189 protein-coding genes, 2 pseudogenes and 1 riboswitch (1 of these 192 running past the window's edge) are annotated in these 230,686 nt (G+C 43.7%); of the genes and pseudogenes, 79 read left to right on the top strand and 112 right to left on the bottom strand.

The features are described 5' to 3' along the window. The 8 genes from KP803_RS13135 to KP803_RS13100 form a co-directional block, all read right to left on the bottom strand. On the bottom strand, positions 1-624 hold the 5' portion of the coding sequence (locus KP803_RS13135; RefSeq protein WP_248009289.1) for an SDR family NAD(P)-dependent oxidoreductase. 93 nt of this gene lie to the left of the window's left edge; 624 of the gene's 717 nt are visible here — the first part of the coding sequence; it begins with the start codon at positions 622-624; its stop codon lies beyond the left edge, outside the window. A 2-nt stretch (positions 625-626) separates the two neighbouring features. Continuing rightward, positions 627-1,055 (bottom strand): nuclear transport factor 2 family protein, encoded by a 429-nt coding sequence (locus KP803_RS13130; RefSeq protein WP_248009288.1) that lies wholly within the window; start codon positions 1,053-1,055, stop codon positions 627-629. Positions 1,056-1,123: 68 nt separating this feature from the next. Next, a complete protein-coding gene (phrB, locus tag KP803_RS13125; RefSeq protein ID WP_248009287.1) occupies positions 1,124-2,626 on the bottom strand; it encodes a deoxyribodipyrimidine photo-lyase in 1,503 nt (500 codons plus the stop codon). Next, positions 2,623-3,567 carry a YbgA family protein gene (locus tag KP803_RS13120; RefSeq protein WP_248009286.1) on the bottom strand — a complete coding sequence of 315 codons (945 nt, stop codon included), beginning with the start codon at positions 3,565-3,567 and terminating at the stop codon, positions 2,623-2,625. The genes phrB and KP803_RS13120 overlap by 4 nt, the downstream gene beginning before the upstream one ends. 25 nt (positions 3,568-3,592) lie before the next feature. Next, on the bottom strand, positions 3,593-4,318 hold the full coding sequence (locus KP803_RS13115; RefSeq protein WP_248009285.1) for a ChrR family anti-sigma-E factor: 726 nt from the start codon (positions 4,316-4,318) through the stop codon (positions 3,593-3,595). Further along, on the bottom strand, positions 4,311-4,946 hold the full coding sequence (locus KP803_RS13110; protein WP_248009284.1) for a sigma-70 family RNA polymerase sigma factor: 636 nt from the start codon (positions 4,944-4,946) through the stop codon (positions 4,311-4,313). Before KP803_RS13110 ends, KP803_RS13115 begins: the two co-directional genes overlap by 8 nt. A gap of 73 nt (positions 4,947-5,019) precedes the next feature. Next, positions 5,020-5,718, bottom strand: a complete 699-nt coding sequence (locus KP803_RS13105) for a hypothetical protein (protein ID WP_248009283.1) — start codon at positions 5,716-5,718, stop codon at positions 5,020-5,022. A gap of 140 nt (positions 5,719-5,858) precedes the next feature. Beyond that, entirely contained in the window at positions 5,859-6,782 is a 924-nt protein-coding gene (locus KP803_RS13100; RefSeq protein ID WP_248009282.1) for a DMT family transporter, read from the bottom strand. Positions 6,783-6,921: 139 nt separating this feature from the next. Between KP803_RS13100 and KP803_RS13095 the strand changes: the two genes are divergently transcribed. Next, entirely contained in the window at positions 6,922-7,809 is an 888-nt protein-coding gene (locus KP803_RS13095) for a LysR substrate-binding domain-containing protein (protein WP_248009281.1), read from the top strand. Between the two features lie 141 nt (positions 7,810-7,950). On the opposite strand, the gene KP803_RS13090 is transcribed toward KP803_RS13095, so the two are convergent. From KP803_RS13090 to KP803_RS13075, 4 genes are all read right to left on the bottom strand, one after another. Next, complete coding sequence (locus KP803_RS13090; RefSeq protein WP_248009280.1) at positions 7,951-8,382, bottom strand: hypothetical protein; 432 nt, start codon at positions 8,380-8,382, stop codon at positions 7,951-7,953. 213 nt (positions 8,383-8,595) lie between these two features. After that, entirely contained in the window at positions 8,596-10,353 is a 1,758-nt protein-coding gene (locus KP803_RS13085; RefSeq protein WP_248009279.1) for a methyl-accepting chemotaxis protein, read from the bottom strand. A 217-nt stretch (positions 10,354-10,570) separates the two neighbouring features. Further along, entirely contained in the window at positions 10,571-11,404 is an 834-nt protein-coding gene (locus KP803_RS13080) for an AraC family transcriptional regulator (RefSeq protein ID WP_248009278.1), read from the bottom strand. Positions 11,405-11,443: 39 nt separating this feature from the next. After that, positions 11,444-12,037: a LysE family translocator gene (locus tag KP803_RS13075; RefSeq protein WP_248009277.1), complete on the bottom strand. Its 594-nt coding sequence runs from the start codon at positions 12,035-12,037 to the stop codon at positions 11,444-11,446. 243 nt (positions 12,038-12,280) lie between these two features. On the opposite strand from KP803_RS13075, the gene KP803_RS13070 reads away from it, so the two are divergent. Beyond that, complete coding sequence (locus KP803_RS13070) at positions 12,281-13,135, top strand: LysR family transcriptional regulator (protein WP_248009276.1); 855 nt, start codon at positions 12,281-12,283, stop codon at positions 13,133-13,135. On the opposite strand, the gene KP803_RS13065 is transcribed toward KP803_RS13070, so the two are convergent. Further along, positions 13,077-13,856 (bottom strand): TSUP family transporter, encoded by a 780-nt coding sequence (locus KP803_RS13065; protein WP_248009275.1) that lies wholly within the window; start codon positions 13,854-13,856, stop codon positions 13,077-13,079. The genes KP803_RS13070 and KP803_RS13065 overlap by 59 nt on opposite strands. A gap of 322 nt (positions 13,857-14,178) precedes the next feature. On the opposite strand from KP803_RS13065, the gene KP803_RS13060 reads away from it, so the two are divergent. Next, positions 14,179-15,549, top strand: coding sequence for an L-serine ammonia-lyase (locus tag KP803_RS13060; RefSeq protein ID WP_248009274.1), 1,371 nt, complete (start codon positions 14,179-14,181; stop codon positions 15,547-15,549). A gap of 62 nt (positions 15,550-15,611) precedes the next feature. Here KP803_RS13060 and KP803_RS13055 read toward each other — a convergent pair whose 3' ends face one another. Beyond that, positions 15,612-15,872, bottom strand: a complete 261-nt coding sequence (locus KP803_RS13055; RefSeq protein WP_248009273.1) for a DNA polymerase III subunit epsilon — start codon at positions 15,870-15,872, stop codon at positions 15,612-15,614. A gap of 529 nt (positions 15,873-16,401) precedes the next feature. Here KP803_RS13055 and KP803_RS13050 point away from each other — a divergent pair. Continuing rightward, positions 16,402-17,790 carry an MATE family efflux transporter gene (locus KP803_RS13050; protein ID WP_248009272.1) on the top strand — a complete coding sequence of 463 codons (1,389 nt, stop codon included), beginning with the start codon at positions 16,402-16,404 and terminating at the stop codon, positions 17,788-17,790. Between the two features lie 138 nt (positions 17,791-17,928). On the opposite strand, the gene KP803_RS13045 is transcribed toward KP803_RS13050, so the two are convergent. Continuing rightward, entirely contained in the window at positions 17,929-18,927 is a 999-nt protein-coding gene (locus tag KP803_RS13045) for an arginine deiminase-related protein (protein WP_248009271.1), read from the bottom strand. Positions 18,928-19,246: 319 nt separating this feature from the next. On the opposite strand from KP803_RS13045, the gene KP803_RS13040 reads away from it, so the two are divergent. Continuing rightward, positions 19,247-21,079 carry an ABC transporter ATP-binding protein gene (locus KP803_RS13040; protein WP_248009270.1) on the top strand — a complete coding sequence of 611 codons (1,833 nt, stop codon included), beginning with the start codon at positions 19,247-19,249 and terminating at the stop codon, positions 21,077-21,079. A 474-nt stretch (positions 21,080-21,553) separates the two neighbouring features. Here the strand turns inward: KP803_RS13040 and KP803_RS13035 are convergent, their stop codons facing one another. The 6 genes from KP803_RS13035 to hutW all read right to left on the bottom strand — a co-directional run bounded on the left by KP803_RS13035 (position 21,554) and on the right by hutW (position 30,008). Next, entirely contained in the window at positions 21,554-23,230 is a 1,677-nt protein-coding gene (locus tag KP803_RS13035; RefSeq protein ID WP_248009269.1) for a flagellar assembly protein A, read from the bottom strand. A gap of 150 nt (positions 23,231-23,380) precedes the next feature. After that, positions 23,381-25,153 carry an ABC transporter ATP-binding protein gene (locus KP803_RS13030; RefSeq protein WP_248009268.1) on the bottom strand — a complete coding sequence of 591 codons (1,773 nt, stop codon included), beginning with the start codon at positions 25,151-25,153 and terminating at the stop codon, positions 23,381-23,383. Positions 25,154-25,316: 163 nt separating this feature from the next. Continuing rightward, a complete protein-coding gene (locus KP803_RS13025; RefSeq protein WP_248009267.1) occupies positions 25,317-27,431 on the bottom strand; it encodes a TonB-dependent hemoglobin/transferrin/lactoferrin family receptor in 2,115 nt (704 codons plus the stop codon). 120 nt (positions 27,432-27,551) lie between these two features. Beyond that, positions 27,552-28,097 carry a heme utilization protein HutZ gene (hutZ, locus tag KP803_RS13020; protein WP_248009266.1) on the bottom strand — a complete coding sequence of 182 codons (546 nt, stop codon included), beginning with the start codon at positions 28,095-28,097 and terminating at the stop codon, positions 27,552-27,554. After that, a complete protein-coding gene (gene hutX / locus KP803_RS13015; RefSeq protein WP_248009265.1) occupies positions 28,094-28,612 on the bottom strand; it encodes a heme utilization cystosolic carrier protein HutX in 519 nt (172 codons plus the stop codon). The genes hutZ and hutX overlap by 4 nt, the downstream gene beginning before the upstream one ends. Positions 28,613-28,622: 10 nt before the next feature. After that, positions 28,623-30,008 (bottom strand): heme anaerobic degradation radical SAM methyltransferase ChuW/HutW, encoded by a 1,386-nt coding sequence (gene hutW / locus KP803_RS13010; protein WP_248009264.1) that lies wholly within the window; start codon positions 30,006-30,008, stop codon positions 28,623-28,625. 146 nt (positions 30,009-30,154) lie between these two features. Here hutW and KP803_RS13005 point away from each other — a divergent pair, with 146 nt between their 5' ends. The 6 genes from KP803_RS13005 to KP803_RS12980 all read left to right on the top strand — a co-directional run bounded on the left by KP803_RS13005 (position 30,155) and on the right by KP803_RS12980 (position 35,035). Further along, positions 30,155-30,973 (top strand): energy transducer TonB, encoded by an 819-nt coding sequence (locus KP803_RS13005; RefSeq protein ID WP_248009263.1) that lies wholly within the window; start codon positions 30,155-30,157, stop codon positions 30,971-30,973. 2 nt (positions 30,974-30,975) lie between these two features. After that, the gene (locus KP803_RS13000; protein WP_248009262.1) at positions 30,976-31,689 is read left to right on the top strand and encodes a MotA/TolQ/ExbB proton channel family protein; all 714 of its coding nucleotides are present in this window, start codon (positions 30,976-30,978) and stop codon (positions 31,687-31,689) included. 4 nt (positions 31,690-31,693) lie between these two features. Continuing rightward, positions 31,694-32,119: an ExbD/TolR family protein gene (locus tag KP803_RS12995; protein WP_248009261.1), complete on the top strand. Its 426-nt coding sequence runs from the start codon at positions 31,694-31,696 to the stop codon at positions 32,117-32,119. A gap of 2 nt (positions 32,120-32,121) precedes the next feature. Further along, positions 32,122-32,970: a heme/hemin ABC transporter substrate-binding protein gene (locus tag KP803_RS12990; protein ID WP_248009260.1), complete on the top strand. Its 849-nt coding sequence runs from the start codon at positions 32,122-32,124 to the stop codon at positions 32,968-32,970. 137 nt (positions 32,971-33,107) lie between these two features. Further along, positions 33,108-34,160, top strand: a complete 1,053-nt coding sequence (locus tag KP803_RS12985; protein ID WP_248009259.1) for a FecCD family ABC transporter permease — start codon at positions 33,108-33,110, stop codon at positions 34,158-34,160. After that, a complete protein-coding gene (locus KP803_RS12980; RefSeq protein ID WP_248009258.1) occupies positions 34,160-35,035 on the top strand; it encodes a heme ABC transporter ATP-binding protein in 876 nt (291 codons plus the stop codon). Before KP803_RS12985 ends, KP803_RS12980 begins: the two co-directional genes overlap by 1 nt. 25 nt (positions 35,036-35,060) lie before the next feature. On the opposite strand, the gene KP803_RS12975 is transcribed toward KP803_RS12980, so the two are convergent. From KP803_RS12975 to KP803_RS12905, 15 genes are all read right to left on the bottom strand, one after another. Continuing rightward, positions 35,061-36,758, bottom strand: a complete 1,698-nt coding sequence (locus KP803_RS12975) for an ATP-binding SpoIIE family protein phosphatase (RefSeq protein ID WP_248009257.1) — start codon at positions 36,756-36,758, stop codon at positions 35,061-35,063. Between the two features lie 35 nt (positions 36,759-36,793). Then, complete coding sequence (locus tag KP803_RS12970) at positions 36,794-37,093, bottom strand: STAS domain-containing protein (RefSeq protein ID WP_248009256.1); 300 nt, start codon at positions 37,091-37,093, stop codon at positions 36,794-36,796. A 9-nt stretch (positions 37,094-37,102) separates the two neighbouring features. After that, entirely contained in the window at positions 37,103-38,248 is a 1,146-nt protein-coding gene (locus tag KP803_RS12965) for a methyl-accepting chemotaxis protein (RefSeq protein WP_248009255.1), read from the bottom strand. Between the two features lie 109 nt (positions 38,249-38,357). Continuing rightward, positions 38,358-39,392: a protein-glutamate methylesterase/protein-glutamine glutaminase gene (locus KP803_RS12960; protein WP_248009254.1), complete on the bottom strand. Its 1,035-nt coding sequence runs from the start codon at positions 39,390-39,392 to the stop codon at positions 38,358-38,360. Further along, a complete protein-coding gene (locus KP803_RS12955; RefSeq protein ID WP_248009253.1) occupies positions 39,392-40,033 on the bottom strand; it encodes a chemotaxis protein CheD in 642 nt (213 codons plus the stop codon). Before KP803_RS12955 ends, KP803_RS12960 begins: the two co-directional genes overlap by 1 nt. A gap of 79 nt (positions 40,034-40,112) precedes the next feature. Next, positions 40,113-40,982 carry a CheR family methyltransferase gene (locus tag KP803_RS12950; RefSeq protein WP_248009252.1) on the bottom strand — a complete coding sequence of 290 codons (870 nt, stop codon included), beginning with the start codon at positions 40,980-40,982 and terminating at the stop codon, positions 40,113-40,115. Continuing rightward, a complete protein-coding gene (aer2, locus tag KP803_RS12945) occupies positions 40,967-44,137 on the bottom strand; it encodes an aerotaxis transducer Aer2 (protein ID WP_427916950.1) in 3,171 nt (1,056 codons plus the stop codon). Before aer2 ends, KP803_RS12950 begins: the two co-directional genes overlap by 16 nt. Before the next feature lie 10 nt (positions 44,138-44,147). Beyond that, positions 44,148-44,612, bottom strand: a complete 465-nt coding sequence (locus KP803_RS12940; RefSeq protein ID WP_248009251.1) for a chemotaxis protein CheW — start codon at positions 44,610-44,612, stop codon at positions 44,148-44,150. Positions 44,613-44,614: 2 nt separating this feature from the next. Continuing rightward, positions 44,615-45,082, bottom strand: a complete 468-nt coding sequence (locus tag KP803_RS12935) for a chemotaxis protein CheW (RefSeq protein WP_248009336.1) — start codon at positions 45,080-45,082, stop codon at positions 44,615-44,617. Between the two features lie 71 nt (positions 45,083-45,153). Then, positions 45,154-47,316 (bottom strand): chemotaxis protein CheA, encoded by a 2,163-nt coding sequence (locus KP803_RS12930; RefSeq protein ID WP_248009250.1) that lies wholly within the window; start codon positions 47,314-47,316, stop codon positions 45,154-45,156. A gap of 45 nt (positions 47,317-47,361) precedes the next feature. After that, positions 47,362-47,721, bottom strand: a complete 360-nt coding sequence (locus KP803_RS12925; RefSeq protein ID WP_248009249.1) for a response regulator — start codon at positions 47,719-47,721, stop codon at positions 47,362-47,364. 1 nt (position 47,722) lies between these two features. Then, positions 47,723-48,004, bottom strand: a complete 282-nt coding sequence (locus KP803_RS12920) for an STAS domain-containing protein (RefSeq protein WP_248009248.1) — start codon at positions 48,002-48,004, stop codon at positions 47,723-47,725. 348 nt (positions 48,005-48,352) lie between these two features. Then, on the bottom strand, positions 48,353-50,452 hold the full coding sequence (locus KP803_RS12915) for a tRNA(Met) cytidine acetyltransferase TmcA (protein WP_248009247.1): 2,100 nt from the start codon (positions 50,450-50,452) through the stop codon (positions 48,353-48,355). An 88-nt stretch (positions 50,453-50,540) separates the two neighbouring features. Further along, on the bottom strand, positions 50,541-51,512 hold the full coding sequence (locus tag KP803_RS12910; RefSeq protein ID WP_248009246.1) for a ParB/RepB/Spo0J family partition protein: 972 nt from the start codon (positions 51,510-51,512) through the stop codon (positions 50,541-50,543). A 6-nt stretch (positions 51,513-51,518) separates the two neighbouring features. Continuing rightward, complete coding sequence (locus tag KP803_RS12905) at positions 51,519-52,736, bottom strand: ParA family protein (RefSeq protein WP_248009245.1); 1,218 nt, start codon at positions 52,734-52,736, stop codon at positions 51,519-51,521. A gap of 1,285 nt (positions 52,737-54,021) precedes the next feature. Between KP803_RS12905 and KP803_RS12900 the strand changes: the two genes are divergently transcribed. After that, the gene (locus tag KP803_RS12900; RefSeq protein ID WP_248009244.1) at positions 54,022-55,992 is read left to right on the top strand and encodes a replication initiator protein RctB domain-containing protein; all 1,971 of its coding nucleotides are present in this window, start codon (positions 54,022-54,024) and stop codon (positions 55,990-55,992) included. A 374-nt stretch (positions 55,993-56,366) separates the two neighbouring features. On the opposite strand, the gene KP803_RS12895 is transcribed toward KP803_RS12900, so the two are convergent. From KP803_RS12895 to KP803_RS12885, 3 genes are read right to left on the bottom strand one after another with little or no spacing between them, the layout of a single operon-like run. Next, a complete protein-coding gene (locus KP803_RS12895) occupies positions 56,367-56,849 on the bottom strand; it encodes a transcriptional regulator (protein ID WP_248009243.1) in 483 nt (160 codons plus the stop codon). Then, positions 56,846-57,778 (bottom strand): ABC transporter ATP-binding protein, encoded by a 933-nt coding sequence (locus KP803_RS12890; protein WP_248009242.1) that lies wholly within the window; start codon positions 57,776-57,778, stop codon positions 56,846-56,848. The genes KP803_RS12895 and KP803_RS12890 overlap by 4 nt, the downstream gene beginning before the upstream one ends. Continuing rightward, positions 57,775-58,686 carry an ABC transporter ATP-binding protein gene (locus KP803_RS12885; protein WP_248009241.1) on the bottom strand — a complete coding sequence of 304 codons (912 nt, stop codon included), beginning with the start codon at positions 58,684-58,686 and terminating at the stop codon, positions 57,775-57,777. Before KP803_RS12885 ends, KP803_RS12890 begins: the two co-directional genes overlap by 4 nt. Positions 58,687-59,071: 385 nt before the next feature. Between KP803_RS12885 and KP803_RS12880 the strand changes: the two genes are divergently transcribed. The 3 genes from KP803_RS12880 (at position 59,072) to KP803_RS12870 (ending at position 60,456) form a co-directional block, all read left to right on the top strand. After that, positions 59,072-59,272, top strand: coding sequence for a PA3496 family putative envelope integrity protein (locus tag KP803_RS12880; RefSeq protein ID WP_248009240.1), 201 nt, complete (start codon positions 59,072-59,074; stop codon positions 59,270-59,272). Between the two features lie 161 nt (positions 59,273-59,433). Beyond that, positions 59,434-59,643 (top strand): DUF3283 family protein, encoded by a 210-nt coding sequence (locus tag KP803_RS12875; RefSeq protein WP_248009239.1) that lies wholly within the window; start codon positions 59,434-59,436, stop codon positions 59,641-59,643. A 96-nt stretch (positions 59,644-59,739) separates the two neighbouring features. Further along, positions 59,740-60,456 carry a YebC/PmpR family DNA-binding transcriptional regulator gene (locus KP803_RS12870; protein ID WP_248009238.1) on the top strand — a complete coding sequence of 239 codons (717 nt, stop codon included), beginning with the start codon at positions 59,740-59,742 and terminating at the stop codon, positions 60,454-60,456. Between the two features lie 93 nt (positions 60,457-60,549). On the opposite strand, the gene KP803_RS12865 is transcribed toward KP803_RS12870, so the two are convergent. Beyond that, on the bottom strand, positions 60,550-60,873 hold the full coding sequence (locus tag KP803_RS12865) for a DUF2798 domain-containing protein (protein ID WP_248009237.1): 324 nt from the start codon (positions 60,871-60,873) through the stop codon (positions 60,550-60,552). 96 nt (positions 60,874-60,969) lie between these two features. On the opposite strand from KP803_RS12865, the gene KP803_RS12860 reads away from it, so the two are divergent. Together KP803_RS12860 and KP803_RS12855 are read left to right on the top strand one after the other, a co-directional pair. Continuing rightward, the gene (locus tag KP803_RS12860; RefSeq protein ID WP_248009236.1) at positions 60,970-61,872 is read left to right on the top strand and encodes a LysR family transcriptional regulator; all 903 of its coding nucleotides are present in this window, start codon (positions 60,970-60,972) and stop codon (positions 61,870-61,872) included. A gap of 11 nt (positions 61,873-61,883) precedes the next feature. Continuing rightward, on the top strand, positions 61,884-62,759 hold the full coding sequence (locus KP803_RS12855; RefSeq protein ID WP_248009235.1) for an NAD(P)-dependent oxidoreductase: 876 nt from the start codon (positions 61,884-61,886) through the stop codon (positions 62,757-62,759). Positions 62,760-62,843: 84 nt separating this feature from the next. Here the strand turns inward: KP803_RS12855 and KP803_RS12850 are convergent, their stop codons facing one another. The 7 genes from KP803_RS12850 to KP803_RS12820 form a co-directional block, all read right to left on the bottom strand. After that, entirely contained in the window at positions 62,844-63,458 is a 615-nt protein-coding gene (locus KP803_RS12850; RefSeq protein ID WP_248009234.1) for a DsbA family protein, read from the bottom strand. 58 nt (positions 63,459-63,516) lie between these two features. Further along, positions 63,517-63,819: a putative signal transducing protein gene (locus KP803_RS12845; protein ID WP_248009233.1), complete on the bottom strand. Its 303-nt coding sequence runs from the start codon at positions 63,817-63,819 to the stop codon at positions 63,517-63,519. An 80-nt stretch (positions 63,820-63,899) separates the two neighbouring features. Then, positions 63,900-64,442, bottom strand: a complete 543-nt coding sequence (locus KP803_RS12840; RefSeq protein ID WP_248009232.1) for a DinB family protein — start codon at positions 64,440-64,442, stop codon at positions 63,900-63,902. Positions 64,443-64,483: 41 nt separating this feature from the next. Further along, positions 64,484-64,909 carry a GFA family protein gene (locus KP803_RS12835; protein WP_248009231.1) on the bottom strand — a complete coding sequence of 142 codons (426 nt, stop codon included), beginning with the start codon at positions 64,907-64,909 and terminating at the stop codon, positions 64,484-64,486. A gap of 147 nt (positions 64,910-65,056) precedes the next feature. Next, positions 65,057-65,518 carry a DUF2846 domain-containing protein gene (locus KP803_RS12830; protein ID WP_248009230.1) on the bottom strand — a complete coding sequence of 154 codons (462 nt, stop codon included), beginning with the start codon at positions 65,516-65,518 and terminating at the stop codon, positions 65,057-65,059. A 165-nt stretch (positions 65,519-65,683) separates the two neighbouring features. Beyond that, positions 65,684-66,004 (bottom strand): heavy metal-binding domain-containing protein, encoded by a 321-nt coding sequence (locus tag KP803_RS12825; RefSeq protein WP_248009229.1) that lies wholly within the window; start codon positions 66,002-66,004, stop codon positions 65,684-65,686. Between the two features lie 274 nt (positions 66,005-66,278). Next, positions 66,279-66,434, bottom strand: a complete 156-nt coding sequence (locus KP803_RS12820) for a hypothetical protein (RefSeq protein ID WP_248009228.1) — start codon at positions 66,432-66,434, stop codon at positions 66,279-66,281. A 230-nt stretch (positions 66,435-66,664) separates the two neighbouring features. Here KP803_RS12820 and KP803_RS12815 point away from each other — a divergent pair, with 230 nt between their 5' ends. Further along, positions 66,665-68,437, top strand: coding sequence for an SgrR family transcriptional regulator (locus tag KP803_RS12815; protein WP_248009227.1), 1,773 nt, complete (start codon positions 66,665-66,667; stop codon positions 68,435-68,437). A 119-nt stretch (positions 68,438-68,556) separates the two neighbouring features. Continuing rightward, positions 68,557-69,894 (top strand): helix-turn-helix transcriptional regulator, encoded by a 1,338-nt coding sequence (locus tag KP803_RS12810; RefSeq protein ID WP_248009226.1) that lies wholly within the window; start codon positions 68,557-68,559, stop codon positions 69,892-69,894. A 33-nt stretch (positions 69,895-69,927) separates the two neighbouring features. Here KP803_RS12810 and KP803_RS12805 read toward each other — a convergent pair whose 3' ends face one another. Then, positions 69,928-70,380, bottom strand: a complete 453-nt coding sequence (locus tag KP803_RS12805; RefSeq protein WP_248009225.1) for a DUF2141 domain-containing protein — start codon at positions 70,378-70,380, stop codon at positions 69,928-69,930. Further along, positions 70,377-71,492 (bottom strand): OpgC domain-containing protein, encoded by a 1,116-nt coding sequence (gene opgC, locus KP803_RS12800; RefSeq protein ID WP_248009224.1) that lies wholly within the window; start codon positions 71,490-71,492, stop codon positions 70,377-70,379. Before opgC ends, KP803_RS12805 begins: the two co-directional genes overlap by 4 nt. A 252-nt stretch (positions 71,493-71,744) precedes the next feature. Between opgC and KP803_RS12795 the strand changes: the two genes are divergently transcribed. The 6 genes from KP803_RS12795 to ribB all read left to right on the top strand — a co-directional run bounded on the left by KP803_RS12795 (position 71,745) and on the right by ribB (position 77,480). Then, entirely contained in the window at positions 71,745-72,902 is a 1,158-nt protein-coding gene (locus KP803_RS12795) for a DUF481 domain-containing protein (protein WP_248009223.1), read from the top strand. A gap of 84 nt (positions 72,903-72,986) precedes the next feature. Further along, entirely contained in the window at positions 72,987-73,469 is a 483-nt protein-coding gene (locus KP803_RS12790; RefSeq protein WP_248009222.1) for a CYTH domain-containing protein, read from the top strand. 191 nt (positions 73,470-73,660) lie between these two features. Continuing rightward, entirely contained in the window at positions 73,661-74,239 is a 579-nt protein-coding gene (locus KP803_RS12785; protein WP_248009335.1) for a hypothetical protein, read from the top strand. Between the two features lie 148 nt (positions 74,240-74,387). Continuing rightward, the gene (locus tag KP803_RS12780) at positions 74,388-74,966 is read left to right on the top strand and encodes a DUF4136 domain-containing protein (RefSeq protein ID WP_248009221.1); all 579 of its coding nucleotides are present in this window, start codon (positions 74,388-74,390) and stop codon (positions 74,964-74,966) included. A 66-nt stretch (positions 74,967-75,032) separates the two neighbouring features. Continuing rightward, on the top strand, positions 75,033-76,457 hold the full coding sequence (locus KP803_RS12775; protein ID WP_248009220.1) for a coniferyl aldehyde dehydrogenase: 1,425 nt from the start codon (positions 75,033-75,035) through the stop codon (positions 76,455-76,457). A gap of 102 nt (positions 76,458-76,559) precedes the next feature. Beyond that, positions 76,560-76,713, top strand: a riboswitch (FMN riboswitch). 110 nt (positions 76,714-76,823) lie between these two features. Next, on the top strand, positions 76,824-77,480 hold the full coding sequence (ribB, locus tag KP803_RS12770; protein ID WP_248009219.1) for a 3,4-dihydroxy-2-butanone-4-phosphate synthase: 657 nt from the start codon (positions 76,824-76,826) through the stop codon (positions 77,478-77,480). 114 nt (positions 77,481-77,594) lie between these two features. On the opposite strand, the gene KP803_RS12765 is transcribed toward ribB, so the two are convergent. Continuing rightward, positions 77,595-78,482, bottom strand: a complete 888-nt coding sequence (locus KP803_RS12765) for a LysR family transcriptional regulator (protein ID WP_248009334.1) — start codon at positions 78,480-78,482, stop codon at positions 77,595-77,597. Between the two features lie 197 nt (positions 78,483-78,679). On the opposite strand from KP803_RS12765, the gene KP803_RS12760 reads away from it, so the two are divergent. Together KP803_RS12760 and KP803_RS12755 are read left to right on the top strand one after the other, a co-directional pair. Next, a complete protein-coding gene (locus KP803_RS12760; RefSeq protein ID WP_248009218.1) occupies positions 78,680-79,423 on the top strand; it encodes an SDR family oxidoreductase in 744 nt (247 codons plus the stop codon). A 140-nt stretch (positions 79,424-79,563) separates the two neighbouring features. Beyond that, complete coding sequence (locus KP803_RS12755) at positions 79,564-80,352, top strand: PilZ domain-containing protein (RefSeq protein ID WP_248009217.1); 789 nt, start codon at positions 79,564-79,566, stop codon at positions 80,350-80,352. Between the two features lie 85 nt (positions 80,353-80,437). Here the strand turns inward: KP803_RS12755 and KP803_RS12750 are convergent, their stop codons facing one another. Then, entirely contained in the window at positions 80,438-82,147 is a 1,710-nt protein-coding gene (locus tag KP803_RS12750; protein WP_248009216.1) for a sensor domain-containing diguanylate cyclase, read from the bottom strand. A 203-nt stretch (positions 82,148-82,350) separates the two neighbouring features. Further along, the gene (glgX, locus tag KP803_RS12745; protein WP_248009215.1) at positions 82,351-84,306 is read right to left on the bottom strand and encodes a glycogen debranching protein GlgX; all 1,956 of its coding nucleotides are present in this window, start codon (positions 84,304-84,306) and stop codon (positions 82,351-82,353) included. A 422-nt stretch (positions 84,307-84,728) separates the two neighbouring features. Here glgX and lamB point away from each other — a divergent pair, with 422 nt between their 5' ends. Together lamB and KP803_RS12735 are read left to right on the top strand one after the other, a co-directional pair. Beyond that, complete coding sequence (gene lamB / locus KP803_RS12740; protein ID WP_248009214.1) at positions 84,729-85,925, top strand: maltoporin LamB; 1,197 nt, start codon at positions 84,729-84,731, stop codon at positions 85,923-85,925. Between the two features lie 107 nt (positions 85,926-86,032). Continuing rightward, positions 86,033-86,953: a MalM family protein gene (locus tag KP803_RS12735; protein WP_248009213.1), complete on the top strand. Its 921-nt coding sequence runs from the start codon at positions 86,033-86,035 to the stop codon at positions 86,951-86,953. A 111-nt stretch (positions 86,954-87,064) separates the two neighbouring features. Here KP803_RS12735 and KP803_RS12730 read toward each other — a convergent pair whose 3' ends face one another. Both KP803_RS12730 and KP803_RS12725 read right to left on the bottom strand, forming a co-directional pair. Next, entirely contained in the window at positions 87,065-88,129 is a 1,065-nt protein-coding gene (locus KP803_RS12730; RefSeq protein WP_248009212.1) for an alpha/beta hydrolase fold domain-containing protein, read from the bottom strand. A 173-nt stretch (positions 88,130-88,302) separates the two neighbouring features. Continuing rightward, positions 88,303-89,190 carry a helix-turn-helix transcriptional regulator gene (locus KP803_RS12725; RefSeq protein WP_248009211.1) on the bottom strand — a complete coding sequence of 296 codons (888 nt, stop codon included), beginning with the start codon at positions 89,188-89,190 and terminating at the stop codon, positions 88,303-88,305. Between the two features lie 162 nt (positions 89,191-89,352). Between KP803_RS12725 and KP803_RS12720 the strand changes: the two genes are divergently transcribed. The 4 genes from KP803_RS12720 (at position 89,353) to KP803_RS12705 (ending at position 97,158) form a co-directional block, all read left to right on the top strand. Next, positions 89,353-89,559, top strand: a complete 207-nt coding sequence (locus KP803_RS12720; protein WP_248009210.1) for a hypothetical protein — start codon at positions 89,353-89,355, stop codon at positions 89,557-89,559. 115 nt (positions 89,560-89,674) lie between these two features. Continuing rightward, positions 89,675-91,156 (top strand): N-acetylglucosamine-specific PTS transporter subunit IIBC, encoded by a 1,482-nt coding sequence (gene nagE, locus KP803_RS12715; RefSeq protein ID WP_248009209.1) that lies wholly within the window; start codon positions 89,675-89,677, stop codon positions 91,154-91,156. 203 nt (positions 91,157-91,359) lie between these two features. Next, on the top strand, positions 91,360-92,106 hold the full coding sequence (locus KP803_RS12710) for a helix-turn-helix transcriptional regulator (protein ID WP_248009208.1): 747 nt from the start codon (positions 91,360-91,362) through the stop codon (positions 92,104-92,106). Positions 92,107-92,283: 177 nt separating this feature from the next. Beyond that, on the top strand, positions 92,284-97,158 hold the full coding sequence (locus KP803_RS12705) for a hypothetical protein (RefSeq protein WP_248009207.1): 4,875 nt from the start codon (positions 92,284-92,286) through the stop codon (positions 97,156-97,158). Positions 97,159-97,228: 70 nt separating this feature from the next. Here the strand turns inward: KP803_RS12705 and KP803_RS12700 are convergent, their stop codons facing one another. Continuing rightward, positions 97,229-99,004 (bottom strand): M28 family metallopeptidase, encoded by a 1,776-nt coding sequence (locus KP803_RS12700; protein ID WP_248009206.1) that lies wholly within the window; start codon positions 99,002-99,004, stop codon positions 97,229-97,231. 323 nt (positions 99,005-99,327) lie between these two features. Further along, complete coding sequence (nagB, locus tag KP803_RS12695) at positions 99,328-100,128, bottom strand: glucosamine-6-phosphate deaminase (RefSeq protein WP_248009205.1); 801 nt, start codon at positions 100,126-100,128, stop codon at positions 99,328-99,330. A gap of 297 nt (positions 100,129-100,425) precedes the next feature. Here nagB and KP803_RS12690 point away from each other — a divergent pair, with 297 nt between their 5' ends. Continuing rightward, on the top strand, positions 100,426-100,680 hold the full coding sequence (locus KP803_RS12690) for a DUF3081 family protein (RefSeq protein WP_248009204.1): 255 nt from the start codon (positions 100,426-100,428) through the stop codon (positions 100,678-100,680). Between the two features lie 260 nt (positions 100,681-100,940). Here KP803_RS12690 and KP803_RS12685 read toward each other — a convergent pair. After that, positions 100,941-101,264 (bottom strand): annotated as a pseudogene (locus KP803_RS12685) (MaoP family protein); the annotation flags it as partial. A gap of 331 nt (positions 101,265-101,595) precedes the next feature. Between KP803_RS12685 and KP803_RS12680 the strand changes: the two are divergent. Genes KP803_RS12680 through KP803_RS12670 form a run of 3 tightly spaced genes read left to right on the top strand, consistent with a single transcriptional unit; the run spans position 101,596 to position 103,943 of the window. Then, entirely contained in the window at positions 101,596-103,029 is a 1,434-nt protein-coding gene (locus tag KP803_RS12680) for a DNA-3-methyladenine glycosylase 2 family protein (protein WP_248009203.1), read from the top strand. Then, entirely contained in the window at positions 103,026-103,520 is a 495-nt protein-coding gene (locus KP803_RS12675; protein ID WP_248009202.1) for a methylated-DNA--[protein]-cysteine S-methyltransferase, read from the top strand. The genes KP803_RS12680 and KP803_RS12675 overlap by 4 nt, the downstream gene beginning before the upstream one ends. Positions 103,521-103,532: 12 nt before the next feature. Continuing rightward, positions 103,533-103,943, top strand: coding sequence for a hypothetical protein (locus KP803_RS12670; RefSeq protein ID WP_248009201.1), 411 nt, complete (start codon positions 103,533-103,535; stop codon positions 103,941-103,943). A gap of 85 nt (positions 103,944-104,028) precedes the next feature. Here KP803_RS12670 and nhaD read toward each other — a convergent pair whose 3' ends face one another. Next, complete coding sequence (gene nhaD, locus KP803_RS12665) at positions 104,029-105,468, bottom strand: sodium:proton antiporter NhaD (protein WP_248009200.1); 1,440 nt, start codon at positions 105,466-105,468, stop codon at positions 104,029-104,031. Between the two features lie 311 nt (positions 105,469-105,779). Here nhaD and KP803_RS12660 point away from each other — a divergent pair, with 311 nt between their 5' ends. Genes KP803_RS12660 through KP803_RS12650 form a run of 3 tightly spaced genes read left to right on the top strand, consistent with a single transcriptional unit; the run spans position 105,780 to position 108,148 of the window. After that, positions 105,780-106,547 carry a nucleoside recognition domain-containing protein gene (locus tag KP803_RS12660; RefSeq protein WP_248009199.1) on the top strand — a complete coding sequence of 256 codons (768 nt, stop codon included), beginning with the start codon at positions 105,780-105,782 and terminating at the stop codon, positions 106,545-106,547. Further along, entirely contained in the window at positions 106,547-107,014 is a 468-nt protein-coding gene (locus KP803_RS12655; RefSeq protein ID WP_248009198.1) for a YjiG family protein, read from the top strand. The genes KP803_RS12660 and KP803_RS12655 overlap by 1 nt, the downstream gene beginning before the upstream one ends. 9 nt (positions 107,015-107,023) lie before the next feature. After that, entirely contained in the window at positions 107,024-108,148 is a 1,125-nt protein-coding gene (locus KP803_RS12650) for a M20 family metallopeptidase (RefSeq protein ID WP_248009197.1), read from the top strand. 137 nt (positions 108,149-108,285) lie between these two features. Here the strand turns inward: KP803_RS12650 and KP803_RS12645 are convergent, their stop codons facing one another. From KP803_RS12645 to KP803_RS12635, 3 genes are all read right to left on the bottom strand, one after another. Next, complete coding sequence (locus KP803_RS12645) at positions 108,286-109,590, bottom strand: dicarboxylate/amino acid:cation symporter (RefSeq protein ID WP_248009196.1); 1,305 nt, start codon at positions 109,588-109,590, stop codon at positions 108,286-108,288. A gap of 738 nt (positions 109,591-110,328) precedes the next feature. Further along, positions 110,329-110,868 (bottom strand): phosphatase PAP2 family protein, encoded by a 540-nt coding sequence (locus tag KP803_RS12640; RefSeq protein WP_427916953.1) that lies wholly within the window; start codon positions 110,866-110,868, stop codon positions 110,329-110,331. 159 nt (positions 110,869-111,027) lie between these two features. Further along, on the bottom strand, positions 111,028-111,984 hold the full coding sequence (locus KP803_RS12635; RefSeq protein ID WP_248009195.1) for a LysR family transcriptional regulator: 957 nt from the start codon (positions 111,982-111,984) through the stop codon (positions 111,028-111,030). Positions 111,985-112,089: 105 nt separating this feature from the next. Between KP803_RS12635 and KP803_RS12630 the strand changes: the two genes are divergently transcribed. Beyond that, entirely contained in the window at positions 112,090-113,451 is a 1,362-nt protein-coding gene (locus KP803_RS12630; protein ID WP_248009194.1) for an MATE family efflux transporter, read from the top strand. Between the two features lie 13 nt (positions 113,452-113,464). Here the strand turns inward: KP803_RS12630 and KP803_RS12625 are convergent, their stop codons facing one another. Further along, the gene (locus tag KP803_RS12625; protein WP_248009193.1) at positions 113,465-114,667 is read right to left on the bottom strand and encodes an MFS transporter; all 1,203 of its coding nucleotides are present in this window, start codon (positions 114,665-114,667) and stop codon (positions 113,465-113,467) included. Between the two features lie 110 nt (positions 114,668-114,777). On the opposite strand from KP803_RS12625, the gene soxR reads away from it, so the two are divergent. Continuing rightward, positions 114,778-115,215 (top strand): redox-sensitive transcriptional activator SoxR, encoded by a 438-nt coding sequence (gene soxR, locus KP803_RS12620; RefSeq protein WP_248009192.1) that lies wholly within the window; start codon positions 114,778-114,780, stop codon positions 115,213-115,215. On the opposite strand, the gene KP803_RS12615 is transcribed toward soxR, so the two are convergent. Together KP803_RS12615 and KP803_RS12610 are read right to left on the bottom strand one after the other, a co-directional pair. Further along, positions 115,179-116,183 (bottom strand): urea transporter, encoded by a 1,005-nt coding sequence (locus tag KP803_RS12615; protein ID WP_248009191.1) that lies wholly within the window; start codon positions 116,181-116,183, stop codon positions 115,179-115,181. The two genes, soxR and KP803_RS12615, sit on opposite strands and share 37 nt — an antisense overlap. After that, positions 116,183-118,090 carry a methyl-accepting chemotaxis protein gene (locus tag KP803_RS12610; RefSeq protein WP_248009190.1) on the bottom strand — a complete coding sequence of 636 codons (1,908 nt, stop codon included), beginning with the start codon at positions 118,088-118,090 and terminating at the stop codon, positions 116,183-116,185. The genes KP803_RS12615 and KP803_RS12610 overlap by 1 nt, the downstream gene beginning before the upstream one ends. 336 nt (positions 118,091-118,426) lie before the next feature. Between KP803_RS12610 and KP803_RS12605 the strand changes: the two genes are divergently transcribed. From KP803_RS12605 to KP803_RS12585, 5 genes are all read left to right on the top strand, one after another. Continuing rightward, the gene (locus KP803_RS12605) at positions 118,427-119,689 is read left to right on the top strand and encodes an imelysin family protein (protein WP_248009189.1); all 1,263 of its coding nucleotides are present in this window, start codon (positions 118,427-118,429) and stop codon (positions 119,687-119,689) included. Between the two features lie 129 nt (positions 119,690-119,818). Further along, a complete protein-coding gene (locus tag KP803_RS12600; protein WP_248009188.1) occupies positions 119,819-121,207 on the top strand; it encodes a di-heme oxidoreductase family protein in 1,389 nt (462 codons plus the stop codon). Between the two features lie 9 nt (positions 121,208-121,216). Beyond that, the gene (locus tag KP803_RS12595) at positions 121,217-122,323 is read left to right on the top strand and encodes an imelysin family protein (protein ID WP_248009187.1); all 1,107 of its coding nucleotides are present in this window, start codon (positions 121,217-121,219) and stop codon (positions 122,321-122,323) included. Next, complete coding sequence (locus KP803_RS12590) at positions 122,304-123,389, top strand: DUF1513 domain-containing protein (RefSeq protein WP_248009186.1); 1,086 nt, start codon at positions 122,304-122,306, stop codon at positions 123,387-123,389. Before KP803_RS12595 ends, KP803_RS12590 begins: the two co-directional genes overlap by 20 nt. 268 nt (positions 123,390-123,657) lie before the next feature. Beyond that, complete coding sequence (locus KP803_RS12585) at positions 123,658-124,278, top strand: heme-binding beta-barrel domain-containing protein (RefSeq protein ID WP_248009185.1); 621 nt, start codon at positions 123,658-123,660, stop codon at positions 124,276-124,278. Positions 124,279-124,338: 60 nt separating this feature from the next. Here KP803_RS12585 and KP803_RS12580 read toward each other — a convergent pair whose 3' ends face one another. The 13 genes from KP803_RS12580 to KP803_RS12520 form a co-directional block, all read right to left on the bottom strand. Next, complete coding sequence (locus tag KP803_RS12580; RefSeq protein WP_248009184.1) at positions 124,339-125,070, bottom strand: substrate-binding periplasmic protein; 732 nt, start codon at positions 125,068-125,070, stop codon at positions 124,339-124,341. A 215-nt stretch (positions 125,071-125,285) separates the two neighbouring features. After that, a complete protein-coding gene (locus KP803_RS12575; RefSeq protein WP_248009183.1) occupies positions 125,286-126,206 on the bottom strand; it encodes a LysR family transcriptional regulator in 921 nt (306 codons plus the stop codon). Between the two features lie 95 nt (positions 126,207-126,301). Further along, the gene (locus KP803_RS12570) at positions 126,302-126,688 is read right to left on the bottom strand and encodes a hypothetical protein (protein WP_248009182.1); all 387 of its coding nucleotides are present in this window, start codon (positions 126,686-126,688) and stop codon (positions 126,302-126,304) included. Positions 126,689-126,899: 211 nt separating this feature from the next. Next, positions 126,900-127,145, bottom strand: a complete 246-nt coding sequence (locus KP803_RS12565; protein ID WP_248009181.1) for a hypothetical protein — start codon at positions 127,143-127,145, stop codon at positions 126,900-126,902. 52 nt (positions 127,146-127,197) lie between these two features. Further along, complete coding sequence (locus tag KP803_RS12560; protein ID WP_248009180.1) at positions 127,198-127,677, bottom strand: MarR family winged helix-turn-helix transcriptional regulator; 480 nt, start codon at positions 127,675-127,677, stop codon at positions 127,198-127,200. Between the two features lie 144 nt (positions 127,678-127,821). Further along, positions 127,822-129,036 (bottom strand): choline ABC transporter ATP-binding protein, encoded by a 1,215-nt coding sequence (gene choV, locus KP803_RS12555; RefSeq protein WP_248009332.1) that lies wholly within the window; start codon positions 129,034-129,036, stop codon positions 127,822-127,824. A 2-nt stretch (positions 129,037-129,038) separates the two neighbouring features. Further along, positions 129,039-129,881 (bottom strand): choline ABC transporter permease subunit, encoded by an 843-nt coding sequence (gene choW / locus KP803_RS12550; RefSeq protein WP_248009179.1) that lies wholly within the window; start codon positions 129,879-129,881, stop codon positions 129,039-129,041. Positions 129,882-130,030: 149 nt separating this feature from the next. Then, positions 130,031-130,984 (bottom strand): choline ABC transporter substrate-binding protein, encoded by a 954-nt coding sequence (locus KP803_RS12545; RefSeq protein ID WP_248009178.1) that lies wholly within the window; start codon positions 130,982-130,984, stop codon positions 130,031-130,033. Positions 130,985-131,093: 109 nt separating this feature from the next. Next, positions 131,094-132,800, bottom strand: a complete 1,707-nt coding sequence (gene betA, locus KP803_RS12540) for a choline dehydrogenase (RefSeq protein ID WP_248009177.1) — start codon at positions 132,798-132,800, stop codon at positions 131,094-131,096. A gap of 116 nt (positions 132,801-132,916) precedes the next feature. Continuing rightward, positions 132,917-134,377 (bottom strand): betaine-aldehyde dehydrogenase, encoded by a 1,461-nt coding sequence (gene betB / locus KP803_RS12535; RefSeq protein ID WP_248009176.1) that lies wholly within the window; start codon positions 134,375-134,377, stop codon positions 132,917-132,919. A gap of 13 nt (positions 134,378-134,390) precedes the next feature. Beyond that, positions 134,391-135,011 carry a transcriptional regulator BetI gene (gene betI, locus KP803_RS12530; protein WP_248009175.1) on the bottom strand — a complete coding sequence of 207 codons (621 nt, stop codon included), beginning with the start codon at positions 135,009-135,011 and terminating at the stop codon, positions 134,391-134,393. Positions 135,012-135,326: 315 nt separating this feature from the next. Further along, positions 135,327-136,013 carry a hypothetical protein gene (locus KP803_RS12525; RefSeq protein WP_248009174.1) on the bottom strand — a complete coding sequence of 229 codons (687 nt, stop codon included), beginning with the start codon at positions 136,011-136,013 and terminating at the stop codon, positions 135,327-135,329. Positions 136,014-136,040: 27 nt separating this feature from the next. After that, the gene (locus tag KP803_RS12520) at positions 136,041-137,267 is read right to left on the bottom strand and encodes an OmpP1/FadL family transporter (RefSeq protein ID WP_248009331.1); all 1,227 of its coding nucleotides are present in this window, start codon (positions 137,265-137,267) and stop codon (positions 136,041-136,043) included. A gap of 357 nt (positions 137,268-137,624) precedes the next feature. Here KP803_RS12520 and KP803_RS12515 point away from each other — a divergent pair, with 357 nt between their 5' ends. Beyond that, positions 137,625-138,443 carry a LysR family transcriptional regulator gene (locus KP803_RS12515; RefSeq protein WP_248009173.1) on the top strand — a complete coding sequence of 273 codons (819 nt, stop codon included), beginning with the start codon at positions 137,625-137,627 and terminating at the stop codon, positions 138,441-138,443. A 124-nt stretch (positions 138,444-138,567) separates the two neighbouring features. Here KP803_RS12515 and KP803_RS12510 read toward each other — a convergent pair whose 3' ends face one another. Continuing rightward, positions 138,568-139,599 carry an HlyD family secretion protein gene (locus KP803_RS12510; RefSeq protein ID WP_248009172.1) on the bottom strand — a complete coding sequence of 344 codons (1,032 nt, stop codon included), beginning with the start codon at positions 139,597-139,599 and terminating at the stop codon, positions 138,568-138,570. A 3-nt stretch (positions 139,600-139,602) separates the two neighbouring features. Continuing rightward, positions 139,603-140,109 (bottom strand): magnesium transporter, encoded by a 507-nt coding sequence (locus KP803_RS12505; protein WP_248009171.1) that lies wholly within the window; start codon positions 140,107-140,109, stop codon positions 139,603-139,605. A gap of 274 nt (positions 140,110-140,383) precedes the next feature. Here KP803_RS12505 and KP803_RS12500 point away from each other — a divergent pair, with 274 nt between their 5' ends. Together KP803_RS12500 and KP803_RS12495 are read left to right on the top strand one after the other, a co-directional pair. Beyond that, the gene (locus tag KP803_RS12500) at positions 140,384-142,246 is read left to right on the top strand and encodes a methyl-accepting chemotaxis protein (protein ID WP_248009170.1); all 1,863 of its coding nucleotides are present in this window, start codon (positions 140,384-140,386) and stop codon (positions 142,244-142,246) included. Between the two features lie 188 nt (positions 142,247-142,434). After that, entirely contained in the window at positions 142,435-143,352 is a 918-nt protein-coding gene (locus KP803_RS12495; protein ID WP_248009169.1) for a LysR family transcriptional regulator, read from the top strand. A 93-nt stretch (positions 143,353-143,445) separates the two neighbouring features. Here the strand turns inward: KP803_RS12495 and KP803_RS12490 are convergent, their stop codons facing one another. The 5 genes from KP803_RS12490 to KP803_RS12470 all read right to left on the bottom strand — a co-directional run bounded on the left by KP803_RS12490 (position 143,446) and on the right by KP803_RS12470 (position 148,062). Beyond that, a complete protein-coding gene (locus KP803_RS12490; RefSeq protein ID WP_248009168.1) occupies positions 143,446-144,249 on the bottom strand; it encodes a hypothetical protein in 804 nt (267 codons plus the stop codon). A gap of 174 nt (positions 144,250-144,423) precedes the next feature. Beyond that, positions 144,424-145,146, bottom strand: coding sequence for a BUD32 family EKC/KEOPS complex subunit (locus KP803_RS12485; RefSeq protein ID WP_248009167.1), 723 nt, complete (start codon positions 145,144-145,146; stop codon positions 144,424-144,426). After that, positions 145,139-146,065: a LysR family transcriptional regulator gene (locus KP803_RS12480; protein WP_248009166.1), complete on the bottom strand. Its 927-nt coding sequence runs from the start codon at positions 146,063-146,065 to the stop codon at positions 145,139-145,141. Before KP803_RS12480 ends, KP803_RS12485 begins: the two co-directional genes overlap by 8 nt. A gap of 118 nt (positions 146,066-146,183) precedes the next feature. Then, positions 146,184-147,059: a hypothetical protein gene (locus KP803_RS12475; RefSeq protein ID WP_248009165.1), complete on the bottom strand. Its 876-nt coding sequence runs from the start codon at positions 147,057-147,059 to the stop codon at positions 146,184-146,186. 349 nt (positions 147,060-147,408) lie between these two features. Beyond that, a complete protein-coding gene (locus tag KP803_RS12470; protein ID WP_248009164.1) occupies positions 147,409-148,062 on the bottom strand; it encodes an HAD family hydrolase in 654 nt (217 codons plus the stop codon). 454 nt (positions 148,063-148,516) lie between these two features. Here KP803_RS12470 and fdhF point away from each other — a divergent pair, with 454 nt between their 5' ends. From fdhF to KP803_RS12445, 5 genes are all read left to right on the top strand, one after another. After that, positions 148,517-152,761, top strand: coding sequence for a formate dehydrogenase subunit alpha (fdhF, locus tag KP803_RS12465; protein ID WP_248009163.1), 4,245 nt, complete (start codon positions 148,517-148,519; stop codon positions 152,759-152,761). A 750-nt stretch (positions 152,762-153,511) separates the two neighbouring features. Further along, positions 153,512-155,095 (top strand): pyridoxal-dependent decarboxylase, encoded by a 1,584-nt coding sequence (locus tag KP803_RS12460; RefSeq protein WP_248009162.1) that lies wholly within the window; start codon positions 153,512-153,514, stop codon positions 155,093-155,095. Positions 155,096-155,107: 12 nt separating this feature from the next. Beyond that, positions 155,108-156,187: a nitrilase-related carbon-nitrogen hydrolase gene (locus KP803_RS12455; RefSeq protein WP_248009161.1), complete on the top strand. Its 1,080-nt coding sequence runs from the start codon at positions 155,108-155,110 to the stop codon at positions 156,185-156,187. Between the two features lie 62 nt (positions 156,188-156,249). Then, positions 156,250-157,386 carry a TMAO reductase system periplasmic protein TorT gene (gene torT, locus KP803_RS12450; RefSeq protein ID WP_248009160.1) on the top strand — a complete coding sequence of 379 codons (1,137 nt, stop codon included), beginning with the start codon at positions 156,250-156,252 and terminating at the stop codon, positions 157,384-157,386. 144 nt (positions 157,387-157,530) lie between these two features. Beyond that, positions 157,531-159,471 carry a HAMP domain-containing methyl-accepting chemotaxis protein gene (locus KP803_RS12445; protein ID WP_248009159.1) on the top strand — a complete coding sequence of 647 codons (1,941 nt, stop codon included), beginning with the start codon at positions 157,531-157,533 and terminating at the stop codon, positions 159,469-159,471. Between the two features lie 299 nt (positions 159,472-159,770). Here KP803_RS12445 and KP803_RS12440 read toward each other — a convergent pair whose 3' ends face one another. After that, positions 159,771-160,370 carry a TetR/AcrR family transcriptional regulator gene (locus tag KP803_RS12440; protein ID WP_248009158.1) on the bottom strand — a complete coding sequence of 200 codons (600 nt, stop codon included), beginning with the start codon at positions 160,368-160,370 and terminating at the stop codon, positions 159,771-159,773. A 149-nt stretch (positions 160,371-160,519) separates the two neighbouring features. On the opposite strand from KP803_RS12440, the gene KP803_RS12435 reads away from it, so the two are divergent. Together KP803_RS12435 and KP803_RS12430 are read left to right on the top strand one after the other, a co-directional pair. Next, positions 160,520-161,632 carry an efflux RND transporter periplasmic adaptor subunit gene (locus tag KP803_RS12435; protein WP_248009157.1) on the top strand — a complete coding sequence of 371 codons (1,113 nt, stop codon included), beginning with the start codon at positions 160,520-160,522 and terminating at the stop codon, positions 161,630-161,632. Next, positions 161,632-164,691, top strand: a complete 3,060-nt coding sequence (locus tag KP803_RS12430; RefSeq protein WP_248009156.1) for an efflux RND transporter permease subunit — start codon at positions 161,632-161,634, stop codon at positions 164,689-164,691. The genes KP803_RS12435 and KP803_RS12430 overlap by 1 nt, the downstream gene beginning before the upstream one ends. A 120-nt stretch (positions 164,692-164,811) precedes the next feature. Here KP803_RS12430 and KP803_RS12425 read toward each other — a convergent pair whose 3' ends face one another. Beyond that, entirely contained in the window at positions 164,812-165,723 is a 912-nt protein-coding gene (locus tag KP803_RS12425) for a patatin-like phospholipase family protein (protein ID WP_248009155.1), read from the bottom strand. Positions 165,724-165,869: 146 nt separating this feature from the next. Beyond that, entirely contained in the window at positions 165,870-167,021 is a 1,152-nt protein-coding gene (locus tag KP803_RS12420; RefSeq protein ID WP_248009154.1) for a glycosyltransferase family 4 protein, read from the bottom strand. Between the two features lie 291 nt (positions 167,022-167,312). Here KP803_RS12420 and KP803_RS12415 point away from each other — a divergent pair, with 291 nt between their 5' ends. Beyond that, positions 167,313-168,266 carry a glycosyltransferase family 2 protein gene (locus tag KP803_RS12415; protein ID WP_248009153.1) on the top strand — a complete coding sequence of 318 codons (954 nt, stop codon included), beginning with the start codon at positions 167,313-167,315 and terminating at the stop codon, positions 168,264-168,266. A 110-nt stretch (positions 168,267-168,376) separates the two neighbouring features. Here KP803_RS12415 and KP803_RS12410 read toward each other — a convergent pair whose 3' ends face one another. Next, on the bottom strand, positions 168,377-168,811 hold the full coding sequence (locus KP803_RS12410) for a DUF3010 family protein (protein WP_248009152.1): 435 nt from the start codon (positions 168,809-168,811) through the stop codon (positions 168,377-168,379). A 337-nt stretch (positions 168,812-169,148) separates the two neighbouring features. Here KP803_RS12410 and KP803_RS12405 point away from each other — a divergent pair, with 337 nt between their 5' ends. After that, positions 169,149-170,006 carry a ferredoxin reductase gene (locus tag KP803_RS12405; protein ID WP_248009151.1) on the top strand — a complete coding sequence of 286 codons (858 nt, stop codon included), beginning with the start codon at positions 169,149-169,151 and terminating at the stop codon, positions 170,004-170,006. On the opposite strand, the gene KP803_RS12400 is transcribed toward KP803_RS12405, so the two are convergent. Next, the gene (locus KP803_RS12400) at positions 170,003-170,884 is read right to left on the bottom strand and encodes a LysR family transcriptional regulator (RefSeq protein WP_248009150.1); all 882 of its coding nucleotides are present in this window, start codon (positions 170,882-170,884) and stop codon (positions 170,003-170,005) included. The two genes, KP803_RS12405 and KP803_RS12400, sit on opposite strands and share 4 nt — an antisense overlap. Positions 170,885-171,034: 150 nt before the next feature. Here KP803_RS12400 and KP803_RS12395 point away from each other — a divergent pair, with 150 nt between their 5' ends. From KP803_RS12395 to gloA2, 3 genes are all read left to right on the top strand, one after another. Continuing rightward, a complete protein-coding gene (locus tag KP803_RS12395; protein ID WP_248009149.1) occupies positions 171,035-172,300 on the top strand; it encodes an adenylosuccinate synthase in 1,266 nt (421 codons plus the stop codon). A 210-nt stretch (positions 172,301-172,510) separates the two neighbouring features. Next, entirely contained in the window at positions 172,511-173,017 is a 507-nt protein-coding gene (locus tag KP803_RS12390) for a putative ATP-dependent zinc protease (protein ID WP_248009148.1), read from the top strand. 138 nt (positions 173,018-173,155) lie between these two features. After that, complete coding sequence (gene gloA2 / locus KP803_RS12385) at positions 173,156-173,539, top strand: SMU1112c/YaeR family gloxylase I-like metalloprotein (RefSeq protein WP_248009330.1); 384 nt, start codon at positions 173,156-173,158, stop codon at positions 173,537-173,539. Positions 173,540-173,622: 83 nt separating this feature from the next. On the opposite strand, the gene KP803_RS12380 is transcribed toward gloA2, so the two are convergent. From KP803_RS12380 to KP803_RS12335, 10 genes are all read right to left on the bottom strand, one after another. Beyond that, positions 173,623-176,526, bottom strand: a complete 2,904-nt coding sequence (locus KP803_RS12380) for an FAD-binding and (Fe-S)-binding domain-containing protein (protein ID WP_248009147.1) — start codon at positions 176,524-176,526, stop codon at positions 173,623-173,625. 212 nt (positions 176,527-176,738) lie between these two features. Continuing rightward, positions 176,739-180,188 carry a hypothetical protein gene (locus KP803_RS12375; RefSeq protein ID WP_248009146.1) on the bottom strand — a complete coding sequence of 1,150 codons (3,450 nt, stop codon included), beginning with the start codon at positions 180,186-180,188 and terminating at the stop codon, positions 176,739-176,741. Between the two features lie 546 nt (positions 180,189-180,734). Then, positions 180,735-181,337, bottom strand: a complete 603-nt coding sequence (locus tag KP803_RS12370; RefSeq protein ID WP_282437266.1) for a thiol:disulfide interchange protein DsbA/DsbL — start codon at positions 181,335-181,337, stop codon at positions 180,735-180,737. A 93-nt stretch (positions 181,338-181,430) separates the two neighbouring features. Next, positions 181,431-181,883 (bottom strand): hypothetical protein, encoded by a 453-nt coding sequence (locus KP803_RS12365; protein WP_248009145.1) that lies wholly within the window; start codon positions 181,881-181,883, stop codon positions 181,431-181,433. A gap of 199 nt (positions 181,884-182,082) precedes the next feature. Beyond that, positions 182,083-183,561 (bottom strand): efflux transporter outer membrane subunit, encoded by a 1,479-nt coding sequence (locus tag KP803_RS12360; protein ID WP_248009144.1) that lies wholly within the window; start codon positions 183,559-183,561, stop codon positions 182,083-182,085. Between the two features lie 12 nt (positions 183,562-183,573). Continuing rightward, entirely contained in the window at positions 183,574-186,669 is a 3,096-nt protein-coding gene (locus tag KP803_RS12355) for an efflux RND transporter permease subunit (RefSeq protein WP_248009143.1), read from the bottom strand. An 8-nt stretch (positions 186,670-186,677) separates the two neighbouring features. Then, positions 186,678-187,763, bottom strand: coding sequence for an efflux RND transporter periplasmic adaptor subunit (locus KP803_RS12350; RefSeq protein WP_248009142.1), 1,086 nt, complete (start codon positions 187,761-187,763; stop codon positions 186,678-186,680). Between the two features lie 96 nt (positions 187,764-187,859). After that, complete coding sequence (locus KP803_RS12345) at positions 187,860-188,741, bottom strand: LysR family transcriptional regulator (protein ID WP_248009141.1); 882 nt, start codon at positions 188,739-188,741, stop codon at positions 187,860-187,862. Positions 188,742-188,947: 206 nt separating this feature from the next. Beyond that, positions 188,948-189,265: an AzlD domain-containing protein gene (locus tag KP803_RS12340; RefSeq protein ID WP_248009140.1), complete on the bottom strand. Its 318-nt coding sequence runs from the start codon at positions 189,263-189,265 to the stop codon at positions 188,948-188,950. Next, complete coding sequence (locus KP803_RS12335; protein WP_248009139.1) at positions 189,262-190,014, bottom strand: AzlC family ABC transporter permease; 753 nt, start codon at positions 190,012-190,014, stop codon at positions 189,262-189,264. Before KP803_RS12335 ends, KP803_RS12340 begins: the two co-directional genes overlap by 4 nt. 349 nt (positions 190,015-190,363) lie before the next feature. Here KP803_RS12335 and KP803_RS12330 point away from each other — a divergent pair, with 349 nt between their 5' ends. The 4 genes and pseudogenes from KP803_RS12330 (at position 190,364) to KP803_RS12315 (ending at position 193,308) form a co-directional block, all read left to right on the top strand. After that, positions 190,364-191,158: a ferredoxin--NADP reductase gene (locus KP803_RS12330; RefSeq protein WP_248009138.1), complete on the top strand. Its 795-nt coding sequence runs from the start codon at positions 190,364-190,366 to the stop codon at positions 191,156-191,158. Positions 191,159-191,215: 57 nt separating this feature from the next. Further along, positions 191,216-191,320 (top strand): annotated as a pseudogene (locus tag KP803_RS12325) (DUF1971 domain-containing protein); the annotation flags it as partial. 161 nt (positions 191,321-191,481) lie between these two features. Next, on the top strand, positions 191,482-192,474 hold the full coding sequence (locus KP803_RS12320) for a 2-hydroxyacid dehydrogenase (protein ID WP_248009137.1): 993 nt from the start codon (positions 191,482-191,484) through the stop codon (positions 192,472-192,474). 231 nt (positions 192,475-192,705) lie between these two features. Continuing rightward, positions 192,706-193,308, top strand: coding sequence for a sugar O-acetyltransferase (locus KP803_RS12315; protein WP_282437265.1), 603 nt, complete (start codon positions 192,706-192,708; stop codon positions 193,306-193,308). 103 nt (positions 193,309-193,411) lie between these two features. Here the strand turns inward: KP803_RS12315 and KP803_RS12310 are convergent, their stop codons facing one another. The 4 genes from KP803_RS12310 to KP803_RS12295 all read right to left on the bottom strand — a co-directional run bounded on the left by KP803_RS12310 (position 193,412) and on the right by KP803_RS12295 (position 197,763). Then, positions 193,412-194,764, bottom strand: coding sequence for an ethylbenzene dehydrogenase-related protein (locus KP803_RS12310; RefSeq protein WP_248009136.1), 1,353 nt, complete (start codon positions 194,762-194,764; stop codon positions 193,412-193,414). After that, complete coding sequence (locus KP803_RS12305) at positions 194,757-195,290, bottom strand: cytochrome b (RefSeq protein WP_248009135.1); 534 nt, start codon at positions 195,288-195,290, stop codon at positions 194,757-194,759. The genes KP803_RS12310 and KP803_RS12305 overlap by 8 nt, the downstream gene beginning before the upstream one ends. 464 nt (positions 195,291-195,754) lie before the next feature. Beyond that, positions 195,755-196,387, bottom strand: coding sequence for a response regulator (locus tag KP803_RS12300; protein ID WP_248009134.1), 633 nt, complete (start codon positions 196,385-196,387; stop codon positions 195,755-195,757). Further along, positions 196,387-197,763, bottom strand: a complete 1,377-nt coding sequence (locus KP803_RS12295) for a sensor histidine kinase (protein ID WP_248009133.1) — start codon at positions 197,761-197,763, stop codon at positions 196,387-196,389. The genes KP803_RS12300 and KP803_RS12295 overlap by 1 nt, the downstream gene beginning before the upstream one ends. Positions 197,764-198,395: 632 nt before the next feature. Between KP803_RS12295 and KP803_RS12290 the strand changes: the two genes are divergently transcribed. Both KP803_RS12290 and KP803_RS12285 read left to right on the top strand, forming a co-directional pair. After that, positions 198,396-199,646, top strand: coding sequence for a carbohydrate porin (locus tag KP803_RS12290; RefSeq protein WP_248009132.1), 1,251 nt, complete (start codon positions 198,396-198,398; stop codon positions 199,644-199,646). A 189-nt stretch (positions 199,647-199,835) separates the two neighbouring features. After that, a complete protein-coding gene (locus KP803_RS12285) occupies positions 199,836-201,881 on the top strand; it encodes a methyl-accepting chemotaxis protein (protein ID WP_248009131.1) in 2,046 nt (681 codons plus the stop codon). Between the two features lie 63 nt (positions 201,882-201,944). On the opposite strand, the gene KP803_RS12280 is transcribed toward KP803_RS12285, so the two are convergent. The 4 genes from KP803_RS12280 to KP803_RS12265 form a co-directional block, all read right to left on the bottom strand. Beyond that, positions 201,945-203,072, bottom strand: coding sequence for an HDOD domain-containing protein (locus KP803_RS12280; protein WP_248009130.1), 1,128 nt, complete (start codon positions 203,070-203,072; stop codon positions 201,945-201,947). After that, on the bottom strand, positions 203,053-204,504 hold the full coding sequence (locus KP803_RS12275) for an ATP-binding protein (protein ID WP_248009129.1): 1,452 nt from the start codon (positions 204,502-204,504) through the stop codon (positions 203,053-203,055). The genes KP803_RS12280 and KP803_RS12275 overlap by 20 nt, the downstream gene beginning before the upstream one ends. Continuing rightward, a complete protein-coding gene (locus tag KP803_RS12270) occupies positions 204,431-205,081 on the bottom strand; it encodes an MHYT domain-containing protein (protein ID WP_248009128.1) in 651 nt (216 codons plus the stop codon). The genes KP803_RS12275 and KP803_RS12270 overlap by 74 nt, the downstream gene beginning before the upstream one ends. Positions 205,082-205,219: 138 nt before the next feature. Next, the gene (locus KP803_RS12265) at positions 205,220-206,362 is read right to left on the bottom strand and encodes an HD domain-containing phosphohydrolase (RefSeq protein WP_248009127.1); all 1,143 of its coding nucleotides are present in this window, start codon (positions 206,360-206,362) and stop codon (positions 205,220-205,222) included. A 456-nt stretch (positions 206,363-206,818) separates the two neighbouring features. On the opposite strand from KP803_RS12265, the gene KP803_RS12260 reads away from it, so the two are divergent. The 7 genes from KP803_RS12260 to KP803_RS12230 all read left to right on the top strand — a co-directional run bounded on the left by KP803_RS12260 (position 206,819) and on the right by KP803_RS12230 (position 216,023). After that, the gene (locus KP803_RS12260; protein WP_248009126.1) at positions 206,819-207,826 is read left to right on the top strand and encodes a LacI family DNA-binding transcriptional regulator; all 1,008 of its coding nucleotides are present in this window, start codon (positions 206,819-206,821) and stop codon (positions 207,824-207,826) included. 19 nt (positions 207,827-207,845) lie between these two features. After that, on the top strand, positions 207,846-209,090 hold the full coding sequence (locus KP803_RS12255; protein ID WP_248009125.1) for an ABC transporter substrate-binding protein: 1,245 nt from the start codon (positions 207,846-207,848) through the stop codon (positions 209,088-209,090). 66 nt (positions 209,091-209,156) lie between these two features. After that, positions 209,157-210,146: a carbohydrate ABC transporter permease gene (locus tag KP803_RS12250; RefSeq protein WP_248009124.1), complete on the top strand. Its 990-nt coding sequence runs from the start codon at positions 209,157-209,159 to the stop codon at positions 210,144-210,146. Positions 210,147-210,192: 46 nt separating this feature from the next. After that, on the top strand, positions 210,193-211,041 hold the full coding sequence (locus KP803_RS12245) for a carbohydrate ABC transporter permease (RefSeq protein WP_248009327.1): 849 nt from the start codon (positions 210,193-210,195) through the stop codon (positions 211,039-211,041). 14 nt (positions 211,042-211,055) lie between these two features. Continuing rightward, complete coding sequence (locus KP803_RS12240; protein WP_248009123.1) at positions 211,056-212,408, top strand: GH1 family beta-glucosidase; 1,353 nt, start codon at positions 211,056-211,058, stop codon at positions 212,406-212,408. Continuing rightward, on the top strand, positions 212,408-213,499 hold the full coding sequence (locus KP803_RS12235; RefSeq protein WP_248009122.1) for an ABC transporter ATP-binding protein: 1,092 nt from the start codon (positions 212,408-212,410) through the stop codon (positions 213,497-213,499). Before KP803_RS12240 ends, KP803_RS12235 begins: the two co-directional genes overlap by 1 nt. Before the next feature lie 106 nt (positions 213,500-213,605). Further along, positions 213,606-216,023, top strand: a complete 2,418-nt coding sequence (locus KP803_RS12230) for a glycoside hydrolase family 94 protein (RefSeq protein ID WP_248009121.1) — start codon at positions 213,606-213,608, stop codon at positions 216,021-216,023. Positions 216,024-216,140: 117 nt separating this feature from the next. Here the strand turns inward: KP803_RS12230 and KP803_RS12225 are convergent, their stop codons facing one another. Next, positions 216,141-217,085, bottom strand: a complete 945-nt coding sequence (locus KP803_RS12225) for an aldose 1-epimerase (protein WP_248009120.1) — start codon at positions 217,083-217,085, stop codon at positions 216,141-216,143. Between the two features lie 67 nt (positions 217,086-217,152). Here KP803_RS12225 and KP803_RS12220 point away from each other — a divergent pair, with 67 nt between their 5' ends. Together KP803_RS12220 and KP803_RS12215 are read left to right on the top strand one after the other, a co-directional pair. Continuing rightward, positions 217,153-220,230: a GH116 family glycosyl hydrolase gene (locus KP803_RS12220; RefSeq protein ID WP_248009119.1), complete on the top strand. Its 3,078-nt coding sequence runs from the start codon at positions 217,153-217,155 to the stop codon at positions 220,228-220,230. Between the two features lie 215 nt (positions 220,231-220,445). Continuing rightward, the gene (locus KP803_RS12215; protein ID WP_248009118.1) at positions 220,446-221,459 is read left to right on the top strand and encodes a LacI family DNA-binding transcriptional regulator; all 1,014 of its coding nucleotides are present in this window, start codon (positions 220,446-220,448) and stop codon (positions 221,457-221,459) included. Positions 221,460-221,627: 168 nt separating this feature from the next. On the opposite strand, the gene KP803_RS12210 is transcribed toward KP803_RS12215, so the two are convergent. The 4 genes from KP803_RS12210 to KP803_RS12195 all read right to left on the bottom strand — a co-directional run bounded on the left by KP803_RS12210 (position 221,628) and on the right by KP803_RS12195 (position 227,530). Further along, positions 221,628-224,165, bottom strand: a complete 2,538-nt coding sequence (locus KP803_RS12210) for a choice-of-anchor D domain-containing protein (protein WP_248009117.1) — start codon at positions 224,163-224,165, stop codon at positions 221,628-221,630. Between the two features lie 254 nt (positions 224,166-224,419). Further along, entirely contained in the window at positions 224,420-225,739 is a 1,320-nt protein-coding gene (locus tag KP803_RS12205) for a TRAP transporter large permease (RefSeq protein WP_248009116.1), read from the bottom strand. Then, complete coding sequence (locus tag KP803_RS12200) at positions 225,729-226,460, bottom strand: TRAP transporter small permease subunit (protein ID WP_248009115.1); 732 nt, start codon at positions 226,458-226,460, stop codon at positions 225,729-225,731. Before KP803_RS12200 ends, KP803_RS12205 begins: the two co-directional genes overlap by 11 nt. Positions 226,461-226,513: 53 nt before the next feature. Next, positions 226,514-227,530, bottom strand: a complete 1,017-nt coding sequence (locus KP803_RS12195; protein WP_248009114.1) for a TRAP transporter substrate-binding protein — start codon at positions 227,528-227,530, stop codon at positions 226,514-226,516. Between the two features lie 235 nt (positions 227,531-227,765). Between KP803_RS12195 and KP803_RS12190 the strand changes: the two genes are divergently transcribed. Next, a complete protein-coding gene (locus KP803_RS12190; protein ID WP_248009113.1) occupies positions 227,766-229,193 on the top strand; it encodes an NAD-dependent succinate-semialdehyde dehydrogenase in 1,428 nt (475 codons plus the stop codon). Positions 229,194-229,316: 123 nt separating this feature from the next. Continuing rightward, positions 229,317-230,591 (top strand): 4-aminobutyrate--2-oxoglutarate transaminase, encoded by a 1,275-nt coding sequence (gene gabT / locus KP803_RS12185; protein ID WP_248009112.1) that lies wholly within the window; start codon positions 229,317-229,319, stop codon positions 230,589-230,591. Positions 230,592-230,686: the final 95 nt, after the last annotated feature.

The raw sequence follows: 230,686 nt of genomic DNA, 5'->3' as shown, positions 1-230,686 counted from the left end.
AATCTCTGCTTTTCCTTTGGCAAGCCCCGTGGTTATTTTCTCAGCCGCTTTTTCAGTCGTAATGATCATCGGCATATCAAAGGTATTTTTATCGGTGAGTGGGGTTTTCACAAAACCAGGGTGAACCACTGAAACATGAATGTTCATATCGGTTAAGCGAACGGCTAATGTTTTACCTAAGTAAGTAACAGCGGCTTTTGAGGCACCATACGCTTCCGCTCTAGGAAGAGGCAACAAACCTGCACTAGAACTGACAAGAGCAACCCTACCGCCTGTTTTTATGTGCTTGAGCCAAGTTTGCAGCCCATATCCAATAGAGATCAGATTGATATTAATAACACGCTCAAATTTCTTGGCATCAAAGTCGAGCAGATCATCAATGTATTCACAGTCTCCGGCATTAAAAATAACGAGATCTAAAGTCTTACCTTCTTCCCATTCTGGGTAATTCTCGTAATCGGTTAAATCAAAGCACAGTGGTTGAATGGATGAGTGCAACTGCTGCAGTTGGCTGAGTTTCGTTTCGTTGCGTCCACACGCGATGACATCATGCCCCTCTTTGGCATAGCGTAACGCCAATTCGTGCCCAATACCTGAAGTTGCTCCCGTGATGAGTATCTTCATGATTAGCTCGCTCTCTGCTTGAGTTTCTTAACGGCGATACCAAGAAATGGGACATGCTCATAAATCATGGCACCAACGTCGAGATAATCTCGATGAAAAATAACCAAACCGTCTTCAGCCCTCAGATGCGAATGCCCATTCACAATAATGGGCTGCTTGCCGTTGAGTGAGGTATGTCGAAACGTCATCGTCCAGTACACCGCGGCTTCGTTATTGGACTGAAAGACATGGTCTATCGCGAAATCGCATTGAAGAATATTTTCATAACTGAAATGAAAACGGTCAATAAGTGCTTTCAGCCCTTCGGCTTTATGCAGTGGGTCAATGAAGGTAATCCTCGGATGGTAAATCGTTGACAAAGAGGTGAGATTCTCTGTTCCGAGCTCCTGATATACATTGATAAACTTTTCTAACCACAATGATTGTTCCATATGAACGTCCCTTATTTTTGTGGAAGTAAATCCAATGACGACGTTTTCATGCACACAAATGCCAAAATCTATTTGTGCACGATTAACGGGGATTGCTTAAAAAAATCCAATGCCCTTTGTCTCGCATCCTTGTGAACAACGATAGGAGTACAATACAAATCCGCTTTACCCTTCAATTCTAGGTACTGATGAGGGAAGTGAATGTGTTTATTGGGCACCTCTTTAAGCTCTGGTAAATAGGTACGTATGAACTCGCCATTTGGATCAAATCTTTCGCTTTGCGTTATAGGGTTGAATATACGAAAGTAAGGTTGTGCGTCGCACCCGGTGCTTGCTGCCCACTGCCAACCACCGTTGTTCGCACTAAAGTCCCCATCAATGAGCTTTGACATAAAAAACTGCTCTCCCATCTTCCAGTCAATGAGCAGGTGCTTGGTGAGAAAGCTCGCAACCACCATTCTTAGTCGGTTATGCATCCAACCTGTTTGAACTAACTGTCTCATCGCTGCATCAACCAGGGGATAGCCCGTTCGTCCTTCGCACCAGGCTTGAAATAACTCGGGACTATGCGACCAAGGCAGCTGTTGGTATTTTTCTTGGAAGCTTGCCCCTTTGACCAACCTTGGGAAATGAAAGATGAGGTGTTTATAGAAATCTCGCCAAATCAATTCATTGAGCCAGCTGAAACTGGTCAGTTCATGATTAATAGTAAGCTCTGGTTCATTCTGCAACAGTGTCGATGCGATCAGTCTTGGACTCAATGCTCCAATCGCTAAATAGGGTGAAAGTTTGGATGTGCCATTAACGGCAGGAAAATCACGTAGCTTGCCGTAGGCGCGCAATTTATCGTCAATAAATTCAGGCCACGCCTCATTGAGGACGGTCAAGGACAAAGGCCAGTGTGAAGAGTCGGAAGTTGGGTAATCGAAGGTTATTTTCTCGAATACCGTATTTTCTATCGGACGGTTTTCAAGAGCCGCGCTCTCAAACTTGTTACTAAGAGAAGACGTGTCATCAACATGAGATTTCTGCTCTAGAACCTTGTTTATAGGTGACTCATTTGGATCTGCTAATCCAACCACATCAATACCAAATTGATGAACGTATTTTAGCCAGGCACGTTTAAAGGGGGTAAACACTTTGAACATTTGATCGTTCTGAGTAAGTAATCTTCCAACAGGCACAATGGTATCGCAATCAAATATCTTAAGGGTCAGCTTACCAGAGGCAATCTCAGTGTCCCGCTTACGCTCGTTGGCTTCTGGCTCGCTGTTTGCGAAAACAGTGTCGATTTTATGTTCTTGGCAGTACTGCTCTAAAATCTCTTGTTGCGAATTAAAATCGGTCGCCTTGAGGTGCACTAATTCGATACCGAGCTTGGCGAGCGGTTTAATGAGGCTGTTGAGATGTCGAGTGATAAAATCCGCTTGAATAGGCGATAAATGATGGCGCTTCCATTGCTTCGGGGTAGAAATGTAAACCGCTCTGGACGCGCCAGAGCGGATTGCTTCGTTTAGAGCAGGATTGTCGTGCAGTCGTAAATCTCGCCTAAGCCATAATAGTGTGCTCAATATCCATACCTCAATCTCAGTGACTTAGGGTGCGGGTTAATGTATACCTGTCGGTCCAAATACTCATTCGGGTAAGCGAGCATGTAGTGCTTAATCAACGTTAAAGGCACGAGCAGTGGCGTCAACCCTTTACGGTAAGACTCGATTTCCTGTGTTAACTCTTCTCGCCGCTGAGCACAAAGGTGCTTTTTAAAATAGCCTTGTAAGTGTTGCAGCGTATTGGTGTGACCTTTTCTGGTCGCCTTTATTGTCAAAGTTTCCATTAGCATTGCAATGTACTGTTTTTCGACTACATCAATCGGTTCTTTCGGGTCGGCGAGCAGTTTACCTAACGCTTTGTAACGTGCGATGTTGTGAGTCATCACCAAATATTTATGAGCGCTATGGAACTCTATGAGTTTGTGTAAGGTAATGCCTTCTTCCGCTAAATCTAACCACTTTTGGTAGGTGAAAATTCGCGTGATGAAGTTTTCGCGAATCACTTGATCGTTCAACCTCCCATTCTCTTCACAAGGCAGTAAAGGGTTGTTTTTCATAATTTGCTCAGCGAACAGGCCAATACCTTTACTAACTGAGCCCTTTCCATCTTCTTGGTAGACCTTAACGCGTTCCATGCCACAGCTTGGGCTTTTGGCACAAAAAATAAAGCCAGCCAACTGTGGATTAGATTGTGCGTGTGTTTGGCCAAACTGTGTCATGGCGTCGGTGACATCGCTTGAACCGTCAGGTCGAGACACCTTAATCACCTCATTAACTGAGATCTGACGAATGGTTGGTCTGGGCGTAGGCAATCCTACCGCCATTTCTGGACACACAGGCTTGAACTCCACAAAATCACTCAACTCGTCCATACAAAAAGATGAACGTTTGTGGCTTTTATCGTAGCGGACTTGCTGACCTGTTACACAGGCACTAATACCGATCTGTAGTTTATTTTTCATGGGAACCTCCTGCCGTAACTCAAATTTAATAAATGAGTTTGCCCAATGGGTTAAAAAGCTGACTGACGCCTTGAGTAAAGTGTAAAGCGTCACTGGAAACCGTGAGACAAACGCACCCTTCTTCGGTTTTTGGGGTATGAGTTTGTGACCCATCTAGCCAGATGAAATCCCCTGCTCTGTAAGTGTCCATTTCGTCTGTATAGCTGCCCTGTAGCAATAGCGTGATTTCAAAGCCTTTGTGTGTGTGGGGCGGCACATGCCCCCCTTCGGCAATGCGTAATAAACTGGTTCTTCGCTCATCATCATCGAGAGTAAGACGTGCTCGAGATACTTTTCCAATACCCTGCCACTCTTTAAGTCCAATAGAGCGAATCGCTGTTGGCAATGGCACTTTCGTACCGTTGTCATCAAGTTCAATGATTGGATTCGACAGGTGTCCAAGCTCTAGAGCAGGTAAATCGGTAATCGACTTAATAGCCAAAGTTTGCTGTTCGTTCATTGCAGAACCCGAAAAATTCGAATCATCAAGTGCCATAGCAATCTCTGCATCTAACTCTGATTCATCAAAAAACAACGCATCGTCTTCCATTTCAAAAGCAGATAACGCCGCTTTTTCTGTCAACTGTGCGACGATTTCTTGGCATTTACTGCACATTTCAACGTGACTGGCGACAATGACAGAAACAGACGAAACCAACTTTCCAGAGACGAACTCTTCGAGCAATGCTCGACTTGGGTGATGTTTAATCATGGTTTTGTTCTCCCATTTTCTGTCTAATTTTACTCAGTGCTAACCGTAATCGTGATTTGATGGTTCCTACAGGAACGCCTAACTGCTGAGCCAATTGCTCTTGAGATAAGTCTTGATAATAAACAGCTTTCAGCACAACACGCTGAGCGGTCGGTAGCTCGTCGACCAACTTTTGAATCTTTTCATTCATTAGGTGGTCACTGTCTTGTTGATACGTAGTGTCTCTTTCCACAGATGCTTGTTCTAGAGGCCAAATATCATCACCAAGGTTCTGAGCTGCATTATTCTTCATCTTTCTTTGATGATCGAAGCAGACATTTCTCATGACGGTATAGACCCAAGTGGTTGCTGCACCCTTGTCCTTATTGTAAAGGTGCGATTTTCTCCAAACATTGGCCATAGTGTCTTGAACGAGCTCGTTCGCCAAACTGTCATCTTTGAACTGCTTGATTCCAAAACGCTTAATTTTAGGAGCAAAAAACTCAAACAATTTCGTAAAGGCGTCTTTATCTTGGCTTTCTGCTACCTGAGATAAATAGACAGACAACACTTCATGAGCGCTCTTAATTGGTTGTATAATGGGGCTTCCTCCCACAGGTGGGTTGGTTATATCCTCATTTTGATGCATGTTCCTATGCCCCCGTAATGACTCACTAAATAACAATATCTACATACCAATACGGAGCGTGGAACGAAAAAGATCACTGCTTTGTTCTTTTTTTTTCAAATAAAGTCATTAACAGTTCATTGAGCTGTGCAAACCCTAGCTGGTGAATAAAGCCTTCTTTCTCATCAAGAGTGAGAGGGATAAGCTCGAGTAAACGAGCGGATACCCATTCAGCGTAGTTAAAGTGTTGAGTTTTATACAGTTCATTTATCTCTTTGTGTGCGTCAAATAACCCTTTGAGAGCATGAGAAAGCAAAGTGTAGTTGTGCGAGTCCATTCCTTTAGGAGTATTCATTTCTGCGTCGACGAGCTCTGAATCCGTTTTGGAAGCCTTATTAGTCGAGCAAGCATCAGACCAATGTCGCTTGGTTCTCGTTTGCGCCATTAATAATCCGTCTTTTTGGTGATACATATCTGACAGTGATACCAGTCGAATCGCCAAAACATCGACAATCAGAATACCGCTTTTCTCCAAATCAAAATCAACCACTTCCACGTGCACACCCCAATCGGGGACAAGAAATTGAGTGTTTTTTCTGAACATGCCAATAACGAAGCCACCTTGCTCTGTGGCTCGGGCTATCATCGATAGATACTTAGCTTCGAAAATTCTAAGCCGTTGTCGCCCTCCGCAAAGTAAGAAGATCGGCAGAGGAAACACTGGCAAGCCTTGAATGCCATAAGAATCATTCGGTTGTTCATTTTTAATTAAATTCGTATCGATCACATTCATTCCTAATCCATTGACATACTACCAATACGTTTCCGATTAAGAGTTCGATCACTACTATGACGGCGTCGATATAATATGAACCGATTCTCCTCCATCAAACAGTTTAAACATTAACCTAGACTTAATTTTCCCGACCCTGTTCATCGACAAGATTTAAGCTTTAGCTTCGGTATTTTTTCCCTTTTAGAAATAAAGGTCTGCATTAAGCTCGCCACAACAATTAGCACAACACCAAGGACTTTCTCTTGGGTCACTTCAGCATCAAAAAACGTTAATTGCCAAACGAGGGTAAACAGTAAATGCGTGAATATAAGCGGTGCGAGTTGAGAGTTACTTTCGGCCAGCTTATACGCCTTAGAACGAAAGATCTGATTGCTCATGGTAACCAAGGCTAATACCAATAAAGCTAACCAACTCACCCAGCTCTCTATTGGTGCTGCGAGAATAACTCTATCGGCATCGGATAATCCGTACCATAAACTGATAGGTAAGACGAGTAATGAGCTAAAGAGAAAGCTCCAACCATTAGTCGCACTTGCCGACATATCGCCTTTAGATGATCGGTATAAACTTAGCTGCGAGCCCGCATTGAACATTCCTGCCCCTAGTCCAATCAACATTTCCGGCTTAAAGTGAATAGAGCTTCCATCACTGGTCATCAATATCACCCCGATAAATGTCACCGTTAACGCAACTTTGACCACTCGCTTTATTGCGGTTCCAAAAAACAGTTTTTCAAGTACTGGAATAAATAACGGGCCAGTAGCAAAAAGGACCACACTTTCTACCAAGGTTAACTGGGTCAATGAGGTCAGAAAACAGATCTGACACCCCACCACACAAACCGATCTCGTGAGGATCGGTTTCATTAAGTTTTTCTTAGGCAGAACAATTTTGATGCTCGCCACCACGGATAACATCAACACCGCTGGAATGAATAACCGTAAGAACAGTAAAGTCAATAAACTAAACTCACTGGTCAAGAACTTAGCAACTAAACCCGTCAACGATAAGCTTAACGTTGAGCACAGCATAAGCAACGCAGCTTTATCTTCAGTCGGCATACAACTCTCCTTTGGTGCGTGTACCTTTATTGCGAGCAGTGTATGAAAGTGACGCACAACAAAAAAGCGAGTAATATTAACCAAACCTGTAAGTAAAACTTAACAGTCATCAACGAACAACTTTCACTGTGAGTAAGCTATGAAAACACTCGTTCCTCTTAAAGGCATCTACGCATTTGTCGCTGTTGCTGAAACGGGCAGCATGACCAACGCCGCCGACATGTTAAACGTAAGTCATTCAGCCGTTAGCCAAGCGATTAAAAGTTTAGAGAGCCAACTTGGCCTTGCACTGTTTAGGCGTGTTGGGAGGCAAGTGGAACTGAACGCTCAAGGTAAGCTTTACTACAAGAAGGTCGCCCCCGCACTCGAGCAGATTGTGGATGCATCTACATCAATTCAACAGCTTGACCACGAAAACCGAATCACGTTAAACATGGTTAACTCCTTAGCCATTCATTGGTGGATACCACGAGTTCAAGCATTCCAGCAACACGCTCCCAACCTAGATGTACGAGTCTCAAACCTCATTGGCGCATTCAACCTTGAACGAGAAAGTGTCGATGTGGCACTGATTCATGGCAATCAAACCGATTGGCTAGATTATCACTGTGAGAAGTTAGGCGATGATGAGCTGGTGATGGTGTGCCACCCGGACTTGGCTGACGAAGGTTCAACGGTCAAAGAGCTGCTGGATCGCTTTCCCGCTATTTTTGCTACCAATGATCGCCGTGATGGGGACTGGCAATATTGGTGTCAAGCGAATAAGGTGGCTAAGCCAAACCAGCATCGAAATTTGAGTTTTATCGCTTCTGTCCATGCCGTACAAGCGGCCTCTAGAAAGTTAGGACTGTTTGTTACCCATCGACAGTTCGTAAAGGATGAAATTAAGCATGGTATGTTGATCGACGTTGGTCTGTCAGTCATTCACCCAAAACAGAGTTTCTACTTTGCCTGCTTACCTGAAAAGCTCAAACAAGAGAGTGTGTTAGCACTGAGATCTTGGCTGCAAAGCGAGTTTGCAACCTGATGATGCGAAGAGAAGGTGGAAAGCCCTGAAAGAATAGTGCCACCCTAGAATCATCACTCATCTCTGATGCGCAACAACCTAAGAGTGGCGTCTAATGTCATTCAACACTGTCCATTATTGGCTCCTAGTCGAGACTAACGACTATTCATCATTAACGGACCCAATGACGGCTTGCATACCTACCAGAATGGCTTCACCACCATGAATCTTGGCATACGATTGTGCCTCTTCCATGGTTGAAAACCATCGTGCCGGATAGCCAATACCTTTGAGCTTAATACGCTCTGGGAGATATTTATCTGAAGAGACGATCTCTGATTCTAGTATCGCCTTAAACTCAGCCCAGCTTTTACAACCGTTCTCAATTGCGACGAGTTGCAACAAGTGTTTGCGCTGAATGATCGTCACGTCTTTTTGCAGTTCAGGTAATGACAACCCAACGAGCACACTATATTTTAGCAGTCGACGCAGAACAGGAAGCGAGCTGGAAAGCTGATCGGATTTGGTTGATTTGTGTAATAGTTTGGCTTCATAGAGCCATAATTCGACAAGATTTACTTGTTCAATACGCATAGTATTCTCCTATATCGAACCTACTCGCTATCGGTTTCAGAAGGTGCTCAGCGTATAAACTGAATAAATTGTAAGTGCAACAGAAGACGTTGCTGGTATTGGTACGTGCGCTTTTGCGAGGTAGGCGTCCAATCAGCCTGCGGGTAACTTAACACAGGAAAATCGCCTTGGCTAGCCTGCCTACATCTCACATTGTAGGCAGGCGGTTAATTATTAACTGACTTTGAATTTGCCAACAATCGTTGCGAGTTGTTGATTGTGTTGGCTGAGTTCAGTCACGCTCCTAACGCTTTCTAAGCCATTGTTATTAATGGTGTGAATTACCTTACCAATCGCGGTCATATTTCGACTCACTTCTTCTGAAACCTGGCTCTGCTCTTCCGCAGCAACGGATATTTCAGCCGATAAGTCACTGATTTTGTACACCGACGTATTCACCGCATCCAAGCAAGAAATTACATTACTGGTGTTCTCAGCGGTCTCGTGGCAACTGGATTTGGTGATGTCCATATTTGAGACCACTTTATCATTGGCTTGACGAAGCTTATTCAGCATCTCTTCAATTTCAGAGGTACTGTTTTGGGTTCTTGAAGCTAGGTTTCTCACTTCATCGGCCACCACGGCAAAGCCTCGACCTTGCTCTCCTGCCCTCGCCGCTTCAATGGCGGCATTGAGTGCAAGGAGATTAGTTTGAGCGGCTATCTCACCAATCACATGCAGTGAATCGGCAATCTGTTTGGTGTCATTACTCATCGCCATCACGGAATGAGACATGCTACCCACCTCTTCAACTAGTGAATTCACGCTATTCACCGCCACGTTCACCATATCTCTCGCTTCTGTCGCTTCCTGCGTAGCCTGAGTCGTTAGCTCTGCGGCTACTGCTGCATTTTGAGCAACCGAGCTTGTGGTTGCATTGATCTCTTCTACTGCAGTGACCACCAGCTCTGTCTCTTTCTGATGCTCGTCGAGTAAAGTTTGATTCGACTCTGCTCGAGCTTGCAACGTTTTAACCTCACTATTGGTTTGCTGCGTGAACTTAGATATATCAACCATCATGACCTGTAAGCTTTCTATAAACCGGTTCACGCCATCGGCTATCCAACCGAGATCACCTTTGGTTTTAACTGATAAACGCTGAGTCAAATCACCATCACCACTCGCAAGACCTATGATGATCTGTCGCAGTGAAACAATCGGCTTGAACGCGATATTAATGAGAACAACGCCTAATGGTGCAATCACCAATGAGGCGATAAACAGAGCTAAAGTAATTTGTCGGTTGATGGAAGAGACACTTTCTTGGATCACATTGCTATCAATATACCCAGTTAGTTCCCACTGATTTTCTTTTATTGAAAAGCTTGAAGGGATCTCCATAAAGTCACCAACTAACGCCCCAGAATTTAACTCACTTCCTGCAATATCACTCAAAGAAAAGTGAATACCTTGGCTTGAAAAATCATCAAAAAGGTTCTGCGTATGGGTTAAATCAATATAGAAAATGTCTCCAACACCGTGCTTTCTAGGAACGACAACGGTTAGCATCGGTTTTTCATCGTGAATAATGATATTACTCACCTTCACTTGCTCATTGGCGGTGGTTAACATCTCTTGAAATTGCACGGAACGCTCTTCATTTTCTACCGCGCCATCCTTCGAGAAAGCGATGCCCGGGGTGACTTTTACAACGTCATAAAAATTTGTTGTTTCTACGATTCGAGTAATATCCAGTAAACTAAATTGGAGATTTTCCGCCATGCTAATTTGCTGCTCAATATCCCCTTGAATCTTGTCTTTAATTAATGACATTTGAACATCAAGGTTCTTTGAATCCATCTCGTGTACAGACTTACCAATAAAATAATTCGCGCTTAAGTAAGAGGTAATAATAGTAATGGCGATAATCCCCATCACCAGTACATACATTTTGATTCGAAATGAAACATTCGTCAGCCAATTTAGCCACATGATCAGATCCTTATGCCGAGTGAAATTAGTCTTACTTATGAGAATCAATGTTAACATTATCGCAACATGATAATCTTAAGTAGCTCACAAAACAGACAAAGTACATAGACTCAGTGCACTTGCTTTCCTATCAAACTAAAAGAAAATAAGACATTAGTTTTATATAAATAAAGAGTTAGGCACTCTAAAGAAGACGGGTCGCTTGAATTTATGACATTCAAGATGGAGTAATAAAATGAGATTGATAAAACTTAGGTGTGACCGCTAGTTTCTTTTTAAACTGACGCTGGAAATGAGCTTGATCTGAAAAGCCGAGTTGTAAAGCAACAGAGGAAATATCCTGTCCAGACTTTAACAGCTTTTTGGAACGCTTAATTTTCTCATCCATCAAATACGCATGAGGAGGCAAACCGTATTGGTTTTTGAATGCCCTTAGCAGCTGGTAACGACTTAGGCCAACTTCGTCAGCAAGATCGTCTAATTGAACGGTGTGATCCATATTGTCTAGAAGCATTTCACGAACATGATGAAGATGAGGAGAAGTTTTCTCTCGTTTCCCACCATTCGAACCTTGACCTAAGCTAACTTCGATAAAATCGTAAAAGTACGCTTGAGCTTGTAACGGGATAGATTCACTTTGAAGCGCTTGAAATAAATTCTGGAATGTCGATGTAATATTGCCATCACGCTCTAAATCATGAAGAAAGGGAGTGTAATCAGCCATTGGCATTTTTCGCTCATAGCCCAATACCTCTTTTTGAAATTCACCCATTTTCAGAGTATCAACAAACAACATGCTGTATGACCATGTCCCCGCTTCTGGGTTACATGAGTGCACATCTGATGGGTTAATGGTGACGATATCTCCTGCGCCAATTTGATGTGTCGTTCCTCTATTCTGATAAGCCGCACGCCCTTGCTGGATCAAACCAAAAGAGAACTCGTCATGAGAATGAGCTTGATAACAAGCGCTGCTTCGATCGGCGACTCTAAGTTCCACCCAAGGGATAGATGTGCTTTGCTTAAAACTGGCGCTGTTATCTTTTTTCATTACTCATCCTTAAGTAAACTCCCCTTTAGCTATTTAAAGCTAGACCCAAATCATACCGACAGAAAGCCCAAGCATAACGGCCATCACTCTATTAAATTGGCGCTGCTTCACTGGATTTTCAAGCTTTCTGGCTAATATTTGCCCGATGATCGCCCAAACTCCAACACCAACAAAACAAATCACCAAAGAAACAGAGGTAAACAACCACAATGACGACTGCGGGTTGTCTTGCCCAATAACAAAGAGGCTTACCCCTGACATTGCCACTAACCATGCCTTGGGGTTTAATAATTGAGTAAGCGCACCAACCCACCAGCTCATGGTACTTTCTGATTCTGTCTCAATGCTAGTGACGGGGGCGGTAAAGATTTTGAACGCAAGGTATAAAAGAAACACGCTGCCCATAAACTGCATAGCCAGCTCAACTTTGGGCAACAACGTCGCCATTGTCTGCATAACGCTACCCGACAAAAACACCACTAGTGCATAAGCTAGCGATGCGCCGGTGACATGCTTCAACGCTTCTCTTATACCACTATTAATCGCAGTACTGGTCGCCAATAAATTAACAGGACCAGGAGTCACCGCGCCTACAAATGCAAACACCACCATGGCAAAAAACAGACTATTCATCATCGTTCTCCTTATTTACAGAGAAGATAAGCGATACAAGAAGAAGGGTATTGAACGATATTGCAGCTTTACAGTGTAAACCCTGATTTATCAAAGTACGTTTCGAATAAAAAACTATACACTTCTTTCGTTTCATCCGTTTTATTTCTCCCTTAAAATCGTCTCTCTGATGTACTCACTAATCCAAGCTGCCACTTTCCATGCTACTCTAGATAACTCATTCCACAATTTCATGATAGAACTATGTTACTTGAAGGCATTGAAACACTATTGGTTCTGGCCCAAGAAAAAACCATGAGCCGCACAGGAAGCCGACTCTATATCGGGCAGTCTGCCGTCAGTAAACGCATTGCAAATCTTGAAAAGAAGTTGGGGAAAAAGTTAATCGAGCCGGAAGGACGCCAGATTAAACTGACGTATGAAGCGTTAATGCTAATCGACAAGGTAGGCCCGAGCCTTCATGAATTACGAGGTTTAATTGCCGAAGAGCAGACGATAGAAGATCAGTCCATCATTCGTATTGATTGTTCTGAGACGTTAGTTGCAGGTTACTTAAGTGAGATACTTCCTAACCTCCTCAAACGTGACCCTTTTGTCACTATTACCACCAACCACACACCAAGAATTATTGAGCATGTTAAATCGGGTGACGCGCTAATCGGCCTATGCGCTGGACACCTAAATGCACGTATAGGTCTGCATGCAACACACCTCTTCAATGAACCATTTAAAGTGGTTAGTAAGTCACCACTTACCTCACCACCAGCGTGTTTAATTACCAATGATTTAAACAACCCCGCCAATACCTATCAGGCAGGGCTATTACAGCAGTCAGGAATCACACCCAGCATGCAGATGGATTCGTATACCGCGGCGGCACAATTGGCAATCCAAGGCGTATCGCCAGCATTGGTGCCTCTCTCTATTATCAAAACTCTGCACATCAGCCCATCGCTTTGTTTTGATTTTGAATTTTTAGCGTCTCTCACTCGCCCAGTTCATCTGGTATATCGCCCTTCTGCCCTTAAACTTTCACGCGTTAAAACAGTGATAGAAGCCATTGAGCATTTTGTGCCCAAAGTAGCTTTAGCGCCATAACCATAGACATAACAACAACCAATGGACGAATGTATTTCTTCCCCTTTGTTACCACCATTTTTGCGCCCATTCTGGCGCCAATAAATCCGCCGACTGCCATCACCAAGCCTATTTCCCAAATAGGCAAACCGGCTATAATAAAAAACAGAAGTGCGGCCAAATTGGAAGTGAAGTTAAGCACCTTAGTTCTTGCCGTTGCATGAACGATAGAGAGCTGGGCAATCGCTACGAAACAGATAGTGAAGATTGACCCTGTCCCCGGACCAAAGAAACCATCATAGAAACCGACACCAGTACCCACAGAGAACGCAAACATAGACTCAGAGAGTTTAGGTTTTCCACCACCCTCACCTGCTTGCGGTGCCATTAAGAAATACAGTGAAATACCAAGTAGAAGAATCGGGATAAGACTTGTGAGTACGCCTGCATCGATATGCTGAACGAGCTCAGCACCTATGGCCGAGCCAACGAACGTACAAAGAATCGCAAGGCGCATCTCTTTTAGATTGACGATGCCACTACGAACAAAATACCAAGAGGCGGAAAAGCTACCAAATGAGCTTTGTAGTTTATTGGTCGCTAAGGCTTGCGTTGGTGGAACACCCGCCGAAAGTAAAGCAGGTAAGGTTAACAGCCCACCACCACCTGCCATGGCGTCAATGAAACCTGCCAATCCTGCGACGAAAAAAAGCAGCGCTAAGACGTCAAAAGTAATGTCCATTTAATCTATTCACTAAAGAGTTATGCTGCAATCTTACTGGGGATGCATAAGAACACTAGCGAAAGAAAGGATTGAAACCTATTCCTATTTGGACTTGATTGGAGTTTATCGTCACGGTAACTTAACGCTTGTTGATGCACGACTGCTCATTTTTTTGGCTTCAATACCGACAAACAAACCATTTTCAATAATAATCAAAAGAACGCTTAGCAAAACCAAAAGCTAGCCATTTAGGTTGCTTATTATGTTCCGTCGAGACAATAGTCGTTTACGCTGTTATCTCCGACGCGCTTATTGCTGTTTTATCGTAAAGGATATTTTTATGCTGTCTGTTTTTGATATCTACAAAATTGGCGTTGGGCCTTCAAGCTCTCACACCAATGGCCCGATGATTGCGGGATACAACTTCACACAACTGCTTGGGGAAAACCTAAGTAAAGTGGTTCGTGTTCAAGTCGACCTTTACGGTTCACTGTCATTAACTGGAATTGGTCACCACACCGATCGTGCAACCATTCTTGGGCTGCTTGGCAACAGGCCTGATACCATTCGCATCACGTCAGCTAACCAAGCGATGCGCCATGCTATCGATAACGGTGAATTAACCCTTGCTGGCGAGTCAAAGATTCCGTTCAACTACAAAACCGATTTACTGTTTCATAAAGAGAACCTGCCTCTACATGAAAACGGCATGACGATCACCGCTTTGGATGCCGACAATAAGCAAGTGGCGTTTGAAACTTACTATTCTATTGGCGGTGGATTCATTGCCACAGAATCTGAGCTGACCAATGGCACGGGTGCAACAGAAACGGAGGTTGAATTCCCATTCAACAGCGCAGATACCATGCTCGAACAAGCCGATAAGAACGGACTGAGCCTAGGCGGTATGATCCTTCGCAATGAGCTCTCTTTTCTAGACCAAGACGCGATTGATGCGAAAGCCGATCAAATCTGGCGCGTAATGTCGAAATGTATGGAACGCGGCTTTGAAACGGAAGGCATTCTAGACGGTGGCCTAAACGTTACCCGTCGTGCCCCTAACTTGCTTAAAAAGCTGGAAGCGAACGAACTCATCGAAAACGATCCAATGGAAATTATGGATTGGATCAACCTCTTTGCCTTTGCAGTCAGTGAAGAAAATGCCGCTGGTGGGCAAGTGGTTACCTCACCAACCAATGGTGCAGCAGGAGTGATTCCAGCAGTATTAACTTACTACCATCGCTTTATTAAAGAGCTGGATGTGAAACAGCTGAAAGACTTCATCGCAGTTTCTGGCGCGATCGGTATTTTATACAAAACCAACGCCTCTATTTCTGGCGCTGAAGTTGGGTGTCAGGGTGAAGTTGGCGTATCTTCATCTATGGCAGCAGCGGGGTTAACGGCGCTACGTGGTGGCAGCAACGAGCAGATTTGTATTGCGGCTGAGATTGCGATGGAGCACTCACTGGGCATGACCTGTGACCCTATCGGTGGACTGGTTCAAGTACCGTGTATTGAGCGTAATGCGATGGGTGCTATGAAGGCGATCAATGCCTCTCGCATGGCACTAAAGAGAAACAGCAAATGTCTTATCTCATTAGACAAAGTCATTGAGACGATGTACCAAACGGGTAAAGACATGAACAAGAAATACCGTGAAACATCATTAGGCGGTCTGGCACTGATTCACATGGCACCACCTTGTGAGTAGATAAAATAAACCCCATTTATTGAAGTTCATAAATGGGGTTATATTTAGCTATTAGAATTGGCTTACTCTTGGTCTTCCTGACCACTAAACGACGCTTCAATTCGTGCTAACTCTTCTTTTTCTTTCAGACGCTTCTCTTCTTGAAGCTCTGCTTTTCTTACATTCATTGCCTTGCGCTCTGATTTCGTCAAAAACTTCACCGCTTTTTTGGTTGCAAGTGCGTAAGCAATAACGTCTTCACCTTTTTCTCTGCGCTCGCTCACTCGCTGTGAAAAGCGTTCATCATCACGTGCTTTGCGTTCTGCGGCGGTTAACTTGCTCATTTCTTATATCCTGTGTAATTCATCATTTTTAGATTTTCTGTGCTCAGTTGAAATGAGATGTATTGAACATTCATAGTGCTGATAAAAGGATTTTAGCATAATTGCTTTCACGACATGCGCTGCAATTGATACTGACCACAACAGCAGGTTCTTTTTAAACCTACACAATCACACTCTATAATCACTAAAGCTGTAGGGGTTGTTGATCTTTCGAGCCGATTTTTGCAGCAACTTATTGGTTATCGCTTCTCGTAAGCCAAAGATCAAGCAGAGTCGTGTTTGATGTTAAAGAGTAGTGAGGAAGAGATCACGCCGTTAATAGCTAGAAGTACGATTGTATTCAATTAAAGGCGAACCAATTGAATAACGTTTCTATGTCGATAAACTCAGGAAATGATCCCCTATAACTCCCAAGCTTGACCACATCTAGCAAGGTGTTTATATTGTCGTCGCCCGATGGGCACACCCTAAAATTCACACTCGCTATCCTGCCATCACTCGTGCATTTATATTGGTGTTTAGAACCTCTATGCTAACTAAACTTCGTCCTTTTACTCGTGAATCGGGGGCTTTAATGCACCTGTCGATTCCAATCATTCTGACTCAAATTGCTACCCAAGCTATGGGGTTTGTCGATACGACAATGGCTGGCCAGGTGAGCTCTGCCGATCTCGCCGCCATTGCGCTCGGGACCAGTCTTTGGATTCCGGTGCTTCTGTTACTCCGTGGCATTATCATGGCACTAACTCCCGTCGTGGCTTACTACCGTGGAGCTCGAGATTTTGAAAGTATCTCTGTTGAATTCTTCCAAATGGTTTGGCTAGCACTTTTTTCCAGTGTCTTACTCATCGCCTATCTTATTAGTGCCAAGCCAATATTGGAATTGATTGGGGTTGCCTCTGAAATTATTCCGATAGCCAGTGATTATGCCTTTGCATTAGCCTTTGGCGTGCCGGGAATTGCCCTCTTCTATACCTTAAATGGCTTCTGTGAAGGGATGAACAATACCAAAGTTCCGATGATCATTTCTGTGATTGGCTTGCTCATTAACATTCCCGTCAATTACGCTCTTATCTACGGCAAGTTCGGTTTTCCTGAAATGGGCGCTGTCGGTTGTGGATGGGCAACGAGTTTGGTTTATTGGTTGATGTCTGGAATGCTGTATTCCTATATCAAAGGTCATCACCATTACAAAAGCATCATTCGTTTTACAAACTTAAAGCCAAGAGCAAAAGAGATGCTACATCTACTGAGGATCGGCCTACCTATCGGAATGAACATTGCTGTTTGTGGCAGTATCTTTTCGGCAATCGCACTGATGATTGGCCGAATAGGGGCTGAAAACGTCGCCGCAGCGCAGATAGCACTCAACATCTCAAGCATGACTTACGTGATTCCGATGAGTATCTCATTTGGCATTACCATTCGTGTTGGGCATGCGTTAGGTGAAAAAGACGAACTGGGGGCGATTGAGCGCAGTAAAATCGGCATTCTGGTTGCAGGGCTGATATCGATGCTTTCTGTTACTACTTTCCTGCTGTTCCCTGAATGGATCATTCGACTTTACACCACCGACCCTGCCATTAGCGCGACGGCTGCGACACTATTGCTATTTACCGCTATGTATCAATTCAGTGACGCCCTACAAACTTCAGCTAATGGTGCTTTGCGTGGGTATAAAGATACAAAAGTTCCTATGTTCTTGGCGATTGCATCGTATTGGGGGTTAGCATTACCACTTGGAATGGTATTAGGGCTGACGGATTACATTGTCCCAGCGATGGGGGAAGAAGGCTTTTGGATCGGAATCCTAACGGGATTGTCGGTTGCCGCTGTGCTTATGCTGCTTAGGTTGCGCTTTATCATTAAGAGCCGTTCATCACACGCTTTCTCATCTTCGATGCTATCAATAAACTAGGAAAAATCTACCTTTCAAGGCTAAATATTTGTTCTTCTTTAGCGACAGGTCCGCGTTAGAAAGCGTAGAATCTGTCGCTAAAGATTAGAATGGATCGCATCGTGATAACGGTAACTATAGCGACAATTATTGTGGAAGCTAAAGCAACTTCTTACGTGTGGGCAAAAACACCTCTCCAAGCATACAGCGCACGCTACCACCACCAATAGACTCAATAGTAGTGACATCAAATGGCAAGAGTTTTCCATGAGTGGATAACTGAGCTAATTGAGCGGGAGAAAACGCATCGTAGGCCGATTGAGACATCGCAATAACCTTATTGCCGTTAACCGTTTCTAGCTGAAGGATATTGCCGCAGAATTGATTCATCTGCTCAACAGAAATCGAAATGACCTGCTTGCTTTTCGACAACGACTTAATAACAAATCGACGTTCAAATTCTGGAATCACTTCATCACAAATCACACTGAAGCTTTCGCCAACGGCCATCATTACATTGGTATGGTAAACGGGATGCCCTGACTCTAGTGCGGTTTGAAATGAGATTACGCGGTGATAGCCAATACGCTTTGCGTACTCTTCCAGCACTTCTCGATCGCAACGCTGTGACAATGCTGCATAGATGGTGCGATTCACATGGTCTTTCACCATCACGCCAGTACTTTCAAGATATGCATTCTGCTCAGCATACTCTTGCAGAGAGTCTATTTTCTCTACATTGCGACCAGACGCATTAAGAGAAGCAATGAGCTCATCCGCTCTGACTTCATGTCTGCGGTTTTCACACGCCATTGGAAAGGTGTAGAGCTCACCTTCTGTCGTGGTGGAAAACCAATTATTCGGAAATACAGCGTCTGGTGTTGGCTTTTCTGACAATGTGTAATCAAAATCGACAACTTGAACACCCTCAGCACGCAACCCTTGCACCATTGAGCCATATTCGCTCATGACGTGTTGATGAACTTGCTCTTGTGTCAATTCTGATTGTTGCTGAAATTCATTGTCTACAGCTGTCTCTGGATTAAATGAGAACTCTTTTGGCGACACCATCACTACGCAGTTCGCATTTTGAGTGTTTACATTACGGGAAATTGAAATCTGGTTAGGTACAGCCTTCGGCTTTTTATTTTGCAACATCGTCTTGGCTCTTTATAACTCTATTTAACGTATGACTTGCAATTGTAAACACATTGTTAAGATTGGATTTACTGAAGTTACTAATAAATCAATCAATAAAAGATAATAATCACTGCCAAATCCTAATTTCACAGTAAAATTTACTGTCGCAAATTCGATAAACATCACTCTAATCCATTAGAGGTAAGCCATGCGTCACAACATATTGATGACATTTCATATCCAATCGTTATAACATGACTAAGCCTCATTTTTTATCTTGGGTAATTAGAATAGACCGATTATTACACCAAGAAGCGGCATAATATTAGGATGATTTATGTTCAAGAAGTTTGAAAGTTTTACCAAGCCTTTCCCTGATGAAGAGCCTAGCCAACCGCCTAAGGGGATCTTTGCTTTTTGTCGTTATTATACTCGTGGATTTGAGATCCCACTGATCATCATGTCCATCATGTCGACCATCGTTGCAATTGTTGAGGTGTCACTCTTCGGCGCAATGGGACAACTGGTTGATTGGCTTTCCACCAGTAACCCAGAGACATTCTGGCAAGATAATAGCAGTACATTGATAGGCTACAGCATACTGCTTCTGGTTGTTATGCCTGTGCTTGTTGTGGCTTATTCTCTATTGATTCACCAGACGCTGTTGGGTAACTATCCAATGTCGATTCGCTGGTTAGCGCACCGTTACTTACTCAAGCAGAGCCTCAACTTCTATCAAGATGACTTTGCAGGAAGAATCGCTACAAAAGTCATGCAAACCTCGCTAGCGGTACGTGAAACCGTCATGAAATCAATGGACGTGTTTGTCTATGTTTCGGTCTATTTTACCTCTATTGTCGTCCTGCTTGCGTATGCAGACTGGCGCTTGATGATACCTATGGTGATCTGGCTAGCGTGTTATGTGGGTATACAACTCTATTTTGTACCAAGGCTAAAGAAGATCGCTGCCGAGCAAGCCGATGCGCGTTCAACCATGACCGGACGTATTGTTGATAGCTATACCAATATCGCAACCGTTAAGCTGTTCTCTCACAGCAAACGAGAAACGGAGTATGCGGAAGAAGGCATGCAAGGTTTTCTGGGGACTGTCTATAAGCAGATGCGCCTTGTCACTGGCTTTGATGTGTTGGTTGAGATCACAAACTATGTGCTAGTCTTTTCTGTCGCGGCACTGTCTATATTCCTATGGATGGATGGTTCAATCACCGTCGGCGCGATTGCCATCGCAATCAGTTTGGCACTGCGTATCAACGGTATGTCAATGTGGATAATGTGGGAAGTTAGCTCTCTGTTTGAAAACATGGGCACCGTAGTTGATGGCATGAAAACGCTGGCTAAACCGGTTGATATCCAAGATAAACCAGATGCAAAACCTTTAGTTGTACCAAATGGCGGTATCAGCTTTGAAGATGTGAGCTTTCACTATGGTGAGAATAAAGGCGTTATTAGCAACCTTAACCTCAACATAAAACCAGGTGAGAAGGTTGGTCTTGTTGGGCGCTCTGGTGCAGGTAAATCCACGCTAGTGAACCTGCTATTGCGTTTCCACGACGTAGAAAGTGGCAAGATAAAGATCGATGGCCAAGTGATTTCAGACATCACTCAAGATTCACTGCGTAGCAACATTGGCATGGTGACACAAGATACCTCATTGTTGCACCGTTCAATTCGTGACAACATCTTATACGGCAATCCAGATGCTAGTGAAGAGGATTTGATTAAAGCAACCAAGCAAGCTCATGCTGATGAATTTATTCAAGACCTAACTGATCCGTTTGGTAATAAAGGCTACGATGCTCAAGTCGGTGAACGAGGCGTTAAGCTTTCTGGTGGTCAACGTCAGCGTGTTGCGATTTCACGAGTACTACTGAAAGACGCACCGCTATTGGTACTTGATGAAGCGACCTCCGCACTCGACTCTGAAGTTGAAGCGGCCATTCAAGAGAGCTTAAATGAACTCATGAAAGGAAAAACCGTTATTGCTATTGCGCACCGTTTATCAACGATTGCCGCGATGGATCGCTTGATCGTTCTTGATCAAGGTAATGTTGTTGAGCAAGGTACTCACCAAGAGCTAATAAACCAACAAGGGATATACGCTCAGCTGTGGGCACATCAAACGGGTGGCTTCATTGGCAAGGAAGAGTAATACAATCAATAATTTACAATAAAAAGTAGGGAGCGATACGCTCCCTATTTCTTTACGTGCTTACAATGAATTCAATGTTTGAATACAAATTTAAGTTCTATTTTCCTAACCAATAAGTCAAAAAAAACCTGAAAACATCACACTATTGAAGCCAGATCTTACTATTGTTACCAAATAATGTGAGTTTGATCGTGGCGAACTTTGTCATTCGGAGCTAAATTAATTATGAACTCTAATGAAGATAGAGAAATGGCTTTGCTCAGTGAAGAGCACCCTGTTGTATAAAGTGAGGGATATAATGAAAAAAACAAGAAGAGCACAACTGCATCGTGTCAGAATTCAATATTGGAAAGACACCAATAAAGATGCAAAGAAGCCGTAAACTGGCTTACCAAAAATGTTTAACCAAAAAAGAAGCTGGCTTATTGCCAGCTTTAATATTTTTTAGACCTTAGCTATTGACCTCAATCATCCCTATAGCTCGGCAACCGCTTCATCACCCATCATCGAAACACAATCAATTTTGTACTGATTAAATGAAAATACACTTGGCCCGTGGCTGCGCTTAGTGATCACTTTCTCTTCACCGTATTGCACGGTGACATGTGAATACACCTTGCTCTTCACTTCAACCGTATTCGTTGCCAGCAACGCATCAAACTCTTCCTTGCATGAATCGACAGCAAGCTTGGCATTTTCTAATTTGGTATTGGCCTGAAGTTTAAACTCTTCCAGTTCCGATTCTTGCTCTTGAGTGCGCTCTGATTTGGGTATCTTCTTAAACTCCAACTCGCGCCTAATGATTTCCATTGTTGCCTCTTGAGCAAGCTTATAACGAGCCTTGAGCTTAGATATTCGCTCTTTAAACATAGGAAATTTGGCGAAGCCTTCAACATGAGTCGCTGTATCACCTTCAACTCCTAGATTGATGCATGTGATCTTACCGCCCACTTTAGAAGTACCACCACTGAGCGTGCCCTGCCTTCCAGCACTGTCGCTCACATGCAAATCTTTACCGCACCGAAGTGTATTATTCAAACAATGGACAGATAAGTAGATATCGTCAGCGGCTTGAAGCTCTGAAAATTGGGCATAGTTCGCTCGAATCAAGCCTCCTGATTTAACAACACATGTCTTACTATCACCTTCTGACGTTGTATGGCCGATAATCCCTTTAGCCACTTCTATGTCACCTTGAGCCTGGACATCAGCGCTCTCAATGAAACCACCAACGGTAATTGAACCTGTCGCCCTTACCATCATATCGGACTCAATATTGCCCGTAACGACAATAGAACCTTTAAATTTAATATGACCTGTTGCGACACCAATATTGCTTAGGCAAAGCGCATTATCTACATCAACGGTTTTTTCCTTCAAAATCGGCATGCCAGAAAAGCTGGCAAGCAATAGATTAGGGTTAGTAGGAGAGATGTGTGAGCCCTTACCCGCGGAAAGTGCTTTATCATTCCCAGGTTTTGGTGGGATAACTTTTCCTTGAACGGTAATACCGGCCTTCCCTTTCGTTGCTGGGATACGCTTCATTAAGGGCTGCCCTTCATCAACCGTGATCGTTTCACCGAGATCAAGCATATCGACTTTATCATCTTCGCTACGGGCTTGCGGGGAGAGCACTTGGCTAGAGACATCTTGGACCAACGGGACAAACTTGGCGTCTTTCCCTTGAATTTGATTGACACCTTTTGCCACTATTTGAGTAAACTTTTCACCCGCTTTAAGTTGATTACTCACCACTAGCACTTTCTTTAAAGCGAGCTTATTTATTCCTTTGGTTATGTGAGCCTGTGACAAGCAGTGTACAATTTCATTTCCTCTCAGCCCTCGCCCACCAAAAGCGCCAGTCACCGTGATACTGGCTAACATATCGTGTTCAGACAGCTCAGCAGTGGCAACAGCGTTACGAATTTCGGCAATCATAATGCCGTCATACGCGTCCTTTTTTTGATCCTTTGCGCGAGAAATAAATCGCAAGACATTTTCTTCAATAACACACAGGTGCCCCGCTTCGATATTGGCTAAGGCTTCTTCCAGCCCTCTTATATCGAAGTTATTGTCGACAGTAATATCCGTCGTTAATCGAGCAACGACTTGCTGTTCATCATCTGAAAAAGAGATGAAATTCTTCCACATACAACGTACCTATTGAAGGAATGCAACTATTTACGTCAGTCTATACAATTTATTTTAGGTGAAAAATACATCATTCTCAAAACTAAGGCATATATCACTAAGGTGATATATATTCCAAGAATTATACCTACAACTTGCAAGGTGGAAATATTAACCATAAAGAGTCTGATAAAGACCCTGCTCTTCTACCAACTCACTATGCTGACCCGATTGTGTTACTTTTCCATCCTCTAACACATAGATGATATCTGCTTGCTTTACCGCTGAAAGTCGGTGAGCCACGATCAGTGTGGTTTTTCCTACTAGGAAGTCACTCATCGCCTGATGCAGTGCCGATTCAGTTGCCGTATCCAGTGCCGAGGTTGCTTCATCTAAGATCACAAAATCAGGGTTGGTTAGTACCATACGAGCAATGGATAAACGCTGTCTCTGTCCACCTGACAATCGAACGCCCTGACGGCCTAGTTGAGAGTCGAGTCCATCCGGCATATCAGCCAACACGTCGGTCAACTGCGCCACCGCCAAAGCACTATGCAATTCTTCATCGCTATAAGATTCGCCCAGCGTTAAGTTTTGCCTCACCGTATCGTTGAATATCATCGGTTGTTGCAATACTGGTGCTATTTTGGCACGAAGAGCGTCGTAACCAACTTGCTCAATGGGATAACCATTAATCAATATGTCACCGCTCTCTTTTTGGTAAATACCGAGAAGTAGCTGAATCAGAGTTGACTTCCCGCCTCCTGAGGCCCCCACCAACGCGACTCTTTGACCTTTTGGTATGATGATATTTAGGTTATCTAAGACACGGCGCTCCCCATCAAATGAGAAGCAAACATTTCGGCACTCAATCTCGAACGAGTCGTTGGCTGTAAATGGATTAACCATCTGTTTCGGGCGATGTTCTTCTTCTAGATCGAACAGCGTATTGATGCGTTTCATCGCCGCATTTGCACCAAACCAAGAATATTGAATGTTCAGTAAATCTTGAATAGGCGATAACATGAACCAAAGATAGCCAAAGACCGCGACAATCTGACCAACTGTCAGGTCCCCCATCAACACCAGTACAACCGCAGCCGCGCGGAAAATTTCAAACCCGACCAAAAACATTAGAAAAGAAATTCTATTTGCCGCATCAGATTGCCACGCATAATTGTCAGCGTCTAATCGAATCGCGTTCGAGTCTTGTTTCAATTTGGCCAAATATTGTTGTTCACGGTTAGAAGCTCGAAGCTGATATAAGCCTTCTAGAGTCTCAACTAATCCTTGCTGGAAGCGCTCAAAGGAACGATTTTCACGTTTCTTTAAATGTTTAACCTTTTCTCCCATTAAACGAGAAAGATAAACAATCACTGGATTGAGCAATATAATAAACAGAGCAAGCTTCCAATCGAGCCAAAACAAGATAGCAGCGATCCCAATCACACTTAGCACCGCAATCAAAAAACGGCTCAACGCACCGCCAATAAACCGGTCAATGGTTTCAATATCAGTGACAAAGTACGAGGTCAATGCACCACTGCCTCGCTCTTCATAGTCACGCATGCTTATCTTGCCAAGCTTGGTCAACAGCGCTTCACGCAGCTTTCCTGTCAACGATTTCGAGATAAGTGTAAATTGGCGAGTTTGGTAGATATTCAGAGCCTGACTGCCAATCCGCATCACCACGACTAGCGCGGTTACCATGACGACGTAGCCGACGGATGTTTGCCAAGCCGTTGGCATTATTCCGTTTAGTAACTCCAGACCGAAACCCGGCTGCTCTAGTAACACTTCATCTATGAGAAGTGGCATCAATAAGGGAATAGGAACACTTAACATTGTCGCAAACATCGCGACAACATTAGCAGTAACAAGTTTTTTCTTGTGTTTGGAAGCTTGTTCTATCAGCCACAATTTGTTGATTGATAATGTCGTCATGCTCAGAATTGTCCTACTTGATGCATCAAGGCTGAAATGTCCATGATTGATGGTTACTCATTGATTAGGCCCTCTAATCCACACAATAAAGCCGCCCTTCATTAAAAGAGCGGCTTATTTAAGGATCGAGACTGTTTAATTGTTAATAAGACCGGATTACCGATTAAAAGTCGTATTTCGCTGTAATAGCAAAGCTTCGACCCGCTTGCGTGTAGAACTTATCTTCTTCACTTAAGCCGCGCACGTCATTCCAGTTGTAGTACTCTTCGTCAGTGACGTTAAAGATACCCGCCCGAAGTGTCAGATCCTTCATTGGCACATAATAAGCGGTAAGATCGACAACGGTTGAACTCTCTGGTGTAAATACGTCTTCAGGGTTGCCCATAAAGTCAGTATCAGGCGTTACATCACTCTGGCTCTTCTTCGCTGTGTAAGTCACTTTCAGCGCTGAACCCCACAAGTTAGATGGTGCATCGTAATTGAGGCCAATAACAGCACTCCAAGGGCTTACTGAGTTCAGTGGATTATTATTGCCATCTTTTCCTTCGGTATAGGCGGCCGCAACTCGTGTTGTCACACCTTCAGCAGAACCTGTGAGTTCAAACCAATCCAACGTATTCCCTAGCTCTGCACCTTTAATGGTGGCTTCATCAATATTAACGTATTGATATTCAGCCACACGGCCGGATTTTCCTGTCATCTGATAATCGATAAAGTTATCGTAGTCACTGTAGAAAACAGCGAATTCCGTAGAGCTCGCCGCCACCTCATGTCGCCAACCTAATTCATAAGAAACGCTCTCTTCTGCTTCTAGATCAGGGTTAGGCACACTTACGTAACCGTGCATTGGGTTACCAAATGAGTAGAACAACTCTTGGAAATCGGGGGCTCTGAAACCTTGGCTAACTTGAGCAAAAACCTTATTCTCTTGGTTTACAGTGTAAAGACCACCTAGACGCCCTGTTACTGCTGAGTCTGAGTATTTTTTGTAAAGCGCAGGGTCATAAGAGCCACCATCTGGGAAATTGCTGCCTGGATCAGTTTCAAAGGAATCAAAACGTACGCCCGGCGTTAAGATCAGGTTACCCACGGTCATTTCATCTTGTGCGAAGAAGCCATAGCGCTGCTCGGAAGCTTCTGGCATGTAAAAGACGGTGGTATCTGGTCGAGTAGTATTGTATTCATTGTTGGTATTAGCGATATCTTTACTAGAAAACGAAGCACCGTAGACAACAAAGTGCTCAACCGCGCCTGTCTCGAAAAACTTATCTAGTTGAATATCGGCCTGAACACCTTTGTCACTGTAGACGTAGTCTTTTTTCTGAACGTTTCCATCAGAGAAATAGGTGCGATTGGTGATACCTTGTTGCTCTTTCGCAAGGTAGTCAAGCTGCCAAGTCAGAGTATCGGCAACTGACGCTTCCATTTGCCAAATGTGCTTCAGGCCAATGCGGTAACGGTCGCTAATATCTTCACCGGTATAATTGCGGTATGCCTCATCGGTAAAGATCGTATCAACATTGCTATTTACGTACTCACCCGTTAATTCTATTCGGTGTGCAGGGTTAATTTGATATTGCAGCTTTAACAGCAAATTGTTCACATCTGAACTCTGCTCGTCCATTTCACCGAAGTTATCAATTTCTTCGCCGTCTCGACGCGTGTAAGCCACCAAGGTTTCTAAATCACCCACGCGGTTTGCCAACGCGACAGATTCACTAAATGAGTTGTCAGATGAAGAGAAGTTAAACTTCGCATGACCACCAACGTCTTTACCGTCTTTCAAGAAGTCACTTGGATCTTTGGTTTCAAAAGCAACAATACCACCTATAGCATCACTACCTTGCAAAGAGGACGCAGCCCCCTTTACCACTTCAACCGATTTGAGCATATCGACGTCAACATCAACACGCCCTGAGTTAATAAAGGAGTAACTGTTTTTAAACTGGTTCGGTTGAGAAGCGCCATCCACCAAAATCTTAATTCGGTTGCCTTCCATGCCGCGAATATTGATGCTCTGAATCCCTTGGCGAGAGTCTGATTGCACGTTCACACCCGGTGTGTAGCTAAATATATCCGCAACATCCTTTGCCATATTCTCTTCAATGTCTTGATCAGAAATGACGGTAACGGAAGCCGCTGTATCTTGAATTGTTTGATTCGTTCGAGTCGAAGAAACAACGACTTGGTCTAAAGTAAAGACTTCTTCTTGTGCAACGGCACAGTTCGATGCAAGGATTGCAGTAACAACCACTGCTAAAGGTTTTTTGTTGAACATTATGTTATTCCCATTCCTAAATTTTGGGTAAAAGATCCCTTGACCAGCTCACAACGAACTGGTCTAACTTATTATTTTTATTATTCTATTTGGCTAACATGCTTATTCAGTGATCGAATTCTAGCTAGCTTCTTTTTCCAATGGTGCAGCTTTACCATCTCTCACATGGCCTTCATTCAAATGGAGGAAGCTAAGTAAATCATTACCTGATACGTTGAATGCTTTACCAAAGCCTTTTACGTAACGGCCCTTTTCAGGCATCAATTGATACAGATTGAAGTCATCCAAAGTGCTAAGGTTGTCAATGATCTCGCCAAAGCGAGAGCGAAGTGCAGCAATGGCTTCAATACCCATTTCCGACTGTTTATCAATGCAAGCCGCTTGTGAATCAAAGCTTAACCGGCGTCGAGCATAGATAGACTTAGCTTGGGATTCGTCTTCGATCATCATGAGAGAAACCGATGTTGACTGCTTTAAGTTCTGACCATGCTGAGCAATATCACTGATTAAGATGAAGTAACCTTGCGAAGTGTGAGCAAATGGCGCGTAGCTCACATGAGGTATACCTTCATTTAACGTCGCAAGTTGAAGCGTCTGGCAGCTGTCTCTGAATTCTTGAATTTCAGGGCCAAGACGATCTTGAAGTCTTTGTTGTTTATCGATCACGCGATGAACTCCTTTTTTAACACTTGAAAAGCTTCTATTTGTTGAGGAAACAGTTGGCGGCTTTTATCGCGGCCAAGGTAAACTTTGAATACACAGTGACCATCATGGGTATAGAAGCCAATATAGTGACTCTCCATCGCCTTAAAGGGTTTGCTGACAAAGGCAATGTGCTTCACTTGATCAATTTTAAGGTGACCATGTAAGCCTTCTTTGCCCATGATGTTGTAGTAACCATGCGCAGTCTTTCCTTTTGGGAATGGGTTTTTAAATTCAAATATAGAACCGAAAGAGTGAACAATCGTCGTGACTTTTCCCCACTCAGGAAGCTGAATAAGGATTGACTCGGTATGAACACCATCAATCGTGACGACACACTCATCGGGCAAAGCTAAGGTAACCTCCCCTTCTGTCAGACCTAGCTGTTGAGCCATTGTCGACACGGCCACGCCATCATCTTGAGCCAACGCTTGCGCGACCAGTTCTTTTACTTCTAGGTAAGAGCTACTTGTAAACATCCTATCTCCATTACGCGACTGCGGCGTCTATTATTACTTGTGTAGAAAGCGCTGATTTAGAATTTTCCTGAATAATTTGAATGGCATTTTGCGCCAAGGTAACAGACCAAAATTGTCCCGCTAAGGTGAGTTGCACATAGTGGTTGTCTACATCGACCAACCCATTTGATTGCCATGCTTCGAATAGCGGCTTAAGGGCCTCAAAAAGCGAATAACCAGCGACCTTGTCTAAACGAGATCGAGACAAAACACCGCGATCAAACGCTGACTTAATCGCGCTGGTTAACGCAGCATCTTTTGCAACTTGCATTAAACCCATAGTCGGAAACTGCTCTTGATTAATGGCGTGAATATAGGTGTCCATATCCCGACTTTGCATCATAGCAAAGCCATTAATATTACCTCCCGCGCCCGCACCAATAGGCAGAACCTCGGCTGTTGTTTTGGCTAAACTATTATAAATACTGCGCTCGCGATTTCCTGAAGCCCAGTGATTCACACTTAAGCGTCTTTGATGATGTTTTGCCATGAACTCAACGCCCATTTGAAACATTGTCGCTTTCATTGCGGTATCTGCAGGCATTGGTAATTTGCCTTGCTCAACCGCACGTTCCATTGGTAAGCCCTTCATTTCTATCAATTGATAGAGATCGACACCATCAACACCGGACTCTAAGTAGCTCTCTAAATCATGCTGCCAGTTCTCGAGGTTTTGATGTGGCAGTCCATAAAGCAAATCAATCACAATAGGCGCGGCGTTATAGCGCACCATAGATTGAAGTCTATCCATCACATAGTCGCTTTTATCCAAGCGCTTTGCAGCCAGACGTACCGTATTATCAAAGCTTTGCACGCCAAAAGAGAAACGATTGAAACCGCCCTCTAGTGCAGACTCAAATTTCTGCGTATCAAATCGGTTAACTCGCCCCTCTAGGGTAATCTCACAATCAGCCGTTAAAGGAAAAGACGAACGAATCATCTGCCCTAATACCTTGAGTTGTTCTGAAGAGAGATCTGTTGGAGTTCCACCACCCACATACACCGCTTGAAATGGCGCAGACTGTGACCAAGCGAATGAGGACTTCCAACGAATTTCTTTCACCAGCGCATCAAAATACTGACTCATTAACGTCTTAGACGACGCATACTGGAAGAAATTGCAATAAGTACACCGAACCCGACAAAACGGAATGTGGATATACAGACAACGCGCAGCACCGATATTCGTACTCGCGAAGCGTAACGCCCCTTTAAGTTCTTCCTGTACTCGCTCAGGTGCAATAGCACTCATGTGCCCACCTGCATGTGCCCCTTTTTTACGGCTAAATGCGTACCGCAATGGGTCAGGTGTCGACAAGCCGACTAAATCAGTGTCTGAAGTATTTATGCTAAACATGACTTTCTATTCATTAATTTGCTGAAGTATGCGAATTTGACAGCATGATATACCCATTGAAGAAAAATACAAATAATAATTGATCTCATTCTCATTTGGTGGATAATCAATCTTATCGGTGATTGAATTGGATTAGAAAAACAGGTATGAACGTTAAACGATACGCGATCTTTGCGGGGTTATCTCTTGCTATTCATGGTGTCGCTTTCTCTGCAAGCTACAAACCAATGCTGACGCCTGCTATTCCATCTACGATAGGGACAACAGTAAATATTCAATTCCTCTCAGCGCCCGAAAAAAACATTATCGCGGAATCAAAGGATCCAGAAAAAGCAGATAACACGCCTAAATCAAAACAGCGCCAGGAGCCAAAAAAGGAAGTCAAAACCGCAGAACCCGACGCAAGACTTAAAGCAAGGCCTGCGCCAAAATCAGTCACTAAAACAAAGGCTAAACCCATTTTAGAGGACAAAGCGCTTGATCATCCAGTCGAAACCGAAAAAACCAATACCACAATAAAGTCACAACCTAGATCCAAACCAATTGTTAACAGTAAGCCGATTAAACAAGAAGTTACGAAGGAAGCCCCTGAGGTTGTGAGCGAAACGGGTGTAAAAACCGATAATAACGTTTCACCCGAAATAGACACACCTTCAATGATGAACGCTCAATCACACCAACAGCCTCAAATGATTAAAAAGCCTCGATTTGAAGCGCGCCCATCCGCGATTCGTTATCCGTCTAATGCAAAGCGTCGAAATATCCAAGGCGTGGTGCTAGTCGAGGTATGGCTCGATGAATACGGTGATCAAACAAAGCTCGTTATTGTCGATTCATCAGGCCATCAAGTTCTTGATAGTGCAGCATTAAAAGGGATATCTAAATGGCAATTTAGCCACCACCAAGATGGTAATCAAGCCATCGCTCACCGTGTTCAAATTCCTATTCAATTTAAATTAGATTAAGCATGACAATTTTAAACTCAATCCACTCTCAACTTGGTGTAATGACATGGCCTCTTACGGTCATGTCATTTCTTGTGATCATGATTTTGCTAGAGCGAACGCTCTTTCTTATCTTCAATAGCAAAACCAATGGGAAATCCTTACTCCGTTCACTGAGTCAAATTGACTTCACTGACTCAGCATCTGTCGATGCGTTTAGCAAAAGTAGCCTCGAAAAAAGTAGCACTCTTGATCAAGGCGTAGGAATGCTGCTTGCTCATCAAAGGTTTGATAAACCATTACGTGAAGAAGCGGTCACAATTTGGCTGCAGAAAAAGCGTCAGTCCTATATATCAGGGCTAAAGATTCTCTCGATTATTGGTGTTATTTCACCTTTAGTTGGTCTACTTGGAACCGTCATCGGCCTTATCGAAATGTTTAAAAGCCTAGGAGCCTCTCAAGGCTCAATAGAGCCGGCTTTGCTTGCTGATGGGCTGGGGCTCGCTATGTCGACTACGGCAGCGGGTTTGCTTATAGCATTGCCAGCAATCACTGGAGCACAGCTATTTCACCTTTGGGCTGATAACACACTTAGCAAAATCGAACTTGGGTTAAACCACTGTAATCTATTGTTAGAGGGGGTTTCCTTTGAGACCGCCATTGAAAAAAAAGACCTGATTCAAAGCAGTAGAAATTCACAGTGTAAATCTACGCTAAGTTCAACAGTATTAAGCTAGCCACATGATCACGAGTAAACAACAGAACCACTCTTTTGCATCAGATAATAAGCCTGATCTCACGCCGCTTTTAGACATTATTTTTATCGTAATGGTGTTTCTTCTACTCACCGCCAATATTGATATCAAAACAATGGATGTTGATATTCCAGCGACAAAACAAGAGAGCGTGCTAACAAACATTGATTCAGAAGTTATCACCATCAACTTATTGTTAGACGCCCCTCACTGGGCGATAGAACAAGCCACGTATGAAGATTGGGAGACATTTTCCAAGGCGCTAATCAAGGTCACAACAATGTCCCCGAAAAAGTCGGTTGTCATTGGCTCTGACAAAAATGTACCCGTTGAAAAAATGCTGCAATTACTTGCGTTTATGCAAACAAAAAGTATCAGCGCCACCAGCATCATTATGGATAAAGAGAAATAGAAATGAATAACTTAACCACTCACATTACGATCAGTGTACTTATACTATCTGCCGTGTCATTTTCGGCCATCGCGCAAGAAAGAATTATCAGTGCGGGTTCTAATATTACCGAACTGTTTTTTGCATTGGGTGCAGAAGACCAGCTAGTCGCTGTCGATGTCACTAGTAAAGGCTTCATTAAAGGGTCTGATATGCCGCAAGTCGGTTACCATCGTCAACTTTCCGCAGAAGGCTTAATGGCGTTAAACCCAACCCGATTGATTGGCTCAAATGAAATGGGGCCGGAAACCACATTACAACTACTGACTGCTAGTGATGTAGAAGTCATGATACTGCCATCGGATAATTCTCTAGCCGCACTCCACCAACGCATTGATACGATTGGTCAAGTGACAAAAAAACCGTTAAAAGCCCAGCAACTCAAAGATCACGTCGGTACAGAGATCGAGCAGCTATCTCAAAAAGCGCTAGTAGAGAAACCAAGTGTGGTTTTCCTAATGATCAGTGAAGATCGTCCTGCTACTGCGGCAGGGACAAACACGCCAGTGGATAAGATCATCACTCTTTCTGGCGCAAAGAACCCGGCAGCGGAGATCATCGAATCTTATAAGCCACTCTCTTATGAAGCGATCATCACCCTGCAGCCTGATTATATCCTCGTCAGTGATCGCGCTTGGTCAACATTTGGCGGGCAATCAAAAATCCTTGAGAAACTGCCGTTACTTGCCGCAACACCGGCAGGCCAAAAACAGCAAATCATCTCTGTACCGAGTAGCGCACTCATAGGAGGTTTTGGTCTACACAGCTTAAAAGTGGCTAAACAGCTTAACGAGATGTTCCACACGCAATAACAGAGCGCGTTCTACCCACCTCATGATCTCGACGTTGTTTTTAAGAACGCTCATTACCCGTAATGCCGCACTGTTCTATTAATTACGCTTATCGTGCGGATCGCCTATAACATTCACCACAGTAGTTAAATTTGTCTATGTCTGTTTCACATTTAAATCGAGTCCCCATGCGTCTGCTTTTTATTGGAGGCGGTATTGCACTGTATTTCGCCATTATCAGCTCCGTGGCGTTAGGACCAATGGATATCTCGCTCATCAATAGTATTCAAGCGCTTCTTCCAACCACGCTCCGAAGCGCTGATTTACCTGCTCATATCATCTTGGTAATTCAACAAATTCGTCTACCACGCACGCTATTAGCAATTGCGGTTGGAGCCATTCTGGCATTGTGTGGTGCGGTCATGCAGGGACTATTTCGTAATCCACTCGCGGATCCTGGGATTATTGGCGTTAGCGCTGGGGCCTCACTTGGGGCTGCAATTGCGATTGTTCTCTTTGGCTCACTCGCTCAAAGCTACCCGCAATTACTGCTGTTTGGTACCGTGCCTCTGTTTTCTTTCATTGGTGGTGCACTGACAACCGTGGTTGTGTATCGACTTGGTACAGGTGCGAACGGAACTTCAGTCACAATGATGCTATTAGCGGGTGTGGCCATTGGCGCGCTTGCAGGGTCAGGCCTTGGGCTTATGAACTATTACGCCGATGATCAAGCTCTGCGTGACCTGTCACTTTGGACAATGGGCTCACTAGCAGGTGCAAATTGGAGTGGACTGGTATTGGCGTTTGGTGCGTTAATCTCTCTGTTTATTGTGTTCTATCGTAAAGCTGAATCATTGAATGCGTTACTGCTCGGTGAAGCTGAAGCCAAACATATGGGCATCGAAGTTCAAAAGCTAAAACGACAACTGATTCTTCTCACGGCGGCAGGGGTTGGTGTAACGGTCGCCCTTTCGGGAATGATTGGGTTTGTTGGCCTAATCGTCCCCCATCTTGGACGAATGATGATTGGACCAAACCATAAATCACTGCTTCCTGTTTCTATGCTGATTGGCGCTCTTTTATTGCTGATTGCCGACATGATTGCGCGTACTGCGGTAGCCCCTCTCGATATGCCTGTAGGCATCATTACCGCCTTAATTGGCGCACCTTTCTTTATCTGGCTACTGATCAAACAAAAAGGGCGCATCTAATGTCTCAAGCAATTCAAAAGATATTTCTAGAAACGATTAATCAAAACGAGCTTCACTCGGCTGACGGACTATCTCACTTTAACGATCAAGCCGTAGGTCACGCCTTTATTCAATTGCATGATCTAAGCCTTACGCTTGGCAATAAAGTGATTTTGGATAAAGTAAGCACTCACATAAGCGCTGGCGAGCTAACGATCTTGCTAGGCCCAAACGGCACAGGTAAGAGTTCGTTGTTGAAAATGATCACTGGTGAATATCCAACGCAGGGTAACATTCGCTTCTTTGATAAAGCAGCAAATCAATGGGCCCCTAAACAACTTGCTAAGCATCTTGGTGTTTTGCCTCAATCAAGTAGCCTAAGCTTCAATTTCAGCGTTAAAGAGGTGGTAGAGCTAGGAGGTATTCCACTGGATGCAAATGCAGCGGCCATTGCTCAAATTGCCGAAAAAAATATGCAGCTGACCGACACCGCTCATCTTGGTGACCGCATGTACCCAAGCCTATCTGGTGGAGAAAAACAGAGAGTCCATCTCGCCCGTGTACTCACTCAACTAGCTCAAGCGAACCAACAAAAGATACTGCTGTTAGATGAGCCAACCTCGGCACTTGATCTCTCCCACCAGCATCAAACCTTAACGCTAGCCAAGCAATTAACAGGGGAAGGTGCAGCGGTGGTTATCGTCATGCACGATCTTAATCTTGCCGCCCAATACGCTGACCGAGTCATGATCTTGAACCAAGGAAATATAGTGGCGGATGGATCGCCTTGGCAGGTATTGACGGAGGATAATATTAAGCGAGTCTACAACTTCAATGTATCTGTTATGGCTCACCCTGAGCATGGCTACCCAGTCTTATTGAATTCACAACCCTAATGAAGTTAAAGCGGATCATCAACCACTAAGTTGAACTAGGAAAACGGTGCAGAGCGTTAAATCGATAAACAGCAGTCACTGTTTTCCCTTCGTTAGAATACACAAGGGAATCGCAAAGCTCCACAGCGAGCACAATGCCTCGACCATGGGTAAGGTTATTTCCTATATTCGAGTTCATACGACGGTAATCAAAGCCCTCACCATTGTGCTCAAGTGTCATGCTCAACATCTGTTCTTCTGGCTTGAAGTCGATATGCAACTTGACAAAAGCATCGTCACGTAATGACTTCAGCCTTTTTTCTCTCAACTGATAGAATTCAAAAAAGCCATCGGGATCTTCTTTTAATGAAGATTCCAGTTGCAGCAAACCATGCTCAATCGCATTTGCAAACAGCTCAGACAACACAGAGCAAACTAGGTCAAGGTGCTGTCCACCATTAAGGATTCCTGAAAGATACTGCCTTACTTCACTCAACACGCTGACAGATTTCAGTACATGAGCGGGGAAGCTCAGCGTTGTATCGATTGGAATATGACTATAATAGAAATCAACCGGTATGGTGTCGCTTTCATTGCTATTCATAATCGGGAAGGTCATCGAGAGTATTGAAAGATCATCGTCAGCCTTCATTTTTGAAAAGTCTTTAACAGCGTCATAAATTGTAGGAATGCGTGCTTTTCCATTCTCTAGCGCTTTTTCAAGTCGCTCTTGGCCAAATTGTTCACCCGCCTCATTCATCGCTTCCGTGATCCCATCGGTATAGCTGACAATTTGCTCACCTGGCTCCAATTTCATATGCACAATGTCGGTCTCAAACTCATGCGAATCAAGTACACCTAACGGCATGTGCTTCGACACTAAGCGGCGAAGGGTATTCCCGTCTTTGTCTAAGACATACGTATCGGGTAATCCCCCTCCCCACCATGAGACTTCAAGCCCATTTGCTCGAACCTCAAACACGCTAGCAGCGAGCATCATCCCCATAGGCAAAAACTTAGATAGTGAGTTGTTGATTTCATTAACAATTTCACCTAAAGACAGTCCCTTCGCTGCCATAGTAAAAAAGGCACGGGTTGCAGGAATAGCCGAAATTGCAGCAGGTAGCCCATGCCCAGTGGCATCAGCGACCATCACATACGCGCCCCCATGGGGACGATTGGCGACAACGATTAAATCACCATTGAATACGGTTGAGGGGGTCGAGATATAATCAATACCGGAAATATGGCTCACCTGAGAGCTCATCTCATCCATTAAATTGGTAAAGATTGACTCAGAGATAGAGTAGTCATATTGCACTTGTTCATGAAAAGTGCTCAGCTCATCTCGTTGCTGAACCATTTCTCGGTATATTTTGACAATTCGATAGTGCGCTTGAACTTTAGAAATGAGTACATTACGTTCAACGGGTTTGCCTATAAAGTCATCACCATGAGTCAGGCAGCGCTCATAAGAGCTATTATCGTCTAAAGCAGTTAGAAAGATGATGGCAATGTGGACATCAGGAAAGGCTTCACGAATTTCAATAGCCGTCGTAAACCCATCTTTTATTGGCATGATGACATCAAGTAAAATGACATCAGGCAGTTCGGGCATCTGCTGCATCGCTGTAACCACACCGTCACCTGTTTCAAAGGTCTCTATATCGGTGGCAATCTCAGACAGTATGCCTTGGCATAGCACCCTGTTCGTTAAGAGATCATCTACAATCAATAGTCGCACACATTCACTCCCTCAATTTTCCTACACGACTCGACTCAATCAATTTGAAATTTTTTGTCGAACCTTGAAATAAGCAGTATTTTTTTAACTTGTGGGAGAGTATTAGTAATGAGGACAGAACCATCGGGTTGACCTAAGTAGTTTTGCATGTTCAACAGCATCCCTAGCCCAGCACTGTCAATATAATCCACTTTACGGAGGTCAATAGTGAACTTGTACTCCTTCCTATCGCTATAGCTCTGTCTAAACTCTTGTACCAAGTTAAAACCAAACGCACCTTCGATCGCGATGGTTATTTTCTTCGAACTCGTGTCTACCTTTGTTTCAACTGTCATAAGCTTCCCTTAAAATAACTCCACTTCACCTTCTTCAATACTTGATTGACTCGCTGCCGGTGCTTTTCGATGCCTAGAGCGATCCAAAATTTCCGAGAGTTCTTGCTTAAGTGCGGCATCTTCTTCGTGTCTGTCTAACGCATTGATAACGTCCATCAGATATTCCATTGATTCTTTTGCGTAATCACCTTGCTGCATAACAATATCCGCAAACTGTAGCGCTCGAACACCATCACCAACATGGCCATGTAATTGATCGCCTAACATTCGTATTTTTTGAACTTCTTGCTCAATCTCAATGTTGACCTGATGAACACCTTTGAGCATGTCATCTACTTGCTCTTTGGATTCAATGGCCGATGTCATATCAATTGATGCCATTTCGCCTACGGTTGCATTTGCATCTTTGACTGTATTTTGAGCAATATTTATCTCTTTCTCTATCTCAGAGTTTAGCTCTTCCGCTTGTTTAGATAAGTTCCTAACTTCCTGTGCGACAACAGCAAAGCCTCGACCCGCTTCTCCAGCTCTTGCCGCCTCAATAGCCGCATTAAGTGCCAGTAAGTTGGTTTGTTCGGACAGGCCTCTAACCTGAGCAAGAAGCTTAAATACCGTACCGAGCTTGTCTGACATATCATGAATACTGTGAACCGCCGAAATGCTCTTCTCTGAAATACTCACCATGGTGTTGACGAAGTCAGATATGATCGTCTCAATTTTAGGCAGTACTGAGGTTAAATCATATTCACTGTCTTGGTTTGCGAGTAAACCGTCGACAAGCTGATTAGAAACAGTACTTTGCTCCTCACTCACTTTTTGTAGACTAAAAAAGCTGTTATTCAACGTTTCGACTGACTCTTCAATAATTTGGTGTTGCTTATCTAAAGGATCAGCAACCTTAGGAATACCATCTTTCAAAATGAGTTTTAACTCTTCAGCGATGCTGTGCTGCAATTCGCTCTCGTTACCAATAGGGTCTGTAACGGCTTCTTGTCCATCAGTCGTCAATACTAACCATGGGATAGCCGCTACAATGAGCATAATCCCCAAATGAAATAGGTTTTGCGAAAAGAACATCCAAGTGGCAAGGAGAGCAACTTGTAAAACGACAGCAATAATATTTTTGGACTTTTTGGAAAGTCTATTTTTGTTCATAAGCCTCTTCCTGACATACCAGTGAACCTGGAGTTTTCTATCTATACATACCTAGCTGTGAATCAAAATCTGACAACGAATTAATGCCGTTTGGTTATGGCTACAGTTTTTATTTATAAATATAGTTATACAGCTGCTTAGGTACCTGACTTAATGACACTAATTTTTTTACCGCTCCTATCTCATAGGCAACTTTTGGCATCCCCCATACAACCGACGATTTTTCATCTTGAGCTAGGGTAATAGCGCCTTTATTTTTCATATTCAGCATACCTTCTGCACCATCACTACCCATTCCCGTCAGCAATACTCCTATCGCTTTATCACCGACTACTTCAGCGACAGAGTGGTACATAACATCAACAGAGGGTTTATGGCGACTCATAGGAGGGCTATCATCTAACTGGCAAAACAAATGACTGCCGCGACGAAATACCGTGATATGTTTGTCTCCTGGCGCTACGTACGCACATCCATTTATCAGAGGTGCTTTTGACGCCGTTAACTCTTTAACCTCAACGTCACTTGCATCATCTAAACGCTTAGCAAAAGAGCGCGTAAACATGGCACTGATATGCTGAGTGATAATGATCGGTGGTAGCCCTGCAGGAAGAGCCGCCATTACATTTTTAACCGCCTCGGTTCCCCCTGTTGATGCTCCAATGGCAATCAATTCAATTTCGGTCTGTTTACTACATGGATCAATTTCTGGTGCAACCTCAGCGGTATTGGCCGTTTGTACATTTGCTTTCGCGGCCATTCGAATCTTTTTATTTATCTCTGTCTTATATTCAACAATTTCTCCCGTAGCTTCTACAGCGGGCTTAGGGAAATAATCTACCGCGCCAGTCTCTAGTGCTTCTAGTGTCGCTTCTGCGCCGTGCTGGGTTAACGTCGATATCATCACAACTGGCATTGGTCGAAGACGCATTAAGTTTCGTAAGAATTGAACGCCATTCATCTTTGGCATTTCGATATCAAGTGTTATGACATCTGGATTGAACTCTTTTATCATTTGTCGTGCTTCATACGGATCTTCTGCTGCAGCGATAACCTCTAGTTCATCATCTGAATTAATAATCTGAGAAAGCAACGCTCTAAATACAGGGGAATCATCGACTACTAGTACTTTGATTTTTCTCATTAAAATAGCTCCACGTCATCATCGTGATTTTTGTGACTCTCTTTGCCCAATTCTGTCGCGTATTTCTCTTCTTGGTGTTGCAGTTGATGAACTTCATTAAATGGAATTCGCTTCAGCCAAGCTTTTCCAGTAAACGGTTCAAAAATAACCTTTCTTGGCTCCATACCACCTAAATCATGTGCGTCTACTGTTAGTTGCTCTTGCTCAACATACCGATTAATGAACTCAATGTTTTTTTCACCGATCATAGAATAGCGGCCCAGCATTTGTGCACCACCAAACAGTTTTACTCGTAAGTTTGAACGATCTGAACCCATTGAAATCAAGGTATTGATGAGCATTTCCATGGCATGACTCCCATAACGTGAGGCGGTTGATACCACCTCAGTTGCGTGCCAGTGTCGAAGCTGCTCGCTGCTATCAAAAGGAAGTAGGAAATGGTTCATGCCGCCGATGTGCAATTCAGTATCCCAAATGCAGGCAGAGATACATGAACCAAGTCCCGTACAAATAATTTCATTTTCGTCAGTACAATAAAGCCCACCCGGCATCACTTTTATCATGTGACTTTGATGCCTCGGATGATAGAAGCGGCTAAAGTGCGCGTTTTCTGTATGCCGTTTTTGTACGTGAAATGCCATTATTCATGGGCCTCGTGGTGTTATCACTGATATCGTTGAACGTACACTTAATTGACAATACGTTCGCTGCCAAAACGACTTATTGTTTAACGTAAATGGTATGACCAAGATGGTGAAAAATATCACTGCATGGTCCGGCACTCTCCGAATGCCCGATAAACAATATTCCATTTGGTTTTAGTGCTTGATGAAATCGTTTTAACAAGGCGATTTGCGTCTCTCTGTCAAAATAAATCATCACATTACGGCAAGAGATAAGATCGTATTCTGGCATCTTAGGCCACTCATCAAACAAGTTGAGCTGATTGAAAATAATCTGCTGTTGCAACCCTTTCTTTATTTTGATCTTGCCTTTGTGCTGCCCTCTCCCTTTGACAAAGCAGGACTTCAAGTACTGTTCTGGAATAGTTTCAATGGCTTCTTCGTCGTAAATACCCGCCTTTGCATGGTCTAGCACCGAGGTATCAAGATCTGAAGCAAAAATATTCACAGTATCGAAAGCCTCAAAAGCGCCTGATATAAACAGTGACGAGACTATGCTGTAAGGCTCCTGCCCTGTAGAGCAACCTGCAGACCAAATATTGATACTGCTATTGCCTTGATGCTTCCACTGATCTAACGCTGTTCCTTCTAGGAATTCAAAGTGATGCATTTCACGAAAAAATTCCGTTTTGTTCGTTGTGAGAGAATTAATAAAATTAATTCTCTCAGCTTCAGAGTTTTCAATAATTTCCTTATAGTCAGTGAATCTGCGTACACCTTGAGCTCTCATTTGTCGGCTAAGGCGACCGTAAACCATGGTTCGCTTACGGTCTGATAAGAAAATACCCACGCTTTTATGCATATACCATTGTATATACTTGAAGTCTTTATCAGTAAGTTCAAACTCTTTATCTTCCGTAATACCCATAGTGGCTACGCCTTCAGCCTGAGTTAAAACTCTTCCCATTCGTCACTATCCTTACCCATATCAAAACGTGAATTAGAGTTCACAGCCTTATTAGAGCGTAGTTCACTAATGTTCGTTTTTGGAGCGGGTGATGGGGATACTTGTGCGACTTTTTTTGATTCAAGTGTTGCAATGTTGCTGTCTGTCGAGAAGAAGTTCATTAAGTTAAGTAGCACTTTCCCTTCGTCTTTCAGTGACTGGCTGGCCGCGGATGTCTCTTCAACCAGCGATGCATTTTGCTGTGTCATCTCATCCATAGTGGCGATGGCTCGGTTGATTTCATCAATACCCGTCGATTGCTCAACGCTTGAAGACGCTATTTGCGCAATGAGCTCCGTTACTTTGGCAACCGCATCAACAATCTCTTTCAGCGTGGCACCGGACTCGTCAACAAGTCGAGAGCCTTCGTCCACTTTCTCGACACTGTCATTGATTAACCCTTTGATCTCTTTTGCTGCAGCAGCACTTCGTTGAGCGAGGTTACGCACCTCACCGGCAACCACCGCAAAGCCTCGACCTTGTTCACCCGCTCTTGCTGCCTCTACTGCCGCGTTCAATGCCAGTAAGTTGGTTTGGAAGGCTATTTCATCAATAACTCCTATAATGTCAGCAATTTTCTTGCTTGCGTTATTAATGCCAGACATCGCCTCAACTGCTTGTCCTACAACATCACCACCTTTACCTGCTTTTGTCGCCGCATCATCGGCAAGCTCATTTGCTCCTTTCGCGTTATCAGCATTTTGTCTTACTGTTGCGGTCATCTCCTCCATGCTCGCCGCTGTTTCTTCTAAGTTGGCAGCTTGAGCTTCGACACGTTGGCTTAAATCATCGTTACCTTCTGCAATTTCGGAAGAGGCGGTTGCGACTCTGGCTGAGGAAGTGGTGATTTTCTCTGCCATGTTGCGTAAGTTTACTATCGAGGTATTCACCGCATCCGCTAGTCTGCCAAACTCACCGTTGTAATCTTGTGCCATGTTGTCTTTCAAATTACCATCCGCAACACCACTCATGATATCTATACACTCACCTAAAGGTTTAACCAGTGTATCGAGTAGGTTATTAACACCATCACCGAGTTCTTTCATAAAGCCGGAATAAACGGTGGTATCGATTCGTTCACCCAAATCACCCACAATGGCTTTTTGAATAAGAGCTTCGACTTGGCGCTGACCATCTTGCTGTTCAGTAATGTCTTCCCACTGCAACGCAGGACCAATGTATTCCCCTTCGCTGTCACGCATAGCAATACAGGTTAAGGTGAATTCTAATCCGCCAACCGCAATGTTTGAGGTAAAGGGCAGTGCGTCTGGATTACTTATAATGCTTCTTTGGTGTGCTGGATTTTTGTGGAAAATATCAATATTCGCGCCAACCAATTTGTTCGAATCAAAGGCCGGCAGAACGCTTCTCAATTCTGATTCTCGTGATTTAAGCAACGTCATCAATGAAGGGTTTATATCTCGAATAATCCCTTCTTTATCCGCCATCATGAGGTTGGTGGTCATCCCCTCCACTGCAGAAGCAAGGCGACCAATTTGCTGTTCTTTCGCTCTTTCTGCGGTGACATCGGCCCACTCCAAAGTATTCCCTATATACTCTCCACTTGCGTCTCTAATTGCGGCAACGTTTAGTTGAATCTTCACATCGGCTATTTGTATATCGGTAGAGTATGGAAGGTTATTCGGATCTCCTAGCAATTTACGTTGATGCGCAGGGTTTGCGTGGAATTCATCAATACAGCGTCCCATCAGCCACTCTTCTGATGCTGTGAAACCCGGCCACACCGTTCTTAGTTGGCTTTCAATTGTTTGGAATAGGTCAATGGTTGATGTGTTGGCGTAGGTGATTAGGAAATCACGATCAATCATTACCATCGGGGTCTGAGCCTGACCAATTGCAGCTTCCAAGCGAGCCACATCATTGTCTTTTTTATACTGCTCGGTGACATCATCCCACTCTAGAGTGTTACCTACATAATTGCCTTCGGTATCTTTCATCGCGGATACGTCTAACTTAATTTTCACCCCCTTCACATCAATAACAGTACTGTAAGGTAAGTTATTAGGGTCACCTAATAGTTGACGTTGATGTGCAGGGTTGGCATGGAAGCCATCAATGCAGTAACCAATCAAATGGTCTTCTGTCGCTTCAAAATTGGACCACACTGTTTTGAATAGCGCTTCGTGCGTTTTTAACAGGGCGATAGTTTTCTCATTGGCGTAGGTGATGTTCAAATCACGATCGACCATCATGATTGCGGTCTGTGACTGATCAATGGATGCTTGCAGGCGAGCTACCGCGTTGTCTTTGTTAAATTGCTCAGTGACGTCATCCCATTCGAGGGTGTTACCCACGTAGTTTCCTTCCGCATCAATCATAGCGGCTACATTGAGTTCAATCTTCACACCCTTCACATCAATAACCGTGTTGTAAGGTAAGTTACTTGGGTCAGACAGTAGTTGACGCTGGTGTGCAGGGTTGGCATGGAAACCATCAATACAGTAGCCAATCAGATGCTCTTCCGTTGCTTTAAAATTCGACCATACTGATTGGAACAAAGTTTCGTGCGTTTTTAACAAAGCCAACGTTTTTGAGTTGGCATAAGTGATCTTAAAGTCTCGGTCGACCATCATGATCGCGGTTTGTGATTGATCCACTGACGCTTGCAAACGGGCTACGGCATTGTCTTTTGCTTGTTGAACAGTCACGTCCTGCCATTCGAGCGTGTTGCCCGTATAGTTGCCATTCTCATCAATAATCGCACCGACATTCAATTCAATTTTTACACCTTGGATATCGATAACGCTTTTATGTGGAAGGTTAGCTGCGCTAGACAAAAGCTGACGTTGGTGAGCAGGATTAGAATGGAAACCATCAATACAGAACCCCATCAACTGATCTTCTTCGGCAATAAAACCGGGCCACTGCGATTGAAAGAGTGCCTCATGGTGCTTAAGTAACTTCATAGACTGTTGATTGACGTAGGTAATCTTGAAGTCACGATCAATCATCATTAATGCCGTTTGGGCACCATTTAAAGCGGCCATTAGCTGAGAGTGAGACAAGCTACTGTTCGATGCTTCATCCATTAGAGTATCATTCGCCTGCGCCACAAACTGTGTGGCAGTGTCCTTCTTACTATTCCAAAAAGCCATGTGTAACCCCTTAAGCTGTCTCTTCTTCAACTGACGTATTATTTAGCTCTTCTATATCAAACAGAGCCTCTAATTTGATAAGTATTAGGTGACCGCTATCGACTGAAGCAATCCCTTTTATATATGTTTGATCAACCGTTACTGATACATGTGGTGCTGGTTTGATTTGATCTTCAGATAGGTCATACACTTCGGACACGGCATCAACAATCACCCCGAGAGGATGGTTATTCGCATCATTAAGAACTATCACAACGGTGGTGGCGCATATTTCAGCTGGCGATAAATTAAAACGCATTCGAAGATCAACAATAGGTACATACTCGCCTCGAATATCCAGCAACCCGTGAAGGTAATCTGGAGAATTAGGCACTTCACGTACTGGGTTCCATCCCCTTACTTCTCTAACATCGAGTATTGGAACACCATATTCTTCATTAGCTAATACAAAACTAAGGAACTCTTGTTTCGCCATGGTTATTCTGCCTTTAATATTTCGCCAATATTCAGTAATGCTTCTGTATCCAGAAGAGACATCACTTCATCACCAACATTTAGGACACCATGCATGTATGACGTCACCACAGAGTCACCTTGGGCAGGATAAAGCTCGCTTTCTCCCTGGCTTACCACATCACTTACAGCATCGACCACTAACCCCATCAATCGATCGCTTTCTCCAGCAGTACTGCGCAAGACCAGCACCACCGTTGTTGGTAGGTACTGACAATCACCCAGCACAAACCTTGCTCTCAAATCAATGACCGGTACTATCATTCCGCGAAGGTTAATCACCCCCTTCACAAAATAGGGCGCACGTGGAATAGGCGTTGGAGACTCCCAAACCCGAATTTCTTCAACATCATTAATCGCCACCCCATACAGTTCACTGGATAGCCTAAAACTAAGAAAGTCTGCACTTTCGTTATTTTCTTCATATCGCATGCCCTGACCATGAAGAGGGCCCCCATTACTTTCCGATGATTCCACGCTCAGACTTGTATCCATATAGCCCCCTAGGCTGCGATGCCTTTATTGCTGCTATTACCCGTTTTGGTGAGATAACTGGTGATTAGCCCTTGGATATCGAGTATCAGGGAAACAGAACCATCACCTAAAATGGTCGCCCCTGAAATCCCAGGCACCTTACTGTAGTTCGACTCAAGGCTCTTAATGACAACTTGTTGCTGGTCGAGCAGCTCATCTAAAACAAGACCAACACGACTCCCAGCAGCTTCAACAAAACACAAAATCCTATCGTTTAGCTGGCCGCTCTCTCCCATTTCTAGCTCATCTTGCAGGCGTAATATTGGAATATTCTCTTCACGTAATCGATAGAGTTCGACACCACCTGATGCATGCTTAATACAGTCATGATCAATTTGGATAGATTCAATAATGGTCAGTAGCGGAATGATGTAGACTTCGTTGCCAACTTTAACTAATTGGCCGTCAAGAATGGCAAGAGTAAGGGGTAAGTTGATAACGAAGTGGCTGCCTGTACCGAGGGTTGAGTCGACTTCAATGTGACCACCCAATTCTTCAATGTTTCGTTTAACAACATCCATACCAACGCCACGTCCTGAAATATCAGACACTTCATCAGCGGTAGAGAAGCCTGGAGCAAAAATCAGATTAAGGACTTGTTTGTCTGTCATTTCTTCTCGACGTGAGTCTGGGGCTAACACGCCTTTCTCGATCGCTTTTTTCCAGAGAACATCGCAATCGATACCTGCGCCATCATCTTTAATTTCAATGACGATCGCACCGCCTTGATGGTAAGCATTTAAAGAGATGATTCCCTCTTCTGGTTTGCCTTTTTCTCGGCGTACTTCTGGCACTTCAATGCCGTGGTCAATTCCATTTCTGACAAGGTGAACCAGTGGATCTACGATGCGTTCCAAGACGGTTTTATCGAGTTCGGTATTTTCACCCGTGATTTGCAAATCCACCTGTTTTTCCAATCTTCCACATAAGTCTCGAACTAATCTAGGGAAACGACTAAAAGCAAAGCTCATAGGTAACATACGAATATTAAGAACGTTTTCTTGTAGGTCCCTACTATTTTGCAGAAGCTGATCTAGCCCTTCTTTCAATTTCCCGAGTTTATCGATAGAAAAATCGTTACCTATTTCGTTTAGCATAGATTGAGTGATGACAAGCTCGCCCACTAAGTTGATTAGCCCGTCGACTTTGTCGATATCTACTCTAATTGAGCTTACACTTGAATCGGTCTTACTCGCTTTGTTTGCAGCTGACGTTTTATTTTCTGCTGAGGTTTTGTCTTTTTCGTTGACGGAATTATTCGATACGGACTTACTGGCTACTACTGAATCATCTAGAGCCTCAGATGTTGCTGTTGAAGGAGTGTCATCAACCTCGTCGGACGGCTGTGGACTGTTATATGTGGCATCATCGCTCCCGTAATTAGGTTCAATAGTGAGGTCACATTCATCCTCTACCCACTCAAACACTTCTTCAATGTCGCTGAGTGGAACATTACCATCAACCGTTATGTTCCAATCTAAGTAAGACAGTTCTTCTTCAATTTCAGCGAGCTCTGGTAGGCTATCTAAACAAGCATTAACACTTCCCTGCTCGTTTGATTCCATGAGTTCTCTAATAATTCGAAGCGGATCATTCCCGCTAAAGAACATCTCTTTATTTGGTTTAAAGTGAATAGACCAAGTAAGTGGGGTTCGATTATTTTCTTCCTCTGAAACTTGAGGTTGCTCACTCTGGGTGGATTCTGAATATTTAACGGTTGCTGGCGCAGGAGCGCCTTCTTGGTCATCATCGAGGAGATTTTCAATCAGCGTGTTAACGGAGGATTTGAGCTCTTCATCAACGACTTCATCACTTTCATGCCCTTCCAGCATGTTCCGAATGACATCACCACCTTTCAGTAAAACATCGATACTTTTCTTGGTCAGCTCTTTCTCATCATTTCTAACAAGGTCAAGATAGGCTTCAATGGCGTGCGTAAATTCACTAATATCAAACAGGTTAAACGTTGCTGCGCCACCCTTGATTGAGTGAGCAGCACGGAAGATAGTATTAATGGTCTCTTTTTCAAGGCTTGAGACATCAATATTAAGTAGTTCGTTTTCTAATACTTCGAGATTTTCACGACATTCCTCGTAAAACATCTTTCGAAGTTGGTCCATATCTAAAGCCATACCTAATCCCTGCGAGTTGACGCTATTATTTTTATTTAACTTTCGCTAGATGACACGTTTCAAAGTTTTGAGTAAGGTTTCTGGGTTAAATGGCTTAACTAGCCAACCAGTAGCTCCGGCAGATTTACCCTCTTGTTTTTTCTCGGTACTCGTCTCTGTCGTTAACATCAAGATAGGAATGAATTTATACTGGGGTTTACCTCTGATCGCTCTTACTAACTCAAAGCCCCCCATAATTGGCATGTTGACATCGGATATGACGACATCAAATTTTGTTTGCTGAGCCTTTTTCAGAGCGTCACTGCCATCATTAGCGGTTTCTACTTCGTATCCTGCGTCTTTTAAGGTGTGGCTCACCATTTGACGAATAGAAATAGAATCATCCACAGCTAAAATTTTTGTCATATTACTCACCTTCAACCATTCCTTCGTTATCGAAAACTTTCGTCAAACCAAGTGTCTGTAGTGCCTCTGTCAATACAGGTGACATTTCACTGAGTTCAACCACCACATTCATTTGCCTTGCACTGATCATCAGTGACACCAACAATTGAATCCCCGCAGTATCAACTCGCGAGACTTGTGACGCATCAATACGTAAAGATGATTGTTTAAGCCATTCCTCATATTGGACTTTTGCATCCATTACTGTGGAGATTTCTAGCGATTCGCCCAACAAACAGTCCATGTGATTTTCCTGTAATCTATTGTTATTAGTGCTAACTGGTGTTGTTTCATTACGTAGTGACGTTATTTTTGAGTTTAGGAAGGATTAGCTAATACGCAAACAAAGAAACACTCTTAGTAGGGATTAGTGATAGGAAGGCAGTGTTAGTAGAAGCTTATTTCATCAAGTATATTAGTAACTTAAAACCTAAAAAGCTCCCATAAAAATATCCTACAAACTAGGATTAATTTGTAGAATATCGCTCTTAAGTTCATATTATCAGGCGTTATTTTTTTGATTTACATTGTAAATACGCTAGTACCTAAAGTACGTATTAAGGTTTACAGTGTAAATTATAAAATCAACACATTAAGTGGCCTCTTTACACTGTAAATTGGCCTGCAATTCTTCCATATCTTTCATCAAACGAGATTCGGTTTGCTTGCGTCCTGTTGAGTCAATTAGGCATGAACACTCAGCCCAGCTCTTTTGTTGAAGCACTTTTGCAATCAATAACTCGGAAACAGGTGACTTTCGAAAACCTTCAGCATTATCGTTTTCTTGCCGGTCATTCATCAACGAACAAAGAACCAAGCGACGAATGATAAATGCAACACTATCAAAACTCGCGCCACCTATTTGGTACTGCTGCAGCAAGACGCTATCTTGGTCAGATAAAGATTCGACATCAGCTTTCGTTCCTTCAAGGAGAATTCTAAGTACATCAATCTCTACCTCTAACTGGGGATCGGTCATTCGATAATGTAAGTTATCAAAGAACAATTTTTTTGCCCTTTCAAGCCAATTAGCCGTTTTCTCATTAATCATAATGACAGAGTAACACCCACTCGCCTTATCTCTCTGACTGCCTAGCTTAATAGCAACAAACTGATTTTTTCGCCAAAAACGAAGTAGATCACTAGTCGCACCAAAACTGGTCGATAGATAATATTTCGAGTTCAATATCTGTAGTTGGTCCAACATAACCGAGCCTACGTTGGATCCTTGCAGATTAGGGTGAACCGCTATTCGCATGATTCTGAGCCCTGACTCTTTAGCGGCTTCCGAAATACCTAGGTGATTAGCAATGGTGACAGAAACTAGTTGACCACTAGGTCTTCGCTTTCCTTGCTGAGCAAGAGAGGTAAGTTCCTCACTCAGCCCTCCTTCTTCAACGGTGAGTAAGCAACCGACGCAATCACCTTTCCAACGAGTCACATATATACTCGTATTAATGTCGTGTAAGAGGTGAAAGAGATCATTTGGCGAAGTCTGATAATGAGCACTCACCAGAAGGGAAAAACATTGCGTAAACAGCTCTAAATCCGCAACTAATGCAGATTTATCAAGTTTCTCTAGCGTCAGTGAATCACTATTAAAATGTTCAATGCTCTTCACCTCAGCCAATTCTGCATCCAATAAGAATGATTGATTGTGCCACGCTTCTAGTGGATCGTTTTCCGTCCATCGAATAGGTTTGTAGATGTGCACGGAGCGACTACTCGGTCTTTGTTCTTTTAACCAAGGAAGAAACTTAAGACTAAACCCTCTTCCTGAACCTTCATAGCCATGAATCGTGCTGGAAAATACCAATCGGTGATAGTGCTCCACAAGTTCTTTTAGCATAGGGACAGGAATGGCGGCTGACTCATCGACCATGAGAAAGTCACACTCTATATTGCTCCTAATTAATTCATCAGGAGCAACATAACGAAGTGTAGAGGTATGATTAGTGCCTTTAAACGTAAGCGAACTGTTTGTCTCAAGTGCGGTAGATAACGATTCTGTGGCGTGTTTGAAAAGAGGGGAAACTGTCGCGATGGTAGGAGCCGTAATAATTATGTTGATCGCACGCTTTTTCATTAATTCCGCACATGCTAGACCTAATGCTGATGTCTTACCACGGCCACGATCGGCAGTTACTACCAATGGACGCTTCCGATGCCCTTCTACGACACGAACAACCTTATCAATGACTTGTACCTGCTCACTAAAACACGACGCTTGTTGCTGATTGTCTTTTGGCGGTAATGAAGGAAGTGATTCGCCTTGGCCGATATTTATCAGACGGTTCAAACTCTGCTCTAACCATAGTTCATCCAACTCTAGGGCTTCATTTTTTTCATCTTGACTCACTTCCTTAGTTTGAATAATCAAAATGCCACCGCCAACTAGAGTGCCAATTGCTGCACTAAAGCTGTTCGCATCAAAACCATCGCTGAAATCGCATATCAAAACCTGGCACTCTTGACCGAGCCATTGCTTACCTTTTTTAAACGGAAGATGTTTAACGTCGAAGTTTGCTATCCCTCCAAGTTGGAATATGGTTTTGCTATTATGTGCTTCAACAAGTTCCTCGATCGCCTGTTTTTGCCACCCTTCACTCCCTCTCAGAACAACACCGAATCGAGCATGGTTAAACCTTGCAATAGTAAATAGTTGAGAAAGAAAAGTCGTAGTCGCGGACATAGAAAGAGTTTAGGCTGAAAGTGATGTCGTCATATTATCACAGCGTATAAAAAAAGCCGCGATTCGCGGCTTTGTTTAATAATGTGGGCTACCCCAGCTTTTTCTCAATAAAAGAGAGAATCTCATTCATGGTGTCATCATCCACTTTTTTCAGATTCAATGCGAGATTAGCGCCTTTACGACTGTAGGTTGCGCGACCTTTGATAAGGTCAATCTTGTTATTCACGACTTTCTTAGGAGGTGAAAGCTCAACAATCCAGTTTTCAATGGTTTCAGAAACCTCTTTCGTTAATCTCGCCACACCCTGTACGTTACTGCGCTGCCAAACATAACCATCACTCGATTGACACTTTTTTAAAAGTTCAGACTGATGATCCTTTGATAGTTCGTAATATTGCTTATGCAGCTTAACAATGGTTGGGCGACCTAGGTCCCCTACATTTGGATACGCTTGAAGTAATACAAGTGGTAATGTTGCTGCTTTTAATGCTCCACTAACTAGCGCCTCGCTGCACTGGAACATGCGAGCTAGCGCTTTTTGGTCTTCTGCTTCACCACTTTCTAGCTTGGCTTGCATCTCTTTACCTTTCTCGTAAAGAGACAGTGGCTTATGAGCATTTGCTACATCAGAAAGAAATTTAGCGTGTTGCGAATTGATGTCTTGAGCAACGTAAATCAGGAACTCTTTGCCCGCTAAGATACAAGACATACGACGGCGGCTACCATCTAAGACTTCAATTTTGCCATCTTTACCTTCACGACCAACCGCAGGATACTGCTGTCCGCGCTCTTTTAACGTTGTTAGTACGTCAGATAAAGCATGCTCATTTAAGAATGATTGCTCACGCGCGTTGTCTGCAAATACCGTTGTTCGTTTCTCGACTTCATCTGCCGGTATACGAACCAATTCAAATGAAACAAGCTCTTCACCCGCCACCGCTAACTCAATCACTTGAGCCTGCTCCTTCGCTGCAGTTTGTGCTTCTTGCGGTGTTGTTGCTCTGCGTTTATTTGCTTTGCCAAATAATTTCGCATTTAAGTCAGACGTCTTAATAGCCATTTTTTATTACCCCTGATTTAGTGAAGACCAATTACTGTGTAGAACACGCTCTAACTCCAATGCGCCTTTTTGAACCGCATCCTGAGCTGTCGCTAAGGTTTTCTTACCACCTTCAAAGTCCCCTACTGTTAGATCAAATACAGTGCTGTATGTATCTGCACATGTTTCGAATGCACGACTTCTTGGTATTGTTGCCATGGTCACTTGATCACCAAGCAAGTAGTTCATCTCAGTTAATACTGATACTTGTTTTTTGTTATCGTCTTCAAACATAGTTGGCATCAGTCGAACAAATTCAAGCCCTTTCCAATCATCAGGGAACATCTCGTATACAGTTGGTAAGTGTTGGAAGAAGTTCACCGTTGAAGCCCAGTCAAGACGTTTCGCCGCACATGGTATTAATAAAGCATTCGATGCATACATTGCATTCCAAACCAATGGATCAACGTGTGGGCCAGTATCAATCATGATGATATCGAAATCATCAGCAATCTTATCAATTAGCTTCTCTTTGAGTAACTTAACGATATCGAGCGATTGGTTTTTCGATAGATGCTGCCATGCTTCGGCGTTGAACATAGCGTCTTCAGGAAACGCTGATACCGTTTTTAGGTTCGGATATTGCGTTGGCATCATGACATTTTTGTGCAGAAACTCTTTATCAACTTCAACATCATCCGGAACATTATCCAGCATAATATCAACCGCTGAATAGATGTTTTCATGCTCAGAAATGCTAATTTGTGGATTTAAGAATAGACGTAAAGAGCCTTGAGGATCCAAATCAATAAGGCAAATTCGGTATCTTTTATCCAGGTTCAGCGCTAGACATGCAGCCAAGTGAACCGCAGTCATTGATTTTCCAGTACCACCCTTTTGGTTCTGAACATTGATGATCCACGGCTTGTTCTCACCATTTTTTTTACGTTGATGGAATTTAGCAACGCCTGCTGCATCCATCAACATGTGAGCTTCTTGCAATGAAATCGAGTAATGATTAGCGTTATTTTTGGTGAACTGGTGCCCTGCAGATTCTAATTTGTTTATCGCTTCATCAAGCTTTCTTCGTGTTAAACCAGAGCGAGTTTCCATTAAGGCCTTCGACATTGCCGGAAAATGTTCTTCACTTCTTTCTTCTAACACTATCTCAATACGGTCAGCTTGTACTTGCTGAGTTTGTTCAGCGAGCTGGTAGAGATTTTCTATGGTTTGTTCTCTTTTCATTGCTAAATTCCGTTATCAGTTATCTAATTACCGAGTGTACAGCATTGCATGGAAAACTCAAGTAAAAGGTGAACATTCACTTAAACATAACAATCACATTAATAAGAACACTATTGATGTAATTATTGATATTATCCATTTTTGTTTAAAAAAGAGGCGTTTTTTATGTATAACTTGATAGGTAAACTTCCTAACTTTTAAAGTGTTACCACGTCACCAATTTACAATGTAAAATTAATATTTTGTTACTTATCTTCACTAACGTAATTTTATTCAACGTAATTTTTTCTCGGAACGATTATAAACATTGCTTGAATTACGGTCAGTGTCATTTCAATTATGCGAGTGAGTCGGATATTCTGAATTACATGTCAGCAATCGCGCTCTAAGCGGGTTGCACTTAATCGAACAGCTAACAATCTGACAAAGGAGCGTTCCGGAAGAATGATCAAGATGTTAGCCGTGATCATTCTTCCGACTCAAAAAGTCCTTTACGGAAAGATGATCAAGATAAATTGATGTCTTCATAAGGGAAAGCTTTGATCGAAAAGAACGATCAATAAACGGAACGATGATCAAGTAGGTTAGCTTCTCGGAAGCATGTAAATATGTGGCTATTTTACGGAGGAATGTAGATGGAGTAACGGCTAAAGCCCAATTGTGGCCTGTATTTAGAAAATACGCATGATTAACACCGAACAATTTATTATTTCTAATTTCTCATGATCATGCTTTCGAATTAAGCTGTAGCGTACTGTAGAAGGGTAGGTTTGCGAGTAATGTGTCGTTGAACTAAGCCAAGTACAAATAATCACCAAATATAGAACCAAAATGGTCTTTCTTGATCATGCTTCCTAGGTAATTACCGCTCTTTTTATTCTGGTTTGAGTTATTAAAGAAAAGATTCAGTGACGATTGCCATTCTGCTTGTGGATAAGATGTTGAAACTTGATGATCATGCTTTCTAGGTTACGTTGATCATCTGTCCTTAATTGTATTGATCATGCTTTAGCGATAGATTGATCATGCTTTCATAGTTTGTATGATCATCGTTTCGCTATTGTTATGATCATGCTTTCAGCGCTGTTTTTTTTATTTCCTTTTAATACAGCAAGTTAAAAGCAAAACTCTCCCCGGATCATTAGATCATATAATCAATATAGATCATATTAATCAAAGAGATCAGTTATTTAAAAGCAGTAAATTTTTCTTTATTTATGATCTTTTTTTCTTTATTCTTTTGGAACTATAGCAATATTACGGTCAATGTGATCCGGATCTAATAATGAGTTCAGAAGAAAAACTACTGATTAAGGCGCCTCGCAACCACAAGGGCGGACACCTTTTTGAAGTTTCAGAAACAGCGGTAAGCTGGGTAGAACAATACCAACATTTTAAAGGTGTAACGAAAAGCATTGTAGAACTTCTGAACCTAATTTCATTGCAAGGGTTCCGCAGTAAAGATGGTTTTGTTTCAACAACAGAGCTGATTGAAGCGACAGATGGCCAGATAACTCGAGCGGCGATACAGCAAAGACTTCGCGCCGCCGTTAATATTGGATTATTTAAACAAATCCCAGTTCGCTTTGAAGAAGGCCTTGCTGGTAAAACCATGCTTCACCAATTTGTGAATCCTAATTTATTGATCTCTGTTTTAGGTTCCACCAGCTTAGTCACTGAGTCAGTTAAGCAAAATGAAAAACAAAAACGTTCTAAAGCATTAGCGCAAACTCAGGTAAACAAACGATTACTTAATGAGCATGGATTAAACATTCCCCCTTCAATGAAAGATGAAGCAGATCAATTTATCGTTTCACCGACGAATTGGGCAGGGATCATTGATCAAGCTTTAGCACCACCCAGAACCCGAAAAAACTACCAAAAATCAATGGTTTCCATCTCAGGAACTCGAGCTGTTATTGAAACAAGATCATCTAAAAATATTATGACCGTCGATGATCTCATGACTCTGTTCGCGCTATTCACACTGACAGTCCAATATCATGATCATCATCGTGAAGATTATCAATTGGAAGCTGAGCAAGCGCCGAATAAAACGCCGCTCTACATAACCGACATACTCTCACTACGCGGTAAGAAAGACAGTGGCCCTGCACGTGACTCCATCCGTGACAGCATCGATAGAATTGAGTTTACCGATTTCCAATTGCATGAGCTTACGGGCAGATGGCTTAGTGAGAACATGCCAGAAGGCTTTAAGAGCGATCGTTTTCGATTTTTGGCCCGTACTATCACTGCATCTGAAGAAGCCCCTACAGAGAACGCTGACGGCGAAATACGCATTAAGCCTAATTTATACATTCTGGTCTGGGAGCCATCGTTCTACGAAGAGCTGATGACCCGTGATTATTTCTTCCTATTTCCGCCTGAAATTCTAAAACAGCACACGCTCGTCTTCCAGCTCTACTCCTATTTCCGTACTCGCATGTCTAGACGACACACGGATGTCATGCTGTTAACAGAGCTAAATCAAAAGCTTGCTCGTAATATTGATTGGCGACGATTTTCTATGGATCTGATCAGGGAGTTGAAAAAGCTGTCTGAAGGAAAAGGGGATGATGATCTTTTTGTCGTGAACCTCTGGGGTTATCACCTGACGATCACATCAATGATCGAGAAAGGAAAGATCACCGATTATGAGGTTGATATTAAATGTGATGCCGAAGAAGTCTTACGCTACTCACGAGCTAGAACGACCAATGCTGGTAAGCGGAATATGGCGCCAACCCTACCGAACCCACTCAGAAATGAGATGGTATCTAAGCAAAAACTGGAAGAGCTATCAGAGATCATCGATGGGGAGTTTGAACCGATTCAGCGCAAAGCCCCTTCGCCACGAGGCCGTTTAGGGCGTCGAGTGAAGCTGAGAAAACACCTCGTTGAGATCAACGCAGATGAAATCACGATAACGCTCTCTAAATATACCTCTGGTGAGGCTCTAGAACGCAGTATAACGGCTTTAGCTGCTATGACTGGGCATTCCCACTCTTCAATTGAAGAAGAGTGTACAGAGCTTCTAGATAAGCTTGACTGGCTTCGCGTCGGTGATACGCCACTGCCTTATGAAACGTTAAGTAAGCTTGTCGAGCTGTACAATCAACAACGTGAGAACAAACACCTTTCAATTGAAAGACTTATTTCTGGCCTCGCGGTGAGACGTAAAGTGTGTAAGCAGGTCTTTGAAGGGCACTTAGATGAAACGGTATTTCGAGCGTTAGATGAGGTTGCGGTATAGCACTAATCGACATCGGTGACTTGCATTCTGTTACGCTTAGTCATTGTTCGAAACGCTTTACGATAGTGGGCGGTAATTTAGACAATATTAAGACACTGGGCTGACAATGCACTGACATTGGTGTCTATTCCGACGACTATTATTTATCTCGAATAGACAACCTTTTGTCCCTTCTAATTGAATTAATAGATTGGCTCATATTGTTACATTCATTCTGAATTGTTTTGCGAGTTCTTAAGGACTCGCATTTTTTTTGCTTAAAATTCAATGATCTTAATTAGAATACGAAAGCATGATCAAGGTAATTCCATGATCATGCTTTCAGTCATTAAAGTAAAATAGTGGTGATCAAAGGTTATTGACCGCTGGTATGATCAATGGAAAACCTGAACACGTTGGTCTCCATGATCATCGTTCCGCAAGTTGTCATGATCGTTCGCGGCCATAAAGTGAATGTGAGCTTCGATCAGCTCCTGTGATTGCTGCAACCACTTGTCTTGGCTGTGCTGATTACAAAACTCCAGTAATAATACGACTAAGTGTTGTATTCGCTTCATCGACCAATCTTTAAGTTCAAATTCTGACATTGGGTTACACGCTACCTTTTGAAGCTTACTGTAGGCTAGTTGCAGGTATTGAAAGGCTTTATCTGACGCATCAAAACGATTTTTTTCAAACACCCGCAAACAAGCGTCTAACCAACAAGCGATGGCTTTACTTTGCATATCAGTGATAGTTGGGCCCCACACTTGATTTGGTGCCGCAATGATCAATGGCTCAAGTAATTCTACTTGATCATGCTTCCGGCTTTGGTACCAAGACTCCATTTGTATTACCCAACTATCGAGTTCATTCATGCTGCACTGTCCCATTGTTTTACAAAGTGGTTGTGACCAACTTGCTCTGTTTCAGTCTGAATCGTACTGCAACGTTGGCGGATTAGATCGGCATCATTAGAGTAGTTTGGTTCACTTTGAACTAATTTACCAAATGGCAGATCAGGATCAGGTACTGCTGAGATCAAAAGCTTGGTGTAAGGGTGTTGAGGGTTGCTGAGGATCGATTGAGTATCGCCCCATTCAACGATCTGCCCTTTGTACATGACCGCGGTTTCTTCAGCGATGTAGTGCGCTGTGGCAAGATCGTGAGTGATGTATAGAAATCCGATGCCCAGGTCTTTTTTCATTCTCTGCATAAGATTAAGTACTCCAAGACGGATGGATACATCCAGCATGGACGTGGGCTCGTCAGCCAAAATGACCTGTGCGCCAACGGCAAGGGCCCGAGCAAGATTCACGCGTTGTCGCTGTCCACCACTTAACTCATGTGGGAACTTCTTTAACGTATCGGGTGCAAGCTCAACCATATTCAGCAGTTCCGCAAGGCGTTTAGGCAACTCACTGGCATGCTTAATCTGTTTATGAATTTTAAGTGGTCGCGTTAAATGATGCTCGATGGTGTGTGTTGGGTTTAATGAACCAAACGGGTCTTGAAAAACCATTTGTACTTTACCGCGATACTCTAAAATCTCTTTGCGTGAAGTGATCTCATTAATGTTACGCCCATTGAAGAGAATTTCCCCTTCTGTTGCAGGGTAAACCTTTGTCATTAAGCGAGCACAGGTACTCTTTCCACAACCTGATTCACCCACGAGCGCAAGCGTTTTGCCCGCGTGTATATCAAAACTGATGCCTTGCAGCGCACGAAAGTTCTCTGGTTTGCCAAACCCACCACCAACGGTAAAGTCTTTAATCACATTGTTCACTTGTAGAATTGGGCTGCTCATAGTGATGATCCTTGTTGTAGATGTGGTGTCGCTGATGCTGCTAGATGTGACGAGACTTCCTCGGAGGCTGTTAGAGAAGCTTTAGAAGAGCCTTCATGTATGTTGGGGAAAGATGCCCATAACTTCTTGGTGTAAGCGTGTTGAGGGTCATTACGGATAGCATTAGAGGTGTTCACCTCAACAATTTCACCATTTCGCATGATCGCAATGCGGTGGCACAGCTGACTCATCAAAGCCAAATCGTGGGTGATAAATAGGATTGAGAAACCAAACTCTTCGCGAAGCTGGTAGATTTGCTGCAATATTTCTCGTTGGACAACCACATCAAGCGCGGTTGTCGGTTCATCCATGATGATGAGTTTGGGGCTGAGTGATAATGCGATGGCAATGACAAGGCGTTGTCGCATGCCACCACTAAATTGGTGAGGGTATTCACTTAATCGTTCACGTGGAATATTCACCAAATCAAGCAGCTTTTCTGCTCTATCTTGGGCTTGCTCATCGCTCATGCCTTCATGGTGGCGTAGAACGTCGCAAAATTGTTCTTTGATGGTTAATACCGGGTTGAGTGAGTTCATGGCACTTTGGAATACCATGGCGATCTCACTCCAGCGAAGTGCATTGAGTTCGTTGTCAGGCAATTTTAATAGGTTTAGCCCTTTAAACATAATCGAACCACCAGAGATGAAAGCGGGCGGCTTGTGTAAGCGATTTAGTGCAAATGCGATGGTACTTTTACCGCATCCTGATTCACCCGCGAGCCCAAATATTTCCCCTTTCCCGATATCGAAACTGACGGATTTGACGGCGTTGAAGTCACCGTTATCCGTGATGTAATCCACACAAAGCTCACGAACACTCACGATTGGATCTGGGTGAAACGCGTCATTTAGCAGAGCATTATCCATAATAAGTCCATATGTTAATTTAAGTAATGATAACTATTATCATTAACATTTAAGGCGTAAGGAAGTGCTCAAAGGGCGTAAAATAGTGAAGTGGCTCGAAGAAATACAAAGCCTATCACGCTTGATTTCGGTTGGATTGCGTTTTTCTAACTGGAAAGTCAGGAGTGAAGGAAGGGAAAAGTGGGAGCCAGATCAAGTCAGGTTTGAAAAGGGTAATTCCTTAAAAGTACGACTACAATGATAAGGGTGCAAAGGTTAAATGAGCGAAATATTAATTAGATTTCAGATTCATTATCTTTATCACATTCTGGGTCTAAAATTCTTAACAAGCTGAATTCCGTTTGCTACAGATTACGTGTCCAAACATGGTTTTTTCGGAGGTAATATGTCCATCAATTCTATCGACCATGATGATATGACCAACATTGCAAATAAGTGGGATCTCGAGGACGAAGAGGTCAATACACAACAGCCGGTTAGAAAAGTTAAATCTGCCGAAGCTCGCCGTCGCATTGAAGCATTACGAGAGATTCGAGAGAGTGGGTTAACCATTGAAGAGGCGCGAGAGTTAGGCATTTTGCACTAACCGTGTTTTCTACTAGCTAAATTGCAATTCACAGCAAGGGTGGCTTTTATGTCACCCTTATTATTTTGTAAGATAAATTGATCTGAATCGGGACAAAAGCCCCACTCATCCTTTTCCCTGTGTTATATTTCCTGCCCACGTACAGACTAATACAAACCGCCATGACAATTAATCTTTCAAAGCTACCTGCTGACGAAAAGAACAAGATCGAACTTGATAAACAAGCCTCGTTTCTCGTTTGGAAACTCAGAGAGGCAAAAGCTATTCCGAGCGAAATTATTGAACAGAAAAATAAGATAGCTGATGAGCAAGAGAGAGAGTGGTTTGAACAGTCAGTAGCAAAGTACAAAAGAGTAATGGGTGTGATGTAACATCACCTTATCTCGTCTTTACTGAGCTAAAAATTGAAAAGGTTTGGCTTTTTGCTAAAATCCTTCGCATTAAATTGAATTAGAGAGAAGATCCCGATGGGAAGAAGTTTTGAAGTGCGCAAAGCCTCAATGGCGAAAACTGCAGGCGCAAAAATTAAAGTTTATTCTAAATACGGTAAAGAGATTTACATGTGTGCGAAGAACGGAAGTTCTGATCCAGATATGAATCTACCTCTTAAGCACCTGATTGCTAAAGCGAAGAAAGATCAAGTACCGGCTCACGTTATCGATAAAGCGATTGATAAAGCTAACGGTGGTGGCGGTGAAGACTACGCACCAGCGCGTTACGAAGGTTTTGGCCCTGGTGGCACTAGTGTGATTGTTGACTGTTTAACAGATAACGGCAATCGTACTTTCCAAGATGTACGTCAATGCTTTGTGAAAACAGGCGCGAAAATTGGTGTTGAAGGCACGGTTTCACACATGTTCGCTCATCAAGCTGTATTCCAGTTCAAAGGCGATGATGATGAAATCATTCTAGAAACGCTAATGATGGATGATGTGGATGTAACAGACGTTGAAGTAGAAGACGGCGTAGTGACGGTATTTGCACCGCATACTGAATTCTTCAAAACGAAGACGGCTCTAAACTCTGCATTCCCAGACCTTACGTTAGACGTTGAAGAAATCACTTTTGTTCCTCAAACGCACACGCCAGTTGCTGAAGAAGATGCTGAGAAATTCCAAAAGTTCTTAGACATGCTTGATGACTGTGATGATGTTCAGCAGGTTTACCACAACGCTGAACTGTAAATCTCGTTAATCGTAGATTTTAAAAACCGAGCCATTGGCTCGGTTTTTTTATATTGACAGTTTTTGTTCTAAATACAAAAACTACATCCTTGATCATTCTTCCGTTGATTGTATCGCGCAGCAGATGGTCGGCGCGCCAACAGACAGTGTATTTAAAGGCGCGGTGTTGACGTCTTTCAATTCTAGTGGCGTCTTTGTTCTTGGTTTCCCTACCCAAATAGAGAATTTTTTGACCAGAGGAAGAACCGTAAAGCCCAGAACCAGTGCTATTGGGAAAGAGAGCGTGAAACTTTGTAGCCAAACGGGTGGCCAATCAGTACTAAATCCCATTTTAAAGCCTGAAATTACTCCCGACATAATGGACGCCATCACTAAGCAAGATAAAACCGTATTTAGCCTAACCTGTGTTTTATTCATAATTTTCTCTCGTTATCTCGCGAAGTTTGTCGTTGAACTTTGATAGAAAAAGTTTATAACTATCCATATATGAAATAAACAAGAGGATATAGAAGTATGGATTCCATATTTGGAAACGTAGATGATCTGTTCCTATTTTGCGCTGTTGTGGAAGAAGGCTCGTTACTTTCCGCATCTAAAAAGTTGAAGCTGCCCGTATCGACGATGTCGCGCCGATTAACCGCGTTAGAGGCTCGGCTGAATGTACGCTTGTTAGAAAAGCAGGGAAGGGAGCTGGTGCCCACAGAGGCGGGAGAAGAAGCATTCAAAGCGTTAAGCAGCGGCATGGAGTCAATTCAATCGGCATTCACCGGTATGCTAACCGACAGAGAAGCGATACAAGGCCGCATTAAACTCGCTATTCCACATAACTTCTATTCAGGCTTTGTTCGAGCCATCATTGAAACCTTTTTGACCCAGTACCCTAAAGTTCAACTGGATTTAGTTTTAAGCCAAGAGCAGGCAGTACCGCAAACTGATCGTGATCTGTTAATGACGTTTGAGCTCTCTTCTATGGATGAGATGGTAGCGAGGCCTTTGTTTAAAGCCAAACATGGATTCTTTGCTAGCCCTGAGTACCTTGAAAGCCACCCTGCAATTTCAACGCCTGCTGATTTAGATCAGCACGAATGGATTACTGTTGATCATCAACTGCAATTACCCGTGTACAAAGGGGATGAATTGATTCAGATGATCACGATTAAACCCAAACTGACGGTGAATGATATTCATGCTGTCGTGCAAGCGACAGAGCAGGGAATTGGCGTCGCGTCTTTACCTTTTCGACACATTTCACCCAACATGAATCTTATTCAACTGCTGCCTGAGTATCATCGTAGTGACCGACAAGCATATTTAGTGTACAAAGAGAGAAAATATCAGCCAAAGGCATTGACGTTACTGATCGAAGCATTGATTGAAGGGGTTCAATTGGCGCAAAAATCAGTTCCCGTCGAATAAAGGAGAAGATAATGAAAGTGAGTTTTATAGGGCTAGGCGTGATGGGCTTCCCAATGGCTGGGCACCTGAAAAATGCCGGTTTCGATGTGTCTGTTTTTAATCGCACTCATACAAAAGCGTTAGCTTGGGCTGAAAAGTATCAAGGTAATGCGGCTGAAACGGTGGAAGAGTGTGTTGCAGGCGCTGATGTTGTGCTCGTTTGTGTCGGTAATGATGATGATGTTCGTAGCATGACCACCAGCGAAACGGGTGCTATAGCCTTTATGAAGCCTGGTGCAATTTTGGTTGATCATACGACAACGTCCGCTTTGCTCTCTGAAGAGCTTGAAAAGGCATCAAAAGAGGTAGATATTAAGTTTATGGATGCACCTGTCTCAGGTGGTCAAGCGGGCGCAGAAAATGGTGTATTAACCATAATGTGTGGTGGTGAACAGGCTATCTTTGATTCTTTACAACCCGTCTTTGAAGCGTATGGCAAATCGTCTGTGTTAATGGGCAAGGTAGGCCAAGGCCAACGCGCAAAAATGGTCAATCAGATCTGTATTACCGGTATTTTGACCGGGCTTTCTGAAGGTCTTGTTCTTGCGGAAAAATCGGGTCTTGATATCCAAACCTTGGTTGATTGTTTGAAAAATGGTGCCGCAGGTTCATGGCAGATGGAAAACCGCGCTGTGACCATGGCGCAAGATAAGTTTGATTTTGGCTTTGCTATCGATTGGATGATCAAAGATTTAGGTTTCTGTCTTGATGAAGCGAAGCGCCAAGGTGTTTCTTTGCCGTTAACAGAAGCAACCAATGAGCACTACAAAGCGTTGAGCGAAGCTGGGGATAATCGAATGGATACTTCAGTATTGATGCGTGCAATCAAGGCTCAGGCTGAAAAGTAATCGACTGAACGTTTTCATTCAATTCCAATAAGTCAGCCATTGAAGTGGCTGACTTATTTTTTAACCCTTCCACTTCTTTTCGTTTTATTTGAGAATCTGTTGGATTGTCTGCTCTGCGTTTTGATAATCAATCGGCAGTTCAATGGTTTTGCCCTCTTTCTCAACAAACAGTGATGGGAAGCTATTGCCCCCAATAGAGCGAGCAAAACGAAGTTCACTTAACAACGCTTGCTGTTTTTTTTCCGATATTAACGCCTGATTAAACGCTTCTTGATTAAGCCCTATCTCATGCGCCAACTCTTCTAAAACGTCGTTATCGCTTGGGTTTTGTGCATTAAGATAGTAAGCATGTTGAATGGCGGTCAGCATGTCTAGCTCTTTACCTTGTTCCCGCGCGGCAAGTAGTGCACGACAAGCAGGGTAGGTTGATCGGCGAGGCGTATTCTTGCTCCAAAATTCGTAGTTAAACTGTGTACCTAAATAGTTTTCAATCTTCTTCCAATAGGACGCGATCTGTTGCTGCATCTCTTCAGGCATAGGGACATCACTGTCTGGTGCTAAGCCGCCCAGTACGTAAATGATATCGACATGATCTCTGACTTGAGTTTCAATGTTCTGCCATGTTGGTTTGTAGCCCCAACACCAAGAACACATAGGGTCATAGACATAATAGAGTTTCGGTTTGCTAGTTGTTGGCATTGTGGTCTCGTATCCGGTGTGTTATCAGACTTTACACTGTAAATATAAAGAATGGCTTTTAGTGTTCGTGTAGGCAATTCCAACAAAGCTCAAATGACGGTTCATTGATTTCTGAGCAGTTTTCGCATGTCCATGTTGTTGATGATTTTGGTTGGGTCATTAATTCAATGGCATTTGCAGCCTTATCATAATCACAATCGTTAACGACCCACAATTCAGGCCAACAATCAAAAGCCGATATCTCTCCAATGGCGCCTGTCGCAAACTCATTTTTGACGAAGGTTTCAATGCCTAAACCATCAATAATGTTCTTGGCATTAATGATGAGAAAATGATTCTCACAACTGTAAATTCGTTTCATCGCATTCCTTAGGGTCATGGAATTTCTCTTCAATTAGATATGACCCGATTTTCCCGATAAAATTTCACTTTTTAAACGCGTTATGCTTTCGAGCCTTCTGGCACAATCATCGGTAAGTCAGTACAACCAAACGCTAAGCCAAACTGGCTTAGCAGGGCAGTCAATTGACCACGATGGTGAGTTTGATGATTGAAAATGTGCTGACAAAACTCGCCAACGTTCTTTTCGATGGTGTTTCCTTCGGTTGTTGTGTAGCGAACGATTTTGGTACACGTTGTGGCATTAAAGCCTTGTGTCATCTCAATATAGATCTGATCCACTTTGGCTCGCAGCGGCAATAATTCATCAAGGTTATTGGTAAACGTATCGTGGATACCAGTGGCGACCGGTAAACTTTTCTGAAGGCTTTCATCAATAGTGACGATTTTATTGGCGCTTAAGCGCTGAAGCATGATCAAGTCACCAAATAGGATATGGTTCCAATGATTCATAACCGAAGGGAAGAATGCGTGAGTATCTTGATGCAACTGTTCGCTGGTCAGCTGTTGGCAAACATCCAAAAGCTGTGCGTTCATTCGCTGGTTGTATCTTGCCAGCATTCTAAAGTTTGAGGCTAAATCCATTTTCCCTCTTTCCTTGTGCGGTATATAAGCAGTACGTGTTGTTATTTTTTGATTTCAGGCTGTTTATCAAAGGTTGTTACGCCTTCTGGGAGTTGATACCAGCTCTGTTTTTCACTGACCCACACATGAGCTGTCGGTTCAAATAACGCGTCATCTTCCAGTTCTGTGGGTTTGAGCTTAAGTTTGATGCTTGAAAGATCGGCAGGGTTGAAATGATAGACTCGGTTGCCACACTCGGGACAAAATTTCGCACTGTTTTGATTGCCGCTATCTGCAGGGCGTGTCCACTCTTTTAGCTCGCCTTGAAACTCAACAGCATCGGTTGGAAATACAGCGGTGACGCTAAAAGGGCTAGTTGATAGCTTTTGGCACTCTTTACAGTGGCAAGCCATGACGACTAACGGTGCTTGTTTGATTTGATAAGTCAGCTGCCCGCATTGACAGCTTCCTGAGATTGGATATGTCACTATTAATTCCCTTTAATGAGTATTGTGGTGGTTGATTTTTATTCACTGTATCATATGGGAATAACAATAAAAGCCGATCAATACGATAAGGTTTTTAGTAAAGATCGGATTTAATTATTGGGCTTTAGGCTAAAAATGTGAAATTAATTAAGAGGCACACGTTCCTTTTACGGCTAACTTGTATTTGGATACCTCTTCTTTACCTACCGTCTCATCAACAACTTCTACGCCTGCACCACCAACAAAAACACCTAGCTTTATAAATTGTTGTACAAAATAAAGTCGTCCTTTTTCAGTGTATAGTGTTACATCATTGGGGGAAAATTCAGACTCGGTACTGATGCTGTGTTCTTTGTTACCTTCAACTTCTTGATAAAAGAAAACACCAGGAGCTGTTTGACCAATGCATTCCCCGTTAATAAACACGTCCTTTTTCAGTGCAGCACCAACGGAGGAGTCATTTCGATAAACATAGATACCTGAAGAATTTTCAGATGGTGCTATAAAACTTTTTGCTGCAGTGGTTTCCTCTTCTGAAGATGTAGGTACTGTGGCACACCCAGATAAGGTTAGCGCTAGTGCGGCTAGTAACAAAGATAAGTTTTTCATATCATTCTCTTGATTTGTCAATTAAAGATTAATGATATAGGTACTTGATTTTATAAGTATATTTATTAAAAGGTAATTTGCGATCACCTTCATTTTAATCGATACATAATGAAGGTGAAATATAGACTTTCATGTACTACTAAGTGGATGGTTAATTAAAAAATATTAATCGACGACAACCGCCGTACCACTAGCTGACACCATTAACATACCATTTGCTTGCCCAAGGACTTCATAATCAATATCGACACCAACAACGGCATTTGCACCGAGCTCTTGAGCTTTGGTTTCAAGCTCTTGGAAGGCGATTAATCGCGCTTTTTCCAATTCCCGCTCGTAGGTTCCTGATCGTCCACCAACCATATCACGTATTCCGGCAAACATATCTTTGAATAAGTTGGCGCCTAAAATGGCCTCTCCGGCAATGACACCTTTATAGGCGACAATGCGTTTTCCTTCTACGGATTGAGTGGTTGTTACAATCATATAGCTTTCCTTTTTCTGTGGTGATTTTAATGTGTGATTAGCAAGGTTAGCTTAGTCGTGGCGATCTGACTGTGAGGAAGTTTGAGTATTGTGTTTTTTGATGGTTAAGCGCCTTGAAGGGGCAAGGCACTTCTATTATGGCTGTTTATTTTAGTAAAGCTTCCGCTCTGAATAGTTGTAATAGAAGAGGGGCTTTACAGAGAGGTAGCATAGAGCAGAGTTATTGGGGGTAGGAGCGAGCTCTGCTCTATGCCACAATCGGGTGGGTAATGGATCAGTTACTTTTTACATCATGCTGGTATTGACACAATTCAATTAAGGCCATGATCATCGCCTTTTCTAGCCAGTTGTTACTGACTTTAAGACGCTCGATATAATGTCGCGTCAAAGGGGCATCAAAAGGGGTATGGACATCTGCATTGGGTCTCATTCTGTTTCTCCGGTTCTTGATAACACCGATAGTTTGCCAACAAAGGAGGAAGCGAAAAACAGAGTTAATTTTAATCTTCTGTTCCTTATTTTTGAGTTAATGTCTTGTAAGTGGGGTTAATAAGCTAAATTAACGATAAATAAGGAAGGGTTTGAAGGAATATTTTCTGCATTTATACGTCTAATTTTCGCTAGTATAGAAGTATCAATCTAACTGTTAAGGCTTTGCCTGTGTCCGATTTAAATTTACTGCGCTATTACACTCGTTTAGTGCCTTTAGGGGTGGGAAGTGAGATAAAGACGGCACTGGTAGATGTTTCTGAAGTGCTCTTTACCAGTGTGCGTCATGCTAGAAATCTATTGAATCAAATGCATGAACTTGAATGGCTGACATGGGCACCCAAAGTAGGCCGCAATCAACGCTCCACTCTGGTTCTTAATCTAGAGCTTATTGAACTAAAAAAGCAGCTCGCCACAGAAAGGATCGTTTCAGGTAAATATGAAAAGGCGCTTGCGATACTTGATGACGATAAGAAAGAGTTTGGACGCCTATTGCAGAGCACTTCTGGTGTCTCTATGCATGAAGGGCAGTTACATCTTCAGCTAACCTATAAACGGTCATTTGAACGTTTGGTTCCACATCAACTGCAGCGCAGCAGTGAACGCTATCTTCTACGTCAGCTATATTGTTGTTTGGTGACGAGTGATAGAGATGGTTTGGTTGAACCTCAACTGGCTCACCATTGGGAGTATGATCCCGAGCACTATCAATGGACGTTTTATTTACGCCCAGGGCTAACCTTTCATGATGGCAGCCCTATTGATGCTGCCGCCATCGTTAAGCTCTATAAGAAACTGTTAACGCTACCTGAATATCAAACTGAGCTCTCCCATCTTTCTGATGTGTCATCTGAACAGCCGTTGAAGATCTTATTTACTCTGTCTGAGCCAGATAAAGGCTTTGCTGGGCTTATCTCTGGCGTGCGTTATTCGATACAGCCGGTTAGTCAGGTTGGTGGCACTTCGGATTATGCCGTGATTGGAAGTGGGCCTTTTGAAGTGGTTGAACACTCGTCTGAGAAGTTACGTTTGCAAGCATTCGAACGATATTATGCTTGTCGAGCGCTGACCGATCGCGTCACCATATGGCGGCTGAATGAAGTGAAAAAAGACCTGAGTCTGATTGAAACTAACCAACTAGCGTCGAACAATGAAAAAGAGTGTAACCATTACGTCGCTTACAGCGTGAGTGATGAAAGCAGTGAGGCTGATGATAATACCGAGCAAGGTATAAAATACAGCCGCATTGAAGATGGCTGTATGTTTGCATTGTTTAACCAAAACACATCCACGTTACTTGGTGAACAGCAGCGCCGCTATCTTTCTAGTGTTTTATCGGCACAGAATGTCTACAAAAGAATGCGTGAACAAAAAAGCCTATTTGGGTGTGAGGTTGCTGGGAATTTACTACCAATGTGGCAAACAATGCTGCGCCCGTTTCGTGTGGAATCGACGCTGCCTGCTTCCCTTTCTATAGCGGTTTACGATTATGCCGCTTTAATGAGTTGTGTTTATAGTATTCAATCCATCTTACAAGAACTGGGTGTTAAGGTAGAAGTAAACACTTACTCATATCGTGAACTATCAGAGCGTTCAGCCAATGGATCGTTAACAGAAGAGCTAATTATTACGAATATCAATTTGGATGATAATCGTCATGCTTCTGCGTTTGATAGCTTGTTTAATAACCCTATTTTGCACAATTCAATAGGCACAATGGCAAGTCAATGGTTAACAGAGTCACTGACCACATTACGCAGTAGCACTGAGCTTTGTGATTATCTTAATGATCTCGAACCGATAGCCTCGACATTGATTTCTGAGTTCTATCTCACTCCGCTTTTTCATCACCGTCAGACACTTCGTTTCCACGGCGTATTGAAAGACGTTGAACTCACCAACTGGGGGTGGCCCGATATACGAAATGTCTGGTCAGCGAGTTAGAGATTGCGGTACGAGCAAGTAGCGGTTTGTTATTCTGATGTAATGACTATCTTTTGAGTGCTGTCGTAAAATGAACGGGCGTCTTTGAAGTTACTTAAATTATCAGGCAGCCTAAGGGCATGAGACAATTTACCTTTATTTTGCGTATTGTCGACGCCATTGAGTTGATGATCCCAAATAAGCTTGAGATTGAAGCGCTTTCTCTATCATTGAATGTCAGTAAGTGGCACCTGCAGCATGAATTTAAACGTTATACAGGAATGTCGGTAGGGCATTACTATCGTGCTCGTTTGCTTTCATTGGCGGCAAAGGAGATCGCAGATAGTCATCGGCGTTTGATTGATATCGCTCTCGATTTTGGTTTTGATAGCCATGAGGCGTTTTATCGCGCCTTCAAAAAGCAGTTTCTTGTCTCTCCTAAGCACCTGAAATATTCCCCACACTTTGCTCAATTTCTTGTTGTCTCGCCAATCACATTAAACTATTTAGAGTTTGTACAGCATCTCGAGAAAAACCGGCCATCACTTTGCCATTTTGACAAGGTTGAAGTTCAGGGGGTGTCCGAGGTATTTCCATCTATATCAATCAACGAAGGGAAGTTTATGCCTCCGCTGAGGAAGCTTTGGTCTGAATTTGAGCGAGCAACGCAAGACTGGCAGCATCAAGGTAGGCGTTATTACACATTAGAGTACCGTAACAATTGCTCTTATCTATCAGGCCTGTTTCAGATGGTTGCTGCATGCGACGGTAATAATGAAGGAAGTGATCGCATACTAACCTGTGTTTCCTTACCTGCTAGAAAACTGTGGCAATTCGAGTTACCAGACGTGTCGTACGTTGCGTCTTTCTTTCATTACCTTCATTTAGTCTTCATGCCTAACCACCATCTCTCAGCCAAAGTACTGCCAATAATATGGCAGCAGCAACAGGATGAATCATTAATGTGTTCTATTGAGTTAATCACTCAACAAGATAATGTTTTACCTAAAAGTATCCGTTATTTATCGAATCGGCTCGTTCAGTTACCTACTCTCGTTGGTCAGTTTGACCATCATCAAACTGGCTCACATAACATCCTCAAAGAGCAGAGGCTGAGTGATATTGTGGCGCATTATATGTCCAAAGTGGGCCTTGTGAATGATGGAAAAGGGGCGATACTCATCGGCCAGAATGAAGACGGTATATTCTCTCCCCATCATGATTATGACAGTGCCTATTTTGAGTTTTCAGAAACCGGAGACGACGTGGAGAGTGCCAGCTATTTGCAGTGTAAATTGGAAGGCACGTTGAAGGCCATTGGGGATGATCTTGAGATGTTGTATTACCACTATTTAGCGGATTCACCATTCTATCTAGTGAGAGGCTATGAGTGGATTACATCATTGATCTCAATGGATTCGGAAAACGAGGATCAAGAGTGGAAAATGGAACTCTTGATCCCAGCTAAAAAGCGGTAGATCAATGTTATCTAAAACGGCTATCGAAAACGGTTATCGATAATCGATTAATTGTACTTCTTGAGTCAGATCAGACGTGATCTCAAACCCTGTCACTGCAAACGTTGGTGGCCCTTGAAGTATTGGGTTATTTGAAAATCCAATCGGCTCTTGAGGAATGGGACCATCCATATTGAGTTGTTGGTTTGCATCTATATCTTGATACACCTGAATGGAATAGTAGCCCTCTAAAATATCGCTGAACACGATAGAGCCAGTAAACTCGTTCATGTCGATGCTTCTCTCTTCTAATAGTTGGTCATTTGAGCGTTTTAACTCAATACGAAGTACTCCCCCTTCTTCGGTGGTGTTGGTCAGGTTTAGCGTTAACGCATGAAGCTTAGCGCTATCCGCTAGTTTTAAATTATCTTGAGTCTGTAGTTGGTGTGGTGGCTCTTCGCAGCCCATTAATGCAAAGCTAATCATTGGCAATAGTAAATATTTCACTTGGTCATTCCTGTTAAAGGTGAATCGTTAACGGTTTTCTTTTTTTCAATAATGAAAGAGGGGATAAATAGCAGCCCAACGATCATAGCTAACATCAGGTTGTACGCAGGGCCTGTGGAAGCGTATTTGAAGGCAAATGGCGCCAGAGTAAAGATCACGACATAGTGCCAGCTAAATACCTGCAGAGAGTGACGACCAAGCATGGCGAGCGGACGGAATGTGAGAAGCCTTGGGTGATGCATAATAAGGTAGTTCAACAGATAGATGAGCAGTGCTAGGTTGAATACCCTGAGCCAACCAAGAGTGGGTTTATTCCCTAGCGTATAAAGTGTTCCTTGGTGGAGACCAAACTGCTGAACAAACACATTGTGATGAGCCAGAAAAATAAAGACAGCAGCGACCACAGCAAGGAGCAGAATCAGTCGGTATTTAAACCAATTAATGGACAGGTGATGATGGCAGTAGCCAATAGATAGCCCAATCATGAAAGGGAGCTGCCACGCAAGCCAATTAAAATACCCAGTGTTAATCGGTGTAATTGGCGCTACTTGGGCTATTTGAGTTGATAGATCGACCCAAGAACTGCTTAGCCAGATAATGGTACTGATAGCGATAACCCAGAGAATCTTCCCTCTATTCAGTAGGTGCAGGGCAATAGGCGCACACAACATAAAAACGATGTACATCGGTAATATGTCGAAATAGGCGGGCTTGTGGATGAGAAGAAGGGTAAGGGGAGTCGCAAGCTCTGGTTGCCTAAACAGGAAAGGGAACATTGTTTGAAAGAAAGCGGGATAGACAGGCCATAAGGTCGAGATTGAGATTGCAACCACGATGATTAATATTAAAGCCCCAATATGGTAGCCATAAAGCTGTTTAGCTCGTTGAATGAGTTTGCTTGTCACGTTCGTGGCGGCAGGGCGACAATAAATAAGCCCAACCATTAATCCAGATATGAAGACAAACCCCTCTGCGGCACCCACTTGGCCTAAAGGCTGCAACGTGAAAAGCTGTATTGCGGATCGCCCGCCTGTTATCCAAATAAAGTGATTGATTGCCATGAAAATCAATAATAAGCCTCGAATTGAGTCAATGGCATGGTTCCTTTTCATAGAGTCCTCCGTGATGAGTGTGTTAAGCCGGTTTCTCTTTTCCTATTTTTAGGCTAATTATCTGAATAAAATAAAACTGACTTACTGTGTGGTTTCATCAACCTAGCGGATCTCTTGTCACACTTTTTACACTCTTCTGTCGGAGCACCTAGCTAATGTGCCAGTATGAGTTGGGATTGTGTACTTTTTGAACGTACGACATGGAAGGGTGATTTGGTCGAATTAGAAAAGGTTTATCGCTAGGTTTAATTGATGAAAAAACAGCAAAAATATTCATTTCACTATCCATTACTCAGTATATTGCTTTGCGCCCCAGTTATTGCGGAAGATAAACGCGTTTCAACGAACCTGCCTGAAGGGAATGAGATATCTACCCCTGTCGCCCCAACTCAGCCAACGGTTACAATTGAAAAAGATCAAGGCTGGATACAACTCACCTCTGGGGAAGTGTTGCTAGGCCGTTTAATTGGCACGGTTCAAGAGGATCAAAACTCCTATGAACTGGTTATTGAGTTTGATAGTGATGAACTTGGCGATGTTGAAATTGATGTTGAAGATATTGCAGTACTGCAAACCTCTGACATATTTCGAGTTCGCCTTGTTAACGGTGAGACACATGAAGGCCGATTAACGATCGTCGGTGATAAGCTCACGATTCAAAACGAGGGTATACATGTTTATCCAGTTAGCCTAGTTGTTTCTATATATAGCCGTGTTGAGTCAGAAATTGAACGTTGGGAAACTGATCTATTTCTAGGGGCGAACTTGAGTAAAGGGAATACCGACGAGCTTTCTATTTCAGGCGAGGTGAGTGGTAAGAGACAGACCGTCTACTCACGTACCCTGCTTAAATACATTGGTAATGTGACGCAATCTTCTGGTGAAAAAACCGCTCAAAATCACCAGTTTGATGGCTCTTACGATATTTATCTGAGTAATCGGATCTTCTTTCGTCCAATCAAAGCAACTGTCAACAGTGACAAATTTCAAAACATTGATTATCGAATCAATGCCTCAATGCAGCTTGGTTACTTTATTATCACTCAGTCAGACTTAGAGTGGGACGTCTCACTTGGTCCGGGTTTTCAATACACTCAATTTTATACCGTGCCTGAAGGGGAAAGTTCTTCTGAACAGAGCCCGACACTCGTTTTCTCTTCTGATTTAGAGTACGAACTGACTAAAGATATCGATGTTAGCCATGGCTACGATTTGAACTGGGCGAGTAATGCCTCGGGTGGGGTTCGTCACAGTAACCATGTTAGTGTTGATATGGAGTTGGTGGATGATCTCGATTTTACCGTCAAATTTATTTGGGATCACAACTCAAACCCAAAAGTCGATTCTGAAGGGAATACACCGGATAAAAACGACTATAAGCTCAATTTTGGTCTGACATTCGATTTTTGATCATAAGATTCTCTCGATTACTAGCAAGCAATTAAGCGAGTTATTGGTATGATCAACAAGCCGTTAGCGAGTTAGGGTTTAACCATGTTAGAGATAGAACGAAAATTTTTGATTAACAGTAATGATTTTAAAGCTGATGCTATAAAAGAGATGCGTATTACCCAAGGTTATTTATGTTCAGTTCCAGAGCGTACTGTACGTGTTCGAGTGAAGGGTGAGAAAGGTTTTATGACGGTAAAAGGCATTGGTAATGAATCCGGTGCGAGCCGTTTTGAATGGGAAAGAGAGATCTCGGTCGCAGAGGCTCAATCTCTCTTAAAAATATGCGAACCCGGTGTGATTGATAAAACTCGCTATCTTGTTCCATGCGGTGAACACACTTATGAAGTGGATGAGTTTTATGGTGAAAACCAAGGGTTAATGGTAGCAGAAGTTGAGCTATCTTCTGAAAGTGAAGCCTTTAAAAAGCCTTCTTGGTTAGCGGAAGAAGTGACGGGGCAAACCCGCTATTACAACTCTATGCTAATGAAACACCCTTACAGTAAATGGTCGCTTGAAACCGATTAATAGGCGCCGCGTTTACCGTTTTTATATGCCCTCTAAGTGACCAACCACTTAGAGGGCTTTTTTATATAAGGTGATGATAAAAATGTCAGGTATCTTATTGATTGTAAATTGGAATGTAGGGCTGTTTCAGTCTACGGTTATAGCTTAAGAGTAAAAATTGGTATTAGAGCACAAGGATGAAAGTAGTGGCTATGTTGAAACTTATTTGGTTAGGCTTGATATTCGTGATCCCCACATCCTTTGCTTCCTCGCCACAAGAGCAAGACCCAAATTCGTTTATTCAAGTTAACGTCAGTCTTGATCTGCAAGGCATTGAAGCGTCTATTGATGGTACGAGTCAATCATTAAACTCCTTAGCCGATTCATTGAATGCGATTGCTGAAAGCCCTGACCTTACTCCTGAGCAACAAAAAAACATTGAGTTAACCATGAATAACGTCAACCAATTGATTGATGTTTCAACTCAATCGCTTGAAAAGCTGCCTATCGCTTTGTCTCAGTCAAAACAAGTGGTTGGAGAAAAGACGCAGCTATTTTTAGATGATGTGAAGTTTAAACTGATACTGATCATCTCGTTGGTTGTATTGGCGTTGCTCGCGATAATCGGTTGTATCTATTGGTTCTTATTACGACCACTGCAGTCAACGGTGTTATCAGCGACTACCCATGTTTCTCAAATGGCTCAAGCACTTCAAGTGACAGCAAAAGCGGTAGAAGCTTGCACTGATAAACAACAAGCAATCTCAAAGCAACTTAACCAACACCGCTGATATAAATTTCTTCGGTTATTACTCGCACCTATTATTCGCACTGATTATTAGCATCGATGCGGAGCTCTCATTACACTTGTCTCACGCTTGTTGTCGTGCGTTAAATTGGTCACAGTAGACGGTGAGATAAAAAGACAGGGATTAATAGATGATAAAAAAATTCGCGTTAGTATCGGTACTCTTACTTGCTGGATGCTCGACCTCTGTTGAACCTCAAAGGCCGATGGATTTTGGTGTGGTGGTCAGTGGGGATAGCCAGCAGTTTGAATCCGTTTCCACTTTTGCCTGGCATGAACGTTCAGGAACCGTGTTAGTGAAGGACAAAGAGCTGGGGCAAAAATCGTCTCAACTTTATCACTCTTTGGTGGAGCAGCAGATGCTTGAAAGAGGGTATCGTTTAGTCTCGCAACCACTCCAGGCCGACGTCTTATTGGTGGTTGCGCTTGCTCAGCAATCGGAAATTACCGATTCAGATATTTTTGCGAAAACGTTACTTTCAACGGGAATTATCACCGTAGACAGTGATGGAGACGCGGTAGAAAAAGGCTCGTTATATCTCGCGGCTTTCCCTTCAAATTTAATCGAACAAGCTGATGTTGAACAGCCGATATGGAAAGCACTGGCACAAAGGCCGATGAAAGAAGGCGTTGATGAAGCAACACGTCAAGCCCTCGCCTCTGACTTAGTAAAACGAATGATGTCTTCTATTCCTGTGTCGAATAATTAATATAACTTGAACGCTGTTCAATTAGATTATATAACGCTTATTAACGTTGATTTAGAGGGTAAGTGTATGGAATTAGTGTGTGGTAATGAAGAGCAACTCGCAGCGGAACAAGAGCTCGTTGTCACTTTTGAACAAGTCCAACAGAAATATAAGCAATCGCCTTACCCAAGTTATGATGAACGTGTAGAACTGCTTGGAAAGCTTAAAGCTGAGTTATTGGCGAATAAATCAAATCTTGTGGAGGCGTTGAATCAAGATTACGGATTTCGTTCAACCTTTGACAGCACGATCTGCGATCTTATGCCCACGGTCAATCATATTGATTACACGCTAAAAAAACTTAAAAAGTGGATGCAGCCAGATGCACGCTCTGCTGGCTTATTGCTTGCCCCTTCTAAAGCTCAAATTCAATACCAGCCTGTTGGCGTGGTTGGCGTCATGGTTCCTTGGAATTTCCCTATCGTATTAAGCCTTGCACCTATCGTCACGGCGATTGCCGCAGGTAACCGTGTAATGGTTAAACTGAGTGAAGCGACACCGCATACCAATGAAGTACTCAACCGAGTGTTCTCTTGTTTAAGTGAGCATATCTATTCGATTGAGGGCGGTGTTTCTCTCTCTGCTCATTTTAGTTCTTTGGCTTTTGATCACTTAGTGTTTACAGGCTCGACAGCCGTTGGCCGAAAAGTTGCGCAAGCCGCGGCGAAAAACCTGACTCCGGTTACATTAGAGCTTGGTGGGAAATCCCCCGTGATTGTTGGTCAAGACGCTGATCTTAAGAAAGCGATTGATGCGATGATGTTGGGCAAATCGATCAATAGCGGTCAGATCTGTGTTGCGCCTGATTATGTCTTTGTGCCGAAAGACAAAGTTGCTAAATTTGGCGCGCTTTATCTCAAACGATTTGAATCGTTATTTCCCGTTAAAAAAGGTCAAAGAAATCTCACCAGTATCATTAATTCAGGTCAACACTCTCGCTTACAACGCTATTTAGAAGATGCCAAAGAGAAAGGCGCTAACGTTGAAACGATAGATTGTGACAAGCTTATTGAACATCAAATGTTGCCTCATATTCTGACTGAACTGACGGACGATATGCTGGTGATGCAAGAAGAGATCTTTGGCCCGTTACTTCCCGTGATCGGCTATGAATCTATGGATGAAGTGACCACTTTTATCAATGAGCGACCAAGACCGCTGGCCTTGTACTTAATGAGCGATGATAAAGAGTTACGAACTCATGTTCTGCAGAACACGCACAGTGGCGGCGTTTGCATTAACGATACGTTACTGCATGTCGCACTCGATGACGCGCCTTTTGGCGGCAGTGGTGATTCAGGTATGGGGCGTTATCATGGCATTGAAGGCTTTAAAGCGTTTTCGAATCAAAAAACCGTATTAATAACGCCAAGTTGGCTAACTCGTGGCCGAATGATGCTGAAGTGGCGAAATATTGCGCAAAAGGTGATTGGTAAGCTGTTTATCCGCTAGTTTCGTGCAAGGCATTGTAGTTTTAAGCGAAATAACACGCTAACATAGCCACGCTTGAGTTTATGGCTAAATAGCCTAGGCAAAAAAGCACATACATTTATTTTTTATTCTCAGGGCGGGGCGAAATTCCCCACCGGCGGTAATTCTTATTTTTTATATTGATAAGATCAGCCCGCGAGCGCTCGATACGTCGAGGTCAGCAGATCTGGTGCAAACCCAGAGCCGACGGTTAAAGTCCGGATGAGAGAGAATGAAAACACGTCAGTAGGCAACACTAACTTGATTGGTGATGCCTACTGACGCATTTCGTTTTGGATTTTTATCCCTCATACAGCCCTGATTCTGGTGATATTTAGGAGTTTAACCATGAATCAGTCTTCAGTTCTTGCCGAATTTGGCAACCCAATCACACGTGTTGAAAACGCTCTCGAGGCTTTAAGAAAAGGCCAAGGTGTCATCTTGCTTGATGACGAAGATCGTGAAAACGAAGGTGATATTATCTATTCAGTCGAGCACCTTACGAATGCTCAAATGGCACTGATGATCCGCGAATGCAGCGGCATTGTTTGCTTATGCCTAACGGATGCACAAGCAACGAAACTTGAACTGCCACCTATGGTTGTAAACAACAACAGTGCGAATCAGACGGCATTTACCGTGTCGATTGAAGCGAAAGTTGGCGTGACAACAGGTGTTTCTGCACAAGACCGCGTTACAACGATTAAAACAGCGGCTAATCCAAACGCGAAGCCTGACGATTTAGCTCGTCCGGGTCACGTTTTCCCACTGCGCGCACGTGCAGGTGGTGTATTGACTCGTCGTGGCCACACAGAAGGTACAGTCGACCTAATGCAGATGGCTGGTCTTCAGCCTGCAGGTGTACTGTGTGAAGTTCAGAACGAAGATGGGACTATGGCGAAAACGCCTGAGCTGGTTGAGTTTAGTCGTAAGCACAATATGCCAATCCTGACGATTGAAGATATGGTGATGTACCGCACTGAGCATGATTTAAAGCTCGCTTAATGCCAAAAGCGATTTAGTTTCGCTGAATACGAATAATACGCCCTAGCTTAACGAAGAGTTGAGCTAGGGCGTTTTCTTTTCTATTTATTTTTCTTTAGGCATCGAGATAGGTAATTAGTTAGAAAAACGCTCTACCATAAACTGAATGAACGCCTGCAAACGTTTTGGTCTATATCTGTCTTGATGGTACAAAATAGAAAAGTCGACACTAGGAATATTCCAACCTTCAAATACATCGACTAATTTCTCTTGTTCTAATTCAGCTAAACAGTAAAGCCTAGGCACTCGAATAATGCCGTTACCACTAACTGCGCTCTGCATTAGCACTCGTCCATTTTTACACTGTAAATGCCCTTTAAGCGACACTTCGGCCTCGTGGTTAGCTGAGTTGTAAAAGGTCCATTTTCGAACTGAACCCGTTAAACAGCGGTGCTGATTAAGTGACTTAGGGCTATCGGGAACGCCATATTTTTCGAGATAATTCGGGCTAGCAAAGGTGCCCATTTCAACATCGAGCAGCTTACGCGCAACAAACCCCGCATCGTCTATCGTTCCCATACGAAAGGCTACATCAAAGTCGTCACTGATAAGATCAATACGGTGACTACTAAAATCCAAATTGATGGTGACATCAGGGTAGAGTTGCATAAATTCACTCGCATACTGCGCCACCATCTCCTCTCCTAGATAGCCACCCACGCAGTTCACTCGTATTTCACCTTGTATAACGTCAATGTCATCAGACACGCCAAGAAGTGCTTGGTCTATTTGTACTAGTGCTTGTTGACACTGCTGATAGAAACGTTCGCCAGCGCTCGTGAGATTGAGCGTTCGGGTAGTACGTATGAGTAATGTCGCACCAATCTGTTTTTCTAGATTACTAACTTGTCGAGAAACGTGTGAACGAGAGACATCGAGTGTTTCGGCTGCCTTGGTGAAGTTGCCAAGCTGTGCAATCAAAACAAACGATCGAACGTCTGCTAGATTTATGTCATTAACCATACTCATTGTTTCGTTTCCATTTTGCAGTCCTTGAACCATTGTCTGCTTATTGTTGCTGTATGACAACAGTGTTTTAACTATAGGGCTATATATCAACAATGCTGTCTCACTTAATATGGCGTCACTGCTTAGGGAGAGCGCTTCGAACTCTTCTTAGATTTTTTAAAAATGGCCTGTCCGAATAAATAGGAAAAAAGATGAACACGAATACAACACAACAAACTAAAAACCTAATCGTTATTACTGGTGCAAGCTCAGGTATTGGTGCAGCCATCGCTCGTCATTTTAGCGACCAGGGCCATCCTCTTTTATTACTGGCACGTCGTGTAGAGCGTTTAGAAGCAATGAATCTTCCTAATACTCTATGTGAACAAGTAGATGTGACTGATAAAGCGAGCTTTGAAGCGGCTATTGCGAAAGCTGAGAAAGAATTCGGCCCAGCAGACTGCTTGGTGAACAACGCAGGCACTATGCTATTAGGCCAGATTGATACTCAAGATGCGTCTGAATGGAAAAGCATGTTTGATGTGAACGTTCTGGGGCTACTAAACGGCATGCAAACGGTGCTAGCACCAATGAAGGCTCGTAACAGCGGTACAATTATCAACATTAGCTCAATCGCGGGTAAAAAGACGTTCCCAGACCATGCTGCGTATTGCGGTACTAAGTTCGCGGTACATGCTATTTCTGAAAATGTACGCGAAGAAGTCGCCTCGTCGAACGTTCGTGTCACTACAATTGCACCAGGAGCCGTTGAAACAGAGTTGCTTTCACATACTACTTCTACAGAGATTAAAGAGGGCTATGACTCTTGGAAAGAGTCTATGGGTGGCGTTTTGGCCGCGGCTGATATAGCCCGAGCTGTGGTGTTTGCATATCAGCAACCACAAGGCGTGTGTATTCGTGAAATCGCTTTGGCCCCAACAAAGCAACAACCATAGTTTGATCAGTACGTTATAAGTAATGAATTTGAAATAGCGTTATATGATTTTATGAACAAATGGATTTGTTCAACCTTGATGAAACCCTATTCCTATCTTATACCTAAATAGTTATCGGCTAGACAAAATAGGCTTTTGATATGACGAATAAAATAGAAGATGAAGCACAAGTTAAAAATGAGAAAAAAAAAGCGATCGAGCTTTCTTCTGACGCAGAGCAACATAAAGAAGAGGCGACAAGCACAGAGACTAGCATTGTTTATGGTGAAGACGCCTTTCGTCAAGTAAGCCCTCTCAGTGACATTGCTTTTGTGATCTCAACACCAACAGGAAAGGTACTGAAGTGCCGTTCTAAATTTATTGGTATTCACCCAAACAATTTACTTCTTCTAGAAAAGCCTGATGTCAGCCCACAAGAGTTTACCGTTTTCTTTCAACGTGGATACGCCATAAAAGCGTGTGCGATCTCTCAGAAAGGAGAGGGCGCAAGAATCTACTTTAAGAGTAAGATTGAGTATGTGGTGGATGCAGGTCCAGAGTGCTTAGTTCTTATTTCCCTACCGAAAGCAACTCAGTTAGCGACGGGATTACGCTCTGAGGCTCGACTGGAAATTGCCTTAGATGGGTTACTTGATCCTGAAGGACATAAGTATCTTTGCCATATTAGGGATATTTCTAATACAGGATGCCAAGTGGTGACGGATAGAGACACCAATAACTATAAATTAGGGAATATCGTTGAAGTGAAAATACTTGATGGAGATTGCCCTGATAAAAGTGCATTGGTGAGCGGCATTGTTAAAAATAAAAAGCTTTCGAGCCAATATTGGACCTACGGTATTCAGTTTGATGATGGAAGTAAAGACGTGGCGAATGAGCTCCTTGAAAAGCTATCATTTGATCATGCGAGGCATCAATTTCTTCTTTGAAAGTTCGCCGTAATAATAAAAAACGCAGGACATATTCAATGGCCTGCGTTTTTTATTCTTTAATACCTATTGAGCGTTGAAAAACCTACTCTTGGAATGTATTAAGAACCACTTGGTTTCGTCCTAACCCCTTGGCTTGATAAAGTGCTTTATCTGCACGGCCGATGGAAGAGTGCTGACTTTCGTTGACTGAGGTTATTCCAATGCTTACCGTATATTTTATCGAATCTTGCTTTGTTTTAAGCGATGCTTTTTCAACTTGATGACGTAACATTTCACACAGATCATAAGCATGATTTTCATCATTTGCTTTGAAAAGTATCCCGAACTCTTCTCCGCTAAATCGAGCCAGACTGATGGCTTTAGGTAAAGGAAAGCAAGTTTGCATTAGTTTTGCTGTGTGGGCGATAATGTTGTCGCCAGCCACGTGTCCGTGCGTATCATTAATCAATCGAAATTTATCGATGTCAATAAGGGCGAGATAGACATGCTCTTCTTTTAAGTAATCATCAATGTGATCTCGGATAGTGAGTTTGTTATCGAGATTGGTCATCACATCTTTACTTTGTATCTTTTGATTCAGCAACAAGTTATTTAACGCTGTTTCAGACCCATTACGTATCATCTGTAATAAGCTGCGATGTGTCGGGAAAAACATCGGCATGTAGATGATTGCGATTAAACCGTGAACATTAAATAACGGAATCGTATAGTGGCGTGACGTGATATGAAGCTTTTGTGCTAAGGCATCACCGTTGCGCTTGCCAAAATAGTAAATACCATCTGACTTTGGCGTATAAGTGGCTGAAAGATCTTTATTTGTATATATAACTTGCTCATTACCATGAAAATCAATGGTAGAGAATTGTCCTGTATCTTGATTATGCAGACAAAACTGCACCCCTTTATGATGACAAAAACGATCCAATATTGAGCGTAACTGATGTTTATAATCGGCGATGCTTTGTTTCGTATTTAAATTTGAAAGTGCAATATTAAGCTGAATGATCAGATAATTAACAGAAACGATGATGGCGAGTAGTGAAACGAGAATGATCGCAGTTAAAATAAATTGACGTGACGTCGCGACGATATCTGCTCTATCGGTGCCGGAGATAACGACCATATTGATTCCGTTACTCGCATCAAAGGCGGAGATCTTGTTTTGGCCCTTATAATAGTATTCAAAAGTGCCGTACTCACTACCTGAATCAATGAGATTTTTTATACCTGAATTGTAGCTTATAGAAGCTGTTCCAATTCTTTTTGGCTCGGGATGAAAGAGCAAGCGCCCCGTAGTTTTATCGACCACGAATAAGTACCCGTTTTCTAAGGTACGCATACCTCTTAATAGGCTAGATCCGTACTGAAGATCGAACTCAATCCATAGCTCTTCTCGAATATTTGGTTTGTAGCGTGTAGCAAACACCCATCGATTGTTTGAGGTTTGGTAGACAGAGGATATAGAAAACTCGGCAGATAACCCTGAAATAGGTCGCCACGTCAATTGCTTTAATGTTTTTGCGTCTGGTTCAGAGTGACCGATAGAGGTGAATTGCTGAGCGTAAGAGTCTACGAGCAAAATATCAGAGTAGTAGAGTGTACTATTGAGAATATTAGACGCCAGTGCTTTAAATGAAGAATTACTGCGTGCATCATGCAGAAGATACAGTTTGCTTGCAGCTGCTTCTACGTGTGAAGAAATAAGTAATGAGGCAGTGTGGATATTTGCTTTTGATTGTAGATAAGCTTTTTCTTCAGATGCATTAAGTTGTTGATAAGCTAGATAGATCATTCCTATTGCCAATAGGAATATACACGGCCGTAGCGTGCGTATAATCAGTTTGGGTAAAGCCATTTATTGAGCCAACTACTGTAATAATTATATTTTTATGGCGTCATTCTAGATGGTATTAGTAAGCATATCAATGAATAATAATCTATACCCATAAGTGAGAAAGAGGCGGTGCGTCACGTGCACCGCTCACACTTTTGTGATTATTTTTTAAGGTGAAAGATGGCCATTGATGTCGGTGCAATTAAAACCTGCTTTTTGTCCATGGTTTTATGCAGCTCATGGGAATCAGTATTGCATATCATTTTCCATTGCTGACCTTGCTCAGGAGGTAAGCTAAATCTTGCTGGCGCATTGGTTTGGTTGATGCAGTAAATCATCTCATCACCAGACTTTCCGATTCCCAAATGCAAAGCAACAGAGCTTAAATTGTTCCAATCATCATGCTCCATGTAGGTTCCATCCACTCGGCGCCAGAAAATACGATTGTCGTTACGGCTTTCTCCACTAAACGCATGAAGAAATGGCACCATATAGCTATGCCTTGCCTTAATCATATCGGCGAGCCAGGCTTGAAATGCCGATTGGATTTTATCCTGCTCCCAGTTTAACCAACTCAGTTCGTTATCTTGGCAGTAAGCATTGTTATTGCCTTGCTGTGAATGAGAAAGTACATCGGCCGTTAGGATGTGTGGCATGCCAAAGGCAAACAGTAAGCTCGCCATAAAGTTTCGCTTCTGTTTTTCACGTAGCTCTATGATCGCAGGATTCTCGGTTGGCCCTTCGACACCGTAGTTGTCAGAGCGATTATCACCATGCCCGTCTCGGTTCTCTTCCCCGTTTGCATTGTTGTGCTTATGTTTGTAAGAGACTAAATCTTGCATCGTAAAGCCATCATGGTAAGTGATGTAATTCACGGTCAGATTGTAGGGCCAATTGGCGGCACTATAGAGATCGCGGGAGCCCATGATACGAGTGGCAAACTCTTTTAAATAGCCTTTATCACCGCGCCAAAAACTACGTGTGATGTCGCGTAGACGGTCATTACATTCATTCCAACCTAATGGAAAATTACCCACTTGATAACCGTTAGGGCCAATATCCCATGGTTCAGCAATGAGCTTCACTTGCTTTAATATTGGGTCTTGAGCAACGGCTTTGAAAAAAGCCGCTTGATTATTAAAGTGCTCACCCTCGCGGCCAAGTGTCGCCGCTAAATCAAATCGGAACCCGTCAATATGGTATTCACTGACCCAGTAGCGCAGTGTGTCCATGACTAAGTTCAGGGAAGCTTGGTGGCTTAAATCAACGGTATTACCGCACCCAGTGAAGTTGGCGAAGTGATTTCCATGTTTTAGGTAGTAATTTGAGTCTAACGATTTGAGGTTGAATATAGGACCGTCTTCACCTGATTCCGCAGTGTGGTTGTACACCACATCTAAAATGACTTCGATACCTTGCTTGTGCAGCTCCCGAATTGTTGTTTTTAGTTCTGTTACGGCATCACGCTCTGCGTATCGTGGATCGGGTGCCATAAAGAGATAAGGGTTGTAGCCCCAGTAATTTACTTTGTCCATATTAAGCAGATGTGGCTCGTGCATGCAGGCTGCAATGGGTAGCAACTGAATGGTGTTAATGCTCTGCTGTTTAAAGAAGCTAAGCATCTCTTTACTCGCAAGGCCAAGGTATTTTCCTTGAGCTGCACTTGGCACGTTTGGATTTAGCTGAGAAACCCCTTTTACGTGAGTCTCAAAAATAATGGTCTGTTCGCGTGGAATGCGAGGAGGCGCTGTATCTTGCCAATCAAATTGGTCATTAGTTACAAGGCACTTTGGTAATTCGAAACTGGTTTGGGAGCTAAAAGGTGGCTGGTAATACAAAGGTGCTTCAAGTGCTTTTGCGTAAGGGTCGGAAAGTAGGTGTGGGTGCCCATCAACCTCTATGAGAAACCCATACTTTTGTCCAGCTTGAATCTCATCGATAAAGATATGTTTGATGCCCGCATAATCATTATCGATCGAATGAATTGTTTGATTGTCTGCCGCATCAAAAAGAACCAAAGCGATCTCTTTTTGGTCAGGTGCATGAATAGAGAAGTTGCATCCGTGCTGGCTTAGTGTCGCCCCTAAAGGGTATGGCTGTGAACTTATGCCTATCATTATTCTATATTTTTCTTTTTATTTAGGAGCTCTTAGTAAAAGACTTTGTATAACAATGGTCAAGCACCTTAGTAATAAATTTTATATGTAATTTTATTTCAGTTTTTTTGCGATACGATTAAAAAAGTTGAGCTTGAACTCGTTTTGATCTGTGAAATTGGTGGGTATTTAGTCCTGCTCCCCCTTATTAGTGTGATCCGGCTCGATTAAACAGCGTATTTTCAAATTTCTCCTCCTTTCTCATCCCCCCTAAATAAACCAAAGGTGGAGGACGTAAGACCACTACTCCCTCGTTAATCTAGCCACAGTCGAAACAAAAGGGATTCAGTCCCAACTTATCTTTTTCTTAATTAGATCCATTTCTGCCTTTATGGATTTGATTAAAGAGATAAGCAAAATAAAAACCCTAAATGGAGTTAATAATGAAAAAAGTAAGTTTGATTGCTGCTGCAGTGGCTGCGTCTCTAAGTGCTGGTGCTTTTGCAGCTGCTGTTGATTTCCACGGTTACGCTCGTGGTGGTGTTGGTCTAAGTGGGGAAGGCGAACATGTTACCTACGAAAAGAACAAAGTAGGTCGTTTAGGTAATGAAAGTGACCTGTACTCAGAAATCGGTCTTAACGCTGAGCTTTACAATCAAAATGACGTGACATTCAAACTAGAATCGTTAGTTGCTTATGGCCAATCTGGTAACAACAACTGGGAAGGTAACGCTAATGCTCTTCGTGTTATGAATGTTCAAGCACAAGGTCTTTTCAGCGACAAAGAAGCGGTTCTTTGGGCGGGTCAGCGTTACTACCAACGTAAAGACATCCACATTACGGATTTCTACTTCCTAGATACATCGGGTGGCGCTGGTGGTGGTATCGAAAACCTATCAGTAGGTGGCGGTAAGCTTTCTGTAGCTCTAATGCATGATGATGGTGCTGATAGTAATGGTGACACAGTATCCGGCTACACGTTTGATGCGCGTTATGCAGGTATCGATCTTTGGGCTGACGCTAATTTAGAGCTTGCAGTTGCTTACGATTTTGCGTCTGAAGCTGAGGGTCAAACCGTTGAAGCTGATGATGGCGTACTTCTTACTGCAGTTCTAGGTCAAGGCATGTCAAATGGCTTTAACCAAACCGTTCTTCAATATGGTACTTCTTCTTACGGTAAGCAAATGGCAACGTACGGTGGCGGTGGCTGGTATGACCGTTCAGGCGGCAACAACGATGCAGACGGTTTCCGTATCATTAACTGGGGTGTTACTGGCTTCGGTGAATCTTGGGAAGTGGGTCACACTGTAATGTATGCACAAGCGTCTGATACTGATTCAGGCGATATTACGGCTTACAATGCGGTTGTTCGTCCAATGTACAAGTGGGATGACCACATGAAGACTATATTTGAGGCGGGTTACTTCGCTGACGAGACTAAGCAAAGCGGAACAACAACTGATACATCGGGTTCTAAGCTAACGATTGCTCAAGCTTGGTCTGCTGGTTCTAGCTTCTGGGCTCGTCCTGAAATTCGTGTATACGGTTCTTACTTTATGGACCACGAAGCAGATAGCTTTGCAAACGGCACTGACGATACTGAATTCAGTGTTGGTATCCAAATGGAAGCTTGGTGGTAATAATAAATTGTCCACGCTTATGTTGCGCTTAGTCCATGCGTAATTGAGTGATAGTTATCAAGCCGGCTTCGTGTCGGCTTTCATCGTTGAGAGTAAGTGAGGTTTATATGAAACGATTGGTTTTAGGCTGCGCGATTAGCATGGCATTATTAGGTTGTGCTACGACAGAAACCGTTGTCTTCGATGCCGAGAACATTGAGCAAGTGGCGCAAAGCTACGCTCAGATACAATGGGCAGACGTTGAGCCAACTAAACGCATTAATTTCTCAATTGATCAGTCAAATCAGAAGTTTGGATTCTCAAAAGGTAAAAGCGCCATCGCAGCATTTGACATTGATACTCAAGGAAAAGAGCTTGACTTAGAAGTCATCAGCCATTTTAAGAAAACCGTTTTTTATCCAAATGCTGTACTACTAAATGAGCAGAATCAAATCATTAAAACCTTTGAAACCGACGATTTCGAATATAAGCACGCCTACGGCATGGATGGCGATCGTTTAGTATCTAAAGTGACCATCCAGCCCGTTGGAAAACAACGTGTTAAATTGCTCGTGTATACCACGCCTGAGTTAATTGAAGGTGAATCAGAGGTCTTACACCCTGTTAAGCTTGATGCCATTGCTCGTGGGAACTACCCGCCGGACGTACCAAATCCAATGATTCCACACTCTCCATTCGGTGAACTGAGTATTGTTGCGAAGGTGGATGACGCTCTGGTATTGGATGAGCCTATTGCGATTGCGAGCTCCGATACCGCGCAGCAAAAGTTCAAAACTGATCTTGCCGAGCAACAGCAGCAAGCTGTGATTGATAAGAAAGCCGCCGTCACGACGGTAGCACTAAGTGAATCAGTCAGTGATATCGCAAAATTAAGCGATGCTCAGCAGCAGTTCTATCTAACTAGCATTGAAAGCGCAGTAAATGTTGGCATGTTAGATAAAGCATTAGCGCTACTTGATGAAGCCAAAGCTCTAAATGTAGAGGGCGCTCAAGAAGCCTTTATCAAGGCGGTTAATGCCAGCAAGTAGTGATGAGTTGATTTTTGAGTCATTAAGAGAACCGAACAAGGTGATGTTCGGTTCGTCCTTCCTTTAAGTCACTTTATTCTTTGACTCAGTCGCTATTCGTTAATCAAGTAGCTATTCGTTAACCAAGTAGTGATAGAAAAACTCGCTCAGTGCTTGGTAGTGCTCTTGGGACTCGGGAGTACCTAGTGCAATAGCATAATCAGCATGCGATTGACCTTCGTAAACATTTAAATCTGCTGTTACTCCTGTGCGTCTTAACTCTCTATGCAAACGGACGGTGTCACTGAGTAATAAGTCACGAGTACCGGTGATGAGGTAAACTGGTGGAAACTTTTCAAAGCTGCCATTAATAGGCGATACCACCGGATCACTTAACTCTAGATCACCCACATAAGCATCAATCATTGCAGAAGACATACCTCGCCAACTACCTAAAATATGATCTAAACCTTCGTTAATGAACCTGCTATCTCCCGTCATCGTCATATCTACTCCTGGAGTGCCAACATACAGTGCAGCAGGAGTAGCAATCAATTGCTCATTTAATTTTTGAGTAACGGCCAAACTTAAGGATCCGCCTGCTGAGGTACCACCCATTACCATACTGTCCGCAGGGCGAATTTTTATCAGTTCATTCCAAACATCAATAATATCGTTACGTGCAGCGGGCGCTGGAAATTGGGGTGCCTTACTATAGTCGATCGCTATTACTGGTATTTGCATGGTGGCAGCTATCATTGTCGCTTCTGAGGTTGAAGCGAAGCCACTGTTTAACATATATGCACCACCTTGAACCGCAACATACAATTTGTCTTTTAATTCTGGTGCAATCACTTCAGGAGTAACCCAGTAAACGTTCACTCCTGCTATTGAGTCTTGTTCAATCGATACATTTAAGCTCTTAGCGAGAGAGAGGGCTCGTTGGCTGGCTACTTTATCTCTGGGTTTAACAAATTCATTCCACTCTTCATCTGTCGCTGGAATGTTATTTTGTAAAGCTTCCACATTTGGAGCTGGGAAATTGTTTGAGAAATCATAGAATTCAGGGCTAACTGCAGTTGCGAGAGGGACAGGCTGTGTGGAAAGCGACAGACTATTTTTGTCATTATTTGCGAGAGCAGTGGTGCTGATTAAACTAGCAGCAATAACAGAAAGAATTAAGGTACGTGTTTTCATTTTCTCACCTATAGCATTTGATAATAAGCACTCCCTGCTGCGATAAAGGTAATTTACTTGAACTCATTTTTAATTTGTATGAATTAGAGAAATTCATTTCTGTTCATTAATAGTGAAACAATCATACACAATGCTGGTTAGCTGCCTTTGCACTCAACTTCTATCAACGGAGTTTAAACCTCTGCGCTTTGACCAAACTCTTTGCGGTATTGTCTCGGCGTGACGTGTTTGTAACGCTTGAATAAGCGGTTGAAGTTAGCTTGATTGTGATACCCCACTTTTTCAGCGATTAAGTGGATTGGTAGGTCGCTGTGGGTGAGTAACTCTGCTGCATGGTTCAAACGTACTTTTTTTAGATGCTGGCTAAAACTTTCATGAAAGTGCGCTTCAAATATTCGGTGAATGGAGCTCTCACTTGTGCATAAGGATTTAGCCAAATCAGCCAGTGTTATGGACTCGTGGTAATTCTTTTCTATTAAAAAGCTCAGCTTTTCAATCTTGGCTCGATCGTATTTGTTATTGGTTGTCTCCCGTTCATCGGAGTGTTGTCTTTTGAAAGAGAGCAGTGTTGTGGCACTCTTGTCTTCCGCAACGATACCCAAAATCAATATAAGCGTTGATAAGCACTCTATGTGGCTATCGATTTTAAGCTGAATGAGTAACTGATAAATACGTTCTCCTGACTCTTTCGAAAGACATATTCCTTTTTGAGCGCGCTTAAGGACTGCGTCAAGTTTTCTAAGCTCAAGACAATTAAATATCATGTTGGCTATCCACTCTCGCTTGAACCAAACACTATGACGCTCTGGAAGAGTATCTTCCGAGAGGGGACGACAAGCAAAAGAGTGTGGTGTATCTGGCGAGATTAGCCACAACGTATTGTGCTCTAATTCGCCTTGATAATGGCCAGCAAAGCCGTTTCCTTGTGTATGCCTATGCAATACCAATTCAAATTCTTGATGATAATGCCAATCACAAACGCCAGAGCAATCTTGGATTTCTAGATAGCGCCATGAGACCCCCTGTCTCTGTGGAATTTTCTCAAATTTCGCTTTATCCATTAGTGATGCCCCTATAGAAAGTACTGAATAGTGACCTAATAGTACTTATATTTTTAGCCGTTCCTATTCATTGATGAAATAGTACTGAAAGTTGACGAATGAGCATTAGATGTATGTCACAAAAAATCTACTCTAGCATCATCAAGACAGAGAGGGTTTCACATGAAAAAGCTACTAGACACAATGTCAGAATGTATCACTAGCACTCGAATGGATTGGATTGCATTAATGGTTAAAGGGTATGGAATGGACTACCCAAATATGTGGAAGCTATTAGGCTACCCATCACAGCAACATTATCAATTTGAACTTACTGAGAGTGAAGCCAGCCTCCCTACCGCATTAACAAAGAATCAGCCCTTAAGTTAGGTTTTTCTCATAAAGGTATTGAGAGTCTGTTCTTTTAATCGTTCCCCCTATCTGGCGTCGTTAACTAGTCACTAGCGTCGCTGGATTTTTCAATTTTAATCATTAGGTGTTTATTATGTTTACGTATATTCAACGTTTGGGTAAAGCGTTAATGCTACCCATTGCCACTCTCCCTGTTGCTGCGATGCTGCTCCGATTCGGTCAGCCCGACTTATTAGATATTGCGTTTATAGCAAAAGCAGGGGGGAGTATCTTTGATAATCTTGCTCTTATTTTTGCCGTTGGTATTGCAATTGGTTTATCAAAAGACAACTCAGGAGCGGCGGCGCTTTCTGGCATCGTCGGTTACTTTATATTGACTGAAGCAACAGTGGCGATTAACCCAGACATCAAGCTAGGGTTCTTTGCTGGTATTATCTCGGGCATCATTTCTGGTCATGCCTATAACCGTTTTTACCAAGTCACTCTGCCAGATTTCTTGGCATTCTTTGCTGGTAAACGATTAACGCCGATTATGTCAGGCCTATTCTGTCTGGTTGCTGCCTTTGTTTGTGGTGAAGTTTGGCCGACTATTCAAGCGGGTATTGATGCGTTCAGTTACTGGATTTCAGAAAGCGGCCCAATTGGACACTTTATCTATGGCATTATGAACCGTGGTCTTATCCCTTTAGGTCTTCACTATTTCTTACACTCGGTTTTTTGGTTCAGCCTCGATGAGTGTGTACGAGTGAGTTATGAAGTGGCTTCTTCGTTGCAGTTTGTTTGTCTAAACCCTGACGTTGTTGCACCTCTCTCTATTGGTCAAGCCTTACCGGATGTTCATGGCTCTGTGATTACTGAGATTTCTCAAAACGTGGCTCGTGGAGACTTGAACCGATTCTTCTCTGGCGATCCAAATGCTGGCGTTTACATGGCTTGGGCTTATCCAATTATGATGGGAGGTCTTCCTGGTGCAGCATTGGCTTTCTATGTTGCAACTGAAAAAGCAAAACGTCCTCTTATTCTAGGTATGTTGAGCTCGTTAGCACTGACGTCATTTTTAACGGGTATCACTGAGCCTCTAGAGTTCAGTTTCCTATTCATTGCGCCTGCACTGTATGCGGTTCACGCTGTGATGAGTGGTATTGCGATGGTGGTGACTAACTCACTCGGTATTTTGCACGGCTTTGGTTTCTCTGCAGGTTTCATCGACTTCATACTTAACTGGGGGCTTGCTACTAATGCTTGGATGCTATTACCTCTAATTGGTGTGTTCTTTGTTGCTTACTTCGTTATCTTCCTAACGATGATTAAAGTATTCAAGCTTCCTATCCCTGAAGCAGAGGAGTCAGATTCTCTTGAGAGTGAAGCGTCTGCTGAAGAAGTCAATGTCGAAGCTTATGTTGAAGCCCTAGGTGGAAAACAGAACATCAAAAGTGTGGATGCCTGCATCACTCGTCTTCGTCTACAAGTTGAAGACAGCAGCGCTTTGAATGAAGAAAGACTGAAAGAGCTTGGCTCAAAAGGTGTGATTAAAGTCGGTAAGTCAGGTGCTCAAGTGGTGTTAGGGCCAAAGGCTGAAGTTGTGGCGACAAGCCTAAAAGCGTTTCTGTTTTAAGGTTTCTTCTTCCAGAAATTTATAGTGTAAATTACGTTTGATATAAGGCCCTTTCTAGAAATAGAAGGGCCTTTTTTACTAGGGCGACAAGTACATGAATGAGGGCATGTATGAATTTATTGATTAATATTTGATCTAGATGGTAGCTGAAATAATCAACCGGTTTATATTAGAGTTAGGTTATGAAGATGCACGGACTGCTAATGACTGACAATGGAAACCACCTAGCCCCCTATAAGCCGCTCATTATTTCTCCTATAGAGCTTGAGCACGTGATACTCACAGAACTTCATCCGCTCGGTATTGAGCATGTTGTTTTCATGGTGCTTGATCAATGGTTTCATCCTCAAATTAACATTACCCACGGCTTTAGTTCACAACAGCTAGGCATCTATCAAGAGAACCAACACCACGATGCATTTCTAAACCACTACTTGAAAAGCCACTTAGTTGGGCAATTAGTCTACATGCAAGAGATGCTGCCAGTCCGTGAGATCGACGATGCTGTCTTCCTCGAAGTACTCATTCCTACCATGCAAATGCACCATTCTTATTGTGGGTTACACTCAGTAACGGATCATCATCATATGATGCTAAGCGGCCATAGCTTTCGCAAGTTGAACCCCCGACAACAGAAAAAACTGACCGAAATATGGTGTTTTTTACGTCACTGGTCAAATGGTTGGGTATCGAACCAGTTGGTGTCTCAGCACTGGTCAAAATTCAATGACACCAAGTGTCATCGAGACAAAAATGCGATTTTGACGCTAACAGAGACTCGAGTTCTTGAACTGCTAGTTCAGGGACTTGATGGTGTAGAGATCGCATCACACAGAGGTGTATCCAAAGAGACGGTGAGAACGCAAATCAAACAGGTACTACATAAAACTGGCTGTAAGCATCAAAATCAGCTGATCTCGCGTTACTTTCATCATCAATTAGCGTTGTAGCCATTAGAAAGCAGATCCGTTCTTCGCAGGTTTCAACATTTACGTCCATTGATTTGTTGATGGCGATCAACCCAATTCGTAAATTTATCAATTGTCCCCCATATGGGTGATGAGAAATTGCCTCACCGATTTTATCCTCGTGACAGTGCAAACCATTCAGGGATATTGGGGGCAGTTATGAAAGCATATAACACACTATTCGTGTTAGGGCTGGTTGGTTCGTTAAGTCTATTTGGCTGTGGTGACAGTGGAAGTGCTTCTAGCAGTTCCCCATCACCTTTGACACCAGAAAGTGGACCAACCGAAACCTACACCGTTAGGGCAATTGATGGTTATCTGAAAAATGCGCAGGTATGGCTGGATCTTAATGGTGATGGCATTCAAGACGATGATGAACCATCCACTTTATCTGGCGAGGGAGGAGTGGCCAACCTTGATATCTCGAATGTTCTCAACCCTGAGTTATATTCGGTTGTTGTTCAGGCAATTGCAGGTCAGACAATTGATGAAGATTCTGATGGTACTCCAATAGCTGTTAGCTATGTGATGTCGGCACCTGCAGGGGAGGTGGCGGTGACTCCACTTTCAACCTACGTTCATCTCATTATGCAAGAGAGCTTAACAAGTAATTCCTCTGCTGAATTGATTGAAGAGATAAAGCAGCAGGCAATAATACAAGCCAGTGGTGAATTGGGTATTGCAGAGGATGAGATCTTAGGTGATTTTGTTGAGCAAGATAAACCTCAAGCAGCATTCTCGGCCATGAGTATTGTTAAATCTGGGCAGATACTTCCAGAAACTCCTCAAGAGATGCAGCAATTGATAGAAGAGGTTGCCAACGATCCAACTTCTTTTAGCCAAAAAGCGGCTGCGGTGAATGAGAAAATTCGAAAGGTGGTAGCGGCTACTCCAGTTGAGGAGCTTCAATCAACCCCTCCTCCTATTAATCGAAATGATGATTTGGTGACCGATTCAGATCAGGACGGAATACCAGATCTCCTTGATGCATTTCCTGCCGATCCAAATGAGTTTCTCGATAGTGATGGGGATGGTATTGGTAATGTGGCAGATCTAAATGATGATGTTCATTCTACCGATGATATTGATGATGGCTACCCTGATGATACAGACCGCTACCCAACGGATCCTAATAGAGCAGGCGATCATGATGGTGATGGCATTGATTCATTAACCGATGCTCGACCTTATGATTTTGATAACGATGGCTATGATGATGCTGACGATGAGTTTCCCAAAAATGCACTTCTTGCAGGGGATCATGATGGCGATGGGTTCGACAGTTTAAATGATGAAGAGCCTAATAATTCTAACATCGCGGGTGATCATGATGGTGATGGATACGATAGTGCTAATGATGCATTCCCGTTAAATGATCTATTCGCTGGGGACCATGATGGTGATGGGTTCGATAGTGTTATTGATCAGTACCCTGATGATGCGACTAAAGCTGGGGATCATGATGGTGATACCTTTGATAGTGTTGATGATGCCTTTCCTCAAGATATTACTGAGTGGCTAGATAGTGATGGAGATAGTGTTGGTGATAACTCTGATATTTATCCATTTGATTTTGACAATGATAGCTATGCCGATGATATTGATGCTTTCCCTCAAGATGCCACTGAATGGGTGGATACCGATGGCGATAATCTAGGGAATAATGCCGATCCAGATGATGATAACGATGGTTATGATGATTTGGATGATAACGACCCGTTAGTTGCGCTTGTCACACCAGACACATATTCAGCCTGCCTTACCAGCTTACCTGATTATCCGATAGGTTCTGAAGCACCCTCTCGATCTGATGGCCGTCTGTATGAGGTTTCTCGGCTTAACGTGGAGCAGAGTAACGTCACTCACTATTTTCAAACCGAGCTCTATGTTGAAACTATCGACACCTTACCGAGTGGACACATATATCAATCGGGCAATCAAATACTGGTCAATCAAATCACCACTGATTTTGGGGCAAACCCAGTAAACGAGTGGGATCCTAATCTAGAGTTTGAATACATTGATGCGTCCACTGGGGAGTTCATAGGCTATCGAGATCATTATGATCGCTGGTGGGGTTACAGTGTATTAGTCAATCGTGCAGAGACGCTCCCTTTAAACGAAGCAATTTCTTGGTCAGTAGAGCGAAATGACAAGTGGTCGCTAACCACGCCAACAGCACATGATCAGTTGACCATGACGTATTTAGGAAAAGAGATTATTTCGACAGAGCTGGGTTTACGCGAACTGTGTGTGACTCACTACCAAGGGGAGTTTGATTTTGTAAAAACCGCGGATTCAGCTCCCGAAACTTCTGATATGTACCTAGAAGACAGTGTCAAAAATTACGTCGACAAAAATGAAATGATTCAACGTGCCGAGCGTGAATATTTAGAGTATGACCCGAGCGATAAAACAGTACCTACCTGGGGATATACCAATTATGTTAAGCAGTTGAAAGGCTTCATTTCAAACGAATTACTTTATGGACAAGATCCAATAACAGCGAATGTGCCAAGCGATCAGCCTGTTACTCTTGATGAATGCTTGTCGGGGCTCCCTACTGGGGTTCAACCACCTACTCGAAGTGATTCATTATCCTTTGATATTGTGAAGCGTAAACTCGATGGAACCGTTCAATATGGTGTTTATCATTGGGATCTGTTAACGGCAGATAACGTCGCATGGCAAGATAAAACAGAGCTGTTTGAAAGTCGATTAACCGGAGAAATCTTCGTTGATGGTCATTCATTAGGTGTGTTTACAGAGCGATACTATGAAGACAGCAATGGTGTATTTCAAGGAATGGAGGCACGTGAACAAGGGAGTGATGAGGTCAAGTGGGGGAGTGTGCATCTAGACAAACGGAATCTAACGCTTGAAAGTACTTACCGAATTCCTGAGGTTGAAAGTACCCATGTTAGAGCGGTGAATGCAGATACTCAGTATGGAGATTGGCATACTGGCGATTATGTCACCAATACAATGTATGTGGGTAAAGAAGCCATCTCTTATCAATCAAACGGCCAAACAATCACGCAAGATGCTTGCCGCGTCTATACCTCGAATCAAGGCTCACTGTTTGACGGTAGTGATGTGTTATCTGCCTCAGAAAGTATGCAGCAAGTAAATTGGTATGATAACAATGGGTTAGTACTTAGAGAAAGTGAAAACCAGGAGGGTACTTTTGAAACTTGGACTCGCTCTGCAGTCAATGGCGCAATGCCCGTATATACCATCTGTGAGTTAGAGAATACAGGTGAAGTCTTTGGGAGTGCAGACACTTATCAAGACTTTGTGCCCGCCGCTCAAAACTGCAGTTACAGAGCTTTTGACTCTGTGATGTTAGTTGATACCACTCTTTATCATCAAGAGAGTGACTCATTCTATTACAGTTACCATTTTAATGGTGATGGTACGGGTGTCTATTCCGAACCTACCGTTGGTCATAGCGAAAATATCACATGGCACCTCAACAGTGATGGTATTTTGGAGATTAAAAACGGAACAGGTAATGATACCGTTCGAGATGATGAATACTTTGCTCTGATTGCGTCTAAAGACGGGTACTTTAGCTTAATTGGGTTTTATGTATGGCAGGAAGAGGGGACCCCTGCCTCAGAAATTATTGGCCAAGAGTTCTCAACGAATATTCCAGACATTGGGGGAGGAGAGCCCGTACTGATTATTTCTGAACTCTTTGATGCAGGGCTAACTTGGTTATGGGCTGAATCGTCCAATACAGGTGCAGAGCTAGAGTTCGGCACTATTGGTCGAAATCCAGATAACAGTGCCACAGAGACTTACAGTGAGTTTGATTATCTAGCGGATGAGTTCATTACAGAGGTAGTGACCACTGAAAACGCAATATCTGATGATCGATACGTATTGGAATCCAACGGTACTTGGGAGCTTGAAAATGAAGCGATCACTCAAATAGTGATTAACCCCGATAATACACTCGATATGATGCGTGTTCACGGTGGTGGGTTTACCAATACTGTGCTGTCAGCTACGGAAATTCCACTAGCAGATCTAAACATTGCTTCGCTATTGACGAATACAGATGAAGGGGGAAGTTGGGCTAAATTTGTGAGTGATGATGCGACGTTTACACCGATGGCCAAAGGTTACACTATCGAGTTTAGCAACTATGAGTACTTTACCTTAGAGACATTAAGCTGGTGGTGCGACGGTTTGTTTACTCAAGAACAGCTTGGTGGAATGTGCAATCATATCCTCACGAGCAGTTATCAACCTGTCATTAATTTTGCAGCACTGGAAGATTCTCCTTTGATCGTGACTTGGAATCAGTCGGATAGTACTGAAATTATTATGCAGTTAAATAGTGGAGGCTTAGTAAGTTTCACTAATGAAGCTATCCAACTGGAAAGTGGTAGTTGGGAATCACTGACGGTGAATGGAACAGAATTAATAAAAGTACAAGCCCCGCTTTCTGTTGCGCAAGTTGGTGATCACTTTGCTTATGATGGTTCACTATATTTTGCAGAGTTTATGGGGTTTGTAAGAAGGGTGCGTCTTGATACCGAGGGTGGTAATGAGCTGTTCATTAACTCTGAGGCCCAAACAGAGGTATTGAATGCTTTTGAATCTCGCTTGACTGCATGCTCTATAGACAATCAAGATGATGGTGTTGCTTTACTGTTGGACTTACAGGCTGCCGTAACCGAATGTAATGGCTCTGGGGTTATTACCGAAGAGATGCTTATTGGCCGTACATTGACGATTGATTATCCCGATCCACACAGTGAATATATGACTTTAACCTTTAATGGTGATGGCTCCGTCGATGGTATGGATGTCAATACCTATGAGGGTTGGCGAGATAGCTGGACCATTGAAGGTGGATACCTAAAAATGTTCTCAGGTAACTGGTATGTATACTGGGCGCTGGTCGAAGAGTCAAAAACGCAGTGGTCTGTGAAGTTATTGGAGCAATGGGAGGATGATACTGATCCTCATAATGTTCTTCTGAAGCAGTTTATTACCTCTGGTGTTGCTGAATACAGATAAGACATCGTTGGGCAGAGACACAAAAAGCCACGTATATCGTGGCTTTTTGTTGGCTGCCATAGAGTGACAGTTAATCTCTATCTTGGTCAAAGTCCCCATGGAAGTGGTCATGATCAGACACACTGTCTGCGGCTTTGAGCTTTGTCCCCACGCGGAGCTTCTCAGTGGCATTAACACTGAATGCTTGCATCATTGGTTGCGGTTCTTCCGCTGGGAATAGTGGATCACTGAATGCGTAGTAAGTCGTCACATACGCGAGAGCCTGTGTATTTACGAACAGTGCCTTGTGACTGACGTTATTAAGATCATCACACGCTTGGTGATAACAGATATCGTAAGCCACATCAATTTGGCCACCAAACTTATCCATCTCGTCGGCACTCTTTACTTTCTCTGCGCCAGTAAATAGTCCGCCAAATGCAACGCCCCAGTCAGCAAAACCTGCGTAATCAGAACGCTTTGATAGTGCTTGTGGAACGGTCGCTTCAGATTGTCCATTGAAGAATTGATTAAAGATAGATTCGATATCAGAGGTACCAAACGGTGGCTCGAAACTACCAGTATAGGCGTTGTCAGGGCTATTTTTGGTATCTGATAGATCACCATCCATGACACCGAATACATAGTTTGGAGAGCCGATCATATCGAAATTGAGGTACAACTTAATGTTGTTGATTTGCAAGTATCGTTCTTCAATTAAGTCATAGTGTGCAGAAGTTAGCTGACTAGGGTCGGTTATCTCTAGCTCTTGCATTATTTCCGTTTGAGCTTGTGCGTAAAGAGGGGCGAACAGATCGTTGGTATAATACTCCGAACCCACTAAACCGGCTTCTTCCGCCGCCCACCATGCAAAACGGACTTTGTTTTTTACTGGAGCTCGAAGATTAGCCAGAGTAACGGCATACTCCAATAGACCTGCTGTGCCTGAGCCATTGTCATTGATGCCCGGGCCTTCCGGAACGGAATCCAGATGGGCACCAAGCATAACGACTTGCTCTTCATTTCCGCCTTCTGTCTCTGCTAAAATATTTTGTGTAAGCACAACTTCATCATGAACATTGATGCTGAAGCTCGCGTTGACGACAGCTGATTGACTTGTTTGATACCACTGCTCACCCAAATCAAATCTTGCGCCAAAAGCGGGAATGGTTGCTTGGCTATCACTGCCTAAAGTTCCATTTACGACGCTTTTACGCCCTTCATCGTTTCCTTGGTTAAAGACAATGGTCGCAACAGCGCCCGCATTTTCAGCATTAACGACCTTGGCATCGAATGTACAGCCGCCGCGTTGTATAACGGCAACTTTCCCACTGACGGCTTTGCCGTCAAAGTCAGACGCTTCACAACCATCAGTGCTGTCGTAATCAGGAGATTCAAAGCGAAAATCGGGGGTGATGAACACAAGCTCACCAGAAAGGGGGCCGTTTGAATTGCCAGAATAGGACATGGCGGAAAAGTCGGCTTCTAACCCATCTGTCGCGTTGCGTACTCCAATTAATTCTGAGCCATCAACATTGAGTGTGGTGCCCGCAAGCTCTTCCCAAGCGCGGAAGTCAAACTCTTGAGTGGTGACAATGTAACCATGATCTTGCATGGTTTCGACGATGTAATCGAGAGAGTGTTTGTAGCCTAGTGTCCCTGCTGCCCTAGTGACAGATGCACCATCTGACGTGGCTGAAGCTCTTGCTTCAAGCTCTTCTAAATGCTCTACCACATCATCACTTTCTATTTTACTGCTTACGTATTTTGCTGCTTTAACGGGATCATCCCAGTAACAGCCGCTAAGTAATGTTGAACTGACTACGGTGGCGAGAATCGTCTTTATTGTTGTTGTGCTTACTTGCATTTGTGACTCCTTGTATTAATAAGCCAATACATAGTTGCCCAAACTTTAGGTTAATAGAATGTTACATTTTAATGACGCCTGAGAATAGGAATTGATATCAAATAAAGTTGTTCTGTCTATTTTATCATTTACATATGGCTATCACAGCAGGTCACACATTCAACAGAAAAATATAACTTGTTGTAATAAAAAGAAGTTTTATATTGAATAAATATACAAAAAGCCACGCAATTACGTGGCTTTTTTATCTCATAACGAATCGTGCTAGCGAAAGTTATGCGTATCTATTCACTTTCACTCAAACTCAGTTCGAGTGAAAAGGATTAGAAACCTTTGATGTTCTCAGACTCAAGCTCAGAGAAGTATTTTACAGTCTTCACTTTAAGCTCTTGAGTAGATGGCTCATCACAAACGATCACTGATTTAGGGTGAAGTTGTAGAGCAGATACAGTCCATAGGTGATTTACAGAACCTTCAACAGCCGCTTGTAGAGCAAGTGCTTTGTTGTGGCCAGTTACTAGGATCATGATCTCTTGAGAATCTAATAGAGTACCAACACCGATAGTCAGTGCGTATTTTGGCACTTGCTCGATATCACCATCGAAGAAACGAGAGTTAGCGATACGAGTATCTTCTGTTAGCGTTTTAATACGAGTGCGTGAAGCAAGAGAAGACGCTGGCTCGTTAAATGCGATGTGACCGTCGTTGCCTACGCCACCCATGAATAGGTTGATTTTACCGTAAGACTTGATCTTGTCTTCGTAACGTTGGCATTCAACTTCATTGTCTGCTGCATTGCCGTCAAGAAGGTTGATGTTCTCTTCTTGGATATCAATGTGGTTGAAGAAGTTAGAGTACATGAACGTACGGTAAGATTCTGGGTGATCTGAAGGAATACCAATGTACTCATCCATGTTAAACGTAACAACGTGTTTGAAGCTAACTTCACCAGCTTTATGCAGCTCGATAAGTGCTTTGTACGTTGCAAGTGGCGTTCCACCTGTTGGTAGGCCAAGTACGAATGGGCGATCTGCCGTTGGGTTGAAATCGTTGATGCGCTTAACGATGTGTGCTGCTGCCCACTTGCCTACTTGTGCTGCTTTGTTTAACGGGATAAGTCTCATTTTTTGCCTCGAATATTTGAATTTTGGATGCTTTGAAACATTAATTCGCATTATAAAATAAGTTTTTGCGATCTGCTATTGTTTTTGGTCAATTTTTTTGCGTTTTGTTTAGCTGGTTTTATGGCGCCTTCTTATCAAGTTATTAATATTCAATGGCTTATGTTTTTACGTTACCGAATGGAACGAAATTATTATTTACAATGTGAGTCAAAATCTTCGAGAGGCGATCAATTGAGCATGCAAATAATCAAAATTGAACCCATACTCAGTTTATGAGAAGCGGATGTAGTTAATCAGATGAAAGATCGATTGAACCCTAAAAAGATATTTTCAGCATACGAGCAAGTGATGGCTCTTGGACAAACAACACCAAACGGAAAGGTCTTAAGTGGCATAGAAGCATTTAGTGATCATGAAGGCTACCTCGTTCATTTACGCGGAGAAGGAGTTGATTTAAAGGTTTGCTCTATGCATCGCTTTCATTTGGATTACAACAAATCTCACTGCCGCGACACTTTCTTAAAAAAGCTGTCTGAGCTTGCTAACCATTAGACCGTTCACTAGGCCGTTCGCACTAAAAATGATTCAGAGCTAACGACCTTATGTATTCGGTGAGTACCAATAAGTTGCCTTAACCAGCTTAACTCCAAACTTTAAGGGTTCTCTGCTATTTGTTGAGGTGAAACCTGGCTCGAGGTATGCGGTAGATGTGTGTGGTTAGTTTCTGCTTCTTCCGTCGATAGTTCATCGAGTGAAACATCCGTATCGTAACTTAACTCATCCTCTTCATTCATTGCATAAGCGCTGCTATGGCGTCGCGAATGATTGCGTGGTTTTTCACTGCTGCTTAGTGAGTGAAACCTTTTTTTCCCACGGGTAAGTTGTATATATTTAAGCCAAACTTTCTCTAGTTTTGATTTGGCTTTTTGTGGTGACTTTAGCACTTTGAGAAATTGCTTCTCTTCGGTATTCGTTGGTTCAATTTCGCCCTGTTCAAGTGCCAGCATAGTATCGCCATACATAACCATCAGCTCTTCCTCGAACAGTGTAAAATCACCTGATTTGGCAAATCCTCGTGGGAACTTCTTATTATCGTAAAAACGTTTCTTTCCGAATCTAAACTCTGTATTAGACATAACAGCCTCTGTTTTATGCAATGGTGATCGTTGCCACTCTAGGGTTCTTTTATTGGATACAACAAACATGCAATCATGTTGTTTCAACGCTTAATTTTGCTGATTAATATTTCAGAGGTATTGCAGAGAAAAGAAACAATAAAGACATTGGACAGAAGTTGGAGAAGAGCAGGGTAAACGGAAAGGGTATTACGGCCATCGCTTTTAAAATCGTAGGTATCATTGAGTTCCGAAAGTGGCTAGTTCTAAGTGTTATTATTGATAGACTAACCATAGAAAATTACTGATAAGACAGATTATGTAGGGACACACGACTTATGGAGCGTAGACGATGGCTTTATCTCAATATTCAGCTCTGACCGACGAGCAGTGCCAAAGCGCGCGCATAGCAAGAGATACACGTTTTGACGGGCAATTTTTTATAGCGGTTAAAACGACGGGCATATTTTGCCGACCAATCTGCCCCGCTAATCTCCCGAAAGAGAGCAATGTTGAATATTTTATCGACAAAGCCCAAGCGCTAGATGCCGGTTACCGCCCCTGTTTACGCTGCCGCCCTGATAGTGCTCCAAACTCATGGGCTTGGAAGGGAGTAGAGACCACGTTTATTCGAGCAACTGAGCTCATTGAGCAAGGGGCGCTGCAACAAGGAGATATAGAACAGCTATCAGAGCGATTAGGTATAAGCAGTCGTTACTTACGCAAACTCTTTCAGTCTTATCTTGGTTTAGCGCCTAAACAGTATGCGCAGAGCCATCAACTGTTATTTGCAAAACAGCTGCTACATTCCAGTTCGCTATCCATTACAGACATTGCCTACGCTAGCGGGTTTCATAGTATTCGGCGTTTTAATGATGCCTTCAAAAAAATACTGCAATTGTCGCCTAGTCAAATCCGAAAACAAGCGCAGTCGGCTTGTTTGCAAAATACAATCGCTCTCTCATTTAAAGGAAAGTTAAATTGGCCGCATATGCTCAATTTTTATCAGAAAAGAGCGATCAGTTATATGGAATTAGTGACAGAGACTAGCTATCAAAGGCATGTCCAAATTGATGGAAAAGCGGCTTGGTTTAAAGCGTGGATGGAGCACAATAAAGTACAGGTTGAATTTAGATTAGAAGATTTGAGCCAATTGAAAATATTAATTAACCGTGTACGTTCGATGTTTGATTTGGATACGGATACCAATCAAATTGAGCAACATCTTTCCACCGTTGCACCTAGCTTAGTTCGAACTACTGGCATTCGAATCCCTGGGGTTTGGAGCGCTTGGGAAGCTGGGGTAAGGGCCATTATTGGCCAGCAGGTGTCGGTGAAAGCTGCCATTGGTCAATTGAATTTGTTGACGGCAAAAATAGCGACGGAAAAAACTGTGGCTGTAAATATAGTGGAGGAAAAAGTTGAATCGGAAAATTTGAACAGTAAGCCTGAGCCTAGTGTCTACTTTCCTACACCTGAAGAGATCTCACAAATGGATTTATCGTTTTTAAGAATGCCTCAAAGTCGTAAAGAAACCCTTAAGCGCTTTGCACAGTTCTACCTGTCAAATCCTGGTTGTCACCCTAATGATTGGCTTGCGATAAAAGGAATTGGTCCATGGACGGTTGATTATGCGCTGTTACGCGGAATATCAATGCCGGACCGATTTTTGACTGGCGATTTGATTGTCAAAAAAGTAATTCAAGAGTTTCCTCAGTTAGAACCGACCTCAGTTGCTCCTTGGGGTAGCTACGCCACTTTTCATTGCTGGGAGTACGTATCATGAATCAATTGACAGCCCTCCCTCGCTTTTCCTATTACCAAAGCCCACTTGGCGCCTTGACGCTGCAAGCAAATGAGCATGGGCTGCTTGGGGTTTGGTTTCCCATCCATACGACACAACCTGCACAATTAGGACAAAGGGACGATACTTTTCCTATACTTAAAGAGACGAAGCGACAATTAGATGAATACTTCTCTATGCAAAGAAGGGCGTTCTCTTTACCCGTTGCATCATTGGGTACGGATTTTCAACAACAGGTTTGGCGCGCTTTATGCATGATTCCTTATGGGGAAACATGGAGCTATCAGCAACTGGCAGAGACCATTGAAAACCCTAAAGCGGTAAGAGCGGTTGGGCTAGCTAATGGAAAGAATCCAGTTTCAATTATTGTACCTTGCCATCGAGTGATTGGTAAAAATGGAAAACTAACCGGCTACGCGGGTGGTACAGAGATAAAGAAAAACCTATTGAAGTTGGAAGGGTTTTTAACGTAAGGATACGCGGCAATGGATAGATATCGGGTGTTTAAAGCCGTTGTTGTAGCGGGGCTTACAGTGGCGTTACAAGGGTGTTTTCAAGAAAAACTTGAAGAGATGGTTAATCATGAAACGATCTCTTTTCAAGGGACGTACTCTAATCAGTATAACTCCAACACTTTAATGTTCAGCAAAGGTGTCATGAACTATAAAATGGATGACCACTTAGTGACACGTGAATATAAAGTTGAAGATAGTCATCTATTTATTAAGCTGGCGAATAGCTCGAAAGAGAAGAGAGAAGATATTGTTATGCGCATTCATGGTGAGGGAGAGGTGCTCACGTGTAGTACCTGTGCTAAGTACAATATGGTGAATATTTGGGTAAAAGATGACTTTGTCGCGCCGGAACAAGAGATGATTCTCAATAATACCTACTGATCTTGCTTACCTAATAAAAAACGCCACGCAATATAGAGTCTAGTGCGTGGCGTTCAATCGCTTTATCGTCTTAAGTAAATTCGACCTAAGTAAAGAGGTGCCCATTCATCATTAGGTGGGCTGCAATACTCGCAATATAACCGAGCATGATCACTGGCATCCATTTTAGATGGCCAAAGAATGTGTATTTACCGTGCGCTGCGCCCATTAGCGCGACTCCAGCTGCAGAACCTATTGATAACAAACTTCCTCCAACGCCTGCCGCTAATGTCACGAGTAACCAGTTCCCCATGGACATAACTGGCTCCATCGTCAGTACGGCAAACATAACCGGAATGTTATCGACAATCGCAGATAAAATACCGACCATCACGTTGGCCCAAATAGGATCCCATTGCGAGTACATGATATCTGAAGCAAGACCTAAGTAACCAATCAAGCTCAATCCGCCCACACACATTACAACGCCGTAGAAGAACAGCAAAGTGTCCCATTCGGCATGCGATACTCGTCGAAATACATCAAATGGAACCACAGAGCCAAGGCTTTTTAGCGCGTGATCATCGCCATTCGCTATCGCCATTGCCGCTTTTTTCGTTAGTGATGTGTGTAGCGTTCTACGTAAGAAGAAGCCAAAGAATTGAAGATAAGCTAGCCCCATCATCATGCCAATAACTGGTGGGAAGTGCAGTACCGCGTGGAAAGCAACCGCTGTGGCGATTGTGAGAATAAATAAGCCGACAATGCGTCTTGCGCCGCGTTTTAGTTCAACGTGTTTGTGTTCCACATTGGGTTTAGTCGCAGGGATAAAAAACGACATGATGACAGCGGGTACAATGTAGTTAATGACCGACGGCAAAAATAACGGCATGAACTCCGAGAAGGTTACATGGCCTGCTTGCCATACCATTAGTGTTGTAATGTCACCAAATGGGCTGAAAGCACCACCCGCATTAGCGGCGATAACTATGTTGATACAGGCAAGGTTAACGAATTTTGTATTATCACCGCCGACTTTCAGAACGACAGCACACATAAGAAGTGCGGTTGTTAGGTTGTCTGCAATTGGTGAGATAAAAAATGCTAACACACCCGTTATCCAGAATAGTGCTTTAAAGTCGAATCCTTTACCAACCATCCAAGCCTGAAGCGCATCGAAGAGTCGTCGCTCTTCCATAGCGCTTATGTAGGTCATCGCAACCAGTAAGAATAGCAGCAACTCTGCATACTCAAGTAAGTTGTGCTCTAGAGCTGCCTTAGCAACTTCAATCATGCCGTTTTGCTGGTAAACGTAACCGATCATGGCCCAAATAAGGCCAGCAGCAAGAAGGACAGGTTTAGATTTTCTTAACTGAAGGTACTCTTCGAGCATGACCAACACATAGGCCGCTGTAAAAAGGGCAAGAGCAGCAAAGCCCACGGTTGACTGCGTTAAAGATAGATATTGTTCACTATTGACTGATGCGAAAGATGGGGATGCAAAAAAGGTGAGTAGCGCACCGAGAAATAACCACTGCTTATTCATACATATTCACTCCTTGAAATGATGATTTGTTCCAGTGTATCGATATTTGTTTACATTCACTGTGAGGCATATCGGATCTGTTTGAATTGCATCCAGTTTGTGTTTTTTAACTCTAAGTTAATGTGTGAATTAATATCCCGACAATGTGTAAATAATCGGTCATTTAACCTGCATTTTAACTATTTATATAAAATATGATCTCGGGTTGGGTTTTTATTTAAGTTAAAAGGCCTAGTTGATTTGGATCATCAAAATAGGTGCGTTTTTAGGCAATATTATAGCTGTCTTGTTTGATATGCAGAGGTAGTTATATGTCCAGTTCCGTTGTGTCAGATCGTAAGGTTACGTGGGGGTGTTACGTTGCTCTTGCGTTCGCTGTGGTGTTCTTTTCAGGCTTATTTCAATCGAGTGAGTGGTATGGCGTTTTAGATTTTACAACGCTTAATGGTGCATTTGGTAGTATGGCTGGTGCGGTCACTGAAACCGCAGATGGTGTGCAAGTTGCAACTACGACCTTGCGTGGTCAAGGGGGCAGTGGCGCGAGAGATGGTTTCATTTTTGCTCTGACGTTAATCCCAACGGTTATGTTCGCTCTTGGGATGATCAATGTTCTTGAACATTACGGTGCGCTGGAAGCGGCTCGTAAATTATTAACTCCTCTACTTCGCCCTTTGATGGGTATTCCAGGTAACTCAGGTCTAGCGCTAATTGCGTCGCTACAAAGTACAGATGCAGGCGCGGCGATGACTCGTCAGCTAAAAGATGAAGGTCATTTAACCAAGCGTGAAACCGATGTTTTCACTATGTTCCAGTTCACCGCTGGCGCAACCATCGTCAATTTCTTTTCCTCTGGCGCGGTACTTTTCACACTAACCATGGCTGACGGCTCTCTTGCTGTAACGTCTTCGATTGGTTTGGCGGTTGTTGTTATGTTTGCGTTCAAAATTATTGGCGCAAATCTGTTCCGTATTTATCTCAATATTACCGAAGGCAAAGAGGGTGATTCACCAAAGAAAGGTGAGCCAAAAGAAGGCAAAGCGACAAGTGAGCAACCTGAGTTGACCGAGGAGAAAGCATAATGAGCGAAGTAAAAGCAAAAAAACCGATGGTGACTGACATTTTTGTTGAAGGAGCGAAAAAGGGTTGGGTCATCGCAACGACATCAACCGTTCCTAACGTATTGATGGCCTTTGTGATCATTAAAGCGCTGCAAATTACGGGTGCTCTTGAGTTGATGGGAACGCTATTCTCTCCAATTATGGCGGTATTTGGCCTACCAGGAGAAGCGGCAGCTGTTCTTATTGGTGCATGGATGTCGATGGGCGGTGCTGTCGGGGTTGTTATTACGCTGTTTGATCAAGGTATTCTCAATGGTGTACATATTGCGATTTTGGCCCCTGCGATCTATTTGATGGGTTCACAAGTTCAATACATGGGGCGTATTATGGGGCCTATAGGAACGGAAGGTCGATACATTCCGGTGATGATTGCAATATCTGTACTCAACGCTTTTGGTGCAATGCTTGTTATGAACCTCATTCTGTAAGGAGAAATAATGGACTTTTCATTGAAACACTACTTAGAAGAGTTAATACCTCTGGTTAATGTGGATTGCGGTACCTACACGCTCGACGGTATTGAGTCGATTGCTGCTCAGTTTGAGAAGAAATACCTCGATATGCCGGGTTGGGATGTAAAGCGTATTGATTGTGGCGTTGCAGGTGTTGGCCTTGAGGTCCGAAATAAACCCGATGTCGAGCACATTGATGTGATGCTAATCGGTCATATGGACACCGTTTTTCCTGTGGGGACAGCATCAGAACGGCCAATGAGTGTCGATGCTCATTGTGCTTATGGGCCTGGTGTCTCTGATATGAAATCTGGCCTCCTTAATGTCGCTTATGCGCTTCGTCACCTCGATCCGAAAGTGTTAGAGACGCTCTCTGTTTGTGTTTGCATGAACCCAGATGAAGAGACCGGCTCGCTGTATTCCGTTGATTGGCTGCAAGCGACTGCGAAAAACGCGAAGCATGTACTGGTGGCGGAGGCGGCAAGAGCCGATGGCGGCTTAGTGAAAGCGCGTAAAGGCATGGCTCGTTATAAGTTGGCATTTCATGGTAAAGCGGCTCATGCGGGTAATGAGCCTCAAAATGGATGCAGTGCGATAACTGAGCTAGCGCAGTGGATCTTAGCGATCAATCAAATGACCAGCTTCGAATCGGGCACCACTTTGAATGTTGGGGTCATTTCAGGAGGCTCAGGCGCTAATATTGTCCCAGACTACTCGGACGCCATCGTTGATGTTCGATTCTGGAATAATGATGAATATGATGCCATTGATAGCCAATTAACGGGCATGAGCCATAAACCGTATTTAGACGGCATTAAAATTGAGCTTGAGCGTGAAGCGTATAAGCCGTCGATGATTCCAAGTGAAGCGACACAAGCATTAATGAACCTTGTTGAGCAAAGTGCCTATGAGCTTAAGATCGACATCAACTGGAAAGAAGTGGGGGGTGGCTCTGATGCCAACAATACCGCTATCTTAGGTATCCCAACACTTGATGGCTTAGGCCCTATAGGCGCGGGTTTCCATAGCGATGAAGAGTATCTGCTACTTGGATCAATTGAACCTCGCATTCGTTTATTGATGCGAGTGCTAGATAAGCTTGCTAAGTAGACATGATTTGAGTTGTTCTCCAATACGAAACACAAAGAAAAGCCCTAATCAGGCTTTCATATATTGAATAGAAAGTACGATTAGGGCTTCATTATAATGTTGTGTTTATTTTTGTTTTTTTGTCACTATGACCGAGGTTAGGCGTTCACTTTCTCTAAGTGAACTTCTTCTTCCTTTTCACCAGCCTTTGGATCGTTAAAGACTGATTCGTCTAGCGCACCCTCAGATTTTGCAACAATCATAGTTACTGCACTGTCGCCTGTAATGTTAACGGCAGTACGAATCATATCCAGTAGACGGTCAACACCCATAATCAGAGCAATACCTTCTAGCGGTAGACCAACTTGGTTAAGAACCATCGCTAGCATGATTAAGCCTACACCAGGAACACCTGCCGTACCGATAGACGCTAACGTTGCCGTTAGAATAACGGCAAGGTAGTCACCCATTGTAAGGTCAATGCCGAATGCTTGTGCGATAAACGCTGTGGCGACACCTTGCATGATTGCCGTACCATCCATGTTCACTGTCGCACCGAGTGGGATAGTGAAAGAGGCAACTTTGTTATCGACACCTAAACGGTTTTTAGCGGTTTCCATTGTTACTGGCATGGTTGCATTTGAAGAAGCAGTGGAGAAGGCAAACATGATCGCATCTTCCATCTTCTTCAAGAAGGTAACTGGGCTTAGGCCCGTGAAACCTTTCAGTAGCACGCTGTACGTTACTAAGCCATGAAGCAGTAATGTACCAGCAAGTACAGCAAAGTACCCTGCTAGGCTCCAAATAGCGCCTAAACCTAAACCTGTGAATAGCTTCGCCATTAGGAAGAACACGCCGAATGGAGCAATGTGCATCAGTAGTGCCACAAGCTTCATGATGACGGCGTTTAGGTCAACGAACAGGCTAGCAATGCGCTCACCTGATTTACCTGCCGTGCTAATAGCAATACCGAATAGGATCGCGAATACAATAATTTGAAGTGTCTTACCTTCCGCCATCGCATTGATAGGATTGGTTGGGAACATATTAATGATAACTTGCCCAAGCGATGGGGCTTCAGCTGACTGGAAAGAAGCTGCGGCGGTTAAGTCTGCACCTGCACCAGGTTGGAACAATGTACCCATTGTCAGCGCTAATGTGATAGCGACAGCAGTGGTGACAATATAGAACGCGAGGGTTTTACCACCCATACGGCCTAAAGTAGAAAGATCTTTCAGCGAGCTTGTTCCGCAAACGAGGGAAACAAAAACGAGTGGAACAACAAGCATCTGTAGGCTGGCTATAAAGATTTTGCCACCCACTTCAAATAGGCCATTCACGATATATGTGTGAACAAAGCCTTCATCACCAAACAGGAATCGAACGGCGAACCCTGTCAAAATACCCGCGATCATGCCGAATATAATTCGACCTGTTAGCGACATTGGTTTTTTTGTATTCATTGAGAACACTCCTTATTTTTATGTACTTCAAGTTCGTTTTGAAGCGAGCAGGAGGTTATCAGTCATTCTTAAAAATAAAAAAGCAAAAAGACCAGTCAGATTGAACGATGTGACTGCAGTCACGCATTTTTGTAGTGTTTTAACGAAATTTTACCAATATCTTTCAGTTGTAATGACTATATTTATCCATGAGTTAACCTTAGTTACCTTGGTAACACCAAAAGTTGTGGGTGTGTAACATTTTGGTCGCTTAAATTTATATGACAATAGTTGAAAATAATGCCTCCAAATCAAGATTTTTCGAAGGGGTAAGAATCGGAAATTCCGAGGTGAATTTTCACTTAAATCATAGCGGAGCGCCCGAGGCTAAAGAGCTGAGTAGAAATTGAGGTTGTTTTTTAAACACAAAGAGAAACATCTTCAACCTGGTGAACAGCGATTGGATTTACATTGTTAATTAAACGACCTCTTAGTATTTGATATTTTAATGTATTTTCATTTTTCGGTGGTATGTATTCGATTACACGATGATTAATTACCCTACAGAAAAAAGCATATTGAGGGGCATTAGCGTTGGAAAACCATGATTTATCGAGTTTTAGGAAGAGCAGGAGAACTTTATTTATTATCTAGATTGACGTTGAGCAGTAAAGGGATAGGAAGAGAGGATTTTTTCTAGGGAGATCTCTGATCGTTATAAGAGAGAAGCCACGGACTTCCCTCTTATTATGTGCGTCATTACCATCGGTATCGCATAGAGACACCATAGCTATCATTTTCAATCCAAGGTACCAGTTGAACATTCTCATCGAATGCATCGGTAAATACCCAAGCCGAGGCGACACCTATAGCTGCGCCAGCTAGCACGTCTTTCCAATAATGACGATCGGCTTCAACTCGTCCAACCCCAACCAAGGTTGCCATTGTATAAGCGGGTAAGCCTGCCTCCCACCCATAACGTAAATAGAGTGTTGTTGCTGACGAAAACGCATTGGTAGTATGGCCAGAGGGAAAACTATGGTTGTTACTTCCATCGGGGCGTTCTGAGTCGATGCTTACCTTGCCGACAAACGCGACAGCTGCACCCGTAGCAATGCTTAATCCTGCTTGTTGAAAGCCTTGCCAATCTTCTTTATACGCAGGAACCGCCAATGCCACTCCGACAAGACCATAAGCCCCAATATCACTAAGCGTACTCCAAGAGTCGGAACTCATTGCGTGTGTGAAAGTAGAGATAGTTAAAAGAGGGAGAGAAAGACAAGCAGTCTTAAGGTTCATTTTTAGTACCATGTATTTGTAACGGTTAATGCAATAACGCAGCGAATTATCGGGTGCATTTATATCACGGGTTAGGGTATCTGAGTAGCTCGTACTAAAAGACAGTGCCATGTAAGGGTTGTGACAGGACTGCTCCTTCTGTAAGACCAGATTCATCGGTTATTGCTGACCATCCACACCATCCACCCAGTGGTTGTCGCTGGCCAGTGTATTAAGAGCCGCAATATCTTGCTGAGCGAGCTCTGAAATCCATTCAACAATATCTGAAATGATCGGAGATTGGGTGCGTTTATGGCAATAATATTGCCATGCGCCGGGCTTTATTTTGGTTCCTGTTGGGCAATAAAGGAACTGTTGTTGCAGCTCTGGCAGGATCAGAACTAAGTCGGTAACGGTCGCACCTTGCCCCGACAAACATGCACTGAGTGCAAGGTCGAGAGTAAAGAAGGTGGTATTTCTCACTTCAATAGACGAAGAGATGGGGTGAGAAGCTAGCCAATCGTTCCAATCATCGTGCTCGAGCGTTGAGTGCAATCTACGCATGGTAAGCAGTGATGAGAGTTCTTGGTTTTCGACCGTGCTACTGGTTCGGCACACCGGAGCCATGTATTCATCGCGTAAAAAGGAGACATCTCTGAGAGATTGATAACCGTCTTTTTGGCGAGAGCTAAAGATCAGTAAATCGTAGTCCCCATCGTTTAAGCTCGCTTCTTCTTCTAACGATGGGATAACCACCACATCATGTTCGGGATAACGTTCACTGAGCTGGTGTATTTTGGGAATAAGACAGCGTGTGGCATAGGTTAATGCGGCTTTTATAACTATTTTTTCTCGTTTTGGTGCTTGCCAAGATTCCAACACGGCCTGTAGTGACTGATAATTTTTTTGCAAAGCGTGAGAAAGCTGTAGGCCTTTTTCGGTTAACTCAATGGCTCGATGGTGGCGAATCACTAATTCGGTGCCTAATTCATCTTCCAAAAGCTTTACTTGGCGGCTGACTGCGCTTTGGGTGACGTACAATTCTTCAGCGGCAAGTGTAAAGCTGGCGAGTCTTGCGACGGCCTCGAACGCTCTTAGTGCATTGTGAGAGTGTGGAAGATTTGAATAAGGCGTCATGATTAACCCTCTTTGCATGAGTTTTAAGAATGCCAGTGTGACCTATATATCATTTGAACGCTACCCAACTTCCTCTTAAAGTGGCCAAAAATAATAGAGGTCGCAATGAAAAAGATATTATCACTCGCATTCCCATTAATCATATCGCAGCTGATTGCTATGGCATTGGTTCTTACGGATGTGTGGATGATGTCGCGTATTAGCGTTACCGCGATTGCTGCGGGTGGGCTAGGCGCGTCGGTTTACTTTTTTATCTTTATCATTGCGAGTAGCACTGTGGGCTGTGTTGCTAATCTAATTGCTATCGCCTACGGCCAACGTGTTGCGCGTCCGGAATACGGTAATCAACAGATTCGTTATGCCATTAAAGGCGCGGTGCTGTTATCGGCTATTATGTCTGTGCTCTTGTTAGCACTGTTTCACTTTGCGCCGATGGCCTTAATCAAAGCGAATCAGCCTCAAGATGTGGTGACATTAGCGATGGTTTATGTCGATGCTTTGAAGTGGGCTATTTTTCCCTCATTGATATTGCTAGTACTGCGCGGTTTAACCAGTGCTCTAGGGCATGTTCGCTCGGTGATGATCATGTCGGTGATAACGGTCATCATCAATATACCTATCAGCTATGTTCTAGCGTTCCCCTTAGGACTTGAGTTAATGGGGTTAGGCGCAGGCACTGCACTTTCTGCTATGTTGGTGGCGATTGGCTACGGTATTTGGGTATTCAAGCGTGAAGAGTTTGCACCATTTGCTCCTTGGCTAAATGTTGACGAATACTCGCTGTCATTAACAAAGCCTCTATTGGCAATGGGGCTCCCAATTGCTGTAGCGGCTTTATTAGAACACGGGCTCATCTATGGCGGAACTTTGATGGCGGGCACCATTAGTATCGCGGCATTAGCGCTGCATCAGATTTTACTTCAATGCTTGAGCTTAACGTGGAACATCAATTTCGGTTTATCTCAAGCGGCGGCAATATTAATCGGCCGAGACTTTGGCGCTGACAATCATCAGGAAATGAAAAAGACGTCATGGAACAGTTTTGTGTTGGTGACGATCATCAGCGTTATTTTGGCCGCTGGATTTATCTTGAAACCAGAGTTGGTCGCGCAGTTCTTTGGTATTGATGACCCACATTTGGTTACGATGTTATCTGGGGTCATCTGGGTGGTTGCGCTTGGGTTTATTGTTGATGCGTGGCAGCTGCTTGCGATAAACCTTTTGAGAGGCATGAAAATCGTTATCGCACCAACCTTTGTTACCTTGATAGGGTACTGGTTATTTGGTTTACCTTCTGCTTGGTGGTTAATGAACCGTTTCGAACTTGGCGGAATATGGGCAGGCATTGGTATTGGCCTTGGCGTCACTGGTGTCCTTCTACTGGTTCAACTGCTTCATGCACTAAATAGACATCAAGGTAAAAACCAAACACTTACTGAACATGGTGATCTCGCCCGCGTTAGCTAGCCAATAGCTGTCACTAGTTAGTCGCGACCAAATCATTTTCAGATTTCAGATCAGACGTACTGATTGTTAGCATGATAACGCTGGCAATCAGGACGACTAAGGCAGCAATCAGAAAGCCAAGCTCCGTTAACTGAAAATGACTCAACAGCGCAATCAGTACATAGCTTAGGCTTTGCATCATGGTCGCAAACATAGCCATGCCACCATCGACACGACCTCGCTGATTGATTTGAACGGTTAAGTGCATCAGGTTCGTTCGAGCGATTCGATTCGTTGCATTGATAAATCCAAAGCCAAAGGTAAAGACCAATAGGTAGATTGGCTCGAGTGACATCCCCATTCCGAATAGCATGACCACTAATCCTAACATTGAAAATTGCATCGCAGTTCGGTGCGTGAACGTATCTAAAATGCGGCTAATTAGAAACCCTGTGAGTAACGCCCCAGCACCGAAGCTAACGTTATAGGCTGCAAGCCAGTTCCCTGCTACTCCATTTTCGGCGAACCAAATAGGAACCAGTTTCCCTAGGAATGTCACAATCGGGTACGACAACGTCGACAACAGCAAGAAAAGGTAGAACCGAGGAGCGAGACGATAGATCCCAATACTCTCTATTAGCTGCTTAGCAAACGGTGATTTTGGCTGTTGTAAGCGGTTTCGTTGGTAAGGCGTGAAGAGATAACAAACAGCCGCAATGGCCGAGGCTATTGAAGCAAATAGGGCGAACTCAAGCATTCCCCATGTCTGAAGCAATACAATACCCAGAGCCCCCGCACCTAATGTCGTCGTTTGTAAAACCACCTCTTGAAGGCCTGAAATAGATGTGTATTCATTCTTGCTGTAGTTTTCTTGAGTAAAGGCGCTGTTGGTCGCCCATGCAAAGTTACTTGATACCCAAAATATCAGTTGAGAGGCAGCAAGTAGCCAGTGATTACCTATATCTAACCAATAAGCGATAGCAACACCCGCTGCGGTGAGTGATTGAATCCATTGGTTCAGTATCAGTAGAGACTTACGTGAATTTCGGTCAATAGAGGTCGAAAAAAATGGGGTCAATATGAACGACGTTACTGTACAAGCTAACGCGACTAGGGCGACGAACGTACCCATGTTAGGTGTCTGAAGAATCACCCAAGGCAATGCCATCATAAAAAGACCTGATGAGATACCATCGAAAAATCGTCCAGTTAAATAGGGGGCTGTTTTGTTTTTCATCGCCTTCTCCATGTAAGCAATTCCATTTAGTGATACTGTAAAACCTCAACCTAGATTCAGGTAAAGCCTTTTCTTTACTAAGTGGACGGAACAAAAAATAGAGGTGCGATATGGATATCAGTATTGGGGAAGTCGTTAAACGTTCAGGTGTGAGTAGTTCCGCTTTGCATTTTTATGAGCGAAAAGGATTAATTACGAGCTGGCGAAATCAAGGGAATCAACGGCGATATCACCGAAGTGTGTTGCGCAGAGTTGCGGTGATCAAAGCAGCGCAACAAGTTGGCCTAACGTTGGAAGAGATTTCTGCAGCATTAGGCTCGTTACCAAAGCATCAAGCGCCGAGTAAAAAACAGTGGGCGACATTAGCCAGCTCGTGGCATGAGATGTTAGAGCACCGCATTCATACTCTTAAAGCGCTACAACAAGATTTGGATGGATGTATCGGATGTGGCTGTTTGTCACTCGATAGCTGTAATTTACGTAATCCACAAGATGAAAATGCGAAAACCCATCAAGGGGCTAACTTTTTAACCGATGTCATAGAGTGATTCTGGCGCTTAAAACGGGTAAGCCTAATGGCTGTTTTGCTTATGATCATAGCCCAAGCGGTTACGACAAACGGAAAGGTAAGTAGTGTCAAACCGAGTAGATAACCTAACCAGGTAAGGGCACTAGCGACCACCGTTCCAATAAGTATCATGGTGTTTGAGTACCCTTTAAACTGGCACAGTGCAAGAGCAATCAACGCACCATTGAAACCGAATAGTCCTTGTAGCAGAGCACTGCTACTCGACGCGCTTAGCGTTAAGACGTTGACCTCTAACCACCCAACGAATCCGCCAAATAAAAGGCCCATGCTGGATCCGACGATAGCCCACGTTCCTACTTTGGTGGAGTGGAGGTAGAGGCCAGTGATGACAATCACACTAAATAAAAGCCCTTGCTGGAATAGAACTTGGCCGACGCCATTAAGCGCAGAAAGCAGGAACGGATAGGCTGAAATATATGGATTGTTGGCGACTTCATTGGATTCAACACTCGCCAATATTGTTGGAGTGAGTGGTAAGTTGAGCCATTGATTGAGTAGAAAAATCGCGGCGATAGTTATTAAGAAGGGGAAGGTAAACGCTGGAGTCTTCCAGCGCCAGCAATACATCAAAATTGACGTGCAACTCGCACCAGCAATAATGACGAACTTGAGTGATCCGCTTGGTTCGAAAAAGGTGGCGCAGGCAAGCCCTACCAGTGCGCCGTTGTAGCCATAGACCCCTTTCTCGATAGTGGTGTTATTCGCTTTAAGTAGGCGAGCTATAGCTAATGACGAGAGTGCTCCCAGCAAGGTTGCAAGAGTGTATCCACCATTAGAAAGTGCCCATCCACTTTTACTTATTTCTAAGCTGTCATGAATCAATAATGCAATAAGAAACAGTGCGCCCGTTAGCGCACTGTTGATAAGGGCGATTTGGCCAACGCCTTTGAGTGTTGGCATTACGATCTCATGATAGAGTTTGGACATTAGAACTTAAACTTACTGACTAAGGTTTCCAAATGCTGAGCTTTTTGTTGTAACGCCTCACACTCCTCCGTCGTTCGTTCGACGCTAGCGTCATTTTGTCGTGCGATTTCAGAGATATTGGTTACGTGAGGTGATATTTCACTCACCACATTTGATTGCTCACTGGTCGCCGTTGCGATTTGCATATTGATGTTATTCATTTCGCTCACATCGGAAGAGATAGACGTAAGTTGTTGTTCCGATTTTGATGCTTCTGTCTGACACTGTCCGGCGAGGTCGGCACTGGTAGAGATAGCCGAAACGACCGCTTCCGTGCGCTTTTGTAGTTTTTCAATAATCGCTCGGATCTCTTCTGTTGACTCTTGGCTTCGCGAGGCGAGTGTTCGTACTTCATCAGCAACTACGGCAAACCCTCTACCTTGTTCGCCTGCTCGAGCCGCTTCAATTGCTGCGTTTAAAGCCAGTAAGTTGGTTTGCTCTGATACGCCGCTAATCACATCAAGCACGGTATCAATCGAACTGGCATCTTGAGCAAGCTCATTAACCACGTTGGTGGTTTCGCTAAGCTGGGTGTTCATGTCATTGACACTTTCAGAGGTGACAGAAACGGCCTGCAAACCAATGTCGATGGATTCCATTGCCGACGTTGCACTGGTGGCGGCACCATCTGCGCTGGCGGCTACTTCAGAGGAGCTTGCACCAAGTTCATGAATGGCTGTTGCGACTTGCTCTATTTGACTAGTTTGCTGTTTGATTTCTTCTTCCATTGAATGGGCCATCTGATCGACACTTTGTACGGAATTAGAAATCTCTTGCCCCGTGTTAGAGACATCACGTAGCAGTTCTGTTAAGTATTGAACAAATTGATTGTAGCCTTTGGCAATTTGCCCGACTTCATCATGTCGAGAGTCGTCTAGTCGCTTAGTTAAATCGCCACCCCCTTTACCAATATCCTCTAGCAGCTGAGCAACGTGGGCAAAAGGAGCGAGAAGTTTGTTGGTTGACCACGCAGCAATAGGAATATAAATCGCCGCAATCAGTAACGCCATCCAGATCATGGTTTGGCTAAAGGCTTTTAATTCAACCAGAACATCGTTTCTTGGCTCGAGCGTAATCAGCGTCCAACCTATCGTTTCTAGGGCTTTTGAACCGATGACCTGAGCTTCACCATTTAAGAACGCTTCTTTGACAACGGGTTCTGTTGGGTTGAGTAGATCATTCCCGTTTTCAATACCAACCCCCTGTAGTGTTTGGCCAATCTTAGACTTGTCAGGATGAACTTTTATTTCGCCACTCTGATCAACAAGGAAAACAAAGCCATTTTCACCAATGCGATATTGGCTAATAAGTTTGGTGACACTGTCTAGTGTTAGCCCTACACCTGCCACACCAATACGTTTGCCGTTATTGACTACGGCGTAGTTCACAAACATGGTTGGAATTCCCGTTGAACTATCTGTATCGAATGAGAGTTCAAAAGCTTTATTGGATTCAATAAAACGGTAGAACCATTGATCACCGCTATCGCCTTTATCGAGTGTTTTAAGGACACCCTCAGCAATGTAATACGTTCCCGTTTCACCAGAGACAAAATACGAGGTGATGGCATTGAATTCTTGTTTTACTGCCGCGAGTAATTTGTTGATTTCTGCTTGAGAAGTCGACGTAGAGTATTCGGTGAAAATCGGCGCTGTGGCCAATACTTGTGAGGCGATGACAGGGACATCGAGCTGCGCTTGTAGGTCGTTGCTGACTTCACCAAGAACTGCGGGGAGTTCACGCTCAAAGGTCTTATTTAATAAGATGCTCCAGCTGGCATTGACGGAATACGTCCCCATTACACCGATGATCATCAAAGCGGCAATGACCGTTGTGATGATGGCTTTGGCGCGAATTGTTAATTTCATACGAGTTCTCCTACTCATGGCATCCGTTTAATTCTAGTAGTGTAGCCTACTGAGCGTTTTGTGAATATTATGTTAAAACCTGACTGCCTGGTCAATTTTGTTGTGTGTTCAATGACACGTTTTTTGTTGAATCTTTGTGCAACGTTAGGTTTCTGCACTCTGTCGAGTCTTAAGAATAGGAAAGTGGAGGTAAGAAAAGAATTAACTGTCAATTAAATTCATGATTGTTATTGAAAATAAATTGTAAGTTTGTATTATTGCAATCAATAGTGCAAATGAGAATAATTAGCGCTATCAATTGTATTAAGTTAATTAAGCTCAACAAGGATGCTTTCGATGAAATTACGATCTCTTTTAGGTCACTCTATTACCGCCTCTCTCGTGCTGGCTAGTACGTCAACATTTGCAGCAAAAGTAACGCAAGAACAAGTTGTTGAGCATTATGCTGATGTTGCCCATGCTGTTTATGCGGATGCATTAATTACGGCAAAGGCACTTGATCAATCGATAGAGTCGTTTTTGGCATCCCCTTCTAAGGCGTCTCTTTTTGAAGTACAGCAAGCTTGGCTTGCGTCTCGAGTTCCTTACCAACAATCTGAGGTGTACCGTTTTGGTAACGCAGTGGTTGATGATTGGGAAGGGCAGCTTAATGCATGGCCGCTTGATGAAGGTTTGATCGATTATGTTTCGGCGGATTACCAGTATGAGCTTGGTAACGAAGGTGCGGCGGCAAACATCGTAGCAAACAAAAAGCTTAAGATCGGTGCAACTACCTTAGATGTAGAACAGCTAACGCCAGAAGCGATTGCTGACCTTAATGAAGTGGGTGGCTCTGAAGCGAACGTAGCGTCCGGTTACCACGCGATTGAATTCCTATTATGGGGACAAGATTTAAATGGTACTAATGCGGGTGCGGGTGAACGTCCTTATACCGATTTCGTTGTCGGTGAAGGCTGTACAAACGGTAACTGTGACCGTCGTGGTGAATACTTACGTGCTGCTGCTGATCTTCTAATTCAAGATCTAGAGTGGATGGAAAAGCAGTGGTCTGCCGATGAAAAAGGTAACTACCGTGAAGAGCTAGTGAATGGCTCTGCTGAAAACGGACTGCGTAAAATGCTATTTGGAATGGGTTCACTTTCTCTTGGTGAGCTAGCGGGTGAGCGTATGAAGGTAGCGCTAGAAGCGAATTCAACAGAAGATGAGCATGACTGCTTCTCAGATAATACTCATAACTCTCATTACTATAATGAGCAAGGTATCTACAACGTTTATACCGGTCTGTACAAGCGTGAAGACGGTACGCTACTTTCTGGCCCAAGCATCCATGATCTTGTTGCCCAGCAAGACAAACAAGCAGCGAAAGAGATTCAAAAGCAGTTTGATGTGACTCGCTCACAGGTTGGCCAATTGGTGACGTCGGCAGAGAAGCATGGTCAAGCCTTTGATCAGCTAATTGCATCGAATAACACTCAAGGTAATGCTCTGGTCAATGAAACGATCATGGCACTTGTACTACAAACAGAAGCGATTGAACGTGCAGCGAAGGTTGTCGGTATTACCAACCTTTCACCTGATACTGCTGATCACGAATTTTAATTTAAATCATCATTTTTAAAGGGCTCGTAATGAGCCCTTTTTGTGGTTTATATAACCCTACTATTAATGAGAATATTTCTTATTTAGAGTTCTTTGTTTTTAGTTAAATTAGCTTTGAGAGCCTTTGATATGATGTTGTATACCAAACTAATCCTTCTCCCTTTTATTCTATTTAGCGCCTCGTCTTTAGCTTATGACATTAAATCTGGCGGCGACACTTCGGTTAAAAAAGAGGGGCCCAATGCCTACTCGATGCCTGCTAATAACTTACCTATGCTGAACCGATTGGATTTTAGCGTAGGCAATAGCTTCTTCCGTAATCCTTGGGTACAAGCGCCTGCATCAACCGATGCGCGTGATGGTTTAGGGCCACTATTCAACACTAACGGTTGTCAGAACTGCCACATCAAAGATGGTCGTGGCCATCCACCAGAAGAGAACGATCAACACGCGGTATCCATGTTGGTTCGCTTAAGTATTCCTGCAATGACCGATGAGCAGAAGAAAGCCTATATAAAAGATGGCGTGATACCTGAGCCCACTTATGGTGGCCAACTGCAAGATTTCGCGCTTCAAGATCAGACGCCAGAAGGGCAAATTAAGATCCGCTATACCGATGTTCCAGTCACCTTTACCGATGGCACAACCGTTGTACTGAGAAAACCAGATTTAGAAATCGTGGATTTAGGCTACGGTGAGATGCACCCAGATACGCAATTCTCAGCACGTATTGCGCCACCTATGATTGGTCTTGGCTTGCTAGAGAGTATTCCTGACGCAACGCTTGAGCTGTGGGTTAAAGAGAACGCTGCGACTGATGATGGTGTGTTAGGTAAAACCAATAAGGTGTGGGATGTCGAAAAAAATGGATTCTCGATTGGTCGTTTCGGTTGGAAAGCCGGACAGCCAAACCTAATGCAGCAAAATGCCGCCGCCTTTAATGGTGATGTAGGCCTTACTAGCCGTTTATTCCCGAATGAAAACTGTACCTCAGTGCAAACCTTGTGTGATGACTTACCGAATGGTGGCGACCCTGAAGTGAGTGATAACATTTTGGACTTTGTTGAGTTCTACTCTCAGCATCTAGCCGTTCCAATTCGTCGTAACACCCAGGATCCGCAAGTGAAACTGGGTCAGGCACTGTTCCAAAGTGCAGGTTGTGAAAGCTGTCACCGTACTAATGTTAAAACAGCGAAGCGAGAAGACCTTCCTGCGCTGTCTGAGCAAATTATCCACCCATACACCGATTTATTGCTTCACGATATGGGCGAAGGTCTGGCGGATAATCGTCCTGAGTATTTAGCAGATGGTCAAGAGTGGCGTACTGCTCCTTTATGGGGGATTGGCTATACCGAAGAAGTAAATGGACACACCAATTTCTTACATGATGGACGAGCAAGAAACCTGATGGAAGCGGTGCTTTGGCATGGTGGTGAAGCGGAAAATGCTAAACAAAATGTACTCGCTTTTAGTGAAAGCGAGCGAGAAGCCCTGATTACGTACTTAAACTCACTGTAAGGATAAACGATGAAAACAGTTAATGTGGTAGCGACATCTGCAGTGATGTTGGCCTTAGTGGGTTGTCAGTCGTCGACACAAGAGGGCAGTCACGCTCAAGCTAATCAGGCTCAAACTAACGGTTACTCACATACAAACGGCTATGAGCATAGCAATCACATGAGCCAAAGCGTTTATGAGGTGGAGTACCTAGCGGCAAAGAACTTTGCCCAACAAGCAGACCAACTGAGTAAAGCCTTTGGTGTGTATTGTGATAACCAATCGTCTGAAGATGCGATTAAAAATCAGTGGCACCAAACGATGCTGGCCTGGATGGCCTTGCAAGGTCAAGAGCGCGGGCCAGAGAAGGCATTAGAGCAGAGTTGGAATATTCAGTTTTGGCCAGACAAGAAAAATACGACAGGCCGAAAAATGGCGGCAATGACGTCGCAATCACAGTCATGGTCGCCGCAAGAGGTTTCGCAACAAAGCGTGACCGTTCAGGGGCTAGGTTCTATTGAGTGGTTGCTGTACGACTCTGCATCCCCCCTTAAGGGCTCTGAGTCAGTCTGTCATACGGGGTACGCCATAACTCAAAACCTGGCTAATAACGCCAATATCATTAGTACGTCTTGGCAAGAGAACCCATGGAATGAATTAGATGAGAAGCATTGGCGCTCGGAGTATATCTCTCTGCTCTCTAATCAGCTGGAATACAGCATGAAGAAAATGAGCCGACCACTCGCCAATTTTGGTAAGCCGAGACCTTATTTTTCAGAATCATGGCGCTCAGAAACCTCGATGCAGAATCTAAAAGCGAATATCGCTGCAATGCAGTCTCTCTATTTTGCTCAAGGATCGGGTCAGCCTACTAGCGAAAATGCTGATGGATTAGATCAAATATTAAGAGAGAGTGGGAAGCATCAGTTGGCCGACAGCATCACCAAGCAGTTTGAGCTTATGCTTGAGACTTGGCCCACAGAGCAAAGTTTGTTTGATCTGCTAAAAACCAAAGAGGGCACAAAAACCGCGTATGCTCAGTACAACAAGTTAGAGCATCTGAATTATTTGATTCGTGAAGAAGTCGCGATCGAACTGGGTATCGTTATAGGGTTTAATGCAACCGATGGTGACTGATAAAGCGCGTCGTTCGCTACTGAAAGCGGCGTTGTTTGGCGCAGCAACGCCTCTGCTTCCATTTGGCTGCGCTTCGACATCAAAAGCGAACGAACCAAGCTTAATCGGCTGCTCTATTAAAGGGCGTGACCGATTCTCGGCGGTTGTTGCAGATAGCAGTGGTAACCCAATACGTGATATTCCATTGCCTTCGCGAGGGCATGGTATAGCGATCAATAGCGCTTTACACCATGGTGTTGCTTTTTCCAGAAGGCCAGGCACTTACTTTGTGGTGTTTGATTACATGACGGGCGAGGTGATCAGTCACTCAGTTGCTAAGCAAGGCCGTCATTATTACGGGCATGGCGTTTATTCCAATGATGGTCAGTGGTTGTTCGCAACGGAAGGTGATAGCCGAACTAGTGCTGGGATCATTGGTGTTTATGATGTGAAAGCGGGCTATCAGAAAGTGGCGGAATTTACTGGGTTTGGATTAGGGCCGCATGAAGTGACTGCAATGCCCGACGGCTCGTTAGCAATTGGTGTTGGTGGCGTGCACACCGATGGTCGAATTCCAATGAATCTTGCTACAATGCAGCCAAGCTTGAGTTATCTAAACGCGAATGGAGAGTTGATTGAGCAGGTTGGCCTTGAAGACCAGCACCTGAGCATTCGTCATCTTGCTCATGATGGTGATAAAACGCTGCTGTGTGGCCAGCAGTATCGAGGTGACCCTGATGAGTCTCCTTCTTTGTTGGCTATGCATACGTCAGGCGGAGAAATGCAATCGCTTCTTGCTGAACCAGAACAATGGGCGAGGTTTAATCATTACATTGCGAGCATTGCTGCAACGAATCATTGGATTTTGGCTACGTCGCCAAGAGGGAACTGCTATGGAATCTGGTCGAAAGAGACGCGGCAGTTAGTTGAACTTGAATCACTTCCTGATGCTTCGGGTGTTGTAGCGCATCAGGATACATTTTATGTTAGCTCTGGCGCGGGTAATGTGGTGACAAAGTCCTCCCAGCTTCAAAGCCATAGGGCTCGTTCTGGTGTTCAATGGGACAATCACTGGTCTCGAATTTAGCTTGGGTAGGTTGATTTTTTTCATGAAATAAGTGTGAGTTTTTATTTGTTGTTTTGTGTGTTTTCTTGAATAGTCTATCGGTTTTATCTATGTGTTTTTGCTCCTCTATTTGTTATGTTTCTTTGTGAAATAATTGCTTACATCTATGCTCGGATATGCATCGAATTTATGATCTAAATTAATAAATCGTTACTTTTAAACTTCTATATTTCCGCTCGGTAAAGTCAACCAAATTAAAAATATAAGTAAAATATAAAGGAAATATATAATGAAAAAGCTATTAGCATTAGGTGTTGCAGCGGCACTTTCTTTCCCAGCAGCAGCTCAAGATACAGTTGTTGATGGAATGGATTTTGGCCCTCTAGCTCAACTAGTGGGTACATGGAAATCTGTTGATGCTGGCGGTATTGATATGTCTCCAGGCCAAGAAGGTTCTGATGCTGGTTTAGGCGGCCCTGCAGTAACACCTTTCTACGAAGTAATGACATTTGAAGTGGCAGCTGATGCGACTAACGCAAGTGATCAGTACCTTGTTGCTTTGTACTACAAGCAAGAAGTTTTCAGAAAAATTGACGATTCTAAGTTCCACGACCAACGTGGTTACTTGATTTACGATCAAGCGAACAACACAGTGTACAACTCTTTCTGTGTACCGCGTACAACGTGTGTAACTGCAGAAGGCGAAGCGGGCAACAACATGACGCTTAAAGCATCAAAGCGTGGTATTGCTGAGTCTGAGTACATGACAGACAACGCAACAACGACTGACTTCACGATGACGCTAAACATCACGCCAACTGAGTTTACGTACTCGCAAAACACGGTTCTTGATATCTACGGCAAGCCATTTGCACATACTGATTCAAGCACGCTTAAAAAAGTAAACTAAGCCTAACTAAATCAAAAAGAAGAGCCTTGTAACTTGCTTATAAGGCTCTTTTTTTATCCGCTATTTGTAGAATTTCTTATATAACTTGTCTGTTTCGCCATTATGGACCATCTCTTGTAGCGCTAGTTGAAATTTAAACGCAATAGAGTCTGGGCTAAGCGTACTCGGGGTATTGTCGATAGAAATAGGGTATTTATTACTGTAATTGGGGTTGGGTTGGTCATTGAAATGCTTTGATGCTCGTGAAAAACCGAGATATAAGGGGGTTACGCCACCACAGCAGTTTGGGTGAAGTTTGATCGAGGTGTTGCCACTAAGTTTGAGGTGGTATTCGAGTGAGGCTTTATTATAGATAAAGAAGTCACCTCTGTTTTTATTAAGTAGCTCAATCGCATCGTTCGTGCTCATTTCAGGCTCCGCATTGACAAGTACGCCACCAACTCCCTCTAAATAGTCAGGCCCACCTGACGCTTTGAGCAATGTGTAACCTTTCAGTTGTTCGAGGTGTTCAACGGTAGGGAAATCAGGTCGTGAGAGACCAATATCACCACCTGGTAAGCCGTTTTCTATATAGAAAATGTATTGGGATCTTTCCTGAGTGAAATTCAACCCTGGGTAGAAGTCGATTTCTCCTTCTCTTAATGATTTGAGTAATCGTTTTTTAGGCGCTCTGATGATTTCAATATTGCAGTCGATTTTTTCTGCAGCGCGTTGATAAAGTTCAGGATACAACCCTTGGTTTTCAGGTGCTTTGGTTATGAGAGGCGGGCGCTCGTTTGTACGGTATCCCATTTTGAGTGTGCAGGCGTGAGTAGGCAAAGCGCTAAAAAACGCACAAAAAATTAAAAGTATTGATCGGCATTGATAGCCTAATTGGATTCGTTTTGCGCTGTCGTTCACCTGCCGACCCTCGCTTTGGTATTACTTTTATAAGCGTAGACACAAGTAGCGTGCTTGTGTCTTAAATCGTCTGCCTAATATGTCAAAATTTAAGGTATTAACCATTATTATTCGTCAGGTAATACTGACTTCGCGATTTTCAATAACCAATGTGTCTTTTCGGTCTGGTAGTTTTTGTAGTGGAAGTAACTGTAAATATCTGGGGCGACAGCGGGTTCATTTAATTCAAATTGAAGAGTTCGGATGTCGCTTAGGCTATCGTAATTTGAAAAGCGAGAAACAGGCGCAATCATGTCACTAAATTGTACCGCTTCTAGAATAACTAAAGGCAGTTCAGAACGAAGGACAACATTGAGGTTTAACCCCAGTTTTTCAGCAATGATCTCAGCATTCGATACTCTTTCGTTCCAGTTAGGTGTCAATATTAAGCCAAACGGATATTGAGCCACTTCATCTGGCGTGATTGATGGGCCTTTATGTGGGTGATCTTTACGGCACATCATATGCAGTTTATCAGTGGCGAGCTTTTTCGAGACGAGTGATTTGAGAGTAAAGTCGCTGCTGTAGCTGATCGCAAGATCGATTTCACCATTCTCTATTTCATTTTGAGTATTCTGATTCCAAGTTCTAAAAGTGACACTTAAATTGGGGGCGGCTTGGCTTATCAGACGAAACATCTTAGAAGAGATGGCACTCATGAGAATTGGGGACACAGCTATCGTTATATCACCGGTTAATTGGGCCGGGTCAAAATCTTGCCGATTATTCAGCGTGACTTCTAGAGTATCTAATACAGGAGAAAGAGAAGTGAACAGCTCTTCACCATAAGGGGTTGGCGTTAATCCTTTGGTGCTTTTTACAAAGAGGTCATCTTCAAAATGCAGGCGTAATTTGTTCAGCGACTTACTGATCGCAGGTTGGGTAACAAATAGTCGAGCGGCCGCAAGGCGCATATTTCGTTCTTGAAAAAGAATACTAAAAACGCGCAGTAGATTTAAGTCGATACTGGTGTAGAGGTCTTTGGTCATTGATTCTATTAACTACTTGAAACGAATAGCAACAAGTTTAGCATAAACCTATGAAACTCTTACGTCAGGGGAATGTCATGACACCTGTTTAGTTCTCATCCTAGAGAGTTTTTTAACCACTGTTTAACGATTTGAACCTCATCAGGGTCACCATTGATGGTGATAAGGCGATTATTCAATGCCTCTTGTATATCGATCTGTTGATCGGCAATGGCACTCAGTACACTCATTTCACTGATGATCATTAAATCTTCATTGGTTGGTATTTTATCGTCTGGGTAATTCTCTAAAAATCGAAACTGAGCGTTGGACAGTATTGAATAGTGCCCTTCAATGGCTTGGTAGAAGGTTATCTGTAGATCTGGCTTGGTACTCGTGAGCTTTTGCCCAAGCTGCCAGTTGAGCATGGCATCTGGCTTTTCTAGATCGGGGAGAAAGTCATCTGCCGAGGCGATAGTAATACTTGAAATCGTCGTCAGCAAATAAGGGTGACTGGGAATCTGTAGGCCAAATCCGCTATGAAAATTACACGCAGTGGCATAAATCGAATAATAGAGTCACTAGCCATGAATGGCTTCGTGACGGGTTCAAGCTTTCCGCAAGGACATGGTAAGCTGAGTGGTATTAAGTGAAAAATAAAAAGCCCTAACACAAGTTTAGGGCTTTTTAATAAATGGTGGGGTCTATAGCAAGTTAGTGCTTTTTAGGCCCATTTCGAACCATTTCTTTACCCGTTTCGTATACTTCTTGAGTAACCCAACGAGCCAGAAGTAGCTTATTAGCACTATCAAATACCGCAACAAAGTGACGGCCATCAGCGTTATTTGTTGCCATACCAATACCTGCAACGCCTTCTAAGCCAAATCCACCATTTTCAATCTCAATGAGGAATTGCTCTAAATCTTGCAGGTTATCAATTACGCTAGAATCGTTATTCATGGGTCTACTCTTTTGATGTGGTTTGTCGTGTTTATTCTGTACTTATTATAGCTTAAGCGTTTGGCTTGCTGATTGCGTCAAGTTGAAGAACTGGAGCCGCATCGATGTCTTCGGCGTTCATCATTGCAGAAACTCGTTGCATTGAAGACAGCAGTAAGCTCTGTTCCCAAGCGTCTAGGTTTTGGAATTTGTTGACGAAATTATCTTGTAGAGGCTTCGGCGCGTTGCTCAAAAGCTCTTTGCCTTTTTCGGTCAAGTTTGCGTGGACTTTACGGCGATCAGATTCACTGCGTACACGTTGAACATAGCCGTTTAGCTCTAGACGATCGATAATGGTTGTCGTCGTTGCTTGGCTTACATTGGTGTGATTTGAAAGCTCTTTAATCGTAACATTATGTAGTTCTTGAATCGCACGCATTAAAATCAACTGAGGGCCCGTCAAACCGTACTCTTTACTCAGTTTTTTAGAATGTAGATCGATAGCTCGAATGATTTGGCGAATCGCGACTAGAATTTCATCATGTTTTTCCAAGAGACGGACCTTTGTGTATATGCGGTATGGTAAACGTAAGTGATACGTCGATAATTTTCCGCATTGTACTTATGTTTAGGCGATTCTCAATTTTTTTCTGAACAATGAAGGGAGATCTTATCCCTTCACTGTCATTTTTATGATTTAGGCAGCGTGATTCACCTGAAAATTACCGGTCAGGGCGTTGTAGAACTCACTATCATTGAGTATCCCGACAAGCTTGTTATCTTCGACCAGCAAGATTGGGTAGTGACTGAGCTGTTTTAGTTTAATCGCATCGCGCATGCCAATTTCTGGGCTAGTGACGACAACGGTTGAAGGGGTAATTTGAGTAAGGTCGTCGTCAGCTTCATGCCATTTGAACAAGGTTAGCGCTGAGTTTTCTGAAATTTGAACTTCACCTTGGTTTTGGTTGATCCACAAACCTTTGCTGTCGCAGATCTGCCAACGCTCTTCTTCTTGCTTTAACGACGCCAAAGGCTGCATGAGTGAACGTCCTTTAAGGACATTAAGCGGGTTGGTATGCGCCACAAAATCTTTCACATATTCAGTTTTCGGAGAAAGCACTATCTCCTCAGGTTTACCATGTTGAATCAGCTTTCCTGATTCCATGATGGCGATGTTGTTGCCAATTTTTAGTGCTTCGTCTAAATCGTGGCTTACGAACAAAATCGTTTTGTTGAGTTTGCTTTGAAGTAGCAGTAGCTCATCTTGAAGCTGTGCTCGTATCAGTGGGTCGAGCGCTGAAAATGGTTCATCCATAAGAAGGATATCGGTATCCATCGCAAAGGCGCGGGCTAGACCAACACGTTGCTGCATGCCACCCGAAAGTTCGTGCGGGAATTTACTCTCCCATTCAGCAAGGCCAACCATCTCGATTTGTTCACGTGCTTTCGCGCGGCGTTCGGCTTTTGGTACACCTTGCATCTCTAAACCGAAGGCTACGTTATCGAGTACAGACAACCAAGGCATCAGAGCAAACTTTTGGAATACCATTGATACGCGGTGAGTACGTAGGTGACGTAAGGTGGATTCGTCACATTGGGCTAAATCAACCTGTGTATCGCCATCTTTAATTTCTAACGTTCCACGGCTGATTTCGTTCAAGCCGTTTACTGCGCGAAGTAAGCTTGATTTGCCTGAACCAGATAACCCCATCAGTACGCAAATTTCGCCCTCTTTTACCGATAAAGAGACGTTATCAACGCCAACGACTTGGCCGATGTCGTCAATGATCTGTTGGCGAGTTTTACCTTGGTCAAGTTGCTCGAGTGCTTGTGCGGTTTTGTCACCAAAGACTACATCTAGGTTTTTAATCGTAATGGCATCGGAAGCTGAAGAAAGAGGTTCAATAGTCATCATTAAGCGTCCTTTTGATTGGGTGTTTTACATAAACGGTCAAGAATCATTGCAACCAGTACAATGGCTAAACCAGCTTCAAATCCTTGAGATATATTCACGGTGTTTAGTGCACGCACAACAGGTTTACCAAGACCGTCAGCCCCCACGAGTGCCGCGATGACCACCATAGAGAGCGATAACATAATGCATTGAGTCACACCGGCCATAATGCTTGGAAGCGCAGCGGGTAATTCCACTTTGAGTAGTAGTTTCATCTTGCTTGCACCAAAGGCCTTACCTGCTTCAATGAGTTCTTCTGGCACTTTAATGACGCCAAGGTAGGTGAGTCGAATAGGGGCTGCAATGGCAAAAATGATGGTAGAAATAAGGCCCGGTACGATGCCTAGTCCGAATAAAACAAGGGTCGGAATGAGGTATACAAACGTAGGGACCGTTTGCATTAAATCAAGAATAGGTCGAAGTGCAGTATAGAGCCACGGTCTGTGTGCAGCCATGATACCGACCGGTACGCCGATTAATACTGACATTGTGGTTGCAGCGAAAACGAGAACAAAGGTTTCTAGCATCTCTTGCCAGTAACCGAGGTTGAGAATAGTCAGTAGAGCCGCGACGACGAAAATCACAAGTGATGGCTTGCGATGCAAGAACCAAGCAATGGCTGCGGTCATTAGAATTGGTAGAGCAGGCGGCATCCATTTAAAAATATCGACCAAAAATAGGATGACCGTTTCTAAAAAGAACGAAATGGCGTCAAAAAAACCTGCCGCATTAATGGTTAGCCAGTCAACGCCCGCTTCCATCCATTGCCCTACAGGGATTTTGTTATCCGTAATAAAATTCACATTAATGCCTTTACTGTTTGTTTTTATCGATCTTGCTAAGAGAAGTTACTGAGATGATTTTTATTGTTTCTGTTTAAATCTATTGTCAAAGGGTGGGCCGAAACCCACCATGACTTTTACTATGCGACGATTGTTAAACGTTTGTTGAGTTATGCTTTAACTTGCTCTAGGTAGTCAGTCACTGCTTGTGCTGCTACATCGCCTTGAAGTGTTTTTACGTTTTCAAGCCACGCTTCTACTTGCTCTGGATTGTTATCAAGCCATTGCTGCGCTGCTTTTTCTGGTTGAACGTTTTGGTTCAAAATCGCTTCCATCAGTTCATTTTCCATCTCTAGCGTGAACTCTAGGTTTTGTAGAAGCTGACCGACGTTTTGGCACTCAGAAAGGTAGTTAGCACGTACGTTAGTGTAGACGTTAGCGCCACCGTAATTAGCGCCAAAGTAGTCATCGCCGCCTGATAGGTATTCCATTTCAACATTGCTGTTCATTGGGTGTGGTGCCCAACCTAGGTATACGATCCATTGGTTACGACGAACGGCGCGAGTCACTTGCGACACCATGCCCGCTTCACTTGATTCAACCAGGCTGAAGTCTTTAAGACCAAATGCATCAGAATCAATCATGTCTTGGATAAGGCGGTTACCATCGTTACCCGGCTCGATGCCATAAATGCGATCTCTGAATTTATCGGCATGCTTTTCTAGATCAGCAAAGCTTGTTACGCCTGCATCGTAAACGTATTTAGGCACAGCTAATGTGTACTTTGCGCCTTCTAGGTTTGCTCGTACGGTTTCAACCGTGCCCGCTTCACGGTATTTCGCGATGTCGCCTTCCATTGTCGGCATCCAGTTGCCAAGAAACACATCAATATCGCCATTCGCCATTGAAGAGTAGGTCACGGGCACTGACAGTAGGTCAATCTTAGTTGAGTAACCTAAGCCTTTAAGTAGTTCAGTGGTAATCGCCGTTGTTGCGGTGATGTCTGTCCAGCCTACATCGGCAAAGCGTACATTTTCACATTGTTGACCTTCGATAGCCGCTTGAGCGCTAAAGGCCAGTGAGCTAATGGCAAGTGTTGCGAGTGTCTTGTTGATCGTTGACATGTTGATTCCTTTTGATCGTTCCTTGAAACTGATGTCTACCAGTTCCTATTTTGTGTGTGGTCGGTGACGACTGACTGTCTGTATTTTCTATTTGTTTTTGTTATCTGGTTTACTCATTAAGAAAGCTGTCTAGTGTTCTCAATGGCGGGTTAATTCTTTGTTTCTCTTCCCATTCTGGTGCAATCCAAACAGGGACACTCTCTTGCGCAAGCATTGGTTTTCCTAAGATCATGTCTGCGGCTCGTTCTGCCACCATAATGGTCGGAGCATTGAGGTTTCCATTAGGGATCGTTGGGAATACAGAAGAGTCGACAACGCGAAGGTTGTTAATGCCGCGAACACGGCACTGCTCATCGAGTACTGCCATTGGGTCGTTATCTGATCCCATTTTGCAGCCACAAGAAGGGTGATAGGCACTTTCTACGTTCTCTTTTACCCATCGGTCGATATCTTCATCCGCAGTAATTTCTTCTCCCGGTTGAATCTCTTCACCACGGAAAGTATCCATCGCAGGTTGAGATAAAATCTCGCGAGTTAAGCGAATGCAGTCACGCCAATCTTGGCGATCTTGCTCAGTTGAGATGTAGTTGAATTTGATTTCAGGTTCAGCGTGAGGATCCGCAGAAGTAATAGACACCGTACCGCGGCTCTCTGGCTTATTTGGGCCAACATGAACTTGGAAGCCATGTCCATCAAATGCGGCTTGGCCATCGTATCGCATCGCGGCTGGAAGAAAGTGGTATTGAATGTTAGGCCATTTCAACCCTTTGCGTGAGCGAATAAAGGCGCACGATTCAAAATGGTTCGTTGCGCCAAGCCCTTTACGAGTGAGGAGCCACTCAGCGCCAATCATCCCTTTGCTGACTAAATCGAGCTTGCCGTTAAGCGTTATTGGCTGTTTACAGTGATACTGGAAGTAGACCTCTAAGTGATCTTGAAGGTTTTCACCAACGCCAGGCAGCTCATGTTTTAGTTCTACGCCTGCGTTTTTCAGTACCGCTTTAGGGCCGATACCAGAGAGTTGTAGAAGTTGAACAGAGCCGATAGAGCCTGCGCTTGAAATGACTTCTTTATTAGCGCGGGCTTCAATGGTCTTGCCTGATTTTTCAAACTCAACACCGACTGCGGTATTATTCTCAAGTAGGATTTGGCGCGTAATCACCCCTTTCATTAGAGTGAGGTTTGAACGTTTCAGTGCACGTCGAAGGTAAGCGTTTGAGGTGGAAGCGCGAATGCCTTTTTCAACCGTCATGTGCATCGGGCCAAAGCCTTCTTGCTGATAACCGTTGTAATCTTCAGTTTTCGGGTAGCCGGCATCTTGACCTGCGTCGATAAAGGCTTGGTAAAGAAGATTCAGTTCCATTTCATTACCGCCACAGGTGCCTAATGGGCCATTGCCACCACGGTATTTATCTTCGCCTTGAATCCATGTTTCAGCACGGCGGAAGTAGGGTAAACAAGCTTGGTAGTTCCAGCCCGCTGCGCCTTTTTCTTCCCATTCATCAAAATCACAAGCATGACCACGAACATACACCATGCCATTAATGGAAGAGCTACCACCGAGCACTTTCCCGCGTGGGCAGTGCAGCTGTCGCCCATCAAGGCCTGACTCTTTCTCAGTTTCAAATTGCCACGTGTATTTATCCGTGTTCATTGGGTATGAAAGCGCTGTTGGCATCTGGATGAAAATACTCATATCCGATCCGCCAGCTTCTAAAAGTAATACGCTGTGTTGACCGCTTTCCGTTAGCCGATCGGCTAATACGCAGCCGGCCGAACCCGCACCGACGATAATATAATCGTAGCGTTGTTGCATGTTGTGTCTCCGTGGTGTCTAGCTCTTCAGTCCTTACTTACGTTTCGACTTAAGTACAGGTAGAGAGCTAGAAAACTTATCATTCTGTTGTCAGGTGTTTTTTACTGTCTAGCCATCTAAGCGTAAGGGCTAGCGTAGTCACCAAGCTCGATAAGAATGCTCTTAGTTTGAGTGTAATGAAGTAGGGTTTCTGGCCCGTTTTCGCGCCCAATTCCTGAGTCTTTGTAGCCGCCAACCGGCATCTCGGCGGGTGAGTCACCCCAAGTGTTCACCCAACAGATCCCTGCTTGCATTTGATGAATAACACGGTGAGCACAAGAAAGGTTCTGAGTGAAAATACCCGCTGCGAGGCCGTATTTAGTATCGTTGGCACGGCGAATGACATCGTCTTCGTCGGTAAATTTAAGCACTGACATGACAGGGCCAAAAATCTCTTGCTGCACGTGCGGCATGTCGTCTTGGCAATCAACAAAGACGGTTGGAATGACAAAATTGCCATTTTCTAAACCATTGTCAGTCACTTGATAACCGCCAGTTAGCAAGGTTGCACCTGAAGATTTTGCTTGGCTAATAGCTTCAAGGACTTTGTTTAAATGCTCTTTAGATATCAGCGCACCAATTTGAGTATTGATATCCATTGGATCGCCGATAATAAGCTTTTCAGTGCGTGTTTTTAGCTGTTCAACAAAGTCGTCATAGATATTTTCATGAACGAAGACGCGCGTACCGTTAGTGCACACTTCGCCCTGAGTGTAGAAATTCGCCACCATTGACGCTGATACGGCATCGTCTAATTTTGCGTCGTCAAACACGATCATTGGTGATTTACCACCAAGCTCCATGGTGACGCTTTTCAGTGTTTTCGCACTGTCGGCCATTACAGCCTTGCCTGTTCCTGTTTCGCCTGTGAATGATACTTTCGCGATCGCAGGATGTGCGGTTAGCATTTTCCCGACGCGATAGTCACCTTGGACAACGTTAAATACGCCATCTGGCAGTCCTGCTTCTGTGAATATTTCAGCTAGCTTCAGAGCAGTTAGAGGGGTTTCTTCTGATGGTTTGAAAATCATTGCATTGCCTGCTGCTAGAGCAGGGGCCGATTTCCACATGGCGATTTGAATTGGGTAGTTCCACGCGCCAATACCTGCACAGATACCTAATGGTTCGCGGCGAGTATAGAAAAATTGCGTATCGCTAAGAGGTTGTTGCTCACCTTGCATGCTAGGCACAAGCCCTGCGAAGTACTCAATCACGTCTGCGCCAGAGGCTATATCGACCTCAATCGCCTCTTGAAGGGGCTTACCAGTATCGGCCACTTCAAGTTCTGCAAGTTCATTGTTTCGTGCTCTAAGTATCTCTACCGCTTTAAGTAGAATACGGCTGCGTTCCGTTGCCGACATTGCAGACCAAACTGCGAATCCACGCTGTGCCGATTCAATGGCACTTTCAACATCTTGAATGGATGCTTGACCAAGGGTAGCAATGACGTCGCCATTAGCTGGATTTATGCTGGTAAAGGTCTCACCCGAGGTTGCTGGTGTATTTTTACCGTCGATGTATAACGAATTCATTTCCATTTGAAGCTCTAACTTAGTCATTTTTATGAGTGGTTTTAGAATTGGATGAATAAAACGTGAGCTGTTTATCCAAGTAGTCATTGATGAGAGCACGGGCTTTATCTGCGTTGATCCCTTCAGGGTTCAGTGTGCCTCGTAGCCAGATTCCATCAATGAGAGAAGCAATACCATGAGCCACGAGTTCAGCTTGATCTCGGCTCAATAGTGCTTTTAATTCAATTCTTAAATGAGATAGCAGACGCTTTTCATTTACACGCTGTAAGCGTTTGAGTTGTGCGTCGTGCATTGAGTAAGACCAAAAGGCGAGCCAGGTTTTAGCAACCATGTTTTCAGCTTGGAACCCTTCAAAGTTACCGCTGATGATGGCATTGATCCTTTGTTGGTGGGCATCTGCAGGTAAGGCTTTTAGTAACCCACCAATCGTCACGGAGTGCTGACGAAGGATCGCGCGCATAGTTTCTTCTAACAGCCCATGCTTACCACCAAAATAGTGATTAATGATCCCAGTCGATACGCCCGCTTCTTTGCTGATCAAAGCGATGCTTGCTGCATGTAAACCAACGCGATCAATAACCGCCATCGTTGCTTTTACAAGCTGCGGTTTACGTATGTCAGGCATCCCAACCTTGGGCATTTTTGGTCCCTTTTATTTTTTATTGAACGTTCAATTAAGTATAAAATGACAGAATAATCATTAGAGTTCAAATGATTATTTGTGTGGAGGTTTGGGATTCTTGTGTGGAGTGTCAATGCAATTGTTTGTAAATCAATTGGTTAGTTTTATTTGAGAGCTAAGCATTAGAGGTGTAAAGATTTGTGTTGTGATGTTTATTGGTCGAAGGTTTTTAACAGTTACCGCTGAAGAGACAGGGAAGAAGAGATCAAAAAAGCACAGACAATGGTCTGTGCTTTTAGTAATAGCAAACGGATTATTGCTATAACTGATTCGCTAATTAAACTCGTAAGTGTAGGAGATACCCATACGGTTGTTTTGGCCGAAATCGTCGTCTGCCATTACACCAAAGAAATTGAACGATTGAGCCTCTGTCAGTTTGTGGCTTAGCCCTGCACCAACCCAGTAACCAGAGTAATTATCAGAGCCCATTGAACCGCCACCAAATGTCATTAGTGACCATTTTTCATTAAGCGGCTTTAAGGCAAACATACCCACATAACCACCATGTGAGGTAAAACGAGTCATCACGTAATCGTCGTTACTTTCGTTCTTTTCTCCGGCTATTTCACCATCGTTATAGCTGTATCCCGCCATTGGAAAAATTTGCCAGCCATACGGAGTAATATCAAAATAACTCAGTGGTACAAACGAGCCAATGCTGTAGTTATTCTTATAACCATCATGATCGTACTCAGAGCGACTGAAGTTAAAATTGAGAATACCCATTGGCAAAAGCCAAGAGCCACCGACACGCCATTCGTCACCTTCAGAGTTAATACGAGCATTGATCATACGAGCATCATCAAGCCCGATAGAGCCTGAAAACTGCACGCCATCAACATAAGCAAGACCCGCTTTAGTGACGATTTTTGTTGGATCTTCATGGTGCTTCTCTTCTTCAGCTTGTACGCCGAATGCGCACAAGCTTAAAGAAAGCAAACTGATTAAAGGTTTGTTCATTATTTATTCTTTGTAGAGAGCGTTAACTTAGAAAGTTACGCTCATGCCAACGAAGTGGATACGACCGTCAAATGTGCCATTAATTCCAACACTTGCAGGGCCAATATTACGTTCTGCAATATCTACGCTACCAAGATCAGCAAACTCGTAGAAGACATCAAAGGTGTAGTTATCCCAGCTTGTGGTTGCACCGACAGAGTAGCGGTATTGTTCGCCAACAGGCAGGTCAACCCACTGTTTGCTAGGGTCATCCTGTGGTGAAGTTTCATAAGAGAAGCCAGCTTTCAAACGCCAGTCAGCGTTCAGTTGGTAATCTGCACCAATAGCAAATTTCCATACATCATCCCAATCACGATCGATTGTATTTAGACCAATTGGATTTCTATCCAATTGACCAAAGTCAAACACGGTCTCATCCCATTCACTCCAGCGGTGCAGTTGAACTGAAGCTAGAATATTGAGTTGGTTAGTCGCGGCGTAGCTTGCACTCATATCAACGATTGCAGGCACTGAAATTTCAGAAGACACGCCTAGGCTTCCAGCATTAGCACTAATATCGGTTGAGAAATCGTGCTCTACTTTAGATCGGAAGCTAAAGCCTAGGTCTAGTTTGTCACTCTGCTTGTACATTACACCAGCGTTAAAACCGTATGCCCAATCAGACGATTTTTCCAGTTGTACATTACCAGCGCCCATACCCATTTCTAGAGATGCCCAGTTGAACTGTGCTCCAATACCCCAAGAAACTTGGTCAGTTACGCGAAAGCTAAGTGAAGGGTTAAACTGAACGGCAGTTAGAGTCGTATCAGTCATCATCATGTTACCAGCCCACTCATTGCCGTAGCTTACGCTTGAGCCGCCAACGGTGCCAAGCGCTAAACCTAGGTGAACGTCGTCGTTTAATTGACGAGTGTGGAAGATACCGATAGAAGGCATAACCGTATCAGCTTTCGCGTTACCTGTTGAGTCGTTTGCGTCGGTATACTTCATCTCTAGATCAAGAAGCATTGTATTTATGGTGGTCATGCTTTCGCCCATGTGAGACATGGTTGCAGGGTTAGCCCACATTGCCGCTGCTGACTGAGTGTAAACACCGTCACCTGCACCAGTTGTACCTGCGTTAGCAATGATAGCTTCTTGCATGAATAAGCCACTAGCGTTAGCAGCGGTTGCGCTAAAGATAGCCGCACCTAAAAGGGATAGGGCGAAAACAGGCGTCGTGCGGCGATGTTTAGTGTGTAGAGTACGGGACATTGATGTTTGCATTATTTAGTCACTCTTATAGGAAGCTTCCCTGCCTCTAACGAAAGCCTATGAATCCTTGTGACATAGACGGGTAAATTTGCGTTGAATTGTAACTAAACGTTCCCGTACAATTGGAATAAAGCTTATTCCGACTTAATACTTGCAATGTAGGTTTAAAAACGACTTGAGCCAGAAAGGTCTTTCGATGCTGAGATATAACCTTGAAATTTAAGAGGTCTTTGAGCTGGCTGAAATGATAGACTTATAAAATAACAATAAAACTAGATGCTCAAATCTAGGCTCAATAATCCATTTCAATACACTTTTTAATAACAGTAGAAATAAAAACAGACAGTGATGACTTAAATGAATGACTTAAATGCCCTACATGTATTCTTAGCGTTAATGCATACACGCTCTACGCAAAGGGCGGCAACCAAGTTGGGCCGTTCACAGTCTTATGTGTCCAAAGTATTGGCGCAGTTGCGCGAAGATTTAGGGGATCCGCTTTTTTTGAGAAACTCGATGGGGCTTGTTCCCACCAGTTACGCCGAGTCGATTGAACCTAAAGTCAGAAATGCTCTTGAGCAACTTACAATAGCACTCGAGCCTGAGCAGTTTGCCCCAATGTCCTTGGATAAGGTGACGATTCATATTGTTAGCCCTTATTTGGCCAATATTGGTAAAGATTTGATTGTGGCATTGAGAAAAGAGACTCAAGCTGTTATTGAGTTACGTCAATGGACTCAAAATTCGGAAGCGTTGATATTGGCAGAAGAAGTGGATATTGGTCTTCACGCGATTAACGATAAGCCACAAACCTTTTATCAAAAACGGATTCACTCTGGTGCAGGGTATTTCGCGGGGAATAAAGACGGAGAATACGTAAAGTTTTTAATACCGGGCGTTAACGACACGACTGAGCATTTTCGAGTGCTTGATCCTAATATTGACGTCGGGATTATTGTTGATAATCAGGTCGTGATGAATGAGCTAATGGACACCTGCTTTACCCTTAAATATGAACCTTATTTTGAGTCAGAGCATCACCATAAACTCAATCTAGATGTGGCGTTAATCATCAAAGCGGCCCTTCGTCATTCGCCAAAGCAACAGTGGTTAGCAAGCATTATGGAGCCGATTATCAAAAACAATGTTGAGGCGTGGATAGAGGGGAATAAATAACGCTCTATCAAATTTTTGAACAAAAAAGGGAAACTAATGATTAGCTTCCCTTTTTTTTATGTGTTTTGGCTTTTATCGCCCTGTTATCACTATGTGTAGAAAGTGATAACAGGGGGAGCGATAATTACAGAGCCGATAGGTACGCTTTGTATGATTTCAAGCGAACCGTTGCACCACCAATGATGTCCATAAAGCCAAGCATTGGGTGAGGCTTTTTAGCAGAAACCCAACCTGAACCCGTTGCACCAATTGGCACGTTGTAACCTTCAGGTTCGTCAAATTCAATAACAATAGTACGACCATGTGAGCCCATGTTGTTGCCAACGTGTTGGCGAACATGCTGTGAACCATTAAGTACAGATACACGCGCTTCACCCGTACCCGTTGTGACACTGTGTACTCGGCCACGGAAGATTTCACCTGGGTAGGAATCAACATAGAATTCAGCAAATTGGCCGATCTCAATGCCGCGGAACGTTTGGTCTGCAATACGCATCTCCACGAATTTTTTGCCTGTATTGTATAGGTGCATGTTACCAACACGCGTTCCGTCAACAAGGTTTGTGATTGCAAGCTGCCCATCAAATGGGGCACGCACTTCACGACGAGCATTTTGCCATTTAGCCGTTGCTACTTGAGCATCAATCGCAAGAATTTGTGCGTTAGCGGAAGCAATTTGAGCATGTGTTGACTCGATACTGGTTTGAAGATCATCACGTGTTGATTGCTGCGCAAAATCATCCAATCTCTTTAAACGGTCAAGGTTACGTTCGTCGTTTTCAATTTTAAGAGTCAACGCCAATATCTCAGCACGCAGTGCTTTTTGCTGTGCATCTAAACCTTCAAGTTGGTATTCGGTATCTTCCGCTTTCAACGTATAGATCAGGTCACCTTTTTTTACCATCTGGTTATGGTCAACAAATACCTGTTCAACTTCTTGACCTAACAGTGGACTAAGAACCGCATGCGGTGCTTTTACTGTTGTCGAGTCTGTTAAGTCTGCAGGAGACCAAAAACGGTGCGCAGTAAAGAGTGCAAATGCGAGCATTACACCCGTACCAATGATGATAACTGCGTTACGCAATGTCCATGCAACAACCCCTGTTTTTACAAGGATCCAACAGATAAGGACATAAGGGAGCATTATTTCTTTCATGGCTTATTCCTCTACTTTCGCTGCTGGGTTACGGCCGTTACGGATGATGTTTGAAAGCTCTCTTGCAAGAACGTCCCAACGTGCAAATGCGATGATGATGGCAAGTACCCACCATGCTTTATCAATAAATAGGCCACACAATGACAGTGCAAATACGATTTGAGTATGCGCGCTCGACATCTCTGCAGCTTTATGAACAGCGACTTCATGTAACTGCCAGAAGAGGTAGATAACGTAAACGATGATGGCGACAGTAACGAAGAAGACGAACCCCATAAAGATTTCAGAATCTAGGAGCTTCAAAATAGTAGGGTAGCCATTTGAAAAGTACTCTTCAGGGATATCTTTACCGTGAATAGTTCCAAGCTTAGATAATCCAACGGATGAGCCTACTAATATACCTAGGGTCATAACGGCTTTAAAAATAAAGAGTAGGGTGGTTTTGACAGTCCTCGTCAATTTAACCCATAGCCCATCCTTTGGTGCTGGGGTTTCGTTATTGGTCGACATGATGTGTTCTACCTTATTTATTGATCTGCTGCGTACTTTACACATCGTTAAATTTTTTTTGGAATAATCGTTATTCCGAGTTGGCATTCAACCTTTATAAACTTCGACTTGATTATTTGGAACTAAAGGCCCTTTTTTATTTGTGGTGCTTTAAGAGGGGCGGACGCTTTGCATGTGATATCAGGAATAAGCGTTATTCCTATGCAAAATTTGGTATATCGCTAAACTGTCGCCCAATCTTTACTCACCTTTCCTATTAGGATCCTTTAGATTTATGAAGTTCAGCACAAAAGTATTAGCGTTAGGTACAGTTATCAGCTTAGTCGGGCTGTCTGTATTAACCTTTATTCAATACCGCACCATAAGCCAAGAAGTGGAAAACACCATTGAATCCACCATTGAGTTGGCCTCTAGTCAAGTTGCTGAAGTCATACATAGTGAGTTACAAGGAAAACGAAACCTGGCCAACTACCTATCAGAGTTATTAGCGAGTGCCGATTCGCAAGACGTAAAAGGCCTCATAGAACAGCCGAGCCTAAGAAGTGTTTTCGTAACGGCAGGCATTGGTTATGAGAACGATGGTTCAATTATTCACAACGACTCAGGATGGACAGCCCCATCTAATTGGGATTCTCGTTCACGTCCTTGGTATCAGGATGCAAAACGAAATGGGTCGCAGAGCCTAACCAAACCTTATGTTGATGAAGGCACGGGCGCGGTTTTGATTTCTATCTCTCAGCCTATCTATGGCAATGGTGGATTTATTGGCGCCTCATTTTTTGATGTTGATTTAACCTCTCTGGCGACACTGATTTCAGCGGTTGAGTTGGAATACGCGACAGTATTTGTTGTCGATGGCGACGGCACTGTGATTGCTCACCCTAATAGCAAACTCAATGGTCAGAACATGTCTACATTCACCAATCGTAGTCGCATTATTGAAAACACCGAATTAGTGACGGTTCAAGGCAAAGAGTACTACCTTGATTTCCACCCGACGAAAGTAGGAAATTGGTCGGTTGGTATTTTGCTGCCATATGAAGAGACCCACCTTCCTCTTGAAGAGATGAAAAAAACGGTTTTCATTTTGTTCTTAGCCATCTTGACTCTGTCTTTTGTGATTTACGTTGGCGCAATGAAAGTATTAATGCGCCCATTATCGGCACTAAACGAAGCAATGAAAAACGTTGCATCGGGTGATGGTGATTTAACCAAGCGATTAGACACCAATACAGATCAAGAGTTTAAAGAGCTCGCTATTAGCTTCAATGGGTTTGTCTCGATCATTCAAGAGCTTATTCAAGGAACGAAACAAACGGCGACTCAAATTACGGAATATTCAAATGTGGCTGCCAACAGTGCAAAAGACTCTGAAGGCTTATTGCATACCCAACAGCAAGAAGTTGAACAGCTTGCAACCGCAATGAATGAGATGTCGACGACATCAAGTCTTGTTGCCCAAAATGCTCAAAGTGCGGCAGAATCTGCGCAGACTGCGGATACTGCCGCGGGAGAAGGGAGCAGCATCGTACTTGAGACAACACGTGCAATTCAAAACTTAGGTGATCAGCTTGATGATTCGATGCGTGCGGTAAAAGATTTAGGGAACTCTATTGGCGATATCGAGTCAATAGTGAGTGTTATTAATGAGATTGCTGACCAAACGAATCTATTGGCGCTTAACGCAGCGATAGAAGCGGCTCGTGCGGGAGAGTCTGGTCGAGGGTTTGCGGTTGTTGCCGATGAGGTGAGAACACTTGCTCAGCGTACACAAGACTCAACCACCGAAATTCGCTCGATGATAGATAAGTTACAGCAAGGATCTCAATCGGTGACGAAGACAATGAATACGAGTCATAGCCTAGCAATGTCAACGGTAGAGCAGGCGCAAACGGCGAACCATGCCTTGGAAGATATTCGTTCGGCTATCTCTTCGATAACGGAAATGAACATTCAAATTGCATCAGCGGCCGAAGAGCAGAGCTTAGTTGCTGAAGAGATCAATAATAATACCGTTAGCATTAAAGAGTTGTCAGACAAAGTTGCTGACAAAGCTTCTCACACGAGTGAGCAAGTGAATAAGCAGTCTGAGCACATTGAAGAACAAAATAAACAACTAAACCAATTTATTGTTTAGCCGCCATTTAACTTGATAGAGCCCATCATTCAGATGGGTAATGAAATAACAAAATGCACTCTCGTTAGTAAATATTTCCCTACTGAATGCATTGATATGACATAATTGATATCTTTATGGATGGTTCGCTGCTTGCTGAGAGCCATCTTATTAGTATTGAGTCGTCGTCCCGATATGAGGAACCCTTGATGAATCTTCATCAACTTGACCTGAATTTGTTGAAAACCTTGTTGGTTTTACTGCAAGAGAAAAATACCAATAGAACTGCAGAACGTCTAAATACAAGTCAGCCTGCGGTCAGCCGCAACCTTGCTAAGCTAAGAACTCAGCTAGGGGACCCGTTGTTTATTCGCCAATCGCGCGGATTAAAATTAACACCCAAAGGTGAAGAACTCGCAGAACGCCTGCCTAAAGTGTTTGAAGACCTAACCGAAGCCTTATCCGGTGAAGAATTTCTACCTGAAAAACAGGTCGGCGTGATTAGAATCGCAATGAACGGTTTTTTAATCGAGAGCTATGGCTACAGGATATGTGAAGCGATTACGAATTCTGCACCTAATGTTACTGTCGAACTTATGAATTATTCTGCGAAAACGGCCGCAGAGTTGATTAATGGTGAGCTTGATTTCGCACTCAGCTACTATCCTTTAGACGTGTCTAAAGAGCTAAGGCAAGTTCCGGTTGGCTTGCTTAACTTTGTCGGTATTGTGCGTAAGCAACATGCGTTAGCGGGAAAAACCGTCTCGGTTAATGACATGGTTAAATACGATATTGGTGGATTGATCATCCCTGAGTTTAATCATAGGCATATGCTCTTAGCCGACTTTGTTGAGACAGAAGATTATTTTAGACCTAAGCTTAGATGCCAATCCGTTAACCCGCTCTTAAGCGCAGTACGTAATACGGATATGGTGTTTGTTGCGCCTGTTTCATTGATGGATGTACTTGATAACAACAAGTACAGTTACGTAAACGTGTTTGATGTCGAAAAGCGTAATGAGATAAAAGTGGGGTTACTGTATAACAGTAAATATCTAAAATCTGAGAAATTCAGATGGATTGAGTCAATCTGTGATGGGCTTATTCCACCAGAGATGATTCAGTAACGAAACTTAAGTTTATTTATGACCTATTTAGAAAAGCCGATAGTGAAGAGATTCACTATCGGCTTTTCTATTTAATAACCACGCATCTAGTCATTAGAATTGGTAGTTGTACTCAATTCTATGATCGCCTGTCTCAAAGCGGTTATTTTCGTTCCAGTTAGCGTAATAACGTACGTTTGAACGTGGATTTATTTGGTAACTTACAACCGCTTCGTGAAGTAAAATTTTACCGCTTTCAATCCCAAAAGCATTTGCTTTGTAAGCATCAGAACCGGATACGCTACCCATGTACATTGGGTTATAGTTCAACCAAATTTTATCGGTAATTTCGACTTTACCGTAAAGGCCTGCAACATAGAAGGTACCGTGAATATCCCAACGGTCTTGAGCTTGTAGTGCTCCGGCGTTATCTGTATCAAATGAGTCACCGAACGCGACCCCCATTCCTGCAAGCGGGTAAAGGTTTACTGGTCCCATTTTCGGCAGAGCTTGAATAAAGCTGTAAGACGCTGAGCCTTGAGTTCCACGTGGTCCATCAAATCCAAGATTAACATCAACTTGAGCACCGCGTCCGTTTGTTAAATCGACAGTAAAGTTACGGTAGCGCAGTGAGTCAATACTGTCATCAGCACCACGACCGTTCCAGCCCATCGCCTCACCCGCAATGCCTTTTACTTCGATGATGTTCATACCCATGGTTATGTCGCTACCAGTATCGTAGGTTTGACCAATCTTTAGGTTTAAGCCTTTGTCTGTATAACCAAGACCGGCTTGGGTAAAGACGGCAAGCGGATCGGACATATCTTGGATTTCATCTTCAGCCAATACATTAGAAGAGAGCAGTACAGCGACAGATGTAGCGATAGCCGACAAGGAAAGGGTGGTGGTGTTTTTCATAACATTACTCCAAAAGAGGGTGAGAAGTAACGTCCTTTTACTTCGAAAATTTGGAGTCAATATATAGCAATGCTTATAACTAACAATTACCCAAAGGTTATACCAGGTATGCTTTTTCATTATATAATGATTTAGCTAAATTACATAGTAAGTCAAACTAGCTATTCAATATTTCTACTTAATATGGCTAAGTAAGCGTTGGGTGAGCAGTAGCTGTTTTGATAATCGATTCTTTCTAACGTGCAATATAAGTTTGGGTATCCAGAGAAGTTTGATGATGAACCAATTTAGTCGCTTAATATGGACAACAGATAGCGGGTATGTCGTACACCACCGCTTCAGGACCGATAGCCGAGTTTTTTGGCTTACACCTGAGAGGCGAAATGAATCGAGCATAAAGAGAAACATATCTCGTGTTCTAAGCAATGCACTTTCTGAACGTCTTGCCTCCTCAAAATCAAGGAGCACAACATTTCCTTGGTCATTCACCACCATATCGCGCATGGCAGGGCGACCATGAATAATCTTCTCTTTATGTAATGCGTGCAAGCTGTCAAATGCGGAATGGAACAGCGTCTTGTTTTTTGCTCCCTGTTGTTCTGTGATGGGTTTCCCCGCGCATAGCGTAACAAAATAAGCCCTACCTGCCGTATACAATCGAGGAATAGGCAAGTTTAGGCGCTGACAGTCACCCAGAATCGAGAGCTCTTTAGCGAACCGCTGTGCAGGTGTGAGGCCACTATGTAAGGTAAGGTGTGCCCATGGTTTATAGAGAGTCAGTACACCGTTGATCATTAGGCTCATAGGATTACGCTTTTCTTCGCCACGTTTTTTCAGCCAGTATCGTGTCCCATCCCGCTCAACGAGGTGGACGTATTCTTGATTACGCTTAGCCATGAGCGACTTTCTCTTCATACAATGAGGTAATCATTTCTATGGCCCACTTGATGATAGGTTTATTGGCATTTTTCTGAGCGTACGAGATCACGATAGGCGTATCGGGAAGTTGAGCCTTATCTATGGTGAGCTTTAGTGGTTTTAGCGACGTGAGTGAAGGGTCGCAAATCCTAAGTGAAGAAGGCAGTAACATCTGTGAGTTTTCAGCCGCTTGAATCGCTAATGAGATACTATCGGTTTGCAGTTTGATTTGAGGCACACCGCCTAGCGCGTTGCACACTTGGTTAAACTTTTCTTGTTTTTCATCCCAACTTGGTACAGACAAAGAGATAAAAGGATATTCATAGATCTCTTGCCAAGAGAGTACCGTCTTTTTAAATAGTGGGTGATTAGGCTGGGCAAACACAAGAAACTCATCTTTTGCAAAGGTTTGCTGAACGATGGATTTCGGGTAATTACTTGCAAAGTAATTGATGCCAACTGTGGCTCTATCGTCAAGAAATTGCTCAACGGCGTTGGACTCCCAACCCTTTAAATACCAGGTTGCATTAGGTGCTGCCATTGAGAGTTTTTGAAAAATGTCATGACCAAATAGTTGCTGAGTGGGATGGTTCAGAAAGATTTGATATCTACCTGTTAGTGAATGTGGGTCAAAATCAAAGTTAGTGCTGACGACTTGCTCAAGGCTTTCTATGATATTGGGTAGTTTATCTATCAGCTCTTCCATTAATGGAGTAGGTTCGAGCTTATTTGCCACACGAACATAGAGTGGGTCATTCAGAGTTGCTCTATTTTTAGTGAGAATTCTTGCGACAGCTGACTGGGATAGGTCAAGCCTCTCTGCCGTTAAATACGTATTCTTTGTTTCATTCAAATCGATCAAGACTCGCATTGATCGAATGTCTAAGTTATCAATCATCCTTACACCGTTTACGTTCACTAGAGTTAGGTTCGTTACTGATTAGGTTTAAAGCTCACCTTATGATGAGCTTTAAATAGTCCGTCCATGACTGTTCTTCTATTCGAAGCGACAGTTTTTAGAAGCGCCAGTCGAAACCAATCGATACTTTCGCTTCTTCACCACGTAGGTAATCTCTACCTGGAAATCCATTAAGTTCATTGATCTTAATGTTGGTGTATTTACCTTCTAAGTAAATATTGAAGATCGCATCACCCACTTGCGTACGGGTACCTTGTAATAGCACTAGGTCAACCATTTCCATCTCGACACCACCATAGGTTGAACCACCAAAGGCTTGAAATACCGTATAGAAGGTGTCATTCCATGGTTGTAATCCATACAGATTAACTGACACCATGTGAGCATCATCGCCACCTAGCACACTTTCTACGGCACCTGCATTGATGCCTGAGATACCGTTAAGTGCATTCAGCATGGCAGTTTGCCCAGTACCGGTTGAGTAGCCATTCATTTCGTTCGGTACCATCGTGCCACGAATATTTTGTGCAATCTGTTTGGTGTCAAAATCAACGTACGAGTAATTCACCGACGGAAACAGCATGGTTTTATCGTTCGTTGCCGTCAGTGGCAGCATATAACCACCGGTATACATGTTGGTGGTATCGGTTAGGTAGACATCAGCGTAGACACCACCAAATCGCTCATCGAAATTGGCCAAACGAAAGCGAAAATCTTCTGATTGAGTGAAGTACTCACCAATCATAATGGTTTGGGTTTGATATTCCCCTTCGCCATATAGATTGTTAAATCCACCACCGGCAACCAGTTTAATTTCACCTTCATGGTCGGTTGCAATACCCCCACGCCACGCAGTATTACGAGGGTCTGCATCATGGACCTCTTGAGCGCCAGTCTCAGCGTAAACGCTTGCAGACGTCAGTGCACATGTGGTTAGTGCAAGACCCAGTAGATTTTTATTAAACGTGTTCATAGTTTTATCACCCGTATAAGAGCTTTCGCTCTAGAATCAAATTTAGGGTGATTATCAATAGCTTCAGTCGATATGTTAACGCCACTAATTGACATTCATCAAGTCGGTATTCGACTGGTGAACATATTAGTGATATTTTTATTTTTTAAGGTTGTTGTTTTTAATGTTATTTATTTAGATAGGTTGAAAGTTGAGAGCTTTATTCCAAATGGAATAATCATTATTCCAATTAAAATTCGACTTGAAGTAGTGGCGAGTAGGGATAAAGAGGATAAAAATAACCTTGGATAAGGGGTAGAGTGCTGATAGGCATCAGCACTCATTTCACGATTGAGTGCGATAAGCAGCGCTAATTCTGCTTTAACTCTGTTAATACATGATGAAGAGATGAACGAACAAGAGGGGATAAGGCAAGCACTTCTTCGCAAGGTTCAACCAAGTCAGGGATTTGGTAAGTGATCATATCTGCAGCGATCGCCGATTTTACACCGTTGTTAGAATCTTCAAAGGCGAGACACCACTTGGGATCGACCTTTAATCGCTTCGCTGCGAGCAGATAAATTTCAGGATCGGGTTTTCCATGGGTGACCTCACAGCCTGTGGTTAGGTTATCAAAGAAGTGATCCAACCCAGCAAGTTTGAGCTTAATGGCTGCGACATCTTTTTGTGTTGAGGTGGCAACGGCTGTTGGGATGTTATTTTCCTTCAACCAAGTCAGCAGCTCAACCACCCCCTCTTTTACAGGGATAGCTTGGTGCTTAACAACCGCATTGTAGCGGTCACGCCATTCAATATGCAGGGCAGGGTAATCAAGGTCAGGTCCATACCCCTCGCGAATCGTCTTTTCAATTCCTGCTGAATTGCGTCCAATAATAGATAAGTAAACGTCTTCTAAAAAAGGGACATTCTGTGCTTGGCAGGCCTGTTTAAAAATAGACATGCAGACTCGTTCGGTATCAAGAAGAAGTCCATCCATATCAAAAATTGCAGCTTGAAAGTTCATTCGGTTCGTATCATCTGTCTATTCAATAATAAAGAGACCGCATTGTGTCATGTTTCGTTATAGACAACCATAAATGCGAGCCCATGTTACAGATAAAACGAAGTGTTAACAGTGTGTTTTTGTATTGTGGAATTAAGGTGGCTATTAAATGGTGATTTATGTAAATACCATCAGCGGAATTGCCGAGATCAATGAATAGGCAATTAATCATTTTTTGCATCGTTTCAATCGACAAAATTCAACAAATAACCCTCGACAAAAAGTGGCATCAAAAGGTAATGTCACCCGAAAATACCCCTATACTTAATGTGGCAATGGAAGTGATGCTCACTGCGTGGGTCACAATAGGTAGACTAGCCTGCTAATAAGCGAAAACTCAATGCATTCTCAACATACTTGGGTTGTAAATCGGATCAGATTGGTTAGCTAGGTCCTTTATTTGAGCGAGGAAAATATGGTTCAGATTGTCATCGATGGTAAATTCAGGATTGTTGAACAAGGACAGTCACTACTTGAAGCGTCTAAAGTGTGTGGATTAGAGATCCCTTCACTATGTGGACTCAATAAATCTGCAGACAAAATTCCATGTGATCTTTGTGTCGTAGAAATTGAAAGCGGTGGCATGAAGCGTGCCTGTGAAATGGAAGTCTATGATGGACTCAACGTTATCACCCAATCACAAGCACTAATGGATCACCGCAAGCACGCCTTAAATCGCATCATGACCGATCACTACGCGGATTGTGAAGCGCCATGTAAAACGGCGTGTCCTGCGGGCGTAGACATTCAGTCCTATCTTTACCATATAGCGCAAAATGACCATCAAAAAGCAATCGAAGTGATCAAGCGCACGCTACCAATGCCTTTGTCTATTGGCCGTGTTTGTCCAGCTTTTTGTGAAACAGAGTGTCGACGTAACCTTGTTGATGAATCCCTTGCTATTCGTCAGCTTAAGCGTCATGCCGCCGATGCTGATCTCAACGCGCAAGAGAGCTATACACCACCGAAAAAAGCCGATAAAGACAAACACGTGGCGATTGTTGGTGGTGGACCAGGTGGACTAACTGCAGGGTATTACCTCTCAAACGAAGGGTATTCAGTCACGGTCTTTGAATCTATGCCTAAAGCAGGGGGTTGGCTTCGTTACGGCATTCCGGAATATCGTCTGCCAAAGAGCATTCTTGATAAAGAAATTGAGCTGATGTGCCGAAACGGCATGGAGATCAAAACCAATCAGAAACTGGGCGATCAGATCACGCTGTCTCAATTAAGTGAAGAGTACGATGCCGTCTGTTTAGCAGTAGGAGCATCGGCTGCAGTTGAAATGAACTACACAGGCAGTGACCTTGATGGCTGCTATTTGGGGGTTGATTACCTGAAAGATTACGTAACGGATCAGAATTACACCACCGGAAAAAAAGTGGCGATCATTGGGGGAGGTAACACCGCCATCGACTGCGCTCGCACTGCGGTTCGTGATGGAGCAGACACTACGCTTATTTACCGTCGTACCCGAGATGAGATGCCCGCTGAAGATTACGAAATCGAAGAAGCGGAGCATGAAGGGGTGAAATTCCACTTCTTAACTAACCCTGTTGAAAATATCTCGAATGAACATGGCCGAGTTAAAGAGATTCGTCTAGAGCGTATGAAGCTTGGTCCGGCCGATGCATCAGGTCGTCGTAGCCCGAAGCCAACAGGCGAGTACTTTACTGAAGCGTTCGATACGGTTGTGGCTGCGGTTTCACAAAAGCCTGATCTGAGCTTTATGGACAACGAATCGCTTGAGATCCCGTTAACTCGTTGGAACACCGCCGATGTCAACCCAGATACCATGCACAGTGGAACGGGTAATATTTTTAGCATTGGTGACTTTCGTCGTGGCCCTGCAACCGCTGTAGAGGCGGTTGGTGATGGCCGAATTGCGGCTGAAGCGATGGATCGATTCTTCAATGGTGATATGGAAAATATTCCCGTCACGCCATTTAACTCGCGCAAAGAAAAAAAACTGAAGCAGATCGATCCGCTACAGTTTGAAAACTTACAGAAAGTTGCGCGCGTTATCATGCCTGAGTTAACCGCAGAGCAGCGTGAGCAGAGCTTTGAAGAAGTGGAAACTGGCTTTGATAATGCCGATGCGATTGCAGAAGCAGCTCGATGTCTAGAGTGTGGCTGTCAGGCAAATACGGCGTGTGATTTGCGTGACTACTCAACCGAATATGGTGCAGTTCAAACCTTCACACCATCTGAAAAATTAGGCCAAACGGTGGAGATGCAATCTGACGATTACTGGCAGCAACTGCGTAGTAAAGATACTCGCCAAAAATGTGAAATTGATAGCAGTTCTGAGTTTGTGATTTTTGATGCTAACCGCTGTATTAGTTGTGGTCAGTGCGTGCAAGCGTGTAGAGAGCAATCGGTGCACGGCGTTCTTAGCTTCATGACTACTAAAGATGGCACACCGGCTTCACGGCCAGAGTGTCGTCCTAACTTTGGTATCAATGGCACGGCCATGGGCGATTCCAATTGTGTTCAGTGTGGCGCGTGTATTCAGGCTTGTCCGACTGGCGCAATGACCGATGCTCGCGACCGCTCACAAGGCCGAAAAGACAACCTTAAAGCGGTGAATACTATCTGTACCTATTGTGGTGTGGGTTGTAAATTGACCATGTACGTTGACGAGTTGAGCAATAAGATACGTTATGTAGAAGGTGCAGACTCTCCGGTGAATGAAGGCATGTTATGCGTGAAAGGGCGCTTTGGTTTTGATTTCATCTCTGATGATATGCGGTTAACGACTCCTCTTATTCGTAAAGATGGTTGGCTACAACCGGCAACATGGGAAGAAGCGATAGCGCTAATTGCTGACAAGTTTGGTTCAATCAAACAGAGCTTTGGTGGCAATGCACTAGCAGGTTTCTCTTCTGCTAAAACGACCAACGAAGATAATTACGCGTTCCAGAAATTTATTCGTCGTGAACTGGGTACCAACAACGTTGATCACTGTGCTCGTCTGTGTCACGCATCAACGGTAACAGGGCTTGAAGCCTCGCTTGGTAGTGGCGCAATGACCAATGATATTCCAAGTATCAAGCACTCGGATGTCATTTTTATTATTGGTTCAGATACCACAGCCGCTCACCCAATTATCGGCTCCCATATCAAGCAAGCGGTACGAAATAACGGTGCGCGCCTCATTGTTGCTGACCCTAAACGTATTGATATTGCTGATCACGCGGAGCTTTATTTAGCTCACCGCCCAGGCACCGATGTGATGTTGCTAAACGGTGTCATGCAACAGATCATTAAACATGGTTGGTACGATCAAGAGTACATTGAAGAGCGTGTTGATGGCTTTGATACCTTGCTTCAAGAGGTGATGTCTCCTAACTACTCTCTTGAAAAAGTTGAGCTAGTGACGGGTGTGAAAGCCGACGATATCTTCGCCATGGCGCGTTTGATTGGCACCGCAGAGCGCACCGCGGTGTATTACTCTATGGGTATTACTCAGCACACGACTGGGCACGATAACGTTCGTTCCATTGCTAACCTACAACTTCTGTGTGGCAACATCGGTATAGAAGGTGGCGGTATTAATCCACTGCGTGGGCAGTCAAACGTTCAGGGTGCGTGTGACATGGGAGCACTGCCAAACAACTATCCTGGCTATCAGAAAGTGTATAACCCGATGGTTCGTCAGAAGTTTGCGATGGAGTGGAATGTCTCTGATTTACCTTCTGAAATAGGCTTAACCCTCACTGAAATCATTGATTCGGCGTGCAAACGCGAAGTTCGTGGTTTGTATGTGATGGGTGAAAACCCAGTGCTGAGCGATCCAAACCAAGCGCACGTGATTGAAGGGATTGAAGCGCTTGATTTCTTAGTCGTCCAAGACATCTTCTTAACGGAAACCGCGCAGTACGCTGATGTGGTACTTCCATCTACCTCATTTGCTGAAAAAGCGGGTCACTTCACCAATACCGAGCGTCGTGTTCAGCGCTTAACGCCCGTGGTGAACCCGCCGGGTGAGGCGAAAGAAGATTGGCGTATTATCCAAGAGATTGCCAACGCAATGGGCAGTGACTGGGAATACCGCAGTGTGATGGATATTACCAATGAGATCGCCCGTGTTACGCCTCAATACGGGGGTTTACGTTGGGAAGCGATAACAGCTGACGGTGTTCAATGGCCGAGTAACAAGAAGAACCCAGATGGTACACGCATCATGCACCAAACGCAGTTTACTCGTGGGCGAGGGCAAATGGAGGCGATTCCATTTAGATACGCCGCAGAGCTTCCTGATGAAGATTACCCGCTAGTATTAACGACTGGCCGAGTTTTGGAGCAGTTCCATACGGGTACTATGACACGCAAGACCAAAGGGCTTAATAACCTTGCTGGTCCTCGCGCCATGGTGAGTGTGGCCGATGCAGAAGAGCTTGGTATTACTAATGGTCAGATGCTGAGAGTGTCAACGCGCCGAGGTTGTATTGAGATTGCCGCGTTTATTACTAAGCGTATGCAAACGGGCGTGGTGTTTATCCCATTCCATTTCGTTGAATCACCAGTAAACCGTTTAACCTCAACGGCAACTGATCCTCACGCCAAGATCCCTGAGTTTAAGGTGGCAGCTGTGAAGGTTGAAGCGCTTGTACCGGGTGAGGTGGATTGTGACTGTAATGATGTGGTTTCAATGTAATTGAGTTAAAAACTGAGCGGTAGAAAAAGCTCGTTTTTGAATTGACCCGCCATAGTTGGACATCAATTATGGCGGGTCTTTTTATGTCCAAATATCGCCGTATAATCTTGCACTTTACTGGTATGCTTTCTCTCTTTTTGGCTTTAATAATTTCATAATCAATGACTGTTTCCACATTCCAATACCTGTTATAGCGAGTGCCGGTATTAGCCCCCATATCGTAACTGTAAGATATGCTTCATTGTTTCCTAACGGTGAATAGAACGAAGCACCAACTAATAGTGCTAACGCGATGTGTACCCATCTCAAAACTAATCTTATGTTCTTACCATTCATGACGTTTTCCTTATGTCGTTACTCTAATTGAAATGATAAGGCAGTCAGATCTATGGTTCTTAAAATTGCGACTAACGGTGCTTGCCGAGCGTGACTTGCACTATCTAAGGATAAAACAGCCAAACCAACGCCAACCTACTCTTCAAAACTCAATTCCTTAGTACAGAAATTTTGCCTTATTTCTGGAATATATGCACATTAGTGCTATTAATTAAGTTGCGCATTGGAGAGATAGGCTCTACGGCTGAAATTATAAAATATAAGGCATCCAACCCCGTTTTAGCTTCCTAGCCCATCTAATGATATCTCTCGCTTGAAAGTGACGCATACCACGGAGGAATAGCTCAAAGAATGGCTTATAAGTTACATTTTTTCAAAAGGTTACGGATGCTTAATTATTATAAGGAACGTTAAATGGCTAAGGACAACGCAATGCTTCCAGTCTATGGGCGAAGCGAGTTTAAACAAGGTGTGCCAAAACTGAAGATCCCTGAGACACCAATGGCACCGGAATCGGCTTATAGAATGATCAAAGATTCCCTGAATCTTGATGGAAGCCCGGCACTTAATCTCGCGACGTATGCTAACACTTGGATGGATGATTACGCAGAGAAGCTTATTCACGAAAACCTAGATAAAAACTTCATTGACCATGAAGAGTATCCACAAAGTTCGCTTATCGAAAAACGGCTTATTCGAATGATGGGTGATATGCTGGGTACTGAGTTTGACCCTGCCGATACCGACCCCGACACCAGCGAGGGCTTTTATGGTTCAGTAACGGTTGGCTCTTCTGAAGCGATAATGTTAGCGCTGATCGCGCACCGTAAGCATTGGCAAAACCGTAACAAAATGAACCCTAATCGAAGTCCGCTGGATCGCCCATTCTTGTTAATGAGTACTCATGTACATGGGTGTTGGGACAAATACTGTCGCTATTACGATGTAGGTGCACTGTATATCGCGATGGGTGACGATAAATATACCGTAACTCATGGTGATGTGTCTGAAGTCCTACACTGCCCTATCAAAGATAGCCCTTACCGAGAACAGATCATAAAGCTCTGTGAGTACCCTGATGGATATCTTCCTGTCTTGGAAGAAAGAACAGTTGGTGAATTAGTGATGGCGGTTGGTTCTATAGCGGGGACAACCTTCACAGGGAATGGCGATGATACGGAAGGTATCGATGAAGCCGTCGATGCTTATTGTAAGGCTTTTTCTCATACAACCCATGTTGATATTCCAATTCATGTTGATGGTGCAAGTGGCGGATTTATGCTTCCGTTCACTAATCAACGCGCTGAGAGTATGGGACATAAAGCGGCCAATTTTGATTTCAAACAGACCAAACGAGTGCGTTCCATCAATGTTTCAAACCACAAGTTTGGGATGGTTTACCCAGGCATGGGTAGCGTCATATTCCGTAATAAAGATGTCGTCGATCCAGAGCTTATCTATAACATCACTTATCTTGGCGGTAGCTTTGTCGATTATACGGTGAACTTCTCAAGAGGCTCGGGTGTCATTATTAGCCAATACTACAATTTCTTGAGCTGGGGTCGTCAGGGGTATCAGGCCGTATTGGATAACTGCATGGATAACACCGATCATCTCATCAACTGCGTCACCGATAACCCAACACTTAAGTCGGTTTTCACCCCGATTAGCGATAATGTCCACTATCCAATAGTAGTCTTCAAACGAGAAGAGCGTGAGGATGGCTATGCTTGGAGCATGGCTGACTTCGCCGATGAAATGCGAGAATATGGCTGGATTATCGCTTCCTACCAGCTCCCTACCACTGACCCAGAAAAAGCAGACGGCCCTTATGTGCTTAGAATCGTGGTACGACAGGTGATTACCTCAGAGCAAATAGAATCCATGGTTAACCACATGACAACGGTTGTTGATGAGCTAGAAAAACTCGACCAAACAACAACGATACAGATTCTTCGCATCAAAAAGCGCACCCACTATAAAGCCTCAAGAATCTAAAGGAGTCATGGAATGGAAATCAACACCGATCAAATTAATTGTCACGGCAACATGTGTTCCAAGGGTGAAACCATCAAAGATTGTCGCTATCCAATGGTGAAGATGTGTTTAACGGGTACTGAGCCTCCAAGATCTGGGGAGGGGTTGCGGATTGCGGTCTATCAGGGAGAAGGACTTGCTGGTGACCAAAAAGCCATTGATTACAACCTTAAGTGTTTAAAAGAGTGGGCTGAAAAAGCGGCCAGTTATCAGGCTCAGATATTAGTGTTACCAGAGCTTTTTCTTTGTGGTTATAACATTTTACCTAATGACATAGATAAAGTTGTTCGAACGGCCTCTCAAGTACAGGACCTTGTGGGTTCTATCGCGATGAAAAACGAGATTGCTATCGTATGTCCCTATGCAGAGCTAGACCCTGATACGGGAGAACATTTTGATACAATCTTGATGTTAGACAAAGGGGGAGAAATCCTTCGTAACTATCGTAAATGTCACCTTTGGGGAGTGGAAGAAAAAGAGAACTGGAAATACCCCTATGTGGACGATCCAAAAAAGGCATACCAACCTTTCAAGGTAAACGGAATTAATGTCGGCCTGATCAACTGTTATGAGGCTGAGTTCCCTGAGACTTACCGAGTTTATGCACTGAAAGGGACTCAGGTAGTGATTGCGCCAACCGCTGCTGATGTTGGAACCGTTGATAAGAACGGTGTTTTTGCTAGCTCTTGGATCTATCCAGATATTTCGAAAACCGCAATTCCTTGTAATGCGTACAGCAATAAGATGTTCACCGTATATGCCAACCACGCGATGCGTCAATTCCGATCAGACGGCAGTTTGTCTGGTGTTTACTTAGGAAATAGTGCGATTGCAGATCCTTATGGTGAACTGCTCGCGCACGCCAACAATATGCCCACTCTTTTAATTGCTGACTGTGTGCCGGGTAATTACCTGCCAACCCATCCCTATGGTGAGAGTGATTACATCAAAGATCGTCGCCCAGAGCTCTATTCTGCTTTAACTAAAATGAAAGCAAAACTGCCTGATGGCAGTACTTATCACTACCCTAAAAATCCAAATAAACGCTCATAATAATTCACTGCATGATCAGTGAGATAACAAACAATCGTTAGTCTCTATGCTAGGAGAGAAACATGTTAAATAGAAAATCATCACATAGAAGAATAGTAAAAAGCACTCTTTGTGCTGCTATTACATTAGGCTTATTTACCGTACAAAGTAGCTTTGCTGAAGAGGTTTCCGTTGGGAGCTATTACGGTAACTATGATGTTACCCAGAAAAGTCCTGGTCAGCAGTCCCTTAGCCTCCGTGGGCCCATCATGGAGACCTGGACCTTACCAGCGGCTCCAAACAAAAAGCTTCGTATCGGCATCAGTATTCCACATGTTCAAGACTCGTATTGGCACGCCGTCAACTACGGGCTGACCAGTGAAGCTGAACGACTCAATATCGAATTTGTTGTAAAAGAGGCTGGCGGTTATTCCTATCTTAATACCCAACAGCAACAGCTAAATGAGCTCGTCGAGATGGGAGTTGATGGCATTATTCTTGGTTCGATCAGCTATAGCGGAAACAATGACTTAGTGAAGAAAATTGATACGCAAGGTATTCCTGTCATTGAAGTGATTAATGACATCGAAGCGCAGAGTATTTCAGCCAAATCCATCGTCAGTTTTTATGATATGGGCTACTTAGCGGGTGAGTACGTTGCGAACGATGCAGAGCAAGCAGGCAAAGACAAAGTGAAGGTGATTTTCCTACCTGGGCCCAAAAATTCGGGCTGGGCTGATGACTCCTTTACTGGATTTCAGTCGGCAACGGATTTTTTTCCCGGAGAGCTGAGCGTTGTGGCGGTTGAGTGGGGTGATACCTCTGCCAAAGCGCAAGGAGATTTACTTGCTAATGCGTTAGCTGCCCACCCAGATGTTGATTACGTTATCGGTAATGCCGTAGCAGCTGAATTAGCCCCTGACATTATCGCTAAAGCCGGGCAACAATCTAAAGTTATCGGAACCTATATTACCCCAGCGCTGTACAAGGGCATTACCAACGGAACCATTGCCGCAGCACCAGCCGATATGACCGTGGACCAAGCTCGTATTGCCATGGGGATGATGGTGCGTCTACTTAAAGATGAAAAGCCAGGGACAGACTTCCCGTTTAGAGCAGGGCCACTTATTCCTGTACTGAGTAAAACCAATATCACCGATTATTCCTACGAAAAACTGTTTGGACCTAAGGACTACTCCGTTCGTATGGACAATCTGTAAGTGAAGAGAGGCCCTTTCTATTAAGGGCCTCTTTTGCATAGATAAAAGTAACAGCGATGCTTACTGATAGCCGAAAATACAATGAGTTAAGGCATAGCAGTAACGATTTTTACTTTAAGGCTCATTTACTTTAAGGAATAAAGTATGTCAGTTAGAAAACTAATAATAAGTGGGTTTGGATTACTACTTGTCATCATTTCGGTGATTACTGTTAAGGGCTACTTATCGGTTGAAAATGCATCCCTTGGTTTTGTCTCTTACCAAGAGCTGGCTGATGATGCTAATTATGCGTCTAACCTACGAGCACAGCTTCTGGAAGAGAGCTTGCTAGCCAACAAATACATTATTTCTGGGGATAAAAAGGCGTTGGCCGTTTATCAGGAAGCCGCCAGTGAGCTTAAAGGCAAACTTGATGCAACCAGCGGTGAAATTGACGACCCTGAACGAATATCTATCATGGCAGAAGCAAGGGAGCTACACGATAGCTATATAGGCGCATTTTCTGAAATAGAAGCACTGCAAAAGAAGAGAGAACTAGAGGCTACAACACTTGCCACACTGGGTGAAGATCTACGAAGTGCGTTAACGGGACTGATTGATAACGCCTTTAAAAGTAACAACATTTCGGCGATCTATTACGGTCAAAAAGCGCTTTCTCATGTTCAAGCGGGTCGACTAGGGATCGTAAAATTCTTGAGCAACCGTGATGAAGCGGCGGTAGAGTCGACACGTCAGGAGTTTAAGGAATTCGAAAAAGTCTTGCAGGTGCTAGTCGGTTTGGTGCGAGATCCACAACAACGTAAGGTTCTAGTGCAAGCTCGAAAGGCAGCAAGCCAATATGTTTCAATGACTGAGCAGCTTGTTAGTACCGTACATCACTGGGATGCAGCCATTAATGGGTCGGTGAGTGAATTAAGCCCACAGTTAATGGCAAAAGCAGAGGCATTTAATACGTCTGTGCAAGATGAGCAGGCTAGCCTTGGACCTATGTTAGCTAAAGCGAATCAAGCAACGTCTTGGACGATTCTTTCGGTAGGCTCAATCGGGCTTATTATCGGTGTCATCGCGGCGATAATTATTACCAAAGCGATCATCAAGCCAATAACTGCCGTGATAGCGCAGTTGTCAGATATCGCAGAGGGAGAAGGCGATTTAACCACACAATTACCGGTTAACGGTCAAGGAGAGTTGGCTCAATTAGCAACGAATTTTAACTCTTTTGTCGGCAAGATCCGTAATACGGTCGAGGACTTAACGTCGGTTAATAAAGAGCTAGTGGGGTACTCTGAGAATATGGCGGCGATCAGCTTACAGACGAGTCAAGGGGTCAATGGTCAACAGGAAAATACGGAACAAGTTGGTTTAGCGATTAATGAGATGAGTATTACTATTCAAGAGGTGGCTCAAAATGCAAACTCAGCTTCAACGGCGACCATTCAGGCCGAAGAGCAGTCAAAGAGCAGCAAAGGAATCATTGGTAATACAATTAATCATATAAACACACTAGCGGAGCAGATAAATAAATCGAGTCAAGCAGTGCACAGCTTAGAAACGGAGACAGAAACCATCGTCTCGGTCCTTGATGTGATTAAAGGGATTGCGGAGCAAACGAATCTTCTCGCTCTAAATGCGGCTATCGAAGCGGCACGAGCAGGAGAGCAAGGGCGAGGCTTTGCTGTCGTCGCTGATGAGGTTCGAAGCTTGGCGTCACGAACGCAAGAATCAGCGGGTGAAATCGATCATATGATCGAGGGGTTGCGTAAGGAAGTTCGTAATACCGTTGAAATGATGAATATGGCTCAAGAGCATGCCACTTCTGGGGTGGTTCAAGCTGAAAAAGGCGGGCAAGCGATTGAAGAAATTGTTAAAACGATTTCTCAAATTACCGACATGAATAACCTCATTGCATCGGCAACAGAACAACAAGGCGCTGCGGCGAGTGAAATTAATTTGAGTATTAGCAGTATCAGCGGTATTGGTCAGGAGACATCTCAAGGCGCTAATGAAACTGCCAGACTGTGTGAATCAACTCAGCAAAAGGCCGCTCATATTAATGAGATCTTAAAGCAATTTAAGGTGTCTTGAGTCACTTAAATATGGACCGTTCCCTTCATTCTCCAGTATCGGGTGAAGTCGATCTTATGATGTTATTTCGATGTAATTAAATTTTCTCGTTTATATGAAGAGATAAATGCCAGTTTGCTGAAATCAGAAAACTGGCTTATTTATCACATCTGGTTATAGCCGACTTTATAATGCCACATTAATGGCTGGACTAAGTTTACTCTTAGAATCAGAACTCCCATGGTTTGAGCGCATTGAGCGGTATGTTTTAGACGGCATCGAGTAGAAATCATGGTCATTTTTCTGTTCGATCGAGGGCATTAACTATTTACCGCATAAGCGGCTAAAAAGACAGAGACAATGGTATCTACTTTTGTTCTTAACTCGGCATTCATTGAAGGCTGCTTGTTTATCATAACGTTAGGCCAGAATGTTAACCCTTTCAATAAGCTGCCATAAACTTGGACCATTAGGCTGGTGTCTTGCCCATTAAGTCGGCCAGCACCCGCTGCCGTTTCTACCCATAGCTCGATGCCTTTGGTGCTATTCAGCTGTTCTGCTATTTCGGTGGCTAACTTAGGTTGGCGTAAGAACTCCATAATAATGACACGCGATAGTGGAATCCCATACTGATTAAAAATAGTATCGATTTCGGCAAGGGTGATCTCGGTGAGTTGCTCTTGCAGCGTTTTTTCTTCTGTGTAGCGATACTGCTCAGGTGGCGTTGCTGAGTCTTGAACAATTTTAAGAATCGAAGAAAAAAGCCTTTCTTTACTTTCAAAGTGACGATAGAGCGTTCGTTTGGATACATCTGCCTTCTTACACACATTATCCATGTTGGCTTCTAAGAACCCCTTTTCTATAAATTCAGCTCTCGCAGCGTCGATAATCGCGAGGCGTTTGATTTCGGTTCTTTTCATTGATGGCGTTCTGTTGAGATCGTATTTCTGTAGTGTAACAAGGTTTGTAAAAACCATAAAGTAAACTTGATAGTGTACTTTTGTTGGGTGATAATTGCCGAAATTGCAATGTTTACCCAAGATTTTCGATACTGTTGTAGGATGGAAAAGTGCTCAAGTTAAGTGACAAAAATACTCATAAACGATTTCGTCTGCCATTTTTTATGGCTGTCTTTACCACTTTATTGATGACAGGTTGTGATAAACAACAGCCAGACGAAATGATCACTACACCAATAGTCAGGCCCGTTTTAACTGAGCGAGTGACAGCGAATGGCGAACAATCATTGAGTTTCAATGGTGTTGTTCGCTCTTCTTCTCAGGTGGCACTCAGTTTTCAAGTGGCGGGTAAGCTGACGAAGTTATTGGTAAAAGAGGGTGAGGCAGTCAAAGAAGGCCAATTGCTTGCTTCCATTGACGATCGTGATTTTCAGTCGTCCTACACCGCGGCTAAGGTTGAGCTGCTTAATGCCAGAGTAGAATTTGAGCGTGGTCAAACCGTGTTTGAAAACTCAAAAGCAATCACCAAAAGTATGTTGGATGTGCTACAGACGCAGTATCAGATCGCACAGACCCGTTATGATGAAGCGAAGCGAAAGCTAGAATACACGCAAATCACAGCGCCATTTTCGGGCGTGATAAGTCGAAAAATCGTCGACAACTACGTTCAAGTTCAAGCCAATGAACCGATTTTATCTCTACATGACGTTGATGATTTAGAAGTGGTGATCCATATTTCTGACCGCGTGATGTTAACCCAAACCCACCAGAAAAAAGCGTTGGCGGAAATCAGTACTTTGAACGGTCGCTTATTTCCTTTAACACTCAAAGCGTATTCGACTCAGGCTGATCCAGTGACCCAGACCTATGCGATTACGTTGCGATTTGATGACATATCGGATGTCAACATTCTGCCGGGGATGGCGGTCAAGGTGTATGCCGCGAAGTCAGAAGACCAAATGTCTAGTCCAGTTATCTCAGTTCCTCTGGTCGCGGTTGTGCCTAATAACCAAGGAAAGCAATTCGTTTGGATCGTCGATAAAAATAATGAAACGCACAAACGTTATGTAACCGTTGGTGCTTTGAATCGCGACAGCGTTGAGATCATAGAAGGGCTAAATTCGGGTGAGACAATTGTGGTCGCGGGGGTGAGTAGTATTCAAACCGGAATGGTCGTTCGCCCTTATCAGGATGACATTCAAACGGCATCGGGTGGGCAGTAATGGATATTACTCGTTACGTGCTTAATAAGCGTACCAGCGTTTGGGTATTGATGTTACTTACTTTATTGGGTGGGTACATCAGCTATGAAAAACTGGGTCGCTTCGAAGACCCTGAGTTTGTGATTCGCCAAGCGGTTATTATTACTCAATATCCGGGTGCTACCACGCAAGAGGTGGCCGACGAAGTCACTGACATTATTGAAGGTGCAGTGCAAGCGCTGCAAGAAGTAAAAGAGATTAAGTCGGTATCCAAACAGGGCGTTTCGGAAGTGACGGTAGAGATTGAGCTTGAATTTGCAAAGAATCAGGCTGCACTTCAACAGGTGTGGGATAAGCTTCGCCGTAAGATAAATGATGCACAAAGGCAGCTTCCTCCCGGCGCAGGTGAACCTTTTGTTAACGATGATTTCTCGGATGTTTACTCACTCTTTTTCGCCATTTCTGGTGAAGGCTTCAACCACCGACAACTTTATGATTATGCTGATTCGCTTCAGCGTGAATTGGTATTGATTCCCGGAGTAGCAAAAACGGCGCTTCTAGCTAATCAATCAGAACGTATTTACGTCGAGATTTCGAGCGAACGATTGGCTAACTATGGTTATTCAATTGAAGATATTTTCAACGTCTTGAAGAAGCAAAACTTGGTGACGGTGGCAGGCAGTGTGGAAACCAATGATATGCGCGTTCCTGTTATACCATCCTCTACCGTCAGCTCGTTTGAGGACATTAAAAAGCTGCCTATCGGTGTGGGGAATCAAGGTGCGATTCTACGTTTAGAAGACATGGCTGATGTGACTCGTGGGTACAAAGAACCGGCATCAATGCTGATGCGATACAACGGTGAAGCTGCGATTGGGCTTGGCGTGTCGAACGTGACAGGCGGTAATGTGGTTGAAATGGGCGATGCAGTTAAAGCGAGGATTGAGGCGCTTATTGATCAAAGGCCACTAGGTATTGAGCTTGACGTTATCTCAATGCAGTCAGATTCGGTGAGAGCGTCTGTGGACGATTTTATTAGCAATCTACTGTTAGCGGTGGCGATTGTTTTTGTGGTCCTGCTTATTTTTATGGGGGTTCGCTCCGGTATTATTATCGGATTCGTTTTGCTACTCACCGTCGCGGGTACGCTCTGTATCATGTTGATTGATGATATTGCTATGCAGCGTATCTCTCTTGGCGCGCTGATTATTGCACTGGGTATGTTGGTGGATAACGCCATTGTTGTCACTGACGGGGTCTTGGTTCGATTACAGAACAATCAAGATCGTAAAACGGCGATTTCTGACGTGGTGAAAAGTACTAAATGGCCTCTATTTGGCGGCACCGTAGTTGGTATTTTTGCCTTTAGCGCTATTGGCTTATCGCCATCGGATATGGGGGAGTACGCAGGCTCACTATTTTGGGTAATTCTATTTTCGATGCTATTGAGTTGGTTATTTGCTATCACAATTATTCCACTCCTTTGCCATGATTTCTTAAAGGTTTCTCAGACAAAGCAAACGAGCAAAAACCAGTGGATTGCCGCGAAATATAAATCCACGTTAGTTTGGACGTTACAAAATAGGCTAGCTTCCATTGGGATATTACTGGCGGTATTGGTGGGCGCGATTTATGGTGCTCGTTATATTCCGCCGGGCTTTATGCCGGAATCGCAACGAGAGCAGTTTGTTGTTGATGTTCAACTGCCTCAAGGCTCAGACATATTAAGAACTGAACGAGTGGTTGCGCAAATTGAACAGGAAGTCGCTAAAAAATCGGGCGTCACAAATATCACCAGCTTTGTAGGTGGTGGTGGCTTGCGCTTTATGCTGACGTACGTCCCTGAGCCTAGAAACCCAAGTTATGGTCAATTGCTGATTGACGTGGATGACTACACAGTGATCGCGCCATTAATTGAAGAGTTGCAGCAAGAGTTAACGGTAGGTTATCCAGAAGCGTCGATCAAAGTATGGAAGTTCATGTTAGGTCGTGGTGGAGGTAAAAAAATTGAAGCAGGTTTTAGTGGGCCTGACAGTGCCGTACTGCGAGGGTTGTCAGAACAAGCCAAAACAATCATGAATAACGATGACCGATTGATTGCGGTTCAAGACGATTGGCGTCAGCAAGCTCCCGTGATTAGGCCTGTTTATTCCGCGCAACAATTACAACGATTTGGGTTGACGACGCAGGAAGTGAACTTAGCCATTAGCCAAACGCTGTCAGGTCGCCATGTGGGAGTCTATCGTGAAGGCAATGAGATGATCCCGATTGTCGTTCGCGCCCCTGAAAATGAACGTTCACAGAGTCGAGCTATTGAAAATACTCAAGTGATCAGCCCGATTACCAATAGCCCGGTATTGGTACGTGAACTGGTTGAGTCAGTTGATGTGGTTTGGGATGACGCGCTATTGAGAAAAATAGATCGCATTCCGACATTGTTGGCTCAAGCAGATCCAGCTCCGGGTGTGTTAACCGCTGATGCACTCGCCTCGGTACGTGAGCAAATCGAAGCGATTCCACTTGCTCCTGGTTACCAGCTCACCTGGTATGGGGAGTATAAGGCGGCGAAAGACGCCAACGTTGGGTTAGCAATCTCAGCTCCCTATGGATTTACCGCGATGATTTTAGCCGTGATCTTCATGTTCAATGCTGTTCGTCAGCCTTTGGTTATTTGGCTTACGGTACCGTTTTCCATTGTTGGTGTGACGATTGGGTTGATTGTATTCCAAACGCCATTTGAGTTTATGGCGATACTTGGATTCCTGAGCTTAACGGGAATGATGGTGAAAAATGCCATTGTATTAGTCGACCAAGCGGATGTGGAAATAGCGCAAGGTAAAGTGCCTTTTCAAGCGATTATTGATTCGGCTTTAAGTCGTGCTAGGCCTGTGTTGCTTGGGGCTATCACCACCATACTAGGTGTCGCTCCATTGTTGATTGACCCGTTCTTTAAGAGTATGGCGGTAACGATTATGTTTGGCTTGCTCTTTGCGACGTTGTTGACGTTAGTGGTGATTCCACTTTTTTATGCGATCTTTTTCAACGTTAAGGTCGAGAAAGCACATACGACATCGGTTTAATGGGCGTCTCGGTAAATAAAATAGGGCGTTGAATATATGACGCTTCAAAAGAGGCTAATGTGGAAGTTAAAGTTTCGTATTAGCCTTTTTTATTGAATAGAACTTAGAGTGATAGGTTTTCTAAAAACAGAAATGGCAATTCTCTTCATCCAGACCATGAATACCTTTTAAGCTAGCAAGGTGCGCTTTACCTGCTTCAATGCCCATGTCATAGCCACTTCTCAACGTTTTTTGATTCATCGTTAGGCGTCGAATAGCGAAATCTTCAGGTGGTGCTATCACACGAATTTTTACATCGCTTGGCGGGTTACGAATGAACTCTAAAGAGCGGTTATAGTTGTTTGAACGCTGCAGCATTGCCTGAGCGATACTCGGATACTTCGACAACAATTTCTTCATCATCCACGGGTATTTTACTGGACTCATTTGGTAGCTCAAAGGGTGAGATAAAATCACAGTGATCTCTTTGGCACCGCGTCGATAGGCTTCTTGAACAGGAATCGAGTCTGAGACCCCGCCGTCTGTGTAACATCGCCCGGAAAAGCAGGGAGTCTCTTTGTAAGCAACAGGCAGAGCAGTCGTTGCTTCAACCACTTGCCCTAGATTACTTGGCTGAACGTGATAATAGTCGGCATCTCCCGTCGCGATATTTGTGACGGCTGCGTACATTGGAATAGAACTAAAAAGTCGATCCCAATCAAGTGGGTATTCGTGGTTTGATTGCTCCCAAAGCCAGCGAACATCGACAAGATTTCCCCCTTTGGCAAATCGAAGTGGGCTGTAAAATTGCTTGTCGGTAGCAAGCTTGGTGATTACCTTTAGGCTCCGTTTTGGTGAATGAGCAAGGTAGCCGATAAGGTTCGTTGCACCAGCTGAAACGCCAATGGCAAAGTCATAGGGCAGAAAGCGATTGTCCATAAACGAATCCAATACGCCACTGGCAAAAATACCACGCATTGCGCCGCCTTCTACGATAAGCGCTTTCGGAGAGTTAGAACGAGAACCTGAGTCTAGGGAAGATGAAGTCGTCATACTGCATTCTTGGGGTCAATAAATCTTAGCGATAGAATAGATGGTAAGAAGCCCTAGAGATAATGGGTAGCACGTATTACTTTAATAGGCAAACCTGATGAAGCTTTGCCTATTCATTGTTTTTTCTCTGCGTAATGCGCGTTTGATTAGCCTTTCTGCACTTGCTCAATCCAACCGGAGAGTTGCTTCGCTTGTGTTAACGCGTTGAAGTGTTCGACCACACGTCTGCGAGCATTTTGTCCAATGGTATTACGTTGAGTGATAGGCAGGTTAGAGAACTCGATGATTTTTGCGGCTAGCTGTTCTGGGCTCTTTTCATCCACTAAATAGCCCGTTCCATGCGCAACTATTTCTTTGCACCCCATAATATTACTGGTAATAACAGGCGTACCCGATGCCATTGCTTCTTTTAATACCAGTGGGCCAGTATCGACACAACCACTATCAGAAAAGCAAAATGGCGCGACCATGCAATCGTAATTGACAAGGTTGTTCTTAACCCATTGATGAGGCTTTGCCCCTAAGAATTGAACTTGATTCTCCAGCTCCAGTCGCTCCATTTGTTTATAAAGCGCTAGTCTTTCTTCACCATCACCAATGATATCAAGTGTGACATCAATAGAAGAATCGATAAGGCTCATTGCTTCAAGCAGGTGGTGCACTCCCTTAGTAATGACTAACCGTCCAACAAATACCAATCGGATTGATCCCGTCTCTTTTTTATTAAGGGGGATGTATTGCTCTGATTTAACGCCGCAATGTAACAGTTTTATATTACCAGGGAATATCTTACGAAAGTCGTCATGCATGTCTTGGCAAACGGCGACAACAAAATCACTAAAACGAATTTTTTTATCAATATCAAAGGCGAATTCATACACATCGTGTCCATGACCTACAAACGAACAACCAATCCCTAGCAACTTAGAAGCCACAATGGCGTGCGCAGCAGTGTGCTGGCAAAAATGGGCATGAACATGTTCAACGTTTTGCTCTTTTAGTTGAAGTGCCAATTTTGTTGAAAAGTAGAATAGGGATCGCTTGGGCATGGCGGTTTGGTCAGACACAAAGGAGATGGCCTTTTGTATATCTTGAGCTTTAAAATGGAGTAGGTGCTTCCATGCGACTGATGTGCCAATTTGTTCGATATCATAATCGAAATGAAGCTCTGAAGTTTCTCGCTCAAAGGTGAGAACGCAAACCTCGTGCCCGCACTCTTTTACAGAGTCAATTTCTGTTTGAATGAAGGTCTCACTCAAAACCGGAAAGGTTGGGGTAATAAATGCGACTTTTTTCATAATGTGTCCCTACTCTAATTAGCCAATTCAAAACGTCACTGAAAAATTGATATCAATATTAGGGTTCAAAGCAATATGCATACCCACTTTGCATATCTAAAAATCAATAACTTAACGAGTTCAATCCTTGTCTTGTCATTTTGATTATCAAATTGACGCATTTTACCTCTATTGAGAAAAACCAAAGGGTTACTGAGGCGGTCATTGTTGGGGAAACAAGTAAAAACAGCGAGTTAGCAATTGGCTTGAATTATGCTTATTTCACTTAAATGCCTCGTTAAGGATCGGCCAATGTCCAAAGTGTCCGTTATCATTCCCACTTACAACTGCATCCAATACTTACCCAAGTGCCTGGAGAGTGTAGTCACACAGTCTCATCGCGATTTGGAGATCATTGTTGTGGATGATAATAGTAATGATGGCACCGCTGACCTATTATCTGATTGGATGAAAAAAGACCCCCGAATTATGGTAATAACCACATCTGGACTTGGCGCAGCTAATGCAAGAAACCTCGCGATAAACGCGGCAAATGGCGATTATATTGCGTTTTTAGATTCGGATGACTTTTGGTGGCCAGAGAAGATTGAAAAGCAAGTTGAGATTCATAAGCGACATCCTGAGATAGCGCTAAGCTTTACTGATTTTGAATATTTTAATGAAGCGTATCAATCGATAGAAGGTTGTTTTAACTACTTAAATATTAGCCATTTATTCAGTCAAACGGGATCGGTAATCGATGAACCATTAGAGTTGGTGTTGACCAATTCAGTGATTGGCACCTCAACAGTAATGATTAAATCAACGGTGCTAAAAAGCTTAGCGCTGTTTGATAGTTCATTAGATTATAGTGAGGACTTGGAGCTGTGGCTACGAGTCTGTGAGTCTCATAAAATTGGCGTGATTAACTCTATTGAAGCCGGTTATTTAATTCGAAAAAGTTCAATGACCCAAAGCATAAAGAGGCGTTGGACTAATTTAGCGTGCACGAAAAGTGTGATTGAAAAATATCGTCGACGTGAGTTTCTGGTTTCAAGAAGGGTTTTTAACAAGGCTTATGCGAGAATCTTTGATGGTGCTGCGGATAACCATCGGGATCTAAATCAGTACTCAAGAGCAGTATGGTCGGGGATGGTTTCTTTTTGTATCGATCCACAGAAAAGAAAAATACGCGGAATCTTAGGGGATTGTCGAAAATATTTATTTATGGTGCTACGTTTTGACGCCAAAGAAATTAGACCCTAGTCGCCGTTAAGGCTCAATTGAATAGTGCAGATCAGCCAGCAGGCACAAAAAAGCCACACCGAATCTCAATCACTGAGGGTAGCGTGGCTTTCTGGCTTACTTAGTATTCGTTAAGAATATTTATGAGCCATTAGGCATCCGTAAGCGGTCATGAACGGTGCTTCTTGATACTGTTTTAGACCTGTCTCGCTGAACTTAACTGGTAGAGGGTTACGCTTCAGCTTTTCTTTGATTTCAGTCGGCTCGACAACTTCAACATCCAAGTCTTGGATCAGTTGAATCGCGGCTTCTAGTTTAAAGCCGTAACCGCCGCCTGCAAATTTACCTTTGGTTTGACGCTTACGAATAACGACTTTATCGACTTGGTAGTCTTCCATTAGTTTTGCGAAAGAGAACTGGAAATCTCTCATCTGTTGAGTATCGCTGCCGTTGGCAATAGACACTTTAGAAACACGACAATCCGGAATATTAAATACGCCGTCAGACAGTGAAAGTAGGCAAATAACCGCGTCATTACCTTTGATCTCAACACCACAAATTTTCATTTTATTACCTTTTAACTTTAGACCCCGACATTATAGAGGCTAAGTGCCCTGATAAACCAGTATAACTGTCAGTCTTTCCTATTAAGTTTCTCATCTCAAATGTTTTCTGTTCATTGTTGAAGCGGAACAAGCTGAACGATGTGTGTTTTATTATTCAGCTAAGAAATCTTAAAGCTATGAATTAACGCCTGTTTTAGCAGTATTGCTACCTTACCCACAGTGTGACACCTCTTTTTCACGCTAAACTATTAGAGAATTGAAAAGGAGAAGTCTTTAGAGACGTACGTTAAGTATAAAATTGTTAGGCTTAACTTCTTCTAGGAGTAAGGATAAATAGATGACACAGCGAAATACTTCATTAGATCTGACCCAACAAAATATGGAGCGAATTCTCGCTGAAAATGAAGAACTGAAAGCTAAAATAATTGAGCTTCAAGTAAAGCTAACAGCCAGTGAGCAGCAGCTTGATGGTGTTAGGTTAAGTAGCCAGTACTTCGATGAGCAAAAGCTGCGCTTTGAGATCACCTCTATCCGTCAGCTTACTCCTAGGATCCGTGCTTACGAACTGCGACACCCTGAGAGGCTCGATTTACCTAAAGTCAGTGCGGGCTCTCATCTTTTTGTTCCGGTTAAACTCGATTCCGGAGAGTCTATTGAGCGTTGCTATTCTATTTGCTCTAACCCGGCAAGGCGTGATGTGTATGAGATAGCGATATTACGTGAAGAAGAGGGGAAGGGCGGATCGAAAGCCATTCATGAAACGTTTAAGATCGGCCAACTTATTTACTGCTCTAGGCCGAGAAACCTGTTTGAAGTACATGGTGATGATAGACCAACCATATTAATTGCTGCAGGTATTGGAATTACTCCGATTAAAGCGATGGCACAGCAGTTGTCTCGGCAAAAGAAGCCGTTTGAAATGCACTACGCAGGACGAAGTCTTGAAGAGATGGCGTTTCAAGAACGATTGAAAAGAGAATTTGGTGACACATTAACCCTATACAGCGCGGAAGATTCACAACGGTTGAACTGTGCTGAAATTCTACGTAATGCTGATGTAAACAGCATGATTTATGTATGCGGCCCAATGAGATTAATCAACGAGTTGGTTGAGACTGCGAAGGCGCAGGGTATTGATCCATCGCGTATTCGCAGTGAAGCTTTCTCCGCCCAGTTAGTCGAAAGTGAGCATTAACGGTTTTGTAAGTTTTCAATTCCTTCATTAACCCAGTGCAGTAGTTGTTTAGTCGCTTTTGAAAGAACTTGATTCTGTCGAACAATGTAGCCTAGATCGGTGGTTGGAAAATCAGGTAAAGGCGTGATGAGAGAGGTGAGGTGACGTTTACTAGAGATTGCAAATTCAGGAATGATTGCCACGCCAAAGCCGGCTTCCGCCCAGTCTATTTGAGCATCGACACTGCCGACCTCCATTACTCGGTAATTGGGTAAATTAAGCATTGGAAGTGCATCATCAATGATGTCTCGTGTCCGAGTATCGTGACCCAATAAGATCAACGTGAGTTCGTTATTGCTACTCTCCATTGACTCTTTTTTTCCATCAAATCCGTTGCCTAACGCAACCCATGTCACTCGCTGAAGTTCAACGAAGTGCAGCGGTTGGGTTTGTTTTTGCGAGATAACAAAACCAAGGTCCGCTTCTGCATTTTTTACCAATGAAGAAGCTTGAGATGAGGTGGTATTTAATAGGGCAATATCAATTCCAGGGTACTTGCCCTTGAATAATTTGAAGGCATCGATGAGCAGCATGCGAGAGATAATATCACTAGCTGCAATCGTGATGGTGCCTTTATCTAAATCATTGAGCGCATTGAGATCGGCTTGACAGACTTGCAGTTCATGCAACGTTCTATGGCTACTTTCCAATAATCTATTGCCTGCTTGGGTCAAGTGAAATGGGCTTCGTTCTATAAGCTTTACACCTGTTGCTTGCTCTAACTGTTTAAGGTGCAAGCTGACGTTAGGTTGGGTCATGTGTAGGGCAACGGCTGCCTTTCCAAAGTGTTTGTATTCGGCTAACGTGGAAAATGTTTTTAGCCAATGAATATCTAACATGCTGTGCCCTTAATGTGAGTTTACCCTACGACTTATCAATGACGCATTGCAATCTGATATGGAATCCTTATCAATTTAATTATTATAATTAATTTCTCTTATTTAATCGACACGATTAAGATCGTTTCTTAATCAATTAGGAGAAACGTTATGTCGTCTATTGTTGTTGTGGGTGCCAATTGGGGTGATGAAGGTAAAGGTCGTATTGTTGATTTTTTAGCGTCTGATGCGTCTGATGCGTCTGCCAGTGTTCGTTTTCAAGGCGGAAACAACGCAGGTCATACCGTGGTCAATGACTTCGGCACCTTTAAACTGCATCAACTACCAAGTGGCATCTTTAACCCTAATTGTATTGCGGTTCTTGGCCCTGGTATGGTGATAAGCCCTGCAGCCCTTAGCGAAGAGATTGCTGAAGTTGAAGCAACGGGTGTCGATGTTAACCTACGAATTTCCGATCGCGCGACGTTATGCCTTCCTCTTCACGCTTTAGAAGATACGCTTGAAGAGCAGCGCCTTGGTGATGCTGCTTACGGATCAACACGCCAAGGCATTGCTCCAGCTTACGGTGACAGAGTGATGAAAAAAGGCATTCTGGTTGGTTGGCTAAATCAGCCAGACGTGCTTGAGCAGCGTATTCAATTCATGCTGGATTGGAAAATGCCGCAGTTAAAGGCGCTTTACCCTGAGTGTGATTACGCTCAAAGTGCGGCTGAGCTGACCCAATGGTTGCTAGAAGTTACCAAGGCATGGCGTCCCTTTATTTGTAACGTTACTGAACCACTTAAAGCGCTTCAGGAAAAAGACGCCAATTTGTTGTTTGAAGCGCAGTTGGGCGCAGGTCGAGATCTTGTTTATGGTGAGTATCCTTGGACGACGTCATCAAATGTGACGGCAGCATATACGGGTATTGGTAGTGGCTTACCCGCCCTAAGACCAGACCGTATCATTGCAGTAGCAAAGTCGTTCAGCTCTTCAGTGGGTACCGGCACGTTAGTCACAGCGATGGAAGAGCAAGACAACTTCCGTGAAAGTTCGAATGAATATGGAGCGACTACAGGCCGTCCCCGAGACATGGGGTATTTTGATGCGGTAGCAACACGAAATGGGGTGGAGCTGCAAGCTGCGACGGAGGTTGCGTTAACCAAAATTGATTGCCTAACTGGGATGAAGGACCTACGTATCTGTGTGGCTTATGAAGGTGAACATAGCGAGAACCCAATTTGGCCACAGACTGCGGCATTAGCGCCAATTTATGAACAGATGCAAGGCTGGGATGAAGATATTACAGGTTGCCGTACCTTTGAAAGCCTTCCGCAAGGGGCGCAAGATTACGTGACTCGTATCGAAGAGCTAATGGGTGTGCCAATTGTCATGGTTTCAGTTGGGCCAGAGCGTGAGCAAATGATTATTCGTTAGTCGCGACTACGATTAGCCGATTTTGATAAAGGAGCCCCAGCTTAATTGCTGGGGTTCCTTTATCGACAATGAAAATATTATTGTTTTTCAAAAAGTAACATTCAAACAAAGCGTTGATAAATAGTGGTAGGTTAAGAGAAGGAATAGGGCTTGGATTCATTAGGCTCTAAACAAAAACACTCGCTATTTGGCGTTATATAAAGGAATAAAATGAAAACAATTGTATTATCTGCATCACTTTTTATGGCTACAATCAGTTCAATGGCCCATGCGTCGTCTTGTTCAGTAGAAAACATGGATATTATTGGGCAAAAAGCCTTTGTAGATATTGCAGAGCTTAAAACCTCGTATCGTGCCCGCGTAGATACAGGCGCGACACGCACGTCACTTCACGCGATGAATATCGAGGTTATCGATGGTGTTGATGAACTAGAAGCGAATATTGGTAAAGAGGTACGCTTTGTTACGGGTAATGAGTTGGACGAACATCACCATCACCAAGCTGAGATTGTTGCCGTGCGCAGTATCAGCAATTCATTCGGTACAGAGTTTCGCTACAGCATTGAACTTACGATGACCCACCAAGATTACGAACAGACTGTAGAGGTAAACCTTCGAGATCGCTCCAGCATGGGTGATAAGCTATTGATTGGGCGTAATTGGCTCGAATGCCGGTATCTGGTGGATGTCAGCCAAAACCCGACTGAAATACTGTAGTTAATTTTTAGAGCATGAGCTTGAGATCGTGTATTTATCGTTGCCTTTGATAAGGTTCAAGCTCAATGTATGACTCTCATAGAATGGGTGGTATGTTAACGATTATTCAATGAACAAGCCTACTAGGACCCTATTGTGATTGTAGAAAACATCCATCATGTCGCCATCATCTGTTCTGATTATCCAAAATCTAGGGCTTTTTATACTGAGGTTTTAGGGTTGAGCATCATTGCAGAGAACTATCGAGAAAGCCGTGATTCTTATAAGTTAGATTTGGCGCTCCCTAATGGTGGTCAAATTGAGCTGTTTTCTTTCCCTAACCCGCCTAAACGATCAAGCCAGCCAGAAGCGCAAGGTTTAAGACATTTGGCATTTTTAACGGCGTCAGTTGAAGAGGCTGTCAAAGCACTAAACGCATTTGGCGTGGACGTTGAACCGATACGTGTCGATGAGTTCACTGGTAAGAAATTTACGTTCTTCCAAGACCCAGATGGGTTGCCGTTAGAGCTGTATGAAAAGTAAGTCGGTTCATGTTGGACTTGAATACTAAAAAAGCCACACGATAAGTGTTATCGAGTGGCTTTCTTCTTCAAATAGGGCTTAGATTAAAGAGGCGTTGTCACCTCATCCACCAAATACAAAATTGATTGGTATGGCACACCACTGTGGTGAGAAAGTCCAATCTCACAGGTTTTACTGTTACTAAATCCTCGAGTGCAATTCTCTGGCACTTGCTCCTTCAGTGGATGAACTGCCGCAGCGTTGAGTTCTGGTGTGGTAAAGCCTTTATCCCCTGCCCAACCACAGCACTCAATGTGTTCGGGAATGATGACCTCAGAGGTGCATGCTTTGGCGAGTGAAAGCATGTCATTTTCTAGCCCCATTCTTCTCGAACTGCAGGTGACATGCAGCATGACTGTCTCTGCGATAGGCTTAAAGTTAAGGTAATCTTTGAGATGTTTTAAAACAAAGCTAGTGGGCTCGAAGATCTCAAGCGGCTTGGTGAATTTTTCCATGCTGAGTTTGGCGCATGGGCTGGTGTCCATGAGAATAGGAAACTTACCTTGCTCGCTTGCCTGCCATAGAGCCTCTTCCAGTTGTTGTGATTTCTGGTCGGCAATATCGTTTGCGCCTTTGCTGTCGTAGGGCATCCCACAACACTGATCATTGAGCTTATTCGGGGTGAGAATCTCGTAGCCTGCCTTTGTAAGGAGTGACATTGTCACCTCTGTGAGAGGGCGCTGATCTTGGGCGTTAGTTTGTTGGCCCATGTTGCGACTGGCACAGGAGGGGAGATAAACGACTTTTCGATCAAAAGTTACCGCGCCAGAAGCTTGGCTAATCGGCTGACTAAGCTTATGCGAGTTCGATTGTGGATACTCTGCGAGCCAAGTAGGTGTGGCACCGTGAGTCAGCTTACGCAATCCTTGAGTGACTTTACTGACGCCTTTGCCACCAACCATGTTCGTGGCTGCACTATTCGTCTTTAGACCGGCTCTCGCTATCGCTGTTGCGGAGCTGAAATGGTTGGCACTCCATTGGGTGGTCCATTTAACCAGTGGGGTGAGCTTTTGGTATCTCGCTGAGCGTAGTTTTTTGACTAAGTCACCAGTATTGATACCAACAGGGCAACGATCGGCGCATAAACCGGTTGCCGCGCAGGTATCAATGCCTTGGTATTCAAATACTTTTTCAAGGTCACTCGCTTCTGCCGATTCACCTGAATTTCTTCGGCGTTGGAGTTCGCGATATAAAACAATGCGCTGGCGAGGGGATAGAGTCAGAGTGCGGGAAGGACAGACTGGTTCACAAAAACCGCACTCAATACAGCGATCGACAAGCTCATCGGCGGCAGGCATTGGTTTAAGGTTTTCAAGGTGTGCTTTGGGGTTGTCGTTGATAATTACACCCGGGTTTAACAGCCCTTGGGGGTCAAACAGAGCTTTGATTTTCTCCATTAATGCGTAGCCGTCTTTTCCCCATTCAAGTTCAATATAAGGGGCCATATTACGCCCTGTGCCGTGTTCCGCTTTGAGTGACCCTCGATATTTTACTGCGACTAATTCGGCGACATCATCCATAAACCCGCCGTAACGGTCTATTTCTTCTTGGCTATCAAATCCTTGGGTGAACACAAAGTGAAGGTTACCTTCCAACGCGTGACCAAAAATAATCGCTTCATCATAGCGGTATTTATCAAAAAGAGACTGAAGATCACGTAAGCCATTGGCGAGGTTTTCAACTGGGAAGGCGACGTCTTCAATGATAACCGTTGTGCCAACCTCACGCACAGCTCCAACGGCGGGGAACATGCCTTTACGAATGCCCCACAGCGTCGAGACAATCGAAGCGTCTGAGGTGAAAGGCACAGACTCAATAATGGTGTACTGAGCCACGGAATCCATAATGTGATGACATTGCTGAGTTAATGTTGCGGCGTCGCTGGCATGGGACTCAATTAGAATAGCGCAGGCCTCTAAGTCGAGTTCTGCGATAAATTCAGGCAGTCCTTTTTTATCTGCCACAGAACGTAGGGCTCGCCCATCCATGAGCTCAACAGCAGCCACTGGCTCCTTAGAGAGTGTGGTGACGGCTTGACTTGCTTGTTCAATATCAGGAAAAACCAACAAAGATGAGGCTTTGTACGCATGCTCAATAACCGTGTTGTAAGTGACTTCCGCCATAAACCCGAGCGTGCCTTCCGAGCCAATCATGAGGTGCTCAATGATTTCGATGGGATCTTGATAGTCAATCAGTGCATTGAGTGCATAGCCAGTGGTGTTTTTGAGACGATATTTATGGTGAATACGTTGAGTGAGCTGACTATTAGCGATGGTTTCATTGTGTAACGCATAAACACCGGCAACAAAGTCTGGACGCTGCTGAGTGAATTCCGCAATGCTAACGTCATCGCCCGTATCCAAAATAGAACCATCGCTGAAAACTATCTTCATGCTGTCGATGGTTTTGTAGGAGTTTTGCGCCGTACCGCAGCACATCCCACTAGCGTTGTTCGCGGCAATACCCCCAATTTTACACGTGTTGATTGAAGCAGGGTCTGGGCCGATTTTTCGTTGATAGGGGGCAAGGTATTTATTTGCATCCGCGCCGATGACCCCTGGTTGGAGTGTTATTTTTTCTCCGTTATTTAAGATCTTGTGGCCACGCCAATCGTCAGTCAGAGTGATGAGCACCGAGTCTGAAACCGCTTGTCCTGATAAGCTTGTCCCCGCAGCACGAAAGGTGCAATGAATCAACATTTCACGACAGCATTGAATCGCGTAAATGACCTCATCGAGATCTTTCAAGCGCAACACTATTTTCGGTACTAAACGGTAGAAACTGGCATCCGTACCATACGCCAAGCGCTTTGCGTGTTGCGTAACGATTCTATCAGCATCTATCTTAACCCTGAGTAGCAACTCAAGTTGTTGATATGCGCTATCACTGCTCCTTTGGGGGCTACAGTTATTATCGTTGCTTTGGTTATTATGGGATGTGTCCGACATGTTGGCTTCCTTGTGCTCGCGACAGCGTTATATTTTTATAGAGTCAGCGATTAAAACGGTGTCATAGTTACACCTCAATTGTTGTGACATTGTTAGAATTTACTTAACAACACTCGGCAATAAAGTATTTATTCTGTCGGTATAAAAAGGCCGCTTCAATAATGAAGCGGCCTTTGAGATAAATGACGGAGGTTAATCATAACCCGATGAGTTTAGGCCCGTAACTGCTCTCTTGGTAGTGTCACGACTATACGCTCAATATCGCCGCGTCGTTGGTACAAAGAGTGAGCAACGCTTGCGCTTATCTTCGTTTGATCTGCGGTTTCAACTTGCCCATTACAGTGATGAACCGTTACCTGCGCTGTGTCGCCAAGCGCGTAGACAAACGGAACTTGGCAGTAAGTAAACGCGAGTTGATCAGCCATAACACTGAATTGATGGTTATTGCCTGCAATATCTTGGTATTTAAATGTCGCTTCCGAGAGTAAAAATTCACTCTTATTGAGTAGTGTCGGGCGAATTTCGATACCATCTTTATCAACCATTAAGCCGAGCTCAATAAATCGAGTGATTACTTCCTCTTTAACTTGTCCTGTCATACCTGGTTGCTGAGCGCCACCCGTTTTTGGTGTATGAGAATAAGGATCGGTAGGGAACGCACCATAGTTAAGTGGCGTTTTATTGAAACCAATCCCGTCGCGAACTTTGTAGTAGTAATCAGAGAGCTGTGCGCAAGCTTCGCTGTTTGGATCTTGCTTAAGCGCGGTTAGGTAATTCTCTTGAACCGCAAGAAGCAATTTAGAGACCATATGCCAATAGATACAGCCTAAGCCTTCATAACCAAACATAGTGCCTGAGCGACCCGTAAAGGCTTTGTGATTAAACACTTGCTCATAAAGCTCAAACACAGGTTGCCACTCTTGAGTAGAAATGGATGGATAGTCTGCTTTCACTTTCTCAACTTGTTCAGCGAGAAAGCCACTATTTTCAAAGTGAGCATTAAAGTGATAATGACCATTCGCATCTTGATTGACGATGCGTTGATCGCCATTTCCCAGCATTTGAGTTAACGCAGCGCAGTTCGATATGTCAGCGGAATCAATGCTGTTCTTATTCATGAAGTGAGTTAAATCTCGGTCAGGATACAACATGAAGCTGTGCTGATCGGCGCGGTACATCTCACTTTCGAACAGTTTATCAAGCAGTTCAACGGCTTGTTCTGGTGTTAACGCACCAGAGCTTAGTACGGACACTTGGCCTTCAAGCATAGGGTACAGTTCTTCAACCTTCGCAGTCGCTGTTTCAGTCCCTGCGTGCTTATAGTCAAGAATGTTATAGGCATTGAATAGCCCATCTTGACGTAGGTTCGTCGAGATAGAGTGATCAATGACTTTCAAGCTCGCGCCCAATAAAGTTTGAATAGCATTGACTTGAACCGATGTTTTTCCCGTGAAACCTTGCTTGTAAACTGTGTTGCGGTAGCGTTCAGCTGATAATGACAGCTCGTTGAGAATCTCGTAACGACGGCTAGATGACACCGCTTCAGGTTGAAGTTCTTTCGCCACTTCAACTAGCGTTACACAGATACCATTTAGCCAGTCAGCAACCTCAGTTGAAAGGGTATAGCTTGATTCGGCTTGTGCTAATAGCTGCTGAGTAAAGACAACATAACGACGCATGTAGTATAGAGTCACCATAGACAACCCATTACCGACAATAGCGTTATTGGCATCATTCCACTCAGGACGCTGAGTATTTAACCAAATACCACCATCAACCACCAAATTACTTAGCTTTGCTAGCAGTGGCACTAGAATTTTCTCAACCAAATTGACGCTGTAGACTGTATCATCGCTGTTTAGTAGCAGGCGTCCATCGCTGCCCAACTCTTGGCTTTTACGCACAGTCAATGCTTGAGTCTCACCACTAAACGAAACCGTGTCTTTAGGATTTTCAAACAGCCCATCAACTGAGCAGATGCGATAAGGCACATTAGCGTAGCTGAAAATGTTGCTACCCAGTAATGTTTTTAAGTCTTCGCTCTGGTATTTGTCTGCCAATTCTAGGAACTTAAGCAAGTAGATGATTTGGTGGTCACCCCAGTAACCAATATTACTCCATGGGTCCTCTGGTTCGAGAAGCTCCCAATCAATGCCGTCTTTAGTAATGCGATATGGGTTGTAACCATCCGCCGTCGAAGCATTGACGAATTTCGCCAAGAACGAAGAAATATAGCCAGGATAGCTATGTGCAATCGCTTCCCAGTTTTGGAAAATATCGCGCCAGTTACCCTGATAAGAGAGTAAACGATCTCCTTCTGAGTCTTTTAGATTTATTTCATAATGATTCCAGGGACGGCTTGGATCGCCATGACGACGACCAAAGGTCAACGGAAGGTATTCATAGCAGAGACGAACAAGCTGAGCATCACCGGTTTCTTTTGCTAATCGAACCAGCTCGGGGTGAGAAAGAGATTGTGGTAATAGCTCAAAAAAGGCGTGGTTAGCCTCAAAAACCTTTCTGTTTGAGGCGGCAATTGTCTTGGTAACATCGGCTTTATCAAGCTGATAGTTATGCTCGAATACGCCACCGCGCATGTTGTTAAACAATACGTTAGCGTAATGATGAACGCTGGTGGTTTCTTCAGCCGTCAACTGCCATGCATCGGCCCCCGACATCAGAGAGATGAGTTCTTGCTGGTTCGCCTCGATGTTGGCGTCAATGACGGATGATAGATCGCGTGTTTCTGTTAGCGTACGCTTAAGGTCAACGACGGCGCGGTGATCTTTATCGATATCAGCAACGATAGTCCATTGGTTGCTTTGACCCGAATTTAAGGTAATGGTTTTATTAATAAAGTAACTACCCCGGAATCCTTTGGTTAGATCTTCAGGCTCAATGCTCAATCCTTTACGGAAAGATTTAACTTGCTTACTTGAAAGTAGCAGTGTGTTGTCGTCACTATCGACGCTAAACACCGTTGTCGCAAGTAAGGATTCGGCAGGATCAGCACGATCACTTAATTTTGCGTACATGGTGTAAAGCGCAAGATCGGTTCCTTCTACGCGTTCATTCCATTTATAGGCGTCCACCAATGCACTTCTTGTTTGCATTGCAGACAGGGGGGCACCTGATGGTAATAAGTTCTGAACCCCATCAAGAATCTCTATTTCGCGAGATTGATTGGAAAGATCGGTTAGCTTTGCGTCGCGGACAAAACCGAAGGCTTCGCTGGTATTCCAGCTGTATTGGAAGGCAATCTTTAAGCTGTGATTGATCTCTTCAAATACGATTTTATCGCCAATGGTATTCTTGTATAGGTGGCGTTCGACACAGTACAGGCCATCGTGATGAACGTTAAATGGTTCCCATAGCGGATTGTTCTCACCATCTTTAATTCGAACTAGGGTTTTACTCCCAGTGTTTTCTGCATTTTCGTGAATATGATCAACAGATTTATAAGGAAACAGCGCATTTTCTGGTCGAATACGACCGGCAGATAAACTACCAGTTGAAGAAACAAATAACCAGTGATCACTTGCAGATACAACACTGATAAAAAAGGGTGCCATGTGGTCAACGTTAGAAATTTTGTAATATCGTTCACCATTAAGGTCAACAAATGTTCCATCTACATCCGAGCTAATGTGTTCAATTGTCATAATTTTTCCCACTTTTCTTTTTATGAAAGCGTTTTCTTTTTAAACTAAAAAAATAGAGCGTCGTTAACACTGGCTACCTGCCAATATAACGATTCTCTAAAACCAATGAATAATCAGAGGAAATCGGTACCTTCATTTTCATACTATCCCTGCCAAGCTTTGGTTCAACTAGTGAAAAGCGAAACTCTCCAAACGGTCACGTACAATCGTACGTGTATGAAATAAATCATTGAGTTTCATGGGTGGAAGGTTGTCATTGAAAAAAAGCTGAGAGCTACCCCACATATTTATATAAAGAAATAGAGTTAACAGGATTTTGTCGCCCAACAATAAGGTTCAGAAAAGGTAATTTAGGGAAGATAAGCAAAACCATTGTTGAAGGTGAAATGGTTAATTGAGCCTATCTACTATCGTTATCTGGCTATTTCGCACTGCGTCTTATTTGGTGAAAATTGGTCATTAAAAAAGGGTAAGCTGAATTGAGCTTACCCTTTGGTTTATTGAAGATTTACACTGTGAATCTTACTCTTTTATGCCGTATTATCACTACAGCGTGAGTAAGTAATTGACCAAGGCATTGTATTCGTCAAAGCTTTTAATATTGTCTGGCTTGACGATGTATTTGTCATTAACCAGAACACCGGGAACACCCGTTAATGTACTTGCTTCAAATTGCTTATCGAATTTTCGCTGCATGGAGTCTACGACAAAACCGTTGTAGGCGGAGTCAAACTTCTTACCGTCAACACCATAATCTACAAACAGTTGGCGCAGCGCCGCTTCATCTTTTGGCGCCTTACCTAGCTGATGAATTTGCTTAAACATGGCTGGAACCATCTCTTTTTCGACATCCAACGTCACCATCGCAGCGTAAGACTTTGCCATTGGCACCGCCATGTTATTGCCCATAAACGCTACGTGTACCTTTTCGAATTTAGCGTTATCAGGAAGTGAGGTTTTTAAGTGCTCAACTACCCCTTCAAACTTATAGCAGTGTGGGCAGTAGAAAGAGAAAAATTCCGTGACAACAGGCTTTTTAGCTTTTTCCACATCCAGTACCTTGAAGTGTTTCCCTTCTTCAAACTGAGCAGCGTTAACGGTTAGGGCGATAGCCAGCGTAGTAACAAACGTAATTAATTTTTTGATCATGATTCATTTCCAAAATGTAGATAAATAGACGCAACAAGTCGATTGTGCGTTCAATCAATATTGATTCGGTGCTCTTCAGAGTGAGAGCGAAATTTAAGCTGGAAATGAAAGGATAGGGGGGCGGTAGAGCGTATCAGCCCTAGCTTGCGTGGTCGGGTTTTGATCGGGCTCGATAAGAGCAAGTGAATGTGATTGCACCGCCAAAATAACGCCAGATTGGCTCGTTGGTATTTTAAAAAGGCACGAGGACCCACAGCCATGTTTACTTTGTGCGTTGTGAGGACTAGGAATGGAATGTTCTTGATCTGGGCAATCTGAACTTCGCGAATTATTTATAAGGGTGCTTGAGTGCAATGGAAGAAGGCTAGCACTTGATAATGATTGGCCAACCAGTGAAGGATCTGATTCGTTACTCTGATTCATGCCAACTGGGTTTATCTTTATAGGCGCTACTCGGGTGTTCTGAGCACTGATCACAAATGTTGTAATCATCATCAGAGTGAGCAGCAAAAAAGATAACCAAATAGGTCGAGAAGCCTTATTCATGAATCGCTGTGTGTTCCATACAGGTAGAGAGCTTGCATCATACCCCAATAACGGACGTGAATTAAATAGTGTTGTTAGCAGGTAGGTCACACTCTGACTTTGAATCGCTAGAGGTGACCTACGTTTTAGTTGGGAAAAAATCGGCTCGAATTTATTTAGGCTGATTTTAAACAGGGACAGGTTATAAAAAAGAGACGAGTTATATCTGCCAGTCGCCCCCTAGTGCCTTATACACCAACACGGTAGCTTGCGCACTTTGGAGGCGAGCTGCGATTTGTCTGTCTTGCATCATTTTCTGCTGTCTTTGAGCATCAAGTACTGACAAATGGTCGATTAGCCCAGCTCGATAGAGGGATTTAGCTTTGCTGACCGCTGTATCAGAGGCTTCATTGGCATGAACAATTCGGCTATGGTTTTCTTGTGCTCGACCATAGTTAAATAATGCAGAGTCGACTTCCGCAAACGCAGAATCCACCGCGTGTTGATAGTGCATCGCGGCTATCTGAAATCGAGATTCGTGCAGTTCAACCATAGCTTCACCACGACCACCATCAAACACATTCCAGCTAACGCCTGCTGCGCCAGCCCAACCAATGGAGTCACTACTAAACAGATCATCAAAGCTACCTGCTGTTACTCCAGGGACACCCGTTAAGAAAAACTTTGGGTATCGATTGGCAATCGCTGCGCCAACTTCCTCGTTGATCGCTGCCATCTCTCGCTCGGCGATACGAATATCGGGGCGGCGAGTAAGAAGATCTGATGGCAGCCCTGTTGGGATAACATCATTCATGAGTGGCAATGGTTGGTGTTGCGCTAAACGAATATCAACCTGAGATAGTGGTTCACTTAATAGAACCGCTAAGCGATGTTTATGCACTTGCTGCGCGGTTTCTAGTTGAGGGATCATGGATTCAGTCGCCGCTAACAGTGTTTGAGCTTGAGCAAGATCCAACTCTGAGCCATAGCCACTGCTGACCACTTTTTTCACTAAATCTAACGTCTTTCGCTGATCTTCAACGTTAGCAAGTGCTAAGTCGATACGTTCTTGTGCCCCTCTGTATTGCAAATAGTTGTGAATCAAATCTGAAGTGATCAGCGTTGTCAGACCGTTTTGGAAGATCTCGGCTTGCTCTACACGGATTTTCGCTGCATTAGCTTGTCTGTCTAGGCGACCGAAAATATCCGCCTCCCAAGCAATGCTTGCTCCGACAAAGCCACCATCGTGCTGATTATCACTCAACGTCATGGCACCAAGTTGTGGTGGTAAGCCGCCAACACTGTCACCAATTGGGTTAAGTGCAGACCCTAGCATTGAGTCATTTTTGCTGAGCTGATAGTTAAAGTAACTGGCTCCAATATTAACGGTCGGCACTTTGAATGACTCAACAATAGAGTGATAGGAGTTCGCCATTGATATACGTTCAGCGGCCACAGTCAGTGGAATATTTTGCTGTTGAACGTCTGCAATCATTTTGTTGAGGGTTTCATCGTTAAATTGGTGCCACCAGTAATTACTCTCAGCATGTTGTTGGCTATCGGCACTCCGTTGATTATTGGAGTGAATGTAAGTGGTAGCCAGATCAACCTCTGGAGGCTGATAGTCTGGGCCAACAGCACAACCCGTTACCAACATCGCGATAACGATAGGGGTCAATTTATGAGTAAGTGAAGTCATATTGGTCTTCTCCTATGCGTTATTAACGTTAAGTTCTTGGGAAGTGTTCACTGAGCCTTGTGCATCATCGTTATCAGGCTCAGGAGAAACGGCTGCCTCTTTGTGACAAAGACGGTACAAGGCTGGCATGACAACCAGAGAGAGCACGGTTGCGGCTGCTAGTCCCCCGATGATGGTGGCGGCCATTTGGTCAAACAGTCGATCACTGATGAGCGGAATCATCCCTAGGGCAGTAGTCAGCGCCCCCATTGATATTGCCATGGTTCGATTGACAGTCGCTTCTTTAATCGCTTCTGATAGCGCTCTGCCATTTTTCCGCTCAAGCTCAATTTGGTCCATCAAGACGATGCCGTTTTTGATAATCATACCGGTTAGGGTGACCGCGCCAATCAGAGCCATAAAACCAAAGGGTTTATCAAAGCCAATCAGTGCAAATGTAGCTCCTGTTGCGGCAAGTGGTACGGTAAACAGGATGATGGCAGGTTGAACAAAACCGTTAAACATTGCCACAAGAATGATCACCATGATCAAAATGGCTTTAGGTAGCTGTAATAGAATATCGGTAACGGCTTTATGTTCATCATAATATTCGCCGCCCCATTCCATGCTGTAACCCGGTGGCAGTTCAATCGCTTCTATCTCTGCAATTACTGCATTACGAACAATCGCGGGTGTTGTGTGGCTGGCAATCCCCGCTTGCGCGGTAATGGTTTTCACTCGGTCACGACGCCAGATCATCCCTTGCTCTGATTTGAGTTCGAAGCCATCAATGACTTGACCTAGAGGGACAGTATGCACGCCTACTAAAGATTTAACCGGCAGTGTTTCTAATGACGCCATGTCTTGATTTGATCCGCGTAGTTGAATTGGGATCAACTCATCATTAAGGTTCATTAAGCCAAGTGGCATACCATCGGAAGCACGTTTCATGGCAAAGGCGATGTCTGCACGGTTAATGCCAGCCAAACGGGCTTTGTCTTGATTGATGATGGGAACCAGTACCTTGCTTTGCTGACGCCAATCATCTCGTACGTATTTCGAGTCAGGATGCTGAGAAAAAATCTGCTTTGCTTGATTCGCTAAGTTACGGAGTATGTGCTCGTCTGGGCCAGAAAATCGAGCCTCGACGGAGTACTTATCGGAGGTGGCCAGTTTCAGGCTACGAAAGCGTGGTTCTGCATTGGGAAAGTGTTCAGCAATCCAAATATCACCGCGCTGAACAAGATACTCAATTGACTCAAAATCGTTGGTGTTGACCAGAATTTGCCCATAGGACGCGTCAATTGGCTCAGGCTCGACGGTGACAGAAAACCTTGGCACACTCGCACCGATAGCCGAAGAGAGGCTGTCCACTTCTGGTTGTTCTAAAAGCCAGGTTTCGATCTTCTGCATGTCAGACGAGGTTTGTTCAATGCTCGCTCCTGCTGGTAGCCAATAATCTAGGAAGATAACCGGCCTGTCCGACTGGGGGATGAAGTTAACCGCGACGTGAGGTATTGCTAGGAAAGTCGCCAGAACTAAGGGTGCCAATGCCGATAGTGACTTTATCGGGTTGTCCACGCTCCAGCTGATAAAACGGCGATAAACACTGGGCCTAGTTTGTTCTTTTACCACCGCAGGTTTAAGGAATAACCAACATAGTAGTGCCGTGAAGGTCATCGCGACAAACCATGAAAGCAGCAGTGAAGCGGCGATTATGAAGAAAACGGACTGCGCAAATTCAGCCGCATCAGTTTGTGAAAACAAGACTGGGCTTGCTCCCATAATCGCAATAATCGTTGCGCCAAGCAGAGGAATGACGGTTTCTTTGACTGACTCGATGGCCGCTTGAGTCCGTTCCATGCCACGATTGAGTTTGGCCTGCATCATGTCGGTGATGACAATGGCGTTATCAACCAACATACCAAGAGCAAGAATAAAGGTGCCTAATGACACACGGTGTAAATCGATCTGATTGATGTTCATGTAGATGAGCGTGATCAATATGGTGAGAAGTAAGCTACCGCCAACAATGGATGCGCTTTTCAACCCCATAAAAATCAGCAGCACAAAAAAGACGATCGAGACACTTTCTAGTAGGTTCATGACAAAGTCATCGATCGCCTTTTGTACTTCCTCTGGTTGGTAGGCAACGGTTGAAATATCAACGCCTAATGGTAACTGTGCTTGATAATCACTGATGACACTACGAATGGTCTCACCCAAAGAAACAACGTTAATGCCATCAACAGGGCTAACGGCCAATGTCACGGCAGGCTCACCATTAAAGCGATTTTCAATTAATGCGGGTTGTTGGTAACCCATTGTGACATCGGCTATGTCGCCTAGACGGATTAACCCACTTCCGAGTTCACTAACCCCGCCTTTAATCACGAGGTTTTGCACGTCTTCGATGGATTGCAATGCGCTGCTGTTGTGGATACGGACACGTTCTTGCCCTGCGAGAAAGTGACCGCTTTCAAAGGTCAAATTTTGGGTATTAAGTTGATTCCAAACCTGCGCGACTGAGAGCCCATATTGCGCTACGCGCTCGTCGGCCATATCGATGTAAACGGCTCTAGGCTGAACGCCGTGAAGCTCAATCTTTTTGATTCCGTCAACCGCTTTTATTCGACGTTGTAGCTCTTGTGAATAACGGCGCAGCTCTTCTGGAGTCGCATCTTGGCTATGGATGGAAAATAACATGCCGTACACTTCAGAAAACTCATCTTGGACGATACTGATCTGTGCGGTTGAAGGTAAGGTAAGTTTTACGTCGTTGACTTTACGGCGCAGTAAGTCCCATTGTTGTGGCAGTTCTTTTGAACTCAAGCTCTCTTTGAGATCGACAAAAACCATTGAAACACCTGGACGAGAGAGGGAGCGTAGACGGTTGAGTTCTCCCATCTCTTGCAGTTTCGTTTCAATGGTATCTGTTACTTGATGCTCGACTTCTTCTGCAGACGCTCCGGGGTACAGGGTTACGACCACGGCTGTTTTGACGGTGAAACTTGGGTCTTCAAGCTTTCCGAGATCAAAATAAGAGTAGAGACCAGCAATTACACACAGTACCGAAAAAAACAGGACAAATGTTCGCTGGCGTATCGCGAATTCCGCTAAGTTCATCATGCTGTTCCTTACAGGTCGCGGTTAATGGTGTGACTGACGACATCACCATGCTGCAAGTAGGGAGCACCGCTAATAACAGCAACATCACCTCGATTCAATTGGCCTGAGACGCAGGCTTGCTGAGCGTCGATAGTTTCAATAGTCACAGGGACCCAATCAATGATGCTGTCACGAACAACGTTAACGTGCAGTGATTGGTCTTCACCGACTAATGCTGAATACGGTAAGCAAAACGCGTTGTTAGTATCACCAACTTGAGTCTTCACAGTGACGGATTTTCCAGGAAAGAGCTGGGCATCGTGCGTATCAATGGCAAAGGTGACGGTGTAAGTCTGTTTAATACGGTTGGGCATTGTTGCCATTTCGGAAACAACGGCATCGTAACTTTGCTCAGAGCGATGCCAAGATACCTGAGCGGTGTGGCCAACATTGAAGTACTGGATCATATTTTCAGGGACATCAATATTCACTTCAACAAGATCAGTATTGTGCAGTTTAAAGGATGGAATCCCAGGTAATACTTGTTCGAATGGTTCGACAGAAATGTCGCCAATCACACCATCAAAAGGGGCGGTAAGAATCGTGTAGCCGACCGTATCTTTTGCTCGCTGAATGTTTTTGTTAACGACCTTGACCGCTGATAAACTTCGCTCATAACCACTGATCGCCCTATCTAGGCTAACGCTTGAAATGGCGTCATCAGCAATGGCTTGCTCTATGCGTTTTTTCTCTGCAATCGCCAAATTATGAGCGGCGTTAGCTTCGATCATTTTTGATTCGAGTTCAGCAACAATGAGTTGATAGTCATGTGGGTCAAGCTTGGCGATGACTTGACCTTTCTTAACTTGATCGCCTCGATTGACTAAGATGGTTTCAACGGTACCTGGCACTCGAAAGGAGAGGCTGGCTTGCTCCTGTGAGTAGACAACACCATTAAAATGTTTGGTTGAGAGCGTACTAGAGTCCGTAAGCTTAACAACTTGCAAAGGGCGCATTTGAGGTTCAATAGTTTGTATTGCTGTTGGATTCGTTTGGTTACAAGCGGTGAGGCTAAGCAGTATTGCCCCGCATAGAATTGTTTTTAAATGAGTCATGATAAAAAGCTCCTTAAGTTGGGGGCTATCTTATCGTTGACTCAATAGAAGATAATCGAGGGTTTAGAAGAATTACTGTCACAATATTTATGACAATCAAAAAACCTTTGGAATTTCTGTTACAAGATGATCGATCATCAGTCTGCAGGTTTGAGTGAGTGTTTTTGCTTGAGTATGGAGTAACCAACCGTGTTCTTCGATTGGAGTGAGCTCTGGGAGAAGAGTGACCAGTTGGCCTTGTTCAATTTCTTTCTTTACATATATGTTAGGCAGGAACCCGATGCCACGATGAGACATAACGGCCCTTTTAATAAAGCCCACGCTGTCGCATACGATCTTAGGCGATACCGTAATATTCTCGCCATCAAAGTGCCAGACATTATCGATACTTCCCCCAGGCCAGCGAAAGCAGATACAATCTCTTTGGTGAAGTGTACCTAGCTCATTGATTTTACCTGACTGAGTTAGGTAATCGGGTGAGGCGACTAGGATGCGGTCTAGCTTTATTAGTTTTCTAGCGACGATATCCGAATCTTTCAGTAGGCCACCATGAAAAGCAATATCTAAGCCTTGTGGAAACATATCGTTAAAAGCGTTATTGATATGACGAATGTCGAGCTCCACTTCCGGATACTTATCTAAAAAGGCAAAGAGTAGCGGTTGCAGTAGTTCATGTGTCTCTGGAAGTATGCCTATTTTGACCACGCCTCTAACCACGTCTGATTTTGTCGCGACGTTATGATGAGCGGCATCGAGCATGTCGAGTGCTTTAACGAGCTCTTCTTTGTATGCCTCGCCTTGATTGGTTAACGATAGGCTACGTGTGGTGCGATGAAAGAGCGTTGTACCGAGTTGCTTTTCTAAATCGCCAATACGTCGACTCACGTTTGCTCTAGGTATATCAAGTGCATTGGCAGCAGCGGTAAAACTGCCCAGTTCGATGACTTTGATAAACAGTTTTAGGTCGTCAATCTTCACTCAACCATCCTCTTGTGTTTGTACGTTAACTGCTATGCAATTTGTTCAGTAAATTGCGGTGAGGACACACTATCATTGCTCTAGAACTTAGAAAAGACATGATTGTAATTAGGGCCTGTCGGCCTTTGACGGTTGACATCTTTTCAGCGTTCAACTGCAGATGACGTACATGAATTATGGGTAGAGGTGGATACAAATCGTGATGATTAAAACCCCCAATTATGCAATGTAAAAAACAGCATCATACTAATGACGGTTGTGAGCAATACATTGCCTGTTTTCCAAGCTAAAAAAGTGGCGAGAATAGCGCTAATAAGGTACGGGTTGATGAGAGGCAACAGTTCGTGCGTTTCTGCATCTAAAGCCATAATAGGCGCAAGAATAGCCGTTAGAATCGCGGGGCTAGAAAATTTGAGAAAGCGCTTTACTTCGTAGCTCAATTTAAGCGGTAGAGCGGGCTCCAAAAACAGGTAGCGACTTAGGAACACCACCGCCGTCATGGCGAATATCGACAGTAAAATCATGATGCTTCTCCGTGTTTTTCATTAGATAGAGTGTCTTTAATGGTTGGAGGCGATGAGAATCGTTCGGCTATGTACCCGGCAGACATCGCCATTAAGCTGGCGATGACCAATGCACCGTTGACTTGCCATTTATGCAATAAGATTGAGCTCACTAAAGCGACGACGACGGAGAGAAAAATAGGCTTGGATTTGATGTTTGGAACCACAAGTGCAATGAAGGTGGCGACGATCGCAAAGTCTAACCCGAGCGAATCCAAATTGGGTATGTAGCTACCGCCGATAATCCCAACGAACGAGGCGATATTCCATATCACGTAAAAGCTTAACCCTGCGCCAAGTGCATAGTAACGGTTAAACTCTTTCGGTTTATGACCGATTAGGGCAAACAGTTCATCGGTGAGAAGAAAGCCTAGGCTTAATCGCCATCTCAGTGGTAGTGGGCTAATCGTTTCTCGCATTGCGACGCTATACAACAAATGGCGAGAGGTGATGAAAAAGGTGGTGATGAGCATGGTTATTAAACCTGCTCCTGATTTAAACATCCCAATCGCGACAAGCTGAGCAGCACCTGCAAACAAAATAGCCGATAACGCTTGAGCCTCTAGAACCAGCAAACCAGACTCCACAGCATAAGAGCCCGCAAGAAGCCCCCATGGAATAACAGCGATACTCAGAGGCATCATTGCCAATGTGCCTCGCCACATTTGGTTCCAGGCACTTACTTGAGTTTGCTCCTTCACTTTCGACATTGGGCTTCCTTTCCATACTTCCATTAAGGTGGTTAATCATTGAGATATGAGGTTAATGTTACAAAACTTCAAGGTTTGTTAGTTTATTGAGGTGATAATCAGCCTGAATAACGACAATAGTCGAATCCTGGCGAGCTAAAAGCTACCTAGCACCATTTCGTGTATTTATGACCTTTTTGTTCTGTTTTGACCATGGCAAGAAGTGGTCATATTGACATAAAAGTGGTCAATAACCATCACAACCTCTAGTATTGATAAGCATTCTCATTGTTGGCGTGATACATGCAAAACCAAAGAGAAGAAAGTTGAGTATCCTTAATGAGTAACTTCTTTAAGCAAAGGTGAAGGTATGACAGATATTCCACATGGTTTAGTAACAGGGAAAGTACTGTGCAAGACTCAATGGACCGATCAATTGTTTTCACTTCAAGTGAGTGCCCCAGTCTCGTCGTATCTTGCAGGTCAGTTCACTAAATTAGGTTTGTTGAACGGTGATGGTGAGTGGGTAAGACGAGCCTATTCCATGGTTAACGCCCCTGAGCATAGGTTTGGTCAGCAACATCTCGAGTTTTTAATCATTAAGGATCAAAACGGGCAACTTTCGCCGCAATTACATCAACTCAATGAAGGCGATGATATCTATGTAGGTAAAGACCCTAGCGGTTTTATGACACTAGAAGAGATTCCACCTAACGTGAAAGATTTCTGGATGCTCTCAACTGGAACGGCGGTCGGGCCATTTATCTCCATTCTTGAAAGTTTGCAGATACAGCAACAAGAAGCGACGAACGCCAAGCCATTTAATCGTTTGATATTGGCTCATGCAGTCAGAACGCAGCAAGACCTTACGTATCAAGAGCGCATTGCTCAACTTGTTCAACATTACCAAGGGAAACTCATTTATGTGCCAATTATTTCTAGAGAATCAGTCACCGGAGCTCTGCGCGGACGAATCCCAAGCTTGCTACTTGGAGGCGACCTTGAGCGAGCTGCGTCTGTCACTATCAATAAAGCCGACAGTTTCTTCTACCTTTGCGGTAATCCGCAAATGGTTCGAGACACGAGTGACGCATTAAACTCCTTAGGGCTTGAGAAGCATTTGCGCAGAAAGGCAGGTCAATACAGCAGTGAGAACTATTGGTAACTCGACGCGTTACGTACCTGTAGCCCAATTAGCTTGTAAAAACTAGAGAGGTTATCTATGAGTTGTTTACGGATCCTTTCCCACTGGAAGATTCAACGTTCAACGCCGTTTTTTACTAAAGAGAACATACCGGCCGCATTACTTATCTACCAGTCCATCGCAATATTGGCATTGTGTAGAGCTAGCAAAACAAACAGTAACTTCAAAATAACCCTATTAAAAACAATGATTAATGGTGGTAGACAAAACAATAAAACGCAACATACTGAAGGTGTTATTCGTTTGAATACTTGATATTCATTTTTTAGGTAAGAGAGGAAGCCATGCTCAACATTGCTTTTTTTAGCTCAAAATCATACGACGAGAAATCATTCAACCTAGCGAAAGGTGAGCTCGATGCCGAGTTTCATTTTCATGATTTCAGGCTCACCACGACCACCGCAAAAATGGCGCACGACAGTGAGGCGGTATGTGCGTTTGTTAATGATGATCTTTCACGAGGCGTACTTAAAATCTTGGCACAAGGCCGCACGAAACTGATCGCGATGCGCTGCGCGGGGTTTGATAAAGTGGACCTAGAGGCAGCTAAAGAGCTGGGCTTACAAGTGGTACGAGTGCCGGCTTATTCACCAGAGTCGGTTGCCGAACACACGGTTGGCATGATGATGTGTTTAAACCGTAAACTGCACAAAGCGTATCAGCGAACTCGAGACGCGAACTTCTCTCTTGAGGGTTTAGTTGGTTTTAACTTCTACGGTAAAACGGCGGGGGTTATTGGCTCGGGGAAAATCGGGTTAGCGACCATGCGTATCTTAAAGGGGCTGGGTATGAATATACTCTGTTATGACCCATACCCTAACCCATTGTCTGAAGAGCTGGGTGCTCGATACGTTGAACTTGATGAGCTTTACCAAGAGTCAGACGTCATCTCTTTGCACTGCCCGATGAGCAAAGAGAATTTCCATTTATTGGATGAAAACGCGTTCAATAAAATGAAAGACGGCGTGATGATCGTGAACACCAGTCGTGGTGAGTTATTGGATTCAACGGCGGCTATCGAAGCCTTAAAACGCAGCAAAATTGGCGCACTTGGGTTAGATGTTTATGACAACGAGAAAGAGCTCTTTTTCCAAGACAAATCGAACGATGTGATAGTGGATGATGTGTTCCGCCGTTTGTCTGCGTGTCACAATGTGCTGTTTACCGGACACCAAGCGTTCTTAACAAAAGATGCGTTACATAACATCGCCAATACAACGCTCACCAGTGTTGATGCTTTCTTTAGTGATAAAAAGAGCGGCAACGAACTTATCTAAAGTCAACCGTACGAACAAAACCACGATAACGCTTTAGACGAAGTGGAGTCGTGGCTTTTTTGGTACATCCATATCGATTTGGTTAGCCTGTTTATTTCGTGAGAAATTTATTTCACAAGGTTTCATCAAGCCTGTGTAGATGTGAGCGTTTAGACAGGTTTTTTATTTAAGGATGATTCTACTTTTTTCAAAGAGGTATTCCCTTTATAACAGACGAGTTATTGGAGTTTGATGGAAATTACGGTTATGTCTGAAGAACAAACAAAGATGTCTGAGAAGCAAAAAATGCTGGCTGGCGAGCCCTACCAAGCGTGGGATGAAGAGCTATTCCAATCACGAATAGAGTGTCGAAAAATCCTTCGAGAATTGAACAACAGTATCCCTAATACCAATGAATGGCGAGCTGCGTCAGATGCGCTGATCCCGAATGCACCTGACGCCTATCTAGAGCCTCCGTTTCGCTGTGATTACGGATCGAACATTAAGCTAGGCAAGAATTTTTACGCTAACTTTAATTGTGTGATGCTTGATGTGGCGGAGATTACGATTGGTGACAATGTCATGCTTGCACCCAATGTGCAGCTGTATACGGCTAGCCACCCTCTAGGTGCTAAAGAGAGAGTGGTCGATGGTGTCGAGTTTGGTGTGCCGATCACCATTGGTGATAACGCATGGCTTGGTGGCGGTGTGATTGTTTGTCCTGGCGTTAATATCGGGGAAAACAGTGTGATTGGCGCTGGCAGCGTGGTGACAAAAGATATTCCTGCCAATGTGGTTGCCGCTGGTAACCCGTGTCGGATTATTCGGGTCATCGACGAAAGAGATAGCATCTAGCACTGCTGTGTTCAGCTAATCGTTATATCTAGCGTTACAAAAATAAAGCCAGCACTATTAAATAAATAGGCTGGCTTTGTTGTCATTAAAGGCTCATTAAGCGTTATTTGATGGTCGTCGTCACAACATCACCTTGTGCCGTTTCACCGATACCAACTGTGAATGGGAAAGTGACATAGTGGAAACGTGTCGTTGTTTGACCGTCGTGGATAGCAATATTAAAGTCATACGTTCCGCCCACTTCCATGATCTTGTCATCTTGTGGATGGCCCGTATCGAGCTTACGTTTAAAGATCACCGTGTATTGGCCATCTTTCCACTCAGAAAATATTTCGTCGTTATCACCTGCAGAGCCTTCAGCCACTCGGTTAATACGGCCTTGTAGGTATTGACCCGCTTCAATTTTTCTTGCATCGTATGGCATGGTATTCACGCCTTCAATTAAAGCAATACGCTTGCTTAGGTCATCAAAGTCTTCCTCGTTTAGTGCATAAAAGCCTGTCACGGACTTATCGAACATGTATTTAGGCAGATTAGTCTTGCTATTGAAGTTCCACGCAAAGATATTTTTGCCTTCATCAAATAGGCGATATTCTAATACGTAACCATCATCTGCGCTGTTAGTCGGTGCTGAACGAGTTGAACGCCATTGCATGAGGTCAACAAATTTACCATCGGCTTTTAGCTGATCGATCTCGTCGCGAGTTTTCACTTTGTCCCAGTTGATACCGTAACGCTCAGTACGAGTATCAGGTAGATACTTGCGAATATCTTTCTTGTTTAGGTCGGCGGCGCCTATTACATCAAGAGCAAGCACATCCCTTGCGGTTGCAGGGCCTAAGTCGCGCATCCCTTGGTGACAAGACATCCAACAGCCTTGCTGGGTGAATTGGTCTACCTTGCCATCATCAATCATGATTGAGAAGCGATCTTCGTAAATTGGCGAATATGGATTTTTACCACGGTCACCACCTACTTTTGTCCACTTATTGCCGTTATAGAGGAATGTGTCGTGCATACGTGCGGGTGCTGGAGATTGTGTTTCCCATGTCGCTTTTACATAAATGTGCTCAGCGTCGTTTGCAAATTGGAACTCTGCATCCACAAAACCTGCTTTATCAATCATGCGATCTAAACGATCGTGTTTGACTAACTGTTCACCGAGCCCTTTTTCTTCACCTTGGTGGCAGCTGGTACACGTTTTTGATTCAAAACCGTCACGCAGTGTCCCTTGGTGCTCTGGAGAGTTAATCCAATCGTAGGTGATTAAACCCGGGAAAAAGAGTGTTTTTTCAATCATTGGCACATCATTCCAATTGATATCAGGCTCGATGTTATCTGCACTCATGTTGTATGCGTTTGCAGTGCTAGCAGCAACTAAAGCGGTGCCTGCAAGTAGGGTAAGCAACATGCTCTTTTTAGCGCGTGTAGCATTGGTCATGTTTGAGTTAGTCATTCTTGTTCATCCCCATCATGCGAATAAATGTGCCGTCTTTTTTAATAACGTGATGTGAAAGCGTGCCTAAAATATGGGCGGCAATCAGTACGTAACAAGCGATTTCAAGTATTGAGTGAATCTGGAAAGAGAACTCAATGAGACCAGAGTTACGCTCGGCAAACCCTGGAATAGTGAACAGCCCAAACACCGACGTTGATTTGGCTTTCGCCATAGTGATGAACAGACCAGAAAGTGGCATAAGAACGATGATCGCGTACATTGCAAAGTGCGCCATACGAGCAACGAATTTATCCATGTGGTTGCCAAGTGCTGGTGGATGCCCTGTCCAATTTAGCCATGCAATACGAACGACATATAATCCTAAAACGACCATTCCAAACGATTGGTGGAGTTCAAAGCCCCAAGAGTTTGCATCGGGAGACAACAACATAATGAGCAGCGCAACAATGAAAGCAAAAGCAGATACATGATGCATCACCTTACTCGCAGTGCTGAAGTGGTCTACTGGGCCAGTTACCTTCATAATTAATTATCCTAAGTTTGTTATAAATTATTATCGGGCAGTCAAGCTACCTCTTAGTGGTTAGTTTAATTTTTTTGATGAATAGGTGAGATTGATTAATATCAATTTGCAAGTCAGATAGAGCTTTATATTAAATATCCTGTAATAACTAGATATATTTTCAATAATGTTAAATGGAAATAATAGATTGTAAAAATTCCAGATGAATTTACTTATCGGAGAGAGGGGGAGGATGATAAGAAAATTTATCAGTTTTATAATGAATTATATTTAGATGTGAAAAAAGTGTGATGTAGATTGGTAAGTGACTGATATTTTAATAAATAAGTAACACGTTAAGAGCCTCTGGTTATCTTGTGGATGTGTTGCTATTGCATTGGCTACTTTATTAAAGAGTGCTTCAACATAAGATAGTTCAATATTTTTTAAAATAACCGCTTGTCTGTTTACTAGCAAGCGGACACTTATTGAAGCATGCCAGAGTGAACCTGTACCCCTGTACTTGTTAATGAATATATTCGCCCATCGCCTTTTTCAACTAGCCCACTATTAACAAGTTGTCTGAGATGAAAGTTAAACTTGGTATGATCTTCAATCCCAACGATTCTGCATAAATCCATGAACTTCATTTTACGATGGATTTTAAGTTGCTTGACGACTGAGCGACGAATTGGATTAGAAAGAGCACTAAAGATCAGATCTTCGTTTCGATCTTCGATAGCCTTTTGGGGAGAGCGTTCCGCATAAACCCGTTTGAGGGTAACGGAGAGCGCGGGTAGGTTAAATGGTTTGGTGAGAAATTCATCTGCGCCTTTTTTCATTGCATCTACCGCGATATCAACGGTCGCAAAGGCAGTCGTGATGATAACGCCAATATTGGGTTGAGAGCGTCTTAATGAAGAAAGCGCTTCGATTCCTGTCATACCACCCATAACAACATCGAACAGAGCAAGGTCATAATGCTGCTCTGCGGCCGAATCAAGTGCATCTTCAGCAGTACTGAACGCGGTGACATCAAACGCTTCTAGCGAAAGCGCTTCTACCAGCGCCTCTTTAAGCTCTTGGTCGTCTTCTGCGAGTAAAAGTCGTAATGTCATTAGATGTTCCTTGGGAGGCGAATTTCGGCGGTTAGGCCAAGGCTATTATTGTGCAGGGTCAGAGCCCCATTATGTTGTAAGACAATCTGTTTAACAATGGCAAGACCCATTCCTGTTCCTTCACCTTTGGGTTTGGTGGTAAAAAAGGGTTGGGTGGCTTTAGAGAGCGTCGATGGATTCATTCCCCCCCCATGATCGGATACCAAGATGACGGCGTGCTGTTTGTCTCGCTTAGATTGGATGTAGATCTTTTCTCCATTTTCTGTTGCATCAATGGCATTGGAAAGTAGGTTTGTGATGACCTCTTCTAATAATCCAGCATCGCCTATCACAGCAAGGTTGTTTTCGATATCGACAGAGAGTTTATAGTTTTCTAGTCGGTACTGATTAAGAGACAGTGCAGATTGTATCAGTGTCTCTATATAAACAGTGTGACGTTTAATGGGTCGTTGATGAGCATAATTCAAAATTTCCTGACTGATGTCCGCCGCTCGAGTTAAACCATGGCGAATTCGGCGCAACTGCCTTTGCTGAGCCTCATCATCAGTGAGGTGCCTTTCTAGTATATCGCAGCTCATCATGGCGCTGCTTAGTGGGGTTTTCACTTCGTGAGCCACGGCAGAGGTGAGCTCTCCGAGTTCAATCAGTTTTGCATCGTGAAGTGACTGGCTTAAATTCAGTTCTATTTGTTTGCTACGCTCTTTCTCAAAGACCTTTAACGCATTTAGCAAGGTGAGCCAGATAGCACAAGCGCAGAGTGTTCGGATGAAAATGACCCATAGGCCCATGTTTGACTGTAATACTCCCGTGCTAAAGCCATAACAAATAAAAGCAATACCACACATCTTGAAAGGCATTGAAGCATCGTGCCCGTCACGCTCCAATACATTGGCATAACTATAAATGGCGAGTCCTGCAAGAGCGCCTGCACCGAGTCCAAAAATCAAACGAATTTGTTGAGACGTATTACTTAGATAAAGTGCGTACTCTTTACTACCAAAGCGAAGAAATAAGCTACTAATAAACAGGACCAAAATGCAGCTGATTAAAAATTTAATAAGACGCGGTTGAGGCCATGTGGTGAGAGAAAGCATTTTCCAAGCGAAGGCGCCTAAGGCGATGTATGAGACCCACAGCTTAATCGTCTTAAATGTTTTTAATTGAGTGAGATCAGTAAACTCCTGACGGTAGATGATGAGGTAGAGTTCAGACCATTCGTGTAGACCATGTAGCACCCCAAAAGTCGCTAGAATAGGTAAAGCATGGGCAAGGCTGATTCGGCTTTTGCTTAGATCTTGAAAATGAATTGAGAAAAAGATGGCAAAAAAAGCCAAACCATAAACAAGGTAGAGATTGAAAACGAGTAATGTGTGCATGTAAGAGCGGTCATGGAAAAGTGGCGTCTCAATAGTAGCTTAGTAAGACGCTATAAACAGAGTGAGCCTTTAAATATTAGAGCTGAATTAAATTGTCATTGCGTAATATTGGTTCATGAAGGCGCTTACTTAAATGCGCATGCTAAAATCTTATCGTTCGCAATGTTATTTATCGGTATGAAGAATGTCTGTTTCACGTGAATTTAATCTATATTGAGTATGAACCTTTTCTATATAAGGGAGTCAGATATAACTGTTCATCGTTTTTCTCTTTTTCTGACGCACTTCATTTTTTGTTATTTATCTGTCAAATTTAAACACTTAATATGAAACATTTCATAACTATGAAATGTTTCATTCTTGGTGGTTAAGTTATTATTAATTACTATGCACTTTCCGTGATAGATCCCGTCAAATCTCATGAAATGAAACCGATTTCAAGTTAATTATGGAGTCGGTAGTTTGAGCTAACCCATTGACCTAATTGACCTCCCGTTCTTGGTTGTTGTTTCCTGTTGTTTCATGACACATTCATGCTATTACCGATGTGAACCATAACGCTCTTTTCAATTGTTTCATTAATTAATATTCCCCTGTACCAAAACAAATCTAAAGAATAATAGGGAAATATAATGAAAAACTTCAAGCTTTTGCCAGTAAGTATCGCAGTGGCAGCCACACTTGCTTCCGCCTCTTCTTTTGCAGCCGATGACGTAGCTTCACTAGAGCAACGTATCCAAGAACTAGAAGCTAAGGTCGTGACTCTGGACTACGTAGATGACCAACAGCAATCGGCGTTAACGTCAGAAACACCTGCGCCATTAGGTATTGTTTTCTCTGGTTACGCTCGTTACGGCGCTGCATATCAAGAAGGTGACTCAAAATACGTAAGTGTAGGTAGCACAGGCGCTGCTGTTGGTCGTCTTGGTAATGAAATGAACGGTGGTGAGTTTCAACTAGGTAAAGTATTTGAAACAGAAAGCGGTCAGAAGTGGAACGTCGCTGTGATGCTTGATCACTGGTCTGGTGAAGGTTGGGGTAACGGTTTAGCACTTAAAAAATTCTATGCAGGTGCGAGTAACATCTTTGAAAGCCAACCAGATCTCTATGTATGGGCTGGTCGTGACTTCCACCAACGCCCGCAACAAGGCTTGAATGATTACTTCTGGATGTCTCACGATGGTCAAGGTGGTGGTTTCCAAAACTTTGATTTCGGTGGCGCTAAATTTGACCTAGGTTTTGTTGGCCAAGTAAATGGCGAATACGATGATGAAAATGGTAACTACGCGATTACGTCTAAGCTTCACAGCATTGATGCGGGTATCGGTAATCTAGACTTGTATGCAAACTATGGTTTCACTTCTGAGAAAGTAGACTCTAGCGAAACAGCATTCCTACTTGGTGCAACTCTTGGTCTAGGTTCTTCGAACAAGCTTGTTATGAAGTACGGTGATGGTGCTGACAACTCAGTATTTGAACTTGCGGGTGATAAACAAGTTGTTTACGTAAGTTTAGAAGGTGGTGTTAACCCGAGTGATAAAGTATTTATTGATTACTTAGCGTCATATAAAGATATTTCAGGTAAAGATGCTACTGAAGCATCAGAATACTCTGCAATTGTTCGCCCAATGTACAACTGGGATGACACACACTCTACATGGTTAGAAGCTGGCGTAGGCATGGTTGATTACGCTGATGATGGTGAAGACCAAGCTTGGAAAGTCACGCTATCGCAAAACATCTCTATGGGTGGTCTACCTTGGAGCCGTCCAATGCTTCGTTTCTACGCAACAGTGGGTGACGTAGAATCTAAAGGTACAAACGTTCCAACTACAAATGTAGACACTCTTACACTAGGCGCAATGTTTGAAGCGTGGTGGTAATCCACTACTAGGTTACTAGGTTCTTGATTGAACCTAGTAACTTAAATGTTATTAGTAAAGTAATTTTACTGTCCATAATTTGGTCCTGAAGGCAGACATTGGGACCACTATTAATCGTTTGATTAACTCCATTCCCCCGGGCACTTAAGTGCCCGTTTTTTTTCTAAATTTAAAATGACAGGTGTTTCTATGCAGTTAACATCACTTGTGTCCCGGGTTTATCTAGGTTTTTTTCTATTAATCGCCATAATGCTCGGCTCCGCTTGGTTTTCTATTCAAGGCAACCAAGAAGTAACCTCCAGAATCGAATCAATTACTCAGCAATCCACCCCAATGATGGTTCGCTCAGCAGAGTTAACGATTTCATTTCTCAATATCAATCGCAGTGTTTCCCCTTATCTTTCAGCAATGTATATCGATGAGCTTGACCCGCTTAGAATGGATATAGAAGCGAATATTGAACAGTATCAGCAAAGGTTGGCGTGGTTTGATGAATTAGCGCGCAGTAACCGTGATATTTCAACGGCTGTCGAAGATATTAAGCAAACAAGCAACCAAGTGCTTGAGGCCCTTACCGCACTACTAGAAACCAATATCAAATACCTCGACACCAAAGACCAAGATCTTTATAGCCAAACTCAGTTTCAACAATTAGCCGGTCAACTGAGCAGCAGCCTTGTTAAAGCCCTGGCAAGCGCACAGCCAAATGAGCAAGTGGCCATTGAAGCGGTCTTGTCACAAGTGAGCTTGCTCGTTGGTGATGTTAATGAAGTCTTTTCTCTGCAAGATATGGTTGAGCTTCGCTCTGTAGAGCGCTCTTTTAATGGCCGAAAAGAACGTTTTGATACAGCATTAACCGATTTGAAAGCGCTCTCACAACCTATCTATTCTCGTTTGAACCAACCCCTGAAACTGTTTGAGCAGCAAGTCTTCACAAATAAAGGGGCAGTCACTTTGCATGTTGAAGCCGCTCGGATAAATGAAGAGCTCAACGAACAGCGCATTGCGTTGGAATCTTTGATAGATGTCGAGCTTGAACACATTGACGTCCTCTCCAGTTATGCAGCCAGTGTCGGACATGAGATGTATGTAGAATCAACGGAGCAGTCCCATCAAACACTGATTACTCTGTTTATCATCTCAGCGATATCAGTTGTGCTGGCTATTTTCATTGGGATTAACATTGCCAATATGATCAGAAGGCCCGCCAAGCTCGTGAATTTAGCCCTAGATCGTGTTGCAGAGAAAGACTTATCGGCACGTGTTGAATACAAAGGTGATAATGAATTCGGGTTGCTGGCAACGAAAGTCAATCTGGTTATTGATCACCTGTCAGAGATGATTACCCAGATAAAAACGTCGTCAGAACAACTCAATGAAGCGTCTCTTGAGAACCAAAGCACCAGTGGGGACCTTAATGTGGCGATTGATGAACAAACGGCGCAAACCATTCAAGTGGCAACAGCGCTAGAGCAAATTGAATCATCCGTGGCAGAGATTGCTCAATCCGCGAATTCTACTCTCTCGTTAGTGACCGATGCCGTGAGTAATTCAACCTCAGGTCAGGCATTAATGGGTGATAATGTGGCTATTATTAATCAGCTCTCAGAGAAGCTCACCGCATCGACTCAAACGATCCATCAGGTAGAGCAAGAGAGTAGCAGTATTGAAACTATCCTTGATGTGATTACCGGTATTTCAGATCAAACCAACTTACTGGCGTTGAATGCGGCCATTGAAGCGGCGCGGGCAGGGGAGCAGGGCAGAGGGTTCTCTGTGGTTGCGGATGAAGTCAGAATGTTGGCAGGTAAAACAAGCCAGTCTACCCAAGAAATAAAACAGAAGATCGATCAGCTACAAGAAAGTTCGAACCTAGCGGTCTCGCAGATCAATGAGTGCGTGGACTATATGGCGAGCTGTATTTCACAGGCCGATGGAGTCAATAGCTCACTACAAAACGTTCACCAGCTTCTTAACCAAGTTGAAGATCGCAGTCACCAGATTGCTTCTGCAACCACAGAGCACCAATCGGTGGCGCAAGAGGTCGCTCAGAACGTCAGCCAAATTCATAGTTTAGCAGAGCAAAATACCGAACGTTCAAAGCAACTTGCCATGCACGGAGAACAGCTTGAAAAAATGGCAGAAACCCAGTCTGAACTGACTTCAACCTTCAAGTTGTATGAAGAGGAGGATGTTGATTTTGATGTCGATAGTGAACAGTTTAAAGCCGGATAGTAGTTCGATTAAATTGTAAAACTAAAAAGGGAAGCATCGGCTTCCCTTTTTCAGGTTACGTACCTATTGTAAGCAGAACGGCTCTTTCCACGATTCCAATTTCTCTTCAAGATTGAAGTGCTGGATAAGTGACTCATCAATCGGCTGATTTTTAACTAAGCAGCTTGCGATATAAACCGCACATGTTGGGCCGAATGTTTGCCCCTTGAGCTTTTCTGGAGCGTTACAAATTAAAATACATTCAATGATAGGAATGGGAAATCCCCAAAAGTGCAATAAATACCCACCAAGCTGTTCGGACTTAGTATTGAATAAATATTGCTCCAGATGAACTTTGTTGTCTTCTTCTTTATTTGTGCTCGTATAGGCTGTCATTAAGTCATTAACAATCATCATTCGAACATATTCACCAATACGATGAAGAATACCGATAAGAAAGGTTTGGTCCCGATCTTCTCGCCTGACAAAAGAAGAGGCCAAAATGGCGACTCTTAAGCTCTGTGATTGAAGCTCTTCTAGGGATTGATTTGGTTTATCTGTTGAAACGGAGTAAACCTCTAACATGCCGATAATGCTAGTAATGACTTGCCCACCTAATCTGGTGATGGCTGAAGTAATGCTGTCAATTTGGGTTCGTCCACGGAAAATGGCATTGTTTGAGGTGTGTATTATTTTTGCACACATAGCTGGGTCTTGGCTGATGAGCTTAGCGATCTCTTCCATTGACGTTGTGTCGTCTGCCAATTTACTCTTCACCTGGAAAAAAAGCTTAGGTGGAATAGGAAGAGAGGTAATGCTGCCAATGGCACTTTGAATAACGCGATCTGGAAACAAAGATAAGATATTGGCGATACGGTTTACTTCGTCTTTAATGGCCTCGGGCTCACACGGTTTCATGAATGCAAGGTGAGCGAAGAATCCACCTTTAATCGTGATATCGGGATCCGAATACCCAGACAAAGACGCACGGATGACGGAAGGGTGTTTTTCACTGACTATTTTAAGAAGTTCGGCGCCATTCATTCCTGGCATCAGCATATCTGAAATAATGAGGTCGATAGGTTCCTTCTTGAGGGTTTGTAAGGCTGCTTGCCCGCTGGTATCGGTAAATATTGTCCAACCCGTTCCATATAATGCTCGCTTTAACCCATTTAAAACTAATGGTTCATCATCAACCAACAGAATGTTCACTATGATCTCCTTGTTGCTCCGCTGAACTTAGATTTGATAACGGTAACTTAATCGTAAATGTTGTGCCTTCATTATGTTGACTGTCTACTTCAATGAAACCGTTATGCTGCTCTACAACGACAGAGTAAGCAATGCTGAGTCCTTGCCCTGTCCCTTTACCGACTTCCTTAGTGGTAAAGAAAGGATCAAAGATACGTTCTGATACCTCTTTAGGCATGCCGCTTCCATTGTCTTCAATTTCAATTATTAGCCAAGGTTCTTCAGCTCGCGTTGATATTTTTATCAAACCTTGTCCGGCGTCACCATGTTTATCTTTAATGGCATGAGCCGCATTGATGATGATGTTAAGTATGACTTGATTAAATGGGTCTCGGTAACAAGAAATAGCGGGTAGGTCATTTGAAAAGTTGGTTTCAACCGCAGCAACGTAGCGCCATTCTCCTCGAGCAACGGTGATGGTTGACTCAATCGCTTCATTGATATCGACCATGAGCTTTTCGTCATGATTAGAGTGTGAGAATGACTTCATGGCACCAACAATATGGCTGATACGTTGTAGCCCTTCAAGAGATTGACCAATAGCCAGTGGAACCTCTTGAGACATAAACTCTAAGTCATGCTTACTCCATATTTCTTCAAAATCCAGTTTATTGCCTAAGTTAGAGGATTGGTTGTAAGACTTGGTTAGTTCTTTTATCTCAGAAAGGCTGGCGAAGCAGTTTTGGAAAGCATCTTTTAAAAATGCAGTATTATCCGAAACATATTGGGTGGGCGTGTTGATTTCATGTGCTATCCCTGCGGTGAGGTGACCGATAGACTCAAGCTTTTGTGCTTGTCTTAACTGGCTTTCTAACTCAATACGCTTAGAAATGTCACGGACAATGCAATTGTATAGTCGGTTATCGCCACTCAACGTCGACATCGGGGAAATGCTGATCTCGACTGGAAATATCTTTCCACCTTCAGTCTGAGCATCAATGGATATCGCATTTCGGTTGGAAGTGGAGGCCGTGAGATATTCGTTTAATTTCGATAGATCAAAAGAGGGCATGAGTTGCTGAATATTGAACTTATTATTATCGGAATGCTGCGATTCAAACATTTCCCAGCTCTTGTAATTTAAGCTTTCAACTAACCCTTTCTCATCAAAGATAATGAGGCCATCGGCAAGATTATTGACGATGTCTTGTTCTCGAGTGATACGGGCTTGTACCGACAACTCGGCGGATTGTAATCGTGCATCTACAATTGAACATAGTATGGTTGCAGACATAATAAGTAGGACAAATGCAGCAACAATAATGGCAATAATGTGGGTGCTAGAAGATTGATGGCCCTCACCCATACCTGCCCCCAAGCTATAAAAGCTCGCCGCTTGCATTGCGGTATAATGCATAGCTGCAACAGAGAGCCCCATAACGGCAGCAATCATGACCCTTTTTATTGATACTAATGTTAGTGAATCTTCGTTGGAGTTTGATTAAGTAGATAGCGATGCAGGCGAAAAGGTGAGCGATGGCTATTGACGCTAGGAACCAAGAAAAATCATAGGTGAGCACGATATCCATCTTCATCGCTTCCATCCCAAGATAGTGCATATTGCCTATACCAAGCGCAAGACATAGCCCCCCAACCTGGATATCTAAGATCGTAAATCTTTGCTTGTAAAGAACTTGAAATGCAAAAAAAGCACCGACCATCGGAGGCAACAGTGAGAATAGGGTGATAGCGGTGTCGTATGACATATCATGACGGATATCGAAGGCGAGCATTCCTGTGAAGTGCATTGCCCAACACCCTGCGCCGAAAACGATGCTACCGAACAGCTTCCAAAGTTTAATGGTCTTCAAGGCGTTAGAGTGCCAAATTCGATCGACAATCACGAGACAGGAGTAGGCCGATAGAGAGGAAATAAATACCGATAGAGTGACTAAGTAAAGATTGTATTCACCATGAAGTAGTGTGTAGTTTTGCTCGTTAACGGCATGAAATCGCCAAAAATCGATCATTGTTTTAAGCCCTTATGCGTTGTCATCACAATGCACTTCGAGAGTGAGTGCTTCACTGATAATTATTAATTGATAATTACTATCTATTGTTCTTTTCTGGTTGTTCTGAACCTATCGTTTTCAGCCGTTTAATTTGCGCTAGGTGTCTTCCTCTTCCGCTAGAGATATTTCAACTTGCCCAGAAATTGCATTGTTCTGGAGGCAGTGTTGAATGATTCTTAAAAGAGGCTCAGTGACTCTTTGCCCTTTTCCTGCGACCAATTGTTCTCTGTCTGTCCATATTTCTTGTTTGAGAATCATATTGGTTGAAAGTTTGGTTAGGTCTACGAACATTTTGGGCGGAGCAAGTGATAGGGTTGTTTTGAATGCCTCTAGGATTTCAACATCGTATTGTTCAGATCGTTGCTCTAATGTTTCAGTCGCTTGATCAGGCGTTGCTCCTTCTTTTTCTAACCTAACGTAATCACAAACAACCTTTAGCATTCTAGAGCCTAATGGTAGTGCTTTCCCTTGCATTTCATCATAGGGAGGGCCTTCACCATTGAAAGCTTTATCCTGATACAAAATCGCTTTTGCGATCGATTCCATTCGCGGTATTTTTCTTAGTAAATCGTAGGATAGCCGTGGGTGCTGTTCATAAAGTTGCTGATCTTCTTCAGACAGCGTATTCCCTCGGGAGATATTTTGGAGTGTTTGTTGGGGGAAAGTAATGTATCCAAGCTGCGAGAGTTGCACCATGGGTTGAAAACTCCAGTGCTTCTTCAATTTAAGCGCTTTTCTAAGTTGGAACATGTGAAATTGAATTCGAGCGTTGTGTTCATTTAACTGAGGACTTGCTAGAGAGAGCACTTCATTTAAGACGCTAATTGTTCCTGCTAGGGTCTGGTTGAGCAATACTCTTTCCGAGACGATCAGATCGTACTGGCGAAGTGCTGATTGAATAAAGGTGAGAAGCTCCGGGGGGGTACAAGGTTTACTAATGAAACGAAATACGTCGCCTTTATTGACGGCATCCACCGCTGTTTTCTGATCGGCATTTCCGGTGAACATCATTCTCACCGTATCAGGCGAGATGATTTTTATCGCTTCTAGCAGTTCTAGGCCATTCATCTCAGGCATCTGCATATCGGTAACAATAACCGCGTATTTATTTTTCGCGACGAGCTCAAGAGCCTCTTGCCCAGAGTTAGCTAGCTCAATATCTATTTGATTGCGCAGTGTTCGACGAAATGAGTTCAAAATATTGACTTCATCGTCAACCAACAAAACGGTGTTGCTCATTGACTAATACTCAACAGGTTGTAGAGGTTTAATTAGTGTAGTGCACAATTGGCGCTTGCTAGTAATTCTGGCATGGAAATCTGATAGTTATCGTTAGAATGTAATCTTAGTCGTGTTTGAACTACATGGTAGTGTTAATTATATCTATAGTGGATAATTGGAATAATGACGCTATTTTATTCGAGTAACCGGTTTAAGATTTTCTGTTAAGTGATTCATTTGTCACTAATATAAGTCCAGATTAAAATCTGAATCATCAATGAGTAAAATCTCGCTTCCATGAAACAGTTTCATGGCGTGAAATGAAACTGCAATAACTCTCTATATTTACTAAATTGCCATTTTGGCGCAGAGTCTAGTGTGATTAAAATCACGTAATTACCCCCTAAAATCCTCAATACTCAACCTGTAAGCGGTTTCAAGTAACGCACTTCAAAATGAGAATTCGAGGTTTCTTTGGCAACGATTAAGCATGTATCTGAATACGCAGGCGTTTCACAGGCCACAGTATCTAGAGTCATTAATGGCACTAGCCGAGTCAGTCATGACAAAAAGTTAAAAGTAGAGAAAGCAATCAAACATTTGGGTTACCGCCCTAATTCGATTGCTCAAGCTCTTGCTTCAAGCCGAACAGGAAGTATTGGCATTATCGTTCCTGAGTTAGGTGGCCCTTTTTTCTCAGAGCTCTTACATAACTTAGAAGCTAATTTTCGTCGCCTTGGGTATCACGTCGTGATCACCGCGGGGTCAAACACTGAAGAAGGACAGCAAGAGTCGGTTGAATTTTTATTAAGTCGTCGTGTAGATGCCATTGTATTACACGCTCAGCAGCTTACTGATGACTATATAATTACTTTGGAAGAGAAAGGTGTACCAGTTGTATTGATAAACCGATTTATTCCTGAGATTTCAACTAGCTGTATAGATGTTGACAACGAGCTTGGGGGCAAACTTGCTACTCAGCATCTATTAAAAATGGGGCACCGCCAAATCGCTTGTATTACAGGGCCACTCGATAAGTCAGACGCACGGGGGCGTTTGCAAGGATATCGAATCGCACTGGAAGAAGCGGGTTTGCAATATAACGAAGCGTTGGTTTCTGAGGCGGGCTTTACTGAGGAAACAGGTGTCAGTGCCATGAAGAAGTTATTGAAGCGTGAATGTCAATTTACCGCAGTCTTTGCTTCTAATGATCACATGGCATTTGGGGCGTTTGAAGTGTTGAAAGAAGCAGGAAGGCTAGTACCAGAGCAAGTCTCTTTGATTGGCTTTGACAATATTCTTTTTGCTCGTTACCTCACTCCAGGCCTAACCACAATTAACTTCCCCATTGAACAGGTGAGCATTGAAGCTGTGCAGCTCGCTATTCAAAAACTGAATAAAAACAAAAGAGATGTGAATTTCAAATTATCACCGACGTTGGTGGTGAGGAATTCAGTCAAGGACTTACTCAATACCCTATAAAAAATATTAAGGATAACACATGAAATTTAAGACCTTAGCGCTTGCTAGCGCGGTTGCTCTTGGACTTGCTGCTACAGCTAATGCGGCAGACAATCAAATCCGTTTCGATGGCTTTCCAGATTTCGACAGTAGCTTAAAAGTACTACTACCAGATTTCGAAAAAAAGACGGGTGTGAAAGTTGATTACCTAATGAACAACCACGGTGACCACCATACTAAACTGACTACGAACCTAGCAACAGGTTCTGGTGCAGGTGATGTCATCGTTGTTGACGTTGAAAAAATCGGTCCATTTGTGGCTTCTGGCGGTCTTGTAAACCTTTCTGAAAAATATGGCGCAGATAAGTTTGAGAAGAGCTTTGCACCGTATGCGTGGGCACAAGGTAAAGGCGCTGATGGTGGCATGTACGGTATCCCAGTCGATCTAGGTCCTGGTGTGATGTATTACCGTACCGATGTGTTTGAAAAAGCGGGTATTGATGTAGAAGAAGCAATCAAAGATTGGGATTCTTACATTGCAGCGGGTGTGACACTAAAAGAGAAAAACGTACAGCTAATCGCATCAGCAGCTGATGTAGCACAAGCGATCATCTACACAACGGTTCCTGAAGGTGAAGGCCTTTACTTTGATAAAGATGGCAACCCTGTTGTAACGTCTGAGCGTTTCGTTCACGCATTTGAAGTTGCGAAAAAGATTCGTGAAAAAGAGCTTGATGGTCGTATTCTAGCTTGGTCTAACGAATGGTACGAAGGCTTCCGTAACGGTACGTTCGCTACTCAACTTTCTGGTGCATGGCTATTGGGTCACCTAAACAACTGGATTGCGCCAGATACAGCAGGCAACTGGGGTGTAGAAAACCTTCCTGATGGCATCTACGGTAGCTGGGGTGGTTCATTCCTTTCAATCCCAACGCAAGCGGCTAACCAAGATGACGCTTGGAAGCTTATCGAATACATGACAACAGATCGTGAGGTTCAACTTAAGAGCTTCGAAACCATTGCAGCATTCCCTGCAAACGTAACGACTTACGATGATGCAATGTTCAATGAAGGCGTTGAGTTCCTAGGCGGCCAGAAAGCACGTCAAGTGTTTGCTGAAGTAGCGAAGAACATCAAGCCAGTACAACCAGCTAAGGGTGACCACGTTGCACGTTCAATCATTCTAGAAAATGCTCTGATGGAAGTACTTGATGAAGGTAAAGACATCAAAGTAGCACTTAGCGAAGCTGAGCGTCTAATCAAGCGTCGTACACGTAATCTTTAATTTAAAATTTTAAGTAAGTAACCAAGAAGGTGTGGAAACGCGCCTTCTTGGTAAGAGGTCGTTACTATGAGCCAAGCTGCGAGCAACGTCATGGATACATCTGAAAGTAAAAGCTTTTTTTCTCGTCTGAATTTGAAAGCGCTTACACCGTATGGTTTCCTTCTGCCGTTTTTGATCATTTTTTCTGTTTTTGGGATTTTCCCGTTACTGTTTTCTGTTTTTCTATCATTTCAAGTCTGGAACCCTGTAGAGGGGATGGACGCAATGCGATTTGTAGGTTTTGAAAACTACTCAATTGCATTAACTGACCCGTGGCTTTGGCGTTCACTTAAGAACACCGTTTGGCTAGCGCTAACATCGGGTATTGCACAGCACCTTGTTGCGATTCCTGTTGCCTATATTCTAGTTTCAATGGGTGACCGCCTGCGTCACTGGTTAACGTCTGCGTATTTCTTACCATTCATTACATCAACGGTTGCCGCGTCGCTTATCTTCTTCAACATGTATTCGCCTAACTCAGGCATTATCAACCAAACCTTGATGGCACTGGCTGATAGCACACTATTTGGTTGGGCATTTGCGTGGGTTGATACTGCTATGCCAATTCGCTGGTTAGACGATGCAACCATGATCAAACCTTCTATCGCGATTGTTATCTTCTGGAAGTACACCGGTTTCAACATCGTACTTTACACCACTGGCCTAATGACGATACCAAAAGAGATTCTAGAAGCCGCTCGTATGGATGGCGCGAACGCCTTCCACCGCTTCTGGCACATTTCACTACCGATGATTCGACCATTTATCTTCTTCGCAATCACGATGACTATCATTGGTAACTTGCAGCTATTCGAAGAACCGTTTGTCTTGACTCGTGGCGGCGGCGGTACTGGTCAATCTGGTCTAACAATCTCTATGTACCTTTATAAAGTCGGTTGGGAATGGTTAGAGATGGGCACAGCATCAGCAATCTCATGGCTACTATTTGCACTTATCGCAACATGTACGGCCGTTCAATTCTTATTCTTTGGTAAGAAAGGTCTAGGGGAACAATAAGATGACGACTTCAATAAAGACAAATTCATCGCCCCTCGCAGGGCTTATGCCAAGTGACCGAGTGATTCATATCATGACTAAGGTTGCGATGGTGATGCTGGCAATAGTATTGATTATTTCAGCAATCATTACGGTATTTCCATTTATCTGGTCAGCACTATTATCAACGCGTGATCGTAGTGAGATCTTTGGTACAGGCATCAGCTTAGCCATTGGCGACAGCTTGTCGTACAACTACGCACAGCTACTTGAAATCATGCCGTTCTGGACAGCAATGTTTAACTCTATCTACGTTGCGTTCCTAGGTACGACTATCTCACTGCTGTTTTGTAGTATGGGTGGTTACGCGTTTGCCGTATTCAAGTTTAAAGGTAAGAACGTTCTGTTTGGTATGTTGGTCGGTTCAATGGCGATTCCGCCTGTACTGAGCCTGATTCCTTACTTCATGATCGTTAAGTTCTTGGGCTTGTTGGATAATCACATTGCCGTTTGGCTTCCGTTTACCACAACGCCATTTGGTATCTTTTTAATGCGTCAGCACGTGATTGCTTCGATTCCAAAAGAGCTACTAGAAGCGGCGAAGCTCGATGGTGCAGGTGAGTTTAGAACCTACTGGAGCGTAGTACTTCCATTGATGAAGCCTGCTTTAGCAACACTGGCCATTGTACAGTTCGTCTTCTTCTGGAACATGTTCATGCAGCCACTTGTGGTACTGAACTCACCAGATAACTACGTGATTACTCAGGCACTACGAAGCGTACAGGGTATTCCAAATACACCTTGGGGCGCAGTAATGCTTGGCACAACTATCTCGATACTACCACTGGTTATTACCTATCTATTTGCTTCTAAGCAGATGATTTCAGGTCTAACCTCTGGCGCTGTTAAAGGTTAATCGGGATAACGATGATGAATAAATATCAACTTCCAAGTGACTCAAAACTGCTTCAATCAGACTTTGTCTTTGGCGTTGCAACATCGTCTTATCAAATTGAAGGTGGTGTGGCTGAAGGTGGCCGCACCCCATCAATCTGGGATACGTTCTGTAAGACACCAAACAAGGTAGATAACGGTGACAATGGCGATGTGGCCTGTGACCATTATCATCTATGGCAACAAGACATTGAGATGATTCAAGGGTTAGGTGTTGATGCCTACCGCTTATCCATCGCTTGGCCGCGTATTATGCCTCAAGATGGCGTGGTTAACCCTGAAGGTCTTGCGTTTTATGAAGAGATTATCGATGAGTGTCATGCTCGCGGTATGAAGGTTTATGTGACGCTTTATCACTGGGATTTACCGCAGTATTTAGAAGATAAAGGCGGCTGGCTAAATCGTGAGACGTCATACAAGTTTGCGGAATATGCACGAGCGGTTAGCGCGCATTTTGGCAACAAAATTGATGTATATACCACATTAAATGAACCGTTTGTTTCTGCCTTTTTAGGTTATCGCTGGGGAAATCACGCTCCGGGCATTAAGGGTGAACGTGAAGGCTTCTTAGCCTCGCATCACTTGATGCTTGCGCACGGTCTAGCAATGCCGATTTTGCGTAGCAATGCCCCTCACTCAAAGCATGGTGTGGTGTTTAACGCATCACCGGCTTACCCAGCAACAAGCAAAGATCAAGGCGCGGCTGATTATAGTGAAGCAGAAAACTACCACTGGTTTATGGACCCTGTATTAAAAGGGGAGTATCCGCAACTTGTGGTGGAGCGTCAGTTGGTCAACATGCCAATGATTCTAGAAGGCGATTTGGACATTATCAGCGCCCCCGTGGATTACGTCGGCATTAACTATTACTCACGTGATGTGATGCGTTACAACGAAAACGGTGACATTGAAAAAGTGATCCAAGAAGGTGCTGAGCACACTTTTATTGGTTGGGAAGTTTATCCTCAGGGTTTGACGGACTTATTGGTGCGTCTCAATGAGCGTTACGACAATATTCCACCAATATACATAACTGAGAACGGCGCAGCTTGCGACGATCATAGCGTTGTAAATGGTCAGTTGAATGATGAACAACGCGTTCGTTATTTCCAAAGCCACTTAAATGCGGTCGATCAAGCAATTAAGGCTGGCGTTAGAGTCGATGGATATTTTGCATGGAGTTTGATGGACAATTTTGAGTGGGCCTTTGGTTATTGCCAACGTTTTGGCATGGTTCACGTCGATTATCAAACTCAACAAAGAACACTGAAACAGAGCGCGATCACGTATCGAAATACGCTGCTAGCGCGCGCTGAGGAGAACAAATAATGGCTAAAGTAGAATTTAAGAACATCAAAAAATCATTTGGTGACGTAGAAGTAGTAAAAGAGTTTGATTTCACAGTAAATGATGGTGAATTCGTGGTTTTCCTTGGCCCATCTGGCTGTGGTAAGTCTACGACACTGCGTATGCTAGCAGGTCTTGAAGAGATCTCTTCTGGTGATATCTACGTTGGTGATAAGAAGATGAACAAGGTTGACGCGAAAGATCGCGACCTTGCCATGGTATTCCAAAGCTACGCGCTGTACCCACACATGACGGTTTACGAAAACATCGCTTTTGCTTTGAAACTCAAAGGTATGCCTAAGGCTGAAATTGATACTGAAGTTCGTAAAGCGGCGAAGATGCTTGAACTTGATCCACTATTGGATCGTAAGCCAAAAGAGCTGTCTGGTGGTCAACGTCAACGTGTTGCTATGGGTCGTGCAATGGTTCGTACACCGAAGGTATTCCTCTTTGATGAGCCGTTATCAAACCTTGATGCGAAGCTTCGTGGTGTGATGCGTGAAGAGATTAAACATCTACACCGTGAGCTTAAAACAACGACGATTTACGTAACGCACGATCAGATTGAAGCGATGACCCTGGCTGACCGTATCGTTATTCTAAAAGATGGTTATGTGGCTCAAGTGGGGACGCCGACAGAAGTATTCCAACGTCCGGCGAATAAGTTCGTGGCACAGTTCATTGGTAACCCATCAATGAATATGCTTGATGCACAACTTGTCGAAAAAGAGGGTGAGTTCTTTGTTGAATTAGGCGATACGCTGATTCCACTACCTGAGCGCTTCAAAGCACACGCTTCTAAGAATCTAGCACTGCACTTTGGTGTTCGTCCTACGGATATCCATTTACGTGCTGAGCAAGTGGACCACGATCGAGTACTGCCTTTCCCTGTGAAGATCAAAGACAAAGAACTTCTGGGCGCAAGTATTCTTCTGAAAACGGAGATTGGCGGACAAGACCTGATGGTTGAAACGCAAGCCGCTGAAGTCGATGTTGATACGCTAACGCTTTACTTGGATCTTGATGCATTCCACCTGTTCGATGCACTAAGCGAAAACTCGCTAGCAATCTAACCACTTAGGCTTACGCAATACGTGAAGGTCAGCCCCTTCACGTATTCAATCAGAATTTACTTTAATTGAAGCTCTCTCATATGAGATCGGGCTAGGGATAGTGACGATGAAATTCGGATATTTTGACGATAAAAACAAAGAATATGTCGCAACGACACCATGTACACCCATCAAATGGTGTAACTACGTTGGTACGTTAGATTTTGGTGGCATTGTTGATAGCAACGGTGGTGTTCTGCTTTGTAAGGGTGATCCAGCGCTTAACCGTATTACTAAATATATTGCACAGCTACCAAATTCAGACTTTAAAGGGTCTACGCTGTACTTAAAAGTGCGTGACTCAAAAGGAAAGGTAGAAGTTTTCTCTCCTTTCTATACGCCGACGCTAAAGCCGCTCGACAAGTTCGAAAACCACACGGGTCTTTCTTACACCACGATCATCTCAGAAGCGTTTGGCGTACGTTGTGAAGCGACGTTCTTTGTACCTAATGATGCGCCAGTCTTACTGCAAGACATTAAAGTCACCAATATTAGCGATGAAGAGCTACATGTTGATGTCGTTCCTGTGTATGAATTTACTCACTTTGATGCCCTTAAGCAGCTACTTAACGCTGACTGGGTTCCTCAGACAATGACGCTAAAAGCGCATAAGCAAGTGTCGGGTCATACTGTACTTGAGCAGTTTGCTTTCATGAAGCGTGATGCTTCTGTCAACCTGATGACGGCAGACCGTGAAGCCACCTCGTTTGATGGTGACCGTCAGAAGTTCATCGGTAATATGGGTTACGGCAGCTGGGCAGCACCGGCTTCTTTGAACGAAGAAGAACTGGGCAATACAGAGTGTCTGCGTGGCGACAACATAGGTGCACTGAACCTTCGTTTAGGTTGGTTAACTCCAAAGCAAACAGAGCGTACTGTAGTTCAATTAACCCAAATGGATAATGTAGAGCAAGCGGAACCGATGATGGCGAAATATCGCGATCATGCGAATGTCGATGCCGCTTTTAAAGCATTAGCCACGCACTGGGATAGCTATTTAGCGACGGTTCAAGTCGAGACGCCCGATCCTGCAATGAACTCGATGCTCAACGTGCATAATCCACGTCAGTGTCATACGACGAAGAACTGGTCTCGCTACCTATCTCTTTACCAATTGGGCTACGGCGCACGTGGTATCGGTTTCCGTGACTCATCGCAAGATACACTGGGTGTGATTACACACATGCCAGAAGAAGCGCGTGAGTTTATTGAGCGTTTACTGTCGGTTCAAAATACCAATGGTTCGGCAATGCACCAGTTCTTCCCTTCTACAATGGAAGCGAATGCAGGTGATTCACGTGAAGAAGAAGATCGCCCTGACTACTACGGCGATGATCACCTTTGGATCATCTATGCCGTTACCCAGTACGTAAAAGAGACAGGCAATGCGGCGTTCCTAGAGAAAGAGATTCCGTTCTATCAAAAAGATAAAAATGGTAATCCTGTAGAATCTGCAAGCGTATGGGAACACTTATGTCGTTCGATTGATTTCACTTACAGCAATACGGGTAAACATGGCTTACCACTGCTTGGTTTTGCTGACTGGAACGACACCGTGAATCTGCCAACGGGCGCAGAATCGATGATGGTTGCGAACATGTACGGTAAGGCACTACTCGACATGCTAGACCTTTGTCAGCTTCGTGAAGAGACCGAACTGGCTAAGCAATTCCAAGCTCAATACGATCAGATGCAAGCAACGGTCAATGAATGTGGTTGGGATGGTGAATGGTTTATTCGTTATTTTGATGAAGCGGGCGCGCCAATTGGCTCTCACACCAATGAACAAGGCCAAATCTACACCAATGGTCAAAGCTGGCCTGTGATTTCTGGCTTCGCACCACAAGATCGTGCCACTCAAGCGCTAGACTCTGTGTACAACAAGCTGAACACAGCAAACGGTATTAAGCTTTCAACGCCAGGTTACAACGGTTTTGATCCTAAACTGGGTGGTGTTTCGACTTACCCACCAGGGGCAAAAGAGAATGGCGGTATCTTCCTGCACTCTAACCCTTGGGTAATGATTGCTGAAGCGAAAATGGGCAACGGCGAGCGTGCTTACGAGTACTACCGTCAGATCAACCCAGCGTCGAAGAATGACGATATCGATACGTTTGAATCTGAGCCGTACTGTTACCCACAAAACATTCTGGGCGACGAGCACGAGCAATTCGGGTTAGGTCGTAATGCTTGGTTATCGGGAACGTCTTCTTGGACTTACGTAGCAGGTACACAGTGGATTCTTGGTGTACGCCCTGAAGTGGATGGTCTACTTGTGGACCCTTGTATTCCTGCGGAATGGCCTGAGTTTAAAGTTCGTCGTCAATTCCGTGGTGCGGTGTATAACATCCATGTGACTAACCCAAGCAATGTTTGCAAAGGTGTACTGGAAATGCGCGTCAACGGTGATTTGATTGATGGGAATACAGCACCAATTTTCACCTCAGGTGAGCATCAAGTTGATGTCATTCTAGGCGCTAAGTAAAGGCTAAACATATAAGGGCACTCAATTGAGTGCCCTTATTGGGTCATCGAGACAGTTAATAGCATGACATGTTTAAGCGCTTAACCATTAACCATAGGGGCTAATAACCACAAACGTTTAAACGCCATAACGTGCCTGACATTGCCATTCAAATTGGTTTTTCTGATGAGGATTAAGGGTGAGTAGACCGATGCGGTTATTGAACGCATTAGCAGGGCATGTCATCGGTTCGATTGCTAGGCTAGGTTCATTGTCTGGTGTATAGAGTTGAATGAATGGATAGCTTGTATCTTGCTGATAGTAAAGAGCGCACTTGCCATCTTTACCCTCAAGTGAAAGCTCAATTGGGCTTTGAAGATCAAACTCAAAGCAATGATTAAGAGCGACATTCTCAAGTGAGGATGCAGAGTTAAAGCGGTTAAACGGGGACTTATTACCACTTGGAAGATCGTTAATGTGCTCAAGCTCAACGCAGTTTGGCATTGTCAGTAAGCAATGCTCGCGCGGAGTGTTCAGCGTAAAGTAAGGGTGCCAAGCATCCCCATAAGGAAAAGATTGAGAGCCTAGGTTCTCTATGGATGTAGAACAGCGAAGTTGACCTGATTGGTCAATTTGATAAGTAATATCAAGAACAAAAGCGTGGGGAAACTGTGGATGCAATGCATCGGTTTTAAAACGTAATGTAACCGAAGCTTGATTGCTGTTTACCGTGGTATCAATGAGATCGAACGGTTGGTTGTACAGTAATCCGTGTACCGCGTGTTCAGACCAAGGAAAGTTGGCAGGCAGTTGATAGTGTTGATCATCAAATTGATATTCGCCATTCGCCAATCGATTTGGGAAGGGAAAGAGCTTAGCACTACGAGAAAAGTAGGGGTTTTGCTCGGTCAGTTCTTGGGGGCTTGAATAGCCTTGAATAAAAGAAAATGGACTGTGGTTGACAACGTACTTATTTATGATTGCGCCAAATCCATTAATTACTTGCAGTTCTATTCCATGTTTAACATTTATTATTGTGACTGAGTCATAATTACCAAATGTTTCTTTTTTTATTTCGAACATTGTTATTATCTCCATTTGGTTTAGATAGTAACAATCATAATAAAATATTCAATGTTGGATTTTAAAAATGATGAATAAAATTCCATATTCAAGCTACCAAGGTAGCTCAAAGACATTAAGCCAGAAAGGCGACGCGGTTGAATTTATCCAACCTTGGTACACGCCAATCTCAACAACCCCAGAAAATACGGGGATGGCAGTGGGAGGTATTGGCAATACGTTCACTCTGACCCCTAATGGTGATACACCGAACTTTAGTTTTATTCCCGGTATTTTTATTGACTGTTCGGAAAATGACATTCACTTTAATGACTTTTACGCTTCTGTGATGTCTCCTACAGGGTTGGATTGCTTAGAAATAATTGATATTGAAAAGTTAAAAACTTTTTTAAATTATTTTCCGGCAAGGTTCGATGGGGAAAATGTCGATTTCTCTCAAGATGTTGATGTTATTTCAATGATTAAGTCATCATTGATTAATCGACAGTTTTACCCAGAAAATAAAGAGGCGTTCACACGTTGGAATGTAGAGTTTTCGAGTAAAACACAACTGTTTATCAATGAGGATCCAAGCTCATTCAGTACCCAAATTCACGCTGCGTTAGATTTCTTCAATGGTTTACTGATCAATAACACCACAAATGCACGCGCGTTAACGGTAGGCAGTAAGTCAGAGATAGCATCGGTTGATGGTGAGCAGGTTCGTTACCAAGCACTGTATCCAATGTCTGAATATCAATACGACTGCTTTGACGATGTGAAGATCAGCCGTAAAGTGGTTTCCCCACTGGTGAAAGAGGACAAAAAACTCTGTTCACTGCCGCTACACTGGAACCATTTTGAGCTGAAAAACCGTTCTGATAAAACGCAGATTGTCACACTGGTTCAGCCTCTCGCCAACCTTATCGGCTCTACCTATAAAAAAGGTCGAGATGGCATTCAGGACTCAGCGTGTACATTGACTCAAAATGCCATTGCTCAGCGTCACGAAGCGGTAACGTTTGAACATGATAACACCCAATTCACGGGAGTCTGTTTAGCGAGTGATTCACCTTATCAAAGTGATATTGAAGGTCAGGTGATTTATGGTGTGCAGGCAGATAAAGCGCAAGTAGAATCGGGCAAAGTGTGCGTATCTACTAAGTCTTCAATTTACACGACAAAAGTGCAAGACCAAGTGACTCGAGCACTTTACAGCGGTCGTGTAAATGACGAGTTCGCAAAAGGCATCTACAGTGGCCGTGAGCCATTAAGCGCGGTTGTTACCGTACAAGTCGAGCTTGAACCGGGTGAGTCAACAGAAATACGATTTGCTCAAGTGATGGATCACAGCAAGATTTCACTGAACGGTTGGGAGTCTAAAAAAGCGTATACGCAGTTCTTTTCAGAAGAAGAGAAAGCCAAAGCGATTCTAGATGAGTGTTTACCTCAGTTAGCCGCTATCGAGCAGCGTATCATTGAGCAGCAACAAGCGCTTATTACGGACACTGCTAAAAAGATTTCTGATGCTGATACCACACTTCGATTTGCGACAATGGCAATGAATACCTTGTCGTTTTTATCGGAATCAACCGTGTGGGATTGCCAAGATAAGTTTCTAGTGAAAGAGTGTGTGGATTACCCGTTCTTTAATTCACTCGATGTCTATTTCTACGGTTCGTTCTCTCTGCTTTATCTTCTGCCTGAGCTTGATGGCTGTGTGATGAAAGAGTTCGCTAAGGCGATTCTTGCTGAAGATGATACGGTGCGCCGCTACTGGGAATACGAAGATCAGCCGAATGCAGAGTTGTGCGATGAGAAGTATCAAGGGACCCGAGCTATTCGAGGTGCAGTTATTCATGATTTAGGCAGTCCATACGACATTCAGCCTGATGCGTACAGTTGGCATAATGTAAAAGAGTGGAAAGACCTAGCGCCGAAGTACATTCTAATGGTTCTGCGTCACTACAAACACAGCAACGATTTGTCGGTTGTTGAGTCTTGCTGGCCTGCAGTAAAAGAGAGCATTGAGTTCTTATCTAGCTTGGTTGAAGAAGGGGATACATTGCCCTTAACACGAGGCACTGATGATACGTTTGATAACTTATCGTCACACGGCATCTCTATTTATTGTGCAAGCCTTTGGTCTGCGGGTCTAAAAGCGGCCAATGAATTGGCATTGTTGATGGGTGAGAAAGAGCTCGCTCAAGGCTACCTAACTCGCTCAGAGCAAGCGTTGGAAACCGTTGAGCAAAGTTTGTGGGATGAGCAAGCGGGCTATTACCATTTCTACGTAACGCCTATTCAAGCGAAGCACCTTACTGGTCACAGCTATGAAGCGTTAGAGAGCTTAGGTTTAACATTAACGGGCAATGCGATTGATGATAAGAATCTGTTAAACGATTACTTAAATCAAACTGACAGTAGCAGTTCACTAAGTAAAGTCGAACAGCGTTTATTCAACAAGCAGCAACTTTCTGAAGTTGCGCCAGATGCATTTACGGATGCGTACCAAGCCCTGCTACTCGATTCAGATAACAGCTTTGGCGATGCATTACTTGCTGATAGTTACCTTAAGTTGATTGGCATGGATGGACTGTTCCCACAAGAGCGTGTTGAACGTGCACTTGATTTTGTTTACGAGCAAAACTTCCTGAAAAACAGTCCTAAGTTAGGTGTTGCGAACATGACGCTAGCGAACGGCGCACCGCATGAGGCGTTCCAAGCTCAAGATGTATGGATTGGCGTTCAGTTCAGTGTGGCCACCGCGTTAAACTTGGCCGGTAAGCATGAGCAAGCTAAAAACTTGATGAATACTGTTTATACCGCGCTTTACCAGTACGCGAAGATCCCATTTGCAGCGCCAGAAGGGTTTAACTGCTCGGTTGCAGTCGACGTTTTAAGTCTAACAGAGGCATTCTCTATCGATGCTGAGGTGGCAGACGCTTGGCTTGAAGGGTTGAAATCAGCGAACTGCCTGTTAAGTGATGGTCGCGTGAATCCAGATTTGACGACCGATAGCGATGCGTTTAGCGCTGCCGTTGGCTCCTTTATTGAACATTCACAGCAGCGTCAATTGCATAAGTTCCTACTGAGTACCGGCTTAAAATACACAGCGGGTCGATATTTCAGACCGGGCATGATCTTCGCGTATCTTTACAAGTAAAGGCGCTATAATCGCCATATGAACGTTTACTTGCGCTTATTTAGTGTAAGTAAACACAAGCTCTATTGAAATCCGTTATACTGAAAATTGGTTAAATTGGAACCAGTTAACCGAATGGCTTTCCATAAAGATCCCGTTTTGTCGATTCGTTGATTGAATTCATGAAGTTCATGAGTAATCTGCGTCTCTTGCTTGCTAAAATGAGGTGTATATACATGACAAAAAAGACCAAGACACCGACTGTTTATGATGTTGCTAAACTTGCTGGAGTTTCGCCTAGTACAGTATCGCGCTTTTTAAATCGCACAACGTATGTGTCTGATGACAAGAGCCAGAATATTGAACAAGCGATAAAAACGATAGGGTATAAACCCAGTTATCCTGTGCAACAGAAGAGTAATCGTCGTTCTATGACGATTGGTGTTTTGATTCAACATCCGGATAGTCCCTATACCAGCCGTATCTTAAACGATATGGAAAAAACGTTGATCGCTCAGGGGTATTCATTGGTTATCGCAACGGGGCACTGGCAAAGTAAACTAGAGATGCATGCTTTAGAGTACTTAACCAAAAATAATGTCGATGCGGTTATCATCGTCACCGGAAATTTAAAATCAGAGCTAATTTTTAAAACGGCTGAATCGATTCCTGTTGTGACAGTAGGCTATGATCTTGAAGGGAAGAATATTCGCAGTCTTAATCTAGACAATACCTTAGGGGGTTATATAGCGACGTTGCATTTGCTTCAGCAAGGTCATGTCAATATTGCTCATATAAAGGGGTTGGCAAGCCAACCAGATTCAGGGGCTCGATTTGAGGGCTATAAAAGAGCGTTATCTGAGTCAGAAATAAAGGTGAACCCTAAGCTTGTGAAGCAAGGGGATTTTGGTAGTGCGACAGGGTATGAAAAGACCATTGAACTACTGGAATCGAAGGTACACTTTTCGGCAATATTTGCCGCGAATGACCAAACGGCTTACGGTGCGATAAAAGCGCTGACAGATAACGGCTACAAGGTGCCTGAGGATGTGTCTGTGATTGGTTTTGATGACTTACCTGAGTCTAAATATTTCACACCGGCATTAACCACACTACGTCAGCCAATTGAAGAGATTGGGGCTGTGTGTGCTGAGTCGGTATTAAACCTTCTTTCAGGTGACAGGCACGAAGCGCGACTTCCACCGATTGATCTTATCGTAAGGCAATCAACCAAATCGATTTATCGTTAATGTCGTTTTGAACGCTTGATAAGCCGGTATATGAATACTGCGGGGGCTTTATTTAGAGACTGACTTAACAGCGTTACTTGAATAAGAATAATGGCCAATCACATTGTGTTTGGCCATTTGTTTAGGTGGGCGCTCATCGTCCTGTTTTAGATCAGACGTATGTAAAGCTTATTGACAGTAGGCGTTTAGCTTACCGGCTTCTGTGATCGCTTTGTCCCATGCAAATTCATTGTTATCGCTGACATAGTAATAAATCACATCATTTGGCAGCATAACGAATTGGATACCGCCGTAACCTGACATATAAGGCACGTAGGTTTCGCAGCCTGGCGCGACGGTTTTCTGCTTCGCCCAGACACTGTTGCTGTAGTACTTATTGTCACTGCGAACATCCAGCGGTGGTGACGTTGGGTCGTTAAACAGGGCAATTTCCAGCTCACTAGGGTCAAGCATCTGTTGTCCGTTAATGGCGCCTCGGTCGATAGATGTAAATTTAACGACCTTCACAATATCATCTCGTAAATACGTTAATCCGTATCCACCAAATGGCATCGCTTCTGAGTCATAAGTACGGCGCGTATCTTTTGTCCCTTCATCTACGTTAAGTGGTGTCCAGATGTCATTTACAATGATGTCATCAAAGATATCCGCCTGATTGCCACGTTGAGACTTGATGTAGTTTTGCGCGGCAACGGTTGCGATGTAAGTATCCGTGGTGTGATAGTTAAAGAACGTCCCCGGTGTAGCCTTACGTGGATAGCGGCTTAATGAGTAATCAAGCTTACCTGCATGATCAAGCACTAAGAAGAACCCGGTATCGTTAGCGGTTGAATATTCGTCACTCAAGTAACCTGACGAAAGGCGGTAGTTACCCGTTGCCATATCAATCGCATTATTCGGAGTTACATCCGCCCAATCACCTTCAGGATCGTTCCCTGCTTGAGGGATATGATCAGTCAGTTGACTGTCCATGTAACCGGGATACAAGGTTTCTAAACGCATTGACGCTGTACCTGCTAATGCTGTTTTTGCGGTTGAGTAAGAAGGAACTCTTAATCGGTCACAGTATGGATGCGTACCTTGTCTTGTTTCACATCCCCCTGAGTAGTGAACCCCATTGTAGTAAACCCCAAAGACGGACATATGATCCGGTGATACTTCGCTAGAGTGACCGAAGTTAGCCGCGTCTACTCCTGAGCTTGGGTAGTCTGTGGCAAGTTCGCTGATTGGACGCATTTCGATTTTGCTGGATTCGTACGTCTGGTGGGCCTGTTTAATCTGTAAGCTGTTGGTAACGGTTTGCTGTGTGTATTGCGCATCGACACTTCCCCACATATCAAATTGGTAGTAAAGACAAGTTTCAGCGGCTATTTGGTATGAAACCTGACTAATAGATTGATTATTAAACGTAAAACTCATGACACCATTGTGAACACAGTTGGAATTTTTTTGCATGATTGAAAACGGCAGAGCAGCGCGAGAATCGCCGTTGTCTGAGTTCTCTTTCCACACACGTCCTGGTTCTAAAATGTACTCCCAATATGGGTGCGAACTTAATTGGATACCTCGTTGTACTGGGATTAAGTGCGTCCCGCTTTGTACAAACTCAAAGTCGAAGTCTGGAATGTGTTTGCGAGGATCATCCGCATTGGATGTGTAACGGTAGGTATCTTTGTGCTCTGTAAACTGGCCGATACCCGCTGTTGCTGGCGAACTTAATTGAATCCGACCTTCGAGCTGATGCTCGGGTTGCGCCGCTTCGCTTGGAACCGCAACGGCGGACATTTGTGTCAGGTACGTGATTGGGTTATTGCTGTTGAGCTCTTGGTGGGTTAATTCCGTTCTAGAGACGTTTCCGCTTCCATATAGAGGTTGGTAGTTCTCTACGTAACCATCGCCTTGATCGGCCACGCCATTGCCTGATAGTGATACTAGAGCACTTGCATTGTTAGGGTCGTTACTAGAAATGGTTAAGCTGCTGCTGTGTGCGCCTGAAAAAGTAGGGGAAAAAGAGAGGGTCAGTGCGCAAGATTGGTTTTGGCTTAACGTAGCGTTAGAACAGTTATCTTGGGAGAGTGTGAAATCACCGTTTGGTCCAGAGACTGTGCTAATGGCCAAATCTTGTGTTCCAGTACTGGTCACGGTAACGACTTGACTTACGCTGCTATCAACGAGAATTGAACCGAAACTCGCTGAGCTGACGACATCAATACTAGGTTGTGGCGTTGATGGTTGTCCATCACCAGTGACGAGCACGTCTTCAACATAGCAGTGATCAGCCCCACCGGTTGCTGCTCGGAAACGTAATGTCAGTGATGTCGCGTCTGAAATACTACTTGAGGTAAACACAAAATTACCATCGTCTTGACCATTTCCTAATGACGAAAGCTGTGTGAAGCTGGCACTCCCATTAAGTGCGTATTCGGCATAACAGTAATCGGCACTTTCAAGCAGTCTCGATGCCATATAAAAACTGACAGAAAGGTTCGAATGAGCAGAGGTGTCTATCTGTTTGCTTATCTGCCCAGTCTCTTTAAGGTAGGCCGACAAACCATCAAGAATAATGCTGCTATTGGTAGCAACATTTCCACTGCTTTGCCAGTTTGATAGCCCAGAATTGAAGTTGTCTTCAAAAAGGGATTCCGCACTGGCGGGCACGATCATTATTCCACTGATCAGCAATGGAATATAAGTTGAGACTTTCATCTTTATTTCTCCATTTTATTGAGCTGAGACTGCTGTCATTTAAGTCTGTTGAGCGGTATTTTAAATAATTAAGACTTGCATAACCTTCAGGTGTAGAGCTCCCCTTCACATGAGTAAAGTGTTTATAAGGGGAGCGGTAACTTTTTGTGTAAGTGACTATTCTTACGGTATTTCTGTTGTTATATTTTTGAGCTTTGTCTCTTTGTATTTTTTTGGAACATGTGTTGATAAGGTAAATTCCCTCCTGATTTGCGTCAGTTCATCATTTTATTGGGCAGCCACAGAATGGTTTCTGGAAACGCCATACAGATGACGAGTACAAGAAATTGAACCAGAATAAACGGAGTAACTGAGCGGTAGATGTCCATCATGGTAACGCCTTTTGGCGCAATTCCTTTTAGATAAAACAGCGCGAAACCGTACGGGGGGGTTTGTACGGCAATGACAATATTTAATATCATCAATACACCAAACCAAATAGGGTCGTAGCCAAGCATAACCGCAACAGGTGTAAATATTGGCGCGCACATTAGTACAATAATGAACTCATCAATAATAAAGCCCAGCAACAGCATGATAACTTGGAACATGATGATGATCATGATAGGTGGAAGATCCAGTCCAGTCGCGAATTGAGCCACCATGTTTTGTACGCCCATTAGAAGATGGAAGTTACTGAATATTGACGCACCAAGAATAATCCACATGGCTACACTGACGAGAAGCGCGGTTTGTACGCCAGCTTTGTGCATCATTTGTGGTTTGAAGCGCTTAAATAAAATAGCCAGAATGATGGCACCAACCACGCCGATTGCACCTGATTCTGTAGGGGTTGCGATGCCCATAATGATGCTGCCCAATACCGCGACAATCAACAGTAATGATGATGCGCCATCACGAATAGTATTAAATTTTTCTAGCCCGCTAGGCACCTCAATGTCGTTCTCTTCATCACGAGGCGCTCTGCTTGGTTTCAACTTACAAGAGATCACCACGTAAGCAATAAGCAATGTAATGGTGATTAAAGCTGGGCCAAGCGCCCCTAGGAACATTCGACCCACTGAATTTTGAGTCGCCGAGGCAAACATAATCATCGGGATACTGGGTGGAATAAGAATACCTAATGATCCCCCCGCCATGATGACGCCAAGCGCAAGTTTTTTATCATACCCTCGGTCAAGCATGGGCTTTAAAGCGATGCTGCTTGAAGTCATGATCCCTGCACCGATAATACCGACCATTGCACCAATCATAGAACATACACCGATTACGCTGATCGCCAACGAACCGCGAACACGGCCTATCATCAACTGGCTTGCGTTAAACATGGCATCACCAATGCCAGAGCGTGTAAGCAGTTGACCCATGTAGATATAGAGAGGAATAGCAAGGAGAATGAAGCTAAAGAAGGTTGATTCAACCGTGGTAGGAATGATATTAAACAGCGTATCTCCCCAGGTTAGGTAGCCAATGCCCATGGCAATTCCCGCAAGCGCAAGACCTACTTGAGCACCCAACGCGAACGCGACTAAAATGCACGCCAATAAGACCATTGTTAGTGTTTCAATTCCCATGTTCGCTCCCTACAGATATATTGATCGATTTAGCGTGTGTTTCTGATTTTTCATCGTTATTCGTGGTTACCTGATTGACACGCTTAGTATCGGCATTATCGGGTTGATTTTGTGCGGCATGTTCTTCTTTGTAGACATCAGGGAGCAGCTCTCGGCCTGTGATTAATGCGAAGCAATGATTGATGAATTGAACGCTGTATTCAGCGATGAAGATAACGCCAGAGACGCTGATCATTAACCAGAAATGGTGGACACTTGGTGCCCATTCTGATTGACGTTTGAATCCGTATTCAACGGTTTCTAAGAATTTTTCAAAGCAGACTTTTGTCATAACGACTAAAAAGCCGACCGCTAGAATGATGGTAATGAGGCTAAAAATTCGCTTCACAATAAGAGGAACGTGAAGGTAAAGGACATCAACGTTGATATGAGATTTCTTCTGTTGTGCGTACGCGCCACCAAGCGCTGAAATATAGCCGAATAAAAACAGAGATGTGTCGTAAGCCCAAATCGTAGGCGCATCGAGGAAGTATCGAGCCAATACTTCATAGGCCACAATTCCTGCAAGTAATGGGATTAAAAATGAGACGCTTCGTCCTATCGCCCAAACTACGTATCGAACACCTCGACAATAACTCACTAATAGCGTTTCTAGCTTGCCTACCTTTGAGGTTGACGTACCGTCTTTCGATTCTTGGTTAACCCTTGAAGAGTCTAGCATCCTGCCTCCAAAAAAGAGGTGAGCATAACGCTCACCTAATCTTTACTGTTGAATTAAAGCTGTTGTAGCTGTTCGATTAGCTGCTTCGAATATTTGTCTTGGTCTGAATATTCTTTTGCTAATGTTTTGCCAGCATTTGTCCAGGCTTCAATGTCAGCTGCCGTTGGTTCTGGGCTCCATTTCAGACCTTTCTCTTCCATTTGAGAGACGGCTTGAGATTCCCATAGGATAGACTTTGTCATTTGTTGCTGAGCGTGAACGGTTGTCGCCGCACTTACAATCGCTTGAAGATCTTTTGGTAGCTTGTTGTACTCTTTGCTGTTGACAACGATAGGCAATACTTGTGCACCTGCTAACGGCAATTTGTACATGTATTTCGCTACTTCAACGTGGTTACCATCGCGGTGGTCAATCATATTTGAACCGATTGAACCGTCAATAACGCCCGTTGCTAAAGAAGTGTAGATTTCACTCCAAGATAGAGACACAGGAGAGGCACCTAGATTACGTAGGAATTTACCGTAAGCACCCGGAGCTCGTATTTTCAGACCTTTAAAGTCTTCAATCGACTTAATCTCTTTCTTAGTAATGATGTAAACCGGAGGCTGAATGTAAGGTGCTAGCCAAGTCATGCCTTGTGAGCCATAAGCTTGTGTTAGCGTGTCTGCCCAGCCTTGTTCGTGGAAAAGAGTGGATAATTTACCAACATCAGAAGTACCACCTGGAAGGCCAATCTCAACCACACCAGCAGGAAGCTCACCCGCATGCATGGACTGGAAAGGTGCGCCCATTGTGACAAGTCCAGATTTCACTGCAGAAAGGATGCCACTGGTTCCAACACCTTCACCGGAGTAAAGCACTTGTACTTGAATTCGTCCATCTGACATGACTTCGATGTTTTTTGCGAGATTTTCATATACTTCACCATACGCCGTTCCTCGGCCATATAGATTAGCAAAGCGCCAGTTGTATTCAGCAGCGTAAGAGAGGCTTGAAGCAACAACTGATGATACCCCGATAGCAGCTGCCAATAACCCGCTTAATAGTTTATTTCCTTTCATCTTAGACATTTAATTGCCCTCTTCCTTTTTTATAATTGATGTCGCATAACAGGTAATGTTAAGCAAATGTTTCATTTATCAATATAGAGAGAGTTAAAAGAGGGTGTTAGAACCAGATGGGAACTTCAGATGGTACCAGCCAAAAATTCCTTGGTACCATCGTTACATCGCAACTGGTTCTTAGTGATTTAAACAAGCTGACTTATGCTTTTTATAACATCCAGTATCAATGGAGCCTCTAAAAATGGACCAGATTGTAAATAAGTTGTTACTAAGTAAGCTGTGTACTGAAGGTGATAACTCAATTGCTGTATATAACCCAGCTGATGATTCTGTCATTGGTTATATACCTTCTTTATCAAGTTCTGAAATCTATCAAAAGATCGAGCAGTCAAAAGCGGCGCAGCAGAAGTGGCAAGGTAAAACCGCTTCGGAGCGCAGCGCTGTGCTGCAACGGTGGTATCAGCTAGTACTAGAAAATGCGGATGATCTTGCTCGTATTATGACGATGGAGCAGGGTAAGCCTTTAGCTGAGGCAAAAGGAGAGGTGATGTATGGTGCCTCCTTTATCCAGTGGTTTGCTGAAGAAGCGAAACGTACCTATGGGGAAACCATTCCTACACCGGTTGCAAGCCGTCGCTTAATGACGATTAAGCAGCCTGTCGGAGTTACGGCGGCCATTACGCCGTGGAATTTTCCGATAGCGATGATTACCCGTAAAGCGGCACCCGCTCTCGCAGCTGGCTGTAGTTGTTTAGTTAAGCCTGCCAACCAAACTCCGCTTTCCGCGTATGCGATTGCTGAACTAGCGTACCAAGCGGGTTTACCTCAAGAGTTACTGGTGGTGATCAATAATCATTCATCGGTTGTGGTCGGTGATATTTTTTGTAATCACGAAGATATTAAAAAGCTCTCATTTACAGGGTCTACCGAAGTTGGGCGCACACTAATAAAGCTCACTGCGGACACGGTGAAGCGAACGTCAATGGAACTGGGTGGCAATGCACCATTTATTGTATTTGAAGATGCCGATCTTGATGCAGCCGTTGCAGGTGCGGTGGCTTCCAAATTTAGGAATGCAGGACAAACCTGCGTGTGTGCAAACCGATTTTATGTCCATGATTCGATTTATGATCAGTTTGTCGACAAATTCATCACCGCCGTTAGCCATTTAAAAATCGGCAATGGGCTTGATGAGGGCGTCTCGATAGGCCCACTGATTGATAAAAAATCGAAAACAAATGTTTTGCATCTCATCGATCAAGCTCGTGCCCAAGGCGCACAGTTACGTTTTGGTGGAGAAAGCTTAGCGGGCTGTTTCATGCAGCCTACGATATTAAGCGAAGTGACTCAGGATATGAGCATTGTCAGCCAAGAAATCTTTGGCCCGATTGCGCCAGTGCTTCGCTTTAATGATGTTGATGATTTGATAGAAAAAGCTAATGACACCATTTACGGGCTAGCCAGTTATTTCTATACCCAAGATCTAAATCGTGCATTTAAAGTGGCTGAAGCCCTTGAATACGGCATGGTCGGTATTAATGAGGGCATTATTTCAACAGAAGTGGCGCCGTTTGGTGGGGTTAAGCAATCTGGTTTTGGGCGTGAAGGGGCAAAGCAGGGTATTGAAGAGTACTTGAGCACCAAATATCTGTGTATTGGCGGTATGTAGATTGTTGGTATGTAAACAACCATTGGCGATAGAAGTGGTTAATTATCGTAAGTTGAAGAGAACGAATCAGTGCATGATTGAATTGAACGATCATGCTCAGAGATAGAGAAAGGATTGATGAATATGAGCAATATTGAGTGGCAACAGAGAAAAGAGAAAGTCATCGCAAGAGGAATGGGTAATCTTGCCCCTATTTATGCTAAATCTGCATCGAACGCCACAGTGACCGATGTTGAGGGCAATGATTATATCGATTTTGCTGCGGGTATTGCTGTAACCAATACTGGGCATTCTCACCCTAAGATCATAGAAGCAGTGAAAGCGCAGCTAGATAACTTTAGTCACACTTGCGCGATGGTGACGCCATACCCAAGTTTTGTTGAACTGGCTGAAAAGCTGGTGGATCTAGCGCCGGGGAATGAAGAGAAGAAAGCGATATTTCTAACCACGGGGGCAGAAGCGGTTGAAAATTCGATAAAAGTGGCACGTGCTCATACTAAGCGAAGTGGTGTTATTGCGTTTAAAGGTGGCTTCCATGGCCGAACTAATATGTGCATGGGGTTAACTGGAAAAGTTGCGCCTTATAAAGCGGGCTTTGGTCCTTTTCCTAATGAAATTTACCATGCGCCTTTTCCAAATCAATATCATGGTATAAGCAGCGCGCAGAGCTTATCTGCATTGAACGATCTGTTCGCGAGTACGATTGAACCCAGTCGAGTTGCCGCCATTATTTTTGAACCGATTCAAGGTGAAGGCGGTTTTTATCCTGCGCCAAAAGAATGGGCACAACAAGTACGTAACTTGTGTGATCAGCACGGTATTGTATTGATTTGTGATGAAATCCAAACGGGTTTCGCACGTACCGGAACAATGTTTGCCTCAGAGCAATTGGAGATCACCCCTGATCTTACGACGATGGCGAAAGGAATCGCGGGCGGTTTTCCTATTTCAGCAGTGATTGGTAAAGCAGAAGTGATGGACGCTGCTAATCCAGGTGGCTTAGGTGGTACCTATGCAGGGTCGCCGTTAGCGTGTGTAGCGGGGCTTGCTGTTCTCGATATTATCGAACAAGAGAGTTTATGTCGTCGAGCGAATGAAGTGGGCGGTGAATTTAAGCGCAGGCTAGAACAGATGCAATCGGACATCGCGGCGATTGGTGACATTCGTCAAATTGGTGCGATGATCGCAATGGAGCTCAATGATCCGGTTACGGGAGCACCACTTGTTGACGCGACTAAATCACTCGTACAAGCGGCTGCTAAGAATGGCCTAATTTTATTGTCATGTGGTGTTAATGCCAATGTCATTCGATTTTTACCACCTTTAACCATTGATCAAGAGAGTATTAGTCAAGGATTGCAGATCGTAAATAACGAGCTACAGAAATTAGTCGTCTAGCTAATATTTCCTTTTTATATTCATAAAGATACATAGTAACGCTTAGTGGCCCCGAAAGTTGTAGGGTGAACACTAAGCGTTTCTTATTTGTGAGA

The sequence above is a fragment of the Vibrio amylolyticus genome (assembly GCF_023145695.1).
Taxonomy (GTDB): Bacteria; Pseudomonadota; Gammaproteobacteria; order Enterobacterales; family Vibrionaceae; genus Vibrio; species Vibrio amylolyticus.
This window is presented reverse-complemented; position numbering and strand designations above follow the sequence as displayed.

Coding starts and splice junctions, on each gene's coding strand:
- KP803_RS12295 (WP_248009133.1), bottom strand. CDS start 197,763: ATGCACACATTACTCGTTTTCAATCTCTACCTTGTTTATGGTTTGGCT.
- KP803_RS12285 (WP_248009131.1), top strand. CDS start 199,836: ATGCAGTTAACATCACTTGTGTCCCGGGTTTATCTAGGTTTTTTTCTA.
- KP803_RS12890 (WP_248009242.1), bottom strand. CDS start 57,778: ATGAGCAGCCCAATTCTACAAGTGAACAATGTGATTAAAGACTTTACC.
- KP803_RS12315 (WP_282437265.1), top strand. CDS start 192,706: ATGGAAATTACGGTTATGTCTGAAGAACAAACAAAGATGTCTGAGAAG.
- soxR (WP_248009192.1), top strand. CDS start 114,778: ATGGATATCAGTATTGGGGAAGTCGTTAAACGTTCAGGTGTGAGTAGT.
- KP803_RS12190 (WP_248009113.1), top strand. CDS start 227,766: ATGGACCAGATTGTAAATAAGTTGTTACTAAGTAAGCTGTGTACTGAA.
- KP803_RS12500 (WP_248009170.1), top strand. CDS start 140,384: ATGAAGTTCAGCACAAAAGTATTAGCGTTAGGTACAGTTATCAGCTTA.
- KP803_RS12335 (WP_248009139.1), bottom strand. CDS start 190,014: ATGTCGAAAGTGAAGGAGCAAACTCAAGTAAGTGCCTGGAACCAAATG.
- KP803_RS12960 (WP_248009254.1), bottom strand. CDS start 39,392: ATGAGAAAAATCAAAGTACTAGTAGTCGATGATTCCCCTGTATTTAGA.
- KP803_RS12680 (WP_248009203.1), top strand. CDS start 101,596: ATGGCTTTATCTCAATATTCAGCTCTGACCGACGAGCAGTGCCAAAGC.
- KP803_RS12415 (WP_248009153.1), top strand. CDS start 167,313: ATGTCCAAAGTGTCCGTTATCATTCCCACTTACAACTGCATCCAATAC.
- KP803_RS12490 (WP_248009168.1), bottom strand. CDS start 144,249: ATGAAAAACACCACCACCCTTTCCTTGTCGGCTATCGCTACATCTGTC.
- KP803_RS12255 (WP_248009125.1), top strand. CDS start 207,846: ATGAAATTTAAGACCTTAGCGCTTGCTAGCGCGGTTGCTCTTGGACTT.
- KP803_RS12460 (WP_248009162.1), top strand. CDS start 153,512: ATGGCTAAGGACAACGCAATGCTTCCAGTCTATGGGCGAAGCGAGTTT.
- KP803_RS12365 (WP_248009145.1), bottom strand. CDS start 181,883: ATGAATAAGGCTTCTCGACCTATTTGGTTATCTTTTTTGCTGCTCACT.
- KP803_RS12790 (WP_248009222.1), top strand. CDS start 72,987: ATGTTAGAGATAGAACGAAAATTTTTGATTAACAGTAATGATTTTAAA.
- KP803_RS12270 (WP_248009128.1), bottom strand. CDS start 205,081: ATGATCGATTTTTGGCGATTTCATGCCGTTAACGAGCAAAACTACACA.
- KP803_RS12855 (WP_248009235.1), top strand. CDS start 61,884: ATGAAAGTGAGTTTTATAGGGCTAGGCGTGATGGGCTTCCCAATGGCT.
- KP803_RS12240 (WP_248009123.1), top strand. CDS start 211,056: ATGAATAAATATCAACTTCCAAGTGACTCAAAACTGCTTCAATCAGAC.
- KP803_RS12300 (WP_248009134.1), bottom strand. CDS start 196,387: ATGACATTACGACTTTTACTCGCAGAAGACGACCAAGAGCTTAAAGAG.
- KP803_RS12615 (WP_248009191.1), bottom strand. CDS start 116,183: ATGTCCAAACTCTATCATGAGATCGTAATGCCAACACTCAAAGGCGTT.
- KP803_RS12440 (WP_248009158.1), bottom strand. CDS start 160,370: ATGAAAAGAACCGAAATCAAACGCCTCGCGATTATCGACGCTGCGAGA.
- KP803_RS13035 (WP_248009269.1), bottom strand. CDS start 23,230: ATGTGGAAGAATTTCATCTCTTTTTCAGATGATGAACAGCAAGTCGTT.
- KP803_RS12320 (WP_248009137.1), top strand. CDS start 191,482: ATGCTCAACATTGCTTTTTTTAGCTCAAAATCATACGACGAGAAATCA.
- KP803_RS12200 (WP_248009115.1), bottom strand. CDS start 226,460: ATGCTAGACTCTTCAAGGGTTAACCAAGAATCGAAAGACGGTACGTCA.
- KP803_RS12595 (WP_248009187.1), top strand. CDS start 121,217: ATGAAAACAGTTAATGTGGTAGCGACATCTGCAGTGATGTTGGCCTTA.
- KP803_RS13045 (WP_248009271.1), bottom strand. CDS start 18,927: ATGTTGCAAAATAAAAAGCCGAAGGCTGTACCTAACCAGATTTCAATT.
- KP803_RS12710 (WP_248009208.1), top strand. CDS start 91,360: ATGACTGACAATGGAAACCACCTAGCCCCCTATAAGCCGCTCATTATT.
- KP803_RS12215 (WP_248009118.1), top strand. CDS start 220,446: ATGACAAAAAAGACCAAGACACCGACTGTTTATGATGTTGCTAAACTT.
- KP803_RS12520 (WP_248009331.1), bottom strand. CDS start 137,267: ATGTCCCGTACTCTACACACTAAACATCGCCGCACGACGCCTGTTTTC.
- choV (WP_248009332.1), bottom strand. CDS start 129,036: ATGACTATTGAACCTCTTTCTTCAGCTTCCGATGCCATTACGATTAAA.
- KP803_RS12735 (WP_248009213.1), top strand. CDS start 86,033: ATGAAACGATTGGTTTTAGGCTGCGCGATTAGCATGGCATTATTAGGT.
- KP803_RS12605 (WP_248009189.1), top strand. CDS start 118,427: ATGAAATTACGATCTCTTTTAGGTCACTCTATTACCGCCTCTCTCGTG.
- KP803_RS12840 (WP_248009232.1), bottom strand. CDS start 64,442: ATGGATTTAGCCTCAAACTTTAGAATGCTGGCAAGATACAACCAGCGA.
- KP803_RS13130 (WP_248009288.1), bottom strand. CDS start 1,055: ATGGAACAATCATTGTGGTTAGAAAAGTTTATCAATGTATATCAGGAG.
- KP803_RS12635 (WP_248009195.1), bottom strand. CDS start 111,984: ATGACGCCTTATTCAAATCTTCCACACTCTCACAATGCACTAAGAGCG.
- KP803_RS12590 (WP_248009186.1), top strand. CDS start 122,304: ATGCAACCGATGGTGACTGATAAAGCGCGTCGTTCGCTACTGAAAGCG.
- KP803_RS12420 (WP_248009154.1), bottom strand. CDS start 167,021: ATGAAAAAAGTCGCATTTATTACCCCAACCTTTCCGGTTTTGAGTGAG.
- KP803_RS12290 (WP_248009132.1), top strand. CDS start 198,396: ATGAAAAACTTCAAGCTTTTGCCAGTAAGTATCGCAGTGGCAGCCACA.
- opgC (WP_248009224.1), bottom strand. CDS start 71,492: ATGAAAAGGAACCATGCCATTGACTCAATTCGAGGCTTATTATTGATT.
- KP803_RS12760 (WP_248009218.1), top strand. CDS start 78,680: ATGAACACGAATACAACACAACAAACTAAAAACCTAATCGTTATTACT.
- KP803_RS12985 (WP_248009259.1), top strand. CDS start 33,108: ATGTCTGTTTCACATTTAAATCGAGTCCCCATGCGTCTGCTTTTTATT.
- KP803_RS12720 (WP_248009210.1), top strand. CDS start 89,353: ATGAAAAAGCTACTAGACACAATGTCAGAATGTATCACTAGCACTCGA.
- KP803_RS12360 (WP_248009144.1), bottom strand. CDS start 183,561: ATGACTTCACTTACTCATAAATTGACCCCTATCGTTATCGCGATGTTG.
- ribB (WP_248009219.1), top strand. CDS start 76,824: ATGAATCAGTCTTCAGTTCTTGCCGAATTTGGCAACCCAATCACACGT.
- KP803_RS12565 (WP_248009181.1), bottom strand. CDS start 127,145: ATGAATAACGATTCTAGCGTAATTGATAACCTGCAAGATTTAGAGCAA.
- KP803_RS12515 (WP_248009173.1), top strand. CDS start 137,625: ATGAATGACTTAAATGCCCTACATGTATTCTTAGCGTTAATGCATACA.
- KP803_RS12625 (WP_248009193.1), bottom strand. CDS start 114,667: ATGAAAAACAAAACAGCCCCCTATTTAACTGGACGATTTTTCGATGGT.
- KP803_RS12425 (WP_248009155.1), bottom strand. CDS start 165,723: ATGACGACTTCATCTTCCCTAGACTCAGGTTCTCGTTCTAACTCTCCG.
- torT (WP_248009160.1), top strand. CDS start 156,250: ATGTTAAATAGAAAATCATCACATAGAAGAATAGTAAAAAGCACTCTT.
- KP803_RS12895 (WP_248009243.1), bottom strand. CDS start 56,849: ATGAATGAACTCGATAGTTGGGTAATACAAATGGAGTCTTGGTACCAA.
- KP803_RS12845 (WP_248009233.1), bottom strand. CDS start 63,819: ATGAAACGAATTTACAGTTGTGAGAATCATTTTCTCATCATTAATGCC.
- KP803_RS12850 (WP_248009234.1), bottom strand. CDS start 63,458: ATGCCAACAACTAGCAAACCGAAACTCTATTATGTCTATGACCCTATG.
- KP803_RS12405 (WP_248009151.1), top strand. CDS start 169,149: ATGACACAGCGAAATACTTCATTAGATCTGACCCAACAAAATATGGAG.
- KP803_RS13100 (WP_248009282.1), bottom strand. CDS start 6,782: ATGCCGACTGAAGATAAAGCTGCGTTGCTTATGCTGTGCTCAACGTTA.
- KP803_RS12785 (WP_248009335.1), top strand. CDS start 73,661: ATGTTGAAACTTATTTGGTTAGGCTTGATATTCGTGATCCCCACATCC.
- KP803_RS12865 (WP_248009237.1), bottom strand. CDS start 60,873: ATGAATAAAACACAGGTTAGGCTAAATACGGTTTTATCTTGCTTAGTG.
- KP803_RS12910 (WP_248009246.1), bottom strand. CDS start 51,512: ATGGCTATTAAGACGTCTGACTTAAATGCGAAATTATTTGGCAAAGCA.
- KP803_RS12700 (WP_248009206.1), bottom strand. CDS start 99,004: ATGCAAGTAAGCACAACAACAATAAAGACGATTCTCGCCACCGTAGTC.
- nagE (WP_248009209.1), top strand. CDS start 89,675: ATGTTTACGTATATTCAACGTTTGGGTAAAGCGTTAATGCTACCCATT.
- KP803_RS12830 (WP_248009230.1), bottom strand. CDS start 65,518: ATGAAAAACTTATCTTTGTTACTAGCCGCACTAGCGCTAACCTTATCT.
- KP803_RS12510 (WP_248009172.1), bottom strand. CDS start 139,599: ATGAAAGAAATAATGCTCCCTTATGTCCTTATCTGTTGGATCCTTGTA.
- KP803_RS13060 (WP_248009274.1), top strand. CDS start 14,179: ATGCTGTCTGTTTTTGATATCTACAAAATTGGCGTTGGGCCTTCAAGC.
- KP803_RS12455 (WP_248009161.1), top strand. CDS start 155,108: ATGGAAATCAACACCGATCAAATTAATTGTCACGGCAACATGTGTTCC.
- KP803_RS12430 (WP_248009156.1), top strand. CDS start 161,632: ATGGATATTACTCGTTACGTGCTTAATAAGCGTACCAGCGTTTGGGTA.
- KP803_RS12630 (WP_248009194.1), top strand. CDS start 112,090: ATGAAAAAGATATTATCACTCGCATTCCCATTAATCATATCGCAGCTG.
- KP803_RS12580 (WP_248009184.1), bottom strand. CDS start 125,070: ATGGGATACCGTACAAACGAGCGCCCGCCTCTCATAACCAAAGCACCT.
- KP803_RS12205 (WP_248009116.1), bottom strand. CDS start 225,739: ATGGGAATTGAAACACTAACAATGGTCTTATTGGCGTGCATTTTAGTC.
- KP803_RS12275 (WP_248009129.1), bottom strand. CDS start 204,504: ATGATTGCTGCCGTTATGGGGCTCTCTGTTGCAGCTATGCATTATACC.
- KP803_RS12885 (WP_248009241.1), bottom strand. CDS start 58,686: ATGGATAATGCTCTGCTAAATGACGCGTTTCACCCAGATCCAATCGTG.
- KP803_RS12235 (WP_248009122.1), top strand. CDS start 212,408: ATGGCTAAAGTAGAATTTAAGAACATCAAAAAATCATTTGGTGACGTA.
- KP803_RS12195 (WP_248009114.1), bottom strand. CDS start 227,530: ATGTCTAAGATGAAAGGAAATAAACTATTAAGCGGGTTATTGGCAGCT.
- KP803_RS12485 (WP_248009167.1), bottom strand. CDS start 145,146: ATGGCTAAGCGTAATCAAGAATACGTCCACCTCGTTGAGCGGGATGGG.
- KP803_RS12965 (WP_248009255.1), bottom strand. CDS start 38,248: ATGAACAAAAATAGACTTTCCAAAAAGTCCAAAAATATTATTGCTGTC.
- KP803_RS12245 (WP_248009327.1), top strand. CDS start 210,193: ATGCCAAGTGACCGAGTGATTCATATCATGACTAAGGTTGCGATGGTG.
- KP803_RS12525 (WP_248009174.1), bottom strand. CDS start 136,013: ATGAACAAACCTTTAATCAGTTTGCTTTCTTTAAGCTTGTGCGCATTC.
- KP803_RS12655 (WP_248009198.1), top strand. CDS start 106,547: ATGAGCGAAGTAAAAGCAAAAAAACCGATGGTGACTGACATTTTTGTT.
- KP803_RS12730 (WP_248009212.1), bottom strand. CDS start 88,129: ATGAAAACACGTACCTTAATTCTTTCTGTTATTGCTGCTAGTTTAATC.
- KP803_RS12750 (WP_248009216.1), bottom strand. CDS start 82,147: ATGATCTATCTAGCTTATCAACAACTTAATGCATCTGAAGAAAAAGCT.
- KP803_RS12980 (WP_248009258.1), top strand. CDS start 34,160: ATGTCTCAAGCAATTCAAAAGATATTTCTAGAAACGATTAATCAAAAC.
- fdhF (WP_248009163.1), top strand. CDS start 148,517: ATGGTTCAGATTGTCATCGATGGTAAATTCAGGATTGTTGAACAAGGA.
- KP803_RS12265 (WP_248009127.1), bottom strand. CDS start 206,362: ATGAGCAACACCGTTTTGTTGGTTGACGATGAAGTCAATATTTTGAAC.
- KP803_RS12970 (WP_248009256.1), bottom strand. CDS start 37,093: ATGACAGTTGAAACAAAGGTAGACACGAGTTCGAAGAAAATAACCATC.
- glgX (WP_248009215.1), bottom strand. CDS start 84,306: ATGATAGGCATAAGTTCACAGCCATACCCTTTAGGGGCGACACTAAGC.
- KP803_RS12355 (WP_248009143.1), bottom strand. CDS start 186,669: ATGATGAACTTAGCGGAATTCGCGATACGCCAGCGAACATTTGTCCTG.
- KP803_RS12780 (WP_248009221.1), top strand. CDS start 74,388: ATGATAAAAAAATTCGCGTTAGTATCGGTACTCTTACTTGCTGGATGC.
- KP803_RS12725 (WP_248009211.1), bottom strand. CDS start 89,190: ATGGATAAAGCGAAATTTGAGAAAATTCCACAGAGACAGGGGGTCTCA.
- KP803_RS12445 (WP_248009159.1), top strand. CDS start 157,531: ATGTCAGTTAGAAAACTAATAATAAGTGGGTTTGGATTACTACTTGTC.
- hutX (WP_248009265.1), bottom strand. CDS start 28,612: ATGTTTACAAGTAGCTCTTACCTAGAAGTAAAAGAACTGGTCGCGCAA.
- KP803_RS13075 (WP_248009277.1), bottom strand. CDS start 12,037: ATGAATAGTCTGTTTTTTGCCATGGTGGTGTTTGCATTTGTAGGCGCG.
- KP803_RS12905 (WP_248009245.1), bottom strand. CDS start 52,736: ATGAAAAGAGAACAAACCATAGAAAATCTCTACCAGCTCGCTGAACAA.
- KP803_RS13095 (WP_248009281.1), top strand. CDS start 6,922: ATGAAAACACTCGTTCCTCTTAAAGGCATCTACGCATTTGTCGCTGTT.
- KP803_RS12940 (WP_248009251.1), bottom strand. CDS start 44,612: ATGGCGAAACAAGAGTTCCTTAGTTTTGTATTAGCTAATGAAGAATAT.
- KP803_RS12860 (WP_248009236.1), top strand. CDS start 60,970: ATGGATTCCATATTTGGAAACGTAGATGATCTGTTCCTATTTTGCGCT.
- KP803_RS12900 (WP_248009244.1), top strand. CDS start 54,022: ATGAGTTCAGAAGAAAAACTACTGATTAAGGCGCCTCGCAACCACAAG.
- KP803_RS12395 (WP_248009149.1), top strand. CDS start 171,035: ATGTCGTCTATTGTTGTTGTGGGTGCCAATTGGGGTGATGAAGGTAAA.
- KP803_RS12650 (WP_248009197.1), top strand. CDS start 107,024: ATGGACTTTTCATTGAAACACTACTTAGAAGAGTTAATACCTCTGGTT.
- KP803_RS13040 (WP_248009270.1), top strand. CDS start 19,247: ATGTTCAAGAAGTTTGAAAGTTTTACCAAGCCTTTCCCTGATGAAGAG.
- KP803_RS13085 (WP_248009279.1), bottom strand. CDS start 10,353: ATGTGGCTAAATTGGCTGACGAATGTTTCATTTCGAATCAAAATGTAT.
- KP803_RS12340 (WP_248009140.1), bottom strand. CDS start 189,265: ATGATTTTACTGTCGATATTCGCCATGACGGCGGTGGTGTTCCTAAGT.
- KP803_RS12305 (WP_248009135.1), bottom strand. CDS start 195,290: ATGAAGGTAACTGGCCCAGTAGACCACTTCAGCACTGCGAGTAAGGTG.
- hutW (WP_248009264.1), bottom strand. CDS start 30,008: ATGTTTAGCATAAATACTTCAGACACTGATTTAGTCGGCTTGTCGACA.
- gabT (WP_248009112.1), top strand. CDS start 229,317: ATGAGCAATATTGAGTGGCAACAGAGAAAAGAGAAAGTCATCGCAAGA.
- KP803_RS12505 (WP_248009171.1), bottom strand. CDS start 140,109: ATGTCGACCAATAACGAAACCCCAGCACCAAAGGATGGGCTATGGGTT.
- KP803_RS13065 (WP_248009275.1), bottom strand. CDS start 13,856: ATGGACATTACTTTTGACGTCTTAGCGCTGCTTTTTTTCGTCGCAGGA.
- KP803_RS12645 (WP_248009196.1), bottom strand. CDS start 109,590: ATGAATACAAAAAAACCAATGTCGCTAACAGGTCGAATTATATTCGGC.
- KP803_RS12705 (WP_248009207.1), top strand. CDS start 92,284: ATGAAAGCATATAACACACTATTCGTGTTAGGGCTGGTTGGTTCGTTA.
- KP803_RS12585 (WP_248009185.1), top strand. CDS start 123,658: ATGAAAAAGCTATTAGCATTAGGTGTTGCAGCGGCACTTTCTTTCCCA.
- KP803_RS12330 (WP_248009138.1), top strand. CDS start 190,364: ATGACAGATATTCCACATGGTTTAGTAACAGGGAAAGTACTGTGCAAG.
- KP803_RS12475 (WP_248009165.1), bottom strand. CDS start 147,059: ATGAACACGTTTAATAAAAATCTACTGGGTCTTGCACTAACCACATGT.
- KP803_RS12915 (WP_248009247.1), bottom strand. CDS start 50,452: ATGTCCGCGACTACGACTTTTCTTTCTCAACTATTTACTATTGCAAGG.
- KP803_RS12375 (WP_248009146.1), bottom strand. CDS start 180,188: ATGACAATTGAACACATTAGCTCGGATGTAGATGGAACATTTGTTGAC.
- KP803_RS13005 (WP_248009263.1), top strand. CDS start 30,155: ATGAACGTTAAACGATACGCGATCTTTGCGGGGTTATCTCTTGCTATT.
- KP803_RS12920 (WP_248009248.1), bottom strand. CDS start 48,004: ATGGACTGTTTGTTGGGCGAATCGCTAGAAATCTCCACAGTAATGGAT.
- KP803_RS13055 (WP_248009273.1), bottom strand. CDS start 15,872: ATGAGCAAGTTAACCGCCGCAGAACGCAAAGCACGTGATGATGAACGC.
- KP803_RS12810 (WP_248009226.1), top strand. CDS start 68,557: ATGAGACAATTTACCTTTATTTTGCGTATTGTCGACGCCATTGAGTTG.
- KP803_RS12380 (WP_248009147.1), bottom strand. CDS start 176,526: ATGTCGGACACATCCCATAATAACCAAAGCAACGATAATAACTGTAGC.
- KP803_RS12995 (WP_248009261.1), top strand. CDS start 31,694: ATGATCACGAGTAAACAACAGAACCACTCTTTTGCATCAGATAATAAG.
- KP803_RS12495 (WP_248009169.1), top strand. CDS start 142,435: ATGAATCTTCATCAACTTGACCTGAATTTGTTGAAAACCTTGTTGGTT.
- betA (WP_248009177.1), bottom strand. CDS start 132,800: ATGCAACAACGCTACGATTATATTATCGTCGGTGCGGGTTCGGCCGGC.
- KP803_RS12670 (WP_248009201.1), top strand. CDS start 103,533: ATGGATAGATATCGGGTGTTTAAAGCCGTTGTTGTAGCGGGGCTTACA.
- KP803_RS12470 (WP_248009164.1), bottom strand. CDS start 148,062: ATGAACTTTCAAGCTGCAATTTTTGATATGGATGGACTTCTTCTTGAT.
- nagB (WP_248009205.1), bottom strand. CDS start 100,128: ATGAGACTTATCCCGTTAAACAAAGCAGCACAAGTAGGCAAGTGGGCA.
- KP803_RS12400 (WP_248009150.1), bottom strand. CDS start 170,884: ATGTTAGATATTCATTGGCTAAAAACATTTTCCACGTTAGCCGAATAC.
- KP803_RS12370 (WP_282437266.1), bottom strand. CDS start 181,337: ATGATCAAAAAATTAATTACGTTTGTTACTACGCTGGCTATCGCCCTA.
- KP803_RS13070 (WP_248009276.1), top strand. CDS start 12,281: ATGTTACTTGAAGGCATTGAAACACTATTGGTTCTGGCCCAAGAAAAA.
- KP803_RS12820 (WP_248009228.1), bottom strand. CDS start 66,434: ATGAGACCCAATGCAGATGTCCATACCCCTTTTGATGCCCCTTTGACG.
- KP803_RS13105 (WP_248009283.1), bottom strand. CDS start 5,718: ATGAATGTGATCGATACGAATTTAATTAAAAATGAACAACCGAATGAT.
- KP803_RS12480 (WP_248009166.1), bottom strand. CDS start 146,065: ATGATTGATAACTTAGACATTCGATCAATGCGAGTCTTGATCGATTTG.
- KP803_RS13115 (WP_248009285.1), bottom strand. CDS start 4,318: ATGATTAAACATCACCCAAGTCGAGCATTGCTCGAAGAGTTCGTCTCT.
- KP803_RS12230 (WP_248009121.1), top strand. CDS start 213,606: ATGAAATTCGGATATTTTGACGATAAAAACAAAGAATATGTCGCAACG.
- KP803_RS12575 (WP_248009183.1), bottom strand. CDS start 126,206: ATGACCAAAGACCTCTACACCAGTATCGACTTAAATCTACTGCGCGTT.
- KP803_RS12310 (WP_248009136.1), bottom strand. CDS start 194,764: ATGACTAACTCAAACATGACCAATGCTACACGCGCTAAAAAGAGCATG.
- aer2 (WP_427916950.1), bottom strand. CDS start 44,137: ATGGCTTTTTGGAATAGTAAGAAGGACACTGCCACACAGTTTGTGGCG.
- KP803_RS12880 (WP_248009240.1), top strand. CDS start 59,072: ATGTCCATCAATTCTATCGACCATGATGATATGACCAACATTGCAAAT.
- KP803_RS12410 (WP_248009152.1), bottom strand. CDS start 168,811: ATGAAAATTTGTGGTGTTGAGATCAAAGGTAATGACGCGGTTATTTGC.
- KP803_RS12250 (WP_248009124.1), top strand. CDS start 209,157: ATGAGCCAAGCTGCGAGCAACGTCATGGATACATCTGAAAGTAAAAGC.
- KP803_RS13030 (WP_248009268.1), bottom strand. CDS start 25,153: ATGACGACATTATCAATCAACAAATTGTGGCTGATAGAACAAGCTTCC.
- KP803_RS12640 (WP_427916953.1), bottom strand. CDS start 110,868: ATGAACCTTAAGACTGCTTGTCTTTCTCTCCCTCTTTTAACTATCTCT.
- KP803_RS12690 (WP_248009204.1), top strand. CDS start 100,426: ATGAAAGATCGATTGAACCCTAAAAAGATATTTTCAGCATACGAGCAA.
- nhaD (WP_248009200.1), bottom strand. CDS start 105,468: ATGAATAAGCAGTGGTTATTTCTCGGTGCGCTACTCACCTTTTTTGCA.
- KP803_RS12870 (WP_248009238.1), top strand. CDS start 59,740: ATGGGAAGAAGTTTTGAAGTGCGCAAAGCCTCAATGGCGAAAACTGCA.
- KP803_RS12545 (WP_248009178.1), bottom strand. CDS start 130,984: ATGTCAACGATCAACAAGACACTCGCAACACTTGCCATTAGCTCACTG.
- KP803_RS12225 (WP_248009120.1), bottom strand. CDS start 217,085: ATGTTCGAAATAAAAAAAGAAACATTTGGTAATTATGACTCAGTCACA.
- KP803_RS13000 (WP_248009262.1), top strand. CDS start 30,976: ATGACAATTTTAAACTCAATCCACTCTCAACTTGGTGTAATGACATGG.
- KP803_RS13080 (WP_248009278.1), bottom strand. CDS start 11,404: ATGAAAAAAGATAACAGCGCCAGTTTTAAGCAAAGCACATCTATCCCT.
- KP803_RS12990 (WP_248009260.1), top strand. CDS start 32,122: ATGAATAACTTAACCACTCACATTACGATCAGTGTACTTATACTATCT.
- KP803_RS12775 (WP_248009220.1), top strand. CDS start 75,033: ATGGAATTAGTGTGTGGTAATGAAGAGCAACTCGCAGCGGAACAAGAG.
- KP803_RS12955 (WP_248009253.1), bottom strand. CDS start 40,033: ATGGCATTTCACGTACAAAAACGGCATACAGAAAACGCGCACTTTAGC.
- KP803_RS13120 (WP_248009286.1), bottom strand. CDS start 3,567: ATGAAAAATAAACTACAGATCGGTATTAGTGCCTGTGTAACAGGTCAG.
- betB (WP_248009176.1), bottom strand. CDS start 134,377: ATGGAAATGAATTCGTTATACATCGACGGTAAAAATACACCAGCAACC.
- KP803_RS13025 (WP_248009267.1), bottom strand. CDS start 27,431: ATGTTCAACAAAAAACCTTTAGCAGTGGTTGTTACTGCAATCCTTGCA.
- KP803_RS12930 (WP_248009250.1), bottom strand. CDS start 47,316: ATGGCTTTAGATATGGACCAACTTCGAAAGATGTTTTACGAGGAATGT.
- KP803_RS12350 (WP_248009142.1), bottom strand. CDS start 187,763: ATGACTCATTTAAAAACAATTCTATGCGGGGCAATACTGCTTAGCCTC.
- KP803_RS12675 (WP_248009202.1), top strand. CDS start 103,026: ATGAATCAATTGACAGCCCTCCCTCGCTTTTCCTATTACCAAAGCCCA.
- KP803_RS12825 (WP_248009229.1), bottom strand. CDS start 66,004: ATGATTGTAACAACCACTCAATCCGTAGAAGGAAAACGCATTGTCGCC.
- lamB (WP_248009214.1), top strand. CDS start 84,729: ATGAAAAAAGTAAGTTTGATTGCTGCTGCAGTGGCTGCGTCTCTAAGT.
- KP803_RS13090 (WP_248009280.1), bottom strand. CDS start 8,382: ATGCGTATTGAACAAGTAAATCTTGTCGAATTATGGCTCTATGAAGCC.
- KP803_RS12765 (WP_248009334.1), bottom strand. CDS start 78,482: ATGGTTAATGACATAAATCTAGCAGACGTTCGATCGTTTGTTTTGATT.
- KP803_RS13050 (WP_248009272.1), top strand. CDS start 16,402: ATGCTAACTAAACTTCGTCCTTTTACTCGTGAATCGGGGGCTTTAATG.
- KP803_RS12390 (WP_248009148.1), top strand. CDS start 172,511: ATGAAAACAATTGTATTATCTGCATCACTTTTTATGGCTACAATCAGT.
- KP803_RS12795 (WP_248009223.1), top strand. CDS start 71,745: ATGAAAAAACAGCAAAAATATTCATTTCACTATCCATTACTCAGTATA.
- KP803_RS12600 (WP_248009188.1), top strand. CDS start 119,819: ATGATGTTGTATACCAAACTAATCCTTCTCCCTTTTATTCTATTTAGC.
- betI (WP_248009175.1), bottom strand. CDS start 135,011: ATGCCCAAGGTTGGGATGCCTGACATACGTAAACCGCAGCTTGTAAAA.
- KP803_RS12660 (WP_248009199.1), top strand. CDS start 105,780: ATGTCCAGTTCCGTTGTGTCAGATCGTAAGGTTACGTGGGGGTGTTAC.
- KP803_RS12950 (WP_248009252.1), bottom strand. CDS start 40,982: ATGGGAAGAGTTTTAACTCAGGCTGAAGGCGTAGCCACTATGGGTATT.
- KP803_RS12755 (WP_248009217.1), top strand. CDS start 79,564: ATGACGAATAAAATAGAAGATGAAGCACAAGTTAAAAATGAGAAAAAA.
- KP803_RS12875 (WP_248009239.1), top strand. CDS start 59,434: ATGACAATTAATCTTTCAAAGCTACCTGCTGACGAAAAGAACAAGATC.
- KP803_RS12610 (WP_248009190.1), bottom strand. CDS start 118,090: ATGAAATTAACAATTCGCGCCAAAGCCATCATCACAACGGTCATTGCC.
- KP803_RS12925 (WP_248009249.1), bottom strand. CDS start 47,721: ATGACAAAAATTTTAGCTGTGGATGATTCTATTTCTATTCGTCAAATG.
- KP803_RS12220 (WP_248009119.1), top strand. CDS start 217,153: ATGATGAATAAAATTCCATATTCAAGCTACCAAGGTAGCTCAAAGACA.
- KP803_RS12210 (WP_248009117.1), bottom strand. CDS start 224,165: ATGAAAGTCTCAACTTATATTCCATTGCTGATCAGTGGAATAATGATC.
- KP803_RS13110 (WP_248009284.1), bottom strand. CDS start 4,946: ATGCATCAAAATGAGGATATAACCAACCCACCTGTGGGAGGAAGCCCC.
- KP803_RS12935 (WP_248009336.1), bottom strand. CDS start 45,082: ATGCGATATGAAGAAAATAACGAAAGTGCAGACTTTCTTAGTTTTAGG.